This window comes from Sphingomonas glacialis, from assembly GCF_006439055.1.
GTDB classification, from domain to species: Bacteria; Pseudomonadota; Alphaproteobacteria; order Sphingomonadales; family Sphingomonadaceae; genus Sphingomonas; species Sphingomonas glacialis_A.
Genome location: NZ_RCZC01000003.1, coordinates 57,146 through 281,299, shown reverse-complemented (window position 1 = coordinate 281,299; position 224,154 = coordinate 57,146). Strand labels below are relative to the sequence as shown.

Annotated in this window: 219 protein-coding genes, 1 tRNA gene and 2 riboswitches (1 of these 222 running past the window's edge); of the genes, 123 read left to right on the top strand and 97 right to left on the bottom strand. The window is 66.1% G+C overall.

Translation table 11 applies throughout. The features are described 5' to 3' along the window. The 5 genes from gyrB to recF all read right to left on the bottom strand — a co-directional run. A protein-coding gene (gene gyrB / locus EAH76_RS13140; protein WP_140850726.1) for a DNA topoisomerase (ATP-hydrolyzing) subunit B crosses the window boundary here: on the bottom strand, nt 1–1,055 show its start. 1,462 nt of this gene lie to the left of the window's left edge; 1,055 of the gene's 2,517 nt are visible here — the first part of the coding sequence; its start codon is at nt 1,053–1,055; the stop codon falls past the left edge of the window. Between the two features lie 87 nt (nt 1,056–1,142). Next, the gene (locus EAH76_RS13135; protein WP_194151001.1) at nt 1,143–1,982 is read right to left on the bottom strand and encodes an SPFH domain-containing protein; all 840 of its coding nucleotides are present in this window, start codon (nt 1,980–1,982) and stop codon (nt 1,143–1,145) included. Continuing rightward, the gene (locus EAH76_RS13130) at nt 1,975–2,208 is read right to left on the bottom strand and encodes a hypothetical protein (protein ID WP_140850725.1); all 234 of its coding nucleotides are present in this window, start codon (nt 2,206–2,208) and stop codon (nt 1,975–1,977) included. The genes EAH76_RS13135 and EAH76_RS13130 overlap by 8 nt, the downstream gene beginning before the upstream one ends. Before the next feature lie 194 nt (nt 2,209–2,402). Next, a complete protein-coding gene (locus tag EAH76_RS13125; protein WP_140850724.1) occupies nt 2,403–3,179 on the bottom strand; it encodes an OmpA family protein in 777 nt (258 codons plus the stop codon). Nucleotides 3,180–3,264: 85 nt separating this feature from the next. Next, nucleotides 3,265–4,317 (bottom strand): DNA replication/repair protein RecF, encoded by a 1,053-nt coding sequence (gene recF / locus EAH76_RS13120; RefSeq protein ID WP_140850723.1) that lies wholly within the window; start codon nt 4,315–4,317, stop codon nt 3,265–3,267. A 104-nt stretch (nt 4,318–4,421) separates the two neighbouring features. On the opposite strand from recF, the gene EAH76_RS13115 reads away from it, so the two are divergent. The 3 genes from EAH76_RS13115 to EAH76_RS13105 all read left to right on the top strand — a co-directional run bounded on the left by EAH76_RS13115 (nt 4,422) and on the right by EAH76_RS13105 (nt 6,880). Further along, nucleotides 4,422–4,988 (top strand): carboxymuconolactone decarboxylase family protein, encoded by a 567-nt coding sequence (locus EAH76_RS13115; RefSeq protein ID WP_140850722.1) that lies wholly within the window; start codon nt 4,422–4,424, stop codon nt 4,986–4,988. A 120-nt stretch (nt 4,989–5,108) separates the two neighbouring features. Next, complete coding sequence (locus EAH76_RS13110; protein ID WP_140850721.1) at nt 5,109–5,558, top strand: DUF2231 domain-containing protein; 450 nt, start codon at nt 5,109–5,111, stop codon at nt 5,556–5,558. Then, nucleotides 5,558–6,880 carry a PQQ-dependent sugar dehydrogenase gene (locus EAH76_RS13105; RefSeq protein ID WP_140850720.1) on the top strand — a complete coding sequence of 441 codons (1,323 nt, stop codon included), beginning with the start codon at nt 5,558–5,560 and terminating at the stop codon, nt 6,878–6,880. Before EAH76_RS13110 ends, EAH76_RS13105 begins: the two co-directional genes overlap by 1 nt. Before the next feature lie 123 nt (nt 6,881–7,003). Here EAH76_RS13105 and dnaN read toward each other — a convergent pair whose 3' ends face one another. Beyond that, nucleotides 7,004–8,131, bottom strand: a complete 1,128-nt coding sequence (gene dnaN, locus EAH76_RS13100) for a DNA polymerase III subunit beta (RefSeq protein ID WP_010184420.1) — start codon at nt 8,129–8,131, stop codon at nt 7,004–7,006. A gap of 160 nt (nt 8,132–8,291) precedes the next feature. Further along, complete coding sequence (locus EAH76_RS13095) at nt 8,292–8,975, bottom strand: outer membrane protein (protein ID WP_140850719.1); 684 nt, start codon at nt 8,973–8,975, stop codon at nt 8,292–8,294. 137 nt (nt 8,976–9,112) lie between these two features. Here EAH76_RS13095 and EAH76_RS13090 point away from each other — a divergent pair, with 137 nt between their 5' ends. Then, nucleotides 9,113–9,766, top strand: coding sequence for a histidine phosphatase family protein (locus EAH76_RS13090; RefSeq protein ID WP_140850718.1), 654 nt, complete (start codon nt 9,113–9,115; stop codon nt 9,764–9,766). Beyond that, on the top strand, nt 9,763–10,242 hold the full coding sequence (locus EAH76_RS13085) for a hypothetical protein (protein ID WP_194151000.1): 480 nt from the start codon (nt 9,763–9,765) through the stop codon (nt 10,240–10,242). Before EAH76_RS13090 ends, EAH76_RS13085 begins: the two co-directional genes overlap by 4 nt. 55 nt (nt 10,243–10,297) lie before the next feature. Here the strand turns inward: EAH76_RS13085 and EAH76_RS13080 are convergent, their stop codons facing one another. Beyond that, nucleotides 10,298–10,696: a GFA family protein gene (locus tag EAH76_RS13080; protein ID WP_161989036.1), complete on the bottom strand. Its 399-nt coding sequence runs from the start codon at nt 10,694–10,696 to the stop codon at nt 10,298–10,300. A 113-nt stretch (nt 10,697–10,809) separates the two neighbouring features. Between EAH76_RS13080 and rlmN the strand changes: the two genes are divergently transcribed. Next, entirely contained in the window at nt 10,810–12,018 is a 1,209-nt protein-coding gene (rlmN, locus tag EAH76_RS13075; RefSeq protein ID WP_140850716.1) for a 23S rRNA (adenine(2503)-C(2))-methyltransferase RlmN, read from the top strand. Between the two features lie 111 nt (nt 12,019–12,129). Continuing rightward, nucleotides 12,130–12,885, top strand: a complete 756-nt coding sequence (locus EAH76_RS13070; protein ID WP_140850715.1) for a sulfite exporter TauE/SafE family protein — start codon at nt 12,130–12,132, stop codon at nt 12,883–12,885. A gap of 6 nt (nt 12,886–12,891) precedes the next feature. Here the strand turns inward: EAH76_RS13070 and EAH76_RS13065 are convergent, their stop codons facing one another. From EAH76_RS13065 to EAH76_RS13055, 3 genes are read right to left on the bottom strand one after another with little or no spacing between them, the layout of a single operon-like run. Further along, the gene (locus tag EAH76_RS13065) at nt 12,892–13,251 is read right to left on the bottom strand and encodes a cytochrome C nitrite reductase (RefSeq protein ID WP_140850714.1); all 360 of its coding nucleotides are present in this window, start codon (nt 13,249–13,251) and stop codon (nt 12,892–12,894) included. Then, a complete protein-coding gene (locus EAH76_RS13060) occupies nt 13,248–14,441 on the bottom strand; it encodes a molybdopterin-dependent oxidoreductase (protein WP_140850713.1) in 1,194 nt (397 codons plus the stop codon). The genes EAH76_RS13065 and EAH76_RS13060 overlap by 4 nt, the downstream gene beginning before the upstream one ends. Then, complete coding sequence (locus EAH76_RS13055) at nt 14,434–15,039, bottom strand: NADPH-dependent FMN reductase (protein ID WP_140850712.1); 606 nt, start codon at nt 15,037–15,039, stop codon at nt 14,434–14,436. Before EAH76_RS13055 ends, EAH76_RS13060 begins: the two co-directional genes overlap by 8 nt. Before the next feature lie 256 nt (nt 15,040–15,295). Between EAH76_RS13055 and EAH76_RS13050 the strand changes: the two genes are divergently transcribed. The 3 genes from EAH76_RS13050 to EAH76_RS13040 are packed head-to-tail and all read left to right on the top strand — an operon-like array spanning nt 15,296 to nt 19,400. Further along, nucleotides 15,296–17,440, top strand: a complete 2,145-nt coding sequence (locus tag EAH76_RS13050; protein WP_140850711.1) for a transglycosylase domain-containing protein — start codon at nt 15,296–15,298, stop codon at nt 17,438–17,440. A 44-nt stretch (nt 17,441–17,484) separates the two neighbouring features. After that, nucleotides 17,485–18,486, top strand: coding sequence for a threonine aldolase family protein (locus EAH76_RS13045; protein WP_140850710.1), 1,002 nt, complete (start codon nt 17,485–17,487; stop codon nt 18,484–18,486). Then, nucleotides 18,483–19,400 (top strand): DMT family transporter, encoded by a 918-nt coding sequence (locus EAH76_RS13040; RefSeq protein ID WP_140850709.1) that lies wholly within the window; start codon nt 18,483–18,485, stop codon nt 19,398–19,400. Before EAH76_RS13045 ends, EAH76_RS13040 begins: the two co-directional genes overlap by 4 nt. Here EAH76_RS13040 and EAH76_RS13035 read toward each other — a convergent pair. Further along, complete coding sequence (locus tag EAH76_RS13035; RefSeq protein ID WP_140850708.1) at nt 19,310–20,146, bottom strand: NAD(P)-dependent oxidoreductase; 837 nt, start codon at nt 20,144–20,146, stop codon at nt 19,310–19,312. The two genes, EAH76_RS13040 and EAH76_RS13035, sit on opposite strands and share 91 nt — an antisense overlap. Nucleotides 20,147–20,269: 123 nt before the next feature. Continuing rightward, nucleotides 20,270–21,871 (bottom strand): M28 family metallopeptidase, encoded by a 1,602-nt coding sequence (locus EAH76_RS13030; RefSeq protein ID WP_140850707.1) that lies wholly within the window; start codon nt 21,869–21,871, stop codon nt 20,270–20,272. A 104-nt stretch (nt 21,872–21,975) separates the two neighbouring features. Here EAH76_RS13030 and pepN point away from each other — a divergent pair, with 104 nt between their 5' ends. Continuing rightward, a complete protein-coding gene (gene pepN / locus EAH76_RS13025; RefSeq protein ID WP_140850706.1) occupies nt 21,976–24,579 on the top strand; it encodes an aminopeptidase N in 2,604 nt (867 codons plus the stop codon). A gap of 7 nt (nt 24,580–24,586) precedes the next feature. Here pepN and EAH76_RS24165 read toward each other — a convergent pair whose 3' ends face one another. The 3 genes from EAH76_RS24165 to pabB all read right to left on the bottom strand — a co-directional run bounded on the left by EAH76_RS24165 (nt 24,587) and on the right by pabB (nt 27,873). Next, nucleotides 24,587–24,724, bottom strand: coding sequence for a hypothetical protein (locus EAH76_RS24165; protein WP_170208025.1), 138 nt, complete (start codon nt 24,722–24,724; stop codon nt 24,587–24,589). A gap of 117 nt (nt 24,725–24,841) precedes the next feature. Beyond that, nucleotides 24,842–26,041, bottom strand: coding sequence for a pyridoxal phosphate-dependent aminotransferase (locus tag EAH76_RS13020; RefSeq protein WP_140850705.1), 1,200 nt, complete (start codon nt 26,039–26,041; stop codon nt 24,842–24,844). A gap of 50 nt (nt 26,042–26,091) precedes the next feature. Next, on the bottom strand, nt 26,092–27,873 hold the full coding sequence (gene pabB / locus EAH76_RS13015) for an aminodeoxychorismate synthase component I (protein WP_140850704.1): 1,782 nt from the start codon (nt 27,871–27,873) through the stop codon (nt 26,092–26,094). A gap of 79 nt (nt 27,874–27,952) precedes the next feature. Between pabB and EAH76_RS13010 the strand changes: the two genes are divergently transcribed. After that, nucleotides 27,953–28,624 (top strand): MBL fold metallo-hydrolase, encoded by a 672-nt coding sequence (locus EAH76_RS13010; RefSeq protein WP_140850703.1) that lies wholly within the window; start codon nt 27,953–27,955, stop codon nt 28,622–28,624. A 4-nt stretch (nt 28,625–28,628) separates the two neighbouring features. Further along, nucleotides 28,629–29,426 (top strand): DUF72 domain-containing protein, encoded by a 798-nt coding sequence (locus EAH76_RS13005; protein WP_140850702.1) that lies wholly within the window; start codon nt 28,629–28,631, stop codon nt 29,424–29,426. On the opposite strand, the gene EAH76_RS13000 is transcribed toward EAH76_RS13005, so the two are convergent. Genes EAH76_RS13000 through hemC form a run of 3 tightly spaced genes read right to left on the bottom strand, consistent with a single transcriptional unit; the run spans nt 29,423 to nt 32,080 of the window. After that, nucleotides 29,423–30,445, bottom strand: coding sequence for a hypothetical protein (locus EAH76_RS13000; RefSeq protein WP_241659685.1), 1,023 nt, complete (start codon nt 30,443–30,445; stop codon nt 29,423–29,425). The genes EAH76_RS13005 and EAH76_RS13000 overlap by 4 nt on opposite strands. Nucleotides 30,446–30,476: 31 nt before the next feature. Continuing rightward, a complete protein-coding gene (locus EAH76_RS12995; protein WP_140850701.1) occupies nt 30,477–31,163 on the bottom strand; it encodes a uroporphyrinogen-III synthase in 687 nt (228 codons plus the stop codon). Further along, nucleotides 31,160–32,080 (bottom strand): hydroxymethylbilane synthase, encoded by a 921-nt coding sequence (gene hemC, locus EAH76_RS12990; RefSeq protein ID WP_140850700.1) that lies wholly within the window; start codon nt 32,078–32,080, stop codon nt 31,160–31,162. Before hemC ends, EAH76_RS12995 begins: the two co-directional genes overlap by 4 nt. A gap of 83 nt (nt 32,081–32,163) precedes the next feature. Here hemC and tsaD point away from each other — a divergent pair, with 83 nt between their 5' ends. The 3 genes from tsaD to EAH76_RS12975 are packed head-to-tail and all read left to right on the top strand — an operon-like array spanning nt 32,164 to nt 34,705. Further along, entirely contained in the window at nt 32,164–33,195 is a 1,032-nt protein-coding gene (gene tsaD / locus EAH76_RS12985; RefSeq protein WP_140850699.1) for a tRNA (adenosine(37)-N6)-threonylcarbamoyltransferase complex transferase subunit TsaD, read from the top strand. Then, a complete protein-coding gene (locus EAH76_RS12980) occupies nt 33,192–34,163 on the top strand; it encodes an NAD(P)H-dependent glycerol-3-phosphate dehydrogenase (protein WP_140850698.1) in 972 nt (323 codons plus the stop codon). The genes tsaD and EAH76_RS12980 overlap by 4 nt, the downstream gene beginning before the upstream one ends. Next, nucleotides 34,160–34,705, top strand: coding sequence for a DUF1697 domain-containing protein (locus EAH76_RS12975; protein WP_140850697.1), 546 nt, complete (start codon nt 34,160–34,162; stop codon nt 34,703–34,705). The genes EAH76_RS12980 and EAH76_RS12975 overlap by 4 nt, the downstream gene beginning before the upstream one ends. Nucleotides 34,706–34,804: 99 nt before the next feature. Here EAH76_RS12975 and EAH76_RS12970 read toward each other — a convergent pair whose 3' ends face one another. Continuing rightward, nucleotides 34,805–34,984 carry a DUF1674 domain-containing protein gene (locus EAH76_RS12970; protein ID WP_140850696.1) on the bottom strand — a complete coding sequence of 60 codons (180 nt, stop codon included), beginning with the start codon at nt 34,982–34,984 and terminating at the stop codon, nt 34,805–34,807. 95 nt (nt 34,985–35,079) lie between these two features. Between EAH76_RS12970 and EAH76_RS12965 the strand changes: the two genes are divergently transcribed. The 4 genes from EAH76_RS12965 to purH all read left to right on the top strand — a co-directional run bounded on the left by EAH76_RS12965 (nt 35,080) and on the right by purH (nt 40,458). After that, nucleotides 35,080–36,354 carry an RsmB/NOP family class I SAM-dependent RNA methyltransferase gene (locus EAH76_RS12965; protein ID WP_140850695.1) on the top strand — a complete coding sequence of 425 codons (1,275 nt, stop codon included), beginning with the start codon at nt 35,080–35,082 and terminating at the stop codon, nt 36,352–36,354. A 45-nt stretch (nt 36,355–36,399) separates the two neighbouring features. Then, nucleotides 36,400–37,062, top strand: coding sequence for a ribulose-phosphate 3-epimerase (rpe, locus tag EAH76_RS12960; RefSeq protein WP_140850694.1), 663 nt, complete (start codon nt 36,400–36,402; stop codon nt 37,060–37,062). A 52-nt stretch (nt 37,063–37,114) separates the two neighbouring features. After that, on the top strand, nt 37,115–38,824 hold the full coding sequence (locus EAH76_RS12955; RefSeq protein WP_194151010.1) for a heparinase II/III family protein: 1,710 nt from the start codon (nt 37,115–37,117) through the stop codon (nt 38,822–38,824). 68 nt (nt 38,825–38,892) lie between these two features. Further along, nucleotides 38,893–40,458 carry a bifunctional phosphoribosylaminoimidazolecarboxamide formyltransferase/IMP cyclohydrolase gene (gene purH, locus EAH76_RS12950; protein WP_140850692.1) on the top strand — a complete coding sequence of 522 codons (1,566 nt, stop codon included), beginning with the start codon at nt 38,893–38,895 and terminating at the stop codon, nt 40,456–40,458. Here purH and EAH76_RS12945 read toward each other — a convergent pair. From EAH76_RS12945 to EAH76_RS12925, 5 genes are all read right to left on the bottom strand, one after another. Continuing rightward, nucleotides 40,430–41,980 carry a lipopolysaccharide biosynthesis protein gene (locus EAH76_RS12945; RefSeq protein ID WP_140850691.1) on the bottom strand — a complete coding sequence of 517 codons (1,551 nt, stop codon included), beginning with the start codon at nt 41,978–41,980 and terminating at the stop codon, nt 40,430–40,432. The two genes, purH and EAH76_RS12945, sit on opposite strands and share 29 nt — an antisense overlap. An 8-nt stretch (nt 41,981–41,988) precedes the next feature. Further along, nucleotides 41,989–44,745 (bottom strand): DNA polymerase I, encoded by a 2,757-nt coding sequence (polA, locus tag EAH76_RS12940; RefSeq protein ID WP_140850690.1) that lies wholly within the window; start codon nt 44,743–44,745, stop codon nt 41,989–41,991. Between the two features lie 70 nt (nt 44,746–44,815). After that, on the bottom strand, nt 44,816–45,919 hold the full coding sequence (locus tag EAH76_RS12935) for a serine hydrolase (RefSeq protein WP_241659684.1): 1,104 nt from the start codon (nt 45,917–45,919) through the stop codon (nt 44,816–44,818). Between the two features lie 149 nt (nt 45,920–46,068). Next, nucleotides 46,069–47,649, bottom strand: coding sequence for an L-aspartate oxidase (nadB, locus tag EAH76_RS12930; protein ID WP_140850689.1), 1,581 nt, complete (start codon nt 47,647–47,649; stop codon nt 46,069–46,071). A gap of 114 nt (nt 47,650–47,763) precedes the next feature. Further along, on the bottom strand, nt 47,764–48,687 hold the full coding sequence (locus EAH76_RS12925; RefSeq protein ID WP_140850688.1) for an ABC transporter ATP-binding protein: 924 nt from the start codon (nt 48,685–48,687) through the stop codon (nt 47,764–47,766). 223 nt (nt 48,688–48,910) lie between these two features. Here EAH76_RS12925 and EAH76_RS12915 point away from each other — a divergent pair, with 223 nt between their 5' ends. The 8 genes from EAH76_RS12915 to EAH76_RS12880 all read left to right on the top strand — a co-directional run bounded on the left by EAH76_RS12915 (nt 48,911) and on the right by EAH76_RS12880 (nt 54,611). Beyond that, complete coding sequence (locus EAH76_RS12915) at nt 48,911–49,144, top strand: zinc-finger domain-containing protein (protein WP_140850687.1); 234 nt, start codon at nt 48,911–48,913, stop codon at nt 49,142–49,144. 18 nt (nt 49,145–49,162) lie between these two features. After that, a complete protein-coding gene (gene tldD, locus EAH76_RS12910) occupies nt 49,163–50,593 on the top strand; it encodes a metalloprotease TldD (RefSeq protein WP_140850686.1) in 1,431 nt (476 codons plus the stop codon). Continuing rightward, entirely contained in the window at nt 50,590–50,859 is a 270-nt protein-coding gene (locus EAH76_RS12905; protein ID WP_140850685.1) for a hypothetical protein, read from the top strand. Before tldD ends, EAH76_RS12905 begins: the two co-directional genes overlap by 4 nt. Nucleotides 50,860–50,870: 11 nt before the next feature. After that, nucleotides 50,871–51,806 (top strand): DUF5996 family protein, encoded by a 936-nt coding sequence (locus EAH76_RS12900; RefSeq protein ID WP_140850684.1) that lies wholly within the window; start codon nt 50,871–50,873, stop codon nt 51,804–51,806. A gap of 18 nt (nt 51,807–51,824) precedes the next feature. Beyond that, entirely contained in the window at nt 51,825–52,403 is a 579-nt protein-coding gene (locus EAH76_RS12895) for a pyridoxamine 5'-phosphate oxidase family protein (protein ID WP_140850683.1), read from the top strand. Continuing rightward, a complete protein-coding gene (locus EAH76_RS12890; protein WP_140850682.1) occupies nt 52,400–52,603 on the top strand; it encodes a DUF2007 domain-containing protein in 204 nt (67 codons plus the stop codon). Before EAH76_RS12895 ends, EAH76_RS12890 begins: the two co-directional genes overlap by 4 nt. 149 nt (nt 52,604–52,752) lie before the next feature. Then, the gene (locus tag EAH76_RS12885) at nt 52,753–53,091 is read left to right on the top strand and encodes a P-II family nitrogen regulator (RefSeq protein ID WP_140850681.1); all 339 of its coding nucleotides are present in this window, start codon (nt 52,753–52,755) and stop codon (nt 53,089–53,091) included. A 101-nt stretch (nt 53,092–53,192) separates the two neighbouring features. Further along, nucleotides 53,193–54,611, top strand: coding sequence for an ammonium transporter (locus tag EAH76_RS12880; protein WP_140850680.1), 1,419 nt, complete (start codon nt 53,193–53,195; stop codon nt 54,609–54,611). Between the two features lie 94 nt (nt 54,612–54,705). Here EAH76_RS12880 and EAH76_RS12875 read toward each other — a convergent pair whose 3' ends face one another. The 9 genes from EAH76_RS12875 to EAH76_RS12840 form a co-directional block, all read right to left on the bottom strand. Then, entirely contained in the window at nt 54,706–55,191 is a 486-nt protein-coding gene (locus tag EAH76_RS12875) for a protein tyrosine phosphatase family protein (protein ID WP_140850679.1), read from the bottom strand. Between the two features lie 15 nt (nt 55,192–55,206). Continuing rightward, a riboswitch (ZMP/ZTP riboswitch) is annotated at nt 55,207–55,286 on the bottom strand. 27 nt (nt 55,287–55,313) lie between these two features. After that, nucleotides 55,314–55,463, bottom strand: a complete 150-nt coding sequence (locus EAH76_RS24160; protein ID WP_170208024.1) for a hypothetical protein — start codon at nt 55,461–55,463, stop codon at nt 55,314–55,316. A gap of 17 nt (nt 55,464–55,480) precedes the next feature. Continuing rightward, nucleotides 55,481–57,067: a GMC family oxidoreductase gene (locus EAH76_RS12870; RefSeq protein WP_140850678.1), complete on the bottom strand. Its 1,587-nt coding sequence runs from the start codon at nt 57,065–57,067 to the stop codon at nt 55,481–55,483. A gap of 24 nt (nt 57,068–57,091) precedes the next feature. Then, nucleotides 57,092–57,985, bottom strand: coding sequence for a sterol desaturase family protein (locus tag EAH76_RS12865; RefSeq protein WP_140850677.1), 894 nt, complete (start codon nt 57,983–57,985; stop codon nt 57,092–57,094). A 72-nt stretch (nt 57,986–58,057) separates the two neighbouring features. Further along, complete coding sequence (locus EAH76_RS12860) at nt 58,058–58,459, bottom strand: hypothetical protein (protein WP_140850676.1); 402 nt, start codon at nt 58,457–58,459, stop codon at nt 58,058–58,060. Between the two features lie 10 nt (nt 58,460–58,469). Continuing rightward, on the bottom strand, nt 58,470–58,904 hold the full coding sequence (locus EAH76_RS12855; protein ID WP_140850675.1) for a TIGR01244 family sulfur transferase: 435 nt from the start codon (nt 58,902–58,904) through the stop codon (nt 58,470–58,472). A 140-nt stretch (nt 58,905–59,044) separates the two neighbouring features. Next, entirely contained in the window at nt 59,045–60,811 is a 1,767-nt protein-coding gene (gene recQ, locus EAH76_RS12850) for a DNA helicase RecQ (RefSeq protein WP_140850674.1), read from the bottom strand. Beyond that, nucleotides 60,812–61,138, bottom strand: coding sequence for a type II toxin-antitoxin system PemK/MazF family toxin (locus EAH76_RS12845; RefSeq protein WP_140850673.1), 327 nt, complete (start codon nt 61,136–61,138; stop codon nt 60,812–60,814). It abuts the gene before it with no gap. A gap of 9 nt (nt 61,139–61,147) precedes the next feature. Continuing rightward, complete coding sequence (locus tag EAH76_RS12840; protein WP_241659683.1) at nt 61,148–61,378, bottom strand: antitoxin MazE-like protein; 231 nt, start codon at nt 61,376–61,378, stop codon at nt 61,148–61,150. A gap of 128 nt (nt 61,379–61,506) precedes the next feature. On the opposite strand from EAH76_RS12840, the gene EAH76_RS12835 reads away from it, so the two are divergent. Both EAH76_RS12835 and EAH76_RS12830 read left to right on the top strand, forming a co-directional pair. Further along, the gene (locus EAH76_RS12835) at nt 61,507–61,776 is read left to right on the top strand and encodes a GNAT family N-acetyltransferase (RefSeq protein WP_140850671.1); all 270 of its coding nucleotides are present in this window, start codon (nt 61,507–61,509) and stop codon (nt 61,774–61,776) included. A gap of 65 nt (nt 61,777–61,841) precedes the next feature. Then, nucleotides 61,842–62,753 (top strand): hypothetical protein, encoded by a 912-nt coding sequence (locus tag EAH76_RS12830; RefSeq protein ID WP_140850670.1) that lies wholly within the window; start codon nt 61,842–61,844, stop codon nt 62,751–62,753. 1 nt (nt 62,754) lies between these two features. Here EAH76_RS12830 and EAH76_RS12825 read toward each other — a convergent pair whose 3' ends face one another. Further along, nucleotides 62,755–64,578, bottom strand: coding sequence for an ABCB family ABC transporter ATP-binding protein/permease (locus EAH76_RS12825; RefSeq protein ID WP_170208023.1), 1,824 nt, complete (start codon nt 64,576–64,578; stop codon nt 62,755–62,757). 94 nt (nt 64,579–64,672) lie between these two features. Here EAH76_RS12825 and EAH76_RS12820 point away from each other — a divergent pair, with 94 nt between their 5' ends. Continuing rightward, on the top strand, nt 64,673–64,903 hold the full coding sequence (locus EAH76_RS12820) for a hypothetical protein (RefSeq protein WP_140850669.1): 231 nt from the start codon (nt 64,673–64,675) through the stop codon (nt 64,901–64,903). A 57-nt stretch (nt 64,904–64,960) separates the two neighbouring features. Further along, entirely contained in the window at nt 64,961–65,365 is a 405-nt protein-coding gene (locus EAH76_RS12815) for a hypothetical protein (protein ID WP_140850668.1), read from the top strand. Nucleotides 65,366–65,388: 23 nt separating this feature from the next. On the opposite strand, the gene EAH76_RS12810 is transcribed toward EAH76_RS12815, so the two are convergent. The 5 genes from EAH76_RS12810 to crtY form a co-directional block, all read right to left on the bottom strand. Continuing rightward, complete coding sequence (locus EAH76_RS12810) at nt 65,389–65,604, bottom strand: hypothetical protein (RefSeq protein ID WP_140850667.1); 216 nt, start codon at nt 65,602–65,604, stop codon at nt 65,389–65,391. Nucleotides 65,605–65,659: 55 nt separating this feature from the next. Further along, on the bottom strand, nt 65,660–66,640 hold the full coding sequence (locus EAH76_RS12805; RefSeq protein ID WP_140850666.1) for a phytoene/squalene synthase family protein: 981 nt from the start codon (nt 66,638–66,640) through the stop codon (nt 65,660–65,662). A gap of 31 nt (nt 66,641–66,671) precedes the next feature. After that, a complete protein-coding gene (locus EAH76_RS12800; protein ID WP_140850665.1) occupies nt 66,672–67,253 on the bottom strand; it encodes a TIGR00730 family Rossman fold protein in 582 nt (193 codons plus the stop codon). 124 nt (nt 67,254–67,377) lie between these two features. Beyond that, complete coding sequence (locus EAH76_RS12795; protein WP_140850664.1) at nt 67,378–68,883, bottom strand: phytoene desaturase; 1,506 nt, start codon at nt 68,881–68,883, stop codon at nt 67,378–67,380. After that, the gene (gene crtY / locus EAH76_RS12790) at nt 68,880–70,082 is read right to left on the bottom strand and encodes a lycopene beta-cyclase CrtY (RefSeq protein ID WP_140850663.1); all 1,203 of its coding nucleotides are present in this window, start codon (nt 70,080–70,082) and stop codon (nt 68,880–68,882) included. The genes EAH76_RS12795 and crtY overlap by 4 nt, the downstream gene beginning before the upstream one ends. A gap of 114 nt (nt 70,083–70,196) precedes the next feature. Here crtY and EAH76_RS12785 point away from each other — a divergent pair, with 114 nt between their 5' ends. From EAH76_RS12785 to thiC, 6 genes are all read left to right on the top strand, one after another. Then, nucleotides 70,197–70,994, top strand: a complete 798-nt coding sequence (locus EAH76_RS12785) for a sterol desaturase family protein (RefSeq protein ID WP_140850662.1) — start codon at nt 70,197–70,199, stop codon at nt 70,992–70,994. Next, complete coding sequence (locus EAH76_RS12780) at nt 70,918–71,355, top strand: DUF2141 domain-containing protein (protein WP_140850661.1); 438 nt, start codon at nt 70,918–70,920, stop codon at nt 71,353–71,355. Before EAH76_RS12785 ends, EAH76_RS12780 begins: the two co-directional genes overlap by 77 nt. Nucleotides 71,356–71,425: 70 nt before the next feature. After that, entirely contained in the window at nt 71,426–72,301 is an 876-nt protein-coding gene (locus EAH76_RS12775) for a MipA/OmpV family protein (protein WP_140850660.1), read from the top strand. A 212-nt stretch (nt 72,302–72,513) separates the two neighbouring features. Beyond that, nucleotides 72,514–73,539, top strand: a complete 1,026-nt coding sequence (locus EAH76_RS12770; RefSeq protein ID WP_140850659.1) for a ferritin-like domain-containing protein — start codon at nt 72,514–72,516, stop codon at nt 73,537–73,539. Nucleotides 73,540–73,581: 42 nt separating this feature from the next. Next, nucleotides 73,582–74,619 (top strand): ferritin-like domain-containing protein, encoded by a 1,038-nt coding sequence (locus EAH76_RS12765; protein WP_140850658.1) that lies wholly within the window; start codon nt 73,582–73,584, stop codon nt 74,617–74,619. 30 nt (nt 74,620–74,649) lie between these two features. Then, nucleotides 74,650–74,760, top strand: a riboswitch (TPP riboswitch). 40 nt (nt 74,761–74,800) lie between these two features. Next, entirely contained in the window at nt 74,801–76,717 is a 1,917-nt protein-coding gene (gene thiC / locus EAH76_RS12760; RefSeq protein WP_140850657.1) for a phosphomethylpyrimidine synthase ThiC, read from the top strand. Nucleotides 76,718–76,765: 48 nt separating this feature from the next. Here thiC and EAH76_RS12755 read toward each other — a convergent pair whose 3' ends face one another. The 6 genes from EAH76_RS12755 to EAH76_RS12730 all read right to left on the bottom strand — a co-directional run bounded on the left by EAH76_RS12755 (nt 76,766) and on the right by EAH76_RS12730 (nt 82,483). Further along, entirely contained in the window at nt 76,766–77,593 is an 828-nt protein-coding gene (locus EAH76_RS12755) for a ParB/RepB/Spo0J family partition protein (RefSeq protein ID WP_140850656.1), read from the bottom strand. 71 nt (nt 77,594–77,664) lie between these two features. Further along, nucleotides 77,665–78,459 (bottom strand): ParA family protein, encoded by a 795-nt coding sequence (locus EAH76_RS12750; protein WP_140850655.1) that lies wholly within the window; start codon nt 78,457–78,459, stop codon nt 77,665–77,667. After that, nucleotides 78,456–79,070, bottom strand: a complete 615-nt coding sequence (locus EAH76_RS12745; protein WP_140850654.1) for a 16S rRNA (guanine(527)-N(7))-methyltransferase RsmG — start codon at nt 79,068–79,070, stop codon at nt 78,456–78,458. Before EAH76_RS12745 ends, EAH76_RS12750 begins: the two co-directional genes overlap by 4 nt. Beyond that, nucleotides 79,067–80,911 (bottom strand): tRNA uridine-5-carboxymethylaminomethyl(34) synthesis enzyme MnmG, encoded by a 1,845-nt coding sequence (gene mnmG, locus EAH76_RS12740; RefSeq protein WP_140850653.1) that lies wholly within the window; start codon nt 80,909–80,911, stop codon nt 79,067–79,069. The genes EAH76_RS12745 and mnmG overlap by 4 nt, the downstream gene beginning before the upstream one ends. A 58-nt stretch (nt 80,912–80,969) precedes the next feature. Then, nucleotides 80,970–82,256: a tRNA uridine-5-carboxymethylaminomethyl(34) synthesis GTPase MnmE gene (mnmE, locus tag EAH76_RS12735; protein ID WP_140850652.1), complete on the bottom strand. Its 1,287-nt coding sequence runs from the start codon at nt 82,254–82,256 to the stop codon at nt 80,970–80,972. A gap of 2 nt (nt 82,257–82,258) precedes the next feature. Further along, a complete protein-coding gene (locus EAH76_RS12730) occupies nt 82,259–82,483 on the bottom strand; it encodes a DUF6489 family protein (protein ID WP_140850651.1) in 225 nt (74 codons plus the stop codon). A 49-nt stretch (nt 82,484–82,532) separates the two neighbouring features. Between EAH76_RS12730 and EAH76_RS12725 the strand changes: the two genes are divergently transcribed. Beyond that, a complete protein-coding gene (locus EAH76_RS12725; protein WP_140850650.1) occupies nt 82,533–83,012 on the top strand; it encodes a methylated-DNA--[protein]-cysteine S-methyltransferase in 480 nt (159 codons plus the stop codon). Nucleotides 83,013–83,117: 105 nt separating this feature from the next. Here the strand turns inward: EAH76_RS12725 and rho are convergent, their stop codons facing one another. From rho to hemE, 3 genes are all read right to left on the bottom strand, one after another. Next, nucleotides 83,118–84,374, bottom strand: coding sequence for a transcription termination factor Rho (gene rho, locus EAH76_RS12720; protein ID WP_140850649.1), 1,257 nt, complete (start codon nt 84,372–84,374; stop codon nt 83,118–83,120). A 218-nt stretch (nt 84,375–84,592) separates the two neighbouring features. After that, nucleotides 84,593–85,048, bottom strand: a complete 456-nt coding sequence (locus EAH76_RS12715; RefSeq protein WP_194150997.1) for a CopD family protein — start codon at nt 85,046–85,048, stop codon at nt 84,593–84,595. Then, nucleotides 85,045–86,076, bottom strand: coding sequence for a uroporphyrinogen decarboxylase (gene hemE / locus EAH76_RS12710; protein ID WP_140850648.1), 1,032 nt, complete (start codon nt 86,074–86,076; stop codon nt 85,045–85,047). Before hemE ends, EAH76_RS12715 begins: the two co-directional genes overlap by 4 nt. Before the next feature lie 318 nt (nt 86,077–86,394). On the opposite strand from hemE, the gene EAH76_RS12705 reads away from it, so the two are divergent. The 11 genes from EAH76_RS12705 (at nt 86,395) to EAH76_RS12655 (ending at nt 93,360) form a co-directional block, all read left to right on the top strand. Next, nucleotides 86,395–87,219, top strand: a complete 825-nt coding sequence (locus EAH76_RS12705) for a pyruvate, water dikinase regulatory protein (protein WP_431357988.1) — start codon at nt 86,395–86,397, stop codon at nt 87,217–87,219. Continuing rightward, nucleotides 87,216–87,812 carry a Maf family protein gene (locus EAH76_RS12700; protein ID WP_140850646.1) on the top strand — a complete coding sequence of 199 codons (597 nt, stop codon included), beginning with the start codon at nt 87,216–87,218 and terminating at the stop codon, nt 87,810–87,812. Before EAH76_RS12705 ends, EAH76_RS12700 begins: the two co-directional genes overlap by 4 nt. Beyond that, nucleotides 87,809–88,621: a shikimate dehydrogenase family protein gene (locus EAH76_RS12695; protein ID WP_140850645.1), complete on the top strand. Its 813-nt coding sequence runs from the start codon at nt 87,809–87,811 to the stop codon at nt 88,619–88,621. The genes EAH76_RS12700 and EAH76_RS12695 overlap by 4 nt, the downstream gene beginning before the upstream one ends. Beyond that, the gene (gene coaE, locus EAH76_RS12690; protein ID WP_140850644.1) at nt 88,618–89,232 is read left to right on the top strand and encodes a dephospho-CoA kinase; all 615 of its coding nucleotides are present in this window, start codon (nt 88,618–88,620) and stop codon (nt 89,230–89,232) included. Before EAH76_RS12695 ends, coaE begins: the two co-directional genes overlap by 4 nt. Before the next feature lie 4 nt (nt 89,233–89,236). Continuing rightward, nucleotides 89,237–89,929: a DNA polymerase III subunit epsilon gene (gene dnaQ, locus EAH76_RS12685; protein ID WP_140850643.1), complete on the top strand. Its 693-nt coding sequence runs from the start codon at nt 89,237–89,239 to the stop codon at nt 89,927–89,929. A gap of 89 nt (nt 89,930–90,018) precedes the next feature. After that, a complete protein-coding gene (gene hpf, locus EAH76_RS12680; RefSeq protein ID WP_140850642.1) occupies nt 90,019–90,606 on the top strand; it encodes a ribosome hibernation-promoting factor, HPF/YfiA family in 588 nt (195 codons plus the stop codon). Nucleotides 90,607–90,718: 112 nt separating this feature from the next. Further along, the gene (locus EAH76_RS12675; protein WP_140850641.1) at nt 90,719–91,186 is read left to right on the top strand and encodes a PTS sugar transporter subunit IIA; all 468 of its coding nucleotides are present in this window, start codon (nt 90,719–90,721) and stop codon (nt 91,184–91,186) included. Further along, the gene (locus EAH76_RS12670) at nt 91,176–91,646 is read left to right on the top strand and encodes a PaaI family thioesterase (RefSeq protein WP_140850640.1); all 471 of its coding nucleotides are present in this window, start codon (nt 91,176–91,178) and stop codon (nt 91,644–91,646) included. The genes EAH76_RS12675 and EAH76_RS12670 overlap by 11 nt, the downstream gene beginning before the upstream one ends. A gap of 14 nt (nt 91,647–91,660) precedes the next feature. Then, nucleotides 91,661–91,984, top strand: coding sequence for a DUF1491 family protein (locus EAH76_RS12665; protein ID WP_140850986.1), 324 nt, complete (start codon nt 91,661–91,663; stop codon nt 91,982–91,984). A 153-nt stretch (nt 91,985–92,137) separates the two neighbouring features. Beyond that, the gene (locus EAH76_RS12660) at nt 92,138–92,797 is read left to right on the top strand and encodes a cell wall hydrolase (RefSeq protein WP_140850639.1); all 660 of its coding nucleotides are present in this window, start codon (nt 92,138–92,140) and stop codon (nt 92,795–92,797) included. Nucleotides 92,798–92,847: 50 nt separating this feature from the next. Further along, the gene (locus EAH76_RS12655) at nt 92,848–93,360 is read left to right on the top strand and encodes an MmcB family DNA repair protein (RefSeq protein ID WP_140850638.1); all 513 of its coding nucleotides are present in this window, start codon (nt 92,848–92,850) and stop codon (nt 93,358–93,360) included. 32 nt (nt 93,361–93,392) lie between these two features. Here EAH76_RS12655 and EAH76_RS12650 read toward each other — a convergent pair whose 3' ends face one another. Next, nucleotides 93,393–94,010 (bottom strand): ankyrin repeat domain-containing protein, encoded by a 618-nt coding sequence (locus EAH76_RS12650; RefSeq protein ID WP_140850637.1) that lies wholly within the window; start codon nt 94,008–94,010, stop codon nt 93,393–93,395. Nucleotides 94,011–94,086: 76 nt separating this feature from the next. Here EAH76_RS12650 and EAH76_RS12645 point away from each other — a divergent pair, with 76 nt between their 5' ends. From EAH76_RS12645 to EAH76_RS12635, 3 genes are read left to right on the top strand one after another with little or no spacing between them, the layout of a single operon-like run. Then, on the top strand, nt 94,087–94,695 hold the full coding sequence (locus EAH76_RS12645; protein ID WP_140850636.1) for an SCO family protein: 609 nt from the start codon (nt 94,087–94,089) through the stop codon (nt 94,693–94,695). Continuing rightward, nucleotides 94,692–95,123, top strand: coding sequence for a YcgN family cysteine cluster protein (locus EAH76_RS12640; RefSeq protein ID WP_140850635.1), 432 nt, complete (start codon nt 94,692–94,694; stop codon nt 95,121–95,123). The genes EAH76_RS12645 and EAH76_RS12640 overlap by 4 nt, the downstream gene beginning before the upstream one ends. Continuing rightward, nucleotides 95,120–95,794 carry a M48 family metallopeptidase gene (locus EAH76_RS12635; RefSeq protein ID WP_140850634.1) on the top strand — a complete coding sequence of 225 codons (675 nt, stop codon included), beginning with the start codon at nt 95,120–95,122 and terminating at the stop codon, nt 95,792–95,794. The genes EAH76_RS12640 and EAH76_RS12635 overlap by 4 nt, the downstream gene beginning before the upstream one ends. Here the strand turns inward: EAH76_RS12635 and EAH76_RS12630 are convergent. The 6 genes from EAH76_RS12630 to EAH76_RS12605 form a co-directional block, all read right to left on the bottom strand. Then, on the bottom strand, nt 95,770–97,956 hold the full coding sequence (locus tag EAH76_RS12630; protein WP_140850633.1) for a transglycosylase domain-containing protein: 2,187 nt from the start codon (nt 97,954–97,956) through the stop codon (nt 95,770–95,772). The genes EAH76_RS12635 and EAH76_RS12630 overlap by 25 nt on opposite strands. 56 nt (nt 97,957–98,012) lie before the next feature. Next, a complete protein-coding gene (gene msrB / locus EAH76_RS12625) occupies nt 98,013–98,435 on the bottom strand; it encodes a peptide-methionine (R)-S-oxide reductase MsrB (protein WP_140850632.1) in 423 nt (140 codons plus the stop codon). A gap of 15 nt (nt 98,436–98,450) precedes the next feature. Beyond that, nucleotides 98,451–99,569: an NAD(P)/FAD-dependent oxidoreductase gene (locus EAH76_RS12620; protein ID WP_140850631.1), complete on the bottom strand. Its 1,119-nt coding sequence runs from the start codon at nt 99,567–99,569 to the stop codon at nt 98,451–98,453. Beyond that, the gene (locus EAH76_RS12615; protein ID WP_140850630.1) at nt 99,548–100,234 is read right to left on the bottom strand and encodes a methyltransferase domain-containing protein; all 687 of its coding nucleotides are present in this window, start codon (nt 100,232–100,234) and stop codon (nt 99,548–99,550) included. The genes EAH76_RS12620 and EAH76_RS12615 overlap by 22 nt, the downstream gene beginning before the upstream one ends. Further along, nucleotides 100,231–101,304 (bottom strand): type III polyketide synthase, encoded by a 1,074-nt coding sequence (locus EAH76_RS12610; protein WP_140850629.1) that lies wholly within the window; start codon nt 101,302–101,304, stop codon nt 100,231–100,233. Before EAH76_RS12610 ends, EAH76_RS12615 begins: the two co-directional genes overlap by 4 nt. A 159-nt stretch (nt 101,305–101,463) precedes the next feature. Next, a tRNA-Leu gene (locus tag EAH76_RS12605) sits at nt 101,464–101,550 on the bottom strand. A 110-nt stretch (nt 101,551–101,660) separates the two neighbouring features. Between EAH76_RS12605 and EAH76_RS12600 the strand changes: the two genes are divergently transcribed. Further along, nucleotides 101,661–103,019 carry an MATE family efflux transporter gene (locus tag EAH76_RS12600; RefSeq protein ID WP_140850628.1) on the top strand — a complete coding sequence of 453 codons (1,359 nt, stop codon included), beginning with the start codon at nt 101,661–101,663 and terminating at the stop codon, nt 103,017–103,019. Here the strand turns inward: EAH76_RS12600 and EAH76_RS12595 are convergent. Beyond that, on the bottom strand, nt 102,991–103,692 hold the full coding sequence (locus EAH76_RS12595) for an MJ0042-type zinc finger domain-containing protein (RefSeq protein ID WP_140850627.1): 702 nt from the start codon (nt 103,690–103,692) through the stop codon (nt 102,991–102,993). The two genes, EAH76_RS12600 and EAH76_RS12595, sit on opposite strands and share 29 nt — an antisense overlap. Before the next feature lie 166 nt (nt 103,693–103,858). On the opposite strand from EAH76_RS12595, the gene ftsE reads away from it, so the two are divergent. The 4 genes from ftsE to EAH76_RS12575 are packed head-to-tail and all read left to right on the top strand — an operon-like array spanning nt 103,859 to nt 106,699. Continuing rightward, nucleotides 103,859–104,569 (top strand): cell division ATP-binding protein FtsE, encoded by a 711-nt coding sequence (ftsE, locus tag EAH76_RS12590; RefSeq protein WP_140850626.1) that lies wholly within the window; start codon nt 103,859–103,861, stop codon nt 104,567–104,569. Further along, a complete protein-coding gene (locus EAH76_RS12585) occupies nt 104,566–105,459 on the top strand; it encodes a cell division protein FtsX (protein ID WP_140850625.1) in 894 nt (297 codons plus the stop codon). The genes ftsE and EAH76_RS12585 overlap by 4 nt, the downstream gene beginning before the upstream one ends. After that, complete coding sequence (locus EAH76_RS12580; RefSeq protein ID WP_140850624.1) at nt 105,456–105,992, top strand: YdcF family protein; 537 nt, start codon at nt 105,456–105,458, stop codon at nt 105,990–105,992. Before EAH76_RS12585 ends, EAH76_RS12580 begins: the two co-directional genes overlap by 4 nt. Then, a complete protein-coding gene (locus EAH76_RS12575; RefSeq protein WP_140850623.1) occupies nt 105,989–106,699 on the top strand; it encodes a lysophospholipid acyltransferase family protein in 711 nt (236 codons plus the stop codon). Before EAH76_RS12580 ends, EAH76_RS12575 begins: the two co-directional genes overlap by 4 nt. Nucleotides 106,700–106,813: 114 nt before the next feature. Here the strand turns inward: EAH76_RS12575 and EAH76_RS12570 are convergent, their stop codons facing one another. After that, nucleotides 106,814–107,722, bottom strand: coding sequence for a prephenate/arogenate dehydrogenase family protein (locus EAH76_RS12570; RefSeq protein WP_140850622.1), 909 nt, complete (start codon nt 107,720–107,722; stop codon nt 106,814–106,816). 97 nt (nt 107,723–107,819) lie between these two features. On the opposite strand from EAH76_RS12570, the gene EAH76_RS12565 reads away from it, so the two are divergent. The 5 genes from EAH76_RS12565 (at nt 107,820) to EAH76_RS12545 (ending at nt 112,017) form a co-directional block, all read left to right on the top strand. Then, the gene (locus EAH76_RS12565) at nt 107,820–109,388 is read left to right on the top strand and encodes a flavin monoamine oxidase family protein (RefSeq protein WP_140850621.1); all 1,569 of its coding nucleotides are present in this window, start codon (nt 107,820–107,822) and stop codon (nt 109,386–109,388) included. A 26-nt stretch (nt 109,389–109,414) separates the two neighbouring features. Further along, nucleotides 109,415–110,548: a homoserine O-acetyltransferase MetX gene (gene metX / locus EAH76_RS12560; RefSeq protein ID WP_140850620.1), complete on the top strand. Its 1,134-nt coding sequence runs from the start codon at nt 109,415–109,417 to the stop codon at nt 110,546–110,548. Further along, nucleotides 110,545–110,970, top strand: a complete 426-nt coding sequence (locus tag EAH76_RS12555; protein ID WP_140850619.1) for a GNAT family N-acetyltransferase — start codon at nt 110,545–110,547, stop codon at nt 110,968–110,970. The genes metX and EAH76_RS12555 overlap by 4 nt, the downstream gene beginning before the upstream one ends. Then, nucleotides 110,967–111,563: a methionine biosynthesis protein MetW gene (metW, locus tag EAH76_RS12550; protein ID WP_140850618.1), complete on the top strand. Its 597-nt coding sequence runs from the start codon at nt 110,967–110,969 to the stop codon at nt 111,561–111,563. Before EAH76_RS12555 ends, metW begins: the two co-directional genes overlap by 4 nt. A gap of 67 nt (nt 111,564–111,630) precedes the next feature. Further along, a complete protein-coding gene (locus EAH76_RS12545; RefSeq protein WP_140850617.1) occupies nt 111,631–112,017 on the top strand; it encodes a response regulator in 387 nt (128 codons plus the stop codon). Nucleotides 112,018–112,054: 37 nt separating this feature from the next. On the opposite strand, the gene EAH76_RS12540 is transcribed toward EAH76_RS12545, so the two are convergent. The 6 genes from EAH76_RS12540 to EAH76_RS12515 all read right to left on the bottom strand — a co-directional run bounded on the left by EAH76_RS12540 (nt 112,055) and on the right by EAH76_RS12515 (nt 118,016). After that, nucleotides 112,055–113,578 carry a PAS domain-containing protein gene (locus tag EAH76_RS12540; protein ID WP_241659680.1) on the bottom strand — a complete coding sequence of 508 codons (1,524 nt, stop codon included), beginning with the start codon at nt 113,576–113,578 and terminating at the stop codon, nt 112,055–112,057. 32 nt (nt 113,579–113,610) lie between these two features. Next, complete coding sequence (ssb, locus tag EAH76_RS12535; RefSeq protein ID WP_140850616.1) at nt 113,611–114,186, bottom strand: single-stranded DNA-binding protein; 576 nt, start codon at nt 114,184–114,186, stop codon at nt 113,611–113,613. A gap of 28 nt (nt 114,187–114,214) precedes the next feature. Continuing rightward, nucleotides 114,215–116,077: a ferrous iron transporter B gene (feoB, locus tag EAH76_RS12530; RefSeq protein ID WP_140850615.1), complete on the bottom strand. Its 1,863-nt coding sequence runs from the start codon at nt 116,075–116,077 to the stop codon at nt 114,215–114,217. Nucleotide 116,078: 1 nt separating this feature from the next. Further along, a complete protein-coding gene (locus EAH76_RS12525; RefSeq protein WP_140850614.1) occupies nt 116,079–116,345 on the bottom strand; it encodes a FeoA family protein in 267 nt (88 codons plus the stop codon). Between the two features lie 87 nt (nt 116,346–116,432). Further along, nucleotides 116,433–117,113 (bottom strand): COQ9 family protein, encoded by a 681-nt coding sequence (locus EAH76_RS12520; protein ID WP_140850613.1) that lies wholly within the window; start codon nt 117,111–117,113, stop codon nt 116,433–116,435. Between the two features lie 9 nt (nt 117,114–117,122). Continuing rightward, entirely contained in the window at nt 117,123–118,016 is an 894-nt protein-coding gene (locus EAH76_RS12515) for a DMT family transporter (RefSeq protein ID WP_140850612.1), read from the bottom strand. A 50-nt stretch (nt 118,017–118,066) separates the two neighbouring features. Here EAH76_RS12515 and EAH76_RS12510 point away from each other — a divergent pair, with 50 nt between their 5' ends. After that, nucleotides 118,067–119,155 (top strand): alkene reductase, encoded by a 1,089-nt coding sequence (locus tag EAH76_RS12510; protein ID WP_140850611.1) that lies wholly within the window; start codon nt 118,067–118,069, stop codon nt 119,153–119,155. Between the two features lie 63 nt (nt 119,156–119,218). Here the strand turns inward: EAH76_RS12510 and EAH76_RS12505 are convergent, their stop codons facing one another. From EAH76_RS12505 to EAH76_RS12490, 4 genes are all read right to left on the bottom strand, one after another. Further along, nucleotides 119,219–120,001 carry a TIGR02186 family protein gene (locus tag EAH76_RS12505; RefSeq protein ID WP_140850610.1) on the bottom strand — a complete coding sequence of 261 codons (783 nt, stop codon included), beginning with the start codon at nt 119,999–120,001 and terminating at the stop codon, nt 119,219–119,221. Further along, nucleotides 119,998–120,912 (bottom strand): sulfite exporter TauE/SafE family protein, encoded by a 915-nt coding sequence (locus EAH76_RS12500; RefSeq protein WP_140850609.1) that lies wholly within the window; start codon nt 120,910–120,912, stop codon nt 119,998–120,000. Before EAH76_RS12500 ends, EAH76_RS12505 begins: the two co-directional genes overlap by 4 nt. A gap of 48 nt (nt 120,913–120,960) precedes the next feature. Continuing rightward, nucleotides 120,961–121,566, bottom strand: coding sequence for a hypothetical protein (locus EAH76_RS12495; RefSeq protein WP_140850608.1), 606 nt, complete (start codon nt 121,564–121,566; stop codon nt 120,961–120,963). A 428-nt stretch (nt 121,567–121,994) separates the two neighbouring features. After that, entirely contained in the window at nt 121,995–123,380 is a 1,386-nt protein-coding gene (locus tag EAH76_RS12490) for a glycosyl transferase family protein (protein WP_140850607.1), read from the bottom strand. Nucleotides 123,381–123,570: 190 nt separating this feature from the next. Here EAH76_RS12490 and EAH76_RS12485 point away from each other — a divergent pair, with 190 nt between their 5' ends. Together EAH76_RS12485 and pbpC are read left to right on the top strand one after the other, a co-directional pair. Next, nucleotides 123,571–129,393: an alpha-2-macroglobulin family protein gene (locus tag EAH76_RS12485; RefSeq protein WP_140850606.1), complete on the top strand. Its 5,823-nt coding sequence runs from the start codon at nt 123,571–123,573 to the stop codon at nt 129,391–129,393. 130 nt (nt 129,394–129,523) lie between these two features. After that, entirely contained in the window at nt 129,524–131,641 is a 2,118-nt protein-coding gene (pbpC, locus tag EAH76_RS12480) for a penicillin-binding protein 1C (protein ID WP_431357987.1), read from the top strand. Nucleotides 131,642–131,711: 70 nt separating this feature from the next. Here pbpC and EAH76_RS12475 read toward each other — a convergent pair whose 3' ends face one another. Next, nucleotides 131,712–132,218: an RcnB family protein gene (locus EAH76_RS12475; protein WP_140850605.1), complete on the bottom strand. Its 507-nt coding sequence runs from the start codon at nt 132,216–132,218 to the stop codon at nt 131,712–131,714. 128 nt (nt 132,219–132,346) lie between these two features. After that, complete coding sequence (locus EAH76_RS12470) at nt 132,347–132,850, bottom strand: outer membrane protein assembly factor BamE (RefSeq protein ID WP_140850604.1); 504 nt, start codon at nt 132,848–132,850, stop codon at nt 132,347–132,349. A gap of 111 nt (nt 132,851–132,961) precedes the next feature. Here EAH76_RS12470 and EAH76_RS12465 point away from each other — a divergent pair, with 111 nt between their 5' ends. Both EAH76_RS12465 and EAH76_RS12460 read left to right on the top strand, forming a co-directional pair. Further along, nucleotides 132,962–133,471, top strand: coding sequence for a ubiquinol-cytochrome C chaperone family protein (locus tag EAH76_RS12465; RefSeq protein ID WP_140850603.1), 510 nt, complete (start codon nt 132,962–132,964; stop codon nt 133,469–133,471). Next, entirely contained in the window at nt 133,468–133,995 is a 528-nt protein-coding gene (locus tag EAH76_RS12460) for a YceD family protein (protein WP_140850602.1), read from the top strand. Before EAH76_RS12465 ends, EAH76_RS12460 begins: the two co-directional genes overlap by 4 nt. Before the next feature lie 3 nt (nt 133,996–133,998). Here the strand turns inward: EAH76_RS12460 and EAH76_RS12455 are convergent, their stop codons facing one another. The 4 genes from EAH76_RS12455 to EAH76_RS12440 form a co-directional block, all read right to left on the bottom strand. Next, entirely contained in the window at nt 133,999–134,547 is a 549-nt protein-coding gene (locus tag EAH76_RS12455; protein WP_140850601.1) for a SixA phosphatase family protein, read from the bottom strand. Nucleotides 134,548–134,558: 11 nt separating this feature from the next. After that, a complete protein-coding gene (locus EAH76_RS12450) occupies nt 134,559–137,282 on the bottom strand; it encodes an ATP-dependent DNA helicase (RefSeq protein ID WP_140850600.1) in 2,724 nt (907 codons plus the stop codon). Nucleotides 137,283–137,480: 198 nt separating this feature from the next. Beyond that, nucleotides 137,481–137,909: a Uma2 family endonuclease gene (locus EAH76_RS12445; protein ID WP_277754282.1), complete on the bottom strand. Its 429-nt coding sequence runs from the start codon at nt 137,907–137,909 to the stop codon at nt 137,481–137,483. Then, entirely contained in the window at nt 137,843–138,052 is a 210-nt protein-coding gene (locus tag EAH76_RS12440) for a hypothetical protein (RefSeq protein WP_140850598.1), read from the bottom strand. Before EAH76_RS12440 ends, EAH76_RS12445 begins: the two co-directional genes overlap by 67 nt. A gap of 54 nt (nt 138,053–138,106) precedes the next feature. Here EAH76_RS12440 and EAH76_RS12435 point away from each other — a divergent pair, with 54 nt between their 5' ends. The 4 genes from EAH76_RS12435 to EAH76_RS12420 all read left to right on the top strand — a co-directional run bounded on the left by EAH76_RS12435 (nt 138,107) and on the right by EAH76_RS12420 (nt 143,812). Next, on the top strand, nt 138,107–139,675 hold the full coding sequence (locus EAH76_RS12435) for a lysine--tRNA ligase (protein ID WP_140850597.1): 1,569 nt from the start codon (nt 138,107–138,109) through the stop codon (nt 139,673–139,675). Between the two features lie 77 nt (nt 139,676–139,752). After that, entirely contained in the window at nt 139,753–140,973 is a 1,221-nt protein-coding gene (nhaA, locus tag EAH76_RS12430; protein ID WP_140850596.1) for a Na+/H+ antiporter NhaA, read from the top strand. Further along, nucleotides 140,966–141,970, top strand: coding sequence for a histone deacetylase family protein (locus tag EAH76_RS12425; protein ID WP_140850595.1), 1,005 nt, complete (start codon nt 140,966–140,968; stop codon nt 141,968–141,970). The genes nhaA and EAH76_RS12425 overlap by 8 nt, the downstream gene beginning before the upstream one ends. Before the next feature lie 111 nt (nt 141,971–142,081). Then, nucleotides 142,082–143,812: a sensor domain-containing diguanylate cyclase gene (locus EAH76_RS12420; RefSeq protein WP_161989035.1), complete on the top strand. Its 1,731-nt coding sequence runs from the start codon at nt 142,082–142,084 to the stop codon at nt 143,810–143,812. Between the two features lie 99 nt (nt 143,813–143,911). Here the strand turns inward: EAH76_RS12420 and EAH76_RS12415 are convergent, their stop codons facing one another. From EAH76_RS12415 to sucC, 3 genes are all read right to left on the bottom strand, one after another. Further along, the gene (locus EAH76_RS12415) at nt 143,912–144,841 is read right to left on the bottom strand and encodes an electron transfer flavoprotein subunit alpha/FixB family protein (protein WP_140850593.1); all 930 of its coding nucleotides are present in this window, start codon (nt 144,839–144,841) and stop codon (nt 143,912–143,914) included. Beyond that, entirely contained in the window at nt 144,838–145,584 is a 747-nt protein-coding gene (locus EAH76_RS12410; RefSeq protein ID WP_140850592.1) for an electron transfer flavoprotein subunit beta/FixA family protein, read from the bottom strand. Before EAH76_RS12410 ends, EAH76_RS12415 begins: the two co-directional genes overlap by 4 nt. A 200-nt stretch (nt 145,585–145,784) precedes the next feature. Beyond that, nucleotides 145,785–146,984 carry an ADP-forming succinate--CoA ligase subunit beta gene (gene sucC / locus EAH76_RS12405; RefSeq protein ID WP_140850591.1) on the bottom strand — a complete coding sequence of 400 codons (1,200 nt, stop codon included), beginning with the start codon at nt 146,982–146,984 and terminating at the stop codon, nt 145,785–145,787. 121 nt (nt 146,985–147,105) lie between these two features. Here sucC and EAH76_RS12400 point away from each other — a divergent pair, with 121 nt between their 5' ends. Both EAH76_RS12400 and EAH76_RS12395 read left to right on the top strand, forming a co-directional pair. Continuing rightward, nucleotides 147,106–147,624, top strand: coding sequence for a sterol desaturase family protein (locus EAH76_RS12400; protein WP_140850590.1), 519 nt, complete (start codon nt 147,106–147,108; stop codon nt 147,622–147,624). After that, a complete protein-coding gene (locus tag EAH76_RS12395) occupies nt 147,621–148,370 on the top strand; it encodes a sulfite exporter TauE/SafE family protein (RefSeq protein ID WP_140850589.1) in 750 nt (249 codons plus the stop codon). The genes EAH76_RS12400 and EAH76_RS12395 overlap by 4 nt, the downstream gene beginning before the upstream one ends. Nucleotide 148,371: 1 nt before the next feature. Here EAH76_RS12395 and EAH76_RS12390 read toward each other — a convergent pair whose 3' ends face one another. Further along, nucleotides 148,372–149,307 (bottom strand): ribose-phosphate pyrophosphokinase, encoded by a 936-nt coding sequence (locus EAH76_RS12390; RefSeq protein WP_133191154.1) that lies wholly within the window; start codon nt 149,305–149,307, stop codon nt 148,372–148,374. Nucleotides 149,308–149,497: 190 nt separating this feature from the next. On the opposite strand from EAH76_RS12390, the gene gltX reads away from it, so the two are divergent. From gltX to EAH76_RS12325, 13 genes are all read left to right on the top strand, one after another. Next, nucleotides 149,498–150,826, top strand: a complete 1,329-nt coding sequence (gene gltX / locus EAH76_RS12385) for a glutamate--tRNA ligase (RefSeq protein WP_140850588.1) — start codon at nt 149,498–149,500, stop codon at nt 150,824–150,826. A gap of 98 nt (nt 150,827–150,924) precedes the next feature. Beyond that, a complete protein-coding gene (locus tag EAH76_RS12380; protein WP_140850587.1) occupies nt 150,925–151,593 on the top strand; it encodes an energy transducer TonB in 669 nt (222 codons plus the stop codon). A gap of 60 nt (nt 151,594–151,653) precedes the next feature. Then, nucleotides 151,654–152,004 (top strand): hypothetical protein, encoded by a 351-nt coding sequence (locus EAH76_RS12375; RefSeq protein ID WP_133191148.1) that lies wholly within the window; start codon nt 151,654–151,656, stop codon nt 152,002–152,004. Between the two features lie 32 nt (nt 152,005–152,036). Further along, nucleotides 152,037–153,008, top strand: a complete 972-nt coding sequence (gene ribD / locus EAH76_RS12370) for a bifunctional diaminohydroxyphosphoribosylaminopyrimidine deaminase/5-amino-6-(5-phosphoribosylamino)uracil reductase RibD (RefSeq protein WP_140850983.1) — start codon at nt 152,037–152,039, stop codon at nt 153,006–153,008. Nucleotides 153,009–153,011: 3 nt separating this feature from the next. Further along, nucleotides 153,012–153,635, top strand: a complete 624-nt coding sequence (locus tag EAH76_RS12365; RefSeq protein ID WP_140850586.1) for a riboflavin synthase — start codon at nt 153,012–153,014, stop codon at nt 153,633–153,635. Then, nucleotides 153,583–154,770, top strand: a complete 1,188-nt coding sequence (gene ribB, locus EAH76_RS12360; protein WP_140850585.1) for a 3,4-dihydroxy-2-butanone-4-phosphate synthase — start codon at nt 153,583–153,585, stop codon at nt 154,768–154,770. The genes EAH76_RS12365 and ribB overlap by 53 nt, the downstream gene beginning before the upstream one ends. Then, nucleotides 154,770–155,189: a 6,7-dimethyl-8-ribityllumazine synthase gene (gene ribH, locus EAH76_RS12355; protein ID WP_140850584.1), complete on the top strand. Its 420-nt coding sequence runs from the start codon at nt 154,770–154,772 to the stop codon at nt 155,187–155,189. The genes ribB and ribH overlap by 1 nt, the downstream gene beginning before the upstream one ends. 7 nt (nt 155,190–155,196) lie before the next feature. Continuing rightward, nucleotides 155,197–155,739, top strand: a complete 543-nt coding sequence (locus tag EAH76_RS12350; RefSeq protein ID WP_140850583.1) for a GNAT family N-acetyltransferase — start codon at nt 155,197–155,199, stop codon at nt 155,737–155,739. Beyond that, the gene (locus tag EAH76_RS12345; protein WP_140850582.1) at nt 155,736–156,188 is read left to right on the top strand and encodes a hypothetical protein; all 453 of its coding nucleotides are present in this window, start codon (nt 155,736–155,738) and stop codon (nt 156,186–156,188) included. The genes EAH76_RS12350 and EAH76_RS12345 overlap by 4 nt, the downstream gene beginning before the upstream one ends. 58 nt (nt 156,189–156,246) lie before the next feature. After that, nucleotides 156,247–157,620, top strand: coding sequence for a cytochrome P450 (locus EAH76_RS12340; protein ID WP_140850581.1), 1,374 nt, complete (start codon nt 156,247–156,249; stop codon nt 157,618–157,620). A 295-nt stretch (nt 157,621–157,915) separates the two neighbouring features. Continuing rightward, nucleotides 157,916–158,704 carry a hypothetical protein gene (locus EAH76_RS12335; protein WP_140850580.1) on the top strand — a complete coding sequence of 263 codons (789 nt, stop codon included), beginning with the start codon at nt 157,916–157,918 and terminating at the stop codon, nt 158,702–158,704. Between the two features lie 295 nt (nt 158,705–158,999). Beyond that, nucleotides 159,000–159,425 (top strand): fasciclin domain-containing protein, encoded by a 426-nt coding sequence (locus tag EAH76_RS12330; RefSeq protein WP_140850579.1) that lies wholly within the window; start codon nt 159,000–159,002, stop codon nt 159,423–159,425. A 92-nt stretch (nt 159,426–159,517) separates the two neighbouring features. Continuing rightward, entirely contained in the window at nt 159,518–160,453 is a 936-nt protein-coding gene (locus EAH76_RS12325) for an NAD(P)/FAD-dependent oxidoreductase (protein WP_140850982.1), read from the top strand. Here EAH76_RS12325 and crtI read toward each other — a convergent pair. From crtI to EAH76_RS12305, 4 genes are all read right to left on the bottom strand, one after another. After that, entirely contained in the window at nt 160,450–162,069 is a 1,620-nt protein-coding gene (gene crtI, locus EAH76_RS12320) for a phytoene desaturase family protein (protein WP_140850578.1), read from the bottom strand. The two genes, EAH76_RS12325 and crtI, sit on opposite strands and share 4 nt — an antisense overlap. Next, entirely contained in the window at nt 162,066–162,944 is an 879-nt protein-coding gene (locus EAH76_RS12315; protein ID WP_241659678.1) for a Brp/Blh family beta-carotene 15,15'-dioxygenase, read from the bottom strand. The genes crtI and EAH76_RS12315 overlap by 4 nt, the downstream gene beginning before the upstream one ends. A gap of 70 nt (nt 162,945–163,014) precedes the next feature. Next, complete coding sequence (locus EAH76_RS12310; protein WP_140850576.1) at nt 163,015–163,782, bottom strand: bacteriorhodopsin-like; 768 nt, start codon at nt 163,780–163,782, stop codon at nt 163,015–163,017. A gap of 255 nt (nt 163,783–164,037) precedes the next feature. Beyond that, nucleotides 164,038–164,661, bottom strand: coding sequence for a LuxR C-terminal-related transcriptional regulator (locus tag EAH76_RS12305; protein ID WP_140850575.1), 624 nt, complete (start codon nt 164,659–164,661; stop codon nt 164,038–164,040). 326 nt (nt 164,662–164,987) lie between these two features. Between EAH76_RS12305 and EAH76_RS12300 the strand changes: the two genes are divergently transcribed. From EAH76_RS12300 to EAH76_RS12275, 6 genes are all read left to right on the top strand, one after another. Further along, entirely contained in the window at nt 164,988–165,485 is a 498-nt protein-coding gene (locus EAH76_RS12300; protein ID WP_140850574.1) for an Lrp/AsnC family transcriptional regulator, read from the top strand. 427 nt (nt 165,486–165,912) lie between these two features. After that, nucleotides 165,913–168,900 carry a TonB-dependent receptor domain-containing protein gene (locus EAH76_RS12295; protein ID WP_140850573.1) on the top strand — a complete coding sequence of 996 codons (2,988 nt, stop codon included), beginning with the start codon at nt 165,913–165,915 and terminating at the stop codon, nt 168,898–168,900. Between the two features lie 44 nt (nt 168,901–168,944). Continuing rightward, on the top strand, nt 168,945–170,558 hold the full coding sequence (locus tag EAH76_RS12290) for an amidohydrolase (protein WP_140850572.1): 1,614 nt from the start codon (nt 168,945–168,947) through the stop codon (nt 170,556–170,558). 64 nt (nt 170,559–170,622) lie between these two features. Next, the gene (locus EAH76_RS12285; protein ID WP_161989034.1) at nt 170,623–173,109 is read left to right on the top strand and encodes a zinc-dependent metalloprotease; all 2,487 of its coding nucleotides are present in this window, start codon (nt 170,623–170,625) and stop codon (nt 173,107–173,109) included. A 39-nt stretch (nt 173,110–173,148) separates the two neighbouring features. Then, nucleotides 173,149–173,358 (top strand): hypothetical protein, encoded by a 210-nt coding sequence (locus EAH76_RS12280; RefSeq protein ID WP_140850570.1) that lies wholly within the window; start codon nt 173,149–173,151, stop codon nt 173,356–173,358. 361 nt (nt 173,359–173,719) lie between these two features. After that, nucleotides 173,720–176,284, top strand: coding sequence for a TonB-dependent receptor (locus EAH76_RS12275; protein ID WP_241659677.1), 2,565 nt, complete (start codon nt 173,720–173,722; stop codon nt 176,282–176,284). Between the two features lie 51 nt (nt 176,285–176,335). Here the strand turns inward: EAH76_RS12275 and EAH76_RS12270 are convergent, their stop codons facing one another. Further along, the gene (locus tag EAH76_RS12270) at nt 176,336–177,136 is read right to left on the bottom strand and encodes a response regulator (protein WP_140850569.1); all 801 of its coding nucleotides are present in this window, start codon (nt 177,134–177,136) and stop codon (nt 176,336–176,338) included. 186 nt (nt 177,137–177,322) lie between these two features. Here EAH76_RS12270 and EAH76_RS12265 point away from each other — a divergent pair, with 186 nt between their 5' ends. Then, complete coding sequence (locus tag EAH76_RS12265) at nt 177,323–178,039, top strand: response regulator (RefSeq protein WP_194150995.1); 717 nt, start codon at nt 177,323–177,325, stop codon at nt 178,037–178,039. Then, complete coding sequence (locus EAH76_RS12260) at nt 178,036–179,373, top strand: ATP-binding protein (RefSeq protein ID WP_140850568.1); 1,338 nt, start codon at nt 178,036–178,038, stop codon at nt 179,371–179,373. The genes EAH76_RS12265 and EAH76_RS12260 overlap by 4 nt, the downstream gene beginning before the upstream one ends. A gap of 9 nt (nt 179,374–179,382) precedes the next feature. On the opposite strand, the gene EAH76_RS12255 is transcribed toward EAH76_RS12260, so the two are convergent. Beyond that, on the bottom strand, nt 179,383–179,709 hold the full coding sequence (locus EAH76_RS12255; protein ID WP_140850567.1) for a hypothetical protein: 327 nt from the start codon (nt 179,707–179,709) through the stop codon (nt 179,383–179,385). A gap of 236 nt (nt 179,710–179,945) precedes the next feature. Between EAH76_RS12255 and bamA the strand changes: the two genes are divergently transcribed. After that, entirely contained in the window at nt 179,946–182,531 is a 2,586-nt protein-coding gene (gene bamA, locus EAH76_RS12250) for an outer membrane protein assembly factor BamA (protein ID WP_140850566.1), read from the top strand. A 147-nt stretch (nt 182,532–182,678) separates the two neighbouring features. Here bamA and EAH76_RS12245 read toward each other — a convergent pair whose 3' ends face one another. Beyond that, nucleotides 182,679–185,462, bottom strand: coding sequence for a TonB-dependent receptor (locus tag EAH76_RS12245; protein WP_241659676.1), 2,784 nt, complete (start codon nt 185,460–185,462; stop codon nt 182,679–182,681). Nucleotides 185,463–186,017: 555 nt separating this feature from the next. On the opposite strand from EAH76_RS12245, the gene EAH76_RS12240 reads away from it, so the two are divergent. From EAH76_RS12240 to EAH76_RS12205, 7 genes are all read left to right on the top strand, one after another. Further along, entirely contained in the window at nt 186,018–186,497 is a 480-nt protein-coding gene (locus EAH76_RS12240) for a cupin domain-containing protein (protein WP_140850564.1), read from the top strand. A gap of 29 nt (nt 186,498–186,526) precedes the next feature. After that, complete coding sequence (locus EAH76_RS12235; RefSeq protein ID WP_140850563.1) at nt 186,527–187,027, top strand: hypothetical protein; 501 nt, start codon at nt 186,527–186,529, stop codon at nt 187,025–187,027. 568 nt (nt 187,028–187,595) lie between these two features. Next, nucleotides 187,596–188,894 carry a tyrosine-type recombinase/integrase gene (locus tag EAH76_RS12225; RefSeq protein ID WP_140850562.1) on the top strand — a complete coding sequence of 433 codons (1,299 nt, stop codon included), beginning with the start codon at nt 187,596–187,598 and terminating at the stop codon, nt 188,892–188,894. A 351-nt stretch (nt 188,895–189,245) separates the two neighbouring features. Then, the gene (locus EAH76_RS24105; protein WP_140850561.1) at nt 189,246–189,479 is read left to right on the top strand and encodes a hypothetical protein; all 234 of its coding nucleotides are present in this window, start codon (nt 189,246–189,248) and stop codon (nt 189,477–189,479) included. 223 nt (nt 189,480–189,702) lie between these two features. Beyond that, a complete protein-coding gene (locus EAH76_RS12215; protein ID WP_140850560.1) occupies nt 189,703–190,044 on the top strand; it encodes an EthD domain-containing protein in 342 nt (113 codons plus the stop codon). A 103-nt stretch (nt 190,045–190,147) separates the two neighbouring features. Then, nucleotides 190,148–190,477 (top strand): putative quinol monooxygenase, encoded by a 330-nt coding sequence (locus EAH76_RS12210; protein ID WP_140850559.1) that lies wholly within the window; start codon nt 190,148–190,150, stop codon nt 190,475–190,477. A gap of 194 nt (nt 190,478–190,671) precedes the next feature. Beyond that, nucleotides 190,672–191,082, top strand: coding sequence for a nuclear transport factor 2 family protein (locus EAH76_RS12205; RefSeq protein ID WP_161989032.1), 411 nt, complete (start codon nt 190,672–190,674; stop codon nt 191,080–191,082). A 228-nt stretch (nt 191,083–191,310) separates the two neighbouring features. On the opposite strand, the gene EAH76_RS12200 is transcribed toward EAH76_RS12205, so the two are convergent. Beyond that, nucleotides 191,311–192,612 carry an epoxide hydrolase family protein gene (locus tag EAH76_RS12200; protein ID WP_140850557.1) on the bottom strand — a complete coding sequence of 434 codons (1,302 nt, stop codon included), beginning with the start codon at nt 192,610–192,612 and terminating at the stop codon, nt 191,311–191,313. A gap of 108 nt (nt 192,613–192,720) precedes the next feature. Continuing rightward, on the bottom strand, nt 192,721–193,734 hold the full coding sequence (locus EAH76_RS12195; protein WP_140850556.1) for a dicarboxylate transporter/tellurite-resistance protein TehA: 1,014 nt from the start codon (nt 193,732–193,734) through the stop codon (nt 192,721–192,723). Nucleotides 193,735–194,278: 544 nt separating this feature from the next. Here EAH76_RS12195 and EAH76_RS12185 point away from each other — a divergent pair. From EAH76_RS12185 to EAH76_RS12160, 6 genes are all read left to right on the top strand, one after another. Continuing rightward, nucleotides 194,279–194,608 (top strand): SH3-like domain-containing protein, encoded by a 330-nt coding sequence (locus EAH76_RS12185; protein ID WP_140850554.1) that lies wholly within the window; start codon nt 194,279–194,281, stop codon nt 194,606–194,608. Then, nucleotides 194,605–195,273, top strand: coding sequence for a nitrile hydratase subunit alpha (locus EAH76_RS12180; RefSeq protein WP_140850553.1), 669 nt, complete (start codon nt 194,605–194,607; stop codon nt 195,271–195,273). Before EAH76_RS12185 ends, EAH76_RS12180 begins: the two co-directional genes overlap by 4 nt. Next, on the top strand, nt 195,270–195,602 hold the full coding sequence (locus tag EAH76_RS12175; protein WP_140850552.1) for an SH3-like domain-containing protein: 333 nt from the start codon (nt 195,270–195,272) through the stop codon (nt 195,600–195,602). The genes EAH76_RS12180 and EAH76_RS12175 overlap by 4 nt, the downstream gene beginning before the upstream one ends. Continuing rightward, nucleotides 195,599–196,309 (top strand): aquaporin, encoded by a 711-nt coding sequence (locus tag EAH76_RS12170; protein WP_206667869.1) that lies wholly within the window; start codon nt 195,599–195,601, stop codon nt 196,307–196,309. Before EAH76_RS12175 ends, EAH76_RS12170 begins: the two co-directional genes overlap by 4 nt. Beyond that, nucleotides 196,306–196,716, top strand: coding sequence for a DUF302 domain-containing protein (locus EAH76_RS12165; protein ID WP_140850551.1), 411 nt, complete (start codon nt 196,306–196,308; stop codon nt 196,714–196,716). The genes EAH76_RS12170 and EAH76_RS12165 overlap by 4 nt, the downstream gene beginning before the upstream one ends. 77 nt (nt 196,717–196,793) lie before the next feature. Continuing rightward, nucleotides 196,794–197,759, top strand: a complete 966-nt coding sequence (locus EAH76_RS12160) for a HoxN/HupN/NixA family nickel/cobalt transporter (RefSeq protein ID WP_241659675.1) — start codon at nt 196,794–196,796, stop codon at nt 197,757–197,759. Nucleotides 197,760–197,880: 121 nt separating this feature from the next. On the opposite strand, the gene EAH76_RS12155 is transcribed toward EAH76_RS12160, so the two are convergent. Beyond that, nucleotides 197,881–198,081: a hypothetical protein gene (locus tag EAH76_RS12155; RefSeq protein ID WP_140850549.1), complete on the bottom strand. Its 201-nt coding sequence runs from the start codon at nt 198,079–198,081 to the stop codon at nt 197,881–197,883. Nucleotides 198,082–198,507: 426 nt separating this feature from the next. On the opposite strand from EAH76_RS12155, the gene EAH76_RS12150 reads away from it, so the two are divergent. The 7 genes from EAH76_RS12150 to EAH76_RS12120 all read left to right on the top strand — a co-directional run bounded on the left by EAH76_RS12150 (nt 198,508) and on the right by EAH76_RS12120 (nt 203,982). Beyond that, a complete protein-coding gene (locus EAH76_RS12150; protein ID WP_140850548.1) occupies nt 198,508–199,437 on the top strand; it encodes an MBL fold metallo-hydrolase in 930 nt (309 codons plus the stop codon). Nucleotides 199,438–199,477: 40 nt separating this feature from the next. Beyond that, complete coding sequence (locus EAH76_RS12145) at nt 199,478–200,356, top strand: fructose bisphosphate aldolase (protein WP_206667874.1); 879 nt, start codon at nt 199,478–199,480, stop codon at nt 200,354–200,356. A 167-nt stretch (nt 200,357–200,523) separates the two neighbouring features. Next, nucleotides 200,524–201,498 carry an alpha/beta fold hydrolase gene (locus EAH76_RS12140; RefSeq protein WP_140850546.1) on the top strand — a complete coding sequence of 325 codons (975 nt, stop codon included), beginning with the start codon at nt 200,524–200,526 and terminating at the stop codon, nt 201,496–201,498. Beyond that, nucleotides 201,498–201,920, top strand: a complete 423-nt coding sequence (locus EAH76_RS12135; RefSeq protein WP_206667868.1) for a DUF6130 family protein — start codon at nt 201,498–201,500, stop codon at nt 201,918–201,920. Before EAH76_RS12140 ends, EAH76_RS12135 begins: the two co-directional genes overlap by 1 nt. 27 nt (nt 201,921–201,947) lie before the next feature. Then, entirely contained in the window at nt 201,948–202,769 is an 822-nt protein-coding gene (locus tag EAH76_RS12130) for an alpha/beta fold hydrolase (protein WP_140850545.1), read from the top strand. Nucleotides 202,770–202,894: 125 nt separating this feature from the next. Next, nucleotides 202,895–203,638 carry a dienelactone hydrolase family protein gene (locus tag EAH76_RS12125; RefSeq protein ID WP_140850544.1) on the top strand — a complete coding sequence of 248 codons (744 nt, stop codon included), beginning with the start codon at nt 202,895–202,897 and terminating at the stop codon, nt 203,636–203,638. Beyond that, entirely contained in the window at nt 203,635–203,982 is a 348-nt protein-coding gene (locus tag EAH76_RS12120) for a carboxymuconolactone decarboxylase family protein (RefSeq protein WP_241659674.1), read from the top strand. The genes EAH76_RS12125 and EAH76_RS12120 overlap by 4 nt, the downstream gene beginning before the upstream one ends. Before the next feature lie 466 nt (nt 203,983–204,448). Here the strand turns inward: EAH76_RS12120 and EAH76_RS12115 are convergent, their stop codons facing one another. Beyond that, nucleotides 204,449–205,081 (bottom strand): winged helix-turn-helix domain-containing protein, encoded by a 633-nt coding sequence (locus EAH76_RS12115; protein ID WP_140850543.1) that lies wholly within the window; start codon nt 205,079–205,081, stop codon nt 204,449–204,451. A gap of 438 nt (nt 205,082–205,519) precedes the next feature. On the opposite strand from EAH76_RS12115, the gene EAH76_RS12110 reads away from it, so the two are divergent. The 4 genes from EAH76_RS12110 (at nt 205,520) to EAH76_RS12095 (ending at nt 210,678) form a co-directional block, all read left to right on the top strand. Beyond that, the gene (locus EAH76_RS12110; RefSeq protein ID WP_140850542.1) at nt 205,520–208,525 is read left to right on the top strand and encodes a sensor histidine kinase; all 3,006 of its coding nucleotides are present in this window, start codon (nt 205,520–205,522) and stop codon (nt 208,523–208,525) included. Further along, nucleotides 208,522–209,154, top strand: a complete 633-nt coding sequence (locus tag EAH76_RS12105; RefSeq protein WP_206667867.1) for a response regulator transcription factor — start codon at nt 208,522–208,524, stop codon at nt 209,152–209,154. Before EAH76_RS12110 ends, EAH76_RS12105 begins: the two co-directional genes overlap by 4 nt. A gap of 177 nt (nt 209,155–209,331) precedes the next feature. Next, a complete protein-coding gene (locus EAH76_RS12100) occupies nt 209,332–210,087 on the top strand; it encodes an SDR family NAD(P)-dependent oxidoreductase (RefSeq protein WP_140850541.1) in 756 nt (251 codons plus the stop codon). Nucleotides 210,088–210,153: 66 nt separating this feature from the next. Further along, entirely contained in the window at nt 210,154–210,678 is a 525-nt protein-coding gene (locus EAH76_RS12095) for a cytochrome P460 family protein (protein WP_206667866.1), read from the top strand. Between the two features lie 176 nt (nt 210,679–210,854). On the opposite strand, the gene EAH76_RS12090 is transcribed toward EAH76_RS12095, so the two are convergent. The 8 genes from EAH76_RS12090 to EAH76_RS12055 all read right to left on the bottom strand — a co-directional run bounded on the left by EAH76_RS12090 (nt 210,855) and on the right by EAH76_RS12055 (nt 218,952). Continuing rightward, nucleotides 210,855–211,397, bottom strand: coding sequence for a sensor histidine kinase (locus EAH76_RS12090; RefSeq protein ID WP_140850539.1), 543 nt, complete (start codon nt 211,395–211,397; stop codon nt 210,855–210,857). Nucleotides 211,398–211,778: 381 nt separating this feature from the next. Continuing rightward, entirely contained in the window at nt 211,779–212,990 is a 1,212-nt protein-coding gene (locus EAH76_RS12085) for a carbohydrate porin (protein WP_161989031.1), read from the bottom strand. Between the two features lie 288 nt (nt 212,991–213,278). Beyond that, nucleotides 213,279–213,914 (bottom strand): NAD(P)H:quinone oxidoreductase, encoded by a 636-nt coding sequence (gene wrbA, locus EAH76_RS12080; protein WP_140850537.1) that lies wholly within the window; start codon nt 213,912–213,914, stop codon nt 213,279–213,281. Nucleotides 213,915–213,961: 47 nt separating this feature from the next. Further along, nucleotides 213,962–214,822, bottom strand: coding sequence for an alpha/beta fold hydrolase (locus EAH76_RS12075; protein ID WP_241659673.1), 861 nt, complete (start codon nt 214,820–214,822; stop codon nt 213,962–213,964). A gap of 122 nt (nt 214,823–214,944) precedes the next feature. Continuing rightward, nucleotides 214,945–216,393 (bottom strand): YncE family protein, encoded by a 1,449-nt coding sequence (locus tag EAH76_RS12070; RefSeq protein WP_140850536.1) that lies wholly within the window; start codon nt 216,391–216,393, stop codon nt 214,945–214,947. Between the two features lies 1 nt (nt 216,394). Next, nucleotides 216,395–216,811 (bottom strand): DUF305 domain-containing protein, encoded by a 417-nt coding sequence (locus tag EAH76_RS12065; RefSeq protein WP_140850535.1) that lies wholly within the window; start codon nt 216,809–216,811, stop codon nt 216,395–216,397. Nucleotides 216,812–216,858: 47 nt separating this feature from the next. Then, nucleotides 216,859–217,329: a DUF1348 family protein gene (locus tag EAH76_RS12060; RefSeq protein ID WP_140850534.1), complete on the bottom strand. Its 471-nt coding sequence runs from the start codon at nt 217,327–217,329 to the stop codon at nt 216,859–216,861. A gap of 942 nt (nt 217,330–218,271) precedes the next feature. Then, nucleotides 218,272–218,952 (bottom strand): winged helix-turn-helix domain-containing protein, encoded by a 681-nt coding sequence (locus EAH76_RS12055; RefSeq protein WP_140850533.1) that lies wholly within the window; start codon nt 218,950–218,952, stop codon nt 218,272–218,274. Between the two features lie 278 nt (nt 218,953–219,230). Here EAH76_RS12055 and EAH76_RS12050 point away from each other — a divergent pair, with 278 nt between their 5' ends. From EAH76_RS12050 to EAH76_RS12040, 3 genes are all read left to right on the top strand, one after another. Further along, on the top strand, nt 219,231–219,752 hold the full coding sequence (locus EAH76_RS12050; protein WP_161989030.1) for an RNA polymerase sigma factor: 522 nt from the start codon (nt 219,231–219,233) through the stop codon (nt 219,750–219,752). Further along, a complete protein-coding gene (locus EAH76_RS12045; protein ID WP_140850531.1) occupies nt 219,749–220,786 on the top strand; it encodes a FecR family protein in 1,038 nt (345 codons plus the stop codon). Before EAH76_RS12050 ends, EAH76_RS12045 begins: the two co-directional genes overlap by 4 nt. A gap of 190 nt (nt 220,787–220,976) precedes the next feature. Further along, the gene (locus EAH76_RS12040; RefSeq protein ID WP_161989029.1) at nt 220,977–223,940 is read left to right on the top strand and encodes a TonB-dependent receptor; all 2,964 of its coding nucleotides are present in this window, start codon (nt 220,977–220,979) and stop codon (nt 223,938–223,940) included. Nucleotides 223,941–224,154: the final 214 nt, after the last annotated feature.

Below are 224,154 nucleotides of genomic sequence, written 5' to 3'. Positions count from 1 at the left end.
ACGAGCTTGTCCTTGGTCTGCGAGCTGAACTTCGGATCGGGCAGCTTGACTGAGACGATCGCGGTGAGGCCCTCGCGCATGTCGTCGCCGGTCAGCGTGACCTTCTCCTTCTTGAGGAGCCCCGACTTCTCGGCGTAATTGTTTAGCGTGCGCGTCATCGCCGCGCGGAACGCCGCCATGTGCGTGCCGCCGTCGCGCTGCGGGATGTTGTTGGTGAAGGCGAGGACGTTCTCGTAATACGAGTCGTTCCACTCGAGCGCGACGTCGATCGTCACGTCGTCGCGCGTTCCCGAGATCGCCACCGGCTCGGGCATGAGCGGCACCTTGTTGCGATCGAGATACTTCACGAACGCGGCGATCCCGCCTTCGTAATAGAGCTCGACCGTCTTGAGATCGGCGTGGCGCGCATCGTTGAGATACAGCCGCACGCCCGAATTGAGGAAGGCGAGCTCGCGGTAGCGATGCTCGAGCTTGTCGAAGTCGAACTCGGTGATCTTGAAGGTGGCGGGCGACGGGAAGAAGGTGACGCGCGTTCCCTTCTTGCCCGGCGCGGGGCCGACGATCTTGAGCGGGGCCACCGCATCGCCGAACGCGAAGCGCATGTAATGCTCCTGCTCGTCGCGGAAGATCGTCAGGTCGAGCCATTCGCTGAGCGCGTTGACGACCGAGACGCCGACGCCGTGCAGGCCGCCGGAAACCTTGTACGCGTTGTCGTCCGAGGTGTTCTCGAACTTACCGCCGGCGTGGAGCTGGGTCATGATGACCTCGGCCGCCGAAACGCCTTCCTCGGTGTGGATGCCGGTCGGGATGCCGCGGCCGTTATCCTCGACCGAGACGGAGCCATCGGCGTTGAGCGTGATGTCGATCCGGTCGCAATGCCCGGCGAGCGCTTCGTCGATCGCATTGTCGGAAACCTCGAACACCATGTGGTGGAGGCCCGAGCCATCGTCGGTATCGCCGATATACATGCCGGGGCGCTTGCGAACTGCGTCGAGGCCTTTCAGCACCTTGATCGAGTCGGCGCCGTAATCATTCGTATTGGGGTCTTCTGCCATGCCGAGCATATAGGGTCGACGGCCGGAAAACGGAAGCAAAATGGCACTTTCCGGCCCGGGACGCAGGCGTCCCGGGCCGGATGCGCGTCACTTGCCCATGATGAAGGGCAATTGCCCGCCGCCGGCGCTGTAGGTCGGCAGCTTGCCGTCCCATTTCTCGATCGCGCGCTGGCGCAGGATCTCGGGATTGGCGCGCAAGGCGTCGCCCTCGATCTGCGAGGATTTCGCCTTGCCCTCGGCGTCGGCGATGCGCGCGTCGGCATTGGCCTTCACGGTCGCGACGTTCGCCTGTGCGGCAAGCGCGGCCTGTTCGTTGGCGATCTTGGTGTTGATCTGGTTGAGCACCTGATCGGGCACGCGGATGTTCGACGCCCAGTAGAGCTGCTCGACATGCAGCCCGACCGGCTCGAAATAGCGATCGACATCGCGTTGCACCGCCGAGAGCAACGCCGCTTTCTTCGGGCCATAGATCTCCTCGACGCCGAGCCCGGCGGCCTCCTCGTTGAGTGCGCTGCGCACCGCGTTGCGCAAGGGTCCGGCGACGATCCCCGCCATGTCGATCCGGTATTTCTGGAACAGGATCGGCGCCTTCACCGGATCGACGCGATACGCCACCGACACGTCGGCCGAGAGGTTCAGGCCGTTGCGATCCTGGAAAGGGAATTCCTCGTCGACGCCGGTCTGTTCTGTCGCCGACTTGGTCCAGGCATAGGTCGAGGTGTAGATCGGATATTCGAAGATGTTGGTGCCGAACGGCGTGAAATACCAACCGACGCCGAGCGCATGATCCGCGACGCCCGCCGCGCTGCCGAAATTGCTCACCTTGATCCCGACATGCCCCGGCTCGACGCGGCTGCACGAGCTCATCGGCAGGATCGCGATCAAGGGGATCAGCAGCAGGGGGGCGAAACGAACGAGTCTAGTCATGGTCCTTGTCCAGCAGGAGGAGGGTGAATTCGCGCGTCAGCGCAGTCACCGACAGGAAGCCGGCGACGAGCGCGACGAGCGCGATCAGCGCCGCACCGACATCGGCAGCGTCGCTATGCAGGTTGAACAGCGTGGGGATGACGAAGCCGAAACAGGCCAGCTCGCAGACGAGCAGCCCCGCGCAGCGCAAGCCAAAGCCGACGAGCCACAGATCCAGCGATTTCATGGGAAGAGCGAGCCTTCGGAACGCCCCCGATAGGATGCCGGGGCCGCAGCGCATCGAGTGATGCGCAAGGCGGAATATCTGCTTGTTACGGGAGCGCTACAACGGGAATCGGCATCCGCGCGGCGCAATCATGCATGCATTGGCTGCACGATGAAAAACGGCCCCGGCGAGGATCGCCAGGGCCGTGATTGGGGTCAGAAGCGGTCGGCGCGCTGGCCGAGCAGGGTTACCTCGACGCGGCGGTTCTGGCGCATGCCCTGCGGCGTGGTGTTCGGGGCGACCGGGCTCGCCTCGCCATGCCCCACCACCGAGAAGCGCGCACGCGTCACGCCCATCTGGTCGAACGCGGTGCGGACCGCATCGGCGCGGCGCTCGGACAGCGCCTGGTTATGCGCGTCGGTGCCACGCGAGTCGGTATAGCCGTCGATCGCGACGCGCACGCCCGATTCCGAGCGCAGATAATTGGCGAGCGTGCGCAGCTTGTCGATCGCGCCGGGGCGCAACACCGCGCTGTCGGTGGCGAACAGCACATCCTCGTCGAGCCGCATCATCGCGCCGCGCGAGGTCTGGCGGAAGCCATAGCCGCGCATCGCACCGCGATCCCAGCCGCCGCCCTGCGGACCACGCTGCTCGACGACGACGACACGGTCGCGCGATTCCCAATCGAAACGATCGCGGCGCGGGCCGGCGACCTGGGCGAAGGCGCGGTTCGCAGCATCGGCCTCGCGCGGCTGGACGCGGCCGTCGCGGTTATAGTCGAAATTGCGCATCACGAACGCGCGACCACGGTTGGTCTCGCGCAGTTCGGGATAGAGGATCGGCACGCCAGCGCCGATCAGGCGATACTCGCGGTCGCCGTGGCGCCCGCCGCCCCAGTCCCAGCGGTCCTGTGCGGATGCGGGGGCAACGCCCGCGCCGAGCGCGATCGCGGCGGCGGTTGCGGCGAGAATGGTCTTGCGAAATGTCGTCATCGGATACTCTCCATGGCCCCCGCCATACAGGGGCAGATGCAGCCGATCGCTTGAACGCGGCGTGAGTTCCGCCGACAGCCTGCGTTCAGCCGCCGCCCAGCGTCAGCCGCACGGCACCCCGCCCGAGATCGGTGAAGAGCGCATCCTCGGTTCCGGTCATCCACACCTGGCCCTTGCCCGCGAGCCGCTCGAACAGCGCCGCGCGCCGCACCGGATCGAGATGCGCCGCCACTTCATCGAGCAGCAGCACGGGCGGGCTGCCGGTGCGCTCGGCGACGAGATCGGCATGCGCGAGGATCAGGCCGAGCAGCAACGCCTTCTGCTCGCCGGTCGAACACAGGCCTGCCGCCTGGCCCTTGCCGAGATGCGTGACCGCCAGATCGGTGCGATGCGGCCCGACCAGCGCGCGCCCCGCCGCAGCATCTCGCGCGCGGCTCTGCGCGAGATCGGCGGCGAGCGTCGCGCCCGCGCCAGTCCAGCCCTCGAGCGCCAGCCCGGCGCGCGCGAACGGACCCTCGGCCTGCCCCGCGAGCCGCTCGGCGAGCGCCGCGACCGTGTCACGCCGCGCGGTATCGAGCGCTGCGCCATGTTCGGCCATCTGCGCCTCGAGCGCCGAGAGCCATTCGCGGTCGGGCGGCACATCCTCGGCGAGCAACCGGTTGCGCGCGCGCATCGCGGCTTCGTAGCGATTGGCATGCACCGCGTGGCCCGATGCCAGCGCGAGCGTCAGCCGGTCGAGGAAGCGGCGGCGCTCGCCCGCGGGCTCGACGAACAGCCGGTCCATCGCCGGGGTCAGCCACAGCACCGTCAGCCACTCGGCGAGTGCGGTCGCCGCCACCGGCGAACCCTGGACACGAACGATGCGCCGCTCGGGCGCCGCGGCTTGCGTTCCGGTCGCGATCGCAACGTCGCCGATCAGGTCGGCGGCGACCCCGAGGCCCCCTGCCCCAGCCTGTCGTGCCATCTCGCCGAGCGCTGCACGGCGCAAACCGCGGCCGGGCGCGAGCAGCGATACCGCTTCGAGCACGTTGGTCTTGCCCGCGCCATTCTCGCCGGTGAGCACGATGAAGCCGGGACCGGCGGCAATCGTCAGATCGGCGTGGTTGCGAAAATCGGTCAGGACGAGACGCGTCAACATTGTCGAGCGCCTTAGCCGGTTTCGCAGCGAGATCATGAGCCTTTTGTCATGGAACGTTTACGACGCGCTGCGCGCTACCGGCTCGATCCTTCGAGGAGTTTCCCATGCGCTTGCCCCCGATCGCCCCAGCCGATCTCACCGACGAACAAAAGCCGCTCTACGACGATATGAAGCACGGGATCGCCTCGAGCTTCAGCGCCTTCAAGACGATCGATGCCAATGGCGCGCTGATCGGACCGTGGAACCCGTGGCTGCACGAGCCGGTGATCGGCAAGGGCGTCTGGGAGCTGACCAAGGCGATGACCGCGCAGGCGACGCTCGCCGACAAGCCACGCCAGATCGCGATCCTCGTTACCGGCGCGCATTTCGATGCGGCGTACGAAATCTACGCGCATGTCGCAGTCGCCGAGACCGAGCCGATGTCGCCACAGCGGCTGTCGCAGCTGTGCGCCAACATCAAGCCGGGCGATCTCTCGGCCGAAGAAAGCGTCGCGTACGACGTCGCCTTCGCGCTGGTGAACGGCGGGGTGCTGCCCGAGCCGTGCTACCGCCTCGCACTCGACACGTTCGGGCAGCATGGCACCAACGAGCTGATCTATCTCGTCGGCCTGTACGCGCTCGTGTCGATGACGCTCAACGGCTTCAACGTGCCCGTTCCCGAACGCGAGTGACCGCCGCGGCACGACTCCGAAAAAGTCACGTCTTATCCGATGGATCGCTCGGAACATCCCGTCGGCGCGATCGTATTGAACCCCAGGCCCCGTCCGCGCGCGCCGAACGAAAGGTATCCCGTGACCGATACGAACCGAGCCGTAGCGGTGCCCGTCATCCGCCACCCGATCCACGCGTTCCTCGGCCCCGTGCCGATCGTCTGCTTCACCGGCGCGCTTGCCACCGACCTCGCCTATGCCGCGAGCGCCGACATGCAATGGGCGAATTTTTCGGCGTGGCTGCTGTTCGTCGGCATGGTCTTTGCCGTACTCGCGGCGATCGCAGGGATCATCGATTTCAGCCGCAAGCGCGGCATCCGCCGGCAACGTCCCGCCCGCCTGCATAGCGTCGGCAATCTGGTCGTGATGGTGCTCGCGCTGATCAACAACTTCGTTCACAGCCGCGACGCCTGGACATCGGTCGTCCCCGCCGGGCTGACGCTGTCGGTGCTGACCGTTGCGGCGATGATCGTCACCGCGCTGATCGGTCGCCCGATCGTCTATCGCACGACCCATGGGGAGATCCAGTAATGCGCGCTCTGCTTCGCACCGCCGCGCTCCCCTGCGCCGCGCTGTTCGCTCTGGCCGGCTGCAGCGATAGCGGCGCGTCGTTCGATCGCGATAGCCAGGTGGGCCCCAATCCGGTGCTGCCAACGCCCAACCAGTATCTCATCCCGCCGATGCATATCGCCAAGGCAGTCGGTTGGAAGGCGGGCGAAACGCCGCGCGTTCCGGAGGGGCTGCAGATCCGTGCGGTCGCCACCGGGTTGCAGCATCCGCGCCAGCCGTACGTCCTCCCCAACGGCGACGTGCTCGTCGTCGAATCGAACGGCCCGGGGACCGAGCCGATCGAGCGTCCCAAAGATTTCATCATGGGCTGGGTCCAGGGCTTCGCGGGCGCTGGCGCCAAAGGTGGCAACCGCGTCACGCTGCTGCGCGACACCAATGGCGACGGGATTCCCGACCAGCAGAGCGTGTTCCTCGAGAACCTCTATTCGCCGTTCGGGATCGTGCTCGTCGGCGGCGATCTGTACGTCGCCAATACCGACGGGATCGTCCGCTTCCCCTATGTCACCGGCCAGACGAAGATCACCGCGAAGGGCACGCTGCTGACCGCGCTCCCGGGTGGGCCGATCAACCACCATTGGACGAAGAGCCTCACCGCCAGCCCCGATGGCAGCAAGCTCTATGTCGGGATCGGCTCGAACAGCAATATCCTCGAAAACGGCCGCGCCGCCGAGGAGGAGCGCGCGCGGATCTGGGAAGTCGATCGCGCCACCGGCGCACATCGTCCTTATGCGACGGGTCTGCGAAACCCCAACGGACTGACCTTCAACCCGCAGACCGGGCAGCTTTGGGCGGTGATCAACGAGCGCGACGAGCTCGGGCCGAACCTCGTGCCCGATTACATGACGTCGGTGAAGGACGGCGCCTTCTACGGCTGGCCCTACAGCTATTACGGCCAGCACGCCGACCCGCGGGTGCGTCCGCAGCGCCCCGACATGATCGCCAGGGCGATCGCGCCCGATTATGCCTTGTCGAGCCACGTCGCGCCGCTCGGGCTGACCTTCTACACCGGGGCGAACCTACCCGCAGCGTACCAGAACGGCGCGTTCATCGGCGAACATGGCAGCTGGGATCGCGGCGAGTTGAACGGCTATCGCGTGTCATTCGTGGCGTTCGCCAATGGAAAGCCGGTCGGCAAGGCGAAGACGATCGTCGATGGCTTTATCGGGGGCAATGGCGCAGCGCGCGGTCGTCCGGTCGGGCTGGCGGTCGACAAGCAGGGCGCGCTGCTGATTGCCGACGATCTCGGCGATACCGTTTGGCGCGTGTCGGCAACGGGTAAGTAACACTAAAGCCCCTCCCCTTCAGGGGAGGGGTTGGGGGTGGCGCCGTGCCTGCACTCCAGCGTCGGATTGGCCGAGACGTCCCCACCCCAACCCCTCCCCTGAAGGGGAGGGGCTAAGGAAGGTTCAGACGCGCATCGGCATTAGCACGTACAGCGCCGACGACTTGTCGTTCTCGCGGATCAGCGTCGGGGCTGCGGCATCGGCGAGATGGACCTCGATCGTGTCGCCTTCGAGCTGGCCGAGAATGTCGAGCAGATAGCGGCTGTTGAAGCCGATCTCGAACCCGAGCGCGACATATTCGCCGGGCACTTCTTCCGCCGCGGTGCCGTTTTCAGGCGACGTCACCGACAGGATGATCTTGTCGCGATCGAGCGCCATCTTGACCGCGCGGGTCTTCTCGGTCGCGATCGTCGAGACGCGATCGACGCCTTCTTCGAAGCTGCGCGGATCGATCTTTAGGATCTTGTCGTTGCCGGTCGGGATGACGCGGCTGTAATCGGGGAAGGTGCCGTCGATCAGCTTCGAGGTCAGCAAAGCCTGCCCCAGATCGAAGCGGATCTTGGTCGGCGACAGCGATACGCCGACCGAACCGTCGACCTCGTCGAGCAGCTTGCGCAGCTCGGCGATGCATTTGCGCGGAATGATCACGTCGGGCATCGACTCTGCGCCCTCGGGCCGCGGCATCGTCACGCGCGCGAGGCGGTGGCCGTCGGTCGCAGCAGCCTTGAGCACCGGGCCCGCCCCGCCTGCACCGCCATCGTCCGACACATGCCAGAAGATGCCGTTGAGATAATAGCGCGTTTCCTCGGTCGAGATCGCGAAGCGCGTCTTGTCGATGATCTGCTTGAGCGTCTCCGCTGGCAGTTCGAACGAGACGGGCAGCTCGCCCTCGGCGATCACCGGGAAATCGTCGCGCGGCAGCGTGCCGAGCTGGAACTTCGCGCGGCCGGCCATGATCGTCATCTTGCCGTCGGCTGCCGCCAGCGACACCTGGCTACCCTCGGGCAGCTTGCGGCAGATGTCGAAGAAGGTGTGCGCCGACACCGTGGTCGCGCCAGGCTGGTCGACCGCGGCGGCGATCGTCTCGTTGATCTGCAGGTCGAGATCGGTCGCCATCAGCTTGAGCCCGCCCTCGGCCGTCGCCTCGATCAGCACGTTCGACAGGATCGGGATGGTATTGCGCCGCTCGACCACGCTTTGCACGTGGCTGAGGCCCTTCAACAGGGTCGCGCGTTCGATCGTCGCCTTCATGTCGTTCCCCCGGGCCAGATCGCCCAAACATCCCACCGAATCCGTGCACTTTTCAGCACATTCGGGGGCAATACGCCGTGTCCCTTTCCTTAAACATAAAAGGGGCCGGAGCAAGCGCTCCGACCCCCTTCTTGTCGCGGCAAAAGCTTGCCGGTCTGGTTCAGAAACGGACACCCAGCCCGACGACGACCTGGTGACGGTCGGTGTTGACGTCGAAATTGTTGGTGTTGCCGCCATTGGCATATTCGAGCCGCGCATCGCCATAGTTCGAATAGCGATACTCGACCTTGGCGTAGGTGGTGCGGCCGATCTTCTGCTCGACACCGGCGCCGACGCGGTAGCCGTCGAGGTTGTAGTGGTTGCCGGTGGTCGTCGTGCCGTTGTTGGCGGTCAGGTCGAGCCGCGCGTTGGTGTAGCCGCCCTTGGCGTAGATCATCGTCTTGGGGGCGACGACATAGCCGAGGCGCCCACCGACATAGAGGTCGCGGCCGGTCTTGACGCGGCCATAGCCGAGCGCGCCGGCGCTGGTGGGGGCGTTGCTGACGTCGGCGGTCGAGCCGGTGACTTCGCCCTCGACGCCGACCACGACGCCATGGAACGCGGCGTCATAGCCGATATCGCCACCATAGGTCAGGCCGTCGGCCTTGCGGTTGCTGTCGATGTCCGAATTCGGGCCACGACCGGGCTGCAGCTTGTCATAGCCGAGGATCACGCCGGCGCGGGGACCCGTGAAGGTCGCGTCGTCGCGAACCGGCGCGGGCGGCGGGCCGTCCTGGGAGAAAGCGGGGGCGGCGAGGCCGAGCGTGAGCGCTGCGGTTGCAGCGGTGAGAGCGAACTTGCGCATTGGGGTAACTCCATTGGTACACATCCACCGATCCCTGGTGGGACTGCACAAATAGGTGGCGCGGGCGCTCGTTGCATGAACCTCAGACAACGGGATAAGGCGTTGCTATTGCGCCACACGGGGTTGAAAGCGTCGCCATGGATTCCAACGCCCAGAAGCCGCCACGAAGCGGCCGCGATTACATCGCGCGGCATGGCGAGACAGTGTTCAACGCCGCCGGACGCCTGCAGGGCGACCATCCGCACACCCCGCTGACGCGCGCTGGATTCGCCCAGGCCGACGAAATGGGCCATGCGCTGCGGGGGCTGTTGGGCGCCAAACCCGCGCTGACCTTATGGGCCTCCCCCACCGGGCGGGCGCTGCAGACGCTGGCGGTGATCGCCGAGCATCTCGAGCTCGATTGGCATGCCGCGCGGACCGATGCCCGGCTCGTCGAGATCGGCACCGGAAGCTGGGGCGGGCGCTATTACGCCGATCTCGCCGACGCCGGCGTCAAGGTCGTCGACCGTGCGAACGGGCTGCTTTTCCCGGCAGAAGATGGCGAAACCTATCCCGAGATTGTGGCGCGTGTGTCAGGATGGCTGTCCGATACCGACGACGATTCCGGCGACCGCCTTGTCATCATGCACGGAATTTCGAGCCGCATTTTGCGCGGCGTGATGACCAATTCCGCGAATCTCGACGGCTATGGTGCGCCTGCCGCACCGGGTCTGCCGCAAGGATCGGTCGTGCTGATCGAGCGCGGGGCCGAGTCGATCGTCCATCGCGGCGCCGGGCACGCGCCGGCATGATGCCGCTGGCGGCGCTCGCGCTGCTGGTCGCCACGCCCGGCGCGGCGCGCGATTCGCTCGGTGTGTTCGATCGGTGGGGTGCCTTTAGCGATGCGACGCCGCGCCGCTGCTATGCGATCGCGCAGCCGGTCGAGGCCGGTGGGGCCTCGCGCTGGCGCCCGTTCGCGAGCGTCGCGACCTGGCCCGGTCGCGGCATCCGCAACCAATTGCACATCCGCCTGAGCCGCGAGCGCAACCCGCAGTCGCGCGTCACGCTCTCGCTCGGCGAGCGGCGTTTCGAGCTGGTCGCGGGCCCGACCGATGCCTGGGCCCCCGATGCGCGCACCGACTCGGCGATCGTCGCCGCGCTGCGTGCGAGCCGCAGCATGAGCGTCGAGACGCTCGCCAAAACTGGCGCGCCGTTTGCCGACGTCTATGCCTTGCGCGGGGCGGCGACAGCCATCGATGCGGCGTCGCTCGGGTGTGTCGGGCGGTGATCCGCGCAAGCAACCTGCACGGGCGGATCGCCGTCGCGGCACAAACCCAATCGCGCTACGGCGTATAATTGCCATCGAACTTTTTCAGGTCGTCATCGATCTCATACCAGGCCGGTTTCGACGCGACGTTCAAATGCGCCGTTGGACGAAGCCCCGGATCATCGTCCAGCGCCGATGCGGCGACGACGTAGATCGCCCCCGATTGCAGTTCGCCCAGCGCTGATCCGCATGCCCGGCAGAACGCCCGGGCGTGAGTCCACGGTTCCTGCGGCAGTATCCGCGCGATCTGTTCCGCACCGCGGATCAAATGGAAGTCCTCGGCAGCGCCGATCAGCACCGCCGCGAACACCCCTTCTGCCTTGCGACAGCGGCTGCAATGACAATAACTGAGGGAGCGCGGCCGGCCCGAAATCTCGAAGGCCACCGCACCGCAAAGACAGCTTCCATTGATCATGAGCGCCTCCTCCATTTAAGAACATAAAAAGAACGTGCGCCATGGTCAACCTGGTGGCGACGGAGCCTGCCACGCGGGTGGAAAAATTGCTGCAAATCGACTACAGCACCGCAATGCCCAATTCTGCGACGACCCTCATGGCTATTCCCGGCCATATCGACCCCGTTCCCGTGCCCCGCGCGCTCGTACCGCGCAGCGATGGGCGGATCGACCTGCTCGGCCTCTCCAAGGCCGATCTGCGGCTCGCGCTCGAGACCTCGCAGCTCGACCCCAAACAGGCGAAACTCCGCGCGAAACAGCTGTGGCACTGGATCTACAATCGCGGCGTGCGCGACTTCGCGCTGATGACCGATATCGCCAAGACGATGCAGCCGTGGCTCGAGCAGCGCTTCGTCATCTCGCGCCCGCAAGTGGTCGAGGCGCAGGTGTCGAACGACGGCACGCGCAAATGGCTGCTGCGCTCGGACGACGGCAACGATTACGAGATGGTGTTCATCCCCGATGCAGACCGCGGAACGCTGTGCGTGTCGAGCCAGGTCGGCTGCACGCTGAACTGCAGCTTCTGCCACACCGGCACGATGCGGCTGGTGCGCAACCTGACGGCAGGCGAGATCGTCGGCCAGGTGATGCTTGCACGCGACGCGCTCGGCGAATGGCCGAGCCAGCCCGAGGGACGGATGCTTACCAACATCGTGATGATGGGCATGGGCGAGCCGCTCTACAATTTCGACAATGTCCGCGATGGCCTGAAGATCGTGATGGACGGCGACGGGCTCGGCCTGTCGCGCCGCCGGATCACGCTCTCGACCTCGGGCGTCGTGCCGCTGATGGCGCGCGCGGGCGAGGAGATTTCGGTCAACCTCGCGATCTCGCTCCACGCCGTGACCAAGGAAGTCCGCGACGAGCTCGTGCCGATCAACAAGAAATACGGCATCGAGGAATTGCTCCAGGCGTGCGCCGATTATCCCGGCACCAACAATGCGCGGCGCATCACCTTCGAATACGTCATGCTCAAGGACAAGAACGACAGCGACGCCGATGCGCGCGAGCTCGTCCGCCTGCTCAAGCATTACGACCTGCCGGCGAAGGTGAACCTCATTCCGTTCAACCCGTGGCCGGGCGCTCCGTACGAATGCTCGACCCCTGAGCGGATCAAGTCCTTCTCGAACATCGTGTTCGACGCCGGGATCAGCGCGCCGGTGCGCACGCCGCGCGGGCGCGACATCGATGCGGCGTGCGGCCAGTTGAAGACCGCGAGCGAGAAGCTCAGCCGCGCCGAACTCGATCGCCAGGCCGAGGCGAAACTCGCCGCGCTCGGCTGACCTCGCCCGTCACCCCGGGCTTGTCCCGGGGTCCACCGTGCAGCAAGAGCAGCGCGAGCAGGATGTGCGGCGCGGTGGATGCCGGGACAATACCGGCATGACGAGGGTAGGATGGATCTGACGACAATCGCGCTCGCCGCGGGCGCCGGTATCCTCGGCGGGGCGATGAATGCGCTCGCCGGCGGGGGCACCTTTGCGACACTCCCCGCGCTGATTGCGCTCGGCCTCCCCGCCAACACCGCCAATGCGACCTCGAACGTGGCGCTGCTGCCCGGAGCCGCCACCAGCGCCTGGGCGTTTCGCGACGAACTCGCGCCGATCGGCGGGGTCCGCGTGCGTACGCTCGCGGCGATTACTTTCGGCGGCGGTCTGGCGGGGAGCGCGTTGCTCGCGCTGACGCCGACGCACGTGTTCGACCTGGTGATCCCGTGGCTGTTGCTCTTCGCTTTCGGCGTCTTGGCTTTCGGTGCGGGCGCTGCCGACGCGCTGCGCCGCCGGGTGGCGATCGGGACGCGCACGCTGATCGTCGCGCAAGGCTTGCTCGGCATCTACGGCGGTTATTTCGGCGGTGGCGTCGGGCTGATGACGACCGCGATCTACGGCCTGCTCGCAGGCGTCTCTCCGCGCGCACTGTTCGCACCGCGCACGCTGATGCTCGCGGTCGCAAATGCCGCCGCCGCGATCGTGTTCATCGCGGTCGGCCTCGTTGCGTGGAGCGCGTGCCTGCCGATGCTCGCGGGCGGGATGCTCGGCGGTTGGGGCGGAGCGCATATCGGCAAGCGGCTGCCCGCGGGCGTGGTGCGCGGCTGGACGCTGCTCGTCACAGCGGTGACGACCGGCGTGTTCTTCTGGCGCGCCTACGCCTGACGCCGTTCAGCGCGCGGCGCCACCCTGCAGCGCGACCAACGCCGCGACGAGCTTGGGATCGTCCGACTCGGCGATCGCCGCCTTGTACGCGGTGCGCATCTTGGTGACTTCGGCGGCCCATTGCTCGGGTTTGAGCTTGGGCTGCGTCAGGATCAGTTCCGCCGAATGGCACGCAGTGCAATTCGTGCTGATGATCTCGGCGCTCGCGGGGAGGACGACGGTCTCGGTCGGCAGCGTCATGCTTTGCGAGCCCAGCGCGATCGTTTGCGGCGCGCCGCCGCCGTCGTGCGTCTCGCCCGGCGTCGCATAACGCTGGCAACCGCCAAGCACGAGCAGCAGCGCGATGATGGGAGCGGCCCTGTTCATGCCACGGTGACCTTCGCGGTCTCGATCACGTTGCGCATATAGCCGCCCGGGTTCCAGATCGGATCGGCGGCTTGCGTGACGCCGCGCAAATTGGTCGTGCGCACCGCAACCGTGTGGCTGCCGCGCGGCAGGACGGCGGCCCAGCGCCGGAAACCGTACGCCCCGTGATCGCGCCCGAGCTGTGCCGCATGCCAGCTCTTGCCCGCATCGATCGACCATTCGACCTTCGCGACCCCGGCATCGCCGCCCATCGCGATCCCGCGCACGGCCTGCGCATCGGCCTTGGTGAAGAAGGCGCGCGGCAGCATCCGGCCGATCGGCATGGTCGGGAAATCCTTCGCGCCGGGTATGACGCTCGCGCGCGGCGCGGTCGGGACGCGGTACGCCTTGTCCATCCAATAGCCCGTGTCGGGGGCGGTCAGCACCTCGATCGAATCGAGCGCCTTGACCCAATAGGTCGAGTAATAGCCCGGCACGATGAGGCGCAGCGGGAAGCCGTTGAGCAACGGCAGCTGCACTCCGTTCATCCCGTACGCCACGATCACGTCGCGGCTGCGCGCCTGCGCGAGCGTCAGCGTCTTGGCGAACCACGGCGCGTCACCCGGCGGCCGGTCGAGCCCGGCGAAGCGGACATGCTGCGCGCCTGCCCCGATTCCGGCGCGGTCGAGCAAGTCGGAGAGCCGCACGCCGGTCCACACCGCATGCCCCATCGCGCCATTGCCCCATTGCGCGCCGGGAACGCGCGGGGCGAACAGGCCGCGCGAATTGCCCGAACATTGGTTGACCGCGGCGATCTCGACCGCGGGCAAGCTCTGGATCGCATCGAGCGACAGCGACAGCGCGCGGGTGACGGCGCCCTTGATCTGCAGGCGGAACGCGGCGGCATCGACCGACAGCGGGATGTCGGCATAATGCCAGCGCACGAAGAAGCGGTCGTTGGGCGTCGCCGGATTGTCCGACAGAGCGCCGTCGAACGCCGCCATCGGCGTCTCGAGCAGCGGCCCACGCGTGCGCTGCAGGATCATCCCCGTCTTGCCGGGGAACGCATCGGTCAGCGGACGCCGGCCATCGTTTTCCGAGAAACCGAGATCGACCAGCGACTGCGCCCACAACGGACTGCTCGCGAGCGCGCCTGCTCCGAGCGCCAGCGCACCGCGTCGGCCGATCTGCTGGCGCAGCGCGTCATCCATGCTGGATCGCCAGCGGGGCAAAGCGCGCGACCTGCTGGCCGACCATCCGCAGCTGCTCGAGCACCGCGGGATCGTTCGCGCCGCCTTCGTCGTCGAACTTGGTCACCTGCGAATTGACCGCGGCGGCAAATGGCGTCGGCCAGCCGCGCAGCGCGTGGACGATCGAGCGCAGCGCCGCGATCGTGCTGCCCGTCGCCTGCCAGCCATACGCGGTCGCGATCAGCCCGACCGGCATGTCGGCGAGGTACGGGCGGACTTCGTCGCGCGCGGTCTCCTCGAGCAGATCGAGCGCATTCTTGACGACGCCCGAAATGCTGCCGTGATAGCCCGGCGACGCGATGATCAGTGCCGAGGCCTGGCGCACCGTATCGACGAAATCGCGCTCTTCCGGGGTCCGCGTCGTCGCCTTGGGATCATAGAGCGGCAACCGCCCCATCTCGGCGCCGCCGAACAGCCGGGTGCGGAAACCTTCCTCGCCCGCCGCCTCTAGCGCGATCGCGAGCGCGCGCTCGGTCGACGACGTGCCGCCGATCGTGCCGCCGATGCCGACCACCAAGGGCTGGCTGGATGCAGGCGAAGCGGAGAGAGCGTCGGACATGAACAAGGCTTTCGGCAGAGGGGCGCGACCGCCTGACGCCATTGTGATAGCGTTGTCAGGGGCCCGCCTCAAGATGGAAGTCGCGCGTGACCCTACGCTGCGGCCCCCGGATTCGGCAAGCGATGCCGGAGGTCGCTGCGGGGAACGTCTCGCTTGCTCGCCTGTCGGCTGCTACAGCCATGGCGATGTCGCCTCCCCGCTTGCACCGCCTGTTATGCATGACTAATACACATACTCGTCGTTGCGGGATCTAGTCATGCGTTTCTTCTCCTCCGATCGCGACGCGGACGCGCGCAACCCCGATGATGCGCTCGAACTGACGCACGGCATGCCGCCGCCAGAGCGGCGCGTCGACCCGGCCTATCCGCCGCAGCCGGCTTTCGATTACGAGCGCTATGCGGCGCAGATCCCAGCGGTACGCCGCCGCAATTATATGCGCTGGATCATGCGCGGCGTCGCAGCGCTGATCGTATTGTTCGTGTTCGCGGTCGGCTGGCTGGCGGTCACCGCGCCGCTTTCGAAATCGCTCCAGCCGCCGACGCCGCCGAGCATCACCTTGCTCGCCGACGACGGCCGTCCGTTTGCGCGACGCGGCGCGGTGATCGACGCGCCGGTCGATGCCGCCAAGCTGCCGAAAAACGTCACCAACGCCTTTCTCGCGATCGAGGATCGCCGCTTCCGCTCGCATTGGGGGATCGACCCGCGCGGCATCGCGCGCGCGTTCTTCCACAATGTGACCTCGAAAGGGCGCGACCAGGGCGGCAGCACGATCACGCAACAGCTCGCCAAGAACGCCTTCCTCGATTCGGACCGCACCGCGGCGCGGAAGATTCGCGAAGTGATGATCGCCTTCTGGCTCGAGGCATGGTTGACCAAGGACCAGATCCTGTCGCGCTATCTGTCGAACGTCTATTTCGGCGACAACGTCTATGGCCTGCGCGCGGCAGCGCGGCATTACTTCGCGCGCAAGCCCGAGAACCTCTCGATCGGCCAGGCGGCGATGCTCGCCGGACTGGTCAAGGCGCCGTCCAAGCTGGCGCCGACGACCAACCTGCAGGGCGCGCGCGATCGGGCGCGGCTCGTCGTCGCGGCGATGGTCGACGCCAAATTGCTCGACAAGGACGAAGCCGCCGACGTCCGGCCCGCGCGCGTCGTTCCCGAAGCGAAGGCGCCGCTGCCCAACGGCACCTATTTCGCCGATTGGGTGCTCCCCGCCGCGCGCGACCATGCCGGAGAGATCGCCACCGAATCGACCGTGCGGACGACGCTCGACCGCCGTCTCCAGGGCGCTGCCGAGCGCGCGGTGAAGCGCGCGGGGCTCAAACAGGCGCAGATCGCGCTCGTCGCGATGCGGCCCGACGGGCGTGTCGTCGCAATGGTCGGCGGGCGGTCCTATGCCGCGAGCCCATTCAACCGCGCGACGCAGGCGCAGCGCCAGCCGGGGTCGGCGTTCAAGCTGTTCGTCTATCTCGCCGCGATGCGCAGCGGGATGACCCCCGATTCGGTGGTCGACGACAAGCCGATCACGATCGCCAATTGGTCGCCGAAGAACGCCGATGGGCGCTATCTCGGGCCGATCACGCTGCGCCAGGCGTTCGCGCGCTCATCGAACGTGGCCGCGGCGCGGATCACGCAGCAGGTCGGCGTCGCCAAGGTCATCCAGGCGGCGCGCGACCTCGGTGTTTCGACCGCGATCCCCAATGAGGCGACGATCGCGCTCGGCACGTCGAGCATGTCGCTGCTCGAACTGACCGCCGCCTATGCCGCAGTCGCCGCCGAGCAATATCCGGTGCGCCCGCGCGGGCTCGAGGACCCGCCCGAGCGCGGCGTGCTCGCGACATTGACCGACCGAACACACGCGCTCGACGGCACGGTGCACGACGAGATGCTCGACCTGCTCTCCGCCTCGGCCGAGACCGGCACGGGGCGTGCCGCGGCGCTGTCGGTCAAGACCTATGGCAAGACCGGCACCACGCAGGACAGCCGCGACGCGCTGTTCATCGGCTTCGCCAACGGGCTGGTCGTCGGCGTGTGGGTCGGCAATGACGACAATACCCCCAATGCCGGCCTGTCGGGTGGCGGCGTGCCGGCACGCGTGTGGCGCGATTTCATGCAACAGGCACTGGGGGTCGGCGCCGCGCAAGTCGCCGCGCCGGCCGAAGACGAAATGGTCGATCCCGATGCCGCCAACGGCTTTGGCGAGACACTCGAGAATTTCCTCGATCCGTCGAACATCCCGCCGGTCGAGGGTGAAATCCGCGGGGTCGGGCGCGTGCGGCTGCGCAATGGCGAGCTCGATTTCCAGTCGAACCGGCCCGACGAGCGCGATCGTCGGCGGCGCGACGACCCCGACGAACGGGCACCGGCGCGCGATCCGCGCGATTATGAGGACGATCGCTGATCGGGCGAGTTGACGCCGCCCGACCGGCCCCGCAAGACCGCGCCATGCGCTTCTTCTCCGACAATGCCGCCCCGGTCCATCCGGCGATCTTCACCGCGATGGCCGATGCCAACGTGCTCGACACCGCTTATGACGGCGACCGCTGGAGCAAGCAGCTCGATGCGCGGTTTTCGGAGCTGTTCGAGACGGAGGTGCGCGCGTTGTGGGTGCCGTCGGGCACCGCGGCGAACTGCCTCGCGCTCGCCGCTTTGTGCCCGCCGCACGGCAGCATCGTCTGCCACCGCGAATCGCACATCCAGAACGACGAATGCGGTGCGCCCGAATTCTACACGCATGGTGCCAAGCTGTTCCTCGCCGATGGCGAAGGTGCAAAGCTGACGCCGGAAACGATCGGCGCTGTGCTCGACGCGACGCGCTACGACGTCCACCAGACACAGCCGCATGCGATCTCGATCACCAACGCGACCGAATATGGCCGCGTCTATTCGCCCGCCGAGGTCGCCGCGATCGGTGATCTCGCCAAGGCGCGCAAGCTCGCGCTGCACATGGACGGCGCCCGCTTCGCCAATGCGGTCGCCTCGCTGGGATGCTCGCCCGCCGACGTAACGTGGCGTGCGGGTGTCACCGCGCTGAGCTTCGGCTTCATCAAGAATGGCGGGATGAACGCCGAGGCGCTGATCTTCTTCGATACCGCGCTCGCCGATGCGACGCTCTATCGCCGCAAGCGCGCCGGGATGCTGCTGTGCAAGGGCCGCTTCCTCGCGGCGCAATTGCTCGCGATGACCGAGGGCGATCTGTGGCTCGATCTCGCGCGCAATGCCAATGCGGGCGCGGCTTTGCTGGCACAGGCTGCAGGCGACCGGCTGGTCCATCCGGTCGAGGCGAACGAGGTGTTCATCCGCGTGTCCGCCGCCGAAGCCGCAAGCCTGCGCGCGCTCGGCTTCGATTTCTACGATTGGGGCCCGGGCGAAGCGCGGCTGGTGATCTCGTGGAACCAGGACCCCGCCGACATCCGCCCGCTCGCCGACGCGATCGCGGCGCTTTGAGCACTGGGCCGACGCCCAATTCGAGCAAACTCGCGATCCTGATTCCGTTCGGGATCGTCACGCTGATCTGGGGCTCGACCTGGCTCGTCATTCGCGGGCAGCTCGGCGTTGTGCCAGCGAGCTGGTCGGTAACCTATCGCTTCCTCGTCGCTGGCCTGGTGATGTGCAGCTATGCGCTGATCCGGCGCGAATCGTTGCGGCTCGATGCGCGCGGGTTGCGCTTCGCGGCGCTGCTCGGGCTTTCGCAATTCTGCCTCAACTTCAACTTCGTCTATCGCGCGGAAATGCACATTACGTCAGGGCTGGTGGCGGTGGTGTTCGCGCTGATGCTGCTGCCCAATGCGGTGTTCGGGCGGATCTTCCTTGGCCAGCAGCTCGGGCGGCAGCTGATCGTCGGCATGACGGTGGCGATGGCGGGGGTCACGCTGCTGTTCGTGCGCGAGATCCGGATCGATCCGCACGGGCCAATCGAGGCGCTGACCGGGATCGGCTTCACGCTGCTGGCGATCTTCTCGGCCTCCTCGGCGAACGTGATGCAGGGGACGCAGACCGCACGCGCCTATCCGATGATCCCGATGCTCGGGGTCGCGATGCTGCTCGGCGCCAGCTTCGACGGGGCGTTTGCCTGGGTGACGACGGGCCCGCCGGTGATCGAACTCACGCCCGCCTATCTCGCCGCGACGCTGTATCTCGGGGTGTTCGCCTCGGCGATCGCCTTCCCGCTCTATTTCGGTGTGCTGCGCGTGATCGGGCCGGCCAAGGCGGCCTATTCGGGCGTGCTCGTGCCCGTCATCGCGATGTGCCTGTCGACGCTGTTCGAGGGCTATCGCTGGTCGCTGTTGGCGGGCGCCGGTGCAGCGCTGGTGATCGGCGGATTGGTCATCGCTTTGAGAGCGCGCAGGCCCGCGCGGTAATCAGGGTAGGCCGGGCGCCAGCCGAGCACGCGCTTGGCCTTGGCGTTGGCGATGCGGCGATTCTCGGCATAGAAGCCACGCGCCATCGGCGAGAGCGACTCGAGCGGCACGAACGGCGGCGGATCGCGCCCCAGCAGCGCGGCCGCAAAGGCAATGACGTCGTTCTGGCTCGCCGGCAGATCGTCGGCGAGGTTGTACGCGCCCGCCGGCGCATCGAAGCCCGCGATCACCCCGGCGACGATATCGGCGACATGCGCCCGGCTGAACACCTGGCCCGGCGCTTCGACGCGGTGCGCCGCGCCGGTCGCAACGCGATCGAGCGGCGATCGCCCCGGCCCGTAAATGCCCGGCAAGCGAAACACGCGCGCGCCGAGCGTCAGCCAGGCGGAATCGGCTTCTGCGCGCGCGCTGCGGCGCCCCGTGCCGGTCGGCGCGCTTTCATCGACCCATGCGCCCGCCGCATCGCCATAAACGCCGGTCGAGGACAGATAGCCGAGCCACGCCCCGCTGCGCGCTGCTGCTGCACCATAGGTAACGAGCACGGGATCGATCTCGCCCGCAGGCGGAACCGACGACAGGATGTGGGTCGCAACGGCGATCTCGCGTGCGAGCGCGACGGTGTCGTCGAAACGGATCGTGTCGCCACGGCCATCGCGCGTCGTGCCGACGACCTGCCAGCCCTCGGCGCGCAACCGCGTGGCCAGCGCCTGCGCGGTATAGCCGATGCCGAAGATCAGGAGACGCATGTCATGCCCTTAGCAGGTCCCCGGCGCAGGCCGGGGCCCAGCAGCGCAGGCGGCGGCAGAGGCCGTTGCGTTTGCCAATTCCGTCCGTCCGCCTGGGCCCCGGCCTTCGCCGGGGAACCGAAATCATTTCGCGCCATAGCCATGATAGAGCAACCCGAAGAAGTCGCCCTTGTTCCAGCGCGGCCGCGCGTCACCGTCGGCGATCGCCCGCGCGATTGCGTAATTGGCGTCGACGAAGCGGATCCCCTGCCGCCAGTCGATCGGCTGTGACAGATCGTCCGATGGCTGGTGATAGCGATGCGCGAAGAAGTCGGCGGTCGCCGCCTTGCCCGTCCCCTTCTGCCCCGGCCACAGGAAGACCGAGGGCACGCCCTGCTGGACGAAGCGATAATGGTCCGAGCGCACGAAGATCCCCTGCGCCGGATCGGGATCGGGCGACATCGTCACGCCGAGCGTTCCCACCGCCTGCGCGACGATCGGCCCGAGCGTCGAGCGGTCGGCGCCGAACACCGTCATGTCCTCGAACGCGTAGGACAGGATCGGCATGTCGAGGTTCACATCGGCGACGATCGACGCGATCGGCACGGTCGGGTGCTTCGCGAAATAGTCCGAGCCGACCAGCCCCTTCTCCTCGGCGGTGACCGCGAGGAACAGGATCGAGCGGCGCGGGGGCTTGCCCGATGCCTTGAAGCGGCGCGCTTCCTCGATCAGCGCGGCGATGCCGACGGCATTGTCCTCGGCGCCGTTATAGATCGTGTCGCCCTTCGCATCGGGCGTGCCGACGCCGAGATGATCGAGATGCGCCGACAGCACGACGACCTCCTTGCCGAGCTTGGGATCACTGCCCGGGATCATCCCGGCGACATTGCCGCTGGTCGCTGGCTCGAAACGCGTTTTCAGCGCGACCGTCGCGCCGATGTTGAGCGGCATCGCGCGGAAGCTCGCGTTGCTGTCGGCGGCGCGCACCGCGATCCCGGCCCAGGGCGTCTTGGCTTGCGCGAACAGCTTGGCAGCCCCCGTCCCGCTCAGCGTCGCGAGGATCGGCACGCCCGGCGCCTCGCCCGTGCCGTCGGCGCGCGCCCAGGTCGTGCGCGGCCGGTCGAAGCTCGCGCCGCTCTGCGGCAGCGCCGCGCGCGTCAGCACGATCGCGCCGACCGCGCCGTGCGCCGCGGCGATCACTGCCTTGGTCGCCGGACTCGAGAAATGCGCGCGCTCCTCGCTCTGGAAGCTGAGCGGCGCGCCGCCGAAAAACGCGACGATCTTGCCGCGCACATCGACGCCGGCATAATCGTCGCGCTTGTAATCGGGCGCGACGAGCCCGTAGCCGACGAACACCACCGGCGCATCGAGCGCGGTCTGCGCCGCGCCGGCGACCACGCCCGGCATATAATCCTCGCCGAACACCAGCCCGACCGGCGCCGCACCGGGCCGCGTCAGTACGACATCGCCCTTGTCGGCGGCGCGATACGTGACGAGCGGCACCTTCTGGATATAGCTGCCGCCATCGCCCGCGGGCTTGAGCCCGGCGGCAAAGAATTGCGCGGCGACATACTCCGCGGCGATGCGATATTCGGGGCTCCCCGCCTCGCGCCCGCGCAAGGCGTCGGAGGCAAGGAACAGCACATGCGCCTTCATCGCGGCCTGATCATCGGGCAGCGGCGCGTCCTGGGCGATCGCCGCCGGCGTCATCGCGATCGCCGCCAGCGCGAGGAACCGGATCTTCATGTCTGCCCTCATTCTGTGTTTCGCCGCGGTAGCACAGGGCCGCGCACGCACAAGCGGCGCGATTTCGGTAGCGAGCGGCAAACAGCGCCCCTACATCTCACGCAATGCTCGATCTCCAGACCAGCCTCGCCCAGCCCCATGTCACGCGCCGTGCGGATTACACCCCGCCCGACTGGCAGGTGCCCGAGATCGCGCTCGACTTCGCGCTCGATCCCGCGGCGACGCGCGTCACCGCGACGCTCCACGTCCAGCGCGGCGACGCGCATCGCCGCCCGCTGCGGCTCGACGGCGCGGGGCAGACCTTGCTGTCGGTCAAGGTCGACGGCGTCGCGGTCAATGACTGGACGCTCGAGGGCGAGACGCTCGTCGTGCCACTGAGCGGGTCAGCGCATGTCATTGAAACAAGCGTCGAGATCGCGCCCGAGCGCAACACGCAGTTGATGGGGCTCTATGCCTCAGGCGGCATCCTGTGCACGCAGTGCGAGGCCGAAGGCTTCCGCCGTATCACCTATTTCCCCGACCGGCCCGACGTGCTGAGCCGCTATCATGTCCGCATGAGCGCCGACAAAGCACGCTATCCCGTGCTGCTCGCCAATGGCGATCCGATCGCGTCGGGCGAGCTCGAAGGCGGGCGGCATTGGGCCGAGTGGCGCGACCCCTTCCCCAAGCCGTGCTACCTCTTCGCGCTGGTGGCGGGCGATCTCGCGGTCAATCGCGGGAGCTTCGTGACGATGTCGGGCCGTGAGGTCGCGCTCGGCATCTGGGTCCGCGCCGCTGATATCGAGCGTACGCATCATGCGCTCGACGCGCTCAAGACGTCGATGGCGTGGGACGAACGCGTCTATGGCCGCGAATATGATCTCGACGTCTTCAACATCGTCGCGGTCGACGATTTCAACTTCGGTGCGATGGAGAATAAGGGCCTCAACGTCTTCAATTCGCGCTACATCCTCGCCGATCCCGACACCGCGACCGATTATGATTACGACGCGATCGCCGCGGTGGTCGCGCACGAATATTTCCACAATTGGTCGGGCAACCGCGTCACCTGCCGCGACTGGTTCCAGCTGTCGTTGAAGGAAGGCTTCACGGTCTATCGCGACCAGGCCTTCTCGGCCGACCAGGGCTCGGCCGCGGTCAAGCGGATCGAGGATGTCCGCGGGCTTCGCGCGTCGCAATTCCCCGAGGATGCCGGCCCGCTCGCGCATCCGATCCGCCCCGACGAATATCAGGAAATCTCGAACTTCTACACCGCCACGATCTACAACAAGGGCGCCGAGATCATCGGAATGCTCGCCACGATCCTCGGCCGCGAGAAATTCCGTGCCGGGACCGATCTCTATTTCGACCGGTTCGACGGCACCGCTGCAACCTGCGAAGATTTCGTCGCGAGCCTGGAGGATGCGAGCGGGATCGACCTGACGCAATTCCGCCGCTGGTACGGCCAGGCGGGCACGCCGCGCGTCACCGCCTCGTTGCACCACACCGAAGGTTCGGGCCGCGCCGAGCTCGTGCTCGCGCAGCGCACCCCTCCGACGCCGGGCCAGGAGCACAAGCTGCCGCTCGTGCTGCCGCTGCGCATCAAGCTGTTCGGTGCCGAAACCGCACAGACCGTCGCGCCCGAGCAGACGATCCTGCTGACCGATGCCGAGGAGCGCATCGTGTTCGAAGGCGTCACCGAACGCCCGGTGCTGTCGATCAACCGTGGCTTCTCGGCTCCCGCGATCCTCGAGACTGACCGGACGCCCGCCGATCTCGCCTTTCTCGGCGCGCACGACGACGATCCGTTCGCGCGGTACGAGGCGCTGCAGCAATTGATGCTCGACACGCTGGTCGCGGCTGCGGGCAACAACCGCGCCGACACCGCCGCGGTCATCGCGGCGGTCGCGGGGACGCTTGCGGACGCGACGCTCGACCCGGCGTTCATTGCCGAAGCGGTGCTGCTGCCTTCGGAAAGCTTCATCGGCGACCAGATGGCGGTGGTCGATCCCGACGCGATCTTCCGGACGCGTGAGGCGCTGCGCCGCGAGATCGGGCGGACGCTCGAGCGTGACTGGCGTGCCGCCTATGACGCGTCGCAGGCGACGGGCTCACACTATGTCTATTCGCCCGAGGCGAAGGGCCTGCGCCGGCTCAAGTCGGTCGCGCTCGGCTATATCGCCGCCTCGGGTGCGAGCGATGCCGCCGCGCTCGCCTTCGCGCAGTTCGAGGCCGCCGACAACATGACCGACCGGCAAAGCGCGCTGACGACGCTGGTCGCCGGCGATTCGGCCGAGCGCATCGCCGCGCTCGACATCTTCTACAATCGCTACAGCGACAATGCGCTGGTGCTCGACAAATGGTTCTCGGTGCAGGCGATGGCGCCGCGCGACGATACCGGCGCGGTGGTCGCCGAATTGCTGCGGCATCGTGCCTTCACGCTCGCCAACCCCAATCGCGCGCGCGCGCTGATCGGGGCGTTCGGTGTGAACCAGCGCGCGTTCAATGCGGTCGATGGGTCGGGCTATCGCTTCCTTGCGGACCAGCTCATCGCGCTCGACCGGATCAACCCGCAGACCGCCGCCAAGCTGATCGCGCCGCTTGGGCGCTGGCAGCGGTATGATGCCACGCGCGGGAGCTTGATGCGCGCCGAGCTGACGCGGATCGTCAAGACGCCGGGCCTGTCGAAGGATATGTTCGAGCAGGCGTCGAAGAGCCTCGACGCCTGAGGGTCGCTTAGCGTGCGGCGGCGACCTGGCTCGCCGTCGCGGCGCGCGCCGAGTCCATCGGATGCAGCGTCACGAGCGCCAGCGCACCAAGCGCGAACCCACCGACGAACTTCCACAGGAAATCGGACTTCAAGACGCTACGCATTGCTTCTGACCTTTCGCGCCCGGCCCCGTGCCGAATCGCTGCGGTGCAGCAAATCGGCTTCTCGGAGTCGTTTCGCAAGCGGCTTATTGGCAACCCAGCGTTAACGGAAACTGACCGTTAGCGCAGATTCGCGCATGCCGTCTGGATCCGCTGACACGCCTCGGTGAGCAGCGCGTCCGACGTCGCGTAGGAAATCCGCATCGCCGGCGACAGGCCGAACGCCGCGCCCTGCACCGCCGCGACCTTGGCATCGTCGAGCAGGTAGCCGACGAACGCCTCGTCGGTGTCGATCAGCTTGCCCGCGGGTGTCGACTTGCCGATCACCCCCGAAAGCTCGGGATAGACGTAGAACGCGCCCTGCGGCCGCGGGCAGGTGATGCCATCGGCCTGGTTGAGCATCGACACGACGAGATCGCGCCGCCCCTGGAAAATGCGGGCCCAATCCTTGAGGAAGCTCTGGTCGCCATTGAGTGCCGCGGTCGCCGCCGCCTGCGCGATCGAGCAGGGGTTGCTGGTCGATTGCGACTGGAGCTTGGCCATCGCCTTGATCAGCCACGAGGCACCGCCGGCATAGCCGATCCGCCAGCCGGTCATCGCATAGGCCTTCGAACAGCCGTTGGCGGTCAGCGTGCGTTCGTAGAGCGAGGGGCAGACCTGCGCGATCGTCGCGAACTCGAAACCGTCGTACAGGATATGCTCGTACATATCGTCGGCGAAGATCCACACGTGCGGGTGCCGCTCGAGCACATCACCCAGCGCCTTGAGCTCGGCGGCGGTGTAGGCAGCGCCGGTCGGGTTCGACGGCGAGTTGAGGATGACCCACTTCGTGCGCGGCGTTATCGCCGCCTCGAGCTGCTCGGGAAGCAGTTTGTAGCCCTGCGATGCGCCCGCCGCGACGAACACCGGCGTGCCGCCCGCGAACAGCACGACGTCGGGATAGCTCACCCAATACGGCGCCGGGATGACGACCTCGTCGCCGGCGTCGAGCGTCGCGACCATCGCGTTGAACAGCGTGTGCTTGCCACCGACGTTCACAGTGATCTGGTCGGGCGTATAATGCAGGCCGTTGTCGCGCGCGAACTTGGCGACGATCGCGGTCTTCAGCTCAGGCGTGCCGTCGACATTGGTATATTTGGTCTTGCCGTCGCGGATCGCCTGGATCGCGGCGTCCTTGATGAAATCGGGCGTGTCGAAATCGGGTTCGCCCGCCCCAAGGCCGATCACATCGACGCCGGCGCGTTTCAGCTCCTGGACGCGCGTGGTGATCGCGAGCGTCGGCGAGGGCTTTATGCGAACGAGCGCGGCGGATGGCTGCATGAGAAGGACCTTGCGGAAAATGCCGCGGTGCGGCGGGTTCGCGCGAGCGCTTATCGTGCCGGGACGTTTGTCGCAACCACTCGCCGCGCACGAATCAGTCCGCGCAGGGCATTGCCGACGAAAAATTCCTGCGTCAGGTCCTGCTCGGTCAGCACATCTTCCACCGCTACGCCCTGCGCGATGAGATCTGCGCGCAGCACGCCGGGGAGCAGCCCATCGACAAGTGGCGGGGTAACGAGCCGATCGCCGCGCGGCACGAACAGCGTCGTGAAGCTCCCCTCGGTCAGCCGTCCGTCGGGGCGCACGAACACCACTTCGTCACTCCCGGCGGCGCGCCGCGCGGCATCGTAGAAGTTGCGATCGCTGGTCTTGTGGCGCAGGCGGATGTCCGCCGGCGTGACGGGCAAGGGCACCACCGCGACCGAAAATGGCGCATCGCGTGCCGCGGGCAAAGGCGCGACTTCGATCGCCACAGCGCCACTGCGCGCCAGCAGCAGCCGGACTTTCCGCCCCGCGCGAAGCCGGAAGGTCGCCGCCTGCAATTCGTTGCGCGCACTATGCCGATCGAACGCGAAGCCGAACGCGCGCGCGCTCGCGGTCAGCCGCTCGAGATGGCGGTCGAGCCGGAGGATGCCGTGCTCGGGATCGAACGCCATCGTCTCGATCAGGTCGAACGGCCGCGGATCGCGCGTCATGAAGGCGGTCTTCGCCTTGGCTTCATCCCATTCGGCGTCGGCGCGCGAGTCGGCGACGATGCCGCCCCCTGCCCCATAGCGCGCCTGGCCCTCGCCATGCGGCAGCGTCAGCGTGCGGATCGCGACGTTGAACATCGCATCGCCCCCGGAATCGAAACGGCCGATCGCCCCGGTATAAAGGCCGCGCGGCCCCTGCTCGATCTCGGCGATCGCCTGCATCGCCGCGATCTTCGGCGCACCGGTAATCGATCCGCACGGGAACAGCGCGGCGAGCACGTCGATCGCGTCGGTGTCGGGCGCGATCTGCGCGGTGACGGTCGAGACGAGCTGATGGACCGTCGGATAGCGCTCGACCTCGAACAGATGCGGCACCGCGACCGAACCCGCGCGCGCCACCCGCGCGAGATCGTTACGCATCAGATCGACGATCATCAGGTTTTCCGCGCGCTGCTTGGGGTCCTCCGCCAGCGCCGTGGCAGCGGCAGCATCCTCCGCCGGCGTCGCGCCACGCCGCGCCGTCCCCTTCATCGGGCGACACGTCAGCGTTTTGCCCTCGAGCGCGAAGAACAGTTCGGGCGAAAGCGACAGGATCGTCGCGTCGCCCGTGTCGATCAGCGCGCCGAACCCGGCGCGCGCGGTCTCGCGCAACCGCGCATAGGCCGACAGCGGATCGCCGAGCACCGTGACCTGACCGAGATGCGTGAGATTGGCCTGGTACAGATCCCCCGCCGCGATCCGCGCCTGCACCGCTGCGAATTGCGTCTCGTAGCGGCTTTTGTCGATCGTCGGCTCGGGCGGCCCGATCCAGACGCCCGCGGGATCGGGCAACAGGCCGGAGACATCCTCGCGCGCGATCTCGGCAAAGTCCGCGAACAGCCCGAACCACAGCAACGGCATGGCCGATACGGGCGGTTCGCCGAGCGCCGGCTCGAACGCCGCTCCCGCTTCGTACGACAGATACCCCGCCGCGTGCAGTCCGTCGCGCCGGGCGGCCCGCAGCGCGCCCAGCGCCGGCGCGATCTGCGCCAGAGTCCGCGCCACGACGATCCGCACCGGATCGCGATAGAGCCGCGCCGGCGCACCGCCGTCACGGGCATCGTCGAGCAGGACGAAAGGCGGGGTGAGACGCGTTACCATATGTCGTCCTGCAGATGCCCCGGCTTTGCCGCCCGGGGCAACCCTTGGTTTTCGCGGTGGTCCGCCGTATCTCGATGCGATGAGCACCCAGCCCCCCCTGCCGCCGCTGCGCGCCGCGATCGTTCCGGTCACCCCGCTCCAGCAGAATTGCACGCTCCTGTGGTGCACCGCGACGATGCGCGGCGCCTTTGTCGATCCCGGCGGCGATCTCCCCAAGCTGCTCGCCGCGGCCGAGCAGCATGGCGTCACGGTCGAGAAGATCATCCTGACGCACGGCCATATCGACCATTGCGGCGAGGCCAAGCCGCTCGCCGACCAGCTCGGCGTGCCGATCGAGGGACCGCACGAGGAAGACCGTTTCCTGACCTGCTCCTTGTCCGAGAGCGGCGCGCAATACGGCATACCCGGCATCAATTTCGAGCCCGACCGCTGGCTGGTCGAGGGCGATACCGTCAGCGTCGGCGATCTCGTGCTCGATGTGTACGAGACGCCCGGCCACACCCCCGGCCATGTCATCTTCCATCACGTACCGTCGAAACTGGCGATCGTCGGCGACGTGCTGTTCGCAGGCTCGATCGGGCGCACCGATTTCCCGCGCGGCAATCACCCGCAATTGCTCGAATCGATCGTCACCAAACTGTGGCCGCTCGGCGACGACACCACCTTCCTCCCCGGCCATGGGCAGCCGAGCACCTTCGCGCACGAGCGTCGCACCAACATGTTCGTCAGCGACGCGGCGATGGCGGCCTGAGCCGATGAAACCGGGCGACATCCGAATCGGCATCGGCGGCTGGACCTATGAGCCGTGGCGCGGCAGCTTCTTCCCCGAGAAATGGCCGCAGAAGCGCGAGCTCGACTATGCCGCGAGCAAGCTCACCGCGATCGAGGTCAACGGCACCTATTATTCGTCGCAAAAGCCCGCGACCTTCGCATCCTGGGCGAAGGCGGTCCCCGACGGCTTCGTCTTCGCGCTGAAGGCGTCGCGCTATTGCACCAACCGCAAGGTGCTCGCCGACGCGGGCGAATCGATCGCGCGCTTTACAGGGCAGGGGATCGTCGAACTCGGCGACCGACTCGGGCCGATCCTGTGGCAATTCATGGCGACCAAGAAGTTCGATCCCGAGGATTTCGGCGCGTTCCTCAAGCTGCTTCCCGCCACGCAGGACGGCGTCGCGCTGCGCCATGCGGTGCAGGTCCGCCACGAGAGCTTCCAGACACCCGAATTCGTGGCACTGGCGCGCGCCGCCGGCGTGGCGATCGTCTATGCCGATTCGACCGACTATCCCGCGATCGCCGATGTATCGGGCGATCTGGTCTATGCCCGGCTCGAGGCTGCGGTCGAAGAGGAGCCCGCCGGCTATGCGCCAGCAGCGCTCGATCGCTGGGCCACGGCGGCGCGAAGCTGGGCCGAGGGCGGCGCTGCGGCCGACTTGACGTATCTCGCCGATCCCGCGCCGAAAACGCCGCGCGAGACGTTCGTCTTCTTCATCAATGGCGCGAAAGTCCGCGCACCGCATGGCGCGATGGCGTTGATCGACCGCCTGCGCGGTTAAGGCGTTGCGCCGGCAGCGCTAGCGGGCGTTTGCGCAGGCGTGACCTGCGGTTGCGGTTGCGGCGGGGGTGACGGCGCGACGGCATCGACGCCCGGCGCAAGGATCGCCGCACTTTCGATCGTGTCGAGCGCGCGGCGGACATCGACATAGCGCCGCGCCGCGCTGGTCCAGCGATCGGCCTGCGCGACCCCGGGCGTGCGCGACACCTCGGCGAGCGCCGCCTCGACCTGCCCCGCCTCGAGCAACCGCCGCGCGCGCGCGACGCGGTCGACCGGGAGCGGCGAGGGCGTTCCGGCGCGGCGCAGCACGATCAGATGGCCGAACTCGTCGCGCAGGCTTTGCCACCAGCCATTGCTCGCAGCCCCCGTGAGCAGTTCGGGCGTGACGCCATCGAGCCCGGCACGCAGATCCTCGAGCGTGACGGGCTCGCGCGCTGCCTGGATGATCGTCGCGACTGCGGCGGGCTGCACCGCGGCGAAGCGCGTGCGCAATTGCCCCTCGAGGAAGCCGAGATTGAGCCCGCGGTCGATCGCGCGGCGCGCGGCAAAGGCGATCATCAACGCCTGGCTGCGCGTCGCATAGGTCGAGGCGCGCTGCGAATCGCGGTCGATCGTCCCGGCGCGCGCTTCGAGCGCGTCGAGTTCGGCTGCGAGCGCGGCCTCGCGCGTCGATAGCGCGGCGAGCTCGAGCGCCGGCGCCGCGGCGGTCGCCTTGCTGGGCACGATCACCAGCGGCGCCTGACCGTTGGCGCCGACCGGCACCGTGACGGTGGCGAGCGGCTTGGTCTCGGTCTTGACGTATTTGACCACGAGCAGCGCGGCGAGCCCCGCGCCGACCAGGAACGCGATCAGCGCGAGCGCGATGCCGGCGCGCCAGCCGGGTCCGCGCGCGGCGCGCGGCGGGGGCGGCGCGGAGAGCGGCGGAAGCAGGCGCGGAACGGGTCGATCGGGGAAGGCCGAATCACGGCTGGGCGATCCGGGCGTGGCGGGATCGGGGACGGGGAGGGCGGGTTCGTCCATCACCGCCTTATCGGGGCGTCGGCGCGGGCGGTCAATCGCCCGTCGCTGTCGACAGGCCGAGCGCGGCGCCGAACAGCGCGGCATCGTCGGGAGTGGCGGCTGCCGCCACGCCACCCCAGCCCGCGCTGAGCGTGGCGGCGATTGCCGGACTGAAGGCGGCGATGGCGATTCGCGAGCGGTCGAGCCCGGCTGCGGTGACGAGTGCCTCGAGCCGCCGCGCGGCGCGCGCCGAATGGAGCAAGGCGATCGTCCCCTCGACTACCTGCAGGGCGTTAGGCGCGACGGGTACTGCGACGCTGTGATAGACCGGAAGCACAGTCGCGATCGCACCACCCGCGCCGAGCGTGCGGTCGCGCCCGGTCAGATGCAGTGCCCGGCGGATTCCATGCGCGTGGGCGAACGCGGCGATCTGCGCGCCGTCGCCGCTGCCGATGGCCATGACGTCAAACCCCGCCGCGCGCGCCGCAGCGGCGGTATGCGGGCCGACCGCCAGCACCGGCAGGCCCGTCAGCGCGGCAAGCCCGGCCCCGCCGAAACGCAGCGTATTGGCGCTGGTCAGGATCAGCGCATCGTGCTGCGCGGGATCGGGGACGCCCCAGTCGAGCGCCTCCACCGCGAACAGCGGCAGCGCGCGCGTCTCGAACCCGGCCTCGGCAGCACGCGTGCAAGTCGCGGCATTGCCCGGTTCGGGGCGCAGCACCGCGAGCGGGCGCGTCACGCCGCGAACAGCCGCCGTACCGCCTCGGGCGCGCGGTCGAGGAGATCGGCGGCGAGCCGATCGGCGAAGGTCCCGTCACCGATCGCGCCGCGCATCTCGCCGCTCACATGCGCGCTGCCGTCCTCGGCGAAGAGTTCGGCGCGCAACAGGATGCTGTCGCCATCGAGCGTCGCGAGCGCGGCGACCGGCGAATGGCAGTCGGCCTGCAACGCAGCGAGCAGGCCGCGCTCGACCAGCACGCACAGATGCGTCGCCTCATGGTCGATCGCGCCGAGCCAGTCGCGCATACGGCTGTCGTCGGCGCGCGCCTCGATCCCGACAGCACCCTGCGCAGGTGCGGGGAGCATGACGTCAGTTTCGATCCCGACCCCGACGCCCGGACGCCCGAGCCGGTCGAGCCCCGCTGCGGCGAGCATCGACGCATCGACCTCGTTCGCCGCGACCTTGGCGAGCCGCGTGTCGACATTGCCGCGAAAGAGAACCGTCTCGAAATCGGGCCGCAGCCGCTTCAACTGAGCGACGCGGCGTGGCGAGCTCGTTCCGATAACCGCACCGTGACGGAGGGCTTCGATGCTCGGCGCACCGATCAGCCGGTCGCGCACATCGGCGCGCGGCAGCATCGCGGCGATCGCGATTGCGCTTGGCCGCACCGTCTCGACATCCTTCATCGAATGCACCGCGAAATCGATCGCGCCCGACAGCAGCGCGCGGTCGAGTTCCTTGGTCCACAAGGCCTTGCCGCCGATCTCGGCGAGCGCGACGTCCTGGACGCGGTCGCCAGTCGTCTTGATCGGCACGATCTCGATCGCGTCGATCTGCCAGCCATGCGCGGTGCACAGCGCGTCGCGCACCATATTGGCCTGGACGAGCGCGAGCGGCGATCCGCGCGTGCCGAGTTTGAGCTGGGGGTGCGTCACGAAACCGTCTCTCCCTTTTGGCGCCACTGTGGCGAAGCGCCCCGGCTTCGACAAGCCGTGCGCGAGCCGCTACAGGCCTTACCATGGCATTGATCCTCGGCCTTGAATCGAGCTGCGACGAAACCGCGGCATCGCTCGTCACCTCCGACCGCAGCGTCCTCGCGCACCGGCTCGCCGGGCAGGAGGCGGCGCATCGCCCGTTTGGCGGCGTCGTCCCGGAAATCGCGGCGCGCGCGCATGTCGAGGTGTTGGCGCCCTTGGTCGAGGCGGCGCTCGCCGATGCCGGCGTCACGCTCGCCGATGTCGATGCGATCGCGGCGACCGCCGGGCCGGGGCTGATCGGCGGCGTGATGGTCGGGCTCGTCACCGGCAAGGCGCTCGCGCACGCCGCGGGCAAGCCGCTGATCGCGGTCAACCATCTCGAGGGTCATGCGCTCTCGCCGCGGCTGTCGGATCCCGATCTCGAATTTCCCTATCTGCTGCTGCTCGTCTCGGGCGGGCATTGCCAGTTGCTGCTCGTCGAGGGCGTCGCGCGCTATCGCCGCCTCGCGACGACGATCGACGATGCCGCGGGCGAAGCGTTCGACAAGACCGCCAAGGTGCTCGGGCTCGGTTTCCCGGGTGGGCCCGCGGTCGAAGCCGCCGCTGCGCGCGGGCGGGCGATCGTGCCGTTGCCGCGGCCGATGAAGGGCTCGGCCGAACCGCATTTCTCCTTTGCAGGCCTCAAGAGCGCGGTGGTGCGCGCGCATGACGCCAAGACCTGGGAGGTCGACGACATCGCCGCTTCGTTCCAGGCAGCGGTGGTCGATTGCCTGCTCGACCGCACGATTCGCGCGCTCGATCGCGCGGGTGACGCGACCGCGTTGGTCGTCGCCGGCGGGGTTGCGGCCAATACGGCGGTGCGCACTGCGCTGAGCGGGCTGGCGAGCGACCATGGTTTGCGCTTCGTCGCGCCGCCTTTGTGGCTGTGCACCGACAATGCCGCGATGATCGGCTGGGCGGGTGCGGAACGCTTCGCCGCCGGCCTGACTGATCCGCTCGACATCGCGCCGCGGCCTCGCTGGCCGCTCGATCCGGGTGCCGAGGCGGTCCGTGGGGCAGGGGTGAAGGCATGAAGATCGGCGTTCTCGGCGGCGGGGCCTGGGGCACCGCGCTGGCACAGGTCGCGGCGCGCGGTGGCGCGCCGGTCACGCTGTGGGCACGCGAAGCCGAAGTCGTCAGTGCGATCAACGACTCCCACGAGAATACGCGCTTCCTCGCCGGGGTCGCCCTGTCGCCGTCGATCCGCGCGACATCGGGGCTGGCCGAGCTCGCCGACTGCGACGCATTGCTGGTGGTGGTACCGGCACAGCATGTCCGCGCAGTGCTCAACGAAACGCCCGTTGGAGCGACGCCACTCGTGCTCTGCGCCAAGGGAATCGAAGCCGGGACGCGCCGGCTCGTCGGCGAAGTCGCGCAGGCGCTGCATCCCGCCGCGCCGATCGCGGTGCTGTCGGGCCCGACCTTCGCGCATGAAGTCGCCGCCGGCCTGCCGACCGCGGTGACGCTCGCCTGTGCCGATCCGGTAATCGGCGCGGCGCTCGCCGATCGCCTCGCCGGGCCGAGCTTCCGCCCTTACGCCTCGGACGACGTCATCGGCGCGGAGATTGGCGGCGCGGTCAAGAACGTGCTGGCGATCGCGTGTGGCGTGGTCGAGGGCGCGGGGCTCGGGCAGAATGCGCGCGCCGCGCTGATCGCGCGCGGCTTTGCCGAGATGACGCGCTTCGGTGTCGCGCGCGGGGCGCAGGTCGAGACGCTCAGCGGGCTGTCGGGGCTCGGCGATCTCGTGCTGACCTGTTCGTCGACCGCCTCGCGCAATTTCTCGCTCGGCATGGGGTTGGGACAAGGCAAGCGTGCCGCGGACCTGCTGTCCGATCGGCTGACCGTCGCCGAGGGCGCCTTCACCGCGCCGGTGCTGCGCGAGGCGGCCGCCGAAGCGGGCGTCGACATGCCGGTGGTCGAGGCGGTGTGCGCCTTGCTCGAAGGGGCCGAGGTCCAGGCGGTGATCGGTGCGCTGCTCGCCCGCCCGCTGACGCGCGAATGATGCGCTGGGCGGCACTGCTCAAGGGGGTCAACCTCAACGGGCGCAAGCTGCCGATGGCCGATTTGAAGGCGCTGGTCGAAGGGCTCGGCTATCGCGAGGTCGCAACGCTGCTCGCCTCGGGCAATGTCGTGTTCGCATGCGACGAGACCGATGGCGCGAAGGTCGAGGCGGCGCTTGAAGCGGCGCTGGACGGCTATGGCCTCAAGACCGATGTGGTCGTGCGCAGCGCCGCCGACTTGCGAGCCATCCTCGCCGCCAATCCCTTTCCGGAGGCGACGCCCGCGCGGCCGAACCATGTCGTGGTGCTGTTCCACCGCGACTCGGTGCCGGCCGATCTGCTCGATGCGCTGCCTGAGATCTATCAAGGTCGCGAGACGCTCATCGCGCATGGCCGCGAGCTCTATATCGATTATATCGACGGGATCGGCGCGTCGAAGCTCCCGCAGGCGATGGCGAAGCTCAAATTTCCCCAGCTCGCGACCGCGCGGAATTGGAATACCGTGGTCAAGCTGACGGCGTTGCTGGAGCACCCGCACGGTTAGCACCCGTCACCCTCGCGAAAGCGAGGGTTCCGCTTCTTCTTCTCGGGCCGGGCCAGGCAGCGGGATCCCCGCTTTCGCGGGGATGACGGGCTACCCCGCTCAGAAATCGATCGCGATGCCCTTCGATTCCCAATCGCCATAGCGCGTCGGGTCGAGCCCGTCGGGGTCGCCTTTCGCGCTCTGCCCCTTGGGCGCGACCGGATTAGGATCGGGTTCGGGCACCGGCGGACTCTTGCTGAGATAGGCGGGTGGCTTCACATGCGGCGGGCGAACGGCCATGGAGTGTCCTTGATGCACGACAGGTGCGCCCCCGCTACATCGGCGGCCTTTAGACAGAGTTCAAGCTTTTGACCCTTCCGCCGCCACGTCGCTACATGCCCAAACCCGAACCGGTCGATCCGCCCGGCGTCCCCGCACGCCGTGCAGCACTCCGCTTGCTCGACGCCGTCTTGCGCCAGGGGCTCCCGCTCGAGGCCGCGATCGGCCGCGCCACCGCCGGGATCGAACGCAGCGACGACCGGGCGCTCGCCCATGCGATCGCCGCCGAAGTGCTGCGCCGCCTGTCCGATCTCGACGCGCTGATCGACTCGGCAACCAAGACGCGGTTGCCCGATGACGCCAAGGCGCGCTTCGCGCTGCGGATCGCCTTGGTGCAGGCGCTGTCGCTCGGCACGCCGCCGCATGCCGCGATCTCGACCGTGCTGCCGCTCGTCGATGGCGGCCCGCGCAAACTCGTCCACGGCGTATTCGGCACGCTGATGCGCGGCGGCGATCAGCTGCCCGAACAGCCGACCTTGCCGGATCCGGTCGCGATCCGCTGGCACGCCGCCTGGGGTGACGACGGCATCGAGGCCGCCGAGCGCGCGATGGCCGCGCCGCCGCCGCTCGACCTGACGCTCGCCGACCCCGCGACGACCGACGCGATGGCCGAGACGCTCCGCGGCGTCTCGCTGCTGCCGGGCCATGTCCGCCTGCCATCGGCGCATGTGCCCGAACTGCCGGGGTTCGAAGAGGGCAGCTGGTGGGTGCAGGACATTGCCGCATCGCTCCCCGCGCGGCTGCTCGGCAAGGGCGCGGGCAGCGTGCTCGATCTGTGCGCGGCGCCCGGCGGCAAGACGATGCAGCTCGCCAGCGCAGGCTGGAGCGTCACCGCGATCGATTCGTCGGAAAGTCGTCTTGCGCGACTTCACGAAAATCTCGAGCGCACGCACCTCGCCGCGACGGTGATCACCGCCGACCTGCTGCTCTGGTCGCCGCCGGCACCCGTCGATGCGGTGCTGCTCGACGCGCCGTGCAGCGCGACGGGCATCTTCCGCCGCCATCCCGACGTGCTCCACCGTGTCCGCCCGTCGCAGATCACCGAGCTGGCCGCGCTGCAGGCGAAATTGCTCGCGCGCGCCGCCGATTGGGTCAAGCCGGGCGGCACGCTCGTCTTTGCGACCTGCTCGCTCGAACCCGCCGAGGGCGAGGCACAGCTCACCAAGTTCCTCGCCGCCCGCCCCGATTACAGCCTCGTCCCCGTCACGCAGGACGAATTGCCAGCGGGGATCGCCCCCAATCCCGGCGGCTGGGTGCGGACCTTGCCCGGGATGATCGATCCCGGCGGCAATGACGGATTCTTCATCGCGCGCTTGCGCCGACAGGGTTAAGCGTTGCTTGCCCACGCCCGCGACCATGCTAGAGGCTGAACGACCATGAGCCAGCTTCCCGTCCGCATCGCGCCCTCGATCCTCTCCGCAGACTTCGCCAAGCTCGGCGAGGAGGTCCGTGCGATCGATCTCGCAGGCGCCGACTGGATCCATGTCGACGTGATGGACGGGCATTTCGTCCCCAACATCTCGATCGGTCCGGGCGTGGTGAAGGCGATCCGCCCGCACACGACCAAGCCACTCGACGTCCATCTGATGATCGCGCCGGTCGACGCCTATCTCGAAGCGTTCGCCGATGCCGGTGCCGACACGATCAGCATCCATGTCGAGGCCGGGCCGCACACGCATCGCAGCCTCCAGCACATCCGCCAGCTCGGCAAGCGCGCGGGCGTCGTGCTCACGCCGCAGACGCCGGCCAAGGCGCTCGACTATCTGCTCGAGGAAGTCGATCTGGTGCTGGTGATGAGCGTCAATCCCGGTTTTGGCGGGCAGGCGTTCATCGAAAGCTCGCTGCGCAAGATCGAGGCGATCCGCAAGATGATCGACAAGGGCGGCTACACCGTCGATCTCGAGGTCGACGGCGGGATCGACCACGCCACCGCGCCGCGCGCGATCGCCGCAGGGGCCGATGCACTGGTCGCAGGCACGGCGACCTTCCGCGGCGGGCCCGACGCTTACGCCGCCAACATCGCAGGCCTGCGTGGTTAGGAGCCGCGATCTGCCGCAGCCCGATCCGTCCGCCCCCCTGGGCGACGACGCGCTGCGCGACAGCATCGACGAAGGGAAACGGCTCGTCCGGCTTGGAGGAGACAAGGGATTGTCGCTCGCCGAACGCCTCTCCGAGCGCTTCCATCGCCTGACCTGGAGCACGCCGATCCACGGGATGCGGCTGAAAGGCCGCCATCCGCTCAAACTCACCGCGGTTCCCGACGACCCCTTCCTCGGCGACGTCAAGCGCGGCAAGGCGTTGCTCGAGGGCACGCTGACCTTCCGCGGCGAAAGTCGCGAGATCGCGGCGCTCGATCTCGCCAAGCCCGATTTCTCGCGCGGTTTCAGCGAATATCTCCACAGCTTCGCCTGGCTGCGCGACCTTTCGACCGTCGCGACGCGCGCGCAGGCGACGCCGATCGCCGAAGCGTTGATGCGCAAATGGCTCGCGGCGCATGCCGAGAAGGTCTCCGAACCCGCCTGGCGCGCCGATCTCTGGGGCCGCCGGATCCTGTTCTGGACGGCGCATGCCCCGCTGATCCTGTCGTCGGCCGATCTCGTCTATCGCAGCAGCGTGCTCAACACGCTCGCGCGCGGCGCGCGCCATATCGACCGCGGTGCCGAGAAGGTCGCGCCGGGCGCACCGCGGATCGCGGCGCTGTGCGGCGTCGTCGCCGCGGGCCTACTGATCGCCGGCGGCGATCCGCGCCGTGGCGCGGTCGAGGCGGCGCTCGCCAAGGGGCTGGCGGTGTCGATCTTCGAGGATGGCGGCAATGTCGCGCGCTCGCCATCGGCGCAGGTCGACATGGTGATGCTGCTCACCGCGCTTCGCGAAGTGTATGACGCGCGCCAGATCGAGGCACCCGCCTGCATCGCGAGCGCACTGGCATCGCTGATGCCGGCGTTGCTCGGCATCTGTCATGGTGACCGCGATGTCAGCAGCTGGCAGGGCGGCGGGCCGATCGGGGCCGAAGCGCTCGACCAGATCATCGCCGCCTCGGGCGTGCGCACCCGCCCGCTGCGCCAGGCGCGCGACTGGGGCTATCAGCGGCTCGCCGCGGGCACTGTCGTCGCGATCGTCGATGCCGCCCCACCCCCGATCGCGCGGCTGGTCGAGGGCGGTTGCGCCTCGACGCTGGCGTTCGAACTGTCCGAGGGGCCGAACCGCATCGTCGTCAATTGCGGCGGTGCGCGCACCGGGATCGTCCAACTCCCGCCCGCGCTGAGCGAGGGGCTGCGCACCACCGCGGCGCATTCGACGCTGATCGTCGGCGACAGCAATTCGACCGCGATCCATGCCGACGGCACGCTCGGCCGCGGTGTCGGCGAGGTCGAGCTCGCGCGGCAGGAAAGCGATGCCGGCAGCCGGATCGAGGCGAGCCATGACGGCTATGCACGTCGCTTCGGCTTCCTCCATCGCCGCCAGATGACCTTGACCCGCGACGGCGCCGAGCTGCGTGGCGAGGACATGCTGCTGCCCGCGAGCAAACGCCGCAAGCTGACCGCGACGGGCTTTGCGATCCGCTTCCATCTCGGGCTCGGCATCCAGGTCTCTCCGACCGCTGATGGCCTTGCGGCGCTGCTGCGCTTGCCAGGCGGCGGGCTGTGGCAGTTCCGCTGCCGCGGCGGGACGCTCGCGGTCGAGGAAAGCGTGTGGATCGACGCCGAGGGGCGCCCACGCGCGACGATGCAGCTCGTCGTCACCGGCGAATCGCCCGCCGGCGGAGCGAACGTCAGCTGGGCGTTCAAGCGCGCCGGATGAACGTGGCCGGTTGAATCTTGGGGGGTGAGCGGGCAGGGGACGCGCGAACGTTCCCCGGAGCCTGCCCCATGACCGATATCCCCATCCGCCGCGCGCTTCTCTCGGTTTCCGACAAGACCGGGATCGTCGATCTCGCACGAGGCCTCGCCGGCCACGGCGTCGAACTGGTCTCGACCGGCGGCACCGCCAAGGCGCTGCGCGATGCCGGGCTCGACGTCCGCGATATCAGCGAACTGACGGGTTTCCCCGAGATGATGGACGGTCGCGTGAAAACGCTCCACCCCAACGTCCATGGCGGCCTGCTCGCGGTGCGCGATGACGCGGCGCATGTCGCATCGATGGAGGAACACGGGATCGGCGCGATCGATCTCGTCGTCGTCAATCTCTACCCATTCGAGGCGACCGTCGCCAAGGGCGCCGAGCGCGACGAGGTGATCGAGAATATCGACATCGGCGGCCCGTCGATGGTGCGCTCGGCCGCGAAGAACCACGCCTTCGTCGCGATCGTCACCGATCCGGCCGATTACGCGCTGGTATCGGGCGGGAGCACGACGCTCGCCGACCGCCGCAAGCTCGCCGCCAAGGCCTATGCGACCACCGCTGCCTATGACGGTGCGATCGCGACATGGTTCGGCACGATCGACCAGGGCGAGGCGTTCCCCGAAACGCTGCCGATCACCCTCAAGCGCGGTCCCGAGCTCCGCTATGGCGAGAACCCGCATCAGTCGGCGGCCTTCTACACCGCGGGCGGCGCCACCGCGCGCGGTATCGGCCAGGCGCGGCAGGTGCAGGGCAAGGCGCTGAGCTACAACAACCTCAACGACGCCGACGCAGCGCTCGACCTGGTCAGCGAATTCCGTGATGCCGCGCCGACCTGCGTCATCGTCAAGCATGCCAATCCGTGCGGCGTCGCGACCGGCGCGTCGCTCGCCGAGGCGTATGAAGCCGCCTTCGCCTGCGACACCGTTTCGGCGTTCGGCGGGATCATCGCGCTCAACCGCCCGCTCGACGGCGCGACCGCACGCGCGATCGCGGGGATCTTCACCGAAGTCGTCGTCGCACCCGATGCCGACGAGGAAGCGCAGGCGATCTTCGCTGCCAAGAAGAATTTGCGCCTGCTGCTGACCGGCGAGCTGCCCGATCCCGCCCGCACCGGTTTGCTCGCCAAGGCGATCACCGGCGGCTGGCTCGTCCAGACGCGCGACAATGCCAGCAACCCCGAATTGAAGGTCGTCACCAAGCGCGCGCCGACCGAGCAGGAACTGATCGACTGCCGCTTCGCCTGGACGATCGCCAAGCACGTCAAGTCGAACGCGATCGTCTATGCCAAGGACGGCAGCACCGCGGGGATCGGCGCGGGGCAGATGAACCGCCTCGAATCCGCGCGCATCGCCGCGTGGAAGGCGAAGGACGCCGCCGACAAGGCTGGCTGGCCGACGCCGCGGACGATCGGCTCGGCGGTCGCCTCGGACGCGTTCTTCCCGTTCGCCGACGGCTTGCTCGCCGCAGTCGAGGCGGGTGCGACCGCGGTGATCCAGCCCGGTGGCTCGATCCGCGACGACGAGGTGATCGCCGCCGCCGATGCGGCTGGCCTCGCGATGGTGTTTACCGGGGTGCGTCACTTCCGACATTGAGGCCGGTGACGGGCAAGGTGGGCGTCTCGCCCGCCTTGCGCCGGAACAGCGCGCGATCCTCGGGACGTGCCGCCCAGCGATACAGCACGAACAGATAGACCCCCGCGATCGCTGGCTCGCCGATCGCGAGTTCAGCCCATTCGAGGCGGTGCGGCAACCAGGTGAACGCCACGCCGACCGTTCCGGCGGCGAGCACCGCCCACAGCATCGGCCAGCGCCAGCCCGCGACCCCTGCGCCGAGCAGCCGCGACAGATAGGTCGACTTGATGATCGACGTGATCCCGACCGAGACGAACAGCGCCACCGCCGGCCCCGCCGCCTGATACGCGACCGGCCAGCCGACCCATTGCATCGCGAAGATCAGCGCGAAGCTGAGCGCGACCTGGAACAGCAGCATCCCGATCGAAATCGCGACATTCTGTACGCGCGCGATGTAGACGAGCGCAGATTCGCATACTGCGCCGGTCGAGGCCGCCGCCTCGGCGAGCAACAGGAACGCGAGCGCCGCGGTCCCCGCGACGAATTGCGGGCCGACGGTCCCCATCACCGCTTCGCCCGGAATCGAGCCCATCAAGGCAAGCCCGGTTTGCGCGGCGAGGATCCAGAATCCGACCTGGCGCACTTGGCTCGCCACGCCTGCAGTGTCGCCACGCGCGAGGCTCGAGGTGATGACGGGGCCGAGGATCGGGTCGAAGCTCGTCTTCAGCTTGCCCGGAATCGACGCGACCTGTTGCGCCATCCAGTAGATGCCGACGATGCGCGGCTCGAACATCAGGAACAGGATCGAGCGATCGACGTTGCGCGTCCCCCATTCGAGCGCATCGGCGCCCGCGAGCGGCGCATTGCGGCGGATCAGCGCGAAGGTGCGTCCGGGGTGCAGCCGCCAGCCATGCGGCCGGCCATAGCTACGCATGAACGGCACGATCGACGCGACGAGCGCCGCGGCCATCGACAGCATGTAGGCGAGCACCAGCCCGTCATGCGGCGCGATCGGATACAGCAAGCCCGCGGCAATCGAAATCGTCCACGGCTCGATCACCGCGCGCGCGGTCACCGTCGCCTGGACGTTGCGGCGATAGGCGAGGGCGGCAAGCATGATGTCCGACCAGGCGCTCGCGACGATGATGCACGGCAGCAGCCGCTCGAGCGCCGACGGATTGCCGCCATGGAACATCACGTCGGGCATCAGCAGCAATATGCCGCTCGCACAGCCCGAAGCGATCGCCGCGACGACGAGGCAATCCCATACGATCTGGACATGCGGCCGCTCGCTCTCGGAAATCGCGAGCGCGAGTCCGCGCTTCAAGCCGAAGGTCGCGAGCAACGCCGCGACTTCGACGAACAGCACCGCGCGCGCGAAGGTCCCGAGCGTGTCGGGGCCGTAGAGCCGTCCGGCGATGAACAGGAACGGCAGCCGCGCGACGAGCCGCATCACGAACCCGATGATATTGGTGCGCCCGCCCTTGGCGAGCGCATCGATCTCTTCGGTGGTACGCCCGCTTACTGGGGACTCGAATCCCATCGTCGTCGTCAATGCGCCGCGCCCCAGCTCAGGCCCGTTCCAATCTCGATGCCGAGCGGCACGCTCAGCACGATCGCAGGCCCGGCGGCGGTCGCCATGACATGCTCGATGATCGGCTTGGCCGCGGCCACATCGCCTTCGGGCAGCTCGAAAACGAGTTCGTCGTGCACCTGCAGCAGCATCCGGACATGCCCCAGCCCGGCGGCTTCGAGCGCCGGTCCCATCCGCACCATCGCGCGCTTGATGATGTCGGCCGAGGTACCCTGGATCGGCGCGTTGATCGCGGCGCGCTCGGCGCCCTGTCGCTCGTGCTGCACCTTCGACTTGATCCGCGGGAAGTGCGTCTTCCGCCCGAACAGCGTCGCGGTATAGCCGGTCTCGCGGACGAACTCGGTGGTCGCGGCGATATAGTTGCGGATGCCGGGGAAGCGCTCGAAATAGCGATCGATCATCGCCTGCGCTTCGTCCGCGGTCACGTCGAGTCGCCCGGCTAGCCCCCACCGGCTGATGCCGTAGAGAATCGCGAAGTTGATCGTCTTGGCGCGCCCGCGCGTGTCGCGATTGACCTCGCCGAACAGCTCCATCGCGGTCAGGCTGTGAATGTCGGCGCCCTCCGAGAACGCCTGCTTCAGCGCCGGCACGTGGGCCATGTGCGCGGCGAGCCGCAGTTCGATCTGCGAATAGTCGGCGGCGAGCAGGACATTGCCCGGTTCGGCGACGAACGCATCACGAATCTGCCGGCCGATCTCGGTGCGGATCGGGATATTCTGCAGATTCGGGTCGGTCGAGGACAGCCGCCCGGTCTGCGCGCCGGTGAGCGAGTAGGAGGTGTGGACGCGCCCCGTCGCCGGGTTGATCTGCGCCTGGAGCGCATCGGTATAGGTCGATTTGAGCTTCGATAGCTGGCGCCAGTCGAGCACCTTCGCCGCGATCTCCTTGCCGGGCGAATCCTTGTCTGCGGCGATGCGCTCCAACTCGGTCACGTCGGTCGAATAGACCCCCGACTTGCCCTTGCGCCCGCCCTTGATCCCCATCCGCTCGAACAGCACGTCGCCCAATTGCTTGGGGCTGCCGATCGTGAAGGCACCGCCCGCCAGCGCATGGATCTCGACCTCGAGCGCGCCGATGCGGTACGCGAAGTCGGTCGAGAGCGCGGCCAGCTTTTCGCGATCGACCTTGATGCCGTGCATCTCCATCTGCGCGATGACGGGCGCGAGCGGGCGATCGACCATCTCGTAGACGCGCGTCGCACTCTCGGCGACGAGCCGCGGCTTGAAGCGCCGCCACAGCCGCAGCGTGACGTCGGCATCTTCCGCCGCGTAGCGCGTCGCGGCGTCGAGATCGACTTCGTTGAAGCTACGTTGCGACTTGCCGACGCCGACGACGTCCTTGAACGCGATGCAGCTGTGCGAGAGGTGCGTCGCGGCGAGCTCGTCCATGCTGTGGCCGTGGAGCCCCGCATCGAGATCGAAGCTCATCAGGATCGTGTCGTCATGCGGCGCGACCGAGAGCCCCAGCCGCCCGAGCACGATCATGTCGTATTTGAGGTTGTGCCCGATCTTGAGCACCGCGGGGTCCTCGAACAGGGGTTTCAACTTGGCGAGCGCGACATCGCGGTCGAGCTGCACCGGCGTCTCGGCAAACAGCCCCGATCCGCCATGCGCGAGCGGGATGTAGCACGCCTTGTTCGGCTGCAACGCCATGCTCACCCCGACCAGCTCAGCGCGCGTCGCGTCGATCCCCGTCGTCTCGGTGTCGATCGCGATCCACCCCTGGTGGCGTGCCGCGGCGATCCAGCTGTCGAGCGCGGCTTCGTCAACTACGGTCTCATAGCCGTCGTGATCGCACGGCGGGTCCTGCTCGGTCGGCACCGACTTCGGCGCGGGCACCGGCGCATCGGCGACCGCCGACAGTTTCGCGAGCAGCGATCGGAAGCCGTGATGTTCGAGAAAGGCACGCAGGGGGGCGTCGGGAATGCCCTTGAGCTCGAGATCCTCGAGCGGTTCGGGGAGCGCAACGTCGCATTTCAGCGTGACGAGTTCCTTCGACAGCCGCGCCATGTCGGCATGTTCGATCAGATTGTCGCGCAGCTTGCCTGCCTTCATCCCCGCGGCGGCGCCGAGCACCGCTTCGAGCGTACCATGTTCGAGGATCAGCTTGGCGGCGGTCTTCGGGCCGACGCCGGGGACGCCGGGCACGTTATCGACGCTGTCGCCCATCAGAGCGAGCACGTCGCCGAGCTGCGCCGGCGTGATGCCGTGGAATTTCTCCGCGACATGCTCGGCGCCCAGCCGCCGGTTGTTCATCGTGTCGTACATGTCGAGCCCGGGCTCGATCAGCTGCATCAGATCCTTGTCGGACGAAACGATCGTCACCTCCCACCCCTGCGCGAGCGCGGCGCGCGAATAGCAGGCGATGATGTCGTCGGCCTCCAATCCCTCGGTCTCGATGCACGGCAGCGAGAAGGCGCGCGTCGCGTCGCGGATCATCGGGAATTGCGGGACGAGGTCCTCGGGCGGCGGGGGACGGTGCGCCTTGTACTGGTCGTACAGATCGTTGCGGAAGGTCTTCGACGATTTGTCGAGGATCACCGCCATGTGCGTCGGGCCGTCGGCGGCATGGACCTCGTCAGCGAGCTTCCACAGCATCGTCGTATAGCCATAGACCGCGCCGACCGGCTCGCCATGCTTGTTGGTGAGCGGGGGGAGGCGGTGATAGGCGCGGAAAATGTATCCCGAGCCATCGACAAGATAGAGATGCGGCATTTGGCGGGGATAGCCCAAGCTTCGGGAAGCACAAAGCCCCCGCGTCACGCCATTCGGCGCTTATCCGCGGTTAGCCGCGATGGTTCGCGACGACGCTCGCCACCACCGCCTGCATCAGCGCCTGGCGCGCCGGGATCGGACGCGGCGTGTCGCCGATCATGATCGCGATCGCATAGCCGCTGCCATCGGGCGCCATCAGCAGCCCGACATCGTTATAGCCCGCGGTGCGCCCGGCAAGATCCTGCCCCGTACCGGTCTTGTGGCCGAAGCTCCAGCCCGGCGGCACCGCGCCGCGCATCCGCTGCTTGCCGGTGTGCGACGATTCCATCGTGCTGATCAGATAGTTGGTCGATTCGGGCGAGAGCAGGTCGCCGCGCTTGAGCCGCGCGAGCGCGCCGGCGATCGCCACCGGCGCGGCACCGTCTGGCGGGTCGGCGACATAGCGTTCGAACGCGGCGATGCGGTCGGCGCGCGGCAGCCGATCGCGCGCGATCATGAAGCCGTTGCCGAAGGCGTAGGACGGTTGCCACACCAGGCCAGCGGTCTGGCTTTGCAGCAGGCGCTCACCCGGCCCGAAGCGGATGTCGCCCAACCCTTTACGCTGGATGAAGTCGCGCACCGAATTCGGCCCGCCGACATAGCGCAGCAAGCGGTCGTTGGCGGTATTGTCGCTCATCGTCAGCGCGCGCTGAAGCAGTTCGCCGACCGTCGTGGGATAGCCCTGATCGCCCTTGATCAGACCCGCGATCGGCTGATGGAACAGCGTGATGTCGTCGCGGTACAGTGTCACCGGATCGGTCAGCCGGAGCCGCCCGCGGTCGCGATAATCGAGCACCGTCATCGCCACCCACAGCTTGCTGACGCTCTGCTGCGGCAGGCGCTGCTCGCCGCCGGCATCGACGCTCCAGCCGCGATCGATGCTGCGCACCGCGATCCCGACGCGACCATCGAACTGCCGCGCGAGAATTGCGACGCTGGTCGCCAGCGCCGACGGTGCCGCAACCGGGCGCTGCGCGGGGGTCGCCTGGGGACGCGCGAACGGCGCAGGCCCCGATGCCGACGGAACGACCCGGGCGAGATGCACATTGGCATCCTGCCCGCACGCACACAAAGCGGCGGTCAGGAGCAAGGCTGCAACAGGCTTGGGCAATCGATAGGGAAGGATACGCAACACCGTGTTTAGTCCCGATACTCTAACCCACACTCGATCCTGGCGGTAAGGCCAGATTGTGGTGGGGATATCCCTCGCCCCTCCCCTTGCGACCAAGCGCGTAATTGGCGGGACAAGACGATATCGCACCGGGAACTGTCTATTCCGTTGATCTACGGAACCAGAATGGTGTCGATCGCTTGCGGGAGCAAGTCAGGATAATCGAGCGTATAGTGCAGCCCGCGCGATTCATGCCGGTGCAGCGCCGACCGCACGATCAATTCGGCGGTCTGGAGCAGGTTGCGCAGCTCGATGAGATCGGGCGTCACGCGGAAATGCCCGTAATAATCGTTCACTTCGTCGGTGAGCATCCGGATGCGATGCTGCGCGCGCTCCAACCGCTTGGTGGTGCGCACGATCCCGACATAATTCCACATGAAGCGCCGGATCTCGGTCCAGTTCTGCTTGATGACGACCTCTTCGTCCGAATCCTCGACGCGGCTTTCGTCCCACGCGCGGATCGGCGGCGGCGCGGGGAGGTCGTCCCAATGCTCGGCGATATGGTTGGCGCACGCCTCACCGAACACGAAGCATTCGAGCAGCGAGTTCGACGCGAGGCGGTTGGCGCCGTGCAAGCCGCTCTCGCTGCACTCGCCCGCCGCATAGAGGCCGGGCAGGTCGGTCCGCCCGTCGAGATCGACCACTACGCCGCCGCAGGTGTAATGCTGTGCGGGCACCACCGGGATCGGCTCCTTGGTCATGTCGATGCCGAGGCCGAGCAGCTTTTCGTGGATGTTGGGGAAGTGCTCGCGGATGAACGCCTCGCCCTTGTGGCTGATGTCGAGATGGACGTAGTCGAGCCCCAAGCGCTTGATCTCGTGATCGATCGCGCGCGCGACGACATCGCGCGGCGCAAGCTCGAGCCGCGGGTCGAAATCGGGCATGAAGCGATACCCCGTCTCGGGGATCAGCAGGTGTCCGCCCTCGCCGCGCACGGCCTCGGTGATCAGGAAATTCTTGACCTCGAGATTGTAGAGGCAGGTCGGGTGGAACTGCATCATCTCCATGTTCGAGACGCGGCAGCCCGCGCGCCATGCCATCGCGATGCCGTCGCCGGTCGCGCCGCGCGGCGCGGTCGAGAAGAGATAGGTGCGGCCGGCGCCCCCGGTTGCTAGGATCGTGGCGCGCGCGGTGTAGACCTCGACCCGCCCGGTCGCGCGGTTGACGGCGTAGACGCCCCACACGTGGCCCGCGCCCGAATAGCGCTCCTCATGCTTGCCCGTCGCGAGATCGATCGCGACCATGTCGGGGACGAGCGTGATGTTGGGATGGTCGGTCGCGGCGCGCTGCAGCGCTTCCTGCACCGCCCAGCCGGTCGCATCGGCGACATGGACGATGCGGCGATGGCTATGCCCGCCCTCGCGCGTCAGGTGGAGCGCGTTCCCCTCGGTCGCGAACGGCACACCCAATTCCTCGAGCCGCGCGATCGCGGCGGGTGCCTGCGTCACGACGAACTCGACCGTCGCGCGGTCGTTGAGCCCCGCGCCCGCGATCATCGTGTCCTCGATATGGCTCTCGAACGTGTCGCCTTCCTCGAGCACCGCGGCGATCCCGCCCTGCGCCCAGGCGGTCGACCCCTCGTTCATCGCGCCCTTGGCGAGCACGGTGACCTTGAAGCGGTCGGCGAGGTTGAGCGCGGCGGTGAGGCCCGCGGCACCCGAGCCGATGATGAGGACGTCGGAGGTTTTTGTCATCGTGCTCCCCTCCCTGGAAGGGAGGGGTTGGGGGTGGGTCGGTCTGGGGCGGGCGCTGGGTCACCACTCGGGCCGACCCACCCCCGGCCCCTCCCTTCCAGGGAGGGGAGGCGACTACGCATTCGAAGCCCTCGTTAGATTGAGGAACACGTCCTCGAGATCGGCCTCGCGAGTCGATACGTCCACAATCCCGTACCCATCGGCCTGCACCGCAGCGAGCACCTCGCCGGCATTCACCTTGTCCTTGGCATAGGTGATCGCGAGCGTGCGCGTCCCCTTGAGCTCGATCTTCTGGAAGCACACCGCGCTCGGCGGCACCGCGACGTCGCGGTCGACCGTCACCTCGACCAGTTTCTCAGTCGCCATCCCGACGAGCTCGCGCGTCGGCTTGTTGGCGATGAGCTTGCCGTGGTTGATGATCGCGATCCGGTCGCAGAGCTGCTCGGCTTCCTCGAGATAATGCGTCGTCAGCACGACCGTCACGCCCTGCGCGTTGAGCTGGCGGACATAGGCCCAGAGCTGCTGGCGCAGTTCGATGTCGACCCCCGCGGTCGGCTCGTCGAGCACGAGCACGGGCGGCGTGTGGACCATCGCCTTCGCCACCATCAGCCGCCGCTTCATCCCGCCCGACAGCGTGCGGGCATAGGCGTTCGCCTTATCCTCGAGATGCACCGCCTGGAGCAATTCCATCGAACGACGCTTCGCCTTGGGGACACCGTAGAGACCAGCCTGGATCTCGAGCGTCTCGATCGGCGTGAAGAACGGGTCGAACAGGATCTCCTGGTTGACGATCCCAATCGACGCCTTGGCGTTGCGCGGATGCTGGTCGGTGTCGAAGCCCCAGATCGTGGCATTGCCGCTGGTCTTGTTGACCAGCCCTGCGAGGATGTTGATCAGCGTCGACTTGCCCGCGCCGTTCGGCCCGAGCAGCCCGAAGATCTGGCCGCGGGGCACGTCGAACGAAACATCGTCGAGCGCGCGCTTGCCGCCTTTGTAGGTCTTGCACAGGTTCGCGATGGAGATGGCGGCCTCGGTCATGAGTCGGCTCTAGGCACGCGCGGCCCGCGCGCAAAGCGTAAAATCCCCCTCCCGCCTACGGGAGGGGTTAGGGGAGGGGCGTGCCGCAGGGGCCGCGCTTCGCGGCAAGGCCCTCCCCCAGCCCCTCCCGCAAGCGGGAGGGGAGCAAGAAGGAGCCCGTCCGGTAAGCCGCAGGGGACAAGGGGCGTTGAAGCGCAGCACCGACCTTGCTACACGCACGCCCATGATCGCACCGCCCGAAATTCTGCGCGTAACGCATGCCCGCAACATCTGTGACGGCGCGACCGACATTCCCGGTGGCGCAAGCCTCGGCCATCCGCGCGTTTTTCTCGAAATCGACGAGAGCGGCTATGTCGATTGCGGCTATTGCGACCGCCGCTTCGTGCTGATCGGCGGACCCGCCGACGGTGTCGATCCATCGACTTTGCACGATCACGGGGATGGCGCAGGGCTTTAACCTGCCTATATTCGTCGGATGACCAGTCCGACAGACCCCCGCGCGTTCTTGTATCATGATGGCCAGCTCGACCCGGCCGAAGCGCAAAGGCTCACCGCCGCCGCGCTCGGCAAGGCCGACGATGGCGAGCTTTACCTGCAATATCGCAAGTCCGAGGCGTTCGGCTTCGACGACGGTCGGCTGAAGACCGCGAGCTACGACACGCATTCGGGCTTTGGTCTGCGCGCCGTGTCGGGCGAGATGACCGCCTTTGCGCACGCCAACGAGCTCAGCGCCGCCGCGATCAAGCGCGCGAGCGAGACGATGGCGCTGATCGACCCGTCGAGCGCGCCCAAGGCCGGCCCGCCGCGCGCGACCAACCGCCACCTCTATACCGCGTCCGACCCGCTCGATCTGGTCCCCTTCGCCGACAAGGTGAACCTCTGCCAGACGATCGACGCCGCCGCGCGCGCGCGCGATCCGCGCGTCGCGCAGGTCTCGGTCTCGCTGTCGGGCAGCTGGAACGTCGTCGAGATCGTCCGCGCCGACGGTTTCATCGCCACCGACGTGCGGCCGCTCGTCCGCCTCAACGTCTCGATCGTGGTCGAGCAGAACGGCCGGCGCGAGACGGGGACGTTCGGGCTCGGCGGCCGCTATCTCTACGACGAGCTGATGGCCCCCGCGACCTGGAACCGCGCGATCGACGAGGCGCTGGCGCAAGCCGTCGTCAATCTCGACTCGGTCGCCGCCCCCGCCGGCGAGATGACCGTGCTGCTCGGGCCGGGCTGGCCCGGCATCCTGCTCCACGAGGCGATCGGCCACGGGCTTGAGGGCGATTTCAACCGCAAGGGCACCAGCGCCTTCTCGGGCCGGATCGGCGAGCGCGTCGCGGCGCCCGGCGTCACTGTGGTCGACGACGGCTCGATCGCCGACAAGCGTGGCTCGCTGTCGATCGACGACGAGGGCACGCCCACGCAGGAAAACGTGCTGATCGAGGACGGCATCCTGAAAGGCTATATCCAGGACCGGCTCAACGCCCGGTTGATGGGCGTCGCACCGACCGGCAACGGCCGCCGCGAATCCTTCGCGCACGCGCCGATGCCGCGGATGACCAACACCTTCATGCGCGGCGGCAAGGATGATCCGGCCGAGCTGCTCAGCCGCGTGAAGAACGGCATCTTCGCCAAGTCGTTCGGCGGCGGGCAGGTCGACATCGTCTCGGGCAAGTTCGTGTTCAGCTGCACCGAAGCGTACAAGATCGAGAACGGCCGCATCGGCGCGCCGATCAAGGGCGCAACACTGATCGGCGACGGCCCCTCCTGCCTCACTCGCGTCGAGGGAATCGGCAACGATTTCGCGCTCGACGAGGGCGTCGGCATGTGCGGCAAGGGCGGGCAAAGCGTTCCGGCCGGCGTCGGGCAGCCGACCTTGCTGGTCGCCGGGCTCACCGTCGGCGGGACCGCGATGTGATTCCAAAGCTGGAAGCGATCAAGCATCTCTTCCTGCATGAATGGGATCCCATCGGTGTTGTAGAATTTCCGGAAGCCGCCGACGAATATGATAGCTACGCGCTTCGGGTGTTCACTGCACTGCATAGCGGAGCGACAGAGCAAGATATCGCCGACTATCTGACCTGGCTGGAACTCGATCATATGGGGTTGTCCGTAAGTTCAGGACGCAGTGAAGCAATCGCGTGCAAGGTCATCGAAATTCACGCGAGCGTGCCAAGCGCTTAGGAGATTGCGGAATGGTCGGTAGTTGGCCCGAACTCGACTGGACCGCCTGGCGCGAAACCGCGATCGCGCTGCAACTCCGTACGCAGATCATCGGCAAGGTGCGGCTCGCGCTCACCCCGTGGCTCAACCATAGCTGGCACGTGCCGCTCTACGTCTCGGCGCGCGGGCTGACGACATCGGCGATTCCGCTCGGCGACCGGATCCTCGAGATCGAGTTCGACCTGCTCCACGATCGGCTCGTCTTCATGACCAGCGACGGACGCAGCCGCGGGATCGGACTCGGCCCGGGCAGCATCGCGCATTTCCACCAGAGCGTGATCACCTGCCTCACCGAGCTCGACGTACCCGCACAATTCGACGGCGTCCCCAGCGAAATGGCCGACGTCCCGCCCTTCGCCGAGGATACGGCCGAACGCCCGTACGATGCCGACGCCGTCCGTTCCTTCTGGCGCGCGCTGATCCAGGTCGCGCGCGTCTTCGGCGAATTCCGCACGGGCTTTCTCGGCAAGGCCTCGCCCGTCCACTTCTTCTGGGGCAGCTTCGATCTCGCCGCGACGCGCTTTTCGGGCCGTGCGGCACCGCGCCATCCCGGCGGTTTTCCCGGCCTGCCCGATGCGGTGACGTGCGAGGCCTATAGCCATGAGGAAGCCAGTGTCGGCTTCTGGCCGGGCAGCGACGCCTATCCGCATGCCGCCTTCTATGCCTATTCCTACCCCTCGCCCGCCGCTTATGCGCAGGCCCGAATCGAACCCGCCGAAGCGCGCTGGAACGCCGAGCTCGGCGAATTCCTGCTCGACTATGCCACGGTCCGCGCGGCCGCCGACCCGAGCGCCGCGCTGCTCGCTTTCTGCCAATCGACCTATGAGGCCGCTGCCGATCTCGCCGCCTGGGACCGCGACGCGCTCGAATGCCCGCTCGGTCGGCGCCGGATTCCCCGCATCGTCTGAAAGTGCTACGCGGCCGCCATGGAAATGTTCTCGGCCATTGGCGATCCGCACCGCGCCTTCATCGCAAATCAGCCCGTCTTCTTCGTCGCGACCGCTGCGGCGGGCGCGCGGGTCAACCTCAGCCCCAAGGGGATGGACAGCTTCCGCGTGCTCGGCCCCAATCGCGTCGCCTATCTCGATCTCGGCGGGTCGGGCAACGAGACGCAGGCGCATCTTGTCGCCGATGGCCGCATCACGATCATGTTCTGCGCGTTCGACAATCCCGCGTTGATCCTGCGGCTTTACGGCACGGGGAGCTTCATCGTTGCGGGGGAACCCGGCTTCGACGCGGTGGCAGCGCAGTTCCCGCGGCTCGCCGGAGCGCGGCAGGTGTTCGATATCACCGTCGATAGCGTCCAGACCAGCTGCGGCTGGGGCGTCCCGCGCATGACGCTCGATCGTGAACGCGACACGCTCGTCAAATTCCATGCGCAGCAGGATCCCGACGCGCGCCTCGCTGTGATTGCCCAGCGCACGCACAGCATCGATGGCTTGCCGGTGCGCGTCCAGACGATCCTGCCGGCGTTCGATCCGCCCGAAATGACCAACAGGCGATGAGTCTGGTCGAACTCGGCAAGTTTGCGCGCAACGAAGCCTATATCGTCGTCGGACGGCTCGAGTCCGAGGGCATCATGGCGCTCGCGCTCGACGGCAATGCCAGCATTACCGATGGCAGCCAGTTCTTCATTCCCGTCCGCGTGATGGTCGATGAAGAGGATGTGGATGCAGGCCGCAGGATTCTTGCCGAGTCTGCCTGATTCTTGGGCAGCAGTTCGCAACTGCACAAAAATTTACGAGTCGGTAAGCTTTGCGGACGCTTTTGTGCGCCCGTTGCCGGGCATGGCGCGTCTGGCACGCCCTTTGCAGGTTACTCCCCAGGACCAATAACAAATAGGGGGGTTCGCGCGTGAAGCTCGTCATTGCCATCATCAAACCCTTTAAGCTCGACGAGGTGCGCGAGGCGCTCACCGAGATCGGCGTCGCGGGAATGACCGTTACCGAAGTCAAGGGATTCGGCCGCCAGAAGGGCCAGACCGAAATCTATCGCGGCGCAGAATACAGCACCAACATGGTGCCCAAGATCAAGATCGAGGTCGTCTGCGGCTCCGACCTAGCTGGCAAGGTCGTCGAAGCGATTCAGGCCTCGGCCAACACCGGCGCGATCGGCGACGGCAAGATCTTCGTGCTCGATGTCGGACAGGCTGTCCGCATCCGCACCGGCGAAACCGACGAGACGGCCCTGTGAGCGCCGCGAACGACAGACACGCTGTGAGCGCCGCGAACGAGATGCAGGCTGTGAGCGCCGCGAACGAAACCACCCGCGCAAGCGGACTGAGGGGGGTAGCAATGAATCGATCGACCAAATTGGGTCTGGCAGGCCTCGCCGGCGCAGCGCTGCTGACGGCGCTCCCGGCCTGGGCACAGGCGCCCGCAGCGGCCGCCGCCAAGCCATTCGTGCCGACCGCGGCGATGGTCAACAAGGGTGACACCGCCTGGTTGCTGACCTCGTCGGTGCTCGTGCTGATGATGTCGGTGCCCGGCCTGGCCTTGTTCTACGGCGGTCTCGTCCGCACCAAGAACATGCTCTCGGTCCTCATGCAGGTCTTCATGATCGTCTGCATCGCGGCTTTGGTATGGGTCAGCTGGGGCTATTCGATGGCCTTTACCGGCGGATCGCAGTTCGTCGGCGGGTTCGGCAAGCTGTTCCTCAAGGGCGTCGATGCCAACTCGCTCGCCGCGACCTTCTCGAACAGCGTCTACATCCCCGAATATGCCTATATCTGCTTCCAGATGACCTTCGCGTGCATCACGCCCGCGCTGATCGTCGGGGCTTTTGCCGAGCGCGTGAAGTTCACCCCGCTGATGATCTTCATGGTGGCGTGGATGACGATCGTCTATTTCCCGATCGCGCACATGGTGTGGTATTGGGCGGGCCCGGACTTCCTCCCCAACGCGCCGACCGACTTCGGCTTCCTTTACGGCAAGGGCGCGCTCGATTTCGCCGGTGGCACCGTCGTCCACATCAATGCCGGTATCGCCGGGTTGGTCGGCTGCCTCGTGATCGGCAAGCGCGCGGGCTTCAACAAGGAGCCGATGCCGCCGCACTCGCTGACCATGACGATGATCGGCGCCAGCCTGCTGTGGGTCGGCTGGTTCGGCTTCAACGCCGGCTCGAACCTCGAATCGAACGGCCTGACCGCGCTGGCCTTCATCAACACCTTCGTCGCCACGGCTGCAGCCGGCGTGTCGTGGGCGGTGATCGACCAGATCAAGCACGGCAAGCCGTCGCTGCTCGGCGCGGTGACGGGTGCGGTCGCCGGCTTGGTCGCGATCACCCCGGCCTCGGGCTTCGCTTCGCCGATGACCTCGATCATCCTCGGTCTGCTCGTCTCGCCGCTCTGCTTCTTCTTCGTCACCACGGTGAAGAGCTGGGGCAAGTATGACGACTCGCTCGACGTGTTCGGCGTGCACTGCGTCGGCGGCATCTTCGGTGCGCTCGGCACCGGCATCGTCGCCGATCCCAAGCTCGGCGGCCAGGGCTGGGTCGATTACACCGCCGCGGTCGCCAAGCCCGGCGTGTACGACATGGCGACCCAGCTGTGGACGCAGGCCGAAGCGGTCGCGATCACCTTGGTCTGGTCGGGTGGCGTCTCGGCCGTCCTCTTCCTGATCCTGAAATACACCGTCGGCATCCGCCCCTCGGAAGAAGTCGAGCACGAAGGTCTCGACATCTCCGAACATGGCGAGCGCGCCTACAATTATTGACCAGATTAGGGGGCGGACCCCGAACGATCCGCCCCCTTCACGATGTTCCTCCTGCGGACGACCTAGGCCGGTGCGGCGACGCACCGGCCCTTTTTTATGTCTGCGGTGGTGGGGTCGTCATGTGGTGGGGAAGAGGCTCGCTCGCCGTGTCGCCGATGAAGCGCGCCCACACCCCACCCGGCCGCCAGATCGCGTCGAGCGCCGGGCGCGCCTGCGCCTCGTCCCAGCCGAGCCGTTCGCGCCGATAGCGATACAGAAAGGCCGAAACGCGCGCGTTGACTATGCAATGGACGTGCACCGGCCGCGTGCCGATCTCCTCGATCACCGCGCAGAAGCGCTCGAAATCCGCCGTGGTCGGCGCATCGAACGCGACCGGGATGTGGGTGTAGGCCATCCCCAGCGCCGCGACCGTGGCCGCTTCGTCGGGCAAGGCGCGTGGATGATCGTGCAAGGCAAGATTGATGACATCGCGAACGCCGAGCGCTGCGATCTGCGCGAGTTGTTCGCTGCTCGGCTGGCCAGATGTCGTCAAGTGATCGTCGAGGCGATACCAGTTCGGAATATCGACGGGGTCGCGCATTGGGCTCCTTTCGAGCAAGGGTGCCCAGGCGAGCGGCGGCCGCGTTCGCGCTCCACGGTGGTGCCCCACCTGCTTCGCCAGTCACGCGAACGCGCTTATCCTAATCGCGCGCGGAACTGCACTCAAGCCACCTCGTCGGGCGGAACTGCGGCCTTGTCGCGCGCCTTCTCGCGCAACCGCTGCGCGGCGAGCGCGGCGCCGAGCAGAAAGCCGCCCGGCACCAACACCACTGCCGCCGCCAGCCCGATCCGAGTCCAATCCTTGCGGTCCATGCCGCATCCCTATCCGATCAGCCGAGATCCGCCGCCACGAAATCGGCACAGCGTTCCCCGATCATGATCGACGGGGCATTGGTGTTGCCCGAGACGAGCTTGGGCATCACCGAGGCATCGGCGACGTATAGCCCCTCGACCCCGCGCACGCGCAGCCGCGGGTCGCACACTGCGGCATCGTCCGATCCCATCCGCGCGGTGCCGACCGGGTGATAGACGGTGTCGGCACGCGCGCGGATCAGGCGTTCGAGTGCGTCGTCGTCGCGCAGGTCGATCGGATAGCGGTCGCGGCCCTGATGGTCGCTCAGCGGCGGCGCCTCGAGGATGCGGTACATCGCGCGCACCCCGCGCATCATCGTCGCCATGTCGCGCGGATCGCTCAAGAAAGCCGGGTCGATCAGCGGCGCCGCGCGCGCATCGCCCGAGGCGAGCCGCACCGTGCCATGGCTTTCGGGGCGCAGCACGCAGACATGGCACGAATAGCCATGCCCCGGCACTTGGGTGCGGCCATGATCCTCGAGTGCCGCGACGACGAAATGGAGTTGCACGTCGGGCGCCGGCGCATCCGGATCGGTGGTGAGGAAGGCGCCCGCCTCGGCGAACGGCGTCGTCATCATCCCCTCGCGCTTGCGCAGCCACTGGAACAGCGCCCCCGCCATATCGAGCTTGCCCTTGAGCGAATTGCCGACGAAGCTTTTCCCCGGCGTCTCGAACGCCGCGACATAATCGATATGGTCCTGCAAATTGGCACCGACGGCGGGCCGATTGATCCGCACCGCGATGCCGTGTTCGTGGAGATGCGCGGCGGGCCCGATCCCCGACAGCATCAGGATCTGCGGCGTGCCGAACACCCCGGCGGCGAGCACGACGGCCTTGCGCGCGCGGATCACCTTGGCCTCGCCGCCTTGCAGATAGGCGACGCCCCAGGCGCGCCCGTCCTCGAACAGCACGCGTTCGACGGTGACGCCCGTCAGCACGTGCAGCGCCGGATTGGCCGGCGCGTCGCCAAGATAGGCCCGCGCCGAGGTCCAGCGCTCGCCGCCCTTCTGCGTCACCTGATAGAGCCCGATCCCCTCCTGCCGCGCGCCGTTGAAATCAGCGTTGCGCGGGATCTGCAGCGACGCACCGGCTTCGACGAAATCGAGGCTGCCCGGATTGGCGTGGTGCTGCTCGCTGACCCAGAGCGGGCCGTCGCCGCCATGATAGGCGTCGCCGCCGCGGACATTGTGCTCGCAGCGCTTGAACCACGGCAGCACGTCATCATACGACCAGCCGGGGCAGCCGAGCGCCGCCCAATTGTCGTAATCCCATTTGTTGCCGCGGATGTAGATCATCGCGTTGATCGCGCTCGACCCGCCGAGCCCCTTGCCGCGCGGCTGGTGCCCGCGCCTGCCGCCGAGCCCGGCTTGCGGGACGGTCTCGTAATTCCAATTGGTCTTGTCGGTCTGGAAGGCGAGGAAGGCGGGGATGCGCGTCCGGAGCCCCGTGTTGCGGCCGCCCGCCTCGAGCAAGGCGACCGAGAATTTACCCTCATCGCTCAGTCGCCCGGCCGCCGCCGCGCCGCCCGAACCGCCCCCGATGACCACGATATCGGCTTCTTCCACGCGCTCTCTCCTGCTCGCGGCGCTTTAGTGCGCCTTCGTATCGCTCGTGCGCCATCGCGCCTTGATCGTCTCGGACGTGTCGCGACTGCCGTCGTGGCTCCATCCCGGCGGCATCACCAGATAGCCGAATTTGGCACGAAGCCCAGGCGCCCGCCAGACGTCTTGCGCGATCCCGATCCACTCGTGGGACGCCGCCCATAACAGGTTGAACGAGCCAAGATTCTTGACGATCCCATAGCGTGGGCGGTCGTCGGCCCGCTCGGGCTCGAAGGTGCCGAACAGGCGGTCCCAGACGATGAACACGCCGGCATAATTGGTGTCGAGATAGCGCGGATTGGTCGCGTGGTGGACGCGGTGGTGCGACGGCGTATTCATCACCGCCTCGAACCAGCGCGGCATCCGGTCGATCGTCTCGGTGTGGATCCAGAACTGATAGATCAGGTTGAGCCCGGCGACGAACACCAGCATCGCCGGCGGAAAGCCGATCAGCAGCAGCGGCAGGCGGAAGAGGAAGCTGAGCGAGACGAAGCCGGTCCAGGTCTGCCGCAGCGCGGTCGACAGATTATAATGCTGGCTCGAATGGTGGATGACATGGCTCGCCCAGAACCAGCGGACGCGGTGGGCCGAGCGGTGGAAGACGTAATAGAACAGGTCGTCGAGGACGAAGGCCAGGACGAACCAATACCACGCATAGCCGATGTCGAAGAGGCGGAACTGCCACACCCATAGCGACAGCGCGAAGACCAGTCCGACCGTCAGCGCGCCGGCAACGGTGCTGCCAAGACCGAGCGCGAGCGACACGAGCGTGTCCTTCGGCTCATACCGCGTGCGATCCTTGACCCGCGCGACGATCATCTCGGCGAGGACGAGCGCGATAAAGCCGGGCACGGCGTAGTGGACGGGATCGGGCAGGTCCATTGCCACTGTTTACACCAGTGTCAGTGGGATCCGTAAAGGGGCAATGTCAGGCGTGCGATCTCGGACGGCCGATCAGTGATAGGTCGTCCCACGCGCGACCGTATCCTCAAGCGCGCGCACATCGGCTTCAAGCACGCCGAACAGCAGCACCGCACCGAACGGACGTTCGCCGCTCTCGACGCGAACGCCTTCGATCGCCTGGGTGAGCTGCAACGGCGCGATCAGCCGCCGTGCCGCGACCTTGGCGCCGTGGCGCTTGAGCAGGGCAATCGCCCCGTTGCCAGCGACGAGCGCGGCATTGCCATCGGTCCCGATCACTGCGCCATGCGCGACGAAGCCGGCGAGCATCTGCTCGGCGGTCTCGCGCGCTTGCGCGGCACTCGAGATGCGCGCCTCGCCGAGCCGCAGCCAGCGCGCGACGAGCGCGAGGCCGAGCACCCCGGCGACGCTCAGACCGATCTGGGTCCAATCCACCCTGCCGCGCTCACGCCGGCGTGGAAAGCGCGTCGAGCAGCGGGCGGAGGCCGGTGAGATCGTATCCGGCGGCGGCAGCCTTCGCCATCGCCGTATCAGGATGCACGCCGGCCTTGACCGCCGCGAGCGCCCATAGGTTGCACGAGCGCGTGCCCGAGCGGCAATACGCCAGCACTGGCCCCTTCGCTTCGGCGAGCACCGCCGCCATTGCGTCGATCTGCGGGTGCGAGAAGCCGGCATGCGTGACCGGGATCGCGGTGTAGGTCAGCCCTGCGGCCTCCGCCGCGGCCGCGATCTCGGCGCCGCTCGGCTGGCCCATGTCCTCGCCATCGGGGCGATTGTTGACGATTGCGGCGAAGCCGGAGGCGGCGAGCTCGCCCATCGCGTCGGGCGAGATTTGCGGGGCGACGGCGATGGTCGGGTCGATGGTGCGGAGCATGGTCATGGCGTCGCTTCTAGCTCGCACGGGCGTGTGGCGGAAGCGGCAGATTTTTTCGCGCAGAGGCGTGGAGGCGCAGAGCGAAGAAGAGATGGCCGTGCAAAAAGTCCTTCGCGCCTTCGCGCCTTCGCGTGAAAAATCAACGCTCAGAACCGCCGCAACACCCCGAGAAACGCATCTCCATAGGCTTCAAGCTTGCGCGCGCCGACGCCGGTGATGTGCCCCATCGCCGAAAGCGTCGAAGGCCGCGTCGTCGCCATCTCGCGCAGCACCGAATCGTGGAAGATCACATAAGGCGGTACGCTCGCTTCGAGCGCGAGTTCGCGGCGCTTGGCGCGCAGTGCCTCGAACAAGGGATCGCCGGTCGGGTTGGGTACGCTCCCCGCGCCGCCGCGCCGCCGCCGCTCGCGCTTGGGCGGGACGATCAGCGCGACCTGCTCGCCCTCCTTGAGGATCCCGCGCGCGCCGGGGCCGAATTCGAGCCCGCCGAAATCGTTCGCGCGCAGCGCATCGCGCAGCAGCAGCGCGCGCCCGACCGGCTTGATCAGCGCGGCCTCTTCGGGCGAGGACGCGATGCCGAACACGGCGAGCGCCTCATGCCCGTTCATCAGGCTGCGCTCGTTCGACTGTCCGATCAGGATCTGTTCGATATACCCCGCGCCAAAACTCTGGCCCGTGCGAAAGACCGCGGAGAGGAATTTCCTCGCCACCTCCGTCGCATCGACGGCGGCGGGCGGGTTGAGGCAATTGTCGCAATTGCCGCAATTCTCCGGCGACTCGTCGCCGAAATGCTTGAGCAGGATGCGTCGGCGGCACCCGGCGGTCTCGGCCAGCGCACCGAGCGCCGCGAGCCGCTGCCGCTCCCCCGGCTGGCGTGCGGGCTCGACCTCACCGATCCGCTGGCGCGCGCGGGCAAAGTCTTCGGCACCCCAGAACAGATGCGCCACCGCGGGATCACCGTCGCGCCCTGCGCGGCCTGTCTCCTGATAATAGCTCTCGATCGATTTCGGGAGCCCGGCGTGCGCCACGAAGCGGACGTCGGGCTTGTCGATCCCCATCCCGAACGCGACCGTCGCGCACATCACCATGTCTTCGCTCGCGACGAAATCGGCCTGGTTCTTGGCGCGGACATGCGGGTCGAGCCCGGCATGATACGCGCGCGTCGGCCGCCCGGTCTTGGCGAGCGCCTCAGCCATCTTCTCGGTGCCCGCGCGACTCTGCAGATAGACGATCCCCGCGCCCGGCGTCTCGGCGATCAGATCGGCGATCTGGCGCGTGGCATTGTCTTTCGGCGAGATGCGATACTGGATATTCGGCCGGTCGAACCCGGCGACGATCATCCCCTCGTGCGGGATGCCGAGCTGTTCGAGAATGTCCGCGCGGGTCACCGCGTCGGCGGTCGCGGTCAGCGCGAGCCGCGGCACATCGGGGAATGCGTCGAGCAGCGGTCGCAGCAGGCGGTAATCGGGGCGGAAATCATGCCCCCATTCGGACACGCAATGCGCCTCGTCGATCGCGAACAGCCCGAGCGGCGCGCGCGTGAGCAGGTCGCGAAACGCCCCGCTCGAAGCCCGCTCCGGCGCGACGTATAGCAGGTCGAGCTCGCCGCGGCGGAAGCGCGCGATCGTCTCGGCCTGGTCGGTATCGACCGAGGTCAGCGTCGCCGCGCGGATGCCGATCGCGGTGGCGGCGCGCAACTGATCATGCATCAGCGCGATCAGCGGCGAGACGACGACGCACGTCCCCTCGAGCACGACCGAAGGCAATTGGTAGCAGAGCGACTTGCCCGCGCCGGTCGGCATCACCGCCAGCGTCCGCTCGCCAGCGAGCACGCGCTCGACCACCGCCCCCTGCACGCCGCGAAACGCCGGGAAGCCGAAGGTCGATTGCAGGACGGGGAGGGGATCGATCATTTACGCGAAACCAAGAATAAGAAGGAGGGACTGATCGACACGCTGCATGTCGGCCTCGGACAAACGGCCGATCGCTCGGCCAAACTGCTGGTGATCCACGGTCACCAAAATGTCGACCGCGACGTCTGAAATCGCTTCAAGGCCATTCTGCGCGTCGGGCAAGATCCGCGGGCGGAGGTCGCGTGCCTCCCCCGTCGCCGTTTGGCACAATGCCACGAGACGATGCGGCGTATCGCCGAAAGCGTCGCTTTGCACGACCACGACCGGGCGAGGCTTGCTGCCATAGCCGCTTCCCGTCGCAGCACTCCAGATTTCACCCCGCTTCATGATCGAGCTTTAACGCTCGGTTTCGCGGTCGAGGCGTTCGAGCACGACGTCGGTCATCGCGCCAGCGAACGCCATCGCCTCGCGGTCGTCCTCGACACGCGCCCATAACCACTCGCGTGTCTTGCGGGCTTCCTCCTGAAACGCCGGCGTCGTGGTATCTGGCAACCAGAAAGTCTTCGGCCGCAGCCCCTGCGCGCGAAGCGCAGCACGCCGCTTGGCGACGCGTTCCGCGCTGGTCATCGGTCGCTCCATGCCCATGGCCACGCTCCTTCCATCGAGCGTTACATGTAACGCCGAACCCCGAAAATCACAAGATGTTTACCCCTTGTTCTTGCGTGCGGACGCGTTCCCGGTGCAAGCGGGCGCCTATGGAAACAGTCCGCGACAACAAGGCCGAGCAGGAATTCGAGCTAACCGTCGGCCGCCACCGCGCGGTCGCAGCGTATCAGATGGAGGGCGAGACGATCGTCTTCACCCACACGCTCGTGCCCAAGGCGGTGGCAGGGCACGGCGCCGCGACCAAGCTGGTCCGCGCCGCGCTCGACAGCGCGCGCGACCGTGGGCTGAAGGTCATCCCGCAATGCCCGTTCGTCGCCGCCTATATCGACAAGCATCCGGAATATCGCGACTTATTGTAAAGCAGTCGCGGTTTGGCCCCATTCTGCGACGACACCGGCGCTGAACAGCAACGGGGCGGCCGGCCATGATGATCCACCTTCGCACGCTCACGGCGTGTTCGCTCCTCGCGGTCGGCCTCGGCGCAGCGGCTCCCGATCCCGTCTATACGGTGCGTGACGACGGCGTCGTCGCGGCGAGCGTCGAGGGAGTGCCGGGGACGCTGCGCATCGATCCGGGCGCACCCGCGCTCCCGATCCTCGCGAAACCCTATGCGCTTCGGGCAGGCTTGAAGCCGGGCATGTTCGGCCTTCACTATAAGGTCGGCCCGAGCGGGGTGCGCGGCGTGACGGCTGTCACGCACCTCACCGTTGACGGCATGGCGATCCGGCGGCGGGTCGGCTGGTTCGACACGCCCTATGCGACCGGCGCCGATGGCGTGATCGGGCCCGGCGGATTGCCCGCGCCGATGGTGCGCTTCGAGCTCCATCCACCGCGCCCCGGCGAGCGGACGCTGGACTTGCCGCTGGTCGACGGCGGCGCGCTGATCGGCAACTGGGGCGGGCTGTTCGGCGAGATCCTCGTCGGCGGCGTGCCGATGAAGGTGCGGTTCGACCTGCACCACCGCCTGTCACTTGCCAGCGCCGGTGCGGCCCAGCGCATCGCGGCGGCACAGGGCGGCGCATTGACCGGCCCGGTCGATCAGGCCGAGATCGCCTTCGGCATCGCGCGGCCGGTCCGTCGCATGACGCTCGCCACGCCCTTTGCGATCGGCCCACTGGCACTGAATGCCCTGCACGTGCGCGTCTCGGACTATGGCAATGCGGCGACGATCCGTGATGCCGACGTGACCCCCGATCCCGACGAGATCATCGTGACGGGCAAGGCAAAGCGCGATCCCGCGCGCGACCGCCTGTCGATCGGCCGCGATGCGCTCGAGCACTGCTCGTCGATCACCTTCGACAAGCCCGCCAAGCGCATCCGGCTGAGCTGCCTCTGACTTATTCCGCCGCCACCGATTCCTCGGCGCGCTCCTGCGCCTGGCGGTTCCACATCTCGGCATAGAGCCCGTCCTTGCGCAGCAAGGCGGCGTGGCTCCCGCGCTCGACCACCTGCCCCGCCTCGAGCACGACGATCTCGTCTGCATGCACCACGGTCGACAGCCGGTGTGCGATGACGATCGTCGTGCGCCCGCGCTCGATCGCCTGGAGCGTGTCGAGGATCTCGCCCTCGGTGCGGCTGTCGAGCGCCGACGTCGCCTCGTCGAGGATCAGCACCGGCGGGTTCTTGAGCAAGGTCCGTGCGATCGCGACGCGCTGCTTCTCGCCGCCCGACAACTTCAACCCGCGCTCGCCGACGCGCGTGTCATAGCCCTGCGGCTGGCGCTCGATGAACCCCGCGATCGCCGCACCGCGCGCGGCATTCTCGATCTCGTCCTGCCCGGCGCCCTCTCGGCCATAGCCGATATTGTAGCCGATCGTGTCGTTGAACAGCACGGTGTCCTGCGGCACGATCCCGATTGCCGAGCGCAGCGACGCCTGCGTCACCTCGGCGATATCCTGCCCGTCGACGGTGATCCGCCCGCCGGTCAGATCGTAGAAGCGATACAGCAGCCGCGCGAGCGTGCTCTTGCCCGCGCCCGACGGCCCGACCACGGCGAGCGTCGTGCCCGCCGGGATATCGAGGTCGATCCCCTTGAGGATCGGCATGCCGGGATCATAGCCGAAGCGCACATCCTCGAAGCGAACATGCCCGCGTGAAACGTCGAGCGGCAGCGCGCCGGGCGCGTCGACCACTTCGGACGGCGTATCGATCAGGTCGAACATCGCGCCCATGTCGATCACGCCCTGGCGGATCGTGCGATAGACCATGCCGAGCAGGTCGAGCGGGCGGAACAGTTGCGACAGCAGGGTCGAGACGAACACCACGTCGCCCGCCGAGAATTGCCCGCGACCCCAGCCCCAGGCGACGAACGCCATCCCGCCGCCAAGCATCAGATTGGTGATCAGCGCCTGCCCGACGTTGAGCCAGGCGAGCGAGTTTTCGGACGTCACCGCGGCATTGGCATAGGCCGCCATCGCCGCGTCGTAGCGCTTGCCCTCGCGCTCCTCGGCGCCGAAATACTTCACCGTCTCGAAATTGAGCAGCGAATCGACCGCATGGCTGACAGCACCGGTGTCGAGATCGTTCATCCGCGTGCGCAGCGCGGCGCGCCAATCGGTCACCATCCGCGTGAACCAGATATAGGTCGCCACCATCACCACGGTCGCCGCAACCAGCCCCCAGCCGAAGCTCGAGCGGAAGATGTTGAGCACCAGCAACAGCTCGAGGATCGTCGGCGCGATGTTGAACAGCATGAAATAGAGCATCGTGTCGATGCTCTTGGTCCCACGCTCGACCACCTTGGTGACGGCACCCGTCCGCCGCTCGAGATGGAAGCGCAGCGACAATTGGTGGAGGTGGCGGAACACGCTCGCCGCAAGCCGCCGTGTCGCATCCTGCCCGACACGCTCGAACACCGCATTGCGCAGATTGTCGAACAACGTCGTCGAAAAGCGCGCGCCGGCATAGCCCGCGACGAGCGCGATCACGATCCACACCGCGCCGCGCTGCCCCTGCGCCATGCGATCGACCGCCCATTTCAGCGTATAGGCGCTGGCATAGACCTGGGTGACCTTCGAGGCGATGACGAGCAGCATCGCGCCGACGATCCGCGCCCGCAGGATCGGCGCGTCCTTTGGCCACAGATAGGGCAGGAAGCGCCGGAGCGTCGGAAGCATCGGCCGCTCGGGCGTGGTCGAGGATGTGGCGGTATCGGGGGGCATCGGGTTCCCATGTAGGCGCGGTCAAGCTCGATCGAAAGCGTCTCATGGAACAAGCAGGGCGGTTCGTCGTTTTTCCTTTTGAACGGAGACGGTTATGGACCCGCTTTTCTACGTCATGGCGATCATGGGTTGCGGCGACGGCAGCGCTTCGTGCCAGCAGGCGCGCGTCGAGCAGGTGCAATATCATTCGATCGGCGAATGCCAGCGCGCAATGCCCGCAGTGCTCGCCCGCAATAGCGATGTCGATTATCCCGTCGTGACCGCATCGTGCCGTGCAACGGGCGCGCGGATGGCGCAAACCACGGCACGCCTGAAACGCGGATGATCGCCATCGCGCGATAGACTGCTATGGTCCGCGCGACAGGGACACACCGTGCGGAAATTGAGTGCCATCTTTATCGGAAGTTTCGTATCGTTGGTGCTCGTCGCCGCGATCGAAAGCCTGAGCGCGACGCTCTATCCCGTATCCGGCGACATTGCCGCAGCCGATCGCGCGACGTTGCTGGCGATGATCCATGGTATCCCGCTCCCGGCAAAACTCATCATCGTGGCGGGTTGGCTGATCGCCCCATTTGCCGGTGTGTGGCTCTGCCTTCGCATCGGCGACTGGCCGATCGGTGGCTGGCTCGTCACGGCGATCTTCCTCGTCGCCGCGATTGTCGGCCAAGTGAATGTTCCTCATCCGCTGTGGATGGTGCTTTGTGCGGTGATCCTGCCGCTGCTCGGCGGATGGCTGGCGCAGCGCGTTCATCGCAAACCCTATCCGGGCGAGCCGTTGCTCGGATAGAAGCGCCGCGTCGGGCAGCGGGTTCAGACCTCGCGGTCGATCGTCCGATTGCCATCCTGCATCGGCAGCGCCCAGCGGATCTGTTCGCGCAGCAACGTCTCAAGCTCCTTTGCGCCGACGACGTGCGCGGTCGCGCGCTTGCGCAGCAAGGCGGCGAGCAGCGAAGCGCGGCTGTCGGGCGCCTGCGCGACGCGTCCGCGCGACAGGGCCTTGGCGAAGTGGACGGAGAGCGCGGTCATCGATGCAAGCCTTTATCCAGGCCGATAGCGTAAGCGTGCGGACGTGCAGGCGATCTCACCGAATGTGGTTAGCGCGGCCTTCGGTGTTGCGCGGGCGCGTCCAAAGCGCGCCATCGCGCGGGGCCGGTGGATATGCCTGCGCGCGTCTGCTGGCCGCGAAAAACGCCTTGCCGATCATGGCGAGCTTCGCCGCACTCGAGGTCGTCACGCGGTCATCCCACGCACGCGGTCCGAGCGAAGCGACACCGCGCGCAATCGCCCCATAGATGTCGGCGGCCGCGAGCACCGCCCAGGCCGAACGAAACGACAACGCGGGCGTGCCGCGGCGCGCGCTCGCCTCATAGCCCGCGGCCAAGTGCGCCAGCCGCACGCCGAGCAGGCCGAGCGGCGCGCGATTTTCGGGCGCCAGCAGCGTATCGGCGCGAAGGCCCATTTCGTCGAGCCAATCCTGCGGCAGGTAACACCGCCCGGCCCGTGCATCCTCGGCGATATCCCGCGCGATATTGGCGAGCTGGAAGGCGATCCCCAGGTCGCACGCGCGATCGAGCGTCGCCTCGTCGGTCGCCGCAACCCCCATCGCCAGGGCCATCATGCACCCGACCGCACCTGCGACATGGTAGCAATATTGGTAGAGATCGGCCTCGGTCCGCGGCCGCCAGCCTTCGGCATCGAGCGCGAACCCGGCGATCAGATCGCGCGCCAATGCCGGGGGCAGGGTGGTTTCGGCAGCAAAGATCCGCAGCGCATCGAAAGCCGGATCGCCGACCACACGGCCCGCCAGCGCGTACTCGGTCTTGGCCGAGATTTCCGCCAGCCGCGCCGGGCCATCGTCTACCCCGGTCATGTCATGGCCATGGTCCTGGCCGTCGGCGATATCGTCGCACGCGCGGCACCACGCGTAGAGCAGCCAGGCGCGCTCGCGCACCGGCCGGTCGAACAGCTTGCTCGCGGCGGCAAAGCTCTTCGATCCGCGCGCGATCGATTCCTGCGCGGTCGCGACGATCGCATCGCGCGTGGGGAGGGCGGGGGACGACACCGTTATGCGCGACTGCGGACGCGGGGGGGCGTCACAGGTCCTTCGCGCCGATCTTGGTGATCGTGACGATCGGCTCGTGCGCCGCCATCTGGTCGAGCAGGCCGTCGAGCGCGGTGTCGATCAGCAGGATCCCGTGATGCTGCGGCCGCAGGAAGCCGACCTCCCCCATGTGGCGATAGAAAGCGACGAGATGGTCGTAATAGCCCGCGATGTTGAGCAGCCCGACAGGCTTGGCATGATAGCCGATCTGCGCCCAGCTCAGCGCTTCCCACAATTCGTCCATCGTGCCGGTACCACCGGGCAGATTGACGAAGCCCTCGGACAGATCGGTGAACGCCTGTTTGCGCTGGTGCATCGTCTCGACGACGTGGAGCTCGGTGAGGCCACGATGCGCGACCTCGGCGGCGACGAGCGCCTGCGGGATGATCCCGATCACCTCGCCACCGGCTTCGAGCGCGCTATCGGCAACCGCGCCCATCAGCCCGAGCTTGCCGCCGCCATAGACGACACCGATGCCGCGTTCGGCGAGCGTGCGGCCGACCTGGCGCGCGCATTCGATATAGACGGGATCGGCCGGCGTGGCCGAACCGCAATAGATGGCGAGCCGCTTCATCACTGGCTCCCCTCCCTGGAAGGGAGGGGTTGGGGGTGGGTTGGCTGCCGGAGCAAGGTCACGCCCGACAACGGGCCGACCCACCCCCGGCCCCTCCCTTCCAGGGAGGGGAGATTGTGCAGTTTCATCGTTCGCCTTCCAGCATCAGGGTCGCGGTCGCCTTGGCACTTCCCACCACGCCGGGAATCCCCGCGCCCGGATGCGTGCCGGCACCGACGAAATAGAGGTTCGGGATATGATCGTCGCGATTGTGGACGCGGAACCACGCGCTCTGCGTCAGCAGCGGCTCGAGCGAGAAGGCGCTGCCGAGATGCGCGTTGAGATCTGCTGCGAAATCGTTCGGCGCATAATGGAATTTGGTGACGATCCGATCGTGGATGTCGGGGATCAGCCGCCGCCCGATCTCGTCGAGGATGCGCTTTTCAAGGATCGGCCCGATCTCGTCCCAATCGACCGGGAACTTGCCCATGTGCGGCACCGGCGCCAGCGCATAGAAGGTCGAATGCCCCTCGGGCGCCATCGACGGATCGGTGACGGTCGGGTGGTGGAGATAGAGCGAGAAATCCTCGGGCAGCACGCCGTGATCGTAAATGTCGCTGAGCAGCCCCTTGTAGCGCGGCCCGAACAGGATCGTGTGGTGCGGGATTCCCGGCCACGTGCCCGTGATCCCGAAATGCACGACGAACAGCGAGGGCGAATAGCGTTTGCGCGCGAGCGCCTTCTTGGTGCGCTGCGCACTCCGCGACGATTTGAGCAGATCACGATAGATGTGCATCACGTCGCCATTGCACGCGACCATGTCGGCATCCTGGTGCCAGCCGCTCGCGGTGGTGACCCCGGTCGCCCGGTCGCCGAGCGTGGCGATGTCGACCGCGGCATCGCCCAGTCGCAGCACGCCGCCGAGCCGCTCGAAATGCGTGACCATCCCGTCGATCAGCTTGCTCGTGCCGCCCATCGCGAACCACACACCGCCGTCTTTCTCCAGCTTGTGGATCAGCGCGTAGATCGCGCTCGTGTTCATCGGATTGCCGCCGACCAGCAGCGTGTGGAACGACAAAGCCTGGCGGAGGTGCTCGTCCTTCACGTAACTCGAAACGATCGAATAGACCGAGCACCACGCCTGATATTTGGCGAGCGCTGGCGCCGCCTTGATCATCGCCGCAAAGTCGAGGAACGCGACATGGCCGAGCTTGCGATAGCCCTCTTCGTACACGCCCGCGGCATATTCGAGGAACTTGGCATAGCCCGCGACATCGTCGGGGTTGAGCTTGGCGATCTCGGCGTTGAGCGCGGGCTCGTCGTTCGAATAATCGAACACCGTGCCGTCGGGCCAGTTGAGGCGGTAGAAGGGCGTGACGGGCGCGAGCGTGACGTCATCGGCCATGTCGCGCCCGGTCAGCGCCCACAATTCCTGCAGGCACGGCGGATCGGTGATCACGGTCGGGCCCGCATCGAACACGAAGCCGTCTTTCTCCCAGACGTAGGCGCGGCCTCCCGCCTTGTCGCGTGCCTCGAGCAGCGTCGTCTCGATCCCCGCCGATTGCAGCCGGATCGCGAGCGCCAGCCCGCCAAAGCCCGCACCGATCACGATCGCCGTCCGCGCCTGCGCGCGTACCGGGTGCGAACTCACGCCTTCACCCCACCCGGCAGCACGCCGATCGCGCGGAGTGCGCGGCTGATCGGCACTGGCGGCTTGCCGGTCAGGATCCGTGCCTTGTCCATCATCGTCGATCGTCCTGCGTAGAAGCGCCGCACCAGGCGCGGGTCGAGCCGGTAGAAGCGTTCGAGAATGCGATAGCGTTCCTCAGGCTCGGCCGCGCGGAACAGCATCTTGTCGAGCATACGGTAGAAGCCGCGGGCCTGCCATGTGCTTCGTGCGTGGTCATAGGTCAGGCTGTGCAGCGCCTCGCCCGAAAAATCGCGCGCGTCGGCGATCAAAGCGGCGAGCCGCACCGCATCGGGCAGCGAATAGCCCGTCGTCGGATGGAACAGCCCGGCGCGCATACCGGCCTTGGCGACCTTGTTGCCGCCCGATTGCCAATACGCCTCGAAATCGCCGCCCATCGTCACCGGCAAGACGCCCGATTCCTCGCGGATGATCGTATGCGACGCCCAGCCGTGCGCCGCGGCATAGGCTCGCACGCGATCGGCGATCGGGTCGGCGTTGCTGCCGCTGCCGGGCTGCGGCCGGTACAGATCGGGGGTGTCGCTGTAATAGGTGTCCTCGACGAACAGGCGCGTCGGCGAGAAGGGCAGCGTGTAGACGAAGCGATAGCCATCGATCTGCTCGACCGTCGCGTCCATCACGATCGGACGCGTGAGGCCGTGCGGCGTGTCGAGTTCGAATTCGATCCCGACGAATTTCTGCCAGCCGAGATCGAGCAGCCCCAGATCGCCGGGCCCGCGTGTGTCGATCACGCCCTTGGCCTCGAGCCGATCGCCATCGGCGAACACCACCGCGGTCGGGCCTGCGGCGAGCACCTTGCGCCCGGTCATCAGCGCGTGCGCCGGCAGTTCGGCGCGCAGCGTCGCGTCGAGCCGGGCGGATTCGATCGAATGATAGGCGCTGTCGAGCGTCCGGGCGTGCGCCGGGAAGGCGATGTCATACCCCTCCCAGCTATAGCTGACGAGCGGCGCGACGATCCAGCGATCGCCATCGCGAACATCGCTGGCGAAGAACGACCAGAGGTGGTTGCCGCCGAAATGATCCGACCGCTCGACGATCCGCACGTCGAGCCCGGGCCGCCGCTTGGTGAGCGCGAGCGCAATCAGCCCGCCGGCCAGCCCGCCACCGACGATGGCGATGTCGCAGGAGAGGGTCGCTGCCATGACCAAGGCGATAGCCGAAATGCCGCGCGGTGCAAACGCATCGGATCGATCGCACCGCGCGGGTACGGGGCGAATCTTCCTGACTTGCGCGCCGCTCTCGGTTAGACTGCGGAGATGCTCCTCGCGATCCTTGCTTCCGCGCTCGCCATGTCGCTGATCGTCGGCGTGCGCTACCTGATCGTGTCGGGCGCGTTCGCGGCGGCGACACGCGCGAAGCATCCCGGCCTCTATACCGGCCTATCGGTGCAAATGCGCCGCGAGGTCGCGTGGAGCCTCGCCTCGGCGCTGATCTACGGCGTGCCCGCCGGGATCGTCGCCTGGGGGTGGAAGACGCTCGGCTGGACGCAGATCTACGCCGACATCCACGCCTTTCCGTTATGGTATGCCCCGGTGTCGGTGCTGCTCTATCTGTTCGCGCATGATACGTGGTTCTATTGGACCCATCGCTGGATGCACCAGCCGCGCGTGTTCAAGCTCGCCCATGCGGTGCACCACGAAAGCCGCCCGCCGACCGCCTGGGCCGCGATGGCGTTCCATCCGATCGAGGCGATCACCGGCGCTGTGATAATTCCGCTACTGGTCTTCCTTATTCCCATCAATATCGGCTGCCTCGGCTTGGTCCTCGCGATCATGACGGTTATGGGGGTTACCAATCATATGGGGTGGGAGGTATTTCCCCGGTTCATGTGGAAGGGCCCAGTGGGAGCATGGCTGATCACGGCCAGCCACCACCAACGCCACCACGATCTCTATCGAGGAAATTATGGTCTCTATTTCCGTTTCTGGGATCGGCTCTGCGACACCGACAAGGGCGTCGGCGATTTTGTCAAAGCGCATGCGCAGGCTCGCCTGCGTCAGCGGCGCGGGAGCGGCGGTGTTGCTGGCGCTGCCGGGCGCGTTGGCGACGAGTGAGCTGTCGGTCGATCTCGTCAATCTGCGCTCGCACAAGGGTTCGGTCCGAATCTGCCTGACCGCCGATCCCGACAATTTCCCCGCCTGTATCGACGATGCGCAGGCCGTGACGCGCTCGATCCCCGCGACCGCCGCCAGTCTCAGCTTCGAAGGGCTGCCGCATGGCGATTATGCCGTCGCGGTGATCCATGACGAGAACAACAATCGCAAGCTCGATACCTTTGCCGGTATTCCGCGCGAAGGCTTTGGATTTTCGCGCAATCCCGCGGTGAGTTTTGGCCCGCCACGCTTCGCCGCAGCCCGTTTCACCTTGACGAGTGATGCAGATCGGCAACAGATCAAGATGCGTTATTTGTTGTGAGCTTTGCTATACGGACCCAAAGCGTTGCGCGGGCGTTACGGCCCCAAATCCTTAGCTTTCGGAGCTGCCCGTGATCGATCGTCGTCTTCTCGTTTCCGCCACTGCACTGCTGTTGGCGAGCGCAGCCCCCGCCTTTGCGCAAAGCGCACCCCCGGCGCCCGCCGACAACGATCAGATCGCCGCCGAATTCAACAAGGATTCTGTAACGGTTGCCGTCGCCGGCGCCTATCTCCCCGATTATGATGGCTCGAACGACTATCGCTTCGTGCCCGCGCCCGCCGCGATCGGCTCGGTCAAGGGCTTCAACTTCTCGGTCATCGGCAACCGCGCCAGCGTCGACCTGATCCCGAACCGTCCGGGCCAGTCGATCGATCTGCAGTTCGGCCCCGTCGGCGTGATCAATTTCGACCGCTCGAGCCTCAAGAACATCGACGACGTCCGCGTCCGCGCGCTCGGCAAGCGCAGCACCACGCTCGAACTCGGCGGCTATGTCGGGATCGGCAAGACCGGCGTCATCACCAGCCCGTACGACAGGGTGTCGGTCTCGGTCAGCTATCGCAAGGGCGTGACCGGCGCGCATAACAGCGGGATCTGGCAGCCGAGCTTCACCTATCTGACGCCGCTCAGCCGCAAGGCCGCGGTCGGCATCCTCGCATCCGCACAGCATGTCGGGCAGGGTTATGCCGATACCTATTTCAGCATCACGCCGACGCAGAGCCTGGCCAGCGGCCTGCCGACCTATGCCGCGCGCTCGGGCTGGAAGAACTATTCGCTCGGCGGCTTTGCTACTTACTCGCTGACCGGCAATCTGCTGCACGGCGTCAAGGTCATCGCCGGCGGTACCTATTCGCGCTCACTGGGTGATTTCTCGTACAGCCCGATCGTGCGCATCGCGGGCTCGCCCAACCAGTGGCTCGGCGCGGTCGGGCTTGCTTACACCTTCTAAGCCCCTCTCGATTCAGCCGATATTCAGAATCCGTCGTGGAGCGCCTTTTGCAGCCCCGCGGCGGATCCTTTTGCAGCCCCGCGGCGGATTTTGTCTTTTCCGCCTGCCGTCGTTATTGTCCGACGTGCCGCCTATTCCGGCCTTGCGCCGTCGCGCGCGAGGTGCCACGCCAGCGGCGCAATCTAGCGTTTCAAGCAAGAGGGTTCGCCCCAATGAACGACACCGAAGACCAGCTGATCGAGCGCCTCGAAGCCCGCTCCGATCGTCGGAACGAACGCCGTGAATTCTTCCGCACCGCGCTCGGCGCTGGCGCGGTCGCTGCGGTCGGCGCCGCCGCCGTCGCGGTCGGGACCAGCGCGTCGGCGCAGGCGACCGCGGAAACCGACATCCTCAACTTCGCGCTCAACCTCGAATATCTCGAGGCGCAATTCTATTCCTACGCCGTGTTCGGCACGGGCCTGGCCAACAGCCAGCTGACTCCCGGCAGCGCCAGCACGACGACGCAAGGCGCGGTCACCGGTGGTCGCCAGGTCAGCTTCAGCGACCCGCTCGTCGCGCAATATGCGCGCGAGATCGCCGGCGATGAAACACAGCATGTCGCCTTCCTGCGCAGCCAGCTCGGCACCGTCGCGGTCGCACAGCCCGCGATAGACATCGGCAGCACTGCAACCAGCGCCTTTACGGTCGCCGCACGCGCCGCCGGTCTCGCGACGAATGCGAGCGGTGCGGTCGACAATGTCAACGGCACCTTCGATCCCTACGCCAACGACCAGAATTTCCTGCTCGCCGCCTTCCTGTTCGAAGATGTCGGTGTGACGGCGTATAAGGGCGCGGCGTCGCTGCTGACGACCAAGACCTATATCGATGCGGCCGCCGGCATCCTCGCCGCCGAGGCGTATCACGCCTCGATCATCCGCACCGTGCTCTACAGCAAGGGCCTGGCGACGCCGTCGCTGCGCACCTCGGCCGGCGCGATCTCGGATGTGCGCGACAAGCTCGACGGGACCTCGGACGACGATCAGGGCATCGCCTCGGCGGTGGTGGCAGGCAGCCAGCTCGCCGCGCTCAATGGGCTGACGGCATCGAACATCGTGCCGACCGGGCTCGATGGCATCGCCTATGGCCGCAGCACCGCGAACGTCCTCAACATCGTCTATCTCAACAGCCTGGCGGTGGCGAAGGGCGGCTTCTTCCCGAACGGGCTCAATGGCTCGATCGTGACCAGCGCCGCGAACTGATCCGTCCACATCTTCAAGCTTGCCCGAACGGGAGTTCCCCCAGTGATCGATAGCGACATCCTCTTGCAGGTTCTCGACGCCGGCGAACGCCGCCGCGCCGAACGCCGTAATTTCCTGCGCAGCGCGGGCGTGGCCTCGCTCGCCGTCGGCGGCGCCTCGCTGCTATCGGCTTGCGGCGGTGGGTCTTCCGGCACCGATGCCGGCTCGACCGATACCAGCACGCCGACGCCGAGCCCGAGCTCGACCAGCACGCTGCAGGACCAAGACACGCTCAATTTTGCGCTCAACCTCGAATATCTCGAAGCGCAGTTCTACAGCTATGCCGTCACCGGCGCTGGCCTGCCCAACGTGTTGATCGCGAAGGGCGATGGCAACCAGACCGTCCAGGGCACCGTGACGGGCGGCCGCAAGGTCAGCTTCACCGATCCGATCGTCCAGCAATATGCGATCGAGATCGCCGCCGACGAAGTCGCGCATGTCGCCTTCCTGCGCTCGGCACTCGGCGCTGCGGCGGTCGCGATGCCTTCGATCAACATCGATGGCGGCGCCAACGGTGCTTTCTCGGCCGCCGCGCGCGCCGCGGGGATCGCGACCACCAACGGGGTGGTCGATAGCGTCAACGGCACCTTCGACCCCTATGCCAGCGACGAGAATTTCCTGCTCGGCGCGTTCATCTTCGAAGATGTCGGCGTGACCGCGTACAAGGGCGCAGCGCAGACGATCAACACGACGCTGCTGCTCGATGCGGCCGCGGGCATCCTCGCGACCGAGGCGTATCATGCCGGCCTGATCCGCACCGTGCTCTATTCGAAGGGCCTCACCACGCCGAGCCTGCGCGTCAACGCCGGCCTGATCAGCAATGCGCGCGACAGCCTCGATGGTTCGGCCGATATCGATCAGGGGATCACCGGCGATTCGGTCACCTCGAACCTCGTGCCGGTCGATGCCAACGGGCTCGTCTATGGCCGTACGGCGGGCCAGGTGCTCAACGTCGTCTATCTCAACAAGAATGCCGTGGTCGGCGGGGGCTTCTTCCCCAACGGCCTCAACGGCAACATCCGCACCAGCGCCGCAAACTAGTTGCGCGCGGCGCGCGAGCGCTTAGACTGACGCCATTCCCCGGGGGGCTGCTGATCGGCGGCTGAGAGGGGGGCACGAGCCCCCGACCCGCATCAACCTGATCCCGTTAATACGGGCGTAGGGAGGGAGCGGTGTCCATCGGGAAACCGTCTTTGCTCCGTGCGATATTGGAGCGACGACGATGGCCGACCTTCCCGCCCGTACTGAAATCGGTGTGACCACTGGCCCGATCCGGGGCTCGCGCAAAATCCACGTTCCATCGGCGGCGATTCCCGGTCCGGGTGTCGCAATGCGCGAGATCCTGCTCGAGCCGTCGTGCGGCGAGCCGCCATTGCGGGTCTACGATACATCGGGGCCCTACACCGACCCCAAGGCGCGGATCGACATCAATGTCGGCCTGCCGACGCTGCGGCGCGACTGGATCCTCGCGCGCGGCGACGTCGAGGACTATGCCGCGCGGGAAATTCGACCGGAAGACAATGGCTTGACGGGGCCGGACCGGTCGGCGGGCGTGCCGCAATATCCGGGTGTCGTGAAGCGTCCGCTGCGGGCACGCGCCGGCGCCAATGTCAGCCAGATGCACTATGCGCGGCGCGGCATCATCACGCCCGAAATGGAATATGTCGCGATCCGTGAGAATCTCGGACGCGCCGCGGCAAAGGAAGCGCTGATCCGCGACGGCCAGGATTTCGGCGCATCGATCCCCGATTACGTCACGCCCGAGTTCGTCCGCGATGAAATCGCGCGGGGGCGGGCGATCATCCCCAACAACATCAACCATCCCGAATCCGAACCGATGGCGATCGGCCGCAATTTCCTCGTCAAGATCAACGCCAATATCGGCAACAGCGCGGTCGCGAGCAACGTCGCCGCCGAGGTCGACAAGATGGTCTGGTCGATCCGCTGGGGTGCCGACACGGTGATGGACCTGTCCACCGGCCGCAACATCCACGACACGCGCGAATGGATCCTGCGCAATTCGCCCGTGCCGATCGGCACCGTGCCGATCTACCAGGCGCTCGAAAAGGTCGGCGGGGTGGCTGAGGACCTCACCTGGGACATCTTCCGCGATACCCTCATCGAACAGGCCGAGCAGGGCGTCGATTACTTCACGATCCATGCCGGCGTGCGTCTCGCCTACATCCCGATGACCGCCAAGCGCGTCACCGGGATCGTCTCGCGCGGCGGGTCGATCATGGCGAAATGGTGCCTCGCGCATCACAAGGAGAGCTTCCTCTACGAACGCTTCGACGAGATTACCGAGATCATGAAGGCGTATGACATCGCGTACTCGCTCGGCGACGGTCTGCGCCCCGGCTCGATCGCCGACGCGAACGACGAGGCGCAGTTCAGCGAGCTTTACACGCTCGGCGAACTCACCCACCGCGCGTGGAAGAGCGACGTCCAGGTGATGATCGAAGGCCCCGGCCATGTACCGATGCACAAGATCAAGGAGAATATGGAAAAGCAGCTCGAAGTGTGCGGCGAGGCGCCGTTCTACACCTTGGGGCCGCTCACCACCGATATCGCACCCGGCTATGACCATATCACCAGCGGCATCGGTGCCGCGATGATCGGTTGGTATGGCACCGCGATGCTCTGCTACGTCACGCCCAAGGAACATCTCGGGCTGCCCGACCGCGACGACGTCAAGGTCGGCGTGGTAACCTACAAGCTCGCCGCACACGCTGCCGATCTCGCCAAGGGTCATCCTGCCGCCAAGATGCGCGACGATGCGGTCGGCCGCGCGCGCTTCGAATTCCGCTGGCGCGACCAGTTCAACCTGTCGCTCGATCCCGACACCGCCGAACTCTATCACGACGAAACGCTCCCCGCCGAGGGGGCGAAGACGGCGCATTTCTGTTCGATGTGCGGTCCCAAATTCTGCTCGATGAAGATCACGCAGGAAGTGCGCGATTTCGCCGCCAAGCAGAACCAGTCGGCGGACGGCTTTCTCGCCGCGGCGACGCCGGTCGATACGGCCGATGCCGAGCGCGCGGTATTCGCGCGGGGTGCTCAGGCAGAGGCGGGGATGGCCGAGATGAGCGCTGCGTTCAAAGCGAAGGGCAGCGAGCTCTATCTGCCCGCTGCGGAATAGCCCGCAAGACCGGCGGATGCTCCAGGGCGTCCGCCGGATGACGCGCCGCTAGATCCGCTCGCCGGTCAGCCGCTGACAGACCATGTCGAGCTGATCGAGTGTCGAATAGGATAGCGTCAGCGTGCCGCCCTTCGCACTGTGCGCCACCCGCACCGACAGGCCGAGCAGATCCGCCAGCTGATGCTCGAGCGCCGCGAGATCGGGATCACGGCCCTCCGTGTCGCGCTGGCCACGCGGTGCAGGCTTGGCGGCGCGTGCCATGCGCTCGGTATCGCGCACCGACAGCCCGCGCGCCACGACCTGGTCCGCCAGCGTCTCGACGTCCGGCGCGCCGATCAGCGCCCTCGCATGCCCCATCGTCAGCGCGCCATTGACGACACGTTCCTGAACCGGCTTGGGCAGCTCGAGCAGACGCAGCAGATTGGCGATATGGCTACGCGATTTGTTGACCAGCTTGCCGAGCGCCTCCTGGGTATGCCCGAAATCCTCGATCAGGCGATGATAGGCTTCGGCCTCTTCGATCGCGTTGAGATCCTGCCGCTGGATATTCTCCACCAACGCGACCTCGAGCGTCTCGGTATCGTCGAAGGCGCGGACGATGACGGGCACTTCGTGCAGCCGCGCACGCTGTGCAGCACGCCAGCGGCGCTCGCCGGCGACGATCTGATAGCCGGTGCCGTGCGGCCGCACGACGATCGGTTGGAGCACGCCGCGCAACGCGATCGACTGCGCCAGCTCCTCGAGCGCCGCTTCGTCGAAATGACGGCGCGGCTGGCCCGGGTGCGGGGTCAGCGATCCGACCGGGAGGGAACGCACGCCGGGGGAGGCATTTTCCTTGCCCTCGCCAACGGGCTCCTCGCGCGCGAGGTCCCCCATCAGGGCATTGAGACCACGGCCCAAGCCCGACCGGGGCTTAGGGCGCGAGACTGGAGGAATCGTCGAGTCGGTCATGCGGCCCTTGCCGGTTGCGGAGTATCGAGAGCGGGCAAGCGCGCGATCAGCTCGCGGGCGAGGGCGATATACGCTTCGGAGCCAGGGCAGCGATAATCGTAGATCAGCGCCGGCAAGCCATGGCTCGGCGCTTCGGACAGGCGGACGTTGCGCGGGATCACGGTGTCGAAGACTACCCGGCCGAGCACGGCACGCACATCGTTCGAGACCTGATCGGTAAGCCGGTTGCGGCGGTCGTGCATCGTCAGCGCGACGCCCATGATCGCCAGCGCCGGGTTGAACCGCTCGCGGATCCGCTCGACGGTGCTGAGCAACTGGCTAAGCCCCTCAAGCGCGAAGAATTCGCACTGCAGCGGAACGAGCAGCGAGTTCGACGCGACCATCGCATTAAGGGTGAGCAAACCGAGCGATGGGGGACAATCAATCAGCACCACATCCCAGCGATGATCCGACCGCGCGAGCGCACGCGACAAGCGGTGGGTGCGCTCCTCATATTCCACCAGTTCGATCTCGGCACCCGACAGATCAACCGTCGCCGGGACGATATCAAGCTTGGGGACGCAGGTCGGAATTGCGGCGACCTCGATCGAGGTTTCGCCGAGCAGGATATCGTAGGTCGAATGATGCCGGTCCGCCCGCGCGATGCCAAGCCCGGTCGAACAATTGCCTTGCGGATCGAGATCGAGCAGCAGCACGCGCAATCCGGTCGCAGCGAGTGCGGTGCCGAGGTTGATAGCGGTCGTCGTCTTTCCGACCCCGCCTTTTTGGTTCGCGACGGCAATCACGTTCATCGGCGTGTGACCCTTGATGCGAGAACGATCAGCGAGTCGGGATCGGTAATGCTGTGTTCCACGTGAAACACCCCGTCCCAGACCTGCTGCGCAGCGGCGATATCCGCCAGCGCCGACCGCCCTTTTGGCAGAATCCAGCACGTTGCGGAAGACGCACACTTCGCGCCCCATGCAAAAAGACTGTCCAAAGATGCAACGGCACGCGCCGAAATAATTCCGGCTTCGACCGTAACGTCCTCGATCCGCGCGGCTTTGACCGTGACGCGATCGCCCATGCCCATCGCATCTGCCGCATCCGATAGGAAGTCGGCGCGCCGTCGGCGAGGCTCTACGAGCCAGACGGGGCGCTCGGTAAGCGCAGCGACAACCAGCCCGGGAAAACCCGCCCCGCTTCCGATATCGAGCCAGAGCCGATCATCCTGTGGTGCAAGTCGCACGAGCTGCGCGGAATCGACGATATGGCGCGTCCACATCGCCTCGAGCGTCGATGGTGCGACAAGGTTCTGTCGGGTGCTTTCGGCGCGAACGATGTCGATCAGCTGGTGCATCGCCGTCACCGCGAGGGCACCGAAGCTATGCTCGACCCAGTCGCGCGCTTCGTCCTCGGTCACGCCGCCTTCTTCCGAATTTGCAGCAGGATCGCGGTCAGCGCCGCCGGCGTTATGCCACGGATCCGCCCAGCGGCTGCCAGCGTGGCAGGCCGGGCCGTTTCGAGGCGCTCGATCATCTCGCTCGACAGGCCAGGAACGCTCGCGAACCGCAAGGCATCGGGCACCACGATCGCGTCATGCGATCGCATCGCCGCGACTTCCGATTCCTGACGCGCGAGATAGGGAGCGTATCGCGCATCCTCAGCGGCTTCGGCAAGCAGGTCCGGGGCGATCCGATCGATCAGATCGGGCGCGACCATCTCGAGCGAAACCCCCGCGACACGAAGCCAAGCCGCGCCGGTACGCCGTTCGGGATCGCCTGCAATCGTTGCGCCGCGCGCAACTACCTGCTCGCTCGGCACGGTCTCGTCGAGGGCCCGTTCGATTTCCGCACGGCGCTCCATCCGCTCGGCAAGTCGCTCGGTGCGCGCTGTGGACAGGCACCCGATCTCGGCCGCGATCGGGCTCAGCCGCGTCTCCGCGTTATCGGCGCGGAGGCGTAGGCGATATTCCGCGCGAGCTGTCAGCATTCGATAGGGCTCGGTAATACCCTGCAGGACGAGATCATCGATCATCACGCCGAGATAGGAGGACGCACGATCAAGCACGACATCCGGCAAGTCGAGCGCGCACGCGGCGGCGTTGAGTCCGGCCAGCAGACCCTGGCCGGCCGCCTCTTCATACCCGGTCGTTCCGTTGATCTGCCCGCAACAAAACAGGCCTTCGAGCGCCCGGACTTCGAGCGTCGCCGATAAAGCGCGCGGATCGATATGGTCATATTCGACCGCGTAGCCCGGCGTCAGCATCGTCGCGGCTTCGAGCCCTGGGATCGAGCGGAGCATCGCCGCCTGGATATCGACGGGCAGCGAGGTCGAGATGCCGTTGGGATAGATCGTCGCGTCGTCGAGACCTTCGGGTTCGAGGAAGATCTGATGGCCATCGCGATCGCCGAAGCGGTGGATCTTGTCTTCGATCGACGGGCAATAGCGCGGTCCAGCACCAGCGATCGCACCGCCGAACAGCGGCGAGCGATCGAGCCCGGTCCGGATGATATCGTGTGTCTGCGGGGTCGTCCGCGTGATCGCGCAATGCAGCTGGGGCAGGGGGCGGTGCCCTGACATGGGCGACATCGTCCACGGCTCGGCATCGCTCTCCTGCTGCGCCAGTTGCGCCCAGTCGATCGTACGGCCGTCGAGCCGCGGCGGCGTACCCGTCTTGAGCCGCGCCATCGGCAGGTTCGCGGCGCGGAGTTGCTGGGCGAGCAACGAGGCGCCAGCCTCGCCGACGCGTCCGCCCTCCGACCGCTCTTCGCCGCAGAACATCCGCCCGCCGAGAAAGGTGCCGGTCGCGAGGACAACCGCGCGGGCGTGGAGCACGGTGTCGTCGGCGAGACGGACCCCGGCGATGCGTCCGCTCGAGCTCAGGTGGAGGGCCGCCACTTCGCCATCGACGATCTCGAGATTGGCCTGTCGCGCGAGCATCGCCTGGATCGCGGCCGCGTACCGCCGGCGATCCGCCTGAACGCGCGGCCCCTGGACGGCTGGCCCCTTGCTGCGGTTGAGCATCCGATAATGAATCCCGGCCGCGTCGGTCGCGCGTGCCATCAAGCCATCGAAGGCATCGACTTCGCGAACGAGGTGCCCCTTGCCGAGCCCCCCGATCGCGGGATTGCACGACATGGCGCCGACTTTAGTTCGATCGAAAGTTATGAGCGCGGTTCTTGCGCCACGGCGGGCCGCCGCGGCGGCCGCCTCGGTGCCGGCGTGTCCGCCACCCACTATGACGACGTCAAAATTCTTCATGTGCTCGCGCTAAATGGCTGTGTGCGATCTGTCAAAGTCGGGTGTTCCACGTGGAACGTCATTTCCCAATGCAGAAGCGCGAGAAGATCGCATCGAGAATATCCTCGGTGCCGGTCCGCCCTGTTACCGCATCGAGCGTGCGAATGGCGCAGCGCACTTCCTCGGCGACGATCAGCAAATCTCTCTGGCCGGCCATGGTGAGGTGTTGGTGACTTGCTCGAACGAGCGAGCGCTGGCGATCGTTCGTGGCGATCGCATCCGCAACGGGCAACAGTGCCGACGCGCGCAGCGCAAGCAAATCCCACAGCGCGGTGATCCCACGATCGGTCTCTGCAGAAACGACGAGCTGCGTGAATGCCGGTGGGGTCGAGCGGTCAGGAAGGTCCGCTCGCGCATGGATCGCGATATGGCTGGGATCCGAAGGTGGGGTATCGCCGAGCCAGAGCACAATGTCCGCGGAGTCCATCGCAGCGGCGGCGCGCGCTACGCCGATCTCCTCGACAATATCGTTCGGCGTATCGGTCAGGCCTGCCGTGTCGGTGAGCAGATAGGCGATCCCATCGCGCGTCACCGCGGCCTCGATCCTGTCACGCGTCGTCCCGGAGAGCGGCGACACGATTGCGACATCGCGCCCGGTCAGCACGTTGAGCAAGGTCGACTTGCCGCTATTGGGCGGGCCCGCGATCACGACGCGCACGCCGTCATGCAACTGCTCGACCGGCGGCGCCGCGAGCAACGCTGCCATCGCTTCCGCGATGATCGCAACGTCAGCGGTAATCGCATCCATTGCTTCGTCGGGAACATCGTCCTCGTCGGAGAAATCGAGCTGGGCTTCGATCCGCGCGGCGACGCCGACCAGGCGATCCGACCAAGCTTCGACGATCGTCCGCAGCCCCCCTTCGGCCATCCGCAATGCCGCGCGCCGCTGCGTCTCGGTCTGGGCGTTGAGCAGATCGCCGAGCCCCTCGGCGGCGGTGAGATCGATCACCCCGTTGGTCAGTGCGCGCCGCGTGAATTCACCAGGCTCGGCCGCGCGCAGCCCCGGCTGGGCCGCCAGCACGTCACTTACCGCCGAAACCACCGCACGCCCGCCATGCAGGTGGAATTCGACGAGATCCTCACCCGTCGCGGTGCGTGGCGCCGGGAAGGTCAGAACGAGCGCCCGGTCGAGCAGTCGTGCATCCGCGGGATCGCGTAACGCCCGCACGCCCGCACGCCGTGGCGACGGCAAGCTTCCCGCGAGGTCGGCAGCAACCTGAAACGCTGCCGGTCCGCTGATCCGCAGGATCGCGATCGCCGCGGGTGGGGGGCCGCTCGAACAGGCGTAGATCGTGTGGTCGCTCACGCTTATTTCGCGGCGCGCTCGAACATCGTGCGCCACAGCCCCATGCTCGCATCGCTGACGGGCGCCCAGCTGCGCATCATGTTCTCGATCAGATCGGGGGACACCACGCCGTCCATCGAATCGGTCATCATCGACAAGTATTTCTGGTGAATGGGGGTAAGATCGGGAAGCCCCATGAACGCGCGCGCCTCTTGCGGGGTGCAGTCGATCTCGACGTTGATCTTCATTACGGCGTCTCCGCTTGAGCCGGCACAAGCGCGGCTGCATAGTCTCACCATGTATGCGCGCGATATGGCACGGATCGCAACGCCCGTCGGGCTGATCACGATTAGCGGCGACGCGCATCGGCTTGATGCGATCACGATCGGCGGGGAGGGCGATGAGCAGCCGGGCAGCGGTGCGCCGGTTCGTGCCGCGGTGGAACAGCTGCGCGCATGGTTCGCCGGCGTGCGGACGACCTTCGAACTTCCGCTGGCGCCTGCGCTATCCGTGCGTGGCGAGGCGTTACGAACCGCGATGGTCACGATTTCCTATGGGGATACGCTGAGCTACGGGGCGCTCGCCAAGATCGCCGGATCGAGCGCACGCGCGATCGGCCAGGCGTGCGCGCGCAATCCGTTCCCGATCGTGGTGCCGTGTCACCGCGTGCTCAACGCCGCGGGAACCCTGGGAGCCTATTCGGCGGGGGAGGGGCCTGCGACCAAACAATGGTTGCTCGATTTCGAGCGGCGCGGGCGACCGCATCTGCTGCTGTAGGTGCGCGGGGCGGGCATGGGCAAAGCCCATGCCGTCGGTCGGGAGCCAGGGCTCCCGCCGGCCGAGCCGGTGCGAGTCCGGCGGCAGCATGCCGCCGGCCGCAGGCTATTGATTCATGCTGTCGAAGAAATCTTCGTTGGTCTTCGAATTCTTCATCTTGTCGAGCAGGAACTCCATCGAGTCGATCGTGCCCATCTGCATGAGGATGCGGCGCAGCACCCACATCTTCGACAGCTTGCTCTGATCGACCAGCAGCTCTTCCTTGCGCGTGCCCGACTTGCCGACGTCGAGCGCCGGGAAGATGCGCTTGTCGGCAACCTTGCGGTCGAGCACGATTTCCGAGTTACCCGTGCCCTTGAATTCCTCGAAGATCACTTCGTCCATGCGGCTGCCGGTATCGATCAGCGCGGTCGCGATGATCGACAGCGAACCGCCTTCCTCGATGTTGCGTGCCGCACCGAAGAAGCGCTTCGGGCGCTGCAACGCGTTGGCGTCGACACCGCCGGTCAGCACCTTGCCCGACGACGGCACGACGGTGTTGTAGGCACGGCCGAGACGCGTGATCGAGTCGAGCAGGATCACGACGTCCTTCTTGTGCTCGACCAGGCGCTTGGCCTTTTCGATCACCATCTCAGCGACTTGCACGTGGCGCGTCGCGGGCTCGTCGAAGGTCGAGCTGACCACCTCGCCCTTGACCGAGCGCTGCATGTCGGTGACTTCCTCGGGGCGCTCGTCGATCAGCAGGACGATCAGGAACACTTCGGGGTGGTTGTCGGTGATCGCCTTGGCGATGTTCTGCAGCATCACCGTCTTGCCGACGCGCGGCGGCGCGACGATCAGCGTGCGCTGGCCCTTGCCCTGCGGCGAGATGATGTCGATCACGCGCGCGCTCTTGTCCTTGACCGTCGGGTCGGCGGGATCGAGCGTCAGCTTCTGCTCGGGATAGAGCGGGGTGAGGTTGTCGAAATTGACGCGATGCCGGACGGCGTCGGGATTGTCGAAATTGACCGCCGTCAGCTTGGTCAGCGCGAAATAGCGTTCGCCATCCTTCGGCCCGCGGATCTCGCCCTCGACCGTGTCACCGGTGCGCAGGCCGAACTTACGGACCTGGTTGGGCGAGATGTAGATATCGTCGGGGCCGGCCAGATAGTTCGCCTCGGGCGACCGCAGGAAGCCGAAGCCGTCGGGCAGCACTTCGATCGTGCCGAGCCCCATGATCTCCTCGCCCTCTTCGGCCTGGACCTTGAGGATCGCGAACATCAGATCCTGCTTGCGCAGCGTCGATGCGCTCTCGATGCCGAGCTCCTCGGCCATCGCGACCAGTTCGGCCGGCTTTTTGTTCTTGAGGTCTTTGAGATGCATGGAGGGCGTCCGGGGCATAAGAATGCGAGGGGGGAGCTTCGGTCGGCGAACAGCTACGCGACGATGCTGGAGGAAGGATGCCGCAACCGAACGGGTGGACCCGCCGCATCGCGACACGGGTTTCGAGATACGATCCGGCGAGGGGCGCGTCAAGGGACCGCGTCGACGGCCGAGGGCTCCCCCCGACCGCCGCCGCATAGTCTAGGAGAAGACACGGCTCAGAACGGCTGGACGATCGCCAGGATCACGATGAAGGTCACCAGCACTGCGGGCACTTCGTTGATCAGCCGCAGCTGCCGCCCCGTCAGCGTCGGCCGGCCCGCGGCGAGCTTCTTGGCATAGCCGACCGCCCAGCCATGATAGCCGCTGAGGATCACCACCAGCAGCAGCTTGAGATGCAGCCAGCCGAGCCCACTGCCGCCCGAGAACAGCCCGCGATTGGCGCCGAGCGTCAGGCCGAGCACCCACACCATGACCATTGCGGGCGTCAGGATGATGTTGCGGATCTTGCCCTCGCGCTCGACCCACTGGGCCGCTTCGGGCGATCCGATCGGCGCCTCCTGATGATACACCAGATAGCGCGGCAGCATGAACAGCCCCGCCATCCAGAAGATCACGAAGATCAGATGCGCCGCCTTGACCCAAGGGTAGGCGTTGCCGAGCATTCCGATCATCGCGCGCTCCGGACGAAATCGAGCAGTTGCTCGACATGGGGGATGGGGGTGTCCTGCAGGATGCCGTGGCCGAGATTGAAGATGTGCGGGCGGTCGGCAAATGCGCGCAGGATCCGCGTGGCGGCCTGTTCCATCGACGCGCCCCCGGCGATCAGCACGAGCGGGTCGAGATTGCCCTGCACCGGTAAATCCGCTGGCAGGGTCGCGGCGGCCCATTCGGGGTCGATCGTCTCGTCGAGCCCGAGCGCATCGACGCCGGTTTCGCGCGCATAGGCCGGAAGCTTCTCGCCGGCACCCTTGGGAAAGCCGATGATCGGCACGCCGGGATGGCGCGCGCGGAGCGCCGTGACGATCGCTGCGTTGGGGGCGATCACCCAGCGTTCGAATTGCGCGGGGCTCAGACTGCCCGACCAGCTGTCGAACAGCTGTACCGCCTCGACCCCAGCCTCGATCTGCCGCGACAGATATTCGACGGTGCAATCGGCGATCGCGGTGATGATCTCGCCGAACGCCGCCGGGTCGCCATACGCGAAACGCCGCGTCTCGCCCTGGTCCTTGCTGCCATGTCCCGCGACCATATAGGTGGCGACGGTCCACGGGCTCCCGGCAAAGCCGAGAAAGGTGGTCTGTGGCGGGAGTTGCGCTGCGACCAGGCGGACTGTCGCATACACCGGATCGAGCCGCTCAGGCGCCGCCTGGAGGCTCTCCAGCGCATGATCGACAAGCGGAGGTGTCAGTGCCGGTCCTTCGCCCACACCGAAGCTCAGCCCCTGTCCCAGCGCCGAGGGGACCATCAGGATGTCCGAGAAGAGGATCGCACCGTCGAAGCCGAAGCGCCGGATCGGCTGGATCGTCACCTCGGCCGCCGCTTCGCTGTCGTTGACCAAAGCGAGGAACCCGCCCTTCTCGGCACGGAGCGCGCGATACTCGGGAAGATACCGTCCAGCCTGGCGCATCAGCCAGATCGGCGAGGTGAATGCACGCTCACCCTTGAGCGTGGCGAGCAACGGCTTGTTTTGTGTCAGCACGATCGGTCTTTCCTCACCCTACTTCTATAAGAATCTAGAATCTTAAAAGGTTGAAGTGGTTGTTGGCACGTTGATAGCGGGGCTTATGCCGCCATCCCCAAAATGCCAACAGATTGACGTCGCCGGATCGACGCGCACGCCTTGAGTCGGCGCGGTCATCCCCATTATCCACAGGCTGTGGGGGGAACCCAGGGGTGTTTGCGCGATTGTGGATAGCGGATGGGTTATGCACCGCGGTCGCCCGACTTTGCGGGAGGGCAAAGTTGCGCTAGCGCTTGCCCGCATGTTGTCCACAGTTTCGCCCCGCACCGCTCGTTGATGCGCCTGCATCTCCATCTCCTGTCGGATTCGACCGGCGAAACGCTCGAGAACATCGCCAAGGCTGCGCTCGCGCAATATGACGATGTCGAGACGATCCGCCATTTCTGGCCGATGGTGCGGACCGAGGCGCATCTCGAGCGGATTCTCCAGGAAATCTCGCAGAATCCGGGGCTGGTGCTGTTCACGCTGGTCAATAGCGAGACGCGCCGCACGCTCGAATCGCGCTGCCGCACGCTGGGCTTGCCCGCGGTTGCGCCGCTCGATGCGGTGACCGGCGCGCTGTCGGGGCTGCTCGGCCAGGCCGCCAAGGCGCGCCCCGGGCGGCAGCACGTGCTCGACGCCGCCTATTTTGCGCGCGTCGATGCGATCCAGTTCACCATCGCGCATGATGACGGCATTCTCGCCGAGGATTGGGAAGAGGCCGATATCCTGCTTGCCGGCGTGTCGCGCTCGTCGAAGACGCCGACCTCGATCTATCTCGCCAATCGCGGGTTCAAGACGGCGAACATCCCGATCGTCGTCGAAAGCCCGCCGCCGGAAAGCCTCTTCACGCTCAAAAACCCGATCATCGTCGGCCTGACGACGAGCGCCGACCGGCTGATCCAGGTCCGCCGCAACCGCCTGCTGTCGCTCAACGAGATGACCACCACCGCCTATGTCGATCAGGAATCGGTCACGCGTGAGGTCGCCTATGCACGGCGGATGTTCGCAGACAATGGCTGGCCGGTGATCGACGTCACGCGACGGTCGATCGAGGAGACCGCGGCCGCGATCATCGCGCTTGTCGGCGAGCGTCGTGGCGACATGAGTGGCGAGCCATGACGCTGGTGCTCGCCTCGCAAAGCGCCTCGCGGCGCGCAATGCTGACCGCCGCCGGCGTCCCGTTCGTCGCGGTCTCGGCGGGCGTCGACGAGGAGTCGGCGAAGGCGGCGCTGCTCGGCGAAGGGCTCGCGGCGCGCGACATGGCCGACGCCTTGGCCGAGCTCAAGGCGATCAAGGTGTCGTCGGGCGACGGCCAGGCGCTCGTGCTGGGCAGCGACTCGATCGTCGCGCTCGAGGATGGGTCGATGCTCGACAAACCGCGCGATCGCGCCGAGGCCGCGGCGCATCTGCGGCGCCTGTCGGGCAAGCGCCACGAACTGATCAGCGCTGCGGTGATCGCCGAGGGCGGGCGCCCGGTATGGCGGGTCGTCGACCGCGCGAAGATGCATGTGCGACCGCTGTCAGAGGCCTTTATCGAGACCTATCTCGATCTCGAATGGCCCGCCATTGCCGGCTGCGTCGGCTGTTATCGGATCGAGGGACCCGGCGCGCAGCTGTTCAGCCGGATCGAGGGAAGCCATTTCACCGTGCTCGGTCTGCCCCTGCTGCCGGTGATCGATTATCTGCGGGTGCGGGGAGTGATGCCGTCATGATGCTGGCCGAGGTGATCGGGGATCCGATCGCGCATTCCAAGTCGGCGCTGATCCACGGCTTCTGGATCGAGCGCCTCTCGCTCGACGCGGAATATCAGCTGTGCGAGGTCAAGCCCGACGGGCTCGGCGCCTATATCGCCGCGCGCACGGCCGATCCCGCCTGGCGCGGGTGCAACGTCACGATTCCGCACAAGCTCGCGATCTTCGATCATGTCGCCGATCCCGGCGGTGTCCGCGCCACGATCGGCGCGGCCAACACGGTGTTCCGTGGCGAGGATGGCGCGCTGATCCTGACCAACACCGATGCCGCGGGATTCTATGCGCCGATCAACCAGCTTGACCTCACCGGCGCGCCGGTCGTGGTGGTCGGGGCAGGGGGCGCGGCGCGTGCGGTGCTGTTCGCGCTCGCCCGGCTCGGCGTCGGTCCGGTGACGATTCTCAACCGCAACGTGCTCAAGGCGGCCGCCTTGCTGTCGTCGTTCGGGTTGAAGGGCAAGGCGCTGCCGCTCGACGCGACGCTGCCGCCCGCCGCGTTGCTGGTCAATGCGAGCGCGCTCGGCATGGTCGGGCAACCGCCGCTCGCGCTCGATCTGACGCCATTGCCCCAGGATGCGGTGGTCTATGATGTCGTTTATGCACCGCTCGAGACGGCGCTGCTCGCGGCCGCGCGCGAACGCGAGCTCGATACCGTCGATGGGCTCGACATGCTGATCGGCCAGGCGGCGCTCGCGTTCGAATTGTTCTTCGGCGTCGCCCCGCCTCGCGACGAAGCGAGCGACGACGAGCTCCGCGCGCTGTTGACCGCATGACGCCCGCGCGGCCGATCACGCTCGGCCTGACGGGCTCGATCGGGATGGGCAAATCGACCGTCGCGGCGATGTTTGCAGAGGCTGGCGTGCCGGTGTTCGATGCCGATGCCGCGGTCCATGTATTGCAAGGTCCGGGCGGGCGTGTCGTTTCGGCGATCGAGGCCGCCTTTCCCGGCGCCACCGGGCCGAACGGCGTCGATCGCGCTATGCTCGGCGCGCGCGTCCTGGGCGATCGGGCGGCGCTCGCGCGGCTCGAGGCGATCGTCCATCCCGCGGTCGGCGAGGAACGCGCCGCCTTCCTCGCGCGGCACGCGACGGCGCCAATCGTGCTGTTCGACGTGCCGCTGCTGTTCGAGACCGGCGGCGAGTCGCGAGTCGATCGCGTCGTCGTCGTATCGGCGCCGCCCGCGATACAGCATGCGCGCGTGCTCGCGCGGCCGGGCATGACCCCCGCCAAACTCGACGCGATTCTCGCCAGGCAATTGCCGGACGCGGAAAAAGTCGCGCGTGCCGACTATGTCGTGCCGACCGGCGGGTCGTTGGATGCGACGCGCCGTGCGGTCGCATCCATCATCGCTTGCCTCGAAGGGCGCGAGACCCCACTATCATAGTCTTATGCGCGAGATCGTTTTCGACACCGAGACTACAGGCTTCAGCTTCGCCGATGGCGATCGCATGGTCGAGATCGGCTGTCTCGAGATGGTCAACAAGGTCGAGACCGGGCGTACCTTCCACGCCTATTTTCACCCCGAGCGCACGATGCCGGCCGAGGCGCAGCGCGTCCACGGGCTGAGCGACGCGTTCCTCGCCGACAAGCCGCTGTTCGTGCAACGGGTCGAGGATCTGCTCGATTTCATCGGCGACAGCCCGCTCGTCGCGCACAATGCGAGCTTCGATTTCGGCTTTCTCAACGGCGAACTGCAACGCTGCGGCCGCGCGACCGTCGGGTTGAACCGCATGGTCGATACCGTCGCGATGGCGCGGATGCGGCACCCCGGCGCGAAGCACAGCCTCGATGCCTTGTGCAACCGCTACGGCATCGATCGCAGCCATCGCACCGTCCACGGCGCGCTGCTCGACGCGCAATTGCTGTCGCAAGTCTATGTCGAGCTGACCGGTGGCCGCCAGATCGGGCTCGGCCTGGTCAGCGACGTCGTCGCGGACACCGCGCCAAGCACCCTGATCGTCGCAACCGTCGTCCGCCCGCCGCGCGTCTTCGCGGTCGCCGAGGCGGATCGGGCGCGTCACACCGCCTTTCTCAAGACTGTGGTCAACCCGTTATGGGGGAGCGATCCGGCCATGGCGTGAGCTGAGTTTGGGGGGTCGAGGCGCCCGACAGGTGTCATCTACCGCCGGTGATCGTCATAGCGACGCTGGCCTTTGTAAGGAGAATGCTCATGGATATTCGGGTTTCCGGCCATCAGGTCGAAACGGGCGAGGCGCTCAGGACCCATGTCGACGAGCGACTCCAGGGCATCGCCACCAAATATTTCGCGCGCGCCATCTCGGCCCAAGTCACTTTCGGCAAGGGCCCGCACGACAATCGCTTCACCGCCGACATCGTCGCGCATGTCATGCAGGGGTTGATCCTCAAGGCGCATGGCGATGCCGCCGACGCGCATCTCGCCTTCGATGCCGCCGCCGCCAAGATCGAGAAGCAGCTGCGGCGCTACATGCGCCGGCTCAAGGATCGCAACGCCGGCGTGGCGAGCGCTGCGGCCGCACAGGCGGCGGATGCCGATAATGCCGGCTATACGCTGTTCCAAGAAAGCACCTCCGAAGAGGAAGTCGAGGACTTCCCGCTGATCGTCGCCGAAACGCGGGTCGACGTGCCCGATGCCTCGGTCTCCGATGCGGTGATGATGCTCGATCTGCGCAACACCGCGGCCTTGCTGTTCCGCAACAGCGTCTCGGGCACCTACAACATGGTGTATCGCCGCGGCGACGGGACGATCGGGTGGGTCGAGCCGCAACGCGGATCCTGATCTGATGCCGCGAACGGCGGAGGCGAGGCCCGAGGGTCGCGCTTTCGCCGCTCGCCAATCGGCGCTATGGGCTCGCGCACGGCATCCGCTCTGGGCGGGCTCAAGGACTGTCATGACCGATCTGCACGATATCCTCGCGCCCGACGCCGTGCTTGAGCGCGTCAGCGCCGGCACGCGTAAGGCGCTGTTTCAACAGCTCGCCGCCGCAGCCGCGAGCGTCTATGGCGTCGATGCGGCCGCCGTCGCGGAGGTGGTCGCGGCGCGCGAGAAGCTCGGCTCGACCGGCTTTGGCGGCGGCGTGGCGACGCCGCACGGCAAGCTGCGTGGGCTCGACCGGGTGCGCGGCGTGTTCGCGCGTCTGGCCCAGCCGATCGACTTCGACTCGGTCGACGATATGCCGGTCGATATCGTCTTCCTGCTGCTGTCGCCGCCCGATGCGGGCGCGACGCATCTCAAGGCGCTCGCGCTCGTCTCGCGCGCGTTGCGCGATCAGGCGTTTGTCGCGAAGCTGCGCGGCGCCGGGTCGCGCGATGCGCTCGTTGCCCTGCTCATCGCCGATCAGGCGCGCGATGCCGCATAACGACCGCGTTGTCCCGGCGGGCGAGCAGGCGCATTTCCGCGCGCTCGAATCGCTCTATGCCGCGGCGCCGATCAATCGGCTGTTCGAATCGACGCTCGAGATTCCCGAGGCGGGGCTGGCGCGGATCCACTTCAACATCGACGAACGCTTCTTCCATGCCGGCGGTGCGGCGCACGGCACGAGCTATTTCAAGATGCTCGACGATGCCGCTTTCTACGCCGCGAACAGTTTGGTTACCGACCGTTTCCTGCTGACCACCGCGTTTAACCTGTTGCTGACCAAGCCGCTGCGCGCTGGCCCGGTGATCGCCGAAGGGCGCTGGGTCTCGGGGCATCGCCGGGTGTTCGTCGCCGAGGCTCGGCTGATCGACGCGGCGGGCGATGAAGCGGCGCGGGGAACGGGAACGTTCATGCGCTCGCAGATCGCGCTTGCCGGCTTGCCCGGTTATCGCTCGGCGTGACCGACACGCTCGCTATGGGAATCCTCGTTTCGGCGCTGCTGAAACGCGTCAACGATGCCGGCGGGATGGCGATGGTGCGGGCCAAGGGCGACGCGGATTCGGGCGGTATCCTCTTGATCTTGCAGGATAGAAACACGCCGACGCGGTTTGTCGAACGGGCGCTTGGCCCAACCGGGAAGCCCGCTTTGATCGCGAGCGGACCGGTGGACGTGGCCAATTCGGCCGAATGCGATGACTATTGGCGCCGACGCCGTGCGCGCGACCCCGATCTGTGGGTGATCGAACTGGACATCGCATCGGCAGAACGATTCGCCGCAGAAACAATCCTCGGCGATTGACCGCAGGCGGTCGCGCGGAGATACGCACAGCTCTTAGTCAGGGCGTTGTGTCGTGCCGGGTGCGATCCGGAATGATTACGCAGTCGGGGGGCTGTCCGGTGGGGCGACATATGTCGACCCTATCCGCGCACCAACCGCATTTTAGTCGTTTTCATGTCGTTTTCGAATCGCGTCGCATCCATCGTGACGCTGACCTTTACCGTCGCTGCTCTCATCGGCTTCGGAACGCCTGGCTTCGCCCAGGAAATCAATCGTGCTATCAACGTGCCTACCGCACTTTCGGTTCCGCAGACGCCGCACATGATGCCGGCGATCGCAACCCCCCAGTCGACCGATCCCGTAACCACCACGGCGCCCGAGTCCCCCGAGTCCGATGCCGAGCAGGACGGCGATACCGTCGCTTATGGTACGCTCGACGCAGCGGTGGCGGCACAGCCTGGCCCCGACGCGATGAACGACGAGCTTCAGTGCATGGCCGGCGCGATCTATTTCGAAGCCAAGGGCGAACCGCTGAGCGGACAGCTCGCCGTCGCCGAAGTGATCCTCAACCGTTCGAAGTCGGGCCGCTTTCCCAAGGGCGTGTGCTCGGTCGTGACCCAGCCGGGTCAATTCTCCTTCGTGCGCGGCGGGCATGTCCCCGATATCGCGCCGAACAAGCAGTATCGCACCGCCGTCGCCGTTGCGCGCGTCGCGCTAGCCGATGCGTGGGACAGCCCCGCATCGGACGCGATGTATTTCCATGCGCGCCGTTCGGCGCCGGGCTGGCATCGCGTCCAGGTCGCAGCGATCGGCAACCATCTTTTCTATCGCTGAGCGACACGCGTCCTCTTGGACGCGTTCGTGAAATGTTCTAGGATCGGGAGATGCTACGCACCCCCGATCCTATCACGGCGTCCGACAACGCTTGCGCCGATTTTCCCGGCTCGCCGTTATGCGCAGCCGATGTCGCGCGCGGGACGACACGGATGTTGCTGCGTCACGATCTGATCGCAATGGCCGAAGTGCCGCTCGACGGGAACCGCCGTGCCGACCTGATGGCGATCGATGCGCGCGGCCAGATCGTTATCGTCGAAATCAAGGTCTCGCGCGCGGATCTGCTCGGCGACGGAAAGTGGACCGACTATCTCGGCTGCTGCGACCGGTATTATTGGGCCGTTCCCGCGGGCTTCGACGCTTCGCCGCTCGACGGCGCGGCGTTCCTGCCCGAGCGTACCGGCATCATCGTCGCCGATCGCTATGACGCGGCGGTCATCCGCGATGCGCATACCGAGCCGCTTTCCGCGGCAACCCGCAAGCGCGTCACATTGGCGTTCGGGCGGCGGGCAGGGCGCAGGCTGATCGCACTGACCGATCCCGAGGCGCAGATCATTCTCTAATTAGCGGCGCGAGTGTTCCACGTGGAGCAGTGTCAGAGCTTCGGCCCCGACACCGCCTTGCGCACCTTTTTCGGGTTCGCCTCGATCATCTGCGCGATGCTCGGCGAGCGCTTGTCCTGCGTGGCGTAATCGCGCGCGGAGAAGCCCTGGAGATGGTCGGCCTGATCGGGATCGGCGCCAAGATCGAGCAGATCGCGCACCAGGGACTGATCACGGCGCTGCACCGCAATGATCAGAGGCGTTTCGCCACTGGCATTGGCGAGATTGACGTTACCGCCGCTCCTGGCGAGCGCATCGACCATTTCCTTCCGTCCGAGCCGGGTCGCCAGCAACATCGCGGTTTCGCCCTTGTCGTCGCGCAGATTGGCGTCGGCGCCCTTGGACAAAAGATACGAGACATAGGCCATGTCGCCGCGCCGCACGACGATATGCAGCGCGCCTTCGCCATTGGTCCGGTCGCGCGTGTTGATCATCGTGACGCCGGGCTTCTCGAGCGCCGCGATCACCTCGTCATTCTTGGCATCCTTGACCGACTGGAGAAACTTGTACCCAGGCGACTGGCCGATCTGTGCGGTCACGGGCGCGGGAACGAGCGCCAGTGCGCTGGTCGCGAGCAGGGTGAGGGCGAGCGATGCGGTACGAAGAGTCATCGAGAAGATCCTGGCTGGGTCGAACGACACGATCGGGAAGAAGCTCAAAAGCTTGCGTGAATCGACCTAACAGATCATGGCTGGCGGCGCCATGAACCAGATTGCCCGCACGCTGGGTGCGCTGCTGCTGACCGTATCCGCGGCCGGTTGCAGCGGGTCAGCTCCACCGACTCGCGCACCGCTTGACGGCGTGAGGATCGGCGGTCCATTCCGCCTGATTGACCAGGATGGAAAGCCGCGCACTGACCGCGATTTCGCGGGCCGCTATCGCATCATGTATTTCGGCTACACCTTCTGCCCCGATGTCTGCCCAACCGATCTGCAGACGATCGGCGCAGGCCTTCGTCTGTTCGAAGCGCAGGATGCCAAGCGCGCGGCGGAGGTCGTGCCGATCTTCGTCACCGTCGATCCGAAGCGCGATACGTCGACGGTCCTCAAAGCCTATACCGCGGCCTTCCATCCACGCATGATCGGCCTGACTGGTTCGCCCGAAGCGATCGCCGCGGCCGCCAAAGCGTACGGGGTTACCGCCGATGTCGAGAAACCGAATGCCGAAGGCGGCTATCTCGTCGCCCACAGCCGTTTCGCGATCCTGATGGACCCGGCGGGCAAGCCCGTCGTTTTGCTTCCAGCAGACAAGACCCCGCGCGATGTCGCGGCCGAGCTCGAGCGGTGGGTGAAATGAGCGGCAAATTCTGGGAAGAACCGATCGACACGCTCGATCGCGGCCAATGGGAAGCGCTGTGCGACGGCTGCGGCAAATGCTGCGTCCACAAGCTCGAGGATGAGGAGACGGGCGAACTGCTCCCGACCAACGTCTCGTGCCGCCTGCTCGACCGCGCGACTGCGCAATGCTCGAACTACAAGCATCGCCACGCTTATGTCAGCGAGTGCGTCCGGCTCAGCCGCGCCAATGTCCGGACGATCGACTGGCTGCCGGCGACCTGCGCCTATCGGCTCCGTGCCGCGGACGAGCCACTGTACGAGTGGCATTATCTCGTCTCGGGCGACCGCGAGTCGGTGCACCGGGCGGGACAATCGGTGCGCGGCTGGACGATCTCCGAAGACGATGCCGGCGAGCTTGAATATCATCTGGTCGACCGGGAATTGTGACCGCGGCGATCGAGGTCGTTCGCAACGCGCGCGCGCGCCGCGCGCGGCTGTCGGTCGATAGCGCGACCGGACGCGTCCGCCTCGTACTTCCGCCGCGAGCCCCGCTCAAGAAGGCGCTAGCCTGGGCGGAGGAGAAGGCCGGCTGGATCGCCGAACAGCGCGCGCGATTGCCGCAGGCGCAGCCCTTCGCCCCGGGCGGGATGATCCCGTTCGGGGACGGCGCGCTGACGATCGTGTGGGATCCGGCGGCACCGCGAACCGTCAAGCAGGACGGCGAGCGCCTGCTCTGTGGCGGTCCGCTCGACGGACTTCCTCGCCGGATCGCGGCGTGGCTCAAGCGCGAGGCATTGCGGGTGCTGAGCAGCGAGACGGCTGAATTCGCCGCGCGCGCCGGTGTCACCGTCAGCAAGGTCGCCATCGGCGATCCCAAGACGCGCTGGGGAAGCTGCGCATCCTCCGGGACGATCCGCTACAGCTGGCGGCTCATCCTGATGCCCGATTACGTCCGTCGCTCAACCGTCGCGCATGAAGTCGCGCACCGGCTGCATATGGATCACAGCGCGCGCTTCTACCGCGTGCTCGAACTGCTCGACGAGCGCGATCCCGATGAGTCGCGCCGCTGGCTGCGTGCCAACGGCGCAGCGCTTCACTGGGTCGGCCGCGAGTCCTGACGGTCGTCATAGCGGTCGGGCGGGGTGATCGCCGGCCGGTCGCGCGGGGCACGCGTCGGGGCTGGGGCCGGGCGGGGGGCGTCACGCCCTAGGACATGGTCGAGCCAGCCCTGGTCGAGCTTCTGCGTATCGTCCGGCCGCTCCTGCGCCGGCTGTTGTTCCGCACCGCGCGCGATGCGCGGATCGGCGCTCCGCGGCGCGATCGGATTGCCGTCGGCATCGACCTGCTGCTCGGCCTGCGGCGCACGGCCCGACTCGACCGGGTTGCCGTTTTCATCGACGAACAGGCCGTTATCGGCCTCGCCGAAATACGATTCCTGGTCTGGTTCGAGCTGGAACTCGGGCAGCGTCACCTTGGTGTCGAACTGCTCGACCGGGCGCCGGGCGACCGCGCTGCGCATGAAGGCGGCGAATGCCTTGGCCGGCGCGGTGCCGCCGTGGAGCCCGGCGATCGGCTTGGCATCGTCGCGACCCATCCACACGCCGGTGGTGAGCCCGCTCGAGAAGCCGAGGAACCAGCCGTCCTTGCTCGACGTCGTCGTGCCGGTCTTGCCCGCGACCGGGCGACCGATCTGCGCGGCCTTGCCCGTGCCCGTATTGACCGTGGTCTGGAGCAGATCGGTCATCTCGGCAGCGACATAGGGTGCGACCAACACATGGCTGGTATCGACCGATTGCGCATAGATCGTCTCGCCCGACGCGGTCACCTTGGTGATACCATAGGGGGTCACCGCGACCCCCTTGTTGCCGACGCTGGCAAAGGCGCGCGTCATGTCGATCAGCCGCACTTCGGAGGTGCCGAGCACCATCGAGGGATGAACGTTGACCTTGGTCGTGATGCCAAAGCGCCGCGCCATGTCGGCGACGGTCGCGAAGCCGACTTCCTGGCCGAGCTTGGCCGCGACGGTGTTGAGCGAGTAGGCAAACGCCGTGCGCAGGCTGACCGCACCGCTGTTGCGGCGTGAATCGTTGCGTGGGCTCCAGCCGTCGATCGTCACCGGCTCGTCGACGATAGAATCCTCGGGCTTGTGGCCCGCCTCGAGCGCGGCGAGATAGACGAACAGCTTGAACGCCGAACCAGGCTGGCGGACCGCCTGGGTCGCACGATTGTAGATCGAGCTGACATAATCGGTTCCGCCCACCATCGCGCGCACGGCTCCGTCGCGGTCGATCGCTACGAGTGCGCCCTGGGCACCGCGCGGGGCGTTCTGCTGGATCGCGGCATCGGCGGCGCGCTGCATGTTGAGATCGAGCGTCGTCCACACTTCGAGCGGACGCTGCGTCTCGTCGATCAGCATCTCGAGCTGTGGCAGCGCCCAGTCGGTGAAATAGCGCACGCTGTTCTGCCGCGCCTCGGGTACGAAGGCGACCTTGTCGATCTGAGCCTCATCCGCCTCGGACTGGCTGATCGCGCCGGTTTCCTGCATCAGCTTGAGCACGACGCCCGCGCGCCCGCGCGCAGCCTCGATATCGGCGGTCGGCGAGTAATTGGAGGGTGCCTTGACCAGGCCGGCGATCACCGCCGCCTCGGTCAGGCTGAGATGATCGGCGCCATGGCCGAAGAATTTGCGCGACGCCGCATCGATTCCGTAAGCGCCGCCGCCGAAATAGACCTTGTTGAGGTAGAGCTCGAGCACCTCATCCTTGCTGAACTTGCGCTCGAGCGCGAGCGCGATGATGCCCTCGCGGACCTTACGGCCCCACTGCTTGTTCGAATTGAGGAAGATATTGCGCGCGAGCTGCTGCGTGATCGTCGATCCGCCCTGCCGCCAATGGCCGCGTTCGAAGCGCACCTGGACCGAACGCACCATGCCGATCGGATCGACCCCGATATGCGAGCGGAAGCGACGGTCCTCGACCGAGATCATCGCGTCGCGCATCACTCTCGGGATACGATCGTACGGCAGCCATTCGCCAAAGCTCGGCCCCATCGAGACGATCACCGTGCCATCGGCGGCATGGACGCGGATCATCTGGCCGTTGGGCGACGATTTCAACGCGTCGAACGTCGGCAGCTGGCCTTCGGACACATAGACGGTGATCGCGAGCACGGCGGCCGCGAGGACAGCAAGCCCCGCGCCGATCTGCAGGACGAAGACGGTCCAGCGGCGCCAGGCGGGCGCGCGTTTGGAGCGTGGCGAGGGAGCGGAGGAGCGTGCCATGAAGCAGCGTAGCGTTAGGCTTTGCCGGTCATCCCGACAAGCCGTAGCCGGCTAGGTCAGTCCTTCGTCTCGTCGCTGCCCGCGCTCTCCCGGCCGCGAAAGTCGAGGCTGAGCGAGTTCATGCAATAGCGCAGGCCGGTCGGCGGCGGGCCATCGGGGAAAACATGGCCGAGATGCCCGTCGCAGCGGGCGCAGCGCGCTTCGGTGCGGACCATACCGTGGCTGACGTCGCTATGCTCGACGACGTGCTCGGGCGAGATTGGCTGGGTGAAGCTCGGCCAGCCCGACCCCGAATCGTATTTGTCCGCCGAATCGAACAAGGGCAGCGCACAACCGCCGCAGCGATAGATGCCGTCGGCCTTGTTATTGTCGTAACGCCCGGAAAAGGCGCGCTCCGTGCCGGCTTCGCGCAGCACGTGATAGGCCTCTGGGCTCAATTTCTTGCGCCACTCGGTTTCGGACAGGGTGATGTGATCCATGGCGATATTTTCCAATTAGCGAAGCGTCCGGTCAAGCCGCGAATGGCCGATCCGGGTCAAGGATGCGATAATCTCGATCAGTCCCGGGACCTGCCGCAGCAGCGGAAGCGCGAGCCCGGTGAGGGTCGGGCGTTCGGCCGCATCGCGGACGAGTCCGGCAAGACGGATCGGTCTGGCGGTGGCGCGCGCAAATCCCTGCTGGAAGCCGGGGGCAGCGGCCGCACCGCCCTCTAAATAGGCATGGCCTGCGCGAATGCCACTGGCGATCGCGATCCCCATGCCTTCGCCGGCGAGCGACGGAATGACGCCAGCCTGATCGCCGAGCCGGAACAGCGCGGGTTCGCCGTGCAACGCGCGCCAGCCATAGGGCACATTGGCGATCGCATCGATCGCCTCGCTGCCGCTGCGATAGGCGAAGCGGTCGCCCAGCCGGGGATGGTCGCGTCCGAGTTTGTCGAGCAACGCGGCGGGGCTGCCGGCTTCGATCAGCGCCGAACGGTGGACCGCGAGGCAGCAATTCGCGCTGCCATCCTCCTGCCGGACGATCCCGACATAGCCGCGATCGAACAGATGGAGCTCGATCGACTCGCCGATCAGTGCGTCGAGCCCGGGTGCTGCCGGAATGCGCACGCGCAGGCCGAGCACGGGATCGCTGCCGCGCGCTTCGGCGGGGCGTGCCGCGCCGCGGACGTCATGCTTACCGCTGGCGAGGAACAGCGTGTCGGCAGCGAGATCCGCGCCATCGTCGAGCCGCGCAGTCAGCCCATCGAGCCCGCGCACGGTAACGCCGCGCTCGACCGCCGAACCGGCTTCGATGGCGCGCGCGAGCAGGACGGTGTCGAGCAGATGCCGCGACACGCCATGCGCCGGACGCGGCAGCCGTGTCTCGACGACGCGGTCGCCCGAAAGCACCCGCACCGTGGTGACGCGCGCGGGGCCGAGCGCCTCGGGCGCAACGCCGAGCCGCGCGAGCGACTCGAGCGTGCGCCAGCTCAGAAAGCCGCCACAGATCGCATCGCCCGTCTCGCGGCTGCGCTCGACGAGCAGATGCGGTGCGCCGGCGCGCGCGAGGACGATCGCGGCGCTCGCGCCCGCCGGCCCGCCGCCGAGGATCAGCGCAGCTGTTCGACGCATAACCGAAACGGAAAGGCGCGATAGACGCGCGCGGAAACGCCGGCTTCGGCGAGGATCGGGGGCCATTCGGCCGGGCGATACGAGCGCGCGATCGACAGCGTGCCGTCATGCCGCACGATCGGGTGCCAGCGCGCGAGCGTCGCGAGCAACGGGAAGCCGCGATAGGCGAAGCCGTGGCGATGAAGATCGTTGACCAGCCAGCCGCGTGCGCTCTCGGCCGCCATGAAGCGCAGGAAGGCGATCAGTTGGTCATGGTCCATGTGATGCGCGACGAGGCTCGACACGACGAAATCCCAACCTTGCCCGGCAAGATCGGCATAGTCGCCAGTGAGGTAGCGAATCGGCAAGTCGGCGGGCGTGTGCGCCACGGCGGCGCGCGCGCTGCGGGGGTTGAGATCGACCCCGACCAGCTCGGCGTTGATCCCGCGCCGCGCCGCCCAGCGCGCGATCCGGCGCAGCATGTCGCCGTCGCCGAACCCGATGTCGAGCAGCTTGAAATGCGTGCGGCCCACCGTGCTACGCCGCAGGAAATCGAGCGTCGGGCGCGCCGCCATCGTCACGACATTAACCTTGGCGAGATCGCCGACGACCGCGGCATAGGTGTCGGGCGCCAGATCGTCGGCATCCATCAGCTCTTCGGCGATGGCGCGACGCTCGAGCATCACGCGGCGCTCCGAAAGCCGAAGCCCTCGGCAGCGAGCCCTGGGCCGAACGCCAGCGCGACGCCCTCGCGGATCGGCGGCCCCGCGAGCAGCCGCGCGAGCACGAACATCAACGTCGCCGACGACATGTTGCCATTGTCGGCGAGCACGCCGCGCGACGCCGCCAGCGCATCGGCGGGCAAAGCGAGGCTGGTCTCGACCGCATCGAGGATCGAACGCCCGCCGGCATGGACCGCCCAGCCGTCGATGTCGGACGGAGCCCGCCCGCCGGTGGCGGCGGCGGCGAAGGTCGGATCGCTAAGCCCGGCGGCGATGCGCGCCGGGACTTCGCCCGACAGATGCATCGCAAACCCGCTATCGGTGATGTCCCAGCGAATCAGCTCTGCCGAATCGGGGAGGGTGGTCGCAAAAGGCTGGCCGAGCGCGAGACCATGCGGCTCGGCGGTGACCAGCGCGGCCGCCGCGCCGTCGCCGAATTGCAGCATCGCGAGCAGCGGTTCGAGCGCCGGCGTGTCCTGGAGATGCAAGGTCGACAGCTCGACGCAGATGACCAGCACGCGCGCATCAGGATCCGACCGCACGATGTGACGCGCGCTGCGCAACGCGGCGACCGCGGCATAGCAGCCCATGAAGCCGACCAGCAGCCGCTCGACCGATGGATCGAGCCCGAGTCGCGCGGCGACGATCTGGTCGATCCCGGGCGCAACGAAGCCGGTGCAGCTCGCCACGACGAGATGCGTGATCCCGTCGAGCGGGACTTGCGCCCGCAACGCGTCGATCGCGGCGAGGCTCAGCGCCGGGGCGAATCGCGCGTAGAGCTGCATCCGCTCGGCGGTGCCGGGCAACAGATTGCGCGCATAGAAGCCGCCGGCATCGACCGGCGACCCGCCATCGTCGCCGATCGGGAGCACCGACCAGCGATGGCCGATCCCGGCGCGACCCGCCATCCGATCGAAAATCTTGGCCGAGCGCGACTCGGGCAAGCGCGCACGTGCCCAGTCGATAAAGGCATGATGAATGTCGTGGTCCGGAACGGCGGTGCCGATCGCGGTGATATGAGCGGTGCTAGGCAAGCGAGGCTTTCACGAGGTCGGCGGTACGGCCGGTTCGGAGACAACGCTACGCCAGCCCGTACGATCCGCAAGGGGCCGCAGAATCCGCATCTATCAGGGGGGAGAGGACCGACCGCCACGGCACGATGTCTCGTGCGTGGCGGCGATATCCAGAAAAAGTGGTGCGGCCGAGAAGACTCGAACTTCCACGGGCTTTCGCCCACAACGACCTCAACGTTGCGCGTCTACCAGTTCCGCCACGGCCGCACGTAACATCGCCGGGCGAACCCGGCAGCTGGTAGGCGAGCGCCCCTAGCAAAGGCTTTCGGGGAGCGCAACGCCTATCGCATCGATTGCGATCAGCGTAGCAGCGCGGGATGCCGCGCCACCGCCCCCTGCTCGACGAAACGCGCCGCATTCTCGCGCTTGCATGGCCGGTGATGCTGACCAGCCTCAACTGGACGATTCTGAGCGTGACGGACATCGTCGTGGTCGGGCTGACCGGGACCGACCAGGTCGCCGCGCTGGGGGCGAGCCGCGCCTTGACCTTCGTGACGATCGTCGGCGGGCTCGCCTGGCTGTCGGGTACGCTGGTGTTCACCGCGCGCGCCGACGGGGCGAAGGACTCGCCCGAGACCGGCGCGACGCTGCGCGCGGGGCTGGTGCTCGCGCTGCTGCTGGGGCTGGCCGGCGCGCTCGGCTTCGGACTGTTCGCCGAGCGGCTGCTGGCGGCGATCGGCGTCGCCCCCGCGCTGATCGGACCGGCCGCGCGCGTCGTGCGGGTGATGGCGCTGTGCTATCCGACGCAGCTGGCGATGATCGCCGCTAGCTTCTTCCTCGAAGGCATCGCGCGGCCGCGCCGCGTGATGAGCGTCAACCTAGCGGTGCTGCCGCTCAACGCGCTGCTCGCCTGGGCATGGTCGGGCGGGCATCTCGGCTTTCCGGCGCTTGGCGCCGTGGGGGCGGCGCTGGCGACGGCCATGGCGTCAACGCTCGGCGCGCTGGCGATGCTCGGTGCGGCGTGGACGCTGCCGCAGGCGCGCGAACGCGGCGTGCGCGATCTGTCGGGCGCGGCGTGGGCTGCGGCGCTGCGCGGGGCGGGGCGTCTCGCGCGATTCGGCATCGTGCCTGCGCTCGCCTCGGGGCTCGAACTCGCCGGCTTCTCGATTCTCATCGCGCTGTCGACCGATTTCGGTGCGGTGACTGCGCATGCCTTCCAGATCGTGTTCGCGGTGCACAATGTCGTGTTCGGCGTTGCACTGGGGCTGGGATCGGCAGCGGGAGTCCGCGCCGGCAATGCGGTCGGCGCGGGGACTCCGGCGCTGGCGATCCCGCGCGCGCTGATTGCGATGGCGCTGGCAGCGCTGACGACGGCTGCGTTGGCGACGCTGATCGTGCTCGGGCGCGGCATGATCGTCGCGCTCTTTCCTGCCGCCGCGGGCGTCCACGGCGTGGCGCTGGCGATGCTGCCGGTCTGGGCGCCGTTCATCCTGTTCGACGGGGTGCAGGTCGTGATCGTCTATACGCTGCGCTCGCTCGGCGATCAGGTGGTGACGGGGATCAACAGCATCCTCGCCTTCTTCCTCATCACCGGCGGGGCGGGCTGGCTGCTGGTGCAGCACGGCGCGGGGCCGATCGGGCTGGTCTATGCCTCGGGCGTCGGGATGGTCGCCGCGACGCTGCTCCACGGCGCGCGCTTCGCGCTGATCAGTGCGCGGTTTCGCCGGAAAAGCTGAGCACCAGTTCCTTGGCGTTGACGGGGACGTCGAGCTTGGCGCTGTTGAATTCGAGCTTGCCCCTCGGCGCGAGCGTGTTCGCCTCGGGCCGGATCATCCAGCTGAACACGATCCGGCGCTGCGCATCGCGCAGGTCGGCGCGGATGTCGGGCACCGGCTGCGGCGAATCGGTCGGGTTGAGCACGGTGCCGCTCACCGCGAAGATTTCGTTGCCGTTGAAGACATGCTGGTCGATCGGCTTGCTGACGATCTTGAGCGGGGTGCCGGTATTGGGCTGGAACAGGTCGCTGGCGAGCCCTGGCGCGCCCGAATAGACGATGCCGCCGAATGCGGCGAGCATCACGACGCCCGCAGCGAGCGCGGCCACCGTCCAGCGCTTCGCCGGATTGCGGCGCGCGCGAAACGGCGGCGCGTGGGCAAAGGCGTCGTAGCTCGGCACGCCAGGCTCGACCGGGCTTGGCGGCTCGACCGGCGGTGGCGAGTCGGCGACAGGCGCTTCGGCCGGCATTTGCGCGAGGGGCGCCACGCTGACGTCCTCCAGATCCCCGGCAGCAACGCCTTCCTGGAACCAGCTATGCTTGCAGCTGGCGCAGCGCACGGTGCGGCCATCGGGCCCGATCGCAGTGTCGGGAACGAGGTAACGCGTGTGGCACTCGGTACATTCGAGGATCATGATATGGCTTTGGCCCCGTTGCCGACCGCTGGCAACGTGTCTCGAAATCTACGCCTTTCCCGGATCGGCTGCAAGCACCGCGATGCGTGCCCGCTTGTGGCGGCGTGGCGGATCGTGCGATGCACACAAGGGGCATAGGGTCAAAAAGCGAGCAACACGCGCCACCATGGCGAATATCGTCCAGTTCGAGAATGTGGGGCTGCGCTACGGCACCAGTCAGGAGACGTTGACCGATGTCAGCTTCACCCTGTCGAGCGGCGCGTTCTATTTTCTGACCGGCGCGTCTGGCGCGGGGAAGACCTCGCTGCTGCGGCTGCTCTATCTCGCGCAGCGCCCGACGCGCGGCAATATCCGGCTGTTCGGCGAGGATGCGGTGACGCTGCCGCGCGGGCGCTTGCCGGGGTTTCGGCGGCGGATCGGCGTGGTGTTCCAGGATTTCCGGCTCGTCCCGCATCTCTCGGCATTCGACAATATCGCGCTGCCGTTGCGCGTCTCGGGCGTGCCCGAAAGCGATGTGGATGCGCCGGTGCGCGAAATGCTCGCCTGGGTGGGGCTGAGCGACCGGATCGACGCCAAGCCGCCGACGCTGTCGGGCGGCGAACAGCAGCGCGTCGCGATCGCGCGCGCGGTGATCGGTCGGCCCGAAATCCTCGTCGCCGACGAGCCGACCGGCAACGTCGACCCCGATATGGCCGAGCGGTTGCTGCATCTGTTCGACTCGCTCAATCGGCTCGGCACGACCGTCGTCGTCGCGACGCACGATTTCCACCTGCTCGGCCGAATCCAGAACGCGCACATGATGCGGCTCGACAAGGGCCGTCTGCTCGATCCGACGGGCTCGCTGCGCTTCCCGCCGCCGCCCGCGAACGGCGAATGAGCGTCGCGTTGATCGCCTCGACCGCCGACCGGCGCCTGCTCGACGAAAGCCGCGGCACGCGGGTGATGACCTGGATCATGGCGATCATGCTGTTTCTGACGGTGCTGGCGGCGGCGCTGGGGCTGGGGACGCTCGGGGCAGCCGCCTTGCTCGACCGCCAGCTCGCCGGGCGGCTGACGGTGCAGATCGTCGAGCCGGTCGAGGCCAAGCGGCTCGATCAGGCCGCCCGCGCACTTGCCGCGCTCAAATCGACCCGCGAGGTGACGCGCGCGACCGAGGTCACTCCTGCCAAGCTCGCGACGCTGCTGCGGCCGTGGCTCGGCAGCGATGCGGCCGATCCCGATCTGCCGATCCCGGCGATGATCGACGTCGATCTGCGCGTGGTCGACGCCGCCGCGGTCGCGCGCGTGCGCGCAGCGGTGCGCCAGGTCGCGCCCTCGGCGCGGATCGACCGGCACGAAAGCTGGATGTCGCCGGTGCGCGATTTCATGGCGATGGTAAGCTGGCTCGCGGGCGGGCTCGTCCTGCTGATGGCGGCGGCGACCGCGGCGGTGGTGATCCTCGCGGCGCGTGCCGGGCTAGAGACGCATCGTGCGACGATCGAGGTGCTCCACATGCTGGGCTCGACCGACGTCCAGGTCGCGCGACTGTTCCAGCGTCGAATCGCGCTCGACACGCTGCTCGGCGGGTTGCTCGGCACCGCGCTCGCGCTGGTCACGGTCGGCGTGATCGGGTGGCAATTGCGCGCGCTCGGCTCCGACCTCCTTGCCGGCCTGGCGCTCAGCACGCGCGACTGGATCGTGCTTGGCTGCCTGCCGATCGCCTTTGCCGTCCTGGCTACCTTCGCCGCGCGCCAGGCGGTGCTCGGCACGCTCGGCAAATATCTATGATCCTGCGCATCCTCGCCGTGCTGGCTTTGCTCTACGGGATCGGCTTCGCGATCTTCCTCAAGACGATGCCCGCGCCGGTGGCCGGCCCAAAGACCGACGCGATCGTCGTGCTGACCGGTGGGGCGGGGCGGATCGACCGTGGGCTCGCCTTGCTCAAGGCGCATGCCGGGCAGCGGATGCTGATCAGCGGTGTCGCGCCCGAAGTGCGCCCGGGCGAGCTCGCGCACGAATATCGTGTCAGCCCATCGCTGTTCCGTTGCTGCATCGATCTCGGCCACGAAGCCGTCGACACGCGCTCGAACGCCGACGAGACCGCGGATTGGGTGCGCGATCACAAATACACATCGGTTCGGCTGGTGACGTCAGACTGGCACCTTGCCCGCGCCAAGCTCGAACTCGTCAGTGCGCTCGACGGCGATGCGAGTGTGATCGGCGACGGCGTGCCGAGCACCCCGCGCTACGCGCTGCTGGTCGGCGAATATAACAAATTGCTGGTACGGCGCGCGGCGTTGTTGATGAAGGCCGTCTTATGATCGCGCTGCGAAACCTCCTGTTCAAGCTGTTCTTCTACGGCGGCTCGGTGCCGATCGTCATGACCACGCCGATCTCGGCGCTGATCAGCTGGCGCGCGCTCGTCGCGCACACGCATTTCTGGACGCGCTGGCACGGTTGGACGACGCGCCATATCCTCGACATCCACCAGCGGATCGAGGGCGGCCGCTTCGGCGACATGGCGTTCGGCGGCGCGCCGGTGCTCTACGCCGCCAAGCACCAGTCGATGTACGAGACGCTCGAGCTCGGGCGGATGCTGCGCAATCCGGCGATCGTGATGAAGCAGGAACTGACCGACATTCCGGTGTGGGGCTGGGCCGCGAAGCGCTATGGCGTCATCGTCGTCGATCGCGAGGCATCGGCGGGCGCATTACGGCGGATGCTGCGCGATGCGCGCGCGGCGCTTTCGGCGAAACGCTCGATCCTGATCTTTCCCGAAGGCACGCGCGTGGAGCCGGGCGAGCAGCCCGAGCTGCGCGCAGGCTTTGCGGGGCTGTATCAGATGCTCAAGATCCCGGTTGTCCCGGTGGCGATCGACAGCGGGATGGTATGGCCGAAGCACGGGCCGAAGGTGCCGGGCACGGTGACCTTCCGCTTCGGCGATCCGATCCCGCCCGGGCTGCCGCGCGAAGAAGCCGAACGCCGCGTCCATGCCGCGATCAACGCGCTGGATGTGCCGCGCGACTGACAAAAATCCCCGTCATCCCCTCGAAAGCGGGGATCCCGCTGCCGCGCCCGCGCTGAGTAGAAGAAGCGGGACCCTCGCTTTCGCGAGGGTGACGGCGGTGGGTTTGGAACGATCCTACTCGTGTGTGCGCCCGAAATCGGGCGCCGGATCATCCTGCCCCTGTTCGATGATCCCGCGCCGCACCGCGCGCGTCTTGGTGAACAGGTCGAACAGCTCGTCGCCCTTGCCCCAACGGATCGCGCGCTGCAGCGCCGACAGATCCTCCGAGAAACGCTGCAGCATGTCGAGCACCGCCTCGCGATTGGCGAGGAACACGTCGCGCCACATCGTCGGGTCCGACGCCGCGATACGCGTGAAATCGCGAAAACCACCCGCCGAATATTTGATCACTTCGGACTGCGTGACCTCTTCCATATCCGACGCGGTGCCGACGATCGTATAGGCGATCAGGTGTGGCAGATGGCTGGTGATCGCGAGCACGCGGTCGTGATGGTCGGGCGCCATCGTCTCGATCTCGGCGCCCAGACGCCGCCAGAATTCGGCGACGCGTTCGACCGCGAGCGCATCGGTACCCTCGGGTGGCGTCAGGATGCACCAGCGCTTGTGGAACAGCGTGGCGAAGCCCGCCTCGGGCCCGCTGCGCTCGGTCCCCGCGACGGGATGCGCCGGCACGATCGTCGCGTTCGGCAGCGCGGATGCCAGCGCGCGCACGACTTCGGCCTTGCAGCTCCCGACATCGCTCACCACCGCTTCGGCGGGGAGCTCGGCGGCGAATTCGCGCGCGGCGGCTTCCATCGCGCCGACCGGCACGCACAGGATGACGAGGTCGGCGTCGATTACCGCCGCGCCGCTGCTGCTCGCGACATCGTCGAACATATCGAGCCGCTCGGCGATCTCGCGCACTTCCGGATCGGCGTCATAGCCGGTCAGCGCGACGCTCGGCATCGCGGCACGCGTGGCGCGCGCGATCGAGGATCCGATCAGGCCGATCCCGATGATGGTGACGCGGGCGAAGGGCAACATGGCGCGCCGCATGGCGGATCGCTGGCGTCATGGCAAGGTGCGCGCCTCTGGCGTTGTCGCGCGCGCCTGCTAGGAGATGCCGAGCGGGGAGACGGGAATGCGGGGTGGCGAGACGGTCTGGCATGCGCTCGAAGCGGCGCGGCAGGCCAATCTGAGCGAGGCGGGCATTGCCCCGCCGGTTGCAGGGGATACCGGCCAGACGCGCCGTGCGGTGTTGCTGGCGCTGGGCGCGAGCGGCGTCGCGGCGGCGCTACCCCGTCCTGCCTTTGCCGCGACGGGCGGCGGCCCGGTGGCGATCATCGGCGGCGGGATCGCCGGGCTGACGGCCTTGTGGCACCTGACGCAGGCCGGGATCGACGCGCAGCTGTACGAGGCACGCACGCGGCTTGGCGGCCGGATGTACACCGCGCGCGAACCCGGCAAGCCGACGGTCGAGGCGGGCGGGCAGCTCGTCAACACCGACCATGCCGACATGCACACGCTGACGCGTGAATTCGGGCTTGGCCTGCTCGACCGCAAGGGCGCGCCGCATCGCACGGTCATCCTGAGCGACGGCAAGGAAGTCCCCGAGGGCAAGCTCGCCGGCGCGTTGCGCGGTATCGCTGGGCAGATCGACGCTGATTCGGTGCGGCTCGACCAGAATTACGCCAAGGTAGCGCTCGAGCTCGATGCGATGAGCTTCACCTCCTATCTCGACAAGCACGCCGCGCTGATGCCCGACCCATGGGTGCGCCACCTGATGGAGGCGACCGCGCGGACCGAATATGGCGCCGAGCCGGGGCAGGCCTCGGCGATCGAGCTGATCTTCAACCTGCCGTCGATCTCGGGGCGGCGGATCGACGTGCTCAGCCGCAGCGACGAACGCTATCTGATCGAGGGCGGCAGCAGCGCGCTGATCGCGGCGATGGCGGCGCGGCTCACCGGGCGGATCACCACCAACCGCCGCGTGACGCGGGTCGATCCGTTCGGGCCGGGCGTGCGGATCGTTTTTTCGGATGGCAAGACGGTCGATGCCGCGAACGTCATCGTCACCACGCCCGCCTCGATCACGCGGAAGATCGATTTCCGCATCCCACTGCCGCCGCTGTGGAAGCGCTTCATCGCCGAGGTCGGGCTCGGCGTGAACATGAAGGTCCAGGCCGGGATGAGCGCGCGGCCATGGGACAAGGTGATGGGCCGCGGCGGTGAGATCTGGCAGACCAATCCGCGCGGCGGGGTCGCGAGCGGCTGGGACGGCAGCGTACGTGGGCGCGGCGCGAGCGGCGATGTGTGGACCTGGTTCCTCGGCGGCGCCGAGGTCGCGGCGGCCGATACGCCCGAACCCGCCGCGCTGGCCAAGCGCTTCGCCGCGCAAGCCGAAGCCGGGCTGCCCGGAATCACCGCAGCGACGAGCGCGTTTGCACGGCGCAGCACCTGGCACCGTGATCCGATGTCAATGGGCGCCTATGTCAATTTCCGCCCCGGCCAGCTAACGCGCTTCGGCCGGCTGATCTGGACCGAGGTCGACGGCATGGCCAAGGCGCCGGTCGCGTCGGGCCCGGTGCTGTTCGCGGGCGAGCATCTGTCGGATGCCTATCCCGGCTATATGAACGGCAGCGCACAGACCGGGCGGCTGGCGGCGCAGACGATCATCGCGGGGCGCGCGCATGCGCGCCGCTTGAGTTGAGCCCTGCGCGGGCCTAACCGCAGGGAATGAGCGAAGATCCGCGTTTCGGGCTAGCCCGCCATGTCAGTCTGCCGGGGCCGCTCAGGCTCGATGGCGGCGTGCTGCTGTCGCCGGTCGAGATCGCCTACGAAACCTATGGCACGCTCAACGCCGATGCCAGCAACGCGATCCTGCTGTGCCACGCGCTGACCGGCGACCAGCATGTCGCCTCGGCGCATCCGGTGACGGGCAAGCCCGGCTGGTGGGTGCGGATGGTCGGCCCAGGCAAGCCGATCGACCCGGAGCGGCACTTCATCGTCTGTGCCAATGTGCTCGGCAGCTGCATGGGCTCGTCTGGCCCCGCCACGATCAACCCGGCGACGGGCGCGCCGTGGGGGATGAGCTTTCCCGTCATCACGATCCGCGACATGGTGCGCGCGCAGGCGATGCTGCTCGATCATCTCGGGATCGAGACGCTGCAGGCCGTCGTCGGCGGGTCGATGGGTGGGATGCAGGCGGTGAGCTGGCCCGCGACCTTCCCCGAGCGTGTCCGCGCAGCGGTGGTGATCGCCTCGACCGCGCGCCATACCGCGCAGAACATCGCCTTCCACGAAGTCGGGCGCCAGGCGGTGATGGCCGATCCGAAATGGCGCGGTGGCGCCTATTACGAAGCCGGCGATCCGCCGGCCGCAGGGCTCGCGGTTGCGCGGATGGCGGCGCACATCACCTATCTGTCCGAGGCTGGCCTCACCGAGAAGTTCGGCCGCCGGCTGCAGGCGCGCCCCGATCGGCCCGATGGCGCAATCAGCTTCGGCTTCGACGCCGATTTCCAGATCGAGAGCTATCTGCGCCACCAGGGGATCAGCTTCGTCGATCGCTTCGACGCCAATTCGTATCTCTACATTACGCGGGCGATGGATTATTTCGATCTCGCGGGCGAGCATGGCGGGCAGCTCGCCAACGCCTTCCGCGCGACCAAGGCGCGCTTCTGCTTGGTCAGCTTCGACACCGACTGGCTCTATCCAACGGCTGAGTCGCGCGCGATCGTCCATGCGCTCAACGCAGCCGGCGCGCCGGTCAGCTTCGTCGAATTGTCGAGCCCGTACGGCCACGACGCCTTTCTGCTCGAAGCGCCCGAGATGAACCGTGTCGTCAACGGCTTCCTGAGGGCGGGCGAATGATCACGCTATCCGACGACAAGGCCCTGCTCGACGTGGCGCAGATCCACGCCTGGCTGGCGTCGAGCTATTGGTCGCCGGGGATCGCCCGCGACCTGGTCGAGCGCGCGATCGCCGGGTCGCATTGTCTCGGCGCGTACCGCGACGGCGTGCAGATCGGCTATGCCCGCGCCATCACCGATCGCGCGACCTTTGCCTGGATCGCCGATGTCTGGATCGACGCGGCGGCGCGCGGGCAAGGGCTCGGACGGCGGATGGTGCAATGGTTCGTCGATCATCCCGACTATCAGGGAATCCGCCGGATCGCGCTCGTCACGGCCGACGCGCACGGCGTCTACGAGGCGATCGGCTTCCACGCGCCGCTCCGGCCCGAACGCTATATGGAACGGCTCGACCCCGCGTTCGCCGCGGCGCTGCGCACATGACCGACCTCCGCCCCGATCTTGCGATCATCGCCGAGCATGTTGCGCCGGGCACGCGCATCCTCGACGTCGGCTGCGGCGACGGCGCGCTGATGGCCGCGCTGCGCGACACCAAGCGCGTCGATGCGCGCGGGCTCGAGCTCGATGCCGGCAATGTCGCCGCGGCGGTCTCGCGCGGGCTGTCGGTGATCCAGGGCGATGCCGACGTTGATCTCGCCGAATATCCGCAGGCGAGCTTCGACTATGCGATCCTCAGCCAGACGCTGCAGACCGCCAAGCGGCCCGATGTCGTGCTCGATCATCTGCTGCGCGTAGGCCGGCAGGCGTTCGTGTCGTTCCCGAACTTCGCGCATTGGCGCGTGCGCATGTCGCTGCTGCTGGGCGGGCGGATGCCGGTGACGCGGCTGCTGCCCGAGCGCTGGTACGACACGCCCAACATCCACCATGTCACGATCGACGATTTCCGCAGCTTCGTGGGCGAGCGCGGCATTGCGGTCGAGGGCGCGTGGTTCCTCTCGGGCGACAAGCGCACCGGGACCGCGGCGGCGAACATCTTTGCCGAACATGCCGTCTTCTTGTTGCGCAAACCGAACTGAGCGCGAGGAACCAAAGCGTTGGGCGCGGGGTTACTTGATTTCGTAACACAATAAGGTCCTCGCGTTCATGCCCGCCACCGCCCTCATCGTCGAAGACGAAATATTCGTCGCGCTCGACCTCGAGCGGATTCTTATGGACGCGGGCTATGCCGTTAAGGCGATTGCCGCCGACCGCCTGGGCGCGCTCGATGCCGCCGCGGACTGCAGCTTCGCGCTGGTCGACATCAACCTACGCGATGGGCCGACCGGCCCCGAACTCGCCCGGACGCTCGCGCGCGATTATGGCGTCAAGGTCGTGTTCGTCACCGCCAATCCAGGACAGATCGCCCATCCGAGCGGCGCGGTGGGCTATGTCCGCAAGCCGTTCCGCGCCGATGCGATCCTCGCCGCCGCCGCTGCGGCGACCGCGGGTTTGGAAGTCGTCGATCACACGGATTTCGTCCCGCTCGCCTGAGGCGCACAGTAGGTTCGCGACCGCCCGGCGGTGACGATCAGCCGCGGCTGAGCGAAGTCTCCGGGAGCGTGATCTCGACTTCGAGCCCAGCGCTGTCCCAGCGTTGCACGACGGTACCTGCCAGCTGGCGCACCGCGCTCAATTCGATCAGTTGCGAGCCGAATCCCGTCTTGGTCGGCTGGGCCACCGTCGGACCGCCGCGTTCGTGCCAGTCGATCACGATGCGATCCCCCACGCGACGGCTATGGACCCGCACCGTTCCCGCGTCATGGTACAAGGCACCGTATTTGGTCGCATTGGTCGCCAGCTCATGGAACAGCAAGGCGAGCGGCGTCGCCGAGCGATCGTCGATCGCGACATCGTCACCGCTGACGGTGATGCGCGGCGCGGTGCGCGACTGATAGGGTTCGAACAATTCGGCCAGCAGGCCCTGGAGACTGGTCTGGTCGGCGGCGGGGCGCGACGTCGCGCTATGCGGCCGGACGAAATCATGCGCGCGTCCCAGCGCGATGACACGGGCGCGCAAATCGTCGGCGACATCGGCAAATCCCGGATGCGAACGCGCCGAAAAGCCGATCAGCCCCGATATCACTGCGAAGATGTTCTTGATGCGATGGCTCAGTTCCTGCGCGACGACTTCGCGCTCCTCGCGCGCCAGCTTGCCCTCGTGAATGTCGGTGCACGTGCCGAACCAGCGGACGATCGCGCCGTTTTCGTCATAGATCGGCAGCGCCCGGCCGAGCGTCCAGCGATATTGCCCGTCATACCGGCGCAGGCGATATTCGATCTGATACGGCTCGCCGGTGTCGAGCGAATGCTGCCACACCGCCCAGGCGCGCTCCTGATCCTCGGGATGGAACATGCCGGCCCAGCCCTCGCCATCGGTCGATCCGGCGGGGACGCCGGTGAACTCGTACCAGCGCGCATTGTAATAATCGTGGAAGCCGTCGGGCAGGGTCGACCAGACCATCTGCGGCATCGTGTCGGCAAGCGTGCGGAAACGGCCCTCGCTATCGCCGATCGCGGCGCGCGAGGCGGCGCTCGAGCGGCTGTCGTCAAGCCGGCGCAAGACATCTTCGCTCAGCACCAGCAACCCCTGGCGTTGCAGCGCGGTCAGCCCTTCGCGCGGAACGGTGTCGATCACGCACAGCGAGCCGAGCGGGATGCCGTCGTCGCGTACCAACGGCACGCCGGCATAGAAGCGGATGCCGATCCCGTCGATGACGAGCGGATTGTCGGCAAAGCGCGGGTCCTGCGTCGCGTCGGGGATGACCATGATGTCGTCCTCGAGCATCGCGTGCGCGCAGAACGACGACTCGCGCGGCGTCTCCGACACGTCGAGCCCGGTGCGCGACAGGAAGGTCTGCCGCTCCGTCTCGACGATGCTGACCAGACCGATCGGCACGTCGCACAGCGCCGCCGCGAAATCGGTGATGCGGCGCAAGGCGGCATCGTCGCGCAGCGACTCGATATCATGTTCGGCGATCGCCGCGACACGCGCTCGTTCATCGATCCGCCAGCCAGGCGCCATCGATGCGGACGGTTCGGAAGAATGGGTCATGTCCGACATCAACGCGACAGATCGCTCGCGGTTCAGAACGGCACGTCGTCGTCCAGATCGTCGGCAAAGCCGCCGCGCTGGCCACCGCCACCCGCCGGGGCGCCGCCGCCGCGTGCCGCGCCGCCGCCACCACCGCGCTGGCCGCTGCCATAGCCGCCACCGCCACCGCCACCGCCACCGCCAAAATCGTCATTGCCGCCGAAATCGTCGCGCTGGCCGCCACCACCGCCACCACCGCCGCCACCCGAACCGGGCGCGCCGTCGAGCATCGTCAGCACACCGTTGAAGCCCTGCAGCACGATCTCGGTCGAATATTTGTCGTTACCGCTGGCATCCTGCCATTTGCGCGTCTTGAGCGCGCCCTCGATATAAACCTTCGAGCCCTTGCGCAGATAGCGCTCGGCGACGCCGCCCAGCGCTTCGTTGAAGATCGCGACCGAATGCCATTCGGTCTGTTCCTTGCGCTCTCCGGTGTTCTTGTCCTTCCACGTCTCCGACGTGGCGATGCGCAGGTTTACGACCTTGCCGCCGTTCTGGAACGACTTGCTCTCGGGATCACGCCCGAGATTGCCGACGATGATCACCTTGTTGACGCTGCCGCCCGCCATATCCGTAAGTCCCGCTGCTATGGGCCCGCTAGAGCCCGAATCCGATTGCGGCCCAATAAGCCGCTCCTGCAGCGATGTAGGCGAGCGCGAACAAATAGCCAACCATGAAGGCTGGCCACTTCCATCCATTGGTCTCGCGCCGCGTCACCGCGATCGTCGAAATGCATTGCGGCGCGAACACGAACCACATCAAAAAGGCGAGTGCGGTCGGTAGGCTCCAGCGCGTGTGGAGCGTCTGCGCCATCTTGGTTTCGCTCTGCTCGCCCGCGGTGTCGATCGCATAGACGGTGCCGAGCGCGGCGACGGCCACTTCGCGCGCCGCCATCGCCGGGATCAGCGCGAGCACGATGTCGCGGTTGAAGCCGATCGGGCGGAAGGCGGGCTCGATCGTATTGGCGATCCGCCCGGCGACCGAATAATTGACGGGCGAGACCGGGCTGCCCTCGGGCGGCTTGGGAAAGCTCAGCAGCGCCCACAACACGATCGTGGTGAAGGCGATCGTCGTGCCGGCGCGCTTGAGGAAGATTTCCGCGCGGCTCCACAGCCCGATCGCGAGATCGCGCACTCGCGGAAGCTGATATTTCGGCATCTCCATCATGAAGCCCGACGACGCGCCCTTGGTCACCGTCCGGCGCAGCACGAAGGCGACGACGAACGCGCCGACCACGCCCATGATGTAGAGCCCGAGCATCACCAGCCCCTGCAGCCCCACGAACGGCAGCACCTTGGTATTGGGGATCAGCGCGCCGATCACCAGCGTATAGACCGGCAACCGCGCCGAGCAGGTCATCAGCGGCGCGACGAGGATCGTGGTCAGCCGGTCCTTCTCGTCGTCGATCGTGCGCGTCGACATGATGCCCGGCACCGCGCAGGCGAAGCTCGACAGCAAGGGGATGAACGCGCGGCCCGACAGTCCGACGCTCGCCATCACGCGGTCCATCAGGAACGCCGCGCGGACCATATAGCCGCTCGCCTCGAGCACGAGGATGAACAAGAACATGATCAGGATCTGCGGCAGGAACTTCACCACCGCGCCGACACCGGCGATGATCCCGTCGGTGATCAGCGAGCGCAGCACCGAATCGGGCATCACATCCTTGACCAGCCCCGACACCGCATCGAACACCGACGCGATCGCCTCGGCCGGCGCGGCGCCGGCGAAGAACACCGCCTGGAACATCACGAACAGGATGACGAAGAGCAGCAACACGCCCAACACCGGGTGCAGCGCGACCGAATCGAGCGCGTTGCCCCAGCGCCGCGCCGGCGCTTCCTCGACCGTCGCCGCCTGCGCGATCTTCCGCGCGCGGCGTTGCAGCGTGACGATGTCCTCGCCGATCGCGTGATTGCTCGGGCGCAGCCGGATCGCAGCATCCGCATCGACGATCCCGCCGAGGAGGATCTTCAACTCGTCGAGCCCGCGCCGCCGGACGGCCACGGTCGGCACGACGGGCACGCCGAGCTCGGCCGAGAGCTTCAAGGGATCGAGCGTCAGCCCGTCGCGCTCGGCGAGATCGAACATGTTGAGCGCGACCACCACCGGCAGCCCGAGCGCGATCAACTGCAGCGCAAAGCGCAGATGGTTGTCGAGATTCGACGCATCGACCACCACGACCAGCGCGTCGGGCAAGCGTTCGCCGGTCTGCGTGCCCGTCACCACGTCGCGCGTCACGCGCTCGTCGGGGCTCGAGGGTTCGAGGCTGTAGGCGCCGGGCAGATCGACGAGATCGACGATCCGGCCATCGGGCAGCGTCAGCTTACCCGAATGGCGTTCGACCGTGACGCCGGGATAATTGCCGACCTTCTGCCGGGCGCCGGTCAGCGCGTTGAACAGCGCGCTCTTGCCGGCATTGGGATTGCCGACCAGCGCCACCAGCGGCGCAGCGGTCATGTTACTGCGTGACGGGCGAGACGAGGATCGCGCCGGCGACCGCACGGCGAAGCGCGACGGTCATGCGGCCGATGCGACACGCGATCGGCCCCTTGCCGAGGCTCGCGCGGTGGAGGACTTCGACGCCGACGCCTTCGTCGAAACCCAGTTCGCGCAGGCGGCGCGCCTCGGGCGTCGACAAGTGCGACCAGTCGATCGCCGCGACCGTCGCCTGGCGGCGTTGCGGCAGCGATTCGAGGCTGAGCGACTCAGGAGTGGAAAGCTTCATGCTGCGCAAGATATCCATCTGCGAGCGATTATCAATAACAACGCCACAACGCCAGCTTTAATTGCGACGCACTCGCAACCAGCGCGATCAAACCGCAGGGTATCGCAGTCGTCCGATAAACCGCGACAGGCTGGGGCGTAGCTCCGACTTGGTGACGAGCTTGGCCTTTGCGGTCTCGAAGCGCAGGATGCCGTCGATCCGGCGGGCGAGGAAGGTGCGCGTGTCGGCATAGCCGTCGCTCTGGTCGTCGACGAAGACGGTGACGGTCGCGGCATAGACACCAGCCAGGATCGCCCGCTTGGTGTAGTGATTATAGTCAGTCGCGGTATCGCCAGCCGCGCGCCACATCACATCGGCCGCGTGCCAACCGAGCTTGACCCCACGCACCGCGTTCTGCGGCAGCGCGAGAATGGCGAGCGCGCGGCGCAGCGCTTCGCGGTCGGGCGCGGTCTCGGCGAGACGCGCTTCGACCAGCGCGGTGATCTTCTCGCGCACCTTCATCGCGCCGAGCCGTTCGGGCGAAACGCGCGCCAGCATGTCGGCATCGATATGCGCGAACCACGCCGCGATCATGTCGACCGCGCCGCCGGGAAAGGCGAGTCGCGCGACGTCGCGATCGACCCCGGCGCCATCGGCCGCCATGTCGCGTGCCGCATCGCCCCAGCCGTCAAAGCCCGCATTGCTGGCGATGGCGGGCGCCAATGCGGCGCGGATTTCGTCGAGCGTCGCGTCGTCGAGCGAAGCTGCAGGGGCGATCGAGTCTGTCATGCCTGCTATCTAGGCGCGCGGACGCCGACTGACCAGTACGAGCGCGATCGCGACGAGCACCGCGCCGATCAGATCGGCCATGCCCAGCCGCTCGCCATAGACGACCCAGCCGATCGTCCCCGCGACCACCGGCTGGGTGAGCAGACCGAGCCCGACGGTCAGCGGCGGCAAGCGGCCGAGCGCATAGATCAGCATCCCCTGGCCGATCACCTGGCTGACCAGCGCCAGCCCGATCAGCGGGGACCAGTGTGTCGGCAGGATCTTTTCACCCAGCGCCAGCGCGAAGAGCAGCAGCGGCAGCACGCTGGCGAGCGTCGACAAAGCCAGCGCGGGTAGCGGCGCCATCGTCGCACGCACGCGCGCCATCAGGATGAAATAGCCGGTATAGAGAATGCCCGCGGTCAGGCACAGCAGATCGCCCACGAGATGGCGCGGGTCGAGCTGGTACGATTGCCCCATCAGCAGTCCCGCGCCGATCGTGGCAAGGCCGAGCGCGATGCCCTGCAGCCGCGTCGGCCAGGCGCGCGCGACGAGGAAGCCGTAGAGCGGGAACATCAGCGTCGCCGAATTGCTGAACAGCGTCGCATTGGCGAGCGTCGTGCGCAGGATCCCGAGATGCCAGCTGCCGAGATCGGCGGCGAAGCACAGCCCGCCGAGGGCGATGATTCCCCACAGGCCGCGCGGGACGCTCCGCGGTCGCCATCCCGTCGCTAGCGCGGCCGCGGCAAGGACCGGCGCGGCGAGCGTGATCCGCCAGAAGGCCGAGGCGATCGGTCCGGTATCGGCGAGTCGCACGAACCACGGCCCGAACGCCAGCGCGCCATTGGCCACGATCAACGCGAGCAGCGGCAGAAGCGTCGTTTCGGCGGCGACAGTTTTTCTTTTCGGCGGGCTTGCGTGCATGCCGCCCCCTAGCTTCCTATCTGAGGCGCGTCTCAGCAAAAGGACTCCGCATGCCAAGTCTGTTCGATCCCATCCAGCTCGGCGCGATCGCAGCGCCCAATCGCATCCTGATGGCGCCGCTGACACGCGGCCGCGCGACCCGCGAAGCCGTGCCGACCGCGATGATGACCGAATATTACACGCAGCGCGCGAGCGCCGGTCTGATCATCTCGGAAGCGACCGGGATCAGCCGCGAAGGGCTCGGCTGGCCGTTCGCGCCGGGCCTGTGGACCGACGAACAGGTCGAAGCGTGGAAGCCCGTCACCGACTCGGTCCATGCCGCGGGCGGCCGGATCATCGTCCAGATGTGGCATATGGGCCGCCAGGTGCATTCCTCGGTGATCGGCGGCCAGCCCGTCTCGTCGTCGGCCACGGCCACGGCCGGCCAGGCGCACACCTTCGAAGGCAAGCAGGACTTCGAGACCGCGCGTCCGCTCGCGCTCGACGAGATCCCGCGCCTGCTCGCCGATTATGAGCTCGCGACCAAGAATGCGCTTCGCGCCGGGTTCGACGGCGTGCAGATCCACGGCGCCAATGGCTATCTCGTCGACCAGTTCTTGCGCGACAATGCCAATTTTCGCGATGACGTCTATGGCGGCTCGATCGAGAATCGCATCCGCCTGATGCGTGAGATTACCGAGCGTGTCGCGGGCGTCGCGGGTGCCGACCGCACCTCGATCCGCCTGTCGCCCAATGGCGATTCGCAGGGCGTCGATGACAGCAACCCCAAGGCGCTGTTCGTCGCCGCGGCCAAGGCGCTCGACGAGATCGGCATCGCCTTCCTCGAACTGCGCGAGCCTGGGCCGAACGGCACCTTCGGCCGTACCGACGTGCCCAAGCTGTCGCCCGAAATCCGCGAGGTCTTCTCCAACCCGCTGGTGGTCAATTCGGACTATCGCAGCGCCGAGGAGGCGCAGGCAGCGATCGATTCGGGGGTCGCCGATGCGGTCGCGTTCGGCCGGACCTTCATCAGCAATCCCGATCTGCCCGAGCGGCTGCGCACCGGTGCAGCGCTTGCCGTCGATAACCCCAGAACGTGGTACAGCCAGGGCCCCGAGGGCTATATCGACTATCCAGCGCTCGAAACCGCTGAAGCCTGAGCTCGCCAGCGCCGCCTCGATCGATTTCGGGGCGGCGCCACCGGCTATAGGTGTGGGATAGCCCTAGAGCCGCCTCGCAATGACGCCGGCGCCCCAGCCGAACAGCACCGACAGCGCGACCGCGGCGAGCCCGTAGAGCACCGATTGCCGCTCGGCCGAACGCGCGACGAAGCGTTCGAAGCCGGATTTGCGGATTTCGATGTCGCGCGTCGCCGCCGCCAGGACGCGGCCGTCGCGGATCAGGAAGGTCTCGGCGGTGAAGCGCCCGACCGGCACGCGCGCCGGGATCGCGACGCGCGCGCGGTACAGCACGCCATCGGTGATCTCGACCGCACCCGGCGCCTCGACATACAGGCCGGTACGCGTCTTGAGATCGACCAGCCCGCGCGCGAAGCGGTCCTGTTCCTGAAGCGGTGCGCTCGACGCGGGCGAGAGCTGCAGGCTCGACAGCCCCAGCTCGTAGATCGCCCGCGTCCGCGCATCGAGCATCCGCGCGATCGGTTTGGACGAGGCGATCGCGTAGAAACTCGGCGCCGAACGGTAGCGCAGCCGACTGGCATTGACCCAGATCAGCCCGCCCAGTTTCTGCTTCTCGCGCACCAGGATCGACTGGACCGGCCCCTTGACCACGACGACGATGTCGGTCGGCTTGTCGTCATCGGGCAGCCGCCCGCCGGGATAGAGGATCGCGCCGAACAGCAAAAGGTTCGCGCCGGTGAAGCTGTATTGGATCTCGATATCGCGCTGCGACACGTCGGGGACGAGCACGGGCTTCGTCGCCGGCCGCGGCGCGGATTGCGCCATTAGCAGCGGCGCGGCGAGCACCGCGAGCCAGCCGCGTTTCATGACAGTTCGACCGAATAGATCGCGTCCGGCCGCCACCCGAGCCCGAGCGCGATCCGCCCCGCGACGAGCAACACGATCACCGCGAGCGCGAGCCGCAGATATTCGGGCTTCACGCGCGCTGCAAACCGCGCACCGATCTGCGCGCCGGCGACCGAGCCGAGCAGCAGCAAAGCGGCGAGCACGATATCGACCGCCTTGGTCGTCGTCGCATGCACCATCGTCGCCATCGCGGTGACGAACAGCGTCTGGAACAGCGAGGTGCCGACCACCACCTGCGTCGTCATGCCGAGCAGATAGAGCATCGCCGGCACGAGGATGAAGCCGCCGCCGACGCCGAGCAGGATCGTCAATATGCCGACCCCGAAGCCGAGCAGCAGCGGGGCGAACGGCGAGATATAGAGCCCCGAGCGATAGAAGCGCGTGCGCATCGGCAGCGACGCGACGAGCGGATGGTGACGGCGCTTGCGCGGCTTGGGCGCCTCGCCGCTGCGCATCCGCCGGATCGCGCCCCACGCTTCGGTCGCCATCATGCTGCCGATCGAGCCGAGGAGCAGGACGTAGACGATCGCGATCACCGTATCGATCTGCCCGCTCGCCTGGAGCAAGCGGAAGATCCAGCCGCCGAACACCGCGCCGACCAGCCCGCCCGCGACGAGGAAACCGCCCATCTTGAAATCGACGCCCTTGCGCCGGACATGCGCGAACACGCCCGAGACGCTCGCGCCGGTCACCTGGCTCGCGGCCGAGGCGGCGGCGACCGTCGGCGGGATGCCATAGACGATCAGCAACGGCGTCGTGAGGAACCCCCCGCCGACGCCGAACATTCCCGACAACAGCCCGACGCCGCCGCCGAGCAGCACGATCACCAGCGCGTTGACCGAAAGATTGGCGATGGGCAGGTAGATGTCCATTGCCCATGAGCGTTAGCCGCTCGGGCGGCGTGCGCAAAGCACGGCGTGTCAGAAATCGGTCCCGAGCGTCAGTGCAGGGCCTGATTCGGGATGGGCAGCGCCGACGATCCGCTCGCGCCAATCGAGCGCGAGCCGTACCCGCTGTTTGCCGAGCGGCAGCGCGACACCGAGCGACGGGCCGATGTCGAGCCGGGTCGCGCCGCGTTGCGCGCCGCCCCACACCCCAGCGCCGAGATCGAAGCGCATCTCGCCGAGCGTCGCGACCGGGTGCGTGACGCGCAGCGCGCCATCGACATAGGGTTCGGTCGCCGCGCGGCGGATCATCCCGGCTTGCGCATAGGCTTCGAGCCGGACGTCGTGCGCAATCGCGACCGGCCCGATCCCGCCGATCGCCCCGATCCCGGGCCCGCCATGCCCCCCGCTCAGCGCGAAACGCTGTTCGGCGACGAGCCGTAGTGGAAGTTTGGTCGGCTGCCATTCGACCCCGAGCGAGGCCTCGCGCAGACCGCTGGCGAGCGGTGACGTCATGCGTCCGACCAGCGCAACGCGCCGCTCGACGTCGAGCGCATAAACCAGCCGCACACCGGCCTGCGATCCGCCAAGCTGTCCGCCAAGCGCTCCCGGCGCGAGTCCTGCACCGCCGCGCACGACCATCCAGGCACTGCCCGACCACCGTGACGGGGTGTGCGATCGCGGGGACGCCGCCAGCGAGGGGCGGGGCAGGCCTGGAAGAAGCGAGGGGGCCGACGTGAGGGGCAGCTGATCGGCGGCCGTTGTAGGGGGTGGGCGCACGTCGTAGCTGCGCATCGGAGCTGCGAGTTCGCGACGGTGCGGGGCGGCCTGAGGGGTCGCTATCGTGACGCGCCTAGCTGGGGCCCGGGGCGCGGGCACGAGGGGTATGGGCGGCGTGCGACGGCGCGACCCGGTCTGCGCGGCGTGTACGCGGGGAACCGGCAATGACCCTTTCGACGACATCTCGATTGCCATATCGGGCTGCGGCCAGACCATCGCGACGCGTGCCGCAACCCAGCCGACGGTCACGACTCCCAAAAAGCGTAAGGGTCGCCCCCGCCCCGAGATCGTTATCGGGTCTGGCACGAATCAGCGGGCTCGGTCGCGCCGGGAAAGACATGGCTGGTCTTGTCCCAGCGCAGGGCTGCGCCGCGCAGCGATCGGATATAGGCGCTCATCGCCCCCCGCGCCGCGAGCAAGGCGACGTAGTTGCTGACGAGCGCGCGGGGCAGCGACCAGAGCGCCTCGCGCCAGCCATACGCCGCCCCGGTTGCGGCCGCGCGCCAGACCAGCCGCCATGTCAGCAGCCCTCCGTTCAGCTCCAGCAACCGTCGCATCGCCGCAGACGGGGGTGCTGCCACGGTTCCGGTGAGCGCATGGGCCAGCAACGCAGCACCCCAGGTGAGCAGCGCCGCATAGGCGCAAAACAGCACCAGCACCGCAAGCGGCGCGCGCCGGTCGCGCATCCGCATCCAATGGTCGCGCCAATCGAGCGCGTGCCCCCATCGGATCCGATCCCAGCCGGCAAGCGCGATCCCGGTCATCCAGCGCGCCTTCTGCCGCACCGCGGTCGGCACGGTCGCGGGGAAATAGGCACGGACCGCAACGAGTTCGCCACGAGCGCGCGTCCGCACGCGCGCCAGCACGCCGCGTCCGCCGAGCGTGGCGACGAGCAAGCCGAGTTCGTAATCCTCGACGATCGATCCGGCGTCGAACGGCGAACCCCCGCGTGCGGCGGCGATCCGCCCGAGCATATCGCGCTCGATCGCGCAGCCGACCCCGGCGAGGGGCAGGCCGACCCCGAGCGCCTGCCGCACGACCAGTTGCCGGCCATGCGCGTCAGCAAATTCGTCGGCATAATGGCCCGACACGAGCGGCGCATAGCGATCGACCAGCGGCAGGACCGGGAGCTGGACGACGGCATAGCGCCCGATCAGCGCATCGAAGACGCGCAGTTCCCCCGGATGGACCAGATCCTCGGCGTCGTGCAGCACGACCGCGGCGACCGTGACGCCGTCGCGCGCCTCGTCGCGCTCGAGCGCGCGCCACACCGCGTTTAGGCAATCGGCCTTGGTGGTCGGACCCGCGCGATCGTTGATCACCAGGCGCACGCGATCGTCGCCCGCAGCGACCGCCGCCACCGCGTCGATCGTCGCGCGATCGTTGGGATAGGTGCCGACATAAAGGCGATAATCGGCATGGTCGAAGCGCGCGAGTGCGCTCCCGAGCATCGCGCCGATCACCGCGGATTCATCCCACGCCGCGACGAATACCGCGATCCGCCGCGCCGGGGTTTGCGGATAGGCATCGAGCGTATGCGCCATAAGGGGGCGCCCGCGCCGCACCGTCACCCAGATCCACGTCAGATCGATCGCGAGATCGTCGCATCCGCCGACGAGAAAGCCGATTACCGCGAATACCATGGTTTCGCGCGCGACCGCGTCCAGCGCAGCCATGACCCATCCCGCCCCCACGACCGGTCTCCTTTGACGACCCAGCCATAATGGCTCCCCCGCGAGTCGTTCTTTGTGATTTTCCAACAGGTTCGACGATTATGCAAGCCTCTGCAGGCGCGCGTGTTCGTCGCTATACGGACACCATTGGTCACCCTATAAGGGCGATCTGGGCGGCGCGGGGGAGAGTTCGATGAAACTGGGTTTCCGGCTCGCATTGCTTGCGCTGGTTTGCGCGCCGCTCGCCGCGTTCGGCGATTCGAGCCCCCAGGTGATCCTTGCCACCCCCGGTATAGGCGACGGCGCGATCGAGCGCTTCACCGCGCGCTTCAACCAGCCGATGGTGCCCTTGGGCGATCCGCGTGCGACCTCGCCGTTCGACGTGACCTGCGCGGTCGGTGGACAAGGTCGCTGGGTCGATCCGCAGACCTTCGTCTATGATTTCGCCAGCGGACTGCCCGGTGGCACGACCTGCAAGTTCGCGCTGCGCAAGGGGCTCAAGAGCGTCTCGGGCTATGCCGCGACCGGCCAGAGCGAATTCACCGTCGATGCCGGCGGCCCGGTCGCGCGTGCGATCCTGCCCGGCAGCGATTCGGACGAGATCGAGGAGGATCAGACCTTCCTCGTTGCGGCGAACCTGCCCGCTACTCCGGCTTCGGTCGCCGCCAACGCCTATTGCGCGGTCAAGGGGATCGGCGAGAAGATCCCGGTCGACGTGTTGCCCGCCGATCTGCCGGGCAAGCTGCTCGGCGAGATGGGCACCGAGAATTGGAACGTCCGTAGCTTCCTCGAAAGCGGTGGCTTGCCCGCCGTTATCCCGGCTCCGGCGGATCGCGCGAAGGCCTATGCTGGCGTCACCGCGCTGAAGTGCCGCCGCCCGCTCCCGCCTGGCGCCGACGTCGCTTTGGTGTGGGGCGCGGGCATCGCCAGCGCCGGCGGCAAGACCGCCGGGACCGACCAGCGATTCGATTTCACCGTGCGCAAACCCTTCACCGCACGTTTCGAATGTTCGCGCGTCAACGCCGCCGCGGGCTGCAACCCGGTCGAGAAGGCGTGGGTGCGCTTCTCGGCGCCGGTGCCGAGCGAGCTCGCCAAGCAAGTCCGCATCGAGACCGCCGACGGCAAATTGCTGACGCCGACCCTGTTCGATTCGAGCTCGGATTCCGAGCGCGGCGATGCCAAGACCAAGGCGACGATCTCCTCGGTCGGCTTCAAGAGCCCGCTGCCGCAGGCGCAGACCGGCAAGGTCGTGCTCCCGGCGGGCGTCAAGGACGAGAGCGGCCGCCCGCTGTCGAACGCCGAGCGTTTCCCGCTCGCCGTGCGCTTCGATGCCGCCCCGCCGCTGGTCAAATTCGCCGCATCGTTCGGCATCCTCGAATCGAAGCAGGGCGGCGTGCTGCCCGTAACCGTCCGCAACGTCGAGCCCGCGCTCCAGGGCACCAACGTCACGATCGGCGGGCAGGCGCTGCGCGTCGATGGCTCGGACGGCAAGATCGCGCAGTGGCTGCGCACCGTCGGCCATGCCGACGACGAGACCGAGCATGAGGAAACGCGCGGCAAGGAAAAGGTCCGGATCAACGACACCGGGGCCAAGTCGATCCTCGGCGGCGAAGGTGCGCCGATGAAGATCGGCCTGCCCGGCAAGGGCAAGGATTTCGAGGTCGTCGGCCTGCCGCTCGGCGGCGGCAAGCCCGGTTTCTATGTCGTCGAACTGGCGAGCCCGGTGCTCGGCCAGGCGCTGCTCGGGCGGAAAGCTCCGCGCTATGTCGCGACTGCTGCGCTCGTCACCAATATGAGCGTCCACTTCAAATGGGGCCGCGCCGCCAGCCTTGCCTGGGTCACCGCGCTCGACACCGGCAAGCCCGTCGCCAATGCCGAGGTGCATGTCACCGACAGCTGCACCGGCAAACTGCTCGCGCGCGGCATCACCGACAAGAATGGCGGGCTCAACGTACCGCCGGGGCTGCCCGAGCCCGAAGCTTACGGCGGCTCGTGCAACGGCGGGTCGAGCCCGCTGATGGTCTCGGCGCGCGCGGGCGACGATTTCAGCTTCACGCTGACCGATTGGGGCCAGGGCATCCGCCCGTATGATTTCGACCTGCCCTATGGCTATTCGGCCCGCGGCGAGTTCCTCCACACCGTGTTCGACCGCGCGCTCGTCCGCCAGGGCGAGACGGTGCATATGAAGCATATCCTGCGCACGTCGGTGGCGAACGGCTTCGGCTTTGCGCCGGGCGTGACAGGGACGCTGCGGCTCCAGCATCGCGGATCCGACACGCAGTTCGACCTGCCGCTGACGATCGACGCCAATGGCATCGGCGAGAATGAATGGACCGCCCCCGCGGGCGCGCCGATGGGCGATTACGACCTGTCGTTGATCGCGGACAACCGCACGATCGAGACCGGCCAGTCGTTCAAGGTCGACGAGTACAAGCTGCCGACGATGCGCGCGACCGTCACCGGTCCGAAGGACGCCGCGATCCGCCCGATCAGCCTCGCGCTCGACCTGTTCGTCGGCTACCTCTCGGGCGGCGGCGCATCGAACCTGCCGGTCGACATGCGCGTCGGCTATTTCGCGCATGAGGGCACGCCCGACGGCTACGAAAGCTACAGCTTCGGCGGCAAGGCGATCGTCGAGGGCACCAAGCCGCTCAACGGCGACGGCGAGGAGGAGCAGGCGACGCTCCCGCCGACGCAGACGCTCCCCTCGACGCTCGGCGGCGGCGGGACCGGCAAGCAGACGATATCGATCCCGCAGACGCTCGACGGCGTCACCGACATGCTCGTCGAGATGGACTATCAGGACGCCAATGGCGAAGTGCTGACCGCCTCGAAGCGCATCCCGATCTTCCCGAGCGCGGTGCAATTGGGCGTCAAGACCGACGGCTGGCTGATGAAGCAGGACGACCTGCGGCTGCGCTTCGTCGCGCTCGACACCGCGGGCAAGCCGCTCGCCAACCAGGCGATCTCGGTCGCGCTCTACAGCCGCCAGATCCTCACCGCGCGGCGCCGGCTGATCGGCGGCTTCTATGCCTATGACAACCGCATGAAGACCGAGAAGCTCAGCCAGACCTGCAGCGCGACGACCGACGCACAGGGGCTGGCGACGTGCAAGCTCGATCCCGGCATCTCGGGTGAAGTCTATGCGGTCGCGACGACCAAGGACGCCGCCGGCAACGAAGCGCGCGCGACGCAGAGCGTGTGGCTCGCCGGCAAGGACGATTGGTGGTTCGGCGGCGACAATGGCGACCGCATGGACGTCGTCCCCGAAAAGCTCGCCTACAAAGCGGGCGAGACCGCGCGCTTCCAGGTGCGCATGCCGTTCCGCCAGGCGACCGCGCTCGTCACGGTCGAGCGCGAGGGCGTGCTTGCGAGCTACGTCACCGAACTCAACGGGGCGGACCCGGTGGTCGAAGTGAAGATGCCGGGCTCCTATGCGCCCGACGTGTTCGTCTCGGTGATGGTCGTGCGCGGCCGTACCGAGAGCGGGATCTGGAGCTGGCTCCACGGCCTAGCGCGCTCGGTAGGACTCGCGAGCGATCCGCCCGAGGAGCAGGAGCCGACCGCTCTGGTCGATCTCGCCAAGCCGAGCTACCGCATCGGCATCGCCAAGGTGAAGGTCGGCTGGGAAGCGCATCAGCTAAAGGTCGCGGTCAAGGCCGATAAAGCGCGCTACGCCGCGCGCGACGTGGCGCAGGTCGACGTCCAGGTGAACGGCCCCGACGGCAAGCCGGTCCGCACCGCCGACGTCGCCTTCGCGGCGGTCGACGAAGCGCTGCTCCAGCTCGCGCCCAACGACAGCTGGGACGTCCTCACCGCGGTGATGGGCGAGCGTCCGCTCGCCGTGCTCACCTCGACCGCGCAAACGCAGGTCGTGGGAAAACGCCATTACGGCAAGAAGGCGGTCGAGGCCGGCGGCGGTGGCGGCGGCGATTCGTCGGGGCTCAATCGCGAGAATTTCCAGCCGGTGATCCTGTGGAAGGGCCGCGTGACGCTCGACGAGAATGGGCACGCGCGGATTCCGGTGACGCTGTCCGACGCGCTCTCCTCGTTCAAGCTGGTGGCGATCGCCACGGACGGGTCGCAGCTCTACGGCACCGGCATGGCGAGCGTGCGCACCGCGCAGGATCTCTCGATCTTCGCTGGCATCGCGCCGGTGGTGCGGACCGGCGATTTCTACGCATCTAGCTTCACGCTGCGCAACGGCTCGGACAAGCCGATGACGGTGACGGCGAGCGTCGATCTCATGCCCGCCATCGCGCAGGGCAAGCCGCTGACGGTGACGATCCCGGCGGGCGGCGCGATGCCGGTCGCGTGGAATTTGACCGCGCCCGCCAATCTCGACTCGTTGCGCTGGCACGTCAGCGCGCGCTCGGCAGACGGCAAGGCGGTCGATCAGATCACCGTCAATCAGGCGGTGACGCCGCTTTACCCGCTCGAAGTGTGGGCGGGGACGCTCGCGCGCGTCGGCGGCGACACGACGATCCCGATCCAGCCGCCGATGGGGGCGATCGCGGGCCGCGGGACGGTCGATATCCGGCTCGACGACACGCTCGCACCGCCGCTCGCCGGGGTGCGCGATTTCATGGCGCGCTATCCGTATAATTGCTTCGAACAGCAGCTGTCGCGTGCGGTCGCGCTAGGCGATGCGGCGCTGTGGCAAAGGCTCGCGGGCGATATCCCGGCGTATCAGGCCGACGATGGCCTGCTGCGCTACTGGCCGTCGGGCAGCCTGACGGGCTCCGAGGCGCTCACCGCCTATGTGCTTGCGATGACGTCGGAAGCAGGCCTGCCGATCCCCGAGGGCCCGCGCGCGAAGATGATCGAGGGGCTGAAGGCCGTGCTCGACGGGCGCTTGCGCCACGAAGAGTATGGCGATGTCCGGCTCCAGCGCGTCTACGCCTTCAACGCGCTCGCCCGCGCCGGGGCAGCGACGCCGGCGATGCTCGGGCAGTTGAGCATGACGCCTAAGGAAATGCCGACCGCCTTGCTCGCCGATTATCTCGTCGCGCTCGACCATCTGGCGGGGCTCGCCAACGCCAATGCACTGAAGGCCGCGGGCGAGGCGCAGTTGCGTACGCGGCTCGTCTATGAGGGCACGCGACTCGATCTGTCGGACAGCAGCAACCAGCCATGGTGGCTGATGTCGTCGGGCGACGAAGCTTCGATCAAGACCGTGATCGCGACGCTCGGTCGGCCCGGCTGGCAGGACGAGGCGGCCAAGATGATGGTCGGTGTCGCGCTGCGCCAGTCGCATGGCCGCTGGGACACCACCACAGCCAACGCCTGGGGCACGATCGCGGCGCGCAAGTTCGCGGCGCTCTATCCGGCAAGCGCGATCGTCGGGAATACGACGCTGGGCCTGGGCGGGCAGACGATCAGCAAGGCTTGGCCGCTCGCCGCCACCGCGCGGACGGCGACCTTCCAGCTGCCGGCGACGCTCACCCCGCTCAAATTGTCGCAATCGAGCTTCGGCGCGGGGCCGTGGGCGAACGTCTCGATCTCGGCGGCGGTGCCGCTGACCAAGCCGCTGTTCGCGGGCTATGAGATGCAGCGCAATGTCGAGGTGGTGCAGGCGCGCACCAAGGGCGTGCTGACGCGCGGCGACGTCGTCAAGGTGACGATCACCGTCAAGGCGAGCGCCGAGCGCAACTGGGTTGTGATCAACGATCCGATCCCGGCGGGCGCGACGATCATCGGCGATCTCGGCGGGCAGTCGCAAATGCTTGCCGGTCAGGCGCAGGCCGGGCCGGGGAGCAAGTTCCAGGCGCGCGATGCCGATGGCAAGCTGTGGGACGTGCAGGTGGGCGTCGTCCCCGCCTATGTCGAGAAGCGCAACGATGCGTGGCGGGCCTATTACGGCTGGGTGCCGCGCGGGGCGTTCAGCGCGTCGTACATGCTGCGGCTGAACGGTGCCGGGCGCTTCAACCTTCCGCCATCGCGCGTCGAAGCGATGTATTCGCCCGCGATCCGCGCGCAGCTGCCGCTCGCGCCGGTGACGGTGGTGCAGCGCTAAGCAGGTGGAACGGCTGAGGAAGTCTCTGCTCGAGCTGGCCTCCCGTATACGCGGGAGGCCAGGCGACTGGGCGCGGCGCTTCGATGCGTGGGATTCCAGCATCCGCGGGAGAACCGCGGCGACCTGGGCGATGCTGCGCACCCGGCAGGGGATGACGGTTTCGGCGCTGGCGCTGGCGCTCCTCGCCTTCGTCGCGATCGATTACGCCACGCTTCCCCCGCCGCTGCCCGGCTATGCGCATGTCCGCGCGGCGTGGCGTCCGTCCGAGGCGTGGCTCTACGACCGGGACGGCGTGCTGATCGACAGCGCACGCGTCAATTTCGCGGCGCGACGGCTCGCCTGGACACCGCTGCCCCACGTCTCGCCGGTCACGCGCGACACGATCGTCGGCGTCGAGGACCGCCGCTTCTTCCATCATGGCGGCGTCGACTGGCTCGCCTTGCTCGGCGTCGCGCGCGACCGCGCGCAGGGAACGCGCGCACGCGGCGCGAGCACGCTGTCGATGCAGGTCGCCGGCTTTCTCGCGCCTGATCTTGCCGTGCCGGGCCAGCGCCACGTCTGGGACAAGCTCCGCCAGATGCGCGCCGCCTGGGCGCTCGAATCACATTGGTCGAAGGACGAGATTCTCGAGGCCTATCTCAACCTCGCGGGCTTCCGCGGCGAGGCGCAGGGGATCGGCGCGGCCGCGCTCGGGCTGTTCGGCAAGACCCCTGACGCGCTCGCGCGCGACGATGCGCTGTTGCTCGCAGCGCTCCTCCCCGATCCACAGGCCGACCCCGCCAGCGTCGGGCGGCGCGCCTGCGCGGTCAGCCACGAGCGCGATTGCGCGCGCTTTGCGGGTGAGGCGGCGTCGATGCTCGGTCCGGCGCGCAGCCTGCAGCTAGACCCCGGCCTTGCGCCGCATCTTTCCGACCGCTTGCTGACCAAGCCCGGCCTCAAGGTCACCACCACGCTCGACCGCCGCATCCAGAGCCTCGCGATCGTCGCGCTCAAACGCCAGCTGCAGGGCCTCGGCGGCGCGCGCGCGCGCGACGGCGCTGCGGTGGTGATCGACAATGAAAGCGGCGATGTGCTCGCCTATGTCGGCGGGATCGGCGGCGCGTCGACTGCGCCCGCGGTCGACGGCGCGAACAGCTATCGCCAGGCCGGATCGACGCTCAAACCCTTCCTCTACGCGCAAGCGATCGAGAAGGGCTATCTCACCCCCGCCTCGATCCTCGACGATTCGCCGGTCCAGCTCGACACCGCCTCGGGGCTGTACGTCCCGCAGAATTACGATCGCGGCTTCAAGGGGCCGGTGTCGGCGCGCGCGGCGCTGGCAGGGTCGCTCAACGTGCCCGCGGTGCGCACGCTGCTGCTCGTCGGGGTCGAGGCGTTTCGCGACCGGTTGTGGGATACGGGATATCGCGGGCTGGTCGAGGATGGCGATTATTACGGCTTCTCGCTCGCGCTTGGCTCGGCGGAAGTGACCCTGCTCGAACAGGCCGCCGCCTATCGCAGCCTCGAGCAAGCCGGCCGCTGGTCGCCACTGCGGCTGACACTCGATTCGCCCCGCGAGTCGCCGCACGCGATCACGACACCGCAGGCGGCGTGGCTCGTCGCCGACATGATGGCCGATTCGAATGCGCGCGCGGTGACCTTCGGGCTCGATTCGGCGCTGCACCTGCCCTTCTGGGCGGCGGTGAAGACGGGCACGAGCAAGGCGCTGCGCGACAATTGGTGCATCGGCTTCACGCAGAAATATACGGTCGCCGTGTGGGTCGGGAATCTCGAGGGCGATTCGATGCGCGCCGTCTCGGGCGTGAGCGGCGCAGCACCGGTGTGGCGCGACATCATGCTCGCGCTCAACGCCGACACGCGCGGCAGCCCGCCCCCGCGTCCGGCGGGGATCGAAGCGCGCGCGATCACCTTCGCGAACGCGATCGAACAGCCGCGCACCGAATATTTCCTCGCCGGCACCGGCCAGACGCAGATCGCGGTCGCCCCCGCCGAGTCGCGCCGCCCGCGGATCACCAATCCGGTGTCGGGCAGCGTCTATGCGATCGACCCCGACATTCCGCCCGACCGGCAACGCCTCTCGGTCGACGTGTCGGGCGCGGTGACGGCGCATCGGCTGTGGCTCGACAAGACCGATCTCGGGGCGGCCGATTCGCAGCCGCAGATCATCGCCGGGCCGGGTCGCCACCGGCTGCGGCTGACCGATGTCGCCGGGCGTGTGGTCGATCAGGTGCTCTTCACCATCCGATGAAAAGCGAGGGCCGCTAAAAAAGCGACGGCCGCCCCCTTTCGGAGACGGCCGCCGCCCGTGACGAACAGTCTTAGCGGTAGAAGCCGCGGATCACCTGGACGACATAGCCGCGCCGCGTATCGACAAGGATCACGTCGTTATAGTGCCGCGTCCATTGCTGGCCGAAGCCGGGGCGGGGCAGGCGATAGCGCCACGGATCCGAGATGATGTAGCGCCCGCCATAATAGTTCGGCGCGATGCGCAGGCCCGGGCGGAACGCGGTGTAGCGGAACGGTGCGTTCCAATTGCCGCGGGCATAGAAGTTCGGGTTGCGGTCGCGCCAGCCGCGCCAATCATCGCGGCCCCAGGCGCGGTCGCGATCGCGCAGATCCTCGCGATATTCCTGGCGCGCGTCGCGGACGTCCTCGCGCTGGTCGCGAATGTCGCGGCGGTCGCCGCGCATCCGCGCGTCCTGCAGATCGCGCTGCTCCTGGCGGATGTCGCGGCGGTCGCGCCGCAGCTCGTCGTTCGACTGCGCACTCGCCGCGACGGGAACCAAGGTCGCCGCCATCAGGGCGGTCAAAATCAGCTTACGCACTGTATCCTCCATCTCCAGCCAGCCAAAGAGCGGCCAGGCCATGAAGAGGATTTCGCACCCCGCCACTGAACGCAATGCGAATGCGTTTGTCAGCAATCCGTCAGGAACGGCTGTCGCGAAAAGGGGGGTTACGGCGTGTCGCGACCGCCGCCGGTGTTGCTCTGGCCGCCCTGGCCGCCGCCGCCGACTGCGCCGACCGTACCGATATTGCCGAACAGTTCGTCGAAGAAGCTGCGCTTCTTGCCGAGCGTCGGCGTGGTCTTGCCCGACGGGCTGATCGACGCGACCTGCTCGACGCCCGAGCGGCGCACCGCGCTGACATTGCCCTTTTCGTCGAAGCTGATGCGCAGCGTCGTCTGCTCGCGGACATGCGGGTTGTTGTACGCGTAGTTCCGCGTCTCGCGCGAAACATAATACCAGTCACCCTGGTTGAAGTCGGAGGTGAAGGTCGGCTTGCCGAGCGTCGCGAGCACCGACTGGCGCGTATCGGTCCCGGCCTGGACCGAGTTCACGAGATCGGCATCGATGACATAGCCCTGGTGCGATTTGAGCGGCACGCAGGCGCTCGCCCCGAACACGCACGATGCGAGGAGGGCGGCAGCCGTCAACTGGCGGACGGACTTAAGGCTCATCAACACTCTCCAAGGCACCAAAGCTGGCCACGACGCATTGCACCCGCGGACACGAAGCCTCAATATGCCGGGAAAGGCGGCCAAACAAGGGCGCGAAGGGACACGAGACTTTTGGGCTGGTTTTCGAAGCTGCTGGGGGGTGCGCCCGACGACACCGCATTGCTGCTCTACACCCGCGTGATCGAGATCGCACGGGCGCCGCATTGGTATGAATCGGGCGGCGTCCCCGATACGCTCGACGGCCGTTTCGACATGGTCGCGGCGGTGATGTCGCTCGTACTGCTGCGGCTCGAGGACGTTCCTGAGGCCGGCCCGGCAAGCGCGCGGCTGACCGAGCGCTTCGTCACCGACATGGACGGGCAATTGCGCGAGAGCGGAATCGGCGACATCGGCGTCGGCAAGCATATCGGCAAGATGATGGGGATGCTCGGCGGGCGCCTCGGCGCGTATCGCGACGGGCTGGCCGCGGGCGACCTGAACCAGGCGCTCGCGCGCAACCTGTACCGCAGCGGCCTGCCCGATGCCGCCGCGATCGCACATACCGAAGCCGCCTTGTTCGCGCTGCGCGACGCGCTGGCGGCACGACCGACCGAGTCGGTGATCGCAGGAGATATTGCATGAGCACGCCTGAATTTTCACGGCTGGAGCGGATCGACACGATAGGCGAGGGCGAGCGCAGCATCGCGATCGTCGCGGGCGAGGCCGAACGCGCGGCGCTCGCCACACGCTTCGGGCTGGTCTCGATTGACCGGCTCGAGGCGACCTTCCGCGTCAAGCGCGATGCCGCCGGCGTGGTCGCGCGCGGCGCAGTGAGCGCGGCGGTCGTTCAGGCCTGTTCGGTGACCGACGAGCCGTTGCCGCAAACGGTGTCGGAAGAGGTCGCTTTGCGCTTCGTCACCGAACAGGAAGCCGCCGCCGAGGAGGAGATCGAGCTCGATCTCGATGCGCTCGACACGATGCCGTATGACGGCGCGGCGATCGATCTCGGCGAGGCGGCAGCGGAAACGATGGCGCTCGCGCTCGATCCGTTCCCGCGCGGCCCCAATGCCGCGGCGGCATTGCGCGCGGCAGGGGTAATCAGCGAGGAAGAGGCCAAGCCCGCCGGCGCGCTGGCGGGGTTGAAGGGGCTGCTCGGGAAGGTGTGAGGCTCAGTCCTCGTCGGGGCCGAGCGCGGGGTCGAGATCGCGCGGGCGGACGAAGCGGGTGAGCCGTGCGCTACCGGCCGCGAGATCGCCCCATGCGCCCTCGAAGCTGAGCTCCGCGATCGTCGCGGTCGGATATTTCGCCTCGAGTGCGACGCGCAGCGGCTCGTCCGATGCTGGGACGAGCAGCATCGCCAGATCCTCGAGCCCAGGATTGTGCCCGACGAGCAGGATATGCGTCGCCTCGGCGGGGGTTTCGTGGACGATATCGAGCAAGGTCACGGCCGAGGCGAGGTAGATCCGCCGGTCGAAGCGTGGTGCAAGCGTGCGGCCATAGCCGACCTCGACCTGTTCGAGCGTCTCGACGACGCGCACTGCGGGCGAGGCGACGACATGGTCGAACGCGTCGGGCGTCTTGCGAAGCTGGCCGCCGATCAGCGCCGCGGCGCGCTTGCCCTTGGCGTTGAGCCCGCGATCGTAATCGCGCAGCGCGGGGTCGTCCCAGCCCGATTTGGCGTGGCGGAGCAGCGTCAGCGTCTTGGTGCCGGCGGTCATGCGAGTCTCCGTCAGGCGGGTTCGCGTGCCTCATGCCCCGTTTGCAGCCCAGAGGGAAGCGCTCCCGCACGCGCGACCGCTTCGTCGAGCGTGCAGCGCGTGATCTTCACCCCCGGCGGGAAGGCGGTGAGCAGGCGCGACGGCATCGCTGCCGACAAGAGGACGAACGCGCCATGATCGTCGGCACGGCGGATCAGCCGGCCGAACGCCTGCGCCATGCGGGCGCGGACGATGCGATCGTCATACGCGCTGCCGCCGCCGGCGAGACGGCGCGCGGCGTGGAGCACGGTCGGCTTGGGCCAGGGCACGCCTTCGAGCACAACGAGGCGGAGCGAGCGGCCGGGGACATCGACGCCGTCGCGCAAGGCATCGGTGCCGAGCAATGACGCCGCCGGATCGTCGCGGAAGATATCGACTAGCGTGCCGGTGTCGATCGGGTCGACATGCTGCGCGTAGAGCGGAAGCCCCTCGCGCGCGAGACGATCGGCGATCCGCGCATGGACGCCGCGCAGGCGTCGGATCGCGGTGAACAGCCCGAGCATCCCGCCGCGGCTCGCGACGGCCAGGCGCGCATAGGCGTTGGCGAGCGCGCCCATGTCGCCGCGCTTGACGTCGGTGACGATCAGCACCTCGGCCTGGTCGGCATAATTGAACGGCGAGGTCGCCGCGAAGCGGCTCGCGCCGCGCAGCAGATGGTTGGCGCCGGTACGCGCCTCAGCGACGCCCCAGCCTTCCTCGCCATCGGCCCCGCCGCCGCGCAGCGTCGCCGAGGTGACGAGTACGCCGTGCGCCTGTTTGAGCACGGTCTCGGCGAACGGGCGGGTCGGGTCGAGCCAGTGGCGGTGCAGCCCGATATCGTATTCACGGCCCTCGACGCGGTCGACCGCGAGCCAATCGACGAAATCGGGCGAGGCCGGCCCGCCGATCCGCGCGAGCAGCGACAGCCAGGCCGCGACCGTCTCGGCGCGCCAGCCGAGCGAGGCGACCGCGCCTTCGATCCGCGCGCGCGCCTGGCCGTCCATCCAGTCGGGCCCTTCCTCGAGCACTGCCTCGAGCCGGCGTCCGAGTGCGACGAGCGGCCGGACGAGCGCGTCGAGCGCGTGCGCGGCGGGGCCGGCCGCTTCGATCAGCCCGGGGTCGGGCTCGGCGAGTTCGGTCTCGAGCGCATAGCCCGCGTCGCCTTCCGCCTCGGCGCGGGCGTAGGTGAGGCCGCGCACAGCGGCGAGCAACGTCTCGACCGGACCGAACGGCGCGCCTTCGCCGATCCGCTGGAGCCAGCCGTCGCTCGCCAGCCCCTGCGCCGCCGCCACCGCATCGGCGATCGCGCGCGCCCCGCCTTCGTCATAGCTCGCCACGTCGGACAGCCGCGCGGCCAAGCCCCGCCGCCGCCCGCGCCCGCCCGATTCGGGGCCGAGCACCCAGCGGCGGAGCTCGATCGTCTCGGAGCCGGTCAGCGCGGTCGAGAACATCGCATCGGCGGCATCGAACAGATGATGCCCCTCGTCGAACACATAGCGGGTCGGGCGCGTCGTGGATTCGCGGCCGCGCGCCGCGTTGACCATCACCAGCGCATGGTTGGCAATGACGAGATCTGCGTCGGCACTCGCGCGCGCCGCCTTTTCGATGAAGCACTTTCGGTAATGCGGGCAGCCGGCATAGACGCACTCGCCGCGCCGGTCGGTCAACGCGGTCGCACCGTTGCGGCGGAACAGCGTGGGGAGCCAGCCGGGCAGATCGCCGCCGACCATGTCGCCGTCGGCGCTATAGGCCGCCCAGCGCGCGACGAGCTGCGCGAGGATCGCCGCGCGGCCGGCGAATCCGCCCTGCAGCGCATCCTCGAGATTGAGCAGACAGAGGTAATTCTCGCGACCCTTGCGCGTGACGACTTTCGCGCGGCGCGTCGCGGCGTCGGGGAAGAGCCGGGCGCTTTCATGCCCCAATTGCCGTTGTAGCGCCTTGGTGAAGGTCGACACCCACACCGCGCCATCGGCCTTCTCGGCCCAGAGCGAGGCGGGCGCGAGATAGCCGAGCGTCTTGCCGATCCCCGTGCCGGCTTCAGCGAGCACCATGTTGGGCGCGCCCTGCGCCATGCGCGGGCCGAACGCCTCGCGCGCCGCCTGGGCATAGGCGCGTTGCCCCGAGCGTTGCTCGGCGGCGCTGCCGGTGAGGTGGGCGAGCCGCGCCTGCGTCTCGTCGGCGTCGAGCGTGACGGTGCGCGGTTGTGGGCGGGGAGCACCTTCGGACCATTCGCCGAGCTTCGAGAACAGCCAGCGTTCAGCGACGTCGGGCGTCTTGAGCCGCTGTGCGAGGATCGGCGCCCAGGTCCAGCGCAGCTTGAACAGCGATTGCGCAGCGGTCCACGCGCCTTCGCGCTCGGGCCAGTCGGCGCCCGGCTCGGTCATGCCGAGCAGCGCCACCGCCGCCTCGCGCAGGAAGGCGGCAATCTCACCGTCCTCGCTCGGCGCTTCCAGGCCGGCGACCCGCGCGAGGCCGCGCGGTGTCGGCACCATGAAGCGCGCCGGGCAGAGGAAGGCGAACAGTTCGAGCAGGTCGAGCCCCGACAGGTCGGCATAGCCGAGCCGCTGCCCGATCAAGGCGGCATTGAGCAGGATGACGGGGGTATCGGCAACAATGCGGATCGCCTCGCCGCGCCCGATCGGCCGCGTGCCTTCGGCATCGGCGATCCAGATGCCGCTGTGGCTCGCATGGAGCGCGGGATAGGGGAGCGCGGTCACGCTGGGTATATCGCGTGGCTGGAACGGAATGGCAACGATGGAGGGGCGGGTTTGCCAGATCCTTCGCGCTTCCCAGCGAAGGCCGGGGCCCAGGAGCGAATATCTCGGTCTTCTATCGCAACGCCGTCTTGCAACCATTCCACGCTTGGGCCCCAGCCTTCGCCAGGGGAAGCGCGTGAAGGAAAGCCGTTAGAGTATTTAGAGTATGCCGCGTCCGTCGATCGTCAGCTCCGGCATGGTTGCACTGGTCAGTTCGCCCTCGAACGGCACCGTGCGTCGCGCGGCGAAGCCGTCCACTCCCGGCTCCCAGAACTGGTGCACCTCGCCGGTCGGCAAGGCCACGACCCAGTATTCGGACACGGCCTGCGCCGCATACATCGCGCACTTCAGGCCGAGATCGCGCGCAGCTGTGCTGTCGGCCACCTCGATGACGATCGCAAGGTCGTCGATCTCATAATAGCGCGAGTCCGTGCCGCCGATCGCGACGATGACATCGGGCTGCAACAGGCTGTGTTCCGACAGCGCGAGCGATGCTTCGCAAAACGCCTTATACGGCGAGCCTAACGCAGTAGCGCACTCCGCAGACGATAGGTCAGGTCGTTCTTGATATGATTGTGCCGCCGGAATTCCGCGTTCATGACCTCGATCACCCCGTCGATCAATTCGACCTTGCCGTACGCGTCAAACACGCCCGCGCGATCCAGGATGGTAAAATCCTCGATGCGGAGCTTCAGGCGATGCGGCTCGGTCAGGGACGGCGGCATGTTCATGGTGCGACCATAGCATTTGCGCTTCCCGCACTAAAGCGTCAAACGCGGGGCATCATGACCGACACAGCCCTCCGCACCGCCGCATTCGACTCCAAGGCCTGGCCCTATGAGGAAGCGCGCAAGCTGCTCAAGCGCTATCCCGACGGCAAGCCTGGCAACGCGCCCGTCATCTTCGAAACGGGCTATGGTCCCTCGGGCCTGCCGCATATCGGCACGTTCAACGAAGTGCTGCGCACGACGATGGTGCGCCACGCCTTCCAGACGCTGTCCGACGCGCCGACGCGGCTGATCGAGTTCAGCGACGACATGGACGGCCTGCGCAAGGTGCCCGACAACGTCCCCAACCAGGCGATGCTGACCGAACATCTCGGCAAGCCGCTCAGCCGGATTCCGGATCCGTTCGAGAAGTTCGAGAGCTTCGCTGCACACAACAATGCGATGCTGCGCGATTTCCTCGATCGCTTCGGGTTCGAGTACGAATTCATCTCGTCGGCCTCGCAATATGAAGCCGGCGTGTTCGACGATGCGTTGAAGGGCGTGTTGCGCCATTACGCTGGGATCATGGGCGTGATGCTGCCGACGCTGCGCAAGGAGCGTGCGGCCACCTATTCGCCGATCCTGCCGATCAGCCCCAAGACCGGGGTGGTGCTCCAGGTCCCGGTCGAAGTCGTCAATGTCGAGGAGGGCACGATCCGCTTCACCGACAGCGACGGCGAGGTGCTGGTCCAGTCGGTGCTCGGCGGCCAGGCCAAGCTGCAGTGGAAGGTCGACTGGGCGATGCGCTGGGTCGCATTGGGCGTCGATTACGAGATGTACGGCAAGGATCTGATCGACAGCGGCGTGCAGTCGGGCAAGATCGCGCGCGTGCTCGGCGGTCGCCCGCCCGAGGGGCTGATCTACGAGATGTTCCTCGATGAAAAGGGCGAGAAGATCTCCAAGTCGAAGGGCAATGGCCTGACGCTCGAGCAGTGGCTGGACTATGGGACGCAGGAAAGCCTGTCCTTCTTCGCCTATCGCGAACCCAAGAAGGCCAAGCAGCTGCATATCGGCGTCATCCCGCGCGCGGTGGACGATTATTTCCAGTTCCGCGCGAGCTACGCCGCGCAGCCGGTCGAGCAGAAGCTCGGCAATCCGGTGCACCACATCCACGACGGCGCCGTGCCGGGGACGAACCCGCCGGTCACCTTCGGGCTGCTGCTCAATCTCGTCGGGGTGCTCGGTGCGGGCGCGACGGCGGAGCAGGTGCACGGCTATCTCAGCAATTATGTCGAGGGTGCCATCACCCCCGAGCTCGACGCGCTGATCGGCCATGCCCTTGCCTATAACCGCGATTATGTCGCGCCAACGCTCCAGCGCCGCAAGCCCGAGGGGATCGAGGTCGCAGCACTCGAACGGCTCGACCGCGAACTCGCCGCCGCGCCGGCCGACAGCTCGGCGGTCGATCTGCAGAACATCGTCTATGCGATCGGCAACGAAGGCGGCTTCGATCCGCTGCGCGCCTGGTTCGGCGCGCTGTACGAGACGCTGCTCGGATCGAGCCAGGGACCGCGGATGGGGAGCTTCATCGCGCTCTACGGGGTCGAGAATTCGCGCAAGCTGATCGCCGAGGCGCTCGCGCGCTAGGCGCCCGGTGCCGCCATGTGGGGTCGGCGCAGGCCGATCCCGCTGGTCTTTGTGCGTCGCGGCGATAGGGTGGCGCGATGACCAAGCGCAAAGCCTCTGCGCCGTTCCGCTCCGTGCGGTCGGCGCTCCGCACCTTCCTGCATCAGGAGGCGGCGGGTGGGATCGTCTTGATGGCGACCGCCGCCCTGGCGCTCATCCTCGCCAATTCTCCGCTCGCCGACTCCTATTTCGCGCTGCTCCACCACGCGACCGGCCCGACGCTTGCGCCGGCGATCGGCCCAATGACGGTCCATCTGTGGATCAATGACGGCCTGATGGCGGTGTTCTTCCTGCTCGTAGGGCTCGAGATCAAGCGCGAGCTGATCGACGGGCAGTTGGCGAGCCCGGCGCGCCGCCGTCTGCCGATCATCGCCGCCGCCGCCGGGATGGCGGTGCCCGCTCTGGTCTATCTCGCGATCACCGGCGGCGCGGCGGAGTTGCAGCCCGGCTGGGCGATTCCGGCCGCGACCGACATCGCCTTTGCGATCGGGGTGCTTGCCCTGCTCGGCAGCCGCGTCCCGCCAGCGCTGAAGCTGTTCCTGACGACGGTCGCGATCGTCGACGATTGCGGCGCGGTGGCGATCATCGCGCTCGCCTACAGCAACGGCATCGACTGGATCGCGCTCGGCGGCTCGGTCGGCGTGTTGCTGTTGATGTTCACGCTGAAGCAGCGCCGCGTCTGGGCGTTGTGGCCGTATCTGATCGCTTTTGCCGCGCTCTGGTGGCTGATCCTGCTGTCGGGGGTCCATGCGACGATCGCCGGCGTGCTCGCCGCGACGATGATCCCGATCTCGCGATCGCCCGGCGCGCCCGATGACGTGCATTCGCCGCTCCACCGGCTCGAACATGCGCTGAGCCCATGGGTCGCGTTCGGCATCGTGCCGCTGTTCGCGCTCGCCAATGCTGGCGTGTCGCTTGGCGGCATGAGCCTTGCCACGCTCGGCGATCCGCTCGTGCTCGGCATCGCGGGCGGGCTGTTCCTCGGCAAGCAGGCCGGGATCATGGGCGGCGTCGCGCTCGCGGAGCGGTTCGGGATCGCGCACCGCCCCAAGGGCATGCGCTGGATCCAGCTCTACGGCGTCGCCCTGATCGCCGGCATCGGCTTCACGATGAGCCTGTTCATCGGCGGGCTCGGCTTCCCGGACAGTCCACATCTGCAGGATGAAGTGAAGATCGGCGTCCTCGCCGGGTCGATCGTCTCGGCTATCGCGGGCTTCCTCATCCTGCGCTATTGGCCGGTACGGAGGACGCATGCGTAACTTCTTCTCGCCCGCGCAGCTTGGCCATGCGCCGACGCGTGAACTGCACAATGGCGGCTTCACCGCCTATGCCGAGACACCGTCGCGCGCGCAGCAGATCGCCGCGGCGATCGGCGGGGCCGAGGCTCCAGGCGACCACGGCATGGCCGCGATCGAAGCGGTCCACACCGCCGACTATCTCGCCTTCCTGCGCGAGGCCCCCGCGCGCTGGGCAGCTGCGGGGCGGCCCGGCGACGCGATGGGCTATGTCTGGCCGATCGTCGGCCGGCGCGCGCTCAAGCTCGATCGGATCGACGGGCAGATCGGGCGCTACAGTTTCGACGCCTCGACCCCGCTCACCGCGCAGACCTGGGACGCCGCCTATTGGAGCGCGCAGAGCGTGCTCGCCGCGACCCATGCCGTGTTAGAGGGCGATCGTGCCGCCTTCGCCTTGTGCCGCCCACCGGGCCACCATGCCGGGGCGGACTATTATGGCGGCTATTGCTACCTCAACACCGCGGCGATCGCCGCGCAGGCCGCGCGCAATGCCGGAGTGCGGCGCGTCGCGATCCTCGATATCGATTATCACCACGGCAACGGCACGCAGGATATCTTCTGGGAGCGCGGCGACGTCTTCTACGCCAGCCTCCACGCCGATCCCGCTACCGACTATCCGTTCTACTGGGGGCATGCCGACGAGATTGGCGACGGGGAGGGGCGCGGCACCACGCTCAACTTGCCGCTGCCGCACGGCACGACGCGCGATCCGTTTCGGCGCGCGCAAGCAGTGGCGCTCGACGCGATCGCGCACTTCGCGCCCGATCTGCTCGTCCTCAGCTTCGGCGCCGATACGTGGGAAGGCGATCCAATCTCGCACTTCGCCTTGACCACTGCCGATTACGCCGTGCTCGCGCGCGACATCGCCGCGTGCGGCTGGCCGTGCGTCGTCGCGATGGAAGGCGGCTATGCGATCGACGCGCTCGGTGCCAATGTCCGGAGCTTGCTCACCGGATTTTAGGCACGATTGCCAGTGTCTTATTCCGCTGCCAGCGCGTAGGCTTGACCTATGTTAGCCGTGTTTCGCGTTTTGTACTCGTCGCGATCTGTCCTTCGGGCGGTATTGATTGGCTTGCTTGTTTTCGCTGCGTCTGCCGTGGCGATCCGCTTTACGCGCTTCGGCGGCGGCCCGGCATGCTTGTGGTTCGCAACCGCCATCCTGATCGTCGAGTTGGTGCTGCGGCCCGCGCGCGCGTGGCTCTGGCCAACCAGCGCCGCGATGATCGGGGGGATCGTCGCGACCGGACTGTTCGGCATTGGCTTCGGCTATGCCCCGCTCGTTACGCTCTGCACGATCGGTGAAGCGATCCTCGCGGCGTGGCTGATGCGCCGCGGCGGCGGCAGCGGGGCCGATCTCGGCTCGCTGCGCGGTGTAATGGTCTTCATCGCCGTCGCAGGGGGGATTGCGCCCGCGGTCTCGGGAATCGGCGGCGCGGCGACGATCGCGCTCGCGACGCCGACCGGCTTCGCCAGCAACTGGCTCAGCTGGTATCTCGGTCACGCGCTCGGCAACCTCACGCTGGCGCCGGTGGCGCTCCTGGCCCTCAACGGCGAGATGTTCGCAGGAATCGCGCGGATGCGCTGGGCACGCAAGCTCGAGGGGGTGGGGCTGATCCTGGCGACGATCGTGGTGACGCGTCTGGTCTTTGGGCAGACGACCTTTCCGCTGCTGTTCGTGCCGCTGCTGCCGTTGATGATCGCAGCCTTCCGCTTCGGCCGGATCGGCGGCGCGATCACGATCGTGATCCTCGCGACGATCGGCGCGGCGTTCACGATCGGCGGAAACGGCCCGGTGCGGATGATCAGCGGGGCAACGCACGAACGCGTGCTGTTCCTGCAATTCTATCTCGCGACCGCGGTCGTGATGACCCTGCTGATCGCCGCCGAGCTCAACCAGCGCAAACGGCTGATGGTCGCCTTGCGCGCGAGCGAGGCGCGCTATCGCCTGATCGCCGACGGATCGACCGATGTTATCCTGACGCAGACCGTCGCGGGCGAGATCGATTATGCGTCCGCCTCGATCCTGCCGCTCGCGGGCTATCACCCGACGGCGCTGATCGGCGTCAAGGCGGGCACGCTGGTGCGCCCCGACGATCTTCCGGTCGTGACCAAGACCCACCGCGATGCGCTGTCGAACCCAGGCGCAACCTTCATGGTCGAATATTGCGGGCTAAAGGCCGACGGATCGATGCTGTGGTGCGAGAGCCATACGCGCGCGGTCACCGACGAGGATGGCAGCGTCGTCGGCACCGTCAGCGTGATTCGCGACATCTCGCGGCACAAGCAATTGCGCGACGAACTGTCGCAGGCCGCGCAGACCGATCCGCTGACGGGGATCGTCAACCGCCGGGCCTTCGATGTCGCACTCGATCAACGCCTCGCCGACGTCGCCGCCGGGCGTGGGATCGGCGTGTGCGCAGTGCTCGATCTCGATTTCTTCAAGCGCGTCAACGATCTCCACGGCCATGCGGCGGGCGATACGGTGCTGTGCGCCTTCGCCGACGTCGCGCGGCGTTCGCTGCGTGCCGACGACCTCATCGCCCGATTGGGCGGAGAGGAGTTCGGCCTGATCATCTGGAATGCCGACGTTCTGGAAGCCAAGGCGATCTGCGAGCGACTGCGGCGCGAAATCGCCGATCTGTCGGTTGCGACCGGTTTTGGCGACGAGGTGCGCTTTACCTTCAGCGGCGGATTGGCGCCGATCCGCGCCGGGCGCTCGCGCCAGCATGTGCTTCGCCATGCCGACGAGGCATTGTACCGCGCCAAGCATGCCGGGCGGAACCGGCTCGAACTCGCCAGCTGAGCAAGCGCGCGGCGCAAACGAAAGGGGCGGCGCGATCCGGGCGCGATCCGATCGCGCCGCCCCTCTGTGTGTGCGAAACGGCTTTCGTCCGATCGGCGCTCAGAGCTTCTCGGTCAGCTCGGGCACCAGCTTGAACAGGTCACCGACCAGGCCGTAGTCCGCGACCTGGAAGATCGGCGCGTCTTCGTCCTTGTTGATCGCGATGATGACCTTCGAGTCCTTCATCCCCGCAAGATGCTGGATCGCACCCGAAATGCCGACCGCGACATAGACTTCGGGGGCGACGATCTTGCCGGTCTGGCCGACCTGATAGTCGTTCGGCGCATAACCCGCATCGACCGCGGCGCGCGATGCGCCGACGCCGGCGCCGAGCTTGTCGGCGAGCGGATCGATCAAAGCATGGAACTGCTCGCTCGATCCGAGCGCGCGACCGCCCGAGACGATGATCTTGGCCGAGGTCAGCTCAGGCCGCTCCGAAGCGGCGATTTCCGAGCCGACATAGGTCGACACGCCGGCGTCACCGGTACCCTCGACCGCTTCGATCGTGCCCGTACCGCCTTCGGTGGCGACCTTCTCGAACGCGGTGCCGCGGACCGAGATGACCTTCTTGGCATCCTTGGTCTGGACCGTTGCGATCGCGTTGCCGGCGTAGATCGGGCGCGTGAAGGTGTCTTCGCTCTCGACCGAGAGGATGTCGGAGATCTGCATCACGTCGAGCAGTGCGGCGACGCGCGGCGCGATGTTCTTGCCGTTGGTCGTCGCGGGCACGAGGAACGCGTCGTGCGATTCCATCAGCTTGACGACGAGCGGCGCGACATTCTCGGCCAGCGCGTGCGCATAGGCCGCGTCGTCGGCGACATGGACCTTGCCGACGCCGGCGAGCTTGGCGGCCGCCTCGGCGACCGCGCCAACGCCCTGGCCAGCGACCAGCAGATGGACTTCACCGAGCTTCGACGCCGCGGTGACGGTGGAGAGGGTGGCGTCCTTGACGGAAGCGCCATCATGTTCGACCCAAACGAGCGTCTTCACTTTGCGACTCCCATCGACTTGAGCTTGTTGACGAGTTCATCGACGTCGGCGACCTTGATGCCGGCCGAACGCTTGGCGGGCTCGACCACTTTCAGCGTGGTAAGGCGCGGCGTGACGTCGACACCGTAATCCGCGGCGGTCTTCTGCGCCATCGGCTTCGACTTCGCCTTCATGATGTTGGGCAGCGAGGCGTAGCGCGGCTCGTTGAGGCGCAGGTCGACGGTGATGATCGCGGGGAGCGTGAGCGTCTCGGTCTCCGAGCCGCCATCGACTTCCCGAGTCACGGTGACGCTGTCGGCGGTCAGTTCAACCTTCGAGGCAAAGGTCGCCTGGCCGACGCCGAGCAGGCCTGCCAGCATCTGGCCGGTCTGGTTGTTGTCGTCGTCGATCGCCTGCTTGCCGAGGATGACCAAGTCGGGCTTTTCTTCCTCAACGATCTTGGCGAGCAACTTGGCGACGCCGAGTGGCTCGACCTTGGTCTCCGAGACGATCAGGATCGCGCGGTCGGCGCCCATCGCGAGCGCGGTGCGCAGCGTTTCTTGCGACTTCTGCTCGCCGATCGAGACGACGACGATCTCGGTGACACCCTTGTCCTTCAAGCGGATCGCTTCTTCAACCGCGATCTCGTCGAACGGGTTCATGCTCATCTTGACGTTGGCGAGATCGACCCCGCTTCCATCCGCCTTCACACGAGGCTTCACATTGTAATCAAGCACGCGCTTGACGGGGACCAGCACTCTCATCGGGGTTCCTTCCAAGACTCTCTCTTGCTCGACAGCATCGGCGCCTCAAATGGCGGTTTCGCGCGGTTTTCGCAAGTCCGGTATGTCAGCCGCGGTTGCCGTAGCGGCACCGTGCGCGACTCGAATATAGTACCAACGCAAAAGGGCCCGGGCGTTTCCGTCCGGGCCCTTTCCTGGGTCGAATCAGGGGCGTGGCGCGATCACGCGGCCTTCTGCACCTCGGCGACGATCTTCTTGGCGGCATCGCCGAGATCGTTGGCGGGGACGATCGCGAGACCCGAATTGGCGAGGATAGCCTTGCCGGCTTCGACATTGGTGCCCTCGAGGCGGACGACCAGCGGGACCGAGAGGTTCACTTCCTTCGCCGCGGCAACGATGCCTTCGGCGATGATGTCGCACTTCATGATGCCGCCGAAGATGTTGACCAGGATGCCCTTCACGTTCGGATCGGCGAGGATCAGCTTGAACGCGGCCGTCACCTTCTCCTTGTTCGCGCCGCCGCCGACGTCGAGGAAGTTGGCCGGGAACATGCCGTTGAGCTTGATGATGTCCATCGTCGCCATGGCGAGGCCGGCGCCGTTGACCATGCAGCCGATGTCGCCGTCGAGCTTGATGTAGGCCAGGTCGTACTTCGAGGCTTCGAGCTCGGAGGGATCTTCCTCGGTCTCGTCGCGCAGTTCCATGAGATCCTTGTGGCGGAACAAGGCGTTGTTATCGAAGCCGACCTTGGCGTCGAGTACCATCAGCTTGCCGTCTTCGGTGACGGCGAGCGGGTTGATTTCGATCTGCTCGGCATCGGTGCCCATGAAGGCATCGTACAGCTTGGATGCGACGAACGACGCCTGCTTGGCGAGATCGCCCTTGAGCTCGAGTGCGGCTGCGACCGAACGGCCGTGATGCGGCTGGAAGCCGGTCGCCTGGTCGATGTCGATGCTGTGGATCTTCTCGGGCGTGTCGTGCGCGACGGTCTCGATGTCCATGCCGCCCTCGGTCGAGGCGACCATCGACACGCGGCCGGTGGCGCGGTTGACGAGCAGCGCGAGGTAGAATTCCTTGGCGATGTCGACGCCGTCGGTGACGTAGAGGCGGTTGACCTGCTTGCCCGCGTCGCCGGTCTGGATCGTCACCAGCGTGTTGCCGAGCATGTCGGTTGCGGCGGCCCGGACTTCGTCAGCGGTCTTGGCGAGGCGGACGCCGCCCTTCGCGTCGGGGCCGAGTTCCTTGAACTTGCCCTTGCCGCGGCCGCCCGCGTGAATCTGCGCCTTGACGACATAAAGCGGCCCGGGGAGCTTTTCCGATGCTGCAACCGCTTCCTCGACCGACAGAGCGGCGAAGCCCGCGGGAACGGGCACGCCGAATTTCGCCAGGAGTTCCTTGGCCTGATATTCGTGGATGTTCATGAGCGCGTGCCTTTCCAAGGGTCGGGTTTGCGGGGGGCTTAAGCACACACGGGAGCGCGAATCCACCCCTTCGCAGTTGCGAACACTCGCTATCGGCCGCGTGGCGCGCTATATCCCGTGCATGTCGCTGATCTCCGGTCTGTTGCTCTTTCTTGCCACCGTCGCTGGGATGGAGCTGTTCGCTTATGCTGCGCACCGCTGGGTGATGCACGGATTCGGCTGGTTCCTGCACGAGAGCCATCACCGCCCGCGCACCGGCAATTGGGAGCTTAACGACCTGTATGCGGTGATCTTCGCCTTGCCGTCGATCACCATGCTGGTGTTCGGCGTCCAGCTCGGCTGGTGGCAGGGCTTTACCTGGATCGGCGCCGGCATCGCGGCCTATGGCGCGATCTATTTCGGCTTTCACGACGTCATCGTCCATCGCCGCATCCCGACGCGCTATCTGCCCAAGTCGGCCTATATGAAGCGAATCATCCAGGCGCATCGGCTGCATCACGTGGTGGAAACCAAGGATGGCACGGTCAGCTTCGGCTTCCTCGTCGCGCCCAAGCCCGAAGATCTGAAGGCCGAGCTCAAGCGCCGCAAGCGCGCTGGCGTCCGCGCTCCCGTCGGGCAGACCAGCCTCATCCCGGATTGAACGAGCCGCTGCTTTTCTACGCGCTGGCGGTGCCGGCGGTGGTTCTGCTCGGCCTCTCGAAGGGCGGCTTTGCGGGACTTGGCGCCTTGGCGCTGCCGATGCTTGCGCTCGCCATCTCGCCGGTGCGGGCCGCCGCGATCCTGCTGCCGATCCTGATCGTGCAGGATGTCGTCGGCGTCTGGGCGTTCCGGCGCGATTGGGATGCGGCGATCCTCGGCTGGATGCTGCCGGGCGCGGGGGTCGGTATCGTGCTCGGCTATCTGTTCGCGGCGCAGGTCTCGACCGCGGCGGTGCTCGCTTTGGTCGGCGCGATCTCGGTGCTGTTCGGGCTCTACCGGCTGTGGAGCGAGCGGCGCGGAACGGTCGCGGTCGCGGCGCAGGCGCCGGGCTGGGTGGGATCGCTGCTCGGTATCGCCTCGGGCTTCACCAGCCAGATCGCGCATGCCGGACAGCCGCCGTTCCAGGTCTATGTCCTGCCGCGCCGGCTGCCGCGCGACGTGCTCGTCGGCACGACCGCGATCTTCTTTGCCGCGGTCAATTGGGCGAAGGTCCCGGCCTATTGGGCGCTCGGCCAGTTCGACCGCGACACGCTCGGCGTCGCGGCGCTGCTGCTGCCCGTGGCGATCGCATCGACCTTTGCCGGCGTCTGGCTGGTGCGACGGGTCTCGCCCGAGCGATTCTACACCGCGATCTACACCCTGATGGTGCTGGTCGGCGTCAAGCTGATCTGGGACGCGCTCGCCTGATTTAGTCGAACAGCGACGAAACCGAAGATTCGTCGGCGATCCGGCGAATCGCCTCGGCGAGCAACGGCGCGATCGTCAGATGGCGAATCTTCTTGGCCGAGGCGACGATGTCGTGGCTGCCGAGCGAATCGGTGATCACCAGTTCCTCGAGCGCCGAGCTTTCGACTCGCGCCACCGCGCCGCCCGACAGCACGCCGTGCGTGATGTAGGCAGCGACGCCTGCCGCGCCCGCCTGCTTGAGGGCGGCGGCGGCGTTGCAGAGCGTGCCGCCCGAATCGACGATGTCGTCGATCAGGATGCAGAAGCGCCCTTCGACCTCGCCGATGATGTTCATCACTTCGGATTCGCCCGCGCGCTCGCGGCGCTTGTCGACGATCGCGAGCGGCGCGTTGTTGAGCCGCTTGGCCAGCGCGCGTGCGCGCACCACGCCGCCGACGTCGGGCGACACGACCATCAGATTGCGGTTGCCGTAGCGCGTGAGGATGTCGGCCGACATCACGGGTGCGGCGAACAGATTGTCGGTGGGGATATCGAAGAAGCCCTGGATCTGCCCGGCATGCAGATCGACCGAAAGTACGCGGTCGGCGCCCGCAACGGTGATCAGATTGGCAACGAGTTTCGCCGAGATCGGCGTGCGCGGCCCCGGTTTGCGGTCCTGCCGGGCATAGCCGAAATAGGGGATGACCGCGGTGATTCGCTTGGCCGAGGCGCGTTTCAGCGCGTCGATGCAGATCAGCAGCTCCATCAGATTGTCGTTCGCAGGGTAGCCGGTCGATTGCAGCACGAAGACGTCCTCGCCGCGGACATTCTCCTGGATTTCGACGAAAATTTCCTCATCGGCGAAGCGGCGCACCTGCGCGTCGGTCAGCGGCAATTGGAGGTAGGCAGCGACATCGCGCGCGAGCGGCAGGTTCGAATTGCCGGTGAGAAGTTTCATATGGGCCGCCCCTTGCGCTTGCCGATTTGCAGCCTCCTTAGGAGCGTCCTCCGCCTGGGGAAAGGGACCGCAGTGCGTGCCATACCCCGCGCGGCCCGCAGATGCGCCCAAAAACGGATGCCGTAGGGCACATCGCGGCCTGGCCGCGCGGGCTTGTCGAGGGGGCGCCGCGTCCTCTACCGCTCGTCGCATGACGATCCGCACTCGCTTCGCCCCTTCGCCCACCGGCATGCTGCATGTCGGCAACATCCGCACCGCGCTCCACAATTGGCTGTGGGCGCAAGCGCAGGGCGGCGAATTCTGGCTGCGGATCGACGATACCGATGCCGAGCGCAGCGAAGAGCGCTTCGTCGACGCGATCCGCGCCGATCTTGCCTGGCTCGGGCTGACGATTGCGGGGGAGGAGCGGCAGTCGGCGCGCTTTGCGCTCTACGAAGCGCGCTTTGCGGCGTTGCGCGACGCCGGCCGCGTCTACCCCGCCTACGAGACCGCGCAGGAGCTCGACCTCAAGCGCAAGATCGCCGCCGGGCGCGGGCTGCCGCCGGTCTATGACCGTGCCGCGCTCGCACTGAGCGACGCCGAGCGGGCGAGCTTCGAGGCGGCTGGCGTCAAGCCGCACTGGCGCTTCAAGCTCGATCATGCCGCGCCGATCGTGTGGGACGATCTGATCCGCGGGCCGCAGAAATTCGATGCTGCGACGATGAGCGACCCCGTCATTCGCCGCGCCGACGGGTCGTGGCTCTATATGCTGCCCTCGGCGATCGACGACGCAGAGATGGGCATCACGCATGTCGTGCGCGGCGAGGACCATGTTTCGAACACCGCGCTGCAGTTGCAGATGTTCGACGCGATGGGAGTGGCGCCGCCGGCTTTCGCGCACGAGGCGCTGCTGGTCGGCTCGGAGGGCAAATTGTCGAAGCGGCTGGGGTCGCTCGGCGTCGCGCATTTCCGTGAGGTCGGGATCGAACCCGAGGCGGTGCGGGCGCTGCTCGCGCGGATCGGGACGAGCTTGCCGGTCGAGCCGCTGGTCGAGACGCAGGCGCTGGTCGAGAGCTTCGATTTCGCCAAGTTCGGTCGCGCGCCGGCGCGCTTCGACGAGGCTGAGCTTACGGGGTTGAACGCGAAGATCGTCCACCAGCTCGATTTCGAGCATGTCGCCGACCGGCTTCCCGCCGGGATGGGCGCTGCGGAGTGGTCGGCGGTGCGGCCCAATCTCCAGACGATCGCCGAAGCGGCCGACTGGTGGGGCGTGATCGAGGGCCCGATCGTCGCCGAGCGCGACCTCGCCGATGCCGACTTCCTCGCGGCGGCCGCGCGGGCGGCCGAGTCGCTCGATTGGGCGGGCGACCCGTGGCACGCGCTGACCGCTGCGCTGAAGGCTGAAACCGGGCGCAGCGGCAAGGCGCTGTTCCTGCCCTTGCGCCGGGCGCTGACCGGGCGCGAGCATGGTCCCGACATGAAGGCGTTGCTCCCGCTGATCGGCCGCGAACGCGCGATCGCGCGCCTGTCGCCCGAGTGAGGCGACAGGATATAATGTCTCTTGCGCGCGTAATGTTATGATGTAACATCCTCTCCATGTCCGGCGCAGACTCGGACGGCACAGATGGAGACGGGACGATGTACGCAGATCGCTATGCCAACCGCCATGGTCTCAACCCCGGCGGAGTCGCCTTCGCGCTCGGCGCCGGCGGCGTGTTGCTGTTCGGGCTTTCGCTGACCGCGCCGCATTTCGTGCGCGATATCGTGCCGACGATCACCGCAACCAACATCCCGCTCGATCCGCCACCCCCACCCAAGCCCGAACCGAAGCCGGTGCCGCAGATCCAGCACGCCGCGCAGCCACTGAAGCCGCCGCCCGAATCGATCGACCTGACCAAGCCCGTGCTACCGGGCGTCCCGAGCGGACCGATCGCCACGCACGTCGATCCGCCGCCGCTACAACCCTTCGCCGGCGGCACGGGTGATGTCGGCACGATCGTCAAACCGCCCGCGCCGGTCATCACCATCCCAAAACTCGATTCGCGCTATCTCGGTGGATTCCAGCCGACCTATCCAAGCGACGAGCGCCTCGCCGGGCGCGAGGGGCGGGTCGTGGTGCGCGTGCTGATCGGCACCGACGGGCGCGTGAAGCAGGTCGAGCAGGTCAGCGCGGCGAGCCCGGCCTTCTTCGAGGCGACGCGCAAGCGCGCGCTCGAGAAATGGCGCTTCACCCCGGGGACGCGCGACGGCGTCGCGATCGAGGCGTGGCAGACGATGGCGGTCCGCTTCGTGCTCGACGAAGAATAGCCGGCGAGGGTGGGCGCGGCAGGGCTGGCATCGCCTCCCCGTCGCGCCTATCTCTTGCGCATGAATTTCCTGCGCTACATTTCCCCGCTGCGCGCCTGGCGCGATATGCGCACCTATATCGTAACGCGGCGGCCGCATCAGCTCGGCTTCATGGGGCTGGCGCTGGCGCTGACCTATGTGATGGTCGTCGGCGTGATCTACGAATCGAAGATCCCGCCCAAGCCGTATCACCGCGACATCATCTATGTGCAGCAATGGCGCGCCGACCGCACCGATGCCGAGATCATCGCGCAGCAGAAGATCGACGGCGTCGAGCAGACGCGCCAGGCCAATGAGCTGAAGCGGCTCGAGGCCGAACGCCGCGCGCAGTTCAAGAAGGTCAATGACGGGCTCAAGGCCTACGGGATCTGAGCGTGACCACGGCTTCCGACGATACGCGCTGGATGGGCGCAGCGCTCGCGCTCGGCGAGCGCGGACGTGGGCGGACGACGCCCAACCCCAATGTCGGCTGCGTGATCGTCGCCGATGGTATCGTCGTCGGGCGCGGCTGGACCCAGCCCGGTGGGCGGCCGCATGCCGAGGCGATGGCGCTCGCCGAAGCCGGCGAAAAGTCGCGCGGCGCAACCGTCTATACCACGCTCGAACCCTGCGCGCATATTTCGACGCGCGGGCCCGCGTGCAGCGATCTGCTGCAACTGGCGGGCGTGGCGCGCGTCGTGGTCGCGCTCGGCGATCCCGATCTGCGCACCAATGGCGCGGGCGTTGCGCGGTTGCGCGATGCTGGGATCGCGGTCGATCTCGGCCTGGGCGCCGCCGCCGCGCGCTCGGCGATGGTCGGCTTCCTCATGCGACGCCAGCATGGCCGGCCCGCCGTGACGCTCAAGCTCGCGCTGTCGCTCGACGGCGCGACCGCGATGGGATCGGGCGCGAGTCAGTGGATCACCGGGCCGCAGGCGCGCGCGCACGCGCATCTCGAACGCACGCGCCACGACGCGATCCTGGTCGGACGCGCGACGATCGATGCCGACGATCCGACGCTCGACGTGCGCTTGCCCGGACTCGAGGCGCGGTCGCCGCGACGCTTCATCCTGTCGCGCACGCCCGATCTGCACCATCCGGCGCCCGACTGCGCGCTGCCATGGGAAAACCTTGCGGCGCCAGACGCGATCGGCACGCTCCAAGCGATCGACACCATGCTCGTCGAAGGTGGCCCGACCACCGCCGCCGCCTTCCTTTCCGCCGACCTCGTCGATCGCTTGCTGCTCTATCGCGCGCCGATCGTCGTCGGGGGCGGGCGGACCTTGCCCGACATCGGCCTCTCCGATCTTTCCGAGGCGCATGGCAGCTGGGCGATGACCGACGCGCGCACCCTTGGCAGCGACCGGCTCGAGGTTTACGAGCGCGTCAGGGAGTAGGCCATGTTCACCGGGATCATTACCGACATCGGCACGATCGATCGGATCGAGGAGCGCGGCGATCTGCGCATCTTCGTCGCGACCGGCTATGACATGGGGGATGTCGATCTCGGCGCGTCGATCGCCTGTTCGGGCGTGTGCCTGACCGTCGTCGACAAGTCCGCACCCGGAGCGTCGGGCTGGTTCGCCGCTGATGTCTCCGGCGAAACCGTCTCGCGCACCCCCGCCGCGCAATGGACCGCCGGCCGCCGGCTCAACCTCGAACGTGCGTTGAAACTCGGCGAGGAGCTGGGCGGCCACATCGTCACCGGCCATGTCGACGGCATCGCGTCGATCGTCGAGACGAGCAGCGATGGCGATTCGTGGAAGGTCGTCATCGCCGTCCCGGCCGCGCTCGCGCCGTTTGTCGCGCCCAAGGGCTCGATCACCGTCGACGGCGTCTCGCTGACCGTCAACAGCGTCGCCGACCAGACCGACGGCAGCACGCATTTCGCGATCAACATCATTCCCCACACCCAAGCGATGACCACGCTGGGCGATCTTCATTCGGGCGCACACGTCAATATCGAGATCGATGTCCTCGCCCGCTATCTGCAACGCATGGAGCATTATCGTGCCAAAGCCTGAAGTCGCGCGGCTGCGCCATGGGTTCCTGTCCTCGCCTGAGGAACTGATCGACGAGGCCAAGAACGGCCGGATGTTCATCCTGGTCGATGACGAGGATCGCGAGAATGAGGGCGACCTCGTCATCCCCGCGCAGATGGCGACGCCGGAGAAGATCAACTTCATGGCCAAGCACGGCCGCGGGCTGATCTGCCTGGCGATGACCAAGAAGCGCGTCGAGGAGCTCGGCCTCGGCCTGATGAGCCGCCACAACGGCACGCGGCACGAGACCGCCTTCACCACCTCGATCGAGGCGCGTGACGGCGTCACTACCGGCATTTCCGCTGCCGACCGTGCGCGCACCATCGCGGTTGCGATCGATTCGTCGAAGGGCAAGGAAGAGATCGTCACGCCGGGCCACGTCTTCCCGCTCGTCGCGCGCGACGGCGGCGTTCTGGTGCGCGCTGGCCATACCGAGGCTGCGGTCGACGTCTCGCGCCTCGCCGGGCTCAACCCGTCGGGTGTGATCTGCGAGATCATGAACGAGGACGGCACGATGAGCCGGCTCGACGATCTCGTCTCGTTCGCGCAGCTTCACAATCTCAAGATCGGCACGATCCGCGACCTGATCGCCTATCGCCGCCGCCACGACCATCTCGTCGAGAAGCGCGCCGAAATGCCGTTCGAATCGAAATGGGGCGGGTTGTGGAAGGCGATGACCTTCCACAATAAGGCGACCGGCGACGAGACCGTCGCTTTGGTCAAGGGCAAGATCGACCCGACCAAGCCGACACTGGTGCGGATGCACACGCTGTCGACCTTCGTAGATGTGTTCGGCGAAGAGAATGAGCGCTCCGGCCTGCTGTCGGGCGCGATGCAGTTGATCGCCGACGAGGGCACCGGCGTGATCGTCGTGATCAACCGCCGCATGTCCGACGGGATCACGCGCTTCATGAAGCTGCGCGGCGAGGGCAAGGGCGCGGGCGCGCCCGAGGTCGAGGAATTGCGCGATTACGGCGTCGGCGCGCAGATCCTCGCCGAGCTCGGCGTCGAGGAAATGGTGCTGCTCACCAATACGCATCACGCGCTGGTCGGACTCGAAGGCTATGGCCTGTCGATCGTCGACGAGCGCGCCATTCCAGGCACCGGGGGCGAATAATGGCCAAACTGCTCATCGTCGAAGCGCGCTTCTACGACCATCTCAACGACCTGCTGCTCGAGGGCGCCCGCGCTGCGATCGAGGCGGCCGGGCACAAGCATGAGACGATCACGGTGCCGGGCGCGCTCGAAATCCCCGGCGCGGTCGCGCTGGCGGCTGAAACGGGCCTGTACGACGGTTTCGTCGCCTTGGGCGTCGTGATCCGCGGCGAGACCTATCATTTCGAGATCGTCGCGGGCGAGAGCGCACGCGGGCTGATGGCGCTGTCGATGGACGGCCTCGCGATCGGCAACGGCATCCTCACCACCGAGGACGAAGCGCAGGCGCTGACGCGCGCGCGGAAATCCGAGAAGGACAAGGGCGGCGAAGCAGCCAAGGCGGCGCTCGCGATGATGGCGCTGAAAGCGCGCTTCGGCTGAGGCGGGGATGGTGACCGGGCCGATCCTGTTCACCGACCGGCTCATCCTGCGGCTCCCCGAGCCTGCGGATTTCGAAGCCTATGCCGCCTTCGCCGCAGACGGCGAGACGATGGCGCATCTCGGCGGCGCGATGTCGCGTGCGGTCGCGTGGCGCGACTTTTCGGTGCGCGCCGGCGCGTGGATGACGCGCGGCTTCTCGATGTTTTCGGTGATCGAGCGCGAGACGGGCGCCTGGGTCGGGCGGATCGGACCGTGGCAGCCCGAGGGCTGGCCCGGTACCGAAGTCGGCTGGGGCGTTGCCAGCGGTTTTGCCGGCAAGGGCTATGCGTACGAGGCCGCGGTCGCCGCGATCGACTATGCGTTCGATCGTCTCGGCTGGAGCGACGTTATCCACACAATCGCGCCCGACAATCACCGCTCGATCCGGCTTGCCGAGCGCCTCGGCTCGACCAACCGCGGACCGACCAGCTTGCCGCCGCCGCTCGCCGACTATCGCGTCGATGCCTGGGGCCAGAGCGCTGCAGAGTGGCGCGCGCGGCGCGGCAGATGAGCAAGCCGCCGCCCCCGCGCTACAAAATCGTCGAGCGCGACGGGCGGCTGCTCACGATCGACACTTGGGCCGACCAGCCATCGATCGTGCCGGGCCGGCATCGTGCCGATCCGATCGCGGCGGGGGACGGCATCGGCGCGCCGCTCGTGGCGGCTCTCTTCCGCGTACGCGATGCGCAGGGGCGGCGCTTGCTGACGACCTCGCCGAACTGGGACCGCAAGGGCCCGCGCGTCATCGCGCTGTCGCCCAAAGGCGAACGCCGCATCGCCGCGCTCGGTCTGCTGAGCATCGGCCTTATGCTCGTCGTGGTATTGGCGGCGCTGATCGATCCCGACTGGCTGCTGCCGGTCGTGGTGGTCGCGGTCGTGCTCGCCGGCGCGATGTCGAGCAGCCGTACCAGCTGGGTCACCCGCTGGCTCGACTCGCTCGGCGCGGAAACACCACCCTAATCCCTTCCCAGCGCTCGACTCCTTACTTATACCGATGTCAGTAAGCAGGAGCGCGACGATGGCCTACGCCCATACCTTCAAAGCCAATCCGCATTGGCTGCCGCGGCAGAAGCAGGGGGACATTCGCGACATTCCCGGCGAGGATGGGCTGCCCTTCGTCGGCAACACCTTCCGCATGCTCAAGGATCCGGTGCGCTTCGGACGTCACATGATCGACAGCTACGGCCCGGTGTTCCGCAACAATGCGTTCGGCGGGCCGACCGTCAGCCTGATCGGCCCCGAGGCGAACGAACTCGTCCTGTTCGACCGCGACCGCGTCTTCTCGTCGGAGCAGGGCTGGGGGCCGTTGCTCAACCTGCTCTTTCCGCGCGGGCTGATGCTGATGGATTTCGACAAGCACCGCGCCGACCGCCGCGTGATGTCGGTCGCGTTCAAGCCCGAGCCGATGCGGCATTATGCCGAGACGCTCGACAGTGGCATTGCGCGCACCGTCGCCGGCTGGGGCAACCAGCCGATACGCTTCTATGACGCGATCAAGGAACTGACGCTCGATCTCGCCGCCGAGAGCTTTCTCGGCATGCCGCTCGGTCCCGAGGCGACGCGGATCAATCAGGCGTTCGTCGATGAGGTGCAGGCCTCGATCACGCCGATCCGCGTGCCCCTGCCAGGCTCGCAGATGCGCAAGGGCGTGCGCGCGCGCGCCTATCTGATCGACCTGTTCGAGCGCGAGATCCCCGCGCGGCGGGCGGGCGCGGGGCACGACTTCTTCTCGCAATTCTGCCGCGCGACCGACGATGCCGGCGAACCGCTCGCCGCCGATGCGATCGCCGACCATATGAACTTTCTGATGATGGCGGCGCACGACACGATCACCTCGTCGGCGACGAGCCTCGTCATGCTGCTCGGCCGCAATCCCGAATGGCAGGAGAAACTGCGCGCCGAGATCACGGAGCTTGGCCGCAACGATACGGGCGGGCTGGCCTATGGGCAGCTCGACTGGCTGGTGCTGACCGACATGGCGTTCAAGGAATCGCTGCGGTTGATCCCGCCGGTGCCGTCCTTGCCGCGCCGTGCGATCAAGCCGTTCGACTTCGGCGGCTATCATATTCCGGCCGGGACGACCGTTAGCGTCAGCGTCGCCTACACGCATACCATGGCCGAGCTATGGCCCGACCCCGAGCGCTTCGACCCGCTGCGCTTCACCCCCGAGGCGGTGCGCGCACGGCATAAATATGCGTGGGTGCCGTTCGGTGGCGGCGCGCATATGTGCCTGGGGCTGCACTTCGCGACGATGCAGATCCGCATCCTCATCGCGCATCTGCTCAGCCGCTATCGCATCGAGCTTGATCCCGACGCCGGTGCAGAGTGGCAGGCCTGGCCGATCCCGCGGCCGAAGGATGGGCTGCCGTTGCGCTTCGTTCCGCTGGGGTGACGGGAGTCGGGCTGCGCATGGTCCTGTCGATGCGGGTTGAATTAGAACGCAGGCGGGAGGGGCACACCAACTGCTGCCTTCCAGGCGAACCTCGGTCGTCCACCGCTGCGCTACCGCTCTGACGCTGCCTGAGAAAAAGTCGAATGCGCCCAAGACTTTTACCGGTTCTTGAAGCGACTATGCCCGCATCCCGCGAGATCATCGTCGTGAGGATTGCGATCGATCCAGCTTGTCCGTAAACCCGGCACGGGTCGCCCTAGTATAAAAGTCACAATCTTTTGACAGGGGAAATTCGATGCATCGCTTGAACGTCGCTTTGACCGGACTGCTATTCACGCTCGCCACGCCAGCTTTGGCGCGGAGCAGCATCGACGGCACATGGAAGGCCGATACCACCACAGCCAAACTATCGACAAAGCCGGACATTTTCGTAATCAAGGATGGGATGTACGACTGCAGCTCGTGCGCCCCGCCGTACAAGATCGCTGCCGATGGGAAGGTCCACCCGGTCGCCGGCCGCGACTATTGGGATGCGGGATCGGTCGCGTTGATCGACCCCGCTACGCTGCAATGGACGCGCTATCGCAAAGGCGTTTCGATCAGCTCGACCAAAGTTGCGGTCTCGCCCGACGGCAACACCCTGACGTTCACATCCGTCTCGGCCGACAATGCGTTGGGTAAGTCCATAGCAAGCTCGAGCTTGGCGAAACGCGTCGGCCCCGCCCCTGCGGGGGCGCACGCTACGAGCGGTTCCTGGGTCGGGATCAATGAGGGTGCGCAGATCGCCGAGGAGAATCTCGTCGCAACAATAAGCATGGTGGACGACGTGGTGACGATGACGCTCGGAACGGGCGAGCATTATGCCGCCAAGCTCGACGGTCCCCAAACGCCTTTCGTCGGGGACAAAGCGGGGGCGATGGTCGCGTTGAAGCGGGCTGGCACGGGGTTCGTCGAAACCGACTATGTCAACGGTACGGCAATCGGGACCTACACCTACATCCCGCAGGACGAGACGACGATGACCATGAAGGCGTTCAATATGAAGGCAGGGACGACCGAAGAGTACACGCTCAAAAAACAATAAGGCGATCGCGGTGGCGATCAATCGCCACCTGTGTCCGGCAAATGCAAAGGCCGCGCCCCTGCCAAGGCGCGGCCTTCCTTTTTGTCCTTAGCGCCGGTCGATAGGCGCAGCGTCCAACGCGATCTTTCGCAGCGGTGGATCACGCGCAAGATGGTTCAAAGCCCGTATTGAGGACAGGGTCGGGCGATGCGACGGGCATCGCGTGGGTAAAACAACGCCTGCAGGATTCGCCCATTTCAGGCCGTTCGAGACCGTTCGTTCCGTCCTGGACCCTGCTGCAAATCGAGGAACAGACATGACCGATATGACCCATGACATCGTCGATACCGCCGTCGCCGCAGGCGCCTTCACGACACTCGTCGCGGCCGTCACGGCAGCCGGCCTGGTCGATACGCTGAAGGGCGACGGCCCGTTCACCGTCTTCGCGCCGTCCGACGACGCGTTCGCAGCGTTGCCGGCCGGGACCGTCGATGAGCTCGTAAAGCCAGAAAACAAGGAAAAGCTGACCGCAATCCTGCTGCTCCACGTCCTCCCGGGCAAGGTGATGGCAGCCGACGTCGCGGGCCAGGTGCTCGATCCCGCGACCGCGGGCGGTGCGACGGTTCATGTCGATGGCACGGACGGTGTCACTGTCGATGGTGCCAAGGTCGTGACCGCCGACATCGCCTGCACCAACGGCGTGATCCACGTCATCGACGCCGTGCTGCTCCCCAAGGGCTGATCCTTGACGCCAGCGACCGGGGGCAGCAACGCCCCCGGTCGCTGGCAAGATCGCTATCGAACCGTACTGGACTACGCATGAAGACTCCCGCCCTGAAGATCGGCATTGTCGGCGCCGGCATCGCAGGGCTTTCCTGCGCCGAAACGCTCCAGGCAGCCGGGCATGCCGTCATGGTGTTCGACAAGGGTCGCGGCGCTGGCGGGCGCATGGCGACCCGCCGCGCCGAATCGCCCTCCGGCGACGTCGCGTTCGACCATGGCGCGCAATATTTCACGGCGCGCGACCAGCACTTCGCGGCGACCGTGACGGGATGGGAAGCCACCGGTGTCGTCGCGCGCTGGCCCAGCGCAGGCGATGACGCCTGGGTCGGGACGCCTGGCATGAACGCCGTGGTGAAAGCGATGGCGCAGCCGTTGGCGGTCCACTGGAACAGCCGCGTCGATGCGCTCCGCCGTTTCGACGGGTCGTGGTTCCTCGACTCCGTCGCCGACGATCCGTTCGACGCGGTGATCGTCGCGACGCCGGCCGAGCAGGCGGCCCCATTACTGGTGGCGCACGACCCGGCGATGGCCGCGATGGCGCAAGCCTGCCCGTCCGCGCCCTGCTGGACGGCGATGGTGGCGTTCGACGAACCGATCGCCATCGCCGAGGACATCATCCGCGACGCCGGCATCATCGGCTGGGCGGCGCGCAACAGTGCCAAACCCGGCCGCAGTGGCACCGAGGCCTGGGTGATCCAGGCGACGGCGGACTGGTCGCGCGATCATCTCGAGGACGACGCGAGCAGCGTGGTCGATGCGCTGCTGTCGGCGCTGGCCGCGGAAGCAACGCAGGCGCTGCCCGCCCCCGTCGTGCGGATCGGCCATCGCTGGCGCTATGCGCGCGCCAAGGCAACGCAGCACGGTGCGCTGTGGAACGATGCGATGCGGATCGGCGCGGTCGGCGACTGGCTGCTGGCACCGCGGATCGAAAGCGCGTGGCTGTCCGGCCGGATGCTCGCCGACCGGATCCTTTCAGCCGGTCGCTAAGCGGGCATACCCGCCACGATCCGAGGATCGACCGCATAATCGCGCGCGATCTCGCGCGCAGTCATCTTGGCGGACATCATCACCGACGGCGTCCCCCCGCCCGGCTGCGTCCCCTGGCCGACGAGGTACAAATTGGTGATATCCTCGCTGCGGTTGTGCGGGCGGAAGAAGGCGGTCTGCGTCAACCGCGGCTCGACGCCGAAGCCGTTGCCGGCATAGGCGCCGAGCACCTGCTCGAAATAATCGGGCGTCACGAAGCTGCGATAGACCAGCCGCTCGCGCAGGCCCGGAATGTAGCCGCGGTCGTCGAGGAAATTGAGCACCTTGTCGGCGAACCCCTCGCCCACCGCATCCCAATCCACGTCGCCCAGTGTGTTGGGCACGGGGATCAGCGTATACGCCGCATGATGCCCCTCCGGCGCAAGGCTGGGGTCGGTCAGCGTCGGGACATGCAGATATTGCGAGAAGTCCTCGGCCAGGATCTTGCGTTCGAAAATGTCGGTCAGCAGCTCTTCGTAGCGCGGGCCCAGGATGATGTTGTGGTGCCGTACGTCGGGGTCGCCCTCGCGCTTCTCATAGCCGAAATAGATGACCATCAGCGACATGCTCTGCTTGCGGAACTTGACCACGACATCGCGATTGATCCGGCGGTGCGCCGTGTCGATCAGCTTGAGATAGGTGGTCGCATAATCGGCGTTGGAGACGACGAGATCGGCCGCCAGCGTCTCGCCCGATGCGAGCGTCACGCCGGTCGCGACGCGCTGGCGGCCGCGCTTCTCGATGTCGATCCGCGCGACTTTCGCACCGAGCTGCAGCGTTCCGCCCAGTTCCTCGAACTTGACGACCAGCGCCTTCACCAGCGCGCCGGTGCCGCCCATTGCGTAATGGACGCCCCAGGTCTTCTCGACGAAGTGGATCATCGCATAGATCGCCGGCACCTTCAGCGGATTGCCGCCGATCAGCAGCGGCTCGAAGCTGAACACCTGCCGCATCTTGTCGCTCTTGAAATATTTGCTGATCAGCGAAAACAGCGGCTGGACCGCACCGAGCTTGAGCAGGTCGGGCACGACCTTCAGCATCGACCCGAGGCTGCCAAAATAGGTATAGCCGAGCTCGAGGAAACCACGCTGGAAGATCGCGCGCGCCGCCTCGTGGAAGCGATCGTAGCCGTCGAGATCCTCGGGCGCGAGCCGTGCGATCTGTGCGCGGACGTTCACCGGGTCGGCGTCATAATCGAAGAAGGTGCCGTCGTCGAAATAGATCCGGTAGAAGGGCAGCACCGGCACGATGTCGAGATAGCGGCTGGTATTGGGGCCGCCGCTGATGCCCGACACGATCCGCTGGCCATCGCCCAGCACGTCGTCCGGAAAATCGGGCGCGGTCAGCATCGCCACATCGCGCTCGAGCGAGAACAGCTCCTCGATGAAATGCGGGACGGTCAGCACCGTCGGCCCCATGTCGAAGGTGAACCCCTCCGCACGCCGGACATAGGCGCGGCCACCGACGTCATTGAGCTGCTCGACGATGCGTGTGTCGAAGCCGAGGCTCTGCAGGCGGATCGCGCAGGCGATTCCACCGATGCCGGAGCCGATCACGATAGCGGTACGACGAGTCATGCGGTCAGGGTCTTTTCTTCAGAGGAAGGTGCGGCGGAGAGCCGCCCTTCGAGCCAGCGCGAGAGCATCAAATGCGGTACCGCGACGGATGCCAATAGCTGAAACGCTTGTGCCACGATTATTGGCTCGAATCTCCACGGTGCTATCGCACGTACTGTGCACCAGCCAAGGATGGCGAGGCTCGACAACAGCGCGCCCGTGCCGAGCCATCGCCCCAGCGTCATGTCGCGTAACACGACGCGGGTCTGCGCCAGATGCCGCGGCGAATGCAGGAAGACGAAGAACAACGCGAAGCCCGCTACTGGCGGCAGGACCAGCAGCAGAGCGAAGCATAGCGCCATCGCCGCGGCCCAGTGTCGGCTCCCGTCGCGCCACGCCGCGGCAATCCCGATTGCGGTGACCAGCAAGGCGACCGGGGCGGCCGCGGTGATGATCTGGGCGATCACCGCAGCGCGCGGATCGCTCATCGCGACGAACAGCGCCGACACCTCGGCTGGATGGCCGATCGTCGCCGCCGCGATCACCGCCGCGCCCGCGGCAAAGCGCAGCAGCGGCTCCTCGAGCATCTGCCAATCCTCGCCGAAATGCACCGAAGCGACCGCCAGGAAGAGCACCAGCGCCACCAGCGGCACCGTCATCCAGAGCACCACCATCAGCAGGGCGATCGCGGCATACCCACCGACCGCGAGCCCCATGCCCGATCGGCCCAGCGCGACCGAACGCCGCAACAGCGCGATGTCATACGCCCCGTGCGGCAGCCCGCCGCCGATGAACACGAGGGTCGCGCCAGCAACGGCCGCCGGCTGCCCCAGCGGCACGCCGAGCAGCGCCGCCCCGATCAGCGCCGTCGCCGCGATCCAATAGGCCGGATACACGACATCGCCGCGCCCCGGATGAGCACGACGACGCGGTGATGTTGGATGGTAGGTCAGCGCCGTCATGATATCAGGCGGCGTAGCCCTTATGCCCGTCGGCTTCAGCCTCGGACTTGCGGACCGCGATCAGGAAGATCAGGATCCCGAGGCCGGCCTTGGCGACGATATCCGCGATCGTATAGCCGATCTGGATCGTCGTGGTCGCGGTCCCACCGGTCAGCCCGGCATAGGGCGCCATATAGACGATCGGGTAGAAACCCCACGACGCGAAGGTCAGCAAGCGCGCCTTGCGCACGAGGTTCTGCGCGCCGGCCGGCTGCTGCTTGATCGAGGCGCCGAGACCGCTGAACAATTCCCATACGATGTAGAGGAACGGGATCGCCGAGAGCGTGCCCCAGATCGCGCGCGTCGGAATGTCGCTGGCGATTTCACCGGGATAGCCGAGCACGATCATCAGCGCCGCGGCCGAGCCGAGGCGGATCGCCTTGGACGACGTCTCCTCGCGCGACAGCCGCATCACGAGCACCAGTTCGATCAGCAGCAACGGCACGGTGAGGAGCCAGTCGACGTAGCGATAGGCATCGTTGAACGCGAAACCCGTCGCGGTGACCACGCCGTCCTTGAAGACGTACGCAGCGTTCCAGCTCTCGAAGATCCGGAAATAATGATAGGCGGCGATGCCGGTGACCAGCCCCGAGATGGTGAGCGCGGTCCGATAGGCCGGCGCGACCTGTCCGCGGCTGAGCCAGAGGAAGGCGGTGGCGGCCCCCATCGCCGCGAAGGTGAAGGAAAACGCGTTGTAGACCAGCGAGAATTGGAAGGGCGTGACGATATCCATGGGAGTCTCCGTCGCATTGATCCGCGGCACGGGTGCGCCGGGCAGGCTCGATCCGGGATTTCGCCAACCCTGTTGAGATGGACCTGTATCTCCCGAATATGTCGCCACAGCAGCGCCAGATGGCCGAGGGTGAGCCTGACCGCGCACCGAATGGCTGAAGGTGCACGGCAACGCCGCTGTGGCGACGAAAGAGGTTTAGACTGAAGGGGATCGTCCGCCGATACGGGCTTTGTGCCGTACCGAGATCGTATGCCGTTACAGGCCGGCCTCGACGGCGAGGCGGATGAGGTCGGCGGTCGTATGCAGATCGAGCCGGCTCATCAGGATCGCGCGGTGCATCTTGACGGTCCTTTCCGCCAGATTGAGCTCGGCGGCGATCTGCTTGTTGAGCAGGCCGTTCGCCACGAGCTTTAGCACTTGGCCCTGGCGTGGCGAGAGCGCCTTGACCATCTCCGCCGCGCGGATGCGGCGCATGCTCGACGGCGTCGCCGCGCCGGAATCGATCTCGATCTGCGACCCCAGGAAATAGAGCAACGCGTCATTCTCGTCATAGATCGGCGCGACCAGGACGGCATTGCGAAACGGCTGGCCGCTGCGTTTGTAATTCAAAATCTCGACCAGCACCGGACGATGCTCGCGCACGCCGCGTCGGATCTCCTCGGTCAGCCACGGTTCGGTCGCCGGGCCCGACAGGAAGCGGCAGTTGCGCCCAACGACATACTCGACCGGATAGCCGGTGAGCTCACAGAAGGCGTCGTTGCAGGCGACGATCGGGTTGTCGGGCAACCGCGGATCGCTGATCACCGAGGGAATCGGACTATCGGCGACCAGACGCAAATGCCGGTCCCGCGTGGGAAGGAAATCGGCCTGTTGTGCCATGTCAGCTGCGAGTCCGATGCATATCGGCCTGCATACCGGCGGCGCGACGGTGTGGCACTCGAATTATTGGGAATTGGGAAGAGCGCTCCCGTCGTCAAGATTGCGCGCGTTGCCCAGGCACGACGATTCGAGTCTAACCGTGGGGGCAGATGGCCGATCGTCCACACTCGACAATATCTTGCGCGAACACCTGGCAAGGCATTGGTTGGAAAAGGCATGGCTCCTTTCTGCAACATTTTCGTGCGTCAAGTTTGAATTTATGCTGCACTGCGCAAAAGTGTCGAGCGCCATCGGACTCCCGACGGTCGCTCTACCGGGGGGTAGCAATGAACGACGCCAATCCAGACGCGATAGACGCGACCGACTATCGAATCCTGCGCGAGCTGAGCGCTGACGGCCGATCCTCGGACGTCGCGCTGAGCGAGCGCGTCAATCTGTCTAGTACCGCAGTCGCGCGGCGCCGAAAGATTCTCGAGGAGAGTGGCGCGATCGGCGGCTATTCGGCCGATCTCGACCTTGCACGGCTCGGCTTCGGCATCGTCGTCATCGTCATGATCGAACTGAGCTCGCAAGCCGAGCCCGCGCTGGTCGAGTTCGAGACCGCGGTGATCGCCTGCCCCTCAATGTCCTATTGCAGCTTCGTATCGGGGAGCACCGACTTTCTGATGATCGTCCATGTCCGCTCGCTCGCCGATTACGACCGGGTCTATCGCAGCGAACTTTCGACGCTGCCGCACGTCGCGCGCGTCCGCAGCAGTTTCGTGTTGCGGGAGGTCATGCAGCGCAGCGTGCCGCCGGCGGTGCTGACCTCGCGCACGACCTGACAACCGAATCATGCTCGAAACGCGATATTCTTATTTCAATCGATTTCGAGCGCGTTTGATATCTGCAATAATAATACAGATCACGCAGGAATCGCAACCAAACTGTCACGATTTCGCCGAAGTTTAGCGGAATCCGCATCCGCGTTTCTGTTAGCCTCTGCTTCGAGAGAGGGGTTCTCACAACCGACATTTTGGATGCCGCGGTACTGTTCGCGGTCACCGCGGCACTGTGTTCTGCGGTGTCGGCTCTGTGTCTGTCCCTTTGCATACGAGAGTCTCGCCGCCGCGAATGGGCGAGCAGACCGTGATTGGAGTGGGTGCCCGGGCGACGTGCGTTTCTCGGGGGGATACTATGACACGATTCACTGTCGCCGTTGCACAGACACACAGCCGTCGTTCACGAAATCGCTGGCTCGGGACCGCCGGCATGATCGCCCTTTCCGCCATCGCGCATCCGGCCTTCGCGCAGGTCGCGCAACCCGAGGCGCAGATCGAGCCGGTCAGCACGCCGCCCCGGGATACCGCGCAGTTGCTCCCCGCGACGCCGTCGGATGGCGACAAGGACGGCAGCGAGATCGTCGTCACCGGATCGCGCATCGTGCGCGACGGTTATAGCGCGCCGACCCCGGTCAGCGTGATCAGCACCAAGGAGTTGCGCGCCGAAGTCCCCGCCAACATCTCCGACTTCGTCAACACGCTGCCCGCGGTGCGCGGCTCGGGGACGTCGTCGAACTCGAACGGTTCGCTGTCGAACGGTGCTGCCGGCATCAACAGCGTCAATCTGCGCAATCTCGGCGCGAACCGGACGCTCGTTCTGTTCGACGGCCAGCGCTCGGTCGCCTCGACCACGACCGGCCAGGTCGACGTCAACACCTTCCCGCAGTCGCTGATCCAGCGGGTCGAGGTCGTCACCGGCGGCGCGTCGTCGGCCTATGGCTCGGACGCGGTTTCGGGCGTCGTCAACTTCATCCTCAACAAGCGCTTCACCGGGCTCGAACTGTCGGCCGAGAACGGCATCACCACCTACGGGGACGCGCCGAACTACAAAGTGGCGCTGACCGCGGGACATGCCTTTCTCGACGGGAAGCTGCACGTCACGATCGCGGGCGAATATTTCAAGCAGATCGGCGTCACCACGATCGCACGCGACTGGAACGACAGCGGATTCTTCACCGTCAACAATCCGACCTATTCGGCGGCGGCGGGCGGCAATTGCGCCAAGCCGGCGGGCTATGTCGCGGGCACGCCGATCGCCGGGTGCACGCCCGAATATTTCGTCACGTCGGGCGCCGGAACCGGGCAGTTCACCCCCGGCGGACTCGTCTCGACCGGGCCACTCAAGGGCACCTATTTCGGCGCGGTCGACCCGGCGACCGGCAAGGCGACGGTCAACCAGCTGACCTTCGGCCAGACCAGCGGCCAGTGGATGATCGGCGGCGATTACAATATCACCAGCGCGAACCATCGCTCGAGCGCGTCGCTTCAACCGTCCGAAGTGCGCAAGAGCAGCTTCGGCCGGCTCAGCTATGAAGTGACGCCGGGGATCGAGGTCTACGGGCAGTTCGCCTACAACCAATATCGCGGCCAGAGTTTCTACCAGCAGACCCCGACGACCGGCGTCTCGATCAGCGTCAACAATCCGTATCTGCCCGATTCGGTGCGCGCAAAGATGGTCGCCAACAACCTCTCGACGATCGCGATCGGCACCTCGAACGTCGATCTCGGCCAGCAGGGCAGCGACAATACCCGCGACGTGTATCGCTATGTCGGCGGCGTCGCCGGTGCGTTCCATGTGCTCGGCAGCGACTGGAAGTACGACGCTTACTACCAGTTCGGCATGACCAAGACGACCGAAAAGCTGACCAACGCTTGGAACCTCGCGCGTCTGGCGCTGGCGACCGACGCGGTCGCCGCGCCCGCCGGCAATGCGCTGGGTGTCGCGGCGGGGACGCCGGTGTGCCGTTCATCGCTGACCGCGCCGACCAATGGGTGCGTTCCGATCAACCGGATCGGCACGGGCGTCGCCAGCGCAGCGGCGATCAATTACGTGATGTATGGCGGCCAGCAACCGACGCGGTTGCAGCGCCTGACCGAGAAGGTCGCCGCGGCGAGCATCCGCACCAACAGCCTGTTCCGCCTGCCCGCCGGCCCGGTCGGCTTCGCGTTCGGCGCCGAATATCGCGAGGAAGCGGTGAGCGGCTTCGTCGATCCGCTGTTCCAGCCGGTCGTCGCCAATGGCGTGACCTCGGGCACGTGGATCTACGGCAATTACCTAGCCACCACCGGCAAGTACACCGTCAAGGAGGCATTCGCCGAGCTGCTCGTGCCGCTGATCAAAGGCGCCGATTTCAACGGCGCGGTGCGCGTCACCGATTATTCGACCTCGGGCACGGTGGTTACCTGGAAGGCCGGGGCGACCTATCAGATGATCCCCGACATCAAGTTCCGTGGTACCGTGTCGCGCGACATTCGCGCGCCCAATCTGCAGGAGCTGTTCGCGTCGGGCACCGGGCGCACCAACACGGTCAACCGTCCGACGGCGACGGGTGGGGTCGCGACCGATCAGTTCAACGAATCGACCGTCGGCAATTCCGCGCTCAAGCCCGAAATCGCGATGACCTATGGCGCGGGCGTCGTCCTCACCCCGCGCTTCCTGCCCGGCTTCGCCTTCTCGGCGGATTATTACAACATCAACCTCAAGGGCGCGATCTCGTCGCTCGTCGCGCAGACGCTGGTCGACCAATGCTATACCGCCGGGCTGCAATCGGCCTGTTCGTTCATCTCGACCACCGGCGGGCGCGGCGTGGTGACGCCGGGGCTGGCGATCACCAGCATCGAGATCAAGCCGACCAATTTCGTCTCGATCAAGACGCAGGGGATCGATTTCGAGGGGAGCTATCATCACGAATTGGGCGCTGGCACCATGTCGCTGCGCGCGCTCGCCAGCTATGCGATCGGACTCAAAACCAATAACGGCGTCGCCGCGATCACCGATGATGCAGGGCAGAATACCGGCGGCCTGACGAAATGGACCTACCGCTTCACCGCCGGTTATGATTTCCGCAGCGGCTTCGGCGCATCCCTCGTCGCGCGCGGGGTGAGCCCGGGCGTCTACAACAACAATTACATCGTCTGCTCGACCAACTGCCCGGCGTCGAGCTCGGATTATCACACGGTCAACACCAACCGGATCCCCGGCGCCTTCTATTTCGACCTCAATGCGAACTACACGATCAAGTCGCACGGGTCGCAATTCGAGCTGTTCGTGGCGGTCAAGAACCTCCTCGACAAGGATCCGGTGCTCGTCGCGATCGGCCCGACCGGCAACAACACGCCCGCTTATCCGCAAACCAACCGCTCGCTCTACGACGTGCTCGGCCGCGTCTACCGCGTCGGTGTGCGCGTCAAATTGTGATCCGTTTCCCCCGTCAAACCGTGTCCAAACAAAGGGTCGATACAATGAAGCCTCTGAACTATTCCGCCGCGGTCCGGGCGATCGCCGGTGCCGCGATGATCGGCACGTCGCTCTCGGCGACCGTCGCGCACGCACAGGCCAGCGACGCGCTCAAGCAGGAAGCGATCGCCAGCGTCGATGCGCATGCCGACATGGTGGCGAAGGCGGTCGACCAGGTGTTCAGCTATGCCGAGCCGGGTTTCCAGGAAGTCCAGTCGACCAAGTATATCGCCGATCTGCTGGCGAAGAACGGCTTCAAGGTCGAGTTCGGCGTCGCCGGCATACCGACCGCGTTCAAGGCGACCTGGGGCGAAGGCGGTCCGCTGATCGCGCTCGGCAGCGACATCGACTGCCTGCTCGGCGTGTCGCAATATCCCGGCACCGGCAGACTGACGCCGATGGTCGCGGGCGCGCCGGGGCATGGCGAAGGGCATAATTCGGGGATGCCGCTGATCGTCGCCGCGGCGATCGCCGCCAAGGACGTGATGGTCAAGCACGGCATCAAGGGGCGTCTGCTGGTCTGGCCGGGGATCGCCGAGGAATTGCTCGCGACCAAGGCCTATTACGTGCGCGACGGGCTGTTCAAGGGCGTCGATGCCAACATCTTCACACATGTCAGCTCGGACTTCAGCACCGGTTGGGGCGAAGGTGGTAGCAACGGGATGGTCTCGGTCGAATATACCTTCCACGGCAAGACCGCGCATGCCGCGGGCGATCCGTGGGATGGCCTCAGCGCGCTCGACGGCGTCGAGCTGATGGACACAGCGTGGAACTTCCGCCGCGAGCATCTCCCCGTCACGCAGCGCTCGCATTACGTCATCTCGAACGGCGGCGGCCAGCCCAACGTGGTGCCCGACGTCGCCTCGGTCTGGTATTATTTCCGCGATCGCACCTTCAAGGACGTCGCCAGCCTGTACAAGATCGGCAACGACATCGCCGAGGGCGCCGCCAAGCAGACCGGCACGACGGTCGAGCATCGCATCCTCGGCTATGCCGCGCCGAATTACGGCAACCGGCCGATGGCCGAGGCGGCCTATGCCAATATCCAGGCGGTCGGCATGCCGAAATGGTCGGCCGACGACCAGGCCTTCGCCAAGACGGTGCAGACGGTGACGAAGCGCGAGGTCAAGCCGCTGGCGACCAAGGTCGCCGAGCTCTCGACCCCCGCCAATCGGCCACGCTCGATCGGCGGCGGCTCGGACGATGTCGGTGACATCATGTGGACCGTGCCGACGATCACGATCCGCTTCCCGTCGAACATCCCGAGCATGATCGCGCACAACAAGCTCGCCGCGATCGCGATGGCGACGCCGATCGCGCACAAGGGCGCAGTCGCCGGCGCCAAGGCGGTCGCGCTGACCGTGCTCGATCTAATGACCACGCCGAGCCTGATCGCCAAGGCCAAGGACTTCCAGCAGAACGTTCAGTTCAAGGAAGACACCTATGCGCCGCTGATCACCGCGAGCGACACGCCGGCGATCTGGCTCAACCACGATCTGATGGAGAAGATGCGGCCGCAGCTGGCCAAATTCTATTACGACCAGAGCAAATACCCGACCTATCTCGCGCAGCTCGGCATCGCCTATCCCGGCGACGCCGCCAAAGACCCGACCAAATGATCTGTCGACGGGCGGCCCGGTGGGTCGCCCGTTCGCCGCTGCGCGCGTGACCAGGAGCCTGATGATGAACCGTCCGACGATCGCCGTTTTGAGCCGGGGCGTAGCCGTGCTCGCCTTGCTGTCGCTGCCGGCAGCGAATGCGATCGCCGCGCCGCCTGCTCCTCCTTCGACTGCCAAAGCCGAAGGCCAGCGCTTCGACGGCTATATGCCCTTCACCTGGGAGCCCGCGAAGGGCCGCGTGCTGCTCGAAGTCCCGGCGTTCGACGAAGACATTCTCTATTACGTCTCGGCGGCGACCAATCCCGGTTCGGTCGAGGCGCCGTTCGATCGCGGCGTGCTGTACAGCTCGGTGATCCATTTCGTCCGCTCGGGCGGCAAGGTCGTCGTCAACCGGATCAACCTCGATTATCGCGCGGTGCACGGCAGCGCCAAGACGCAGGAAGGCGTCAGCGATTCCTTCCCGAGTTCGGTGCTCGCGGTGCTTCCGGTCGAATCCGACATGGGCGGCAAGGTCGTCGTCGATGCGACCGCTTTGTTCATGCGCGACGCGGCCGGCATCACCACGCGCCTGAAGCGCGCCAAGATGGGCGACTTCAAGTTCGATCCGGCGCGCAGCGTCTTCTACTCCAAGCGGATGAAGGCGTTCCCTGAAAACACCGAGATCGAGACCATCGCGACCTTCACCTCCGACGCGCCGGGCGCGGCGATCAGCGCGGTGACCCCGGATCAAGGGGTGCTCACGATGCGCATCCACCATTCGTTCCTGAAAGCGCCGACCGGCTATGTCCCGCGCGAGGCCGATCCGCGCATCGGCGTCAGCGCGATCCGCTTCAAGGACTTCTCCAAGCCGTTCGACGAGGCGCCCGACACGCAGTGGATCACGCGCTGGCGGCTCGAGAAGAAGGATCCGGGCGCGGCGCTGAGCGAACCGGTCAAGCCGATCACCTATTATTTCGACCCCGCTATCCCCGATCCGATCCGCGCCGCGATGAAGACCGGGCTGCTATGGTGGAACAAAGCGTTCGAGGCGGCCGGCTTCAAGAATGCGATCCATGCCGAGGATGCGCCGGCCGACATGGACCCGATGGACATCCGCTACGCCTATGTCCTGTGGATCCAGCGCGACGAGCGCGGTTTCTCCTCGAGCGGCAATTATTCGGACCCGCGCACCGGCGAGACGCTCGGCGCCAAGACGCATATGGACACGTTCCGGATGCGCACGATCGCGAGCTATTACAACGCGTATCGCGGCGGGCTGCCGGTCGATGGTTCGGGCATCACCGTCGCCGATCCGAGCATCGTCGATGCCGCCGCGTTCGACACGATGCCCAAGGCGCAGCGCGACATGGTGCTGCTGCGCCAGGCGCTCCTCACCGCGCACGAGCTCGGCCATACGCTCGGCTTCCAGCACAATTGGGCGGCGAACCAGAACGACCGGTCGTCGGTGATGGAATATCCCACGCCGCGCGTGAAGGTCACCAACGGCAAGCTCGATCTGAGCGAATCGTTCATGAAGTCGATCGGCGCTTACGACACCTATATGGTGCGCTACGCCTACACGCCGTTCGCGGTGCCGCAGGAGCGCGCCGGGCTCGACGGCGTGGTCAAGGACATGCGCGACCACGGCGTGGTCTTCACGCTCGACAGCGACCCGCGCTGGACCTGGTATGACGACCGCGGAACGCCTGAGGAAAATCTGCGCGAGACCGCGGCGGTGCGGAAGATCGCGCTCGCCCAATACGGCGCGGGGATGCTCAAGCCCGGCGAGCCGCTCGGCAATCTGCGCGATATGCGGTTGTGGATCGTCTATCTGCAGCAGCGCTATGCGATCGAATCCGCGGTCAAATATATCGGCGGGATGGTGCAGAACATCAGCGTGAAGGACGAGGCGCATCCGCTGGTGCCGACCGAGTTCATCGCGGGCGACCGCCAGCGCGCGATCCTGGCGCAATTGATGGAGACGCTTGCGCCGAAGAACCTCGAGATCCCCGAAAGCCTGCTGATCCAGCTGACGCCGACGCCCGGCCGCAATCTCGAGGATCTGTCGAAAGACGATGTGTTCGACCAGCTGCGCGCGGCGCGGATCCTCGCCGCGCAGGTGATCGAGCCGCTGTTCGACGCCGACCGCGCGGCGCGGATGGTCGCGCTGGCGGCGCGCCAGCCTGGGGCGCTGACCTTTCCCGAACTGGTCGATACCGTGCTGGCGAACAGCTGGAACGCGCCGGCCGACGCGACCCCGCAGGCGCGATCGCTGCGCCGCCAGGTGCAGGCGGTGACGCTGCTGGGCATGATGATGCTCGGCGGATCGAAGGACGGATCGCCCGAGGCGCGCGCCTATATCCTCGACCGGCTCGATCGCCTCGCGACCAGCCTCAAGACGCGCTCCGGGCCCGACGCGTTGACCACGGCCTTCTACCGCCAGTCCGCCCGCGACATCGCGCGCTATCTCGAAGACCCCGTCGCGAACGCGCCGAAGAGTGCCGCGCCGGAATGGGGCCAGGGCCCCCGCTCGCGCTTCCCGTTGCCGCCTGGGCCGCCGCTCGGGGGGTGAGGGCGTTTCGGGCGCTTTTCGGCGGCGGTTTCGCGCTACGTGAGCTGGCGCCGGATCGTTGCCGAATGGATCCGAAAACGGCGCCACCCTCGCGGGCGGCGCCAGCTCGTCGCGGGGATTGCGCGCAACCTCAATTTCGTCGGGCGCCCATCGCTGCGCTTTCGCGGGCTCGACTGGTTCGGTGCGAAGATCCGCGCGGGGATGGAGCGACATGCGGACGTGATTGCGCGCTTTGGCTCGGCCGTCTGACGGCAAACCGGCTGCGGGCCGGCAGCCCTAGCCGCAGATCACCATGGCGGCGAACCCCCGCCCAGTAATCAGGACTGATCGAACCCCGGTTGCGAAGAGCACGGGGAAGGGAACGCCCAGCAGGAGCAGCGGCGTATCAAGGATGGAAACCGGAGGTATCGAAATACAAGGAAGTATGAATATTCTTTAGCAAAAGGACACATAGTGCAACAAACCGTGTCACCCAGACTGCAGTCCTATTAGAACGATAGGGCCGCTTAATTCCCTATCGTCTTTGTCATTCATCTTACGCATTACGTCTTCAACAGACCCTCCGTGGCGGACGATTTTATCCCCATTTGGTAGTTCAAGAAGGAAGACGATGCGCAAGGCTTTCATGTATGGTGCTGCAGTGGCAGGCTTTGGCTTGCCGACCTTCGCCGCGGCCCAATCGACCGGATCGATCGACGCCGAGACCGACATCATCGTCAGCGGCACGCGCACCAAGCCCAATATCAACGGCATCGAGATCCCCGAGACGCCCAAGCCGAAGGCGGTGCTGACGCAGGAGTTCATCGCGCACCGCGTCCCCGGCCAGTCGATCCTCGACACGATCAACCAGATCCCCGGCGTCAATTTCACCAATAGCGATCCCTATGGCGCCTCGGGCGGCCAGCTCCGCATCCGCGGCTTCGACGGCGCGCGTGTCGCGCTGACGTTCGACGGCATTCCGCTCAACGATTCGGGCAATTATTCGATCTATTCGAACCAGCAGCTCGACCCCGAGCTGATCGAGCAGGTCAACGTCAATTTCGGCTCGACCGACGTCGATTCGCCGACTGCCAGCGCCTCGGGCGGCACGGTAAACTATCGCTCGCTCACCCCGACCGACAAGATCGGCGCCACCGTCGTCTATTCGCACGGCACCTACGACATGAACCGCGTGTTCGGCCTGTTCAACACCGGCACCTTCACCAAGTTCGGCACCAAGGCGTGGCTGTCGGCGAGCAGCGAGACCTACGACCAGTATCGCGGTTACGGCAGCCTCGACAAGAAACAGTATAACGGCAAGATCTACCAGCCGCTCGGCAACCATGGCGACTTCATCTCGATCGCCGCGCATTACAACGAGAACCGCAACAGCTCGTACAGCAACCCGACGCTCGCCAATATCCGCAGCGTGCTCGGTACCGCTGCCGTGCCATCGACCGGCATCACGCCGTCGACGCCCTATACGCTCGATCCGAGCAAGGCGCAGTATGACACGCTGTTCAACAACACTTCGTCGTCGGTCCTCTACGATGCGAGCTGCTCGCTCCCCTCGGCGAACGGCGCCACCGGCACCGCGCAGGATGACCGCTCGTCCTGCTCGAACGTCGCCTCGACCGCGATCAACCCGTCGAACACCGGCAACGTCCGCGTCAATTCGCGCTTCACGCTGAGCAACAAGCTGACGCTGACCTTCGACGGCGCGTACAGCTTCACGCGCGCCAATGGCGGCGGCTCGGCGGTGCTCGCCGAGAGCAATGCCGCGGCGACCAACGCGGCCGGCACGGCGGCGGCGACGAGCGTCTACAGCTACCAGTTCCAGCGGCTCGGGGCGGGGATCGCGAACAGCGTCGACATCAACGGCGATGGCGACACGCGCGATTACGTCCGCGTCTATGCGCCGTCGAACACGCGCACGCAGCGCTTCACCGCGATCGCCGGGCTGCGCTACGAGATCAATCCCGACAATGCGGTTCGCCTCGCCTATACCTGGGATCGCGCGCGGCATCGCCAGACCGGCGAGATGAGCCTGCTCGATTCGACCGGCCAGCCGTACAATGTGTTCAGCGCATTCGACGGCCAGGGCGACTACGCCGTGCTCGACGCGGCCGGCAACGTGCTCAACAAGCGCAATCGCCTGTCCTATGCGATCCTGCATCAGGTCTCGGGCGAATATCGCGGGTCGTACTTCGACGAGAAACTGAAGGTCGCGCTCGGCGTGCGTGCGCCGTTCTTCCGCCGCAACCTGACCAACTATTGCTACACGATTCCAGGCAGCTCGAGCGACGCCTATTGCACCTCGCAGACCGCGGCCCAGGTCGCCGCCAATGCGACGACGGCAATCTACGGCGCGCCCTACGCCAACCGCGTGAAGACCTATAGCGCGGTGCTGCCCAATATCGGACTGACCTATGCGATCGTGCCGCACCTCAGCGCGTTTGCCAGCTACGCCAAGGGCTTCTCGGCGCCGCGCACCGACAATCTCTACGCCTTCGACGACGTCAAGATTAAGCCCACCAGCGAAGTGAAGGCCGAAAAGACCGACACGTTCGATCTCGGCATGCGTTACACTTCGTCGCTGATCCAGGCGCAGGTGGCGGGCTGGTACACGTACTATGACAACCGCATCATCTCGACCACGACGACGCTCGAGGGGGGCGGCACGCTGACCACCGATCGCAACGTCGGCGCGGTCAAGAGCAAGGGCGTCGACGCGAGCATCGGCATTTCGCCGACGCGGCATCTGTCGGTCTATGGCTTCGGCTCGTTCATCGATGCGCGGCTGCAGAACAACACGGTCGATCCGTCCACCGGCGTCGTCACCGCGGCGACCGCGGGCAAGTTCGTCGTCGAGACGCCGAAATGGCAATATGGCGGGCGCGTCCAGGCCAATTTCGAGCCGGTGTCGATCGGCGCGCAGGTCAAGCATGTCGGCCGCCGCTATGCGACCGACATCAACGACGTGATCGCCGCGGGCTACACCACGGTCGATCTCGATGCGCGCTTCAGCCTGGCGCCGGTCGGGCTCAAGGAAACCTACTTCCAGCTCAACGTGTCGAACCTGTTCAACGAGCGCTATTTCAGCAATCTGTCGACGGGCACCAACGCCGCGAGCACGACGCGCTACACCTTCGGGTCGCCGCGCACCGTCGTGGGATCGGTCCACTTCGGGTTCTGACCCGACGGGCAGGGCCGGCCGCACGCGCGGCCGGCCCTGCTGCTTTCCGCATCAGGCGACCAGCGCCTCGACGCGGGGAAGGAAGAGATAGCCGCGGTTGCGCACCGTGCGGATGATCTCGTCGCCACTGCCGCGCGCCAGCTTGCGCCGCAACCGGCTGACATGGACGTCGATCGTCCGGTCGTTGCCGTTGAAATTCTCCTTGCCGGTCAGATCGGCGAGGCTTTCCCGGGAGTGGACGTCATGAGGATCGCGCAGGAAGATGGCGAGCATGCGATACTCGGTCTCGGTCACCGCGACGACCGCACCGCCCGGCGCGACCAGCTTGCGGCGCCGCGAATCGAAGGTCCAGCCGGCGAAACCGAAACAATCGCTCGTGACATGCGGGGCATGCGCCGCGCCGGGCTGCGCTTCGCCCGAACCGGGCGCGGCACGCCGCCGCAATACCGAGCGGATCCGCGCCATGATCTCGCGCGGGCTGGTCGGCTTGATGACATAATCGTCGGCGCCCATTTCGAGTGCGACGATCCGGTCGACCTCGCTCGTCACCGCCGACAGCATGATGATGCCGGGGCCATCGGCGCGGTGCATCAGCGAGCGCAGGATCGACAGGCCGTCCTCGCCCGGCATCATGATGTCGAGCACGATCAGATCGCATTCGCGCCGCTCGAGCCGTTCGCGCAAGGCCTTGCCGCTGCCGACCGCCTCGGCGCCGAAGCCGTGATCGACCAGGAAGCCGGTGAGCAGTTCGCGCACGCCGGGATCGTCGTCGACGATCACGATGCGCGCGCCGCTGACGGCGGGGGGGAGCGTGGGAAGCGGTGCGGTGCCGTGGCTGGCAAGATCGGTCATGGTCGGCAAACTCCGGTAGGACACGGGCCGCGAACGGCCGCTGTAGCGTCTGGATGGCGTCGTTTCGTGTCCGTGCTGTTTCCGGTCTTGTCCGCGCTGCCACAAAATGCGGAATCAGCGGCACGATCAGAGGCAATCCTTGTCGATGGACATATCCCGGACACATCGGCACACCACCGCGAGCCGATGACAGTGCAACCGCAGACCAGCGACGGGCCGATCCTGCTGATCGTCGATGACGATCATGCGATTCGCACGCTGCTGACCGAAAGCCTCGAGCGGCATGGCTACCGCGTCGAGACCGCCGCCAATGCGCAGGAAATGGACATGGCGCTCGCGCGGCATGCGGTTTCGCTGATGCTGCTCGACATCATGATGCCGGGCGAGGACGGGATTTCGATCTGCCGTCGCGTCGCGCAGCGCGGCGGTCCGCCGATCGTCTTCTTGAGCGCGCTCGGCGACGAGCCCGATCGCATCCTCGGGCTCGAGATCGGCGCGACCCATTATCTCACTAAGCCGTGCAGCGCGCGCGAGGTGCTCGCCACGGTGCGTGCGGCGCTGCGCGCGCGCGACGGGGCGCCCGAGGAGCCGCGCCAGTACCGCTTCCTAGACTGGCGCGTCGATTTCATGGCGCGCGAGCTGATCGACGGCAGCGGCATGCTGGTCGATCTGACCGATGGCGAATTCTCGGTGCTGCGCGCCTTCGTCCGCCGCCCGCGCCGCGTGCTGACGCGCGACGCGCTGCTTGAGGACGCGCGCGGCCCCGACAGTGAGGCGTACGACCGCGCGATCGACGTCCAGGTCAGCCGCCTGCGCCGCAAGCTGCGCGCGCGCGACGACGAAATCATCCGGACGATCCGCAACGAGGGCTATTTCTTCGTGCCAAGCGTGACGCGCGCATGAACGACCCGTTCCGCCGGTCCTGGCCGCTCTTCCTCCACATCTTCGCGGTGATGCTTGGGACGGTCCTGCTCGTCCAGCTGCTCAACTTCGCAGCGTTCATCATCATGCCGCCGCCCAAGCCGGTGCTCTATACCACCAGCCGGATCGCCGCGATCGCGCAGGCGGGGAGCGATCCGACCGGATTGCTGACCGTCCGGCTGACGACGACACCGCCCGCTGCCGAGTCCGAGCTGCCCGACAAGGCGCTCGCCGCGCTGATCGCCTCCGACCTCGCGCTGCCGATCGCCTCGGTCGTCGTTGTGCGCGATCATCACGGCCCGCCGACGATCGCCGACGTGTTTCGCCCGCCGACGCCGCGGAGCGCTGGCGCAGGGCGGCCATCGGCACGACCGATCGACGATGCGCTGTTCGGCGATTTCGCGGTCACGATCCGCCAGCCCAACGGGGTCTGGCGCGTCGTCCAGCCGACCGAGCGGCGCTTCAGTTCGTGGCGGTTGCGTTTCGTCCTGTGGTTCGTGATCGCGATCCTCGGCGTGGCACCCTTTGCCTGGGCGATGTCGCGCCGGATCGCCAAGCCGATCGCGATGTTCTCTGCCGCAGCCGACCGCTTGGGCCGCGACCCTCGCGCCGCGCCGCTGGCGCTGACGGGCCCGCCCGAGATCGCCGAGGCCGCGGCGACCTTCAACCAGATGCAGGAACGGCTCAACCGCTATGTCGAGGATCGCACCACGCTGATCGCGGCGGTCGCGCATGATCTGCGCACGCCGCTGATGCGGCTTTCGCTGCGGCTCGAAAAGGCGCCCGACGACATCCGGCTCGCTGGCGAGGAGGACATTCGCGAGATGAGCGAGCGGATCGGCGCGGCGATGGCATTCGTCCGCGAAATGACGCGGCACGTCTCGCGCCAGCGGCTCGACCTGCGCTCGCTGGCCGAAAGCGTGGCGTCGGACGCGAGCGACCGCGGCGGCAGCGTGACGCTGCTGCCCGGGCCGGCGATCGCGATGGAGGCCGATGCGCCCGCGCTGAAAGCACTGCTCGCCAATCTGGTCGAGAATGCCGTGCTCTATGCCGGCACCGCGCAGATCGAGCTGCGTCGCGGCCGCAACGTCGTCACGATCGAGGTCAGCGATAGCGGGCCCGGGATGGTCGCCGAGGATCTGGCGCGCGCGTTCGAGCCCTTCTTCCGCGCCGAACGCTCGCGCAGCCGCGATACCGGCGGCACCGGGCTGGGTCTCGCCAGCGTCCGAGCGGTCGCCCGCGCGCATGGCGGCGACGCGGCGCTCGAGAACCGCCCCGGCAGCGGGCTGCTCGCGCGCGTCACGCTGCCGCTCTAGCCGCGCGCCTTACTGGAAGGTCGCACCGTCGGCGAGCATCCGTGACGCGCTCAGCCCCTGTTGCTCGAGGAACTGGTTGAGCCCGGTGACGAGCTCGAGCGCGGCGGTGGTGGTGAGCGCGACGCGCCCGACGACGACGCGTTCGAGCGCGGGCTGCGGGCGGCTATGGTCGCAGCGCGCGCTTTCGAGCGTCAGCACGATCACGCCGTTGAGATTGGCGAGGCCCGAATAGCCGGTGACGAAGATTTCGGGCGCGAAGGGATTGTCGACGAACGGCGGCTGCTCCAGCGCGACCTTCGGCGCGGGGACGATCGGACTTTTGACGGCAACGAACATGGCAAGCCTTTCAGACAAGCACCCTGGGGGGCGGGGCACGGGGAGGGTGATGCCCCGGCCGAATGTCCGTGAAATGTCTGGCGCTCGGCGGTTCTGACACATGCGCGCACGGGGCTACGCGGCGCGCCTGTAACGCGATGTGCCGCGGCTGACGCAATGCGACCGCACCCGGCAATGCGCGAACATCCGCGAGACACATGCACTGCCTAGCCCCGCGTCTCGTTGGAGATGCAATAATGTTCTTGGTGCTGGCCGTCGTGCCGATCGTTTTCGCCTCTGCCGGCGCCCAGCGTGCGGCCACCGCCGTCCCGCTCACCCAACCCCAGCCGCCCGCGACGCCGGTCGCCGGCGGCACGATCACGTCGATCCGCGTCGAGGGCGCGCAGCGGCTCGAGCCCGAGACTGTGCTCTCCTATACCATGCTGCGCACCGGGCAGCCGTTTACCAACGAGACGCTCGATCAGGCGATCAAGGATCTCTACGCGAGCGAACTGTTCGCCGACGTCGTGATCGCCGGCGCCGATACCGGGCAGCTGGTGCTGCGCGTGCGCGAAAACCCGGTGATCAACCGCATCATCTTCGAGGGCAACAAGCGGCTCAAGGAAGACAAGATCAAGAAGGAGGTGAAACTCGCGCCGCGCCAGATCTTTACGCGGACGGCGGTGCGGCAGGACGTCGCGCGGATCGTCGAACTGTATCGCCGCCAGGGCCGCTTCGCCGCGGTGGTCGATCCAAAGATGGTGTCGCTCGACCAGAACCGCGTCGATGTGATCTTCGAAGTCAGCGAAGGCCCGAAGTCGAAGGTCCGCCAGATCAACATCCTCGGCAATGCCGTATTCTCGGATTCGAAACTGCGCGAGCAGATGGCGACCAAGCAGTCGCGCCTCACCACGCTGCTCAGCTCGAACACTAGCTACGACCAGGACCGCCTCGCCTACGACCAGCAGAAGCTGCGGCAATTCTACCTGACCGAGGGCTATGCCGACTTCAAGGTGACCTCGGCGGTCGCCGAACTGACGCCCGACAAGAAGGACTTCATCATCACCTATGTGGTGGTGGAGGGCAAACGCTACAAATTCGGCGACGTGACGGTCGACAGCGATATCCGCGACTTCGACAACAAGAAGCTCGCGACCAGCCTCGGGATCAACAAGGGCGATTGGTACGATGCCAAGAAGGTCGAGACCTCGGTCGATTCGCTGAGCGAGGCGGCTGGCCTGTTCGGGTACGCCTTCACCGACGTCAGCCCCGACTTCCAGCGCGACAAGGACACGCTGACGATGGGGATCAACTTCCATATCGCCGAAACCAAGCGCACCTATGTCGAGCGGATCGACATCAACGGCAACACGCAGACGCAAGACAAGGTGATCCGCCGCGAGATCCGCCTGTCGGAAGGCGATGCGTTCAACAGCTTCCAGGTCAAGCGTTCGCAGGACCGCATCAACTCGCTCGGCTATTTCCAGGACAAGTTCGAGATCAAGCAGACGCAAGGGTCTGCGCCCGATCGCGCGATCCTGACCGCCGACCTGCAGGAGAAGGCGACTGGCGAGCTGTCGTTGTCGGCCGGCTATTCGAGCCAGGACAAGGCGACGATCCAGGCCTCGATCAAGCAGCGCAACTTCCGCGGCAAGGGGCAGGAACTCCGTCTCAGCGCGAGCTATTCGACCTATTCCAAGTCGATCGAGGCGGGCTTTACCGAGCCCTATCTGTTCGGCTCGAACGTCGCGGTCGGTGTCGATCTCTTCCGGCGCGACTATCGGTCGTACAACACCGTCGGCGATACCGACACGACGACCTACACGCAGGTCTCGACCGGCTTCCAGGTGCGCGCCGCGGTGCCGCTGACCGAATATTGGACGGCCTCGGCGCGCTACGGCCTGTCCTACGATCAGGTCGCGCTCGACAAGGCGACCTATTACACCAACGGCGTGTGCGACACAGCGCTTGCCGGCTCCTATCTGTGCGATGCGATCGGCAATCGCTGGACCTCGTCGATCGGCTATTCGCTGATCCGCGATTCGCTCAACAGCCGGATCAACCCGACCAAGGGCTCGCGCCTGTCGATCAGCCAGGATTTCGCCGGCGTCGGCGGCGACACGCGCTATTTGCGCACGACGATCGTCGCGGCGAAATATTGGGGGCTCGGCTCAGGCTTCGTGCTCAATGCGCAGGCCGAGGGCGGGCATATCGAGGGGATCGGGCAGGACGTCCGGCTGACCGACCGCTTCTTCCTCGGCAATCCGCAGCTGCGCGGCTTCGACATTCGCGGCGTAGGCCCGCGCGTGACGCGGCAATATTACGATACGTCGGTAGTCCCTTCGACGCTGACCGCATCGAGCAACGACACGTCGGAATCGCTCGGCGGCGATACCTATTATCGTGGGCGGCTTGAGCTCGAGCTGCCGCTCGGCGCGGGGGCGCGCGAGCTCGGCCTGCGGCCGTCGATCTATGCCGATATCGGCGCGGTGTTCGGTGGCAAGACGCCGACGCTGACCGACAGCTGCGCGGCGGCGATCGTCGCCGCGGTCGCCTGCACCACCGCGACCCGGCAATATACCAACAGCAACGGCAATCTGCTGTTCCTCGATGCCGACGGCAACAGCACGACGACCAACACCGGCACGCCCTATACCTATGCGCTGAGCGCGTATCGCGAGAGCTATTCGGGCAACAGCCCCAAGCCCCGCGTCTCGATCGGCATCGGGGTCAATTGGAATTCGCCGTTCGGCCCGCTGCGGATCGATCTCGCCAAGGCGCTGCTCAAGCAGAAGGGCGACGATACCAAGCTCGTTACCTTTAACGTCGGCGGGCAGTTCTAGGGTCTGGATCCGCCGTCCCACCCCTTTGTCACCCCGGGCTCGTCCCGGGGGCCACCGTGCCGCGCATGCTTCATTGGCAGGACGCGGATCGCGATGGACCCCGGGATAAGCCCGGGGTGACGGTTCAGAGTCACCCCAGGCTGATCGTCAGAACTTCAGCGTCACGCCCGAGAAGAACGTCCGGCCATACGGATCGTAGGTCGAGGGATAGGTATTCCCCTGCTCCTGATTGTCGCCGAGGATCGGCGGGCTGCGGTCGAACATGTTGTTGACGCCCAAGGTCCAGGTGAACCTCTTCGCCACGTCGATCGACAGCGTCGTGTCGAAGTAATGATACGCCTTGATGTGCTCGACCGAATAGTCGGTCGTGGGGTCGTCGTCGTCGACCGGCGACAGATAGCGGTAGAGCACCGACAGCGTCACCGGGCCGGTGGTCAGCGTCGTGCGCGCCGACAGCCGCCATTTCGCATAGGGGTTGCCGCAGGTGACGCCGAACTTGCCGGCGCAATCGACGTTGAGCCCCGAGATCGCCGCGACCGGATTGTAGTCGAACGCGATCAGGCGCGTGCCGCTGAGGCGGAACGAGAGGTTGGTGTTGGGTGCGCCGATCGACAGCGGGACCGAATAGCGGGCCTCGAAATCGATGCCGCGCGTGGTCACGCCGCCGGTGTTGGAGAGCAGATTGACCGCTCCCGTGATCGCATAGCTGTTGGCGTCGCGCGGCAGCTGCGCGCAATAGCTGCTGTTGTACGACGTGTAGCCGTTCGCCGCATCGCCATAGCAGGCGCGGATCAGATTGCTCGTGCCCGCGGTCGAGATGTAGTTGGCGATCTTGATGCGATAATAATCGACCGTCAGCGAGATGCGCTTGAGGAAGCGCGGCTGGAACACCGCACCGACCGTGTAGGTGTCGGCGGTTTCCTCCCGCAAATTGGGGTTGCCGCCGGTGATCGAATCGATCTGCGTGCTGCCACCGTCATAGGCGGTGCCGAGCGCGCTTGCCGCGACGCCGGTGGCGATGCAGTTCGCCCGCAGATTGGCGTTGGTCTTGGCGACCGCGAGCGTGCACGGATCGGTTGCGGTCGGGAAGTCCTGCGAGGTGCCGCTGTACAGGTTCGACACCGTCGGCGCGCGCACCGCCCGCGAATATTGCCCGCGCAGGCTGATATCGCGGATCGGCGACCAGACGAGCCCGCCCGAATAGGTGCTGACCGATTTCGCCGCGGTAGAATAATAGGAATAGCGATACGCGCCATTCGCGGTGAGGCTGTGGATCAACGGCTTGTCGGCAAGCAGCGGCACTTCGAGCTCGCCATAGACTTCCTTGACGTTGTAGCCGCCGGCCAGCCCCTGGCTGCCGTTGAAGCCGACCACGTCGCCCGAGGAGAGCGCGGCATCGGGATTGTAGCTGCCATATTCGTCGCGATATTCGGTACCGATCGCGAGGCCGGCCGGCCCGGCGCCGAGGTTGAACAGATTGCCGTTGGTGATCGACGCGCTCGCCACCTTCTCGGTGATGTCGCTGACGTTGCGGGTATCGATCGAGATGAATTTGGCCGCCGCACTGCTGATATTGCCCGCGCCGTAGATGTTGACCGGAACGCAGCCATTGCTCGGATCCGAGCAGACGAGGTTGCCCGACGAATCATACGTCGTCTTCAGCCCCTGCAGCACGCGCGAGCGCGACACGTTGCCGCTCTGCGTCTCGATCTGCTGGGTGTGCGAATAGCTGAAATAGGCGTCGTACTTCCAGTCGCCGCTGATCTCGCCCTTGGCCCCGAACACGCCGCGATAAGCTTTGTTGTCGACGTTCGAGATGCGATTGCCGACTTCGGACAGGCGGCGATAGACCGTCGCGGTGGTATAGCCGTCGCGATCGGTATCGGCCGCCTTGAGCAGTGCCTGCGACGAGGCCGACAGGAACGACGAATCATTGTCGATCTGGACCGAGCCGGTGAACGGGGTCGGCGCGAGCTGGTTCTTGACCGTATTGTGGATGTATTGACCCTCGGCATAGAGCGTCAAATGGTCGCTGACGTCGTAATGCGCCTGGCTGCTGACGAGATAGCGCTCCTGCGGGACCTGCAGATAATTGTACGGCGCGTAATTATAGGCGTCGGTCTGCGAATTGTACGCCGAATAGCTGCCGTCGGTGCCGAACTTGCGGCTCACCCCGCCGATCGCGAAGCGCGTGCCCTCGATCGATCCCGAACCGCCCGCGATCAGCCCGCCCGAACCGTCATCGACGAGGGCCTGGCGCGAATAGCCGCGGTCGTTCTGCAGGATCGCGTCGCGCTTGGTATAATCGAGATACAGCGTGACGTTGCCGCGCCCGCTGTCGAAATTCTGGCCGACCAAGAGATGCGCGTTCGCCGTCCCGCCGTCGCCTTGGCCGGTAATGCGGTAGTTGGCATTGGCCTCGATGCCGGAGAAATCCTTCTTCATCACGAAATTGACGACGCCCGAGATCGCATCCGAGCCATACACCGCCGAGCGCCCGCCGCTGACGATGTCGACGCGTTCGATCAGGCCGGTCGGGATGGTGTTGAGATCGACGACCTGGGTCGAATCGTACGACACGTAGCGGCGCCCATCGACGAGCACGAGCGTGCGCGTCGCGCCGAGCCCGCGCAGATCGGCGGTCGCGACGCCGCCGCCGGGATTATTCGAGGCCCCCGTCGTGCTCGGGATGAGCTGCGGCAGATCCTTGAGCACGCCTTCGATATTGATCTGGCCCGTAAGCGCGAGCTCCTTGGCGGAGATCACCGAGATCGGCGAGGATTGCTGCAGGTCGGGCCGTGCGATGCGCGACCCGGTGACGACGATGTCGGCTGGGGCGGTATCCGCGGCAGTTGGTTCGGTCGTGGCATCCGCCGCGCTCGTCTGTGCGAGGAGCGTGCCGGGAAAGATTACCGCAAGCGTGGTCGTCAAAAGTCTTGCAACACTTTTTGTTCGCATGGCGCATCCAATGTGAGAGGAACGCAGACGCTCAGTTCTGCTCGCACAAGGATGTCCGGCAAGTCGCTTTGATCATCAAACGATAATGTCGGTCGTTTATGATAACTCGGTAATCTGTACGATTGCGGTCACAGATTGTTTAGAAATATTATTATTTGTTTCGCAATGTTTTGGAATATGTATATTCAAGGCGTCGAGGCGATCGCTTGTTGGGGTAACACTTGAGCCAAACCGGTCTGCCTTTGGCCTAAAGCGGGGACGACCGTCGCGTTGGAGGGCTGCGGACCGAATCCAAAGGCCGTAATCGGGGACGCGTATCGGCTTGCGCCCGAAAGCCGTGGCGAGGCGATCGCCATCGTGGCCGCCCCCTTTGCTCCGTGGAGCGGCGGCGCGGTCTCGAACCCCCTCCGTGCGTAGTTCCCGAGGCTGTCGGATCGCGCTGGCCTGCCGGATAGCCCGATGGCGGCACGCCACGCGTGTTCCCTTTGGCGGGTGAGCCGATGGGCGATGCGCGCGAGGAGACGAACAATGGTCGGCACGGATTCAAGGATCAAGGACGTCGGGCCACAGCCGCAATCGTTCGACCTCGAAAGCGCGACACGGGACAATGCCGAGTATCGGTCGGTCGCGTGGAGCGGCCGCTATCTGCAGGTCACGCTGATGTCGATCCCGGTCGGGGGCGATGTCGGTCTCGAAGCGCATCCCCAGACCGATCAGTTCCTGCGCCTCGATGCCGGCCGTGGCCGCGTGCAGATGGGTGCTGCCAAGGACAGGCTGACCTTCGAGAAGGACGTTTCGGACGGCTGGTGTGTGCTCGTTCCGGCGGGGACGTGGCACAACATCACCAATACCGGCACGACGCCGATGCAACTCTATACCGTCTATGCCCCTGCGCATCATCGGCTGGACGCCGTGCAGGCCACTGCAGCGGCGGCCAAGGCAGACCAGGTCGACGAACCGGCGGCCTGGTCCGTGCAACCGGAGCATCCAGCAGACAAGCACGGTTGAAGGGGACGATGCGCAAGCTCCGGATCGACATGGCCGGGCTGCGCTATGCGCGGCTTCTGGGCGTGGAATTTTCGCATACGGATCGGCATGGGCATTGCCATTGGCTGTTCGCCTGTGATTGCGGCGCCATGATCGTCGCCCATGGCGGCAACGTACGGGGCGGAAGCACCACGAGTTGCGGCTGCAGACACCGCGAGATCAGCGCCGCGCGGCTGCACACGCATGGCGAGCGCGCCGACAAACGGCATGCGCCGACCTACCGCGCCTGGCAGGCGATGAAGAGCATGTGCAACAATCCAAAGGTCAGCGGCTATCCGCAATGCGGCGGCCGCGGGATCGCGGTCGCCGCGCGGTGGCGAGACGATTTCCCCGCATTTCTGGCGGATATGGGGGAGCGCCCGGTCGGCATGACGCTCAGGCGCGACGATTTCCGCCGCGATTTCGGCCCGAACGCCTGTCATTGGGCGGTGGTGCCGACGCGCGCTGAGCGAGCTGCGCAGGCGTGGACCCATCGTCGCGCGGAACCGTAGGGGCCGCCGACAGAGATCCGGACTGGCGTAGGTCGCGGCTGGCCTTTGCGGCATCGAGCAGCGCCTTGCCTTCCCCGCTGGGACGCCAAAATTGCGCGGTTAGGGGCAGGGGCTGGCGCATAGCTGCCTGGCGACGCGCATGCTGCGCCGGCGCGCGGCAACGGCAACGATTCTGTCGACGCCGCATCGATCCGAAGATCCGACGCCTTCAAGCAGGGCGAATTTTCAGCTGCGCGCATCAATGCTGGAAAAAGCGCAAGCCAGGCTCTGGCTTCGGCTCGGAGCGCATCTAACTTTGCGGTGCAAGGCGGCTTACGCTGTAAGCCGCAGTTTCCCTCTGGAAACCTGGAGCGGGCGAAGGGATTCGAACCCTCGACCCCAACCTTGGCAAAGTTACTAAAGCCCATTTTCTAGGCTACGCCAGAGGTCGCTGGCCTACGCTATAACCCACTGATCTATAAGTAGTATTATCTAAAAATCTACGCTATGATGTCCGGGACCGAACCTGCGATTTCCGGCGTCGGTGATGACCAGGTGTTGACCAAAATCTCCAAGGTTGGGGTGGTGAATGGCTAAGGGAAAACAGCTTCGACTGACCAAGCGCGTCGTTGACGCGGCCGAGCCAGGTGAAAGTCGCTATGTCGTTTGGGATAGCGAGTTGAGTGGATTTGGAATCCGTATCGAGGTGAGCGGAGCTAAGGCATTCGTCATTCGCTACCGCGCTGCAGGAGGCGGGAGGACCGCTCCCCAGCGGTTGGTCACCGTTGGAAAATTCGGAAACCTGACAGTCGATGAAGCTCGCAAACAGGCAAAAGTGCTTTTAGGCGGCGTGGCTGTCGGTGAGGATCCCGGCGACGAGCGCCGTGCAAAGCGCATGGAAATGAAGATGAATGGCCTCATCGATCTCTATGAAGAAGAAGGCTGCTACATTCAGCGCGGGAAGCGTCAGGGAGAACCCATGAAGGAGCGGACCAAGACCTATACTATTGCCCGACTTCGGCATCATGTTGTCCCGCTTCTTGGTCATAAGCGTGTAACCGAAGTGGGCATTCCGGAGATTGAGCGCTTCTTCCGAGACGTCGCCGCGGGCAAGAGTCGTTCGGACACTAAAATTGGCCCGCGCCGACGCATTGTCGTCCGCGGCGGCGACGGGGCCGCGCGCAAAGTCTTCCGGGATTTGTCCGCGGTGTTCAGCTTCGCCTGTCGGCATGGGATAGTTCAAAACAACCCATGTGAAAAAGCCGTGGTGAAAAAGACAGACCATCAGCGAACGCGCTTCCTCACACTCGACGAGGTCGCGTTGCTCGGTGCCGCGTGCGACGCATTGGAGGCGGAAGGAGTCAATATCAAGGCGCTGACGATCGCGCGGCTTTGGGCTTTGACCGGGTGCCGGCGGCAGGAGATCGCGGAATTGAAATGGAGCGAGATTGATTTCGAACGCGGGCTCTTGACCCTAGACGATACGAAAACTGGCAAGTCGATCCGCCCGTTGGCGGCGGCCGCCCTTGAGATCCTGCAAAACATCTCGCCTATCGAGAGCAGTGCATTTGTTTTTCCAGCCGATCGAGGTGAGGGGCATTTTCAGGGCACAAAGACGATATGGCCAAAGATCATCAAGAAAGCCGGTCTTCCTGGCGTAACGCCGCACACTTTGCGGCACACGCTGGGCGCGACCGCTACGTCATCCGGGGAGGCGCTTGCGCTTACCGGCGCTATCCTCGGCCACGCCAGCTTGCGTTCGACGATGATCTACGCACACGTCCAGCATGACCCATCCCGGAAAGCTGCGGACCGTGTCGGTCGTAAAATTGCGGCGGCCCTGGCGGGAAAGCTTCCGATTTCAGGACGCAGCCGCAAGACCGCATAACCTTTCCCGTACGAGCTGGCATGCGATCCGGCTGTACTTTTGTCGTCGGTAGCGCATGGCAAAGCCCAAGACGGAGTGCTGTCAGTTTAACGCGAACACTCTCTCCACGATGCAGGTCCGACTTTTGCGTCACGGCGTTATCCCATGACCGACTGCCACTCGGCCTGGGGCTGAGCGGCGTTCTTTGTAGGTTTGGCGTGTGGATCGGCGCCCAAAACAAAACGCCCCCCCCCCCCCCTCTGAGCGAGGCAACTATCTATAATCCTTTGGAAAATATGGGCCATGAAGGGGTCCCGATCGGCGCCGATCGGGACCCCTGCCTCGGGAAGGATTCGACGCACGATCAATAGCTTGGCAACAATCTACCGGGGTCCCGCTTTGCGCGCTGATTCACATCTTGGTCACGCGAACATCCGCTCGACGATGATCTACGCCCATGTCGAGCATGATCCGGCACGAAAAGCCGCCAATCGTGTCGGACGAAAAATCGCTGCGGCTTTGTCGGGCCGCATTGCTTCAAAAATTAAACCGCAGAACAAGCGGGTCGGGGGCGCCCCGGCACCGAACAGCTCCAAGCCTCGTTAGTCAGATAATCGTTAGACGATGAAAGTTGCCGTTAGCAAGTATGGACGACCGCTTGACCGGTGATCCGATCGCTTTAGTTTCCAGGCAACGATGATTCGGTAAATTTCTGGATGTTGTCATCAATAATATTAAATAAATAGCGCGTGCTGACGTGTGGCTTGGATTTATGCATGCGGCAAGACACTTCTGATTGGCGCTATTACGTATTTTGGGATACATAGGAATGCTAAAGCTTACTATAATGCTCAAGCGCAGAGAAGATATCACCCGCAAGGAGTTTGGTGATTACTGGCTCAGGGAGCATGCCCCGAAGATACATTCGCTCCCCGAGGCGAATCGCGTCATTAGGAGGTACATTCAACAAATCGCGGTGGACGATGTACCGGAGGGTCTGCCCGTCGCGGACTTCGACGGCATGGCCGAGCTGTGGTTCGATGACCTTCAATCGGCGATAAATATCATGACGTCAGATGAATACCTTGGGACGATTCCCCCGGACGAACCCAATTTCATCGACCAGTCGAAAACCCGTATATTGTTTACCGAAGAAAGAGAGACCGCGTAGGGGCGGCACCTAGTGAATACCGAGGAAGCCGCATTCTGTATTCTTTTATCGTCAGGTCGCTCTTGGCTCTTCATCCGCTCAACCTTTCATAGGATATCCGAAAATGGACGACGTACCCGCGATGATCATTTACGCCATCTACCGCGTGCATAGTGATGACGTAGACGCATTCGCGTCCGTCGCGGTACGGATGGCGACCGAAGCCACATCGCACGATGGCTGCCTCTTCTTGGATGTAGTCCAAGACGTCGGCGATCCCACAACCTTCCGGCTGGTCGAGAGCTGGAGAGACCAAGCTGCCCTGGACAAGCATCTCGCGAACCCAGCGTTTCACGACGCGCTCAGAGAGGCCAGGAAGTTGAGGATCGAAACTTATCGTTCTGATGTTTACCTGGTTTCGGACCGGGTGCCGACCGCGATGCCCACCGTTTAGCTGTCTAGTCCCTCGCTCTCTCGTCCGGACGGGACGCGGTCGGCCACCCATCGCCGCTTATGTCTTCAACGTCCGAAGCCGTGGGGACAGTAAATGCCGCGAGAGCGGCCGTGAGGACGCGTGTCGTTGCCATTGAGCGCACCCCGCGCGATGCCGCGAATTCAAGTGTAAGCAGACCTCGTTGGAGTCGCCTCATGCTTGCTACGGAAACACTCTTTCGAAATCATCTCGCCCTTTCCACCACCGATTTCGACGCGTGGCTGGAATTGATCCATGACGATATTCTTCTCGAGTTCCCATATGCGAAATCGGCAGGCAATCCGACGAGCATGCAAGGTAAGGCAGTTGTGAGCGAGGGTGTTAGGGCGTTTTTCAAACAGGTCCCTGATCTCAGGTTTACCAATCCTACAATCTATGGATCGGCTGACCCTCAACAGGGCTTCGCTACCTACGAAGTTGATACGATTGTTCCAGCGACAGGTCGTCGATACGCCCAGAAATACATTGCGCACTTCCGCATAACAGAAGGTCTATTGTCGTATATAGCCGAGTATTATGATCCGGTGCAGTTGGTGAACGCTTTTCAACTGCCGGTTCTTATGTGATTTTCTCACTGGCCGCTACCGAGCCAGCCGTTCTCATCGGCATTTGCAACATTCCCGATCGCTCCGAGCTCAGTTTTCGCTGACGGCAAAGCGGATGACTCCATGTCCCGTCAGCCTTGGCAACGACCGAAACGGCTCGGCTGCTTCGAAGAAACTCGGCTGCCCCCCCCCTGATCGCATGCGACGTCGCGAGGAAGTTTTTATGGGCGCCGGACCAATGGCGGACAGTTATGCTGCTCCGATCAACTTCGGCACCGAGCGTCGGAGTTCCTCGACAAAAATGCCCGGCTGCTCGAACGCCGCGAAATGGCCGCCTTTCGAGACCTCGTTCCAATACACCAGATTGGAATATATGCGCTTCCCCCATATTTTCAGAGGTCGGTAGAGTTCACCGGGGAAAACGCTGACTGCCACCGGTAAATCAAGCTTCTGTGCAGAAAAATCAGTCGTGAAGCTCTCGAAATACAGGCGTGCCGACGATGCGGCCGTATCGGTCATCCAGTACAACATGATGTTGTCGAGCATCTGGTCACGCGACACCTCGCTTTCGGGCTCGTGTCTCGTGTCGGTCCAATCGGCGAATTTTTCGTAGATCCACGCCGCTTGGCCAACCGGGGAGTCGGCCAGAGCGTAAGCGATCGTCTGCGGGCGGGTGCCCTGTATTTTGGCATAACCGGAAGCGTCCTTATCGAAAGCAACGAGTTGCACGATCGACGCCTGCTCCTCGGCGTTCGGTGCACCCTCGATTGGCGGGGGGACCAGCAGTGGCAGATTGAGATGGATGCCAACTAAGCCCGGCACATTCTGCTTCGCCATCCAAGTGGTCACGCCGGCCCCCCAGTCACCGCCCTGCGCGACATAGCGCTGGTATCCCAGCCGCGTCATCAGCGCGCCCCAGGCACGTGCGATCCGGGGCAGACCCCAGCCGCGCTCGGTCGGCCTGTCTGAAAACCCATAGCCCGGCAACGACGGGATCACGACATGGAACGCGTCTTCTGCGCGGCCCCCGTGTGCTGTAGGGTCAGTCAGGGGGCCGATGATATTCAGAAACTCAATCACCGATCCCGGCCATCCATGAGTTAGGATGATGGGCCTGGCATTGGCGTGACGCGACCGCACATGTATGAAATGGATGCCGAGGCCGTCGATATGAGTACGGAACTGGTTGACTTCGTTCAGCCGGGTCTCCAGTCGGTGCATGTCATAATGGTCGCGCCAATAAGCGATCAGCGCCTGCAGCTTGGCAAGTGGCACCCCCTGCGACCAATCGGACACGGTTTCCCGCTCCGGCCACCGCGCCATCGATAGCCGTCGGCGAAGGTCCGAAACCGCGGCGGGTGCCAGCCTCGCCCGAAACGGTGCAATCGCCATGGCTGTCGCAGGCTGTGGCACATCGCTACGGTTGTCGGATCTGGTGGCCTGTGCGGCATCGAGCGCCAATATGGCGGCTCCGCCGCCTGTGATGGCACTGACAAGAAAGTCGCGGCGGCGTACTGGGAAACCCTCAGTTCCTTCGTGCACCTCAGCCATATCTCCAATCCTCCAAATTCATGAACTCTACGAGGCAATCCGGCCTTCACCCGCCGGATGCCGATCCCGAGCGATCTGGAAGCGCCAGCAAACAGGATTGTGTCGCGCCTACGGGGCGGCTGACTTTTGTCGGAATACCCAGAAGACCGTGAGGATCACTACGACGATCATGATGAGGTTGCTGGCGACGAAAGTGGCGAACGCAAGATCGGAATACGCGTGGGAAGGTGAGGCCGCGGAGACCTTGATCAACGCCGTTGGCAGCGCGGTCACGCCGAAAGTCACGGCCCAATAGGATGGCGCGAATGGCTGCTCGGTGATCCAGGGCCAGAGTCGGAGTAGGAGAAGCGCTTGCAGGAGGGCGAACCCCAGGAACGCCTGCGGGACCAGACTGGTCGGATCCGCTCCGGTCGCGAGATATGCAAGCGCGCCAACGCTTGGCGGCGCGAGCTGAATACCAAGCGTGGGCCGAAGCGCGGGGAGCAGTGGCGCCGCCGTGTAGAGCCGGTGGAGCAATACCGACTCGATCCCGAGCCATGAGAAGAGTGCCGCGCCGAACGCGAGACCTGCCCAGGTAGGCCAGCCGAAAGCCCCGGCCGTCGCCGCCATCACAAAGCCTCCTGCTACTACCGGGAGCAGAAGGACGGACGTAGTCGCCTCAACTGCCCGTCCTCCTTGCCAGAGGAGCCCGGTGCGCCAGACGCCAAAACCGGTTGTGAACGTGGCTCCCGCCGCGAACAGGGCGATCGCGAGCGCGCGGCTGTATGGCAGGGCGCCTTGCGCAATGAGAAGCGTTGCGACGCCGGCAAGCCCAATGAAACAGCATTGGACCGGATGGCGGGCCTCGATCAGTGCCGCTTCGCGCGCGGCGATCCATTTCCAGGAGTATAGCGCTAGCACTACGATCCACGCGGCCGCGGCAAGGGCAAAGATTGTCTCGCCTATCGCAGCGGATGCGCCCCACGCTCGGTGCGCCACTCGCCAGCTATTGGCAAAGCCACCCAGGCCCAGCACGATGCCGAAATACGCGGCCGGGATTAGTGGAGCGCTACGTCGAGGCGGGTGCGCTTGGTGCGCAGCGAGGCTATGACAGCTAGCGAGGTTCTCGGAGGTTGCTCGCATCAGAAGCGATTCGATGCAGGAGGATCGCTTGCGGGAAACGATTCCTCGAGCGATTCATCCAAAAGAACATCCTGGCGGTTTCGTGTCGACTGTCCGTCGGATGCATCGCCAGCTTGCGATGGGTTGTCGCTCGGTGGCTGTTCTCGATCTGCTGACATCTCGTGCTCCGGCAGGATGGGGCTGCCAGCATAGCCGGCCGCGCGGCGGAGTTGCGTGAGCTTATGCGAGATGTCGCTAGCTGCGGGCTGAAACCACACGTCGCCGCACAATAACCGGTTTAGAATTAGAAAGAGGCACACCTAGGCGCACGATGCCCTCGCCGTGTGGCGACCAAGGCGGCTCGCAACAGCTTTCGTGTCCTAACCCCATCTAACTGGATCGACGACAGCCATCGCCGCAAAAAGGTCCCGGCCGAAGCCTGGCACTTTGGCCGGTGCGGCAACGCGGCGCAGCGCCCCCCGCAAATGCGCGCGTCATGGCCGTAACGAGGCCGGGCAGCGGCTGCCCTGGCGATAGCGCGATCGCGCGCAGGAGGTTGATCGAGATGGCGACGGTGTTCGAACGAGTAGTGACGGCGACGGGCGAGAAGCCCGCGTTCGCTCCGGGTGACCGGGTAAAGGTCGGGACGCGGTCCCCGATTGGTCACTACCGCGTCCCGCAGTACCTGCGCGGCCAGACGGGCGAAGTTCTCAAGGTGATCGAGCCCTCGCTCATCGACAATGAGGAAGAGGGCTACGGACGAAACGCCGGCAATCGTCGGCATTATTACCGCATCTCGGTGCCGATGCCCTCATTGTGGCCCGGCTACGAGGGGTCACCGCGGGACGAGTTGCAGATCGAAGTCTATGAAACCTGGCTGGAGCGCGCGGCATGATCCCGGAGACGTCACCAAGCGACCATGACCATGACCATGATCATGCCCACGACGATCATGCCCCCGTCGTCGAGGGACGACCCGGGTACTACGACATGATGGAGACGGCTGTTCGCGAGCTCTTCATAGAGAAGGGTCTGATCACCGCGGGCGACATCCGGCGGCAGATCGAAGTGCTCGACAGCCGATCGCCCGCCCTTGGTGCGGCAGTGGTGGCCAAGGCGTGGACGGACGCGGCCTTTCGCTCGAGGCTTCTGGAGAACGGACGTCGCGCTTGCGAGGAGCTGGGAATCAGCTTCTATGATGACACCGATCTCATCGTGCTCGAGAACACCGAGACGGTCCACAACCTCATCGTCTGTACCCTCTGCTCCTGCTACCCGCGACCAGTGCTTGGCCTCCCGCCGGACTGGTACAAGCTGAAGCCATACCGCTCCCGCGCGGTAGTCGAGCCCCGCAAGGTGCTGGCCGAATTCGGGACGGTCATTCCTGAAGATGTGGAAATCCGCGTCAGCGATTCGACCGCAACTGTGCGCTTCCTAGTGCTGCCCTGCCGGCCCGAGGGCACGGACGGCTGGTCGGAAGACCGGCTAGCGTCACTTGTGACGCGCGACGCCATGATCGGTGTCATCCCCGTCACGCTCCCACAGGAGGCATCGCGATGAGTATCCCAGACTTCGTCACCCGTCTCCCCAACGACATCGGAGGTCTCGACGCCGGCCCGTTCCAGCGCGTCGAACATCCGTTGGAGCCGTGGGAGAAACGCTGTCATGCGCTTGCCGACGTGCTCGACCTGCGTAAGGTCATCAATACCGAGGAGAAGCGAAAGGGCGTCGAGGCGCTCGGCGAGGGCCTCATCGCGAAGCTCCCTTATTACGAGCGCTGGATCGTAACCTTCGCCAACATCGCATTCACCAAGCATTTCTTCACGCCGACCGAACTTGCGGACAAAATGACCGAGGTCGAGGCTCGCTTCACCGGCGAGCTGGCGTGACGACAGCTTCGGTCCGCACGTGCTTCCGCGAGGCGGATCCTTCGCTGGCGCTACCGCGTCGGGTTGTTGTCGAAGGCCTCGGCACGATGCTTCTGGTGCTCGTGACCAGCTCGAGCGGCATCGCGGCATCGAGGCTTCTGCCTGCCCACCCAGGCGCCGTCACCGTTCTGGTGGCGGTCACGGTCGCGGGTGCGCTCGTCTCGCTCATCGTGTCGCTCGGCAGGATATCCGGAGGCCACTACAATCCCCTTATCACCTCTCTGCAGTTCCTCGCTGGCGAACGATCGGCGCGCTGCACCGCCGCTTACGTCCTCGCCCAGATGCTCGGTGGCATAATCGGCGGTGGCGCAGCGGCCGTGCTGTGGCGCGCCTCTCCCCCTTTGGTCGGTGGGCTGGGCTGGGCGGGTTTCCCAAGTGAGTTCGTAGCGAGCATTGGGCTCATGCTGGTCGTTTTCGGAGCGTCTCGAAGCAATCAGCTGGAGAGTGGCCCCTTCGCGGTCGGCGCCTGGCTGGTCGGAGCGGTAATCGCAACGCCGACCGGCTCCTACGCGAACCCGGCCGTCGTCGCCGGTGCGACTGTAACCGCCGGCCCGCTAGCGATGAGCCTGCAGTCTGCGGTGCCATACGTCGTTGCCGAGTCCGGCGGGGCTCTCGTCGCCCTCCTTCTCGTCTCGGTCATCTTCTCGAGCAAGCAGGTGATCGAATGATGGTCGAAGGCCTGATCTGCATCGATAGCGTGGACGGTTACGCCGCCACGATAGACCGACTCGATGCGGCGATGCTGGAGCGTGGGATAACGCCGATGCTGCGTATCGACCATGCCGCCGCCGCCGCCGCCGTCGGACTTCCGCTGCATCCCCTCCTGCTGCTCCTGTTCGGCGACCCCCGGGTGGGCACGGACCTCATGCAGGAGAAAGCCTCCTCGGGTATCGACCTTCCGTTGAAGCTTTTGGTCTGGCAGACCGAAGAGGGGCAGATCCGGATCGGCTACAATGACCCCGGATGGATCCGGTCGCGGCACGGCATCACGCAGGCCCGGGCCGCGTCCGACAAGATGGAGCAATTGCTGCAGCGGCTTATCGTCGCCGCTTCCGGGATCAGCGGCAGGTGCTGAGGTCGTTGCTCCGCACGCTACCGGAAGACCCCGCATTCAGGCGAAACCTGCTCGCCGTGTACGCTATGCTTCTTGCCATGAACGTTGGCGCCTGGGTGTGGGCGCTACTGGCCTTTCACGGCCAGCCGGTACTGCTCGGCGTCGCTGCCGTGGTATACGGGCTTGGGCTGCGACATGCGGTGGACGCGGATCACATCGCAGCGATCGACAACGTCACGCGCAAACTGCTCCAGCAGGGCAAGCGGTCGACATCGATCGGTCTGTGGTTCGCGCTGGGCCACTCTTCGGTGATCATGCTTTCGACAGCAGCCGTGGTGGCCGCCGCTGGCGGACTGAGCCGAATTCAGGCGTTCCGCGAAGTCGGCGGCCTCGTCAGTACGAGCGTGTCGGGCCTCTTCCTGCTGCTTGTTGCCGGGATGAACCTTTGCATCCTCGCCGCGACGGTGCGTACGCTGCGGCGCGTGCGCGATGGGCACGAGGTCACTGAGGCCGAGCTTGATCTGCTGTTCGCGGGCGCCGGCCTGCTGTCGCGGGTCTTCCGGCCGTTGTTCCGCTGTGTCAGCCGGCCATGGCACATGTTCCTGCTGGGTTTCCTTTTCGGACTAAGCTTTGACACGGCCACCGAAGTATCGCTGTTCAGCATATCCGCTACGCAGGCCGCGCACGGCGTTTCGTTCGGCTCGGCGCTGGTCTATCCGGTGCTGTTCGCGGCCGGCATGTCGCTGCTCGACACGACGGATGGGGTCATGATGGTGGGCGCCTATCAGTGGGCCGTGACCAATCCCCTTCGAAAGCTCTACTACAACATGACGATCACCCTGATGTCGATCGGGATCGCCCTGTTCATTGGAAGCGTTCAGCTTGGCACGCTCGGGGTGCGGTTGTTCGGCCTGAGCGGTCCGGTCGCCGACTTGGTGAACATCTTGAACGGCAACCTCAACTATCTGGGCATTGCGATCGTCGCCATCTTCGCGCTGGCCTGGTTCGCATCGGCCATGACCTTCAGACTTATTAAGCCCGATCGGTCACTAAGAGTAGCGTAATCGCCGATCATTGGACGCAACTGCGCGCGCGCGAAACCCGGCGCGGTGACCACTGCACCCGAGCGGTGACAACGCGGCGCAACCGCTTAAAGCCTTATCGATCAGCCGGGGCGTCCTTCCACTAGGGTTCGGGGACGCCCCGACCGGCGACTTTCTCGTAGGCGGACAGCTCGTCGCCGATCGAGACCTTGGCGGCCAGCTCGTCGGCCTGTGCGCGATCCTGGGCGGCATTCTTTAGATCGCCATCATTGACATTGACGTCGCCCACGTTCGGGCTGTCCGGGATGTACAGTACGTGCTCGACGCTCTTTTTCTTCTTCATGGTCATCTCCTTCGTTGGATCTTGAGACAATACTGACCGGAATTTCATCGCGCCGTCAGCGGCATCGAGGGGGCCAGGCTGTGCGCCGGCGGTTTGTCCGCTCCTCAGGCAAACCAAAGACCGACCAGCGCAACTAGGCTGGCAGCACCATGACCGCGTTGTGCGCCGTAGATCCAGGGATCTCATCCATCATCGCGCTTCTTCCAACATTGTCCGAAGAGCGGCGACTGTACAAAGCACGCCAGATCGGTCCCGTTATTTCCAGTGAGAATCTATTGGATCATGAAAGAATAGTTGTTCATTTTATCTTATATAACCTGATGTTTACGGCTCATCATGACTTCTCACGGCGTCTCATTTGAGCACGGCCGAGAGGTGCTGATATTGAGGTCGCAGAGCAATTCCTGCCGCGACCGGAGCATTACGATGAACATTTTCAGCAAAAAGACAGTTGTGCAAGCCGTTGCGCTTTTTGCAGGTCTGTCCTTCGCGAGCGCGGAAGTTCAGGGCAGCCCCTATTCGACGATAAACGCGGCCGCCGCGGCCGATCCCGTCAAGTCGCAACGTCTTCGCGGTGGCGTGTTCATGCTCTCCGGCTCGGGCGGCAACATCGGCGTGATCGCCGGACCGAATGGCCTGTTTATGGTCGATGCGGGCATTTCCATCTCGCGCAGCAAGATCGAGGCCGCGCTGCGCTCGGTCGGCCGAGGGCCGGTCCGTTATGTCGTCGATACACACTGGCACTGGGATCATGCCGACGGCAACGGCTGGCTCCGGCGGAGTGGAGCGACCATCCTCGCGGATCCGCACACGCGTCATCGGCTGATGCAGACGATCCGCGTGGTGGAATGGGAGCACACGTTCACGCCAGCGGCCGCACGCGATCTTCCCAATGTGGTCGTGGCGGGTAACAAGGTAATGCACTTCGCCGGCGAGACGATCCACATCCGGCACTATCAACCCGGTCATACGGATGGCGACCTTTCCGTCTACTTTCAGAAGGCCGATGTGCTGCAGACGGGCGACACGTTCTGGAACGGGATGTATCCGTTCATCGACTATGTCGGCGGCGGCGGCATCAACGGCGCGATCCGGGCGGCGAACGTCAACTTGACGCTTGCCGGGCCTCGCACGCTGGTTATCCCTGGGCACGGCCACGCCGGTGACCGTGCGAAGTTGGTCGCCTTCCGCGACATGCTCGTCTCGATCCGTGGAAGCGTCCGCGCGCTCAAAGCGCAGGGCCGTACGATCGAGCAGGTGGTCGCCGCGAAGCCGACCGCGTCTTTCGATGCGAAATGGGGCCAGGCCCTGATCAACGGCGATCTCTTCACACGCCTCGTCTACCGCGGCGTGTGACCCTCGCTGCCAGGGAGCAATCATCGTGACCGATCCTGTGATGATGGCCCAGCTTCGCGGCGGGGCGGGCATCTTCGCAGCGCTGGATCAGAGTGGTGGCTCTACGGCGGCGACGCTCGAGTCATACGGCATATCGGAAGATTGCTGGACCGACGACGAACAGATGTTCGACCACATCCACCAAATGCGGGTCCGCGTCATGGCGGCACCAAGCTTCACCGGTCGGAGTGTGCTTGCGGCCATCCTCTTCGAGGATACGATGAACCGGGAGGCGGACGGACAGCCGGTGCCTGGCTACCTCAGCCGCCGCGGGATCGCGTCCTTCCTTAAGATCGACAAGGGTCTCGAGCCCGAGAGGGACGGCGTGCAACTGATGCGACCCCTTGACGACCTCGACGGGTTGCTTGGTCGGGCAACCTCGCTCGGCGTCGTCGGCACCAAGATGAGATCGGTCATACGGCGCCTGGATCCGGTTGGCATCGCCGCCGTCGTCGAGCAGCAGTTCCGGCTCGCGGAGCGCGTCATAGACGCAGGGCTGCTACCGATTTTGGAGCCCGAGGTATCGATCGGTGCACCAAATCGTGTGGAGGCGGAGCGGACTCTTGTGGAAGAGATCGCCGACCGCCTGGATGCACTGACCGGACGCCACCAGGTGATGCTAAAGCTCACCATTCCCCAGCGCCCTGACACCTATGCCCCGCTCGTGGCTCATGACCGCGTGGCGCGGGTGCTTGCCCTGTCGGGAGGCTATTCGCGCGTCGAGGCCTGCGCCCGTCTGTCGACCAACCACGGCCTGATCGCCAGCTTCTCGCGCGCGCTTCTGAATGGCCTGCGCTACAGCATGGACGACGTGGTCTTCGATCGCGCGCTAGGCGACTCAATTGCGCAGATTCACGCCGCGTCCACTTTCAAGTGCTGAATGGCGGAAGTCAGGCGCGACGACCGAACAACCGCGAATCCGCAGCAGGCGGCACCTCGCACAGTCTCACATCGCCTCGTGGCAACTTCCTACCCGCGACGCCCCGTCGACGGTAGCTTTTCGACAGGCGCACCAGAGCGATCCACCGCCGTCGAAGGAGGGCCTGCATGACATTGGTACCGATCCCCGCACCCTCGACCACGCGCAGGCGGGTTTTGGTCGGCGTCACTGGCCTCGCCGTAGCCGGTGCAATTGGCATCCCGTCCTATGCGCTGTCATCCGCTGCTCCGTCGCGCTCCCCAGCCCGGCACGGCGCTGGCGAGGGCGCGATCAAAACGCAGGATGGCACGCCGATCTTTTACAGGGACTGGGGAGACGGTCCGGTCGTCGTCTTATCCCACGGCTGGCCGCTCAACTCCGACGCCTGGCAGGATCAGCTGTTCTTCCTCGCGTCGAACGGCTGCCGGGTGATCGCGCACGATCGGCGCGGGCACGGCCGGTCCGGTCAGTCCTGGGTGGGCAACGATATCGACCATTACGCAGATGATCTGGCAGCCGTTATGGACGGGCTCGATCTCCAGGGCGTAACGCTCGTCGGGCATTCGACCGGTGGCGGCGAGATCTCGCGCTATATTGGCCGGCACGGGACCGTCCGTCTGAGCAAGGCGGTGCTCGTGTCGGCTATTCCGCCGATAAGACTCCGTACGCCCACCAATCCCAACGGCGCGCCACTGTCGGCGTTCGACGACACCCGCCAGAAGGTCCTCGCCGATCGAGCACAGTTCTACCATGATCTGAGTGCTCCCTTCTTCGGCACCAATCGTCCCGGCGTCGTCGTATCGCAGGGTGTCCGGGAAGCATTCTGGCAGCAGTGCATGGCGGCCGGGCTGAAGGCGGTCCACGACGGCATCAAGGCGCAGTCCGAGACGGACTTCACGCCGGATCTGCGGCGCTTCGACGTGCCGACGCTGATCATCCATGGCGAGCAGGATCAGCTTGTGCCAGTTGGCAACTCGGCCGTGCTGCAGCGCGAGCTCATCCGTGGGGCGGCGCTCAAGATCTATGCCGGCGCCCCGCATGGTCTGCCGGTCACACACCGAGAGCGGTTCAATGCGGATCTGCTCGCCTTCGTGAGGGCCTGATGGGCCGCTTGCGGACAACCGGGCAAAGCCACGACGGAGACCGCCGCCCCTCCCGGGAAGCTTCCCCGCTTGTCGCGATCGAAGACGAGCCGGAGCCGAGGCTGCTGGCGGATCCGCCACTCGCGGGCCCTCTCTCTGAGGGCCGCGTCTTCATCCAATACCGCGCCGAAAATCTGCGGGTGCTGCCGGTATTTGGAGCGGGCGCGCTGAGTGTCTCTCCGCGCGTCGGCCACGTCCATGTGACGATCGACGACGCGCCGTGGCACTTCGTCGATTCCGGCGGAGAGACCATCGTCGTGGTGGGGCTGCCGCCTGGCGAACATCAGGTTCTGATCGAACTCGCGGACCCCACCCACCGCGTCATCGACCGCTCGCTCATTCGCTTCCGGGTTCCAGAACGGATGAGCGCCGAAAACCACTGACCGAAGCCCAACGAGGAAGGACGTACCATGCCTACGATCAAGACGAAGGACGGAGCCGAGATATTCTACAAGGATTGGGGACAGGGCCCGGTCGTCATGTTCTCGCATGGCTGGCCGTTGAACGCTGACGCTTGGGAGGATCAGCTCTTCACGCTGGCATCGCACGGCTTCCGCGTGATCGCCCACGACCGACGCGGGCATGGCCGATCCAGCCAGACCTGGAACGGCAACGACATGGACACGTACGCGGACGATCTCGCGGAACTCGTCCATGCACTCGACGTCCACGACGTGACGCACGTCGGTCACTCGACGGGCGGCGGCGAGGTCACCCGATACATCGGCCGCCATGGCACGTCGCGGGTCAAGGCGGCCGTGCTGGTGTCGGCGATTCCGCCGACCATGCTAAAGACCGCGCGAAACCCCGACGGCCTGCCGATCGATGTGTTCGACGGACTGCGCAAGGGCGTCGCCACCGATCGATCGCAATTTTACCGGGAACTCGCTGAGCCCTTTTACGGAGCCAACAGAGCGGGCTCGACCGTGTCGCAGGGCATCAAGGATGCGTTCTGGCTCCAGTCGATGATGGTCGGGCTGAAGGGTGCATACGACTGCATCAAGCAATTCTCCGAAACCGTCTTCTATGATGACCTGGCCAAGTTCGACGTGCCGACGCTGATCATCCACGGCGACGACGACCAGATCGTTCCGATCGATGATGCCGGCCGCAAAACGGTCAAGCTTGTCCACGGAGCGACGCTGACGGTCTATCCGGGGGCACCCCACGGTCTGATGGTGACCCACCGCGACCGGTTCAACGCAGAGCTGCTCGCCTTCCTGAAGTCCTGAGCTTCGGCCACGCCACCCTATGGTCCCAGGGTGGCGTGATCCCGCAGCCGAGCACGACGAACTCTGTGCAGCTGAGCGCGGACTTGCCACCCCGCCCCGCGACATTCTTCTTTGAGAGGTGACATATGGGCGAGCAAATCGAAATCGTTACGACAGACGGCCGCTTTGCTGCCTATCGGGCGCTACCCTCCGTACCCTCCGCCCCCGCCGTCGTGGTGTTGCACGAGCTGTTCGGAGTGAACGCGGACATGCGCCAGACGTGCGACGATCTCGCCGCTCGAGGCTTTCTGGCCATCTGCCCGGATCTGTTCTGGCGGCAGCAGCCTGGTATCGACCTGGATGTCCGATCGGAAGCGGATTGGAAAACTGGCTTGGCGCTCTATGGCGCTTTCGACCGGGAACTTGGCGTATCCGATATCATCGCCACCGTGGACGCCGCGGCGGCGTTGACGGGCTCGTCTGGGAGGGTGGGCATCCTCGGCTATTGTCTAGGGGGACTCATGACTTTCCTCACGGCTGCCCGCACGTCAATCGACGCAGCGGTGGCCTTTCACGGGGCCGAGACCGAGAAGTATCTCGACGAGGCCGGCGCAATCACGACGCTCATGCTGATGCATCTGGCGGGCGAGGACGAGTTCATGCCCGAAGATGCGAGGAACGCGATCATCACTGCGCTCGATGACAAGCCCAACGTTCAGGTGTTCACCTATTCCGGCTGCCATCACGCATTCTCGCGACACGGCGGCGCCCACTACGACGCAAGGGCCGCGACGCTGGCCAATCAACGAACCTGGAGCTTTTTTACGGCCATGCTCGGCCGGCAGGCCGCACCATTTTCACAGCGCCAACAACTGGGAGTTCTCTCATGACGATGCTCGACTGGAACACCTATCGCCGTCAGGTCGCCGACGGCGTCGCCGATCTGGCGACTCTCAGTCCGGACACCGTGCGCGGATACGGCGCGATCAGCGGAGCGGGGCGAAAGTCCGGCCATTTCGACGAGAAGACGCGCGAGCTGATCGCGCTGGCGGTCGCAGTGAGTTTGCGATGCGATGGTTGCATCACGGTGCACGCGGACGCCGCGCGCAAGCACGGTGCGACGGAAGGCGAACTAGTGGAGGCTTTGGGCGTAGCGATCGCCGTCAATGCAGGCGCGGCGCTTGTCTACTCGGTGCGGACCCTAGACGCTTTTCGGGAATCTGCCAAAAGCTGATGCGGACGGCGATGGCGGATCGCTACTGCCGGCCAAGTGACGACTGTGCGAGGGTATACGTCGAAGGAGTCCTGGATTTCCGTCCCGCGGCGAAGTGCAAGGTGTCGGAGTCGAGCGCGTCTTACATCGCGCGCAGGATCGATTTGCCGGCGCGCCGAAGAGCGCATTCGGTCATCCGTGCGGCAATTTCTCTCAAGGCAGAGGTGTTGGCGGGATCTACGAGACGTGTCGCGCTGAGAAGCGAGAGAAGCGCTGTATCCACCTGAGTCGTGTCATGCCCCTTCAGCCAAGCGCAGATTTGAAGAAGCAAATACAGTTATAGACTCAGGTGTACGGATCAATTCGGTGATACAGTGGCAGGCCAATCTAAAGTTGTAGGCCCGGCCGGACGAGCGACGTCACGTCGCTACTGCCGGCATTGCAGGCGCAAGTAGCCTGCCGGTCTGCTTGACGACCGAGAACCCGGCTAGGCTGTCAAAGCGGGGTCCAGCATAGCCATTGCGGATCCATGGGTCACCCGAAGGGGGGACGCCGCGTACGTAACCACCTCCTCTACGGAGGTGAAACTGATCACGCGCGCTTTCAATGCGCGAAGAAGCGATGCCATCGCGTGGCGGTCGCCATCATCGGGCTCAACGATGATGATCACACTTTCGTACGACGGGTCGTGTACTCCCGCGCGGAGTGAAGGAGCAACTTTAGGGATGGCGTCTGCATCGTTGACAGCGAACAGATATCCCCGACCGGGGATGGTCTTTATGCGGTCGCGCTCGGGTCCGAGCGCCTTCCGAAGAACTCCCATCTGGAAGCGCAGGTTGCTCTCGTCGACAAAAGTCGCTGGCCAGACCTCTCTGACGATCTCTTCCTTCGTGACGAGCTGGCCGCGTGAGCGAAGAAGGACGACGAGCAGATCAAAGGCCCGACTACCGAGCGGAACGACTTGCTGATGAAGCGTCAGGCTGCGAGCGCAGGGGTGAACGCGGAACCCGCCGAAGCATAACGCCCCACTGCTATCCTCTACGGGGTCACCGAGGTCGAAGCTTCGCTGCTCCGGCGCATGTTGACCTTGGAAACTTTCGGTTTGAACTGCCTGTGCCATGTCCCGCTCCTCTGTTCCCACCTAAACTGGCTCACCGCAGAAAAATCGGCCAGTCCGTGCGGAGTATGCCGCACCTACACTTTAGGGAGCCGCAGCCGGGGCGTATGAAGGGTCGTTCTTCCGTGTGGAGCTTCCGCTCCGATACATCGGTCGGAAACCCATGTGCGCCGTGGTAGACAGCAATTGCCGACACGCGCCGAACGCAATTTCTAGGCATTCGCGCGCAGTGTTCCGCGCGTGCCCGTTGCAAATGTTGCAGTGGCGCCGAGACCACCGGCTCGGCGGCGAACGAGAGTGGCGATCGCCATCGCCGATAATGACTGATCGGGCTATAGTTGGCTAATCCATTAGGGGGGTGCAGGCCTAATCAACATGACCTAAGATGATTGCGACAACGAACCGTAGATTGGAATAGCGATCAGGCAGCCGCGGATCCTTGTGCTCGTATCCATTCTCGCGTGTGTTCTTTACACCACGCCTGCCCTTTCGCTTGATCCCGCTCTGAGCATTGCTCAGTACAAGCACACGCGTTGGACCATCGAGGACGGCGCGCCGAGCACCATCGGCGCCTTGGCGCAAGGCCGCGATGGCTACCTTTGGATCGGCGCCGCCGCAGGCGTCTTTCGCTTCGACGGTGTGAGCTTCGAGCAGATCGCCGCCGCCGGTCCGACGCCCCCCCATGGGGCGGTCTCTGCATTGCTCGCAGCACACGACGGATCGATATGGGTCGGCTATACGAAGGGTGGTCTGTCGGTCGTACAGCACGGGCTTCTCCATGACATTCCAGCACCGCCCTTCACGGATTACGTCATAAGTCTCACCCAAGGACCGGACCACGCTATCTGGGCCGTGCTGGGTCGGCCGGACATGCCGTTGCTTCGTTTCGATGGTCACGCTTGGCTTCAGATCGGCGAAAATTGGGGTCTGCCCCATCAGCAGGTGACGGGCCTATTGCAAGATCGTGAGGGCGCTCTCTGGGTAGCCACGGAGCAGTTGCTGATGATCTTGCGCCCAGGTTCGCGGCACTTCGAGAAGGTGCCGGTAACACTGGAGGGACATGCAGCTCTCAGTGAAGACAGCAGGGGCCGGATATGGGCTTCGGACAATTCAGGAAGTTGGATCGTCTCCCCCCGCGATCAATCTCGCCGACACTTCAAAACACCAGCGTTTCCCAGGGCAGCATGGGCTCGCTTCGATCACGATGACAACCTGTGGGGGCTATATTTCAAGAAAGGCATATTTCGCCTGAGCGCTCCCTTGTCTCCCCGTCGAGCGCTAGTGGGTGGCGCCCCGCCCCTAGATGTTGACGTCGTCGGGAGCGAGCTTGCGTCGTCAGCGGCCGGTGCAGTATTCGAGGATCGTGAAGGCAACATATGGATCGGTTCGAGCCGGGGCCTCGACCGGTTCCGCGCGGCCAACGTCATTGTACAGCCGCAACTTCGGGATGCCGCCGTCTTCGGAGACGTAATCACGGGCGTATCCAGCGGGGCCGTCTACGTCGGTGAAGCCGATACGATATACGAGATCCTGCCAGGCGGCGGTCCGATGCCGGTGATCTCGCACGTCGGCAGCACGGAGGCGATTTGCGAAGGACTCAACGGCGATGTGTGGATGTTCACGCATGAAAGATTGTTGCGGCTTCGGGACAAGCACCTACTCAACACCACGCATCCGATCAGTGTCGCGAACGGTGCTATCGACGATTGTCTGGTCGACGATCAGGGGGTGTTGTGGGCCAATGCGGGAACGGACGGCCTCTTTCGTCTAGCGGGCGGCAAGTGGGACCATCCCGTCATCCCGAGCGCGGGCGGGTTTCGGCCGGTCCAGCTCATTCCCACCGCCGATCACAGGCGACTTGCATACCTCGCGTCGGGCGCAATCGTGGAATTCGATGGTGGCGGCCACGCGATCCGGGAGGAACTGAAGCCGACGGCCGGTAGGGCGATGTCGATGGCTATCGCAGGCGCGAGCGGGCTCCTTGTGGGTGACCCGTCCGGGTTGGGCCGGGTATGGCACGGAAGCCTTCAGACCATCTCTGCAACGCGAGTTCCTTGGGTGCGTCAGCCAACTGGCGTCGTTCAGACCAAGTCGGGTCAGACATGGATGATCGCGCAGGCGCAGATCATCGGATTGGTCACCTCCGAGCTGGAAGCCGCATTCACGGATAGGAAAGCGCGGTTGCGCCCTGTCGTCCTGTCCTTCAGTGACGGGCTACCCGATATCGACGTTAGGTCGGGCGTACGGGCAGCAGCGTTAGGTGGGGACGGCCGCGTCTGGTTTTCGACCCTCGCCGGAACGGTCTTCGTCGATCCAGCGCATCTCGTGCGCAACACACTGCCGCCGCCGGTGTCCATCAACCGTCTCGTCACACCAAGGAATTCCTACACCGATCCGGTCTATGTCGATCTCCCGCAAGGCACTTCGAAGGTCGAGATCGGATACGCCGCCTTGAGCCTGACGATGCCCGAGCGTGTACGCGTCCGCTACCGGCTCGAGGGCGTCGACGATGATTGGGTCGATCCCGGCTCTCGGCGCGAGGCGTCATACTCGAATCTCGCACCCGGCCGGTATCGCTTCCATGTAATCGCCGCAAACAACGATGGAGTCTGGAATCGCAGCGGCGCGACCGTCGGATTTTCGATCGCCCCAACCTTCCTGCAATCTGGTTGGTTCACGCTGCTTTGCACGATGGCAGGTGCCCTGCTTCTCTGGGCCCTATATTCCGTTCGGACGCGACAGTTGACCGCACGCGTTCGGGACCGTCTCGGCGCCCAGTTGGCGGAACGCGAGCGGATCGCACGCGAACTGCACGACACACTGTTGCAGGGTTTCCAAGGCCTCGTCCTTCGCTTCCAGGCGATCGCCAACCGCTTGCCGCCGGACAGCGCGATGCGGCCACCGATGGACGAGGCGCTGAATCACGCCGAAGCGGTGCTCACCGAGGGGCGGAATCGGGTGAGTGACCTACGCTTTGCTGAGGACGGTCCGGACCTCGCCGGCGCAATTGTGGCGATTGCAGGTGATCTGGGATCCGGTTCCGCGGCATCCATCACTGTGACAGCCGAAGGTCGCGCTCGCGAACTGGACGCGATGGTCCGAGAAGAACTCCTGCGCATCGCGGAAGAGGCCATTCGAAATGCAATCCAGCACTCGAAGGCGTCGAGGATCGAGGTGACGATCGTGTATGGTCGTCAACTGCAGCTCGGGGTGAGAGACGATGGTAAGGGGCTTCCGGACGACGTTGCCGCCGCCGGACAACGGCCCCGCCATTTTGGTCTGACCGGCATGCGCGAAAGGGCAAGACATGCCGGTGGTCTGCTGACCATCGCCAGCCGACCGCAGCTTGGAGTGGAGGTCAGCGTCGCCGTGCCCGGGCGACTGGCATATGCCCCAGGCCAATCGCTCAACGCCCGGAAGCGGAACGGAGAGGAGTCGCCAACATGATGATCGATGCCCCGATCCGCGTTATGACCGTGGACGACCATCCCGCGCTCCGTGAAGGCATCGCGCGAATGATCGAGCACGAGCCGGACCTACTGCTCGTCGGGGAGGCGGCGAATGGTGCGGAAGCACTGAAGCTTTTCGAGCAGGTCCGCCCCGATGTCACGCTGATGGATCTCCAAATGCCCGTCATGGGCGGCTTGGACGCGATCGAGCGGCTACGAACCATCTGCCCCACGGCTCGCGTCATCGTGCTCACTACCTACGAAGGTGATGTGCAGGCGGTGCAGGCCTTGAGAGCCGGCGCGTCCAGCTATCTGTTGAAGAGCGCGCTACGGCGCGAACTTCTGGATGCGATCCGGACCGTCCACAGCGGTCGACGCTATCTCCCGCCGGAGGTAGCGCAGGAGATCGCCATACACTCTGCCGAAGACGCCCTCACACCACGCGAAATAGGGGTTCTTCAGCTTGTCGCGGAAGGAAAGTCGAACAAGGTAATTGCGTGGGAACTGTCGATATCCGACGACACGGTCAAGGCGCACTTGCGCAGCGTCTTCGCCAAGCTTGACGTAAACGATAGGACGCATGCCGTGACGGCGGCACTACGCCGCGGTGCGATCCATCTCCGGTGAGTTTCCGCGCGGGATTGTCGAACGTCAGGTCCTGCATGAAACCCCGCTCGCGCCGCATACAACATCTCACGAGAGCTGCCTTCTGGATTTCGCGACGGCAACTTAATCCATCTATGAATGCGGCATCGATCATTCCTCGCTGCTGCATGATACAGGGCATTGAGAGGATATTTCGCGATGCATGATCGTCTGAAGGGCAAGATTGCTGTCATCACCGGCGGCTCGAGCGGTATCGGACTTGCTACGGCAAAGGTTTTCGCGGGCGAAGGCGCCAAGGTCTATATAACCGGGCGCCGCAAGGACGTGCTCGACGAGGCGGTCCGCGAGATCGGCCATGACGCCGTCGGGGTTCAAGCCGACTCGGAGACCCTCTCCGACCTCGACCGGCTATATGACCGGATCGCCTCGGAGAGCGGCCGCATCGATGTGCTGTTCGCAAACGCCGGGGGCGGCGGCACACTCCCGCTGGGGCAGATTACCGAGGAACAGTTCGACGACACGTTCAACCGCAACGTGAAGGGCGTCCTCTTCACGGTCCAGAAGGCGCTTCCGCTAATGGGCCGGGGCGGCTCCATCATCCTTACCGGATCGACGGCGGCCAGCCGCGGGACGCCCGCGTTCAGCATCTACTCGGCGTCCAAGGCCGCGGTTCGTGCACTCGTCCGCAGCTGGGCACTCGACTTGAAGGACACTGGCATCCGCGTGAACGTCCTCAGCCCTGGACCGGTCCGCACCCCGGGTCTCGTCGGGCTGGTCGGCGACGACGCCAGTGCGCAGCAAGGCTTCCTCGACCACTTTGCCACGATCATCCCGCTGGGTCGCGTTGGCGAACCCGAGGAGATCGGGAAGGCGGCGCTGTTCCTCGCGTCAGATGATGCGAGCTTCGTCAACGCATCCGAGCTTTTCGCAGATGGCGGCATAGCGCAGGTCTGACCTGTTGCCGGCGCGAGCCCCTCATCCCCGCGATGAGGCGCCATGGCCGAATGAAGGAATCGAATGATGTCGCCATTGTTGAAGGCGTCTGCGGTTTCGACGGCGATTTTTCTCCTGGGAACCATCGTCTTCGCTAGGGAAGGTAACAACGGCAAGGGATCTCCAATATTCGGAGTCCAGCTGCCTTCCGGGTATCGGCGATGGCAGGTGGTGAGTGTCGCGCACGAGGCGGGGAGCCTGAACGACATCCGCGTCATCCTCGGCAACGATGTCGCCATGAGGACATTCCGAAGCGGCACGAGACCCTTTCCGGACGGCGCCGTCATCGCGAGGCTCGCGTGGAGATACGAGCCGTCTTCGCAGAACAATGCGGTGTTTGGTCAGGCTCAGTCCTTCATCGCTGGCGACCCCACGAACGTCCAGATCGAGGTCAAGGACTCGCGGCGGTATGCAGCGACGGGCGGGTGGGGTTATGGCCAGTTCGAGAACGGAATCGCCAACCCGAGCGCTGCCCTGCTCAACACATGCCAAGGCTGCCATTCCAAGCTGCCGTGGACGGAGGATCGGATCTTTACGCACTATGCGCGTTAGTCTTCTGGGATAGCCCCGGGGCCGCCTCCCGAACGGGGGTGAGTTGGTACGATCGCCTTCAAAGGCGACCGAGCGCTGTTGGCGTCTCGTCGAACGCTTCGCAACCTAATGCGCCTGGTTCGCCGCATAGCCGCGCGCGGAGGAGGCAGGAAACACGGTAATCGGTGTTTCCGATCCTAGGGTCGGGAGCAGGAACACGGTGCCATCCTGATCATTGCTGGCAGGCGGACAGTCACGATCGTCCCGACACCAGGATAGCTCTCGAGTTCGACCGACCCGCCGGCCGAGCGTGTAAATGCAGCGACTGTCGCGAGGCCGATGCCCGACCCCTTGCCGACCGGTTTCGTGGTGAACCGTGGTTCGAAGGCACGCTTCACAGTCTCCGCTGACATTCCACAGCCATTGTCTGCGATGCGCAGCACTGTGCACGGTGGCCCCTCGACCGTGACCTCGCCACGCATCGCGCTGATCACGAGACGGCCACCCGTTCCCATCGCATGGCTCGCATTCCCAACGATATTAAGGATCACGTCGTCCAGGGCATGTGCGGCGCATTCCACGTCGGGAATTTCGTCGCCGATGAGGTACTCAACCAGCACGCCGGGACCGGCAGCGAGCAATATGGTCTCGCGAAGCGCCGCCAGCCTTTCAGGCAGCGAAGTCGGTGCGGCGTCTTGAGAAACCCCAAACGCACCATCGACAATACAGCGACCGAGCATGCTAGCGCGCTCTAGGGACGATCTGGCACCCCGGAATATGGTTTCGATTGGAACCGCGGTTTCGCCCTCGAACGACCTCTGGAGCAGGCCCAGCGCGCTCGCAATTACCTGCAGATGGTTACAGAGGTCATGTGCGGTAGCGCCGACGGCGCTCTGCTGCGCCTTGGGTTCTACGCGTCTGGGGTAGGTTCTGTCCCCTATCGGAAGGTCTTTCACTTCATCACCCGTGTCGATCTGGTAAGTTGGTACCTTACGATCCCACGGCGTGGGCCACGAGTGAGACGATGTCAGTCGGGCGTGAGGAGGCGCTGATCCGGTGCAAGTGGCGCCTTCATTGGAATGGCTAGCCGCCACACGGCCGGCGGATTGACCATCTGCCGCTCAGCTGCGGAATGAGGTTCGGATACCGAAGATGACAGCGCTGCGTCGACCCTGCGTCGCATTCCGGGCGTGGTCGGGATCAAGCGCATTCAGGATCAACTGGGCGTTGGGCTGGACATCGAGGCGGGGAGTCAGATGCATCTGATAGCTCAGCTCCAGCGCGATTTCGGCCGGGCGCGATGCGGTCAGCACGCCGCCGGGTCGATATGGCGAGATATGGGCGGCGGCTATGGCCAATCCGATCTCGTCTTTTGGGCGCCTCCGGAATAGCCCTGCCAGCGCTACCCCCGCGTCGGCGTATCGATCGACCAAGTTTTGGTCTCGCGGACTGTATGTGATCCGAGCGAAGCCCCGCGCGGTGCGTCCCCCGCGCCTCCACAGTCGCACGTCCACAATGCCGTAGAGAGCATAGTTGCCCTCCACCGTTCGGTCGGAATTCGGGAGAGATGCCGCGAACCGATCGAGACTCAACCAGCCACCTACGACCACACTCCATGCGGGGTCGTCTCCGCCGGCTCCCTGCGCAAACTCGGCGATCATGAGCGGCGCGCTTTTGAACTGCCATCCCGCAAGGCCGCGCAGATCGCGGCCGCGGGGATCACCCGCGAACACACCGGCGCGGATTGTGGTTCTCCCGCCGTCCAGCAACGCCGCGAGACGAACTGCCGGAACTGCGATCGGATAGGCGGGGCCGCCATTTGGCAGATCGACCGCGAAACTGGCGGGCCAGCCGAAGGTTGAATTTACGAGCAAATTGGCGGTCGTGCTGGCGGCAAACTCCTGCGCGGCGGTGAACTGGCCAGCCCGTATCGACAGGTTGCCACGCACTTTCTGTTCAATCCACAGATTGAACAGTCGGAGGGCGGGCTTCGCCTCGATTCCGCTGACGGTCAGCAGGTTGCGGACGTGCCTGTCTGACAGACCGGTCCCGACGATCGAATGGACGCTGACGTGCGCCGTTGCCCCGCTCCAGCCTATGACGCGCGCCAAGTCCGCATCGCCGATGAAGCCGAGACGCTGAAGGTAGACCACCCCCCGCCTGCCTCCCGTAAGTTCAGCGTTCACATCGCTGTTGTAGGTGACCGCGATTTTGAACGGCGCCCCGGGTGAGCGAGTGCTCTTGCTGTGTTCGTCGCAACCGGTTCCAACGGTGTTAGCAGGCACCTCCTGCGCGAGGCCGGGTCCGGGCCCGGCGCAGAGGATAGCCGCCATGATAAAGGGGGCCACCCTCCTCATTCGGGATGCCGCGAATTCTTCCGACGGACTCTCACCTCCGCGGATGACCTGCCCGAAATGTCCCAGACAGGCTTTCGCCGCAAGCCGCCGGCCGCATGCGGTGCCACGCTCGGCGCTCCCCGGAGAACGACGATTCTGTCCGGCCCATCTCGAGGGTACGTTGCGTGCGTTACCGCGCGCTGCGGAGACACGAGGCATCGCGAAGTCTCTGCTAATGCTGGCTGCTCGTGTCGAAGCGGGCACTCACCGTGCGACCTTTCGCACTTACGTCGCCGATGCGTCGTGGTCGTGGATGCCGCGAAGCGCCGCCGCGACCTTGGCGACCCGGCGGCCCTGGAAGCGAGCCACCGCAAGATCTGCAGGAGACGGCGCCCTGGCGACGTTCTCGGATACAGACGACGCACCGTAAGGCGTCCCTGCTTCGAAAAGGATTGGATCAGCATAGCCGGTCGGCACGATGATCATGCCCAGATGCGCGGCCGGCGCGTAGAGCGACAGAATGGTGGTTTCGTTGCCGCCGTGCGTTGTGGACGAGGACGCGAATGCCGATGCAGCCTTCCCGTTCAGTCGACCCTGGAACCACAAGCCGCCGAGGCTGTCGATGAAGGCCTTGAGCTCCGCCGCGGGGGCGCCGAACCGGCTTGGGGAACCGAACACGATGGCATCGGCCCACTCCGCGTCCATCTCCGTGGGGGCTTCGAAGCGCCGGTTCATCTCTTCGGCGGCCTCGCGCCAGCCCGGCGAACGCTCCATCACGTCTTCGGTCACGAACTCGCGCGCACGACGAAGGCGGACCTCGGCCCCGGCCTCGCAGGCACCGGAGGCGATGCTGTTCGCCAATGCTTCCGTGACCCCTGTCCGGGAGTAGAACGCGATGAGAATTTTGGGCTTGAGGGACATGGCAAATCCTCTGATCAGGTGAATTAGTGTGGTTTGCGCGCCGGATCTCAGCGCGTCGTCGCTGCGCGTTCGATCATCGCGGCGACCTCGTGCGGATGCGAGATCATGACGACATGCGAGGCACCTGGCACTTCGAGCGCTTCGCGGGCCTTGGCGCGTTCGGCCATATAGGCATGAAGTGCCGCGGGGATGTTGCGGTCGAGCGAGCCCCACACGAACCACGACGGCACGTTTCGCCAAGAGAGCGCCGCGACCGGTTCGCCGAGTGCCGCTTGTGTCACCGGCCGTTGGGTGACCGCCATGCCGCGCGCGTCGTTCTGCGGGACGTCGGCTGCGAACTGCTTCCAGTAGCGCGTCTGATCAATGTACAGGTCGTTGTTCCCGTCGGGGAGCGGGACCGGTGGGGCGAGCGTCTCATTCAGCGTTCCTGCGGGGAACCGGGTGCCCAGAGAGGCCGCGCTCTCTCCGACCTCGGGTGCTAAGCCCGCGACGAACACCAGCGCTTTGACGTTGGATCGGCCGACTGCGGCGACCGAAATCACCTCGCCACCATAGGAATGACCAACAAGGATGACGGGGCCCTTCACGCTTGCGACGATGCTCGCGACGTAGGCGGCATCACCTTTGACGCTGCGGAGCGGATTTGCAGCAGCGATCACCGGGTATCCGTCGCGGCTAAGATCGGCGATGACGCTATTCCAGCTGGAGGATCCGGCGAACGCGCCATGCACCAACACGATTGTCGGCTTGGGCTCGGTTCCGCTGTTCGGGTGCGGCGCGGCCGGCAGCGTGGCCGGGGCCGAGAACATAGCCAAAAGGGATGCTGTCATGAGCCAAGCGCGCATCTGGGTATCCTTCGACGGGAGTGGTTCTTCACGCCGCATCTGACGAGCAGTTGCGGCCACCATCAGATGAGCGTTTCGCGCGAAGACGTCTCGTTAGACCATGTGAGATCACATCATGTGCGAATGCGCGCGCGCTCGGGGCATGGCTGCGAACGCGCGCGCGGCTATTGCGGAGGTCCGACGATCTACCTGCCGATCTGGATCTGGACCACAGGACCGAGGGTGTTTGCGTCCGCGTCCGCCTCCGCCACGACGAACCAACGGCGGTCAGAAGCCACGGTCGACTGGACGATCTGGCGTATCGGGCCAGTCGCGTTCACGATGGCAGACCCGGCTGGATTGGCGGTGAATCTGGCGAGCGGTTGCAACGCTCCGGCGCCGCTGGCACTCCGCGCCAACGCCAAGACGTAAGGACGCCCGGGCTTCAGACCCGTCATGGCACCTTGCAGTATCTGGATCATCCCCTGATCGAACAGACTGATGCTACTCTTAGCCTCCCGAGTCCCGAGCCCGGCGAGCGCAAGGTGCGTTGCATTTCCAGCCACGGCCAATGGCACGAGGTTGGCGGTTCCCGCTCCGCGACGCACCGCGTTAGGGACGTACGCGATGGCCTGAGGTGCCTGACCTATCGGTATCCTGCCGATCGCCTCATTGTTGGCGGTATTGATCACCGCGAGCGCATCATCGTTCTCCAAGCCGACGTAGATGCGGCTGCCGTTGCCCGAGGGCCACACCCCATGGGGCAGCTTGCCCACTGCTATGGTAGTGACCTCGCTGAAGTCATCCGTGCGAAAAACCTTCACCTCATTCAGACCGCCGACCGTGACGTAGGCAAACAAGCCCCGGGGTGTCCTGGCGAAGTTCACGTGATTGGTGATCGGGCCGGTTTCCAGGACCTTAAGAATGGCGAAAGGCGGCACCGCGCTAAATACGACCGTCTTGCCGGTATCCTTCAGCGTAAACCACACCTGCCGCCCGTCGGGGCTGGCCGCGATATTTGGGCAGAACGGGCTCGGCTGGACGACCGTGCCAGCGACCTGACGACTGGCTACGTCGTACACCGTGAGAACGGGATTGAACGACGAGCAAACATACGCGTATTTTCCATCCGGTGAGAAGGTCGCCATGCCTGGTCCGCCCGCGGTCTTCACCCGCGCTTTCTCGGTGAACGACTTTGCGTCGAGGATCGCAACATAGTCCTCTCCGCGGATGGTCACCCAGATTTCGAGGCCGTCCGGTGTATAGAAGGCCTCATGCGGCGACCGCCCGACATAGGTCGTGTGTCGGACGGTGTTGGTCGCGGTGTCGATGAACGTGACAGCGTTAGATCCGACCGAGACGACCGCAAGCGTCGTGCCATCGGGGGAAAAGCCAAGTCCGTGGACGAGCACCTGCCCGCGATAAAGCGGCGAGAAGTTCGCCGGCTGCGGGTCGCCCAGCCTGATCACTCCGAGCAGGCGATTGTCGACTGGATCGCTCACGGAGACCGTGTTGGAGAACTGTTCGGATGCATACATGCGGTCGGCATGGCTGATAGGAACGTCGGGTGCGGCCCACGGCGCCTGTTGAGCGGTCGCCGACGAAGAGAGGATGTGTGCCAAGACCGCCCCGGCAAAAAGCTGTGCCCGGTTCATGTCAGTGCTCCAGAGGCGATCGATGCGAGCCGCGAGGCGCCGTCTGGAGGTACGCAGGCTCATTTCGCACCAGCCGCATCGCATCGATCTCCTGCCGCTGCTCGACTACGATCTCTTGGGCGATCCGCTTGAGCCGCTCATCCTTGCCGAAGCGCAGCTCCGCCACGGCCATGTCGATCGCACCCTGATGGTGCGGCACCATCATCGCTACGAAATCGCGATCGGGGTCGCCGCTCGGCTTGATGTCCATGTCAGCCATCATTCGGCTCATCGCCGTCGCCACGACGAGGGTAAAACCGTCAGACTCGTCGCGTGCTGCCGCTCCCCCGGCGAACGCGAACCCGAAGGCCACTAATCCGATAGATCTCACGCATCGCCAGCCCGGCAGGCCACGCTTCCAAGCGACGGCTTCGGTCATGACGTCCTGTCCAAGCACGAATGAGAGCCTGAGCACGGCCAAGATGTTCACAGGCCAAGGTCTGTGAGACCCGCATGGTCCTGCGGTCGCGGCCCAAGCGGCCAATGGAACAGACGAGCTCCTTCCTCGATCGCGAGGTCGTTGATGCTTGCGATGCGCCGACGCATGAGACCATGCTCATCAAATTCCCACAGCTCGTTTCCGTAGGAACGAAACCAGTCGCTCTCGCCGTCCAGCCACTCATATGCGAAACGGACCGCCATCCGATTGCCGCGGAAACCCCAGAGCTCTTTGATAAGCCGGTATTCGCTTTCAGTTGACCATTTTCGCGTCAGGAAAGCCGTGACCGCTTCGCGGCCCGTCAGGAACTCGGTGCGGTTTCGCCAGACGGTGTCCGTCGTGTAGGCCGTCGCGACCCGCGCGGGATCGCGACTATTCCAAGCGTCCTCCGCCAAGCGCACCTTTCGCTCGGCGGCCTCGATGGTCGTGAAGGGCGGAAGCGGGGGGCGGTCTTCCATGGTGGTTCTCCTGACGGATCGCGATTGCGATTGATTTGCGGGTCACGATCGATTCCGGCGCGCATGGGTCCTGACCGAAGCGTCAGAAGGAAGCGAGTAAGCAGCCGTGAGCCCACGCTAGATTTCGCAAGTACCAACGCGTTGCGCGTCGCCAGACTGCCGAGGAGACACCACGCCCTTGGGGGGCTGCGTCGTTGCTTGCTATTGATCTGCTTTGCGGACGCAGTTGTGGTTGATAGAGCGACGCGTTCCCCGATAATCAGCGCGCAGTAGTGCTGGCCCACATCATCCCGATCTCTGGCGCCGCATCGCAAGAACTTCTTCATGAAATTCGGATTTGTCACCCCCGAAAGAATGACGCGCCCGCCCCCTTTTTGAGCTTACGGGCTACATGTGGCATCGATTAGCGGATGCTCATGAAGCATATATTTTTCGCATTCCCCGCGGGTCCCGCAGGATGGGCGCTCGTCCTATTCCGCCTCTCGGCGTCGGTGTGGATCGCTGGAGCTGGTGGGCAGATGCAGTTCTACGATCCCAGAGTGAACGCACTCGCTTACGTTACGTCTCTGGGATTGCTTGCTGGGTTCCCGACCCGCCTGATCACGGGCGCGTGTGCACTCGTCGGCGCGGCTGTGGCGGCGACAGTGCCAGTCTATCCGCTTCCCTGCTCCGGAGCCTTCGTGCTGAGCATGATCGCTCTGACCCTAATAGGGCCAGGGGCATACTCGGTTGATTCGGTTCTCTTCGGGCACAGAACCGTTCGCTTTGCGGACTAGCCCCCTCGCAATGGCAGGCTGAGCATTGACGGGCGTCTATCTCGCGCTGAAGCCGCCCGAGCTCGGATCGCGCCATGGCGCCGAGATGCGACCGCCTGATTGTGAAGCGGTAGATTGACTCATTGGAACTCGACCGCGCAACCAGGATCCTTGCTTCAATGCGCCATTAGTGAGGTAGACCACGAGCTGGACGCCTCGCAAAATCCGCCGCCTCATCGAGGGTCGTGAAGCTGTTCACACTCACCTTTAGGGCCTGAAGCAGAACCGCGATCGCTTGGCGCCGCATATCGTCGGGTTCGATGATCAGGATTATGCTATCGTAGGTCGAACCCCGATCGATGTCTCGCGAGATGACCGCGGCGACCCCTGCCGTCGACGAACCTGAGCCGCCTTCTTCTTCAACGAAAAGGTACCCACGACCCGGAATCGTCTTGATCCGATCGCGTTCCGAACCGAGCGCTTTGCGCAAGCAGCCCATCTGGAACCGAAGATTGCTCTCGTCGACGAACGTGGCGGGCCATACCTCCCGCATGATCTCTTCCTTGGTGACCAGCCGTCCGCGAGATCTTAAAAGCACGATCAGGAGGTCGTAGGCCCGGCTGCCGATGGGGACCGCATGACCCTTGCACGTCAATGTGCGCGCACAAGGATGCACACGGTAATCGCCAAATGAATCGGGCAGCTTGGAATTGTTCGAGCGCGGTCCAGACAGGTTGGTTTGCCTGTTCCACGCCAGATTACGAGTGTCATCCGCCGGCTCGCCGATGGATCGTGGAAGGGCGGGGATGGCAGCCGCTGTCTCGGGGAAATCGTTCGCGGTGAAAACGCCTTCGGACGAGTCGAGCATGAGTGAACCCCCATCACAGGTCGTAATCTCTACGGCCGTTCCAACCGTCGGCCGATTGGCCGCTGATCGATCCGGTCTTCAAATGCAGGGACGCACTCTCGGCTCAAAGCCGCACGCTGAATTTCACGTTAAAAAAATATCGCTGGTCGGTGTGGTTCTGCAAAATCACTGCGTCTCCCCCAGCAAGAGATACTGGATAGGCGCCAGTATCGATGCCGTCCGGGCGGTTCCCCTTCCCTCAACTGGACCCCGCTCGTGCGATGAGTCATCCTCCACTGATGAACCAGCTTGGAGATCATGGCGATGAAGTCCTCCTGAGAGCGGCATTCCAGTTTCGGGCAGCCCTTATTCACTATTTCAGGCGAAAACATGCTGATCCAAATGAGCTTGAAGACCTTGCCCAAGAGGTTTTCGTGCGGATAGCGGCCCGGCGCTCGGCAGAGCCGGTCGCCAATGTCGGCGCATACGTTTTCCAGACTGCGGCAAGTGTTCTCGGGGATCGTCATCGCAGACGTGTCGTGCGGCATGCAGAAGATCATGTCGCGTTCGACAGCGCGCGGCATGCAGAATTCGATATCGATGCGTCCAGGATTGTCGAGGCGCGCCAAGATCTGCGCGCTGCCGTCGATCTGCTCGGCATGCTGCCGGAACGAACGCGAATTGTCTTCGAGCTCCGTCGCTTCGACGGGCATCCCTACGCCGATATCGCGATTAAATTGGGCATCTCGGTGAGCGCAGTTGAAAAGCATATGCTGCGCGCGACGCGCCGCCTGCTGTCCTTTGCGCAGGAGGCCAAATGATGGTGCGCGTGGTCATCACGCTCGAACAGGTCCTCGCCCAGTCGCCTTCCGAGGCGGCCGCCTTTTGGCTGGTCCGCCAGGATATCGGCGAGAGCGCGGAGGACGATCTGGTCTTTCAGCAATGGCTCGAAGCCGAGTCCGCACATGGCGAGGCGTGGGCGCGAGCGTGCAGTCTGTGGGAAGGCGTTGCCGAAGCGGATGGAAGCGACCTCGCGGGGCTGCGCGAGCCAGCGCCGAGCCGAACTTGGTGGCGTGACTGGCGCACGGCGGCCGCGGCGTCGGTCGCCGCTTTGGCGATAGGGTGCGGCGCCATTTTTTGGGGGCACGGCTCGGTTCAGCGGACAGGAAGCCAGATCGCCTCACGCTCCGAAGTTGGTTTGCCCGTGCAGAAATTCGCGACAGCGACCGGAGATCGCCGCGTCTTCACGCTTGCCGACAAAAGCGTTGTGACCCTCAATACCAACTCCGCCGTCTCGGTGCGGTTCGCGCCGTCAGAGCGCCGCGTTATCCTCGAACGCGGGCAGGCATATTTCGAGGTCGCTCATGCTGCAGCAAGGCCGTTCATTGTACAGAACGACGGCCTCACCGTGACGGCAGTCGGCACCCGTTTCGAGGTCCAGGAAGCGAGCAAGAGCACCCGCGTCATCCTTGTCGACGGCCATGTGCGCGTCATTGCTCCGCTATCCGGCAAGACAGAAGCGATCGATTTGTCGCCAGGACAGCAGCTCGTTGCCAACCACTCCGAAGTCAAAGTCGGGACCGCGAATGTCGCCGGCGTCGCCGACTGGCAGAACGGGCTCGTCTCGTTTCACAACACACCGCTTGCCGAGGCAATTCTCGAGCTGAATCGCTACACCGCAGGTAAGAAGTTGCTGATCCGCGATCCGAAGGTGGCGATGATGCGCATCAGCGGGTCATTCCATACCAACGACCTGCGGCGTTTCGCGCGCACAATCGCGGAAATCTATCCTGTCCGAATTGTCGAGACAGCTAGCGCGGTCGAGATAGTATCCAGCGAGCGGACGCATCGTTGAGCAGACAATTCGCATCCGAAATGGTAGGAAGCGTTGACGCGCAACGGGGTGTCCCATGCGGACAGGCAGGGGTTTATCAAAGCGAGCCGTAATCGCAACATTCTGCTCGCTCTGGGCGGCTGCCCCGGCTTTTGCCCAGCAGGGGGCGCCAATCGATATTCGGATAAAGGCCGGCCCTCTGTCGACGGCATTGTCCGATTTGGCGCGAACGCAGCGGCTAGACCTCATTTTCGACGAACGCCTTCTCGCCGACCGAACCACCGTTGCGATACGCGGGCATCTGACGGTCGACGATGTTTTGCGACAGCTCTTAGCCGGTACCGGAATCGGTTACAGGCGAACCTCCGAAAGCGTCATTCTGTTGTTCGCCCAACCGGCCGGCGGACACGTGGCCGACGAGGGCGCCGTTGCTGATATTCTCGTTATCGGTCGACTGACGCAGAATGCCGACATCAGGCGCACCGAGAACGACATCCAACCGTACCGGGTGGTGAGCCGGCGCGATGCGGCCACGACGCATCGTGATGGAATAGACGAAGTCCTTCGCGCGCGTGAGACCCAGAACGATCAGATCCTTTCGGCCAGTCAAGATCCCTTCACCCGCACCGGATCGAACCAGTCCGAAATAGACCTGCGGGGGCTCGGTTCGCAGCAAACGCTGGTCTTGATCGACGGGCGTCGCATGCCCTCGATCCCAACTGCGTTCCAGGGCCTGCAACAGCCCGATCTGAATGCCATCCCACTGGGCGCGATCGAGCGCATCGAGACGTTGCCATCGACCGCGGGCGGAATTTACGGCCCAGGTGCAACTGGTGGCGTTATCAACGTCGTGCTCCGTCGCGCCTATCGCGGTGCGGAGATCAATGTCGTCGGTGGGATCACCGCACGCGGCGATGCCGCGCGATTGCGGACCGAGGCGCGCATCGGCTTCACCCCGGATGGCGGCCGCACCGACGTCATGCTTTTTGCAAGCCGGACTGCGTCGGGGCCGATCCATACGGGGGATCGCGACTTTGCGGAGCGAGCCGCGCTCCGGGCTCTCGCAAATTCGCCCGCCGCCTATCTCGCGCGATATCCGGTTGGTCAGGGCATCAACGTCTTTAGCCAAGGCGGCGACCTTGCGCTCGATTCGACGCTCGGCGGCGCAGCACTTGGATCGCCGATCACGTCGTTACCGATAGGCGTCTCCGGCGGCGCCGTGGATCGCACAGATCAACTCTTTCGCCGCGCCGGCCAGATCGTGACGCTATCCCCTGCGAACCCGGGCAGCCCCCAAACCGATCTGCTTACAAAGCCGACGCTGACTTCGGCGTTTCTGAATGTCCGGCACCAGTTTGGCGCAGGGATTGAAGGCTATGTCGATGGGCTTTATCTTCGCGACGCGAGCGAAGTGACGGGTCGCACCACGGGAAGCATCGTGGCTGTCGATGCCGACGCGCCGGGCAATCCCTTCACCCAGCCGATTATCCTGACCTATCCGGTTCCGGCTATGGATCCGCCATCGCACACAAATATCTCCGAATTCCGGGTGATGACCGGGCTTATCGTCCCGCTCTTCCATCGTTGGCGGGCGAATCTCGACTATAGCTACGCTGAAACTAGGCTGGATTTCCTTTCAAGCACTACGGGCGTGACCAGTGATCTCTACAGCGCGATCGGTACGGGGATGCTGGGTCCAAGCGGACAACCCATCCTTGATCCGCTCGGCGATTCGGCCGGCTTTCTTCGCGCGCTCCCTCAATATCTGGAGAGCACCCTCATAAGCATTCGCCGTGCCGATCGGAGATCCGAAGGGTCGCTCCGCGTCTCGGGGCCAGTCCTGCAATTGCCAGGTGGCATGCTCACCCTCACCGGTCTGGCAGGGGTCTGGCAAGAGCAGGTCCCCGCCTCAGACCTCCGTTTTCAGCTTGCCTCGATTTCGGTATCGACCCCGGCACCGATGTTTTCACAACTCGACCGGTACGCTTACGCTGAAGTGCGCGCGCCAATTGTTCCCTCGGACTCAGGACTGGTGCCGTTGCGTGGCCTGGAAGTGCAGCTTGCCGCGCGATTCGACTCGCAGACGACCCGGGTGCCGACGGGAGCCTCGGGGTCTGACCTTGCGAGCACCGAGTCATTCAGGTTCACTCGCGCTGCCGCCGTATTCACGGCAGGGCTGCGCGTCTTCCCGTGGCCTTGGCTGATCCTGCGTGGAAGCGTGGCGACCGGCCAGCTTCCGCCGACGGTCGACCAGATCGGATACGCTCAATTTCAGGCCAATTTTGACGTCGGCTTGAGCGACGTCAAACGGGGCGATCGGCAGATCGGTAGTGAAGGCTCGGTAGCCTTGCTTTCGGGAGGATCGCCAACGCTTCGCCCCGAGCGCGCCCGCAGCGTTTCGTTCGGCCTCGTCGTCAACCCAAATGGCGGGGGACCGCGCTTGTCCGTCGATCTCACGCGGATCGATAAGTGGGACGAGATTTCCACGGTTTATTCGGGAAATCTGGGCTATTTCCTGGCGAACGAAGCCAGATATCCTGATCGCGTTTTGAGAGCGCCGTTGACAACCCAGGATGCCGCCCTTGGTTTCACGGCGGGCCCTATCACCGAAATCGATACGCGATCTTTCAATAGCGGGCGAACGACAGTTACGGCCCTCGACGTGCAGCTCGACTGGCAGGTGCCAATAGGAGCGAGCAGCAGCCTGGGTACGCATACCAAATTGACCTGGCAGCCGACCTTGCGCCGGCAAAAGGCACCCGATCTTCCAGCCTTCAATATCGTGGGTTACGCCGATGGGCCCCTTGAATGGCGCGGCAACGTCGGTGTCGACTGGCGGCGGGGCCCACTTTCGATCGGGCTCAACGGGCAATATTTCAGCAACTATAACGTGGCGAACTCCAACTTCAACGCTTCCGCCGGCAATCCGAAAGTCGTTGCATATCAAGGTGCAACAAAGATTCCAGCGCAGCTGTATTTCGACCTGGATTTCCGGTGGCACTTCTCGCTGCCGCGCAGCGCTCACGGCGTGCGCACCGGAGAAATCGCGCTTGGAATAGTGAACGTCGCGGATCACAAGCCGCCAATCATCGCTAATCCGGATGGCGTTGGCTACAGCACCTATGGCGATCCAAGGGGAAGGCGGTTCGAGCTGTCGATCTCCGCGAGCTACTGATTTAGCGCTCGGCTTGGGTGCTGCGCCAACGAGAACGCGACGCAAACATCACGCACTCCCGACCTGCCGCCGGAGCGGCCCAAAGGCGGCTTAGCCACTTGCGCGGTTAGTGATTCCTTGTGGGCCGTAACCTCGATTCCACAGTCGACGCGGACAATGCCGCTCAATTGAGAGGCGCCCCGGTCGCGGCATCTCTGCTGTCTTCGGGGCGACC

Excerpts from the sequence above, each read along its gene's own strand:
- EAH76_RS12700 (WP_140850646.1), top strand. The coding sequence starts at position 87,216 with ATGACGCTGGTGCTCGCCTCGCAAAGCGCCTCGCGGCGCGCAATGCTG.
- EAH76_RS12545 (WP_140850617.1), top strand. The coding sequence starts at position 111,631 with ATGCCCGCCACCGCCCTCATCGTCGAAGACGAAATATTCGTCGCGCTC.
- ribD (WP_140850983.1), top strand. The coding sequence starts at position 152,037 with ATGGGCGCAGCGCTCGCGCTCGGCGAGCGCGGACGTGGGCGGACGACG.
- EAH76_RS12130 (WP_140850545.1), top strand. The coding sequence starts at position 201,948 with ATGCCTACGATCAAGACGAAGGACGGAGCCGAGATATTCTACAAGGAT.
- metX (WP_140850620.1), top strand. The coding sequence starts at position 109,415 with ATGAGCGAAGATCCGCGTTTCGGGCTAGCCCGCCATGTCAGTCTGCCG.
- EAH76_RS12150 (WP_140850548.1), top strand. The coding sequence starts at position 198,508 with ATGAACATTTTCAGCAAAAAGACAGTTGTGCAAGCCGTTGCGCTTTTT.
- EAH76_RS12455 (WP_140850601.1), bottom strand. The coding sequence starts at position 134,547 with ATGACCGCCGGCACCAAGACGCTGACGCTGCTCCGCCACGCCAAATCG.
- EAH76_RS12855 (WP_140850675.1), bottom strand. The coding sequence starts at position 58,904 with ATGACCATGCTCCGCACCATCGACCCGACCATCGCCGTCGCCCCGCAA.
- EAH76_RS12310 (WP_140850576.1), bottom strand. The coding sequence starts at position 163,782 with ATGGATATCGTCACGCCCTTCCAATTCTCGCTGGTCTACAACGCGTTT.
- EAH76_RS13085 (WP_194151000.1), top strand. The coding sequence starts at position 9,763 with ATGATGCCGCTGGCGGCGCTCGCGCTGCTGGTCGCCACGCCCGGCGCG.
- pepN (WP_140850706.1), top strand. The coding sequence starts at position 21,976 with ATGCTCGATCTCCAGACCAGCCTCGCCCAGCCCCATGTCACGCGCCGT.
- EAH76_RS12725 (WP_140850650.1), top strand. The coding sequence starts at position 82,533 with ATGTATGCGCGCGATATGGCACGGATCGCAACGCCCGTCGGGCTGATC.
- EAH76_RS12165 (WP_140850551.1), top strand. The coding sequence starts at position 196,306 with ATGATGGTCGAAGGCCTGATCTGCATCGATAGCGTGGACGGTTACGCC.
- recF (WP_140850723.1), bottom strand. The coding sequence starts at position 4,317 with ATGTTGACGCGTCTCGTCCTGACCGATTTTCGCAACCACGCCGATCTG.
- EAH76_RS13020 (WP_140850705.1), bottom strand. The coding sequence starts at position 26,041 with ATGCAGCCATCCGCCGCGCTCGTTCGCATAAAGCCCTCGCCGACGCTC.
- EAH76_RS12570 (WP_140850622.1), bottom strand. The coding sequence starts at position 107,722 with ATGTTGCCCTTCGCCCGCGTCACCATCATCGGGATCGGCCTGATCGGA.
- EAH76_RS12155 (WP_140850549.1), bottom strand. The coding sequence starts at position 198,081 with ATGAAGAAGAAAAAGAGCGTCGAGCACGTACTGTACATCCCGGACAGC.
- tldD (WP_140850686.1), top strand. The coding sequence starts at position 49,163 with ATGACCAGTCCGACAGACCCCCGCGCGTTCTTGTATCATGATGGCCAG.
- EAH76_RS12205 (WP_161989032.1), top strand. The coding sequence starts at position 190,672 with ATGCTTGCTACGGAAACACTCTTTCGAAATCATCTCGCCCTTTCCACC.
- tsaD (WP_140850699.1), top strand. The coding sequence starts at position 32,164 with ATGGCATTGATCCTCGGCCTTGAATCGAGCTGCGACGAAACCGCGGCA.
- EAH76_RS12695 (WP_140850645.1), top strand. The coding sequence starts at position 87,809 with ATGATGCTGGCCGAGGTGATCGGGGATCCGATCGCGCATTCCAAGTCG.
- EAH76_RS12890 (WP_140850682.1), top strand. The coding sequence starts at position 52,400 with ATGAGTCTGGTCGAACTCGGCAAGTTTGCGCGCAACGAAGCCTATATC.
- EAH76_RS12160 (WP_241659675.1), top strand. The coding sequence starts at position 196,794 with ATGAACGTTGGCGCCTGGGTGTGGGCGCTACTGGCCTTTCACGGCCAG.
- EAH76_RS12525 (WP_140850614.1), bottom strand. The coding sequence starts at position 116,345 with ATGAAGCTTTCCACTCCTGAGTCGCTCAGCCTCGAATCGCTGCCGCAA.
- EAH76_RS12585 (WP_140850625.1), top strand. The coding sequence starts at position 104,566 with ATGAGCGTCGCGTTGATCGCCTCGACCGCCGACCGGCGCCTGCTCGAC.
- nhaA (WP_140850596.1), top strand. The coding sequence starts at position 139,753 with ATGACCAAGCGCAAAGCCTCTGCGCCGTTCCGCTCCGTGCGGTCGGCG.
- bamA (WP_140850566.1), top strand. The coding sequence starts at position 179,946 with ATGTTCTTGGTGCTGGCCGTCGTGCCGATCGTTTTCGCCTCTGCCGGC.
- ftsE (WP_140850626.1), top strand. The coding sequence starts at position 103,859 with ATGGCGAATATCGTCCAGTTCGAGAATGTGGGGCTGCGCTACGGCACC.
- EAH76_RS13065 (WP_140850714.1), bottom strand. The coding sequence starts at position 13,251 with ATGAACAGGGCCGCTCCCATCATCGCGCTGCTGCTCGTGCTTGGCGGT.
- msrB (WP_140850632.1), bottom strand. The coding sequence starts at position 98,435 with ATGGATCACATCACCCTGTCCGAAACCGAGTGGCGCAAGAAATTGAGC.
- EAH76_RS12375 (WP_133191148.1), top strand. The coding sequence starts at position 151,654 with ATGAATTTCCTGCGCTACATTTCCCCGCTGCGCGCCTGGCGCGATATG.
- EAH76_RS13010 (WP_140850703.1), top strand. The coding sequence starts at position 27,953 with ATGAGCACCCAGCCCCCCCTGCCGCCGCTGCGCGCCGCGATCGTTCCG.
- crtY (WP_140850663.1), bottom strand. The coding sequence starts at position 70,082 with ATGGCAGCGACCCTCTCCTGCGACATCGCCATCGTCGGTGGCGGGCTG.
- EAH76_RS12115 (WP_140850543.1), bottom strand. The coding sequence starts at position 205,081 with ATGGCACAGGCAGTTCAAACCGAAAGTTTCCAAGGTCAACATGCGCCG.
- EAH76_RS12845 (WP_140850673.1), bottom strand. The coding sequence starts at position 61,138 with ATGAAGCGGGGTGAAATCTGGAGTGCTGCGACGGGAAGCGGCTATGGC.
- EAH76_RS12195 (WP_140850556.1), bottom strand. The coding sequence starts at position 193,734 with ATGCGAGCAACCTCCGAGAACCTCGCTAGCTGTCATAGCCTCGCTGCG.
- EAH76_RS12330 (WP_140850579.1), top strand. The coding sequence starts at position 159,000 with ATGACCGATATGACCCATGACATCGTCGATACCGCCGTCGCCGCAGGC.
- EAH76_RS12275 (WP_241659677.1), top strand. The coding sequence starts at position 173,720 with ATGCGCAAGGCTTTCATGTATGGTGCTGCAGTGGCAGGCTTTGGCTTG.
- EAH76_RS12335 (WP_140850580.1), top strand. The coding sequence starts at position 157,916 with ATGCATCGCTTGAACGTCGCTTTGACCGGACTGCTATTCACGCTCGCC.
- EAH76_RS12390 (WP_133191154.1), bottom strand. The coding sequence starts at position 149,307 with ATGAAACTTCTCACCGGCAATTCGAACCTGCCGCTCGCGCGCGATGTC.
- EAH76_RS12755 (WP_140850656.1), bottom strand. The coding sequence starts at position 77,593 with ATGGGGGACCTCGCGCGCGAGGAGCCCGTTGGCGAGGGCAAGGAAAAT.
- EAH76_RS12875 (WP_140850679.1), bottom strand. The coding sequence starts at position 55,191 with ATGCGCGACCCCGTCGATATTCCGAACTGGTATCGCCTCGACGATCAC.
- EAH76_RS13125 (WP_140850724.1), bottom strand. The coding sequence starts at position 3,179 with ATGACGACATTTCGCAAGACCATTCTCGCCGCAACCGCCGCCGCGATC.
- EAH76_RS13055 (WP_140850712.1), bottom strand. The coding sequence starts at position 15,039 with ATGTCCGACGCTCTCTCCGCTTCGCCTGCATCCAGCCAGCCCTTGGTG.
- rho (WP_140850649.1), bottom strand. The coding sequence starts at position 84,374 with ATGCATCTCAAAGACCTCAAGAACAAAAAGCCGGCCGAACTGGTCGCG.
- EAH76_RS12900 (WP_140850684.1), top strand. The coding sequence starts at position 50,871 with ATGGTCGGTAGTTGGCCCGAACTCGACTGGACCGCCTGGCGCGAAACC.
- EAH76_RS12255 (WP_140850567.1), bottom strand. The coding sequence starts at position 179,709 with ATGTTCGTTGCCGTCAAAAGTCCGATCGTCCCCGCGCCGAAGGTCGCG.
- EAH76_RS12800 (WP_140850665.1), bottom strand. The coding sequence starts at position 67,253 with ATGAAGCGGCTCGCCATCTATTGCGGTTCGGCCACGCCGGCCGATCCC.
- EAH76_RS12785 (WP_140850662.1), top strand. The coding sequence starts at position 70,197 with ATGCTCCTCGCGATCCTTGCTTCCGCGCTCGCCATGTCGCTGATCGTC.
- EAH76_RS12425 (WP_140850595.1), top strand. The coding sequence starts at position 140,966 with ATGCGTAACTTCTTCTCGCCCGCGCAGCTTGGCCATGCGCCGACGCGT.
- EAH76_RS12810 (WP_140850667.1), bottom strand. The coding sequence starts at position 65,604 with ATGACCGCGCTCTCCGTCCACTTCGCCAAGGCCCTGTCGCGCGGACGC.
- EAH76_RS12980 (WP_140850698.1), top strand. The coding sequence starts at position 33,192 with ATGAAGATCGGCGTTCTCGGCGGCGGGGCCTGGGGCACCGCGCTGGCA.
- EAH76_RS12105 (WP_206667867.1), top strand. The coding sequence starts at position 208,522 with ATGATGATCGATGCCCCGATCCGCGTTATGACCGTGGACGACCATCCC.
- EAH76_RS12925 (WP_140850688.1), bottom strand. The coding sequence starts at position 48,687 with ATGACCGAGGCCGCCATCTCCATCGCGAACCTGTGCAAGACCTACAAA.
- EAH76_RS12830 (WP_140850670.1), top strand. The coding sequence starts at position 61,842 with ATGATGATCCACCTTCGCACGCTCACGGCGTGTTCGCTCCTCGCGGTC.
- EAH76_RS13070 (WP_140850715.1), top strand. The coding sequence starts at position 12,130 with ATGGATCTGACGACAATCGCGCTCGCCGCGGGCGCCGGTATCCTCGGC.
- nadB (WP_140850689.1), bottom strand. The coding sequence starts at position 47,649 with ATGACAAAAACCTCCGACGTCCTCATCATCGGCTCGGGTGCCGCGGGC.
- sucC (WP_140850591.1), bottom strand. The coding sequence starts at position 146,984 with ATGAACATCCACGAATATCAGGCCAAGGAACTCCTGGCGAAATTCGGC.
- ssb (WP_140850616.1), bottom strand. The coding sequence starts at position 114,186 with ATGGCGGGCGGCAGCGTCAACAAGGTGATCATCGTCGGCAATCTCGGG.
- EAH76_RS12350 (WP_140850583.1), top strand. The coding sequence starts at position 155,197 with ATGGTGACCGGGCCGATCCTGTTCACCGACCGGCTCATCCTGCGGCTC.
- EAH76_RS13130 (WP_140850725.1), bottom strand. The coding sequence starts at position 2,208 with ATGAAATCGCTGGATCTGTGGCTCGTCGGCTTTGGCTTGCGCTGCGCG.
- EAH76_RS13000 (WP_241659685.1), bottom strand. The coding sequence starts at position 30,445 with ATGGACGAACCCGCCCTCCCCGTCCCCGATCCCGCCACGCCCGGATCG.
- polA (WP_140850690.1), bottom strand. The coding sequence starts at position 44,745 with ATGCCGCATCTCTATCTTGTCGATGGCTCGGGATACATTTTCCGCGCC.
- EAH76_RS12640 (WP_140850635.1), top strand. The coding sequence starts at position 94,692 with ATGAGCGGCAAATTCTGGGAAGAACCGATCGACACGCTCGATCGCGGC.
- EAH76_RS12485 (WP_140850606.1), top strand. The coding sequence starts at position 123,571 with ATGAAACTGGGTTTCCGGCTCGCATTGCTTGCGCTGGTTTGCGCGCCG.
- rpe (WP_140850694.1), top strand. The coding sequence starts at position 36,400 with ATGAGCCAGCTTCCCGTCCGCATCGCGCCCTCGATCCTCTCCGCAGAC.
- crtI (WP_140850578.1), bottom strand. The coding sequence starts at position 162,069 with ATGACTCGTCGTACCGCTATCGTGATCGGCTCCGGCATCGGTGGAATC.
- EAH76_RS12865 (WP_140850677.1), bottom strand. The coding sequence starts at position 57,985 with ATGGACCTGCCCGATCCCGTCCACTACGCCGTGCCCGGCTTTATCGCG.
- EAH76_RS12675 (WP_140850641.1), top strand. The coding sequence starts at position 90,719 with ATGACCGATCTGCACGATATCCTCGCGCCCGACGCCGTGCTTGAGCGC.
- EAH76_RS12260 (WP_140850568.1), top strand. The coding sequence starts at position 178,036 with ATGAACGACCCGTTCCGCCGGTCCTGGCCGCTCTTCCTCCACATCTTC.
- EAH76_RS12505 (WP_140850610.1), bottom strand. The coding sequence starts at position 120,001 with ATGAAACGCGGCTGGCTCGCGGTGCTCGCCGCGCCGCTGCTAATGGCG.
- EAH76_RS12655 (WP_140850638.1), top strand. The coding sequence starts at position 92,848 with ATGCTACGCACCCCCGATCCTATCACGGCGTCCGACAACGCTTGCGCC.
- EAH76_RS12185 (WP_140850554.1), top strand. The coding sequence starts at position 194,279 with ATGGCGACGGTGTTCGAACGAGTAGTGACGGCGACGGGCGAGAAGCCC.
- EAH76_RS12975 (WP_140850697.1), top strand. The coding sequence starts at position 34,160 with ATGATGCGCTGGGCGGCACTGCTCAAGGGGGTCAACCTCAACGGGCGC.
- EAH76_RS12070 (WP_140850536.1), bottom strand. The coding sequence starts at position 216,393 with ATGAACCGGGCACAGCTTTTTGCCGGGGCGGTCTTGGCACACATCCTC.
- EAH76_RS12045 (WP_140850531.1), top strand. The coding sequence starts at position 219,749 with ATGATGGTGCGCGTGGTCATCACGCTCGAACAGGTCCTCGCCCAGTCG.
- ribB (WP_140850585.1), top strand. The coding sequence starts at position 153,583 with ATGTCCTCGCCCGCTATCTGCAACGCATGGAGCATTATCGTGCCAAAG.
- EAH76_RS12135 (WP_206667868.1), top strand. The coding sequence starts at position 201,498 with ATGGGCCGCTTGCGGACAACCGGGCAAAGCCACGACGGAGACCGCCGC.
- EAH76_RS12140 (WP_140850546.1), top strand. The coding sequence starts at position 200,524 with ATGACATTGGTACCGATCCCCGCACCCTCGACCACGCGCAGGCGGGTT.
- EAH76_RS12240 (WP_140850564.1), top strand. The coding sequence starts at position 186,018 with ATGGTCGGCACGGATTCAAGGATCAAGGACGTCGGGCCACAGCCGCAA.
- EAH76_RS13135 (WP_194151001.1), bottom strand. The coding sequence starts at position 1,982 with ATGACTAGACTCGTTCGTTTCGCCCCCCTGCTGCTGATCCCCTTGATC.
- metW (WP_140850618.1), top strand. The coding sequence starts at position 110,967 with ATGACCGACCTCCGCCCCGATCTTGCGATCATCGCCGAGCATGTTGCG.
- EAH76_RS13030 (WP_140850707.1), bottom strand. The coding sequence starts at position 21,871 with ATGAAGATCCGGTTCCTCGCGCTGGCGGCGATCGCGATGACGCCGGCG.
- EAH76_RS13060 (WP_140850713.1), bottom strand. The coding sequence starts at position 14,441 with ATGGATGACGCGCTGCGCCAGCAGATCGGCCGACGCGGTGCGCTGGCG.
- EAH76_RS12290 (WP_140850572.1), top strand. The coding sequence starts at position 168,945 with ATGAAGCCTCTGAACTATTCCGCCGCGGTCCGGGCGATCGCCGGTGCC.
- EAH76_RS12440 (WP_140850598.1), bottom strand. The coding sequence starts at position 138,052 with ATGAACATGCCGCCGTCCCTGACCGAGCCGCATCGCCTGAAGCTCCGC.
- EAH76_RS12125 (WP_140850544.1), top strand. The coding sequence starts at position 202,895 with ATGGGCGAGCAAATCGAAATCGTTACGACAGACGGCCGCTTTGCTGCC.
- EAH76_RS12630 (WP_140850633.1), bottom strand. The coding sequence starts at position 97,956 with ATGGCACGCTCCTCCGCTCCCTCGCCACGCTCCAAACGCGCGCCCGCC.
- EAH76_RS12215 (WP_140850560.1), top strand. The coding sequence starts at position 189,703 with ATGCTAAAGCTTACTATAATGCTCAAGCGCAGAGAAGATATCACCCGC.
- EAH76_RS12730 (WP_140850651.1), bottom strand. The coding sequence starts at position 82,483 with ATGAAGATCAACGTCGAGATCGACTGCACCCCGCAAGAGGCGCGCGCG.
- EAH76_RS12970 (WP_140850696.1), bottom strand. The coding sequence starts at position 34,984 with ATGGCCGTTCGCCCGCCGCATGTGAAGCCACCCGCCTATCTCAGCAAG.
- EAH76_RS12600 (WP_140850628.1), top strand. The coding sequence starts at position 101,661 with ATGCCGCGCCACCGCCCCCTGCTCGACGAAACGCGCCGCATTCTCGCG.
- EAH76_RS12085 (WP_161989031.1), bottom strand. The coding sequence starts at position 212,990 with ATGGCGGCTATCCTCTGCGCCGGGCCCGGACCCGGCCTCGCGCAGGAG.
- EAH76_RS13115 (WP_140850722.1), top strand. The coding sequence starts at position 4,422 with ATGCGCTTGCCCCCGATCGCCCCAGCCGATCTCACCGACGAACAAAAG.
- EAH76_RS12490 (WP_140850607.1), bottom strand. The coding sequence starts at position 123,380 with ATGGCTGCGCTGGACGCGGTCGCGCGCGAAACCATGGTATTCGCGGTA.
- EAH76_RS24165 (WP_170208025.1), bottom strand. The coding sequence starts at position 24,724 with ATGCGTAGCGTCTTGAAGTCCGATTTCCTGTGGAAGTTCGTCGGTGGG.
- EAH76_RS12820 (WP_140850669.1), top strand. The coding sequence starts at position 64,673 with ATGGACCCGCTTTTCTACGTCATGGCGATCATGGGTTGCGGCGACGGC.
- EAH76_RS12670 (WP_140850640.1), top strand. The coding sequence starts at position 91,176 with ATGCCGCATAACGACCGCGTTGTCCCGGCGGGCGAGCAGGCGCATTTC.
- EAH76_RS12060 (WP_140850534.1), bottom strand. The coding sequence starts at position 217,329 with ATGGAAGACCGCCCCCCGCTTCCGCCCTTCACGACCATCGAGGCCGCC.
- EAH76_RS12915 (WP_140850687.1), top strand. The coding sequence starts at position 48,911 with ATGATCGCACCGCCCGAAATTCTGCGCGTAACGCATGCCCGCAACATC.
- EAH76_RS12895 (WP_140850683.1), top strand. The coding sequence starts at position 51,825 with ATGGAAATGTTCTCGGCCATTGGCGATCCGCACCGCGCCTTCATCGCA.
- EAH76_RS12500 (WP_140850609.1), bottom strand. The coding sequence starts at position 120,912 with ATGGACATCTACCTGCCCATCGCCAATCTTTCGGTCAACGCGCTGGTG.
- EAH76_RS12780 (WP_140850661.1), top strand. The coding sequence starts at position 70,918 with ATGCGCAGGCTCGCCTGCGTCAGCGGCGCGGGAGCGGCGGTGTTGCTG.
- EAH76_RS12965 (WP_140850695.1), top strand. The coding sequence starts at position 35,080 with ATGCCCAAACCCGAACCGGTCGATCCGCCCGGCGTCCCCGCACGCCGT.
- EAH76_RS12380 (WP_140850587.1), top strand. The coding sequence starts at position 150,925 with ATGTACGCAGATCGCTATGCCAACCGCCATGGTCTCAACCCCGGCGGA.
- EAH76_RS13095 (WP_140850719.1), bottom strand. The coding sequence starts at position 8,975 with ATGCGCAAGTTCGCTCTCACCGCTGCAACCGCAGCGCTCACGCTCGGC.
- EAH76_RS12410 (WP_140850592.1), bottom strand. The coding sequence starts at position 145,584 with ATGAGAGTGCTGGTCCCCGTCAAGCGCGTGCTTGATTACAATGTGAAG.
- EAH76_RS12660 (WP_140850639.1), top strand. The coding sequence starts at position 92,138 with ATGTCGTTTTCGAATCGCGTCGCATCCATCGTGACGCTGACCTTTACC.
- EAH76_RS12575 (WP_140850623.1), top strand. The coding sequence starts at position 105,989 with ATGATCGCGCTGCGAAACCTCCTGTTCAAGCTGTTCTTCTACGGCGGC.
- mnmG (WP_140850653.1), bottom strand. The coding sequence starts at position 80,911 with ATGAAGAATTTTGACGTCGTCATAGTGGGTGGCGGACACGCCGGCACC.
- EAH76_RS12705 (WP_431357988.1), top strand. The coding sequence starts at position 86,395 with ATGCGCCTGCATCTCCATCTCCTGTCGGATTCGACCGGCGAAACGCTC.
- EAH76_RS12880 (WP_140850680.1), top strand. The coding sequence starts at position 53,193 with ATGAATCGATCGACCAAATTGGGTCTGGCAGGCCTCGCCGGCGCAGCG.
- EAH76_RS12285 (WP_161989034.1), top strand. The coding sequence starts at position 170,623 with ATGAACCGTCCGACGATCGCCGTTTTGAGCCGGGGCGTAGCCGTGCTC.
- EAH76_RS12305 (WP_140850575.1), bottom strand. The coding sequence starts at position 164,661 with ATGGCACAACAGGCCGATTTCCTTCCCACGCGGGACCGGCATTTGCGT.
- EAH76_RS12120 (WP_241659674.1), top strand. The coding sequence starts at position 203,635 with ATGACGATGCTCGACTGGAACACCTATCGCCGTCAGGTCGCCGACGGC.
- EAH76_RS12090 (WP_140850539.1), bottom strand. The coding sequence starts at position 211,397 with ATGCTCGGTCGCTGTATTGTCGATGGTGCGTTTGGGGTTTCTCAAGAC.
- EAH76_RS13035 (WP_140850708.1), bottom strand. The coding sequence starts at position 20,146 with ATGCGTCTCCTGATCTTCGGCATCGGCTATACCGCGCAGGCGCTGGCC.
- pabB (WP_140850704.1), bottom strand. The coding sequence starts at position 27,873 with ATGGTAACGCGTCTCACCCCGCCTTTCGTCCTGCTCGACGATGCCCGT.
- EAH76_RS13050 (WP_140850711.1), top strand. The coding sequence starts at position 15,296 with ATGCGTTTCTTCTCCTCCGATCGCGACGCGGACGCGCGCAACCCCGAT.
- EAH76_RS12400 (WP_140850590.1), top strand. The coding sequence starts at position 147,106 with ATGTCGCTGATCTCCGGTCTGTTGCTCTTTCTTGCCACCGTCGCTGGG.
- EAH76_RS12095 (WP_206667866.1), top strand. The coding sequence starts at position 210,154 with ATGTCGCCATTGTTGAAGGCGTCTGCGGTTTCGACGGCGATTTTTCTC.
- EAH76_RS12645 (WP_140850636.1), top strand. The coding sequence starts at position 94,087 with ATGGCTGGCGGCGCCATGAACCAGATTGCCCGCACGCTGGGTGCGCTG.
- EAH76_RS12295 (WP_140850573.1), top strand. The coding sequence starts at position 165,913 with ATGATCGCCCTTTCCGCCATCGCGCATCCGGCCTTCGCGCAGGTCGCG.
- coaE (WP_140850644.1), top strand. The coding sequence starts at position 88,618 with ATGACGCCCGCGCGGCCGATCACGCTCGGCCTGACGGGCTCGATCGGG.
- EAH76_RS12945 (WP_140850691.1), bottom strand. The coding sequence starts at position 41,980 with ATGGGATTCGAGTCCCCAGTAAGCGGGCGTACCACCGAAGAGATCGAT.
- EAH76_RS12055 (WP_140850533.1), bottom strand. The coding sequence starts at position 218,952 with ATGCTCGACTCGTCCGAAGGCGTTTTCACCGCGAACGATTTCCCCGAG.
- EAH76_RS12460 (WP_140850602.1), top strand. The coding sequence starts at position 133,468 with ATGAGCACGCCTGAATTTTCACGGCTGGAGCGGATCGACACGATAGGC.
- EAH76_RS12145 (WP_206667874.1), top strand. The coding sequence starts at position 199,478 with ATGATGGCCCAGCTTCGCGGCGGGGCGGGCATCTTCGCAGCGCTGGAT.
- EAH76_RS13005 (WP_140850702.1), top strand. The coding sequence starts at position 28,629 with ATGAAACCGGGCGACATCCGAATCGGCATCGGCGGCTGGACCTATGAG.
- hpf (WP_140850642.1), top strand. The coding sequence starts at position 90,019 with ATGGATATTCGGGTTTCCGGCCATCAGGTCGAAACGGGCGAGGCGCTC.
- EAH76_RS12835 (WP_140850671.1), top strand. The coding sequence starts at position 61,507 with ATGGAAACAGTCCGCGACAACAAGGCCGAGCAGGAATTCGAGCTAACC.
- EAH76_RS12715 (WP_194150997.1), bottom strand. The coding sequence starts at position 85,048 with ATGATCGGAATGCTCGGCAACGCCTACCCTTGGGTCAAGGCGGCGCAT.
- EAH76_RS12580 (WP_140850624.1), top strand. The coding sequence starts at position 105,456 with ATGATCCTGCGCATCCTCGCCGTGCTGGCTTTGCTCTACGGGATCGGC.
- EAH76_RS12180 (WP_140850553.1), top strand. The coding sequence starts at position 194,605 with ATGATCCCGGAGACGTCACCAAGCGACCATGACCATGACCATGATCAT.
- EAH76_RS12100 (WP_140850541.1), top strand. The coding sequence starts at position 209,332 with ATGCATGATCGTCTGAAGGGCAAGATTGCTGTCATCACCGGCGGCTCG.
- rlmN (WP_140850716.1), top strand. The coding sequence starts at position 10,810 with ATGCCCAATTCTGCGACGACCCTCATGGCTATTCCCGGCCATATCGAC.
- ribH (WP_140850584.1), top strand. The coding sequence starts at position 154,770 with ATGGCCAAACTGCTCATCGTCGAAGCGCGCTTCTACGACCATCTCAAC.
- EAH76_RS12665 (WP_140850986.1), top strand. The coding sequence starts at position 91,661 with ATGGGAATCCTCGTTTCGGCGCTGCTGAAACGCGTCAACGATGCCGGC.
- EAH76_RS12175 (WP_140850552.1), top strand. The coding sequence starts at position 195,270 with ATGAGTATCCCAGACTTCGTCACCCGTCTCCCCAACGACATCGGAGGT.
- EAH76_RS12770 (WP_140850659.1), top strand. The coding sequence starts at position 72,514 with ATGAACGACACCGAAGACCAGCTGATCGAGCGCCTCGAAGCCCGCTCC.
- pbpC (WP_431357987.1), top strand. The coding sequence starts at position 129,524 with ATGCTGCGCACCCGGCAGGGGATGACGGTTTCGGCGCTGGCGCTGGCG.
- EAH76_RS12495 (WP_140850608.1), bottom strand. The coding sequence starts at position 121,566 with ATGGTCGTGCGCGGCGGTGCAGGACTCGCGCCGGGAGCGCTTGGCGGA.
- EAH76_RS13090 (WP_140850718.1), top strand. The coding sequence starts at position 9,113 with ATGGATTCCAACGCCCAGAAGCCGCCACGAAGCGGCCGCGATTACATC.
- feoB (WP_140850615.1), bottom strand. The coding sequence starts at position 116,077 with ATGACCGCTGCGCCGCTGGTGGCGCTGGTCGGCAATCCCAATGCCGGC.
- EAH76_RS12225 (WP_140850562.1), top strand. The coding sequence starts at position 187,596 with ATGGCTAAGGGAAAACAGCTTCGACTGACCAAGCGCGTCGTTGACGCG.
- thiC (WP_140850657.1), top strand. The coding sequence starts at position 74,801 with ATGGCCGACCTTCCCGCCCGTACTGAAATCGGTGTGACCACTGGCCCG.
- EAH76_RS24160 (WP_170208024.1), bottom strand. The coding sequence starts at position 55,463 with ATGGACCGCAAGGATTGGACTCGGATCGGGCTGGCGGCGGCAGTGGTG.
- dnaN (WP_010184420.1), bottom strand. The coding sequence starts at position 8,131 with ATGAAGGCGACGATCGAACGCGCGACCCTGTTGAAGGGCCTCAGCCAC.
- EAH76_RS12340 (WP_140850581.1), top strand. The coding sequence starts at position 156,247 with ATGGCCTACGCCCATACCTTCAAAGCCAATCCGCATTGGCTGCCGCGG.
- EAH76_RS12470 (WP_140850604.1), bottom strand. The coding sequence starts at position 132,850 with ATGAGCCTTAAGTCCGTCCGCCAGTTGACGGCTGCCGCCCTCCTCGCA.
- EAH76_RS12365 (WP_140850586.1), top strand. The coding sequence starts at position 153,012 with ATGTTCACCGGGATCATTACCGACATCGGCACGATCGATCGGATCGAG.
- EAH76_RS12540 (WP_241659680.1), bottom strand. The coding sequence starts at position 113,578 with ATGACCCATTCTTCCGAACCGTCCGCATCGATGGCGCCTGGCTGGCGG.
- EAH76_RS12210 (WP_140850559.1), top strand. The coding sequence starts at position 190,148 with ATGGACGACGTACCCGCGATGATCATTTACGCCATCTACCGCGTGCAT.
- EAH76_RS12050 (WP_161989030.1), top strand. The coding sequence starts at position 219,231 with ATGAACCAGCTTGGAGATCATGGCGATGAAGTCCTCCTGAGAGCGGCA.
- EAH76_RS12565 (WP_140850621.1), top strand. The coding sequence starts at position 107,820 with ATGCGGGGTGGCGAGACGGTCTGGCATGCGCTCGAAGCGGCGCGGCAG.
- EAH76_RS12435 (WP_140850597.1), top strand. The coding sequence starts at position 138,107 with ATGACCGACACAGCCCTCCGCACCGCCGCATTCGACTCCAAGGCCTGG.
- EAH76_RS12750 (WP_140850655.1), bottom strand. The coding sequence starts at position 78,459 with ATGAACGTGATTGCCGTCGCGAACCAAAAAGGCGGGGTCGGAAAGACG.
- dnaQ (WP_140850643.1), top strand. The coding sequence starts at position 89,237 with ATGCGCGAGATCGTTTTCGACACCGAGACTACAGGCTTCAGCTTCGCC.
- EAH76_RS12825 (WP_170208023.1), bottom strand. The coding sequence starts at position 64,578 with ATGCCCCCCGATACCGCCACATCCTCGACCACGCCCGAGCGGCCGATG.
- EAH76_RS12555 (WP_140850619.1), top strand. The coding sequence starts at position 110,545 with ATGATCACGCTATCCGACGACAAGGCCCTGCTCGACGTGGCGCAGATC.
- EAH76_RS12520 (WP_140850613.1), bottom strand. The coding sequence starts at position 117,113 with ATGACAGACTCGATCGCCCCTGCAGCTTCGCTCGACGACGCGACGCTC.
- EAH76_RS12270 (WP_140850569.1), bottom strand. The coding sequence starts at position 177,136 with ATGACCGATCTTGCCAGCCACGGCACCGCACCGCTTCCCACGCTCCCC.
- EAH76_RS12300 (WP_140850574.1), top strand. The coding sequence starts at position 164,988 with ATGAACGACGCCAATCCAGACGCGATAGACGCGACCGACTATCGAATC.
- EAH76_RS12510 (WP_140850611.1), top strand. The coding sequence starts at position 118,067 with ATGCCAAGTCTGTTCGATCCCATCCAGCTCGGCGCGATCGCAGCGCCC.
- EAH76_RS12075 (WP_241659673.1), bottom strand. The coding sequence starts at position 214,822 with ATGGTGGCCGCAACTGCTCGTCAGATGCGGCGTGAAGAACCACTCCCG.
- recQ (WP_140850674.1), bottom strand. The coding sequence starts at position 60,811 with ATGATCGATCCCCTCCCCGTCCTGCAATCGACCTTCGGCTTCCCGGCG.
- EAH76_RS12595 (WP_140850627.1), bottom strand. The coding sequence starts at position 103,692 with ATGATCCTCGAATGTACCGAGTGCCACACGCGTTACCTCGTTCCCGAC.
- gltX (WP_140850588.1), top strand. The coding sequence starts at position 149,498 with ATGACGATCCGCACTCGCTTCGCCCCTTCGCCCACCGGCATGCTGCAT.
- EAH76_RS12515 (WP_140850612.1), bottom strand. The coding sequence starts at position 118,016 with ATGCACGCAAGCCCGCCGAAAAGAAAAACTGTCGCCGCCGAAACGACG.
- EAH76_RS12650 (WP_140850637.1), bottom strand. The coding sequence starts at position 94,010 with ATGACTCTTCGTACCGCATCGCTCGCCCTCACCCTGCTCGCGACCAGC.
- EAH76_RS12840 (WP_241659683.1), bottom strand. The coding sequence starts at position 61,378 with ATGACCAGCGCGGAACGCGTCGCCAAGCGGCGTGCTGCGCTTCGCGCG.
- EAH76_RS12345 (WP_140850582.1), top strand. The coding sequence starts at position 155,736 with ATGAGCAAGCCGCCGCCCCCGCGCTACAAAATCGTCGAGCGCGACGGG.
- purH (WP_140850692.1), top strand. The coding sequence starts at position 38,893 with ATGACCGATATCCCCATCCGCCGCGCGCTTCTCTCGGTTTCCGACAAG.
- EAH76_RS12235 (WP_140850563.1), top strand. The coding sequence starts at position 186,527 with ATGGCCGGGCTGCGCTATGCGCGGCTTCTGGGCGTGGAATTTTCGCAT.
- EAH76_RS12620 (WP_140850631.1), bottom strand. The coding sequence starts at position 99,569 with ATGCGTCGAACAGCTGCGCTGATCCTCGGCGGCGGGCCGGCGGGCGCG.
- EAH76_RS13045 (WP_140850710.1), top strand. The coding sequence starts at position 17,485 with ATGCGCTTCTTCTCCGACAATGCCGCCCCGGTCCATCCGGCGATCTTC.
- wrbA (WP_140850537.1), bottom strand. The coding sequence starts at position 213,914 with ATGTCCCTCAAGCCCAAAATTCTCATCGCGTTCTACTCCCGGACAGGG.
- EAH76_RS13080 (WP_161989036.1), bottom strand. The coding sequence starts at position 10,696 with ATGATCAATGGAAGCTGTCTTTGCGGTGCGGTGGCCTTCGAGATTTCG.
- EAH76_RS12265 (WP_194150995.1), top strand. The coding sequence starts at position 177,323 with ATGACAGTGCAACCGCAGACCAGCGACGGGCCGATCCTGCTGATCGTC.
- EAH76_RS12065 (WP_140850535.1), bottom strand. The coding sequence starts at position 216,811 with ATGACCGAAGCCGTCGCTTGGAAGCGTGGCCTGCCGGGCTGGCGATGC.
- EAH76_RS12200 (WP_140850557.1), bottom strand. The coding sequence starts at position 192,612 with ATGGCTGAGGTGCACGAAGGAACTGAGGGTTTCCCAGTACGCCGCCGC.
- EAH76_RS13105 (WP_140850720.1), top strand. The coding sequence starts at position 5,558 with ATGCGCGCTCTGCTTCGCACCGCCGCGCTCCCCTGCGCCGCGCTGTTC.